The following is a 230686-nucleotide window of genomic DNA, read 5'->3' on the forward strand; positions in this document are numbered from 1 at the left end:
GTCTTATATCTATTGAGTAATCATCGTCTACAAAAGGAAGAAAAAGAGACGTGACCTTAGAATTTGTATTCCTATAAATTATTGATAATGTATCTTTCACGAAAATATTAAATCTGCTAAGTTCATATTTATGTCTGGAAACTGTTAGCTTAAGTCCTAGGTAGCTTAAATAATACAGAAGCTCAAAGGGGTTGTCATTATATGCACCAAGCAGTAGGGCACATTCTTAGTGAAACAGGTTGGTTTATCAAACGTGAAATGGATATCAGTAATTATCTGGATTTTTTAAAGAACGATAACTACATTATTTTCGATAGGGCCATACAAGTTTTAAAAGCATATGGTGGGTTGAAAATTCAATTCAAGAATCCTCGAAAACCGGATCAATATTTAACTTTGAATACTGATCCTGAACATGCAGGAGAATCTATTTTTCGTGAGCTTGTCACAAGATATGAGGAACACTGTAATGAATCATTTATAATTCTAGGGGAAATCGCTTCTATTGATATGACATGGTATGTTGGTTCATCAGGAACATTTTACGGAGGTAATGATGATTTTCTTATTTATTTAGGAGATACCTTCGAAGAAGCTTTATATCATGTTGTTATGGGTGCAAACCTAGACATGATAACTATAGATAGTGACTGAACCTGTATAACTTGCACAAAACATGGAGGCTACTGAATCAGAAAAATATAATTTACACTAGACGTACTTTAGGTTCGCATAACTGGTGTGAGAATGGCCATGTGCAAAAGGTTCTTGCGTGCGATGATTCAGAAATGAATTGCACTCAAGTAGTTAGGCGTATGCTAAAAAAGACAGAAGTAAGGGGTGAAGAAAGTGAGAGTGGATGTGAGTACAATTGTCTTTCCATTGCCCACCGATGAATTATTAGACGAAGTGGAGCGAGGCTTGAGAATTTCATTTCCTGAAACATATAGGAATTTTATCTAAGAAAATAATGGAGCTGTACCACAGACAAACGTGTTTAGATATAATCAGCATGAATATGTGATTGAAAAATTTCTTTGTGTACTGAATGACAGCGAGTCTGATCTGACGAATGGTTGGTATGATGTCGAAGTTGTTATTACACAATTAAGTGAAAGATTAACTGATGATGAAGATTTAGTGGGAATACATATCGTTCCTATTGCAGCGTTATTTTCAGGAGATTTTGTTTGTTTGGATTTTAGAGAGACTGAAGAGCCCACTGTCGTAATCTGGTTTCATGAAGAGTCAGAAGAATTTTCTCCTGTAACACGAAAGGTCGCTTCAAATCTATCTGAATTTTTCGGAATGCTAACAGAGGAAGAAATGTGACTACATGAGGAGAGTTGATTTTAAGAAATAGAGGAGGAAATCATTTCATGAAAATTTATGATGTGGTGTTTGGCGAACTCGACTATGATTATATTTGGTCCAAGGATACGACTATGAATTATTTTGGGGTTAAGACTCCAATAACCCTTATTATTGAAGGAGATGAGGACGGGGTATTCGATGATGATCAATATTCGGCTTACCAAAGTTTAATGGAAGATTGGGAGGAAATACAACAGAATTTACTTCAACCTATTTTAAACTATTATCTACAAAAACGTCATGAGTTAGGCTATGACATAGCTTTTAATGAAAGTTATCCTTTCGTGGATACAACTGAGCAATTAAAAAAAATGATGACCTTAGATAGTATTGTTGTTTCGTATGGAGATCTTAATAAAGAACGGGATATTGGATTTCTTTTTAGTTGTACGTGGGATTCAGAAAATGGCTTAGGCATTCGTTTATTAGATGAAAAAGTAGTTGATGTAGGATACCAAGATGTTGCGATATAAAACTTAGGGTGAACTCAATTCAGATATTTGAACTAAGACTTATTGAGTTTTACTGAATCGGAGAAAGGCGATGTTGAATGAGAACCAAATTGTGAAAGACATTCGAAATGCCCTCAAGAGCAATCAATTCGATAATATACAGGTTATGTTTGAAAATTTAAGTTTATCTAAAGAAGGAAGGTCAGTCTAATGAAACGTAACTATGAAGCATTATTCGGCTCATTTTATCAAAGGTATCTGGATTGGAAAAATGAAGAAATGAGTGACGCTGAGGCACTCGCCATTACATACGATGCTTACTATAGCATAATGAATAGAGGCGAAATGGAGAAAGCTGTCGTGAACATTGCAGCAGCAACAGTGTCATTAACACATACCAAGGTCTATTGTAAATTTAAAGTGCATGTCATGGAGCAGCTTCTTTCCTTAAATAAGGAAAAACTTCGTAGTGTAATACAGACGGATGAATACAAGGATATCGTTGAACGTATGGAAAAAGTCCTTGAAAAGTTTGAAGACATGGCAATAGATCAGAGTGAATTCGCAAGATGGCACTATTTTGAAATGGAGAAAGCAGTGAAAGAGTGTTTCGCCATACTCCTGAACGTTACTAGAGATGAAGATGAGTTAGTTGGGAATGTCCTGAATCGATTTGAACGTGATTGTAATAATACGCCTTCTGAAAACATGGTGATAAAAACAACCCTTGCAGAGTTGATAATTAGACATCGAATCGAAGTCAAAGATCAGTTTGCCCGTATCAAGCGTGAGTTGGAACGGTTCGATATACATAAAGTCGGTCAAGACTTAACTGAATTTGAAAAAAGGGACTTGTCGCTCCGGATCGGAGAGATATTAGGCTTGAATGGACCGCTTGAGAATACTAGATTTGATGATAAAAATCAGATTTGATCCTGAGCATTTCAAATTAGGATGAACCGCCTCTGTCTTTATTGGACGAGGCGGTTCATTTCTTTTAAAACCCAGTCTACCCCTTCAACAGCCCCGACTCCCTCACGGTGGCGAGGAACTCGTTGAACTGCGGGATGTTCAGCTGCTGCGCTGCATCGGAGAGAGCTACGGCCGGGTTCGGGTGCACCTCCACCATGACGCCGTCGGCGCCTGCGGCGAGAGCGGCTTTGGCGCAAGGGGCAAGGATGTCTTTGCGGCCCGTGGAATGCGTGACATCGACAAGCACCGGCAGATGCGTTTCCTGTTTCAGGATCGGCACGGCCGAAATGTCGAGCGTGTTGCGCGTTGCTTTCTCATAGGTGCGGATGCCGCGCTCGATCAGCATGACTTGTTTGTTGCCGCGGGAGACGACGTACTCCGCCGCATGCACGAACTCGTCGATCGTCGCCGCCAGACCACGTTTCAGCAGGATCGGAATGTTGACATCGCCTGCAGCCTTGAGCAGCTCGAAATTCTGCATGTTGCGCGCGCCGATCTGGATGACGTCGATGTAATCGCCGGCAAGCTCGATGTGATCCGGGTGAACGATCTCGCTGATCGTTTTCAAGCCGAACTCATCGGCAACTTCCTTCAGTATTTTCAGCCCCTCAATGCCAAGTCCCTGGAAATCGTATGGCGAGGTGCGCGGTTTGAAGGCACCGCCGCGCATGACGCTGATGCCTGCGGCCTTGAGCGCTGCAGCGACTTCGCGCACTTGTTCGTAACTCTCGACCGAGCAAGGCCCGGCGATCATGATTGGCGTTCCCGCACCGACCTGCACGTCGCCAATGGAGACGATGGTATCCTCTTGCTGGTTTTTGCGGCTGACGAGCAGATGTTTTTTGTGTTCGTCGACTTGCAAATTCAGCGAAGCCTGGAAGATTTGCTTGAATAAGAGCTTGATCGCATCGTTATGGAACGGCCCCGGATTGGCTGCGGTCAGTTCCTCCAGCATTTCTTTTTCACGCACAGGATCGAATTTGGGCACGCCTTGTTTTTCTTTGATTTGCCCGATTTCCTGCACGACGCTGGCCCGTTCGGACAACAGGTGAAGCAGGCCGTGGTTGATTTCGTTCAAGCGGCTTCTTAACGTTTCGAGCTCGGTATTCTGTTCCATGGACAATGCACTCCTTCGACATTTGGATTGGTTCTGATTCGCAAAAAACAAAAAAAGCCCTTCATCCGCAAGGGACGAAGAAGCCGTGGTACCACCCTAATTAGAAACGGCAGCGCTGCCTTGCAGCGAGCTGTTTCTCACTTAACCTTTTAACGCAAGGATACGGATTGTCCTAGGAGCTGTAGAAACCCTGAAAAGGTTAGCCCTTCAGCAATCGGCTCGGGAGTGAACTTCGGCGGCATGCTGCTTTCGGGTGCTTCCAGTCTCCGGCACCGCGTCCCTGTAATGAACATGTAATCCGCGTACTCTTTCCGTCATGGCTTTTATAAAGTAATTTTATTCTGATCCCGTCAATAGGTGACATGAAATGAATTGAAGTCATAATAGCATGCTCCGGAATTGATCGCAAGATGACGGATTGACGCATTCATGTGATAAAGTAAATAGACTCATTCGCCATGGGACAGGGATTCGCAGTATAATATAAATAATGACGATTATTATGCAATTTCTGCAAAAGGGGTAATTATGAACAAAACGATTTCGGATATCGCCCAATTGGCGGGAGTCGCAAAGAGCACGGTTTCCCGGTTCCTCAACGGTGGATCGGTCAGCGAGGATACGCGCCAACGCATTGAGCGGATTATCAAACAATACAACTACGTTCCCAACACCTTTGCCCAAAGCTTGAAGGCCAAGCGGGCAAGCATCATCGGCACGGTTGTCCCGCGCCTGGACTCCTTTGCCACGTCCCAGACGCTGATCGGCATCGATGAGGAACTGCGCAGCAACCAATACCAGATGCTGATTGCGAACACAAGCCAGGACATGCAGCGGGAAATCGATGCCATTTACGATTTTGCCAGACAGAAAGTTTCCGGCATCATCCTGCTTGCGGCCGAGGTGACGGAAGCACATCTGAAAGCGGCGGATGACATCGCCATCCCGGTCATATTGGTCGGACAGCAGCATGAACGGCTTCATAGCGTCGTCCATAATGACGACCAGGCCGGTTATGAAATGGGCAAGCATGTGCTGCAAAACGGACATCGCGAGATCAGTTATTTGGGTGTAACCGAACGGGATCAGGCCGTGGGCATTCACCGGAAGCAAGGGTTTCGGCGTGCCATCGCGGAATGTCCAGGATGTAATGTAACCTACCATGAGTCGAGCTTTAAGATGTCGGAGGCAGCACATACGGCTGAGCAGGTGTTAAACAACGATAGGTCATCGATGGTTGTATGCGCGACAGACAATATTGCATTGGCCGTGATGAAAACGGCTTTTGCCGCCAAAAGGCAGATTCCGCAGGATATATCCGTGAGCGGTTTCGGTGGATATGACATCACGGAGATGATCAATCCTGCGCTGACCACGGTACGATACCATTATACTCAGGCCGGGAGAATCGCGGCCAGCCACATTATCCGGCTTGTTGCGGGAGAACCGGTGGAGAAGTGCGCCGTGCTCGACGTGGAGCTGATTTCCCGAGAAAGCGTTGACAAATTATAAAAAAATCCTTTATGATAGTCCCATCGAACCGGTTCCAAACTTCTGCGGAAAAGCAGGAACCTTGAGAAGAATTCCTGATGGGATTATTTTTTTGCGTTGTTCGGAACCGGTTCCGTTCTTGGACGAAAACAGCAATGGCAAGGGTGGGAGTACTCGATATGAAAATGACCCGAGAACGGCTTTACCGTCGGCTTGAACAGGCCGATCCAGGTGAATTGCGCAAACTTGAAGCGCTCATCGCCGCATGTCCGTGGCGGCAGCAATATCATATTCAGCCCCAAACGGGGCTGCTGAACGACCCGAACGGTTTTGCCTTTTACCAAGGCTATTATCACCTGTTCTATCAATGGTTCCCGCTTGGAACGGAGCATGGCATGAAGTATTGGTACCACGTTCGTTCCAGTGATCTGGTGCATTGGGAAGACAGGGGAATCGGCATCCATCCGGGCGATCCACAGGATTCGCATGGTGCCTATTCGGGCAGCGCCATCGAGAAGGATGGCAAACTGATGCTGATGTATACAGGCAATACAAGGGATGAACGATGGATCAGGCATCCGTACCAATGCCTTGCGGTCATGGATGAAGATGATGTGGTGATTAAACGCGAAACCCCTGTTATCCCGGCCGTGCCGCCTGGATACACGGACCATTTCAGGGACCCGAAGGTATGGCAAGACGGAGAATGGTATTACTGTATCATAGGAGCCCAGCGCGAGAACGAGACCGGCTGCGCCGTGTTATATCGCTCGCCCGACATGTTGGAGTGGACGCTTTTGGGCGAGCTGCGGACGAATTTGAACGAATTCGGATATATGTGGGAGTGTCCGGATTATATGGAGCTGGATGGCCAGGGTGTACTGATTTTTTGCCCTCAAGGGTTGCAACCGGAAGGGGATCGATACAACAACATCTATCAATCCGGCTATCTCATCGGTGAAGCGCTCGATCCGGAAACGTTAACATTCAACCACGGCGATTTCAGGGAACTGGATCGCGGGTTTGATTTCTATGCACCCCAGACGATGGCAGCTCCGGATGGCAGACGCATACTTGTCGGATGGATGGGATTGCCCGATCTGGCGTATCCGACGGACGGCAGCGGTTGGGCGCATTGCCTGACGATTCCGCGGCAGCTGAGCATTAGAGACGGCAAACTCATTCAACAGCCCGTCGATGAAATGGTGAAGCTGCGCATGACCGAAACGAAGCAGACCGTCGGCGTGACCCTTGAAAACGAAACCAGAACAATCCCTGGCTTCGCCGGCACGGCGTTTGAACTGGACTGCATCATTGACAGCTGCGATGCCGATCGTTTCGGCATTGAATTCCGCTCGAGCGAGCAGGAAAAAACGGTCATATGGTATGACCGGGCGGAGCAGAAGCTGGTGCTGGATCGTTCGTCGTCCGGGGCGGCGCTGGCCGAAGCCAACGGCAGCGTGCGTCGATGCTCCCTAAGCGGCGAAACGATCCGGCTTCGCATGTTCGTGGATACGTCATCGGTCGAAATCTTCGTGAACGAAGGGGAAGAAGTTTTCACGAGCCGGATTTTCCCAAGCCAAACGAGTGATGGCATCCGTTTCTTCGCCCACGGCGGCAGAGCGACATTTAAAGCAAGCAAGTGGGATTACGAGCATCAAAATGCAAAACGTTAAACAATCATCAGGCACGAAGGGAATGAATTCCATGTCCGACAATCAACAGATCGCTCGCGAAGTCATCCAGGCCGTCGGCGGCAAGGATAATATCGCATCGTTTGCGCACTGCGCAACCCGGCTTCGCATCATGGTGAACGACAAGGACAAAATCGACCAAAAACAGGTCGAAACCATCGACAAAGTCAAAGGTGCATTTTTTAACTCGGGGCAGTACCAGATCATTTTTGGCACGGGAACGGTCAACCGGATCTATGAGGAAGTGGAGAAGCTCGGGATCGAAGGCACATCCAAGGAAGATTTGAAAGGCCAAAGCAAAAAGCAGGGCAACGTGTTTCAGCGAGGGATCCGGACCTTTGGCGACGTGTTTGTGCCCATCATTCCGGTGCTGGTGGCAACCGGGCTATTCATGGGTCTGCGCGGCCTGCTCACCCAGAGCGAGATTCTGGCGTTGTTCGGGGCTACGCCTGATGATATTTCGCCAAACTTTTTGCTCTTTACGCAAGTTCTGACCGATACGGCCTTCGCGTTTTTGCCGGCACTCGTGGCGTGGTCCGCATTCCGCGTATTCGGCGGCAGCCCCGTGCTCGGCATTGTTCTTGGTTTGATGCTGGTCAATCCGGCGCTGCCGAACGCGTATGCGGTCGCAGACGGATCGGCAAAGGCGCTGCACATGTTCGGCTTCATACCGGTCGTCGGTTACCAAGGTTCGGTCCTGCCCGCCTTCTTTGTGGGCTTGATCGGCGCCAAATTTGAAAAGTTTCTCCGAAAGCGGGTACCTGAAGCGCTGGATCTGATCCTTACGCCGTTCATTACGCTTGCTGTCATGATCACGCTGGGTTTGTTCGCCATCGGCCCGGTATTCCATTCCCTGGAGGAATGGGTGCTGCACGGCACAACCGCCGTTCTGGATCTGCCGTTTGGCATTGCGGGGCTTGTGATCGGATTTTTGCATCAAATCATTGTGGTTACCGGCGTGCATCATATATTCAATTTTCTTGAGATACAATTGCTGGAGCGAACGGGTGCCAATGCATTCAACGCGATTATTACATGTGCCATTACGGCACAGGGGGCAGCTTGTCTGGCAGTTGGTTTGAAAACGAAAGATACGAAGTTAAAGGCGCTTGCCTTGCCTTCTTCATTCTCGGCTTTTCTAGGCATCACTGAACCGGCGATTTTCGGGGTCAACCTTCGTTTGATGAAACCGTTTATTATGGGTCTGGTCGGCGGCGCGGCAGGGGGCTTTCTGGCATCCCTGTTCCATTTGCAGGGCACGGGCATGGCGGTTACCGCGATCCCGGGAACGTTGCTGTACCTGAACAGCCAGCTGCCAGTGTACATTTTGACCAATGTAGTAGCGATGGGCATCGCGTTTGCGCTGACCTGGATGTTCGGTTACAAAAACAAGCCTGCAGCTTCGGAAAACGGATCTTCGAACGGCATGTCCGGTAACGGGGAGTCGATGGCAGATTCGGTAATTGCCTCGGACTCGGCATCCGCATCCGCTCCGTCACCTGTTCCAACAAGCATGGAAAAAGTGCGGGTTGACACGATGGATATAGCGGCCCCAATCACGGGTCAAGCCGTTGCTTTGGCCACCGTTCCCGATCCGGCCTTTGCGGAAGGGCACATGGGAGAAGGAATCGCTATCGAACCATCCGATGGCAAAGTATATGCTCCGTTCGAAGGCACCGTGGCACATGTCATGCACAAAAGCAAACATGCCGTCATTTTAGAGCATGCGACGGGAGCGCAAGTGCTGATTCACGTCGGCATCAACACCGTTGGTCTGAAAGGAGAAGGTTTCACGCTGCACGTGAGCAATGGCGATCATGTCTCGAAAGGACAGCTGTTGTTGGAATTTGATATGGAGCATATCCGGTCAGCCGGATTGCCGCTAATCACACCCGTTCTTGTGCCTGGTGGGAACGAAGAGATCGAGAGTGTGACGGTTGCCCGATCAGGGCCGGTGCAGGCAGGGCAGGATACGGTGCTTATAGTCAAATTCAAGAAGACAACATAGATCAAGAGAACTTGTTCCTTAACGACAGAGACAGGTGTGGTGAGGCATCTAGACCTACAGACCTCCAGTAGATGGAACTCATATTCCCGAAGGCAGGGCATGGTCATGCAGTGGACAATCACTGCATTGACCATGCCTTTTTTCTTTACTTTTGGTCTTTGAATCCAACTTGCCGCAATGCTGCGGGAAAGGACTATATAAACCGCAAAAAAGAAAGTTACACACGTTAACGGAGAGGCAGAACCAATCTGGAGAAGCGAAGCGGTCGCATTTATCACCGGATTTTCCCTTTGAAAAAAGGGATATGAAAAAATCTGGGGATAACAGCGATCGGAAGATGGTACTGCACTCGCAGTGCCTTGTGTGATTGTTTAGTGCGGTTTATATAGCTGACCTCGTGCCTGCGACGCCGATTACAACCCCGCAGACCGTTTCAGCCGCTCCGCGATTTGCTGCAGGTCTTCCTGAGAGATGCCCGGAGCGAACTCTTCCGACAACTCCGGAAGTTCAGGGATGGGCCCGCTGTAACCGGGGAGCCCTGCATACGCTTCCAGTTTGCCGCCGTCGCGGGGATGGGTTCCTTTCCAGATCTGCGCAATCTGCTGGTAATCCTTGTCGCTGAACGTATACAATCTGCGGTGTTCGCCCAAGGCCTCCCATTTTCGGGTTGCATCGAACACGCTGTTATCGAGGTTCGGCACAGGCAGCATTTTGGTGACATCCACGCCGGTCGCAATTTCGAGCGCTTTTGCATAAGCCAGAATATGTACGCCGCCCCGGACAAGCAAATAACCGGTCATCGCCCTTGCCGTGGGATGATCCGTCATTTCGTACACTCTCATTTTGTGGGTCCTTGCATTGCATTCCAGAAAAAAGTTATGCAGCAGATCAACGATGAGATTGCCTGTGCTGGTTACGAAGGTGCCGTTCCAGGGTCTGCCCATGGAGTCATAAGGGAGGGCCGTTTGGGCCGATTCGATAAACAGGGAGGACATGCGAAGATCCTTGGTGTTGCGAAGCGGGGTCGCATCTGGATCGCCCGGAGAAGTCGTGCCGACGAGCATCAGGTTGATTGTGTTGGCCACGAGCTCCACATGCCCGAACTCCTCGGCGGTTATGCTGGCAACAATGTCGTAAAAGGGTCTCAGCTTGGTTTTGCCTCTGAAGTTGAACGACTGGAACAAGTAATTGTTCAGCGTGGACATTTCCCCGAAACGCCCGCCCATCAGCTCCTGAACCGCAGAGGCTCCGTTAGGGTCGGGATTGCTGCCGATCGGTAGTTCAATGGCAAGACGGTCTACCCGTTTAAACATGCGTTTCCCTCCTTATGCGTAGTTACATTACTGTTAAGGTATGAACCACGACTTGTACGTTATGCGGGAGGCAGATGCATCAAGCCCGTTTCGTGCTGGGGGAGGGTGAAGAGAAAGTCGTTCCGCCAAAAAAAACGCTCCCACGGAACATAAGCTCCGAAGGAACGCTTTTGGCAAAAATATGCTGGGCAGCATCCTCTGCTTTGGTTGAATCAGGCGGGTTCGCCGACAATGCTTGAGCCTTTTTTCGTTATTTTGTACGATACCACATCCCCGTTCCAGAAATGGAACTTCAGAATGATTTCGCCATCGTTGGTTTCCTTGAAAAACGCCGGCTTCAGCTCGATGACCTGACGATCATAATCCGGGCTGAATGTGTAAGCGAACTCCTTGAAGGAGGTCCAGTTTTGCGGTCCGGCGATCTCTCCGTTGGTATAATTCGCTTCCATGGTAGCCAATTGGTTGCCGTTAAAGGCCACCGGAATGGCGAACGATTCCGTCGTACCTGAGGCTTTGCTCAATACAGGCGTGGTGCTCGAAATGATATGGAACGTCCAGTCGGCTCCGTTGTTGAATTTGGCCGTAAGCTTGGCATTAACACCAAGCTCGCCGGAGGACGCAAGCTGTTTCAGGAGGTCAGCCTTGAGCGTCAGCGTGTCGCCTTTTAGGGTATAATGCTTCACTTTGATCAGTGACGTGCTGCCGTTCGTGAGTGAACGAAGTTTGTTGCCGTTCAGGTTCAGCTTAATGGTTCTGTCTTGCACGGCTTCGCCTGCGTTCAGGTAAATCAGATCGGTCTCAGCTGTGGCGGAGCGGCCTTCCCAGCCAGCTTTCATGACATTGTACAGCTCCGGGTCTGACCAGGTATAATCCGTACGGCTAAAGTGCTGTCCATTGTCCCACAGCATGGTCGTCATTTGTTTTTGATGCAGGTAATGGGCGATGAATTCGAAAAATTTGAGTTTCTCACCTTGTTCGATGACGCCCGTATGCTGGTCGAAACCGAGCAGGCCGTATTCGCCGACGATGACGGGAATGCCTTTAGCCGTGAAAGCATTGTACACACGATCAAATGTATCCGTGATATCTTTTTGTACTTCTTCGTTAAACGTCGTGTAACCGGCAATGTTCACGCTGAACGGCCAGAAACCGTAATAATGCACCGTTGCAATGATATGGGGATCATTCAATTTGGCAATCGTTTGGTTCAGCGCATCCAGATCGGCCTGGTTGGAGGACGTATGAAGCGTAGGCAGCACCAATGGACGATTGGCGTTGTTGGCACCGGAAGATCTGACGATCTTATGGAACGAAGTATTCAGCTCGTCGAGCATTCGGTAGGCTACCGCCTCATTGGTTGTCCCACCTTCGGTGAAACGTGGTTCGTTGATGCTTTCGAACATCAGCTTGTTGGACGAATGCTTGAATTTTTCGGCGATTTGCGTCCATACGGCATTGTAACGGGCCAGTACGTTGTCGTGGTCTTTTTCCATGTAACTGACCCATCTCCATGAATCATGGTGAACATTGAGCATGACGTAAAGATTAGCATCCAACGCCCAATCCACGACTTCTTGTACGCGATTCATGTAAGCGGAATCAATTTTGTATTCAGGTGCTTCGCCGATATGGGCTTCCCAGGTCACCGGAATGCGAATGCTTTTGTAGCCTTGTGCGGCGATGTTCTGAATCAATTCTTTGGTGATGCGGGGATTGCCCCAAGCCGTCTCATCTTCGCCGACCGCGTCAAGGGAATTTCCGAGATTCCAGCCTGGTTCCATATCACTGACGTAAGCCTGAATTTTGCTCGGAGCTGCAGTTTCATTGGCACTGCTGTTTTCGGCGGCATCCGCCGAAGCGACGGCAGAAGAGAGAAGGGAAAGGATCATCGCCGTGACCAGGGTGAAGTTCAAAAGTTTGGTCCGTTTTCTTTTCATTCAATTCTGTCTCCTTTGTGGTATATGTATTAGAATGACTGAAAGCGTTTTCGTAATATAACGTAACATAATATGGAAGGGGAAAACACCTTTAAAATTAGTTATGATTTCATATAAAAATTAGTGGTTTTTGACATGGGTATTACACGTTCCGCCAATCATTGAATTGACAAGAGCCCTAAATCTTGGTACAGTTTTATGCAACCGCATAATGCATTCTGGGAATGTTACCGATATGGGCATAACCTGAGCTGGCTTGTTTACATGACATGTGTAGACACGCTGGTTCGGGTTTTTTTGTTGCCTGGAATCGGAAAGGCGTGGTTGGACATACTTCACGAAGAATCGAAAGGAGAACTGGGCATGAGCAATTTCAAATTTCCCGAAAACTTTCTGTGGGGAGGAGCTCTCGCAGCCAATCAAGCGGAAGGAGCATATCTGGAAGACGGCAAAGGACTAAGCATTGTGGACCTGCTGCCTTCCGGGGAGAATCGCAGAAGCATCATGAAGGGCAATGTGCCTGGATTTACGCCGCAGGCAGGAGAGTTCTACCCTTCGCACGCAGCCATCGACTTTTACCATCGTTATCCGGAGGATATCGCTCTATTCGCGGAAATGGGATTCAAAGCGCTTCGTGTTTCCATTGCGTGGGCGCGCATTTTCCCAAGCGGGGAAGACGCGGCAGCGAACGAGGCCGGACTGCAGTTTTACGACAACCTGTTCGACGAAATGCTCAAGCACGGCATCGAACCCGTCGTGACGCTGGCTCATTTCGACGTGCCGGTTAACCTGATCGAAAAGTACGGCAGCTGGAGAAACCGCAAGCTGGTTCACCTGTTCGAAACGTATGCTAAAACCGTATTTACCCGTTACAAGGACAAGGTTAAATACTGGATGACCTTCAACGAAATCAACATGCTGCTGCATTTGCCGTTTCTTGGGGCAGGCCTGGCCTTTAAGGAAGGCGATAACGTCAAAGAAATCCAATACCAGGCGGCTCATCATCAGCTGGTCGCAAGTGCGTTGGCCGTCAAAGCATGTCATGAAATCATTCCGGGCGCCATGATTGGCTGCATGCTGGCAGCGGGCAGCTTCTACCCGTATACATGCAATCCGGAAGATGTGTTCCAGGGCATGGAGAAAGACCGGGAGTCCTACTTCTTCATCGACGTGCAGTCGCGCGGTGAATACCCGGGTTATGCCAAACGTTTCTTTAAAGATCACGGCTTAAACATCGTCATGGAAGCAGGCGATGCCGACATTTTGAAAAACCATACCGTGGATTACATCGGATTCAGCTATTATTCCAGCCGTACGACAAGCACCGATCCCGAAGTGGTCAAAAACATGACCAGCGGCAACGTATTCGGTTCCGTCGCGAACCCGTACCTGCAAAAATCCGATTGGGGCTGGACCATCGATCCGAAAGGTTTCCGAATCACGGCCAACCAGCTGCATGACCGTTACCAGAAACCGCTGTTTGTCGTCGAAAACGGTCTTGGGGCCAATGACGTCGTGGCGGCCGATGGCGAAATTCACGACGATTATCGCATTGATTACCTGAAGCGGCACATTGCCGAGATGGGCGAAGCGATTCAGGACGGCGTCGATATTATCGGTTATACGAGCTGGGGACCGATCGATATCGTCAGCGCCTCTTCCGGCGAGATGAAGAAACGCTACGGTTACATCTACGTGGATCGCGACAACGCCGGTAATGGGGATTTGAAGCGGATCAAGAAGAAAAGCTTCCATTGGTACAAAAAAGTGATCGCATCCGGGGGAACGGATCTGGAGGCATAGGCGATCGCCGGTTCAATTTGGAAGGTTCGTCGTACCTGGCGAATCTTCCGGGTTTCGGACTTCTGGTGAAAGCGTTGACATCCTTGCGAGTTCGCGCTATACTTGACGCAATTATATCGTTATGGGATTGTTACTACACAAGTGTAGGCAAAACCTAAGCATCCAAAAGCAGACGTCGGAGGCTTTTTCAGGCATTTCGGCCGATCTTGGTCTCATGGGTTTGTTTTCCCGTGCAGCGAGTTCGCCGCGCCGTATGAAAGGTTACGACTTGCCGCGAATGACGTTCGCCTGAACGTTTTTTCCTTTGCGATGCTTGAGGTTTTTTTTGCGTGCCCGGGTAACGATGGTTTGCAGTTACGAGTGGATCGTGAATGGGGGATGGAAGTGAAAATAGCCAAGGTCATCAACAACAATGTAATCAGCATCTATCAGGCAGACGGGGCTGAGCTTGTCGTTATGGGGCGCGGAATTGCCTTCAAGAAAAAGCCGGGAGACAGAGTAGACGAGACCCGCATTCAAAAGGTGTTTGCCCTGAAGAACAAGCAGACCTCCGACAATTTCAAAATGCTGCTGCGCGAGGTTCCGATCGAGCTGGTCGAAATCGTCGAAGAGGTCATCACGCACGCGAGAGATAACATGGGCAGAAACCTGAATGAAAACATCTATGTATCCTTGACGGACCACATCAATTTTGCGATAGAACGATACCGAGAAGGCGTCGAGATCAAAAATGCGATGCTGTGGGAAATCAAACAGCTGTACAAGTCCGAATTCGCGCTTGGGCTGCGCACGCTGGAACAGATCAAGTCCCGGCTCGGGTATGAGCTTCCGCAGGACGAAGCGGCCTTTATCGCCCTGCATGTCGTGAATGCCGAAATGAATGAAGAAGTCGTGACCACGATGAACATGACCAAATTCATTCAGCAAATTATCAATATTGCGAAATACCATTTCAAGATGGAGTTCGATGAGGAATCGCTCAGTTATTACCGCTTCATTACCCACTTGAAATTTTTCTCGCAGCGTGTGCTGAACGGAACGCATTACGACAATAACTACGACCACTTCTACGACATGATCAAGGAGAAGCATCGGGAAGCGGCGGCATGCACGGAAAAGATCGAAATGTTCGTCAAAAAGGAATATGACCACGAGCTGACGAACGAGGAAAAGCTGTATCTGACCGTGCACATTGAACGAGTGGTTAATCGTTAATAAATAACTGTTGACAGAAATGGTTAAATAATTATATTATGTGATTAACAGGAATTAAATACGATTGAACTGGGATTGTTACTGGTTATGCAGGCAAAACCTAAGCCATGAGAAGGTGTATGCTCGTTTGGGCACCTTTCTTCAAGGCTTAGGTTTTTTGCGTGCAAAAAAATCGAAATACGCCTGTCGCAGAAAACATGGGGGTGCAGAGGATGAGTCATGAAAAGCTGGCCAAAGAAATCGTACAGCTGGTCGGTGGGGAGAAAAACGTCGTTTCCCTGGTGCATTGCGCAACGCGTTTGCGGTTTGTACTGAAGGACGACGCCAAAGCCGACAAAGCAACATTGGAAAAAACGGAAGGCATCATTGCCGTGAAAGAAAACGGAGGACAATTTCAAGTCGTCATCGGCAACACGGTGCCTGAGGTGTATAGTGCCATCGGCAAAGTCAGCAACATTCTGGACGATGGCGATTCCAAAGAAAAAAAGGGCAAGTCCATTAAAGGCCTTGGTGGCATTATCGACGTCATTTCGAGCATCTTTGCTCCACTGCTCGGCGTTATGGCCGGAGCCGGGATTTTAAAAGGGCTGCTGCTGATTGCCACCAACGCCGGCTGGCTCGCAACGACGGATACAAGCTACATCATTCTGTACGCGGCTGCGGATAGCCTGTTTTATTTCCTGCCGCTGCTGTTAGCGGTTACAACTTCGCGCAAGTTCCAGGGCAACACCTTTGTCGCGTTGACGATCGCAGGCGCACTGATCTATCCGACCATCATTACGTTAAAAAATGAAGGCACGCCAACCGACTTTTTCGGCATTCCGGTGGTCCTGATGAGTTATTCATCCACGGTCATTCCGATCATCATTTCGGTTATCGTGATGAGTTTCCTGGAGAGATGGCTGAACAAAGTCATTCATCAAAGCGTCAAAAACTTCATTACGCCATTGCTGCTGTTAGTGATTATGGTTCCGCTTACGCTGATTGCGTTCGGACCGTTCGGCGTATACGTCGGTAATGCCATTGCATCTGCGCTGGTAGCCGCATTTGGTTTCAGTCCGCTGCTGGCTGGAGCGGTCATGGGTGCGGGCTGGCAGCTGTTCGTCATCTTCGGCGTGCACTGGGGCCTGGTGCCGATCTTCATCAACAACGTTGCGGTTCACGGCCGCGACGGCATCAAACCTGCCGCAACGGCATCCGTATTCGCCCAAACGGGCGCGGCTTTTGGAGTCATGCTTAGAACGAAAAACAAAAAGCTGAGAACCCTGGCCGGGTCCTCCACGCTCACGGCTCTGTTCGGCATCACCGAACCGGCCATCTACGGGGTAACGCTGCCGCTGAAACGGCCATTCATCGCAGGTATTATCGGCGGAGCGATCGGGGGAGCGATCATCGGCCAAGCGGGAACCCAAGCGTTTGCTTCCGGTGCGCCGGGACTGCTCACGCTGCCGATCTTCTACGGTCCAGGCGGACAAGGCTTCCCGGGCCTGATTATCGGGATCGTCGTTTCCTTTATCGTTTCGGCCGTATTGACATATATTATGGGCTTCAAAGATCCGGTGGAGGAAGAAGCGGCCAAAGGCGAAACAGCCAATAAATCCGCATCATCCGCACAAGCATCGACATTGACTGCTGCGGCAGACCAACTGGTGCTTAGCCCGATCCAAGGTACGATCGTGGATCTGGCGGAAGTTCCGGACCCGGCATTTTCATCCGGAGCGATGGGTCAGGGCGTTGCCATCGAGCCAAGCGTGGGGAAAGTGGTTGCTCCGTTCGACGGAACGGTAACGGTAGCCTTTAAGAAGAAACACGCATTGGCGGTCGTATCCGACAGCGGGGCTGAAATCCTGGTGCATGTCGGCGTGGACACCGTCAAGCTGGACGGACAGCATTTTGTGTCCCATATCAAGGAAGGCGACCGTGTAAAGGCAGGGGACCTGCTGCTCGAGTTCGACATCGCACAGATCAAGGCTGCCGGATACCATACGGTTACGCCGATTATCGTCACGAATTCTGCAAACTATGAACAAGTATTGCCTGCAAGCACGGGAGAGGTTCAGACGCAGGAGCCGCTCTTGAGCCTTCACGCTTCGAAATAGTTAGCATCTCAAATGTACAGCCATTTCCTAACTCGACAAACTTCGGTTTGTTTCGGGTAGGGAATGGCTTTCTTTATCGTTGAAGGCGAGAAGATCCCCTCCTCAAAAGCGTCAGCTTTAGGTGGGGAATGAATGGCCATTTTTTTCTATTCGGAACCGAACGTATGTGCTATAATTACTGCAAGAACGGAGGTGTGTGGCATGCTCTTCCATAAAGCATACAAGTATCGGATCTACCCCAATCGTACACAGCAGCAGTGGATCCATCAGATGTTTGGATGTTGCCGTTTTGTGTTCAACTATTTTCTGGGACAATGGAAGGATACGTTTGCCGCCACGGGCAAGGGCTTGTCGTACCATGCTTGTACCACGCAGCTTCCAGATCTAAAGCAAGAACATCCTTGGCTGAAAACAACGGATAGTATTGCCCTACAATCGGCTGTTCGGCATGTAGCCGATAGCTTTGATCGTTTTTTCAAGAAGCAGACGCAGGCTCCGCATTTCAAAAACCGCAAACATCCGATTCAAAGCTATACGACCCGATATACGAATGGAAATATCGCTGTGAATGGGAGGAAGCTGAAGCTCCCCAAGCTGGGGTGGCTGCGGTTTGCAAACTCCCGTCCCTGTGAAGGACGCATTCTCTCGGCTACGGTACGGCGAAATGCCGCGGGGAAGTATTTTGTATCGCTCATTTGTGAAGTGGAGATCGAGCCCTTGCGGGATAACGATAAGTCGGTAGGGATCGATCTCGGACTTAAAACGTTTGCGGTATCCTCCGAGGGTGTGCGGGTTACTCATCCGAAAGCCTGGAGCCGATATGAAAAGAAGTTGGCAAGCTGGCAGCGGAGGCTGGCCCGGCGCACGAAAGACGGTTCCAATTGGAAAAAAGCCAAACGGAAGATCGCCCGGATCCACGAGAGAATGGCGAATATCCGCCATGACTTTTTGCACAAGCTGTCCACCAAGCTGATTCGTGAAAACCAAACGATCAGCATCGAGGACTTAAAAGTGTCTAACATGCTCAAGAATCACAAGCTGGCCAAATCGATTGCCGATGCGTCCTGGAGTGAGTTCAGAAGACAACTCACGTATAAAGCGGAATGGTACGGGCGAACCCTCAAGATTGCGAATACGTTTGCTCCGACAAGTCAAACCTGCCATGTATGCGGAGCGCTACACCGAGAAGTAAAAGATCTTGCGGTACGGCAATGGGTGTGCCCATCCTGCCAGACCCTCCATGATCGGGATGTCAATGCAGCCCGAAACATTAAGGATGTTGCCATATCAATCGTCATATCGCCCTAGAACTGTGGGGACCACAGGGATCGCTTGGTCCACTTCGAATCAATAGGTTCGATGACCCAAGAATCCCCCACTTCAAGCGAAGGCTAAAGTGGTGGGAGTGTTCAATTGGAAAACATGATATCATTCAGAAGACCGCTTCAAGGTTGAATCATCTGGCAACTGGACTATTTTACATAAAGGGAGCCATTCTAATGAAGGAATACTTACAAAACATCGAACAGTGGTTAAGTGCGAATGCAGACAAGATTATTGAAAGTTCGTTGCAACCTCCGGCAAGCGAGCTTCAACTGTTAGAATTGGAAGCTGAACTAGGGAAAGCTTTGCCGAACGACTTTAAGCAGCTTTATTTGTGGAAGAATGGATTAACGGACGATGAAAATCTAGGCAGCTTATTTTATGGAATGGACTTTTATCCATTAGATCGGGTTAGGCAAGAATTTGACAGAAGAAGGGAATCTGACGGGAACTCCAATTTTGAACTGTTGACCGTCGACAAGGAGATTGATCCTTCCAACATGTATAATTCCGATTGGCTGCAGCTGGGCTTTGACGGATCGCACACCGGGTTGTTTCTGGATTTAGCACCCTCGATAGATGGACAATATGGACAGGTTATATTCATTGATGATGAATACCGCGTGGGGATTCTGGTAGCATCTACGATTAGAGAACTGGTAGCCCACTTCTCAAATGACCTCGTGAATGGATTATATCGTTTGGATGACGACGCATTGGATGAAGAGAATCATTACTTGGTGCCCGATGGGAAAATCAGCCTTGTGAACTGGAAAAATAGCGAAAGATGGGCTCGTTCATGAACGGCTTTTGACTTTTTTTCGCTGGAAAAATATAATATAGTTATTATTTCAATTGACATACGGAAGGAGCATAGACCGAAAATGACACATGCGATGAGACTGCGTTTCCTGACTTTGACCCGCTAATTAAATATGGTCAAGGCTCTGTTCGTTTGATCGGATCAGAGTAAACGGGATCAGTCTGTCCTTTTTTTCGGAAATGCTCATTTTAAATATAAGGGATAACGATGTCTTATTCCCGTTTACGTTGAATCGCAGGCGATGGCTTGCGATTTTTTGCGTTTTTTATCCATGCAGCGTTAAAAGCTCAAAACAAGTCCAAGGACAGGAGGCACGTAAATGTTCAAAATGATGTTGTTGTTCTATTGATACGGGTCGGCACGAATCGGCTCGTATCGATACAGCGCTATCGATACGAAATATCAAACATTTCGGAGGTAGCGAAGATGGAAAAAATGTGTTTTGAAGTGGAACAAGTGGAGATTTCCTTTCAGGATAGAGTGTTACTGAATATTGAACGCTTGGCCGTGCATCAGTTTGACCGGATCGGGATCGTGGGGAGAAATGGCCAAGGCAAGAGCACGCTGCTTAAATTGCTTGCAGGACGGCTCATGCCAACAGCGGGCAGGGTAAAGCGTTATGTGGACTTTGCATACTTGGAGCAGACGGCCGCACCTGAAGATAAAAGTGAGATGGAGCTTGATGCCAAATTGCTTTCGAGGCTGGCGATCCCGTCCCATTCTGGTTTAAGCGGCGGCGAAGAAACGCGGTTGAAGTTGGGGAATTTGCTGGCGCATTACCATGAGGCACTACTGATCGATGAGCCCACCACGCATCTGGATCGTGACGGCATTGCTTTTATGCTGGATGAGCTGCGGTTCTACTATGGTGCATTGATTCTCGTCAGCCATGATCGCGCGGTGCTCGATGAGCTCGTAACAACGATCTGGGAGGTCGAAGACGGCCAAGTGCATGTGTACACCGGAAACTATAGCGACTATAAAGCCCGGAAACAGCTGGAACATGAACAGCAAAATCAGGCATACGACCAATACGTGAAGGAAAAGAGGCGGCTCGAACGCGCTGCGCAGGACAAAATGGAGAAGGCAGCGAAAGTGACCCAGCCAGGCCGCACTTCAAAACGGGAAGCCAAGGCCAAGGCCAATCGCATGTTTGAGACAAAGTCAAAAGGAACAAGCCAAAAAGCGGTTCATCGCGCGGCCAAAGCCATCGAGCAGCGAATGGATCGGCTGCAGGAGGTTCACAAAGTTCAGGATCGCCAGCCCCTTGTCTTTCGTCAATCCGCTGCGCTGAAGCTGCATAACCGTTTTCCGATCATGGCAGATCGTTTGACCCTTTCGGTGGAGGGTAAAATGCTGCTACACAATGCAAGCTTCCAGATTCCTTTGGGGAGCAAAGTAGCCATTACGGGCGCAAACGGCAGCGGCAAGAGCACGCTGCTTAACCATATCGCCAAGGGAGGGCAAGGAATCATGCTGTCCCCCAAAGCCCGGATCGGGTATTTTCGGCAAATGAGTTATCGTTTTACGGCCGATGAAGGTATCCTGGCATTTTTGCACAAACGGACTACGGCCGAGGAAAAACAAATCAGATCCGTGCTGCATGCGATGCGATTCAGTCATGCGGACCTGCAGCGCAGCGTGATGACCCTGAGCGGAGGTGAAGCGATCCGGCTTCAGCTGTGCCGGCTCTTTCTGGAGGAGTATAATATTTTACTGTTGGACGAACCGACGAATTTCCTGGATGTAGACGCCCTCGAGGCATTGGAGAACTTCGTGAAAGCTTATGAAGGAACGCTGATCTATGTAACGCACGATCAAGCGTTTGTACGCCATACCGCTGATATGGTTCTCCACATGGAGCAGGGCAGGTTAAGGCAGTAGGAACGAATAAGCTTCATCAACGCTTGTCAGACATGGAAGCCGCCAGCGTGAGTGCTGTCGGCTTTTTATGGCGATGTTCGCTGGAGGGTCCCTCCATCGTTCATGAAACATCGGCTGCGTCTGTCCGGAACCCGTATGTTTCTGTATGGAATCCGCAACGATTGGGATAAAATGGTTGACTCGATCCTGTGAATTAACTAATGTAGGGTTATCGCGGTTGGAACATAGAGGAGGCGCAATGAAGCTAAGGTCCCTTTCTTTCTTATGGAAACTGTTATTGTTCTCGGTTGTAATAGGCACGCTGCCCGTGATTGTGCTGGGCGCTTTTTCATATTACAATTCTTCGCAAACCGTGCAAGAAAAGGTGAATGAGGGCAACAAACTGTTGTTGCGGCAAATGCAAACAGGCGTCGAGCAGATGCTCCGGACGGTGGATAACTCGGCAACGCAGTTTTTGCAATCCCCGGTGGTTAATCAGGTGTTTGCGAAGCCGATTACCAATCAGGATTTTGAAATGGTTCATGAATTATACAAAGGCATTGCCACGATTCAAACCTATGAGCTGGGCATCCGGGAAATTTATTTGTATAGTCTGGATCATCATTGGATGGTGACGAGCACCGGCGTGAATGAATATGCATCTCCGGGCTTTGGACCACAGCTCGAATCTTTCTCCCGTGAGCAGCCAGGCTCTTTTTGGAGTATGGTGCGATCCAATGATGCGGTGGATTCCGCGGGAGCCGTGTTTTTTGTAAAAAAGGTACCGTTTAATGCAGCGAATCCGAAAGGCATCATTGGCGTTGAACTGTCCCGGGACGTCATCCAAAGAAGGATGGCTGTTCAGAACGGTAATTTGGGAAACGCTTTCATATTGGATCAAAGCTTTCATCCGATCACGGTAGGAAATAGGGACATTGTACCCGCAAATGGCAGCGACGAATCCTATTTGCAGCAGCTTCAGGAAACGAAGTCGGCCGCAGGGCAGTATGTTTCCAAGCTGGAAGGCAAGGCGGTAACCGTCACTTATCGCAAATCGTCCTACAATGGCTGGATTTACGTGTCTGTTGCATCGAACGAACAGATCAATGAACAGAACCGGATTATCGGATGGATTACCTTGCTCGTCTGTTTGGCTATTTTGGTGCTGACTCTGGTCCTTGCCTGGTTTGGTTCCAGACGGATGTACCGTCCGATCCGTTCCATTCACGCAGCCCTTGCGGCCATTGGTACTGCGCGAGAGCGGGAGGAGCCTCTCGGGGAGCTGCAGGTGATCGGAGAACGCGTGAATGATTTAATACGCAACCAGTCACATATGATGAACGAACTTCAAGGTCAGCAGATACAGCTCAAAGAATTTTTCATGCATAAGCTGCTGGCTGGAGAGATTGGTCATGCAGACTTTGAAGAAAAATTGGGTTGGTACGGAATCGACCAGGCGTGGCCGTGCATGAGTTTGCTCGCGATTCAGATCGATACGTTGCAGGATACCCGTTATGAAGAGGCAAATCGGGATTTGCTTATGTTTGCCATCAATAACATGGTTGGTGAACTGGTACCGCAGGCGAACCGATTGGAGCCGGTTGTTATAACGGACATGCAAGTCACTTTGCTGGGTTCAAGCAAAACAGGCCAAGAATTGAAGGAAGAACTGTTCATATTGGCGACGGAAATTCAAAGGACAGTCTCCAAGTATTTAGGGATTAAAGTGAGCATCGGAATAAGTCGACCGTTCGGTTCGTTTGCACGAACTCGGGAAGCATTGCATGAATCTGAGACGGCGCTTAAATTCAGCGTAGGACTTGGACAAGAATCGATTTTGTTCATTGAGGATGTGCAGCCGAAGACCCATGATGTGGGCATGTTCCCTCAAGACAAGGAACAAGCTTTATTTGATGCCATGCGGTCAGGCAACATCGTGCAGGCAGAGATCGAATTGAAACAATTCATTATGGAGCTTTTTCCGTCAAATACGTCATTCCAGGATTACCACTTGTCTTTGCTGCGTTTGTTGGTCGACATTCTCCGTTTCGGTCATGAACTGTCCATCTCGGCGGAAAGCACAACGGAAGACGAGTCTTCGCTGATCCAATCCTTGTTCAAGCTGCGCAATGTCAAAGAGATCGAGCACTGGTTCTGGTCATTGTTTGTTGAACCGTATACATGTGAGCTGGAGCGTCGTCGCGAAACGCAATTCAAACATATTTCAGAAGCCGTCATCGATATGATTCATCGTGAATATGACCATGATCTGACGCTGGAAAACTGCGCTGCCCGGATCAACTACCATCCTCATTACGTGAGCCGTGTGTTCCGTCAGGAGACAGGAATCAATTTTGGGGAATATTTGACGCAATATCGAATGGATATGGCTAAAAAGTGGTTAAAAGAGACCGACATGAAGATTTCGGAAATTGCAGAACGATTGCAGTACAACAACTCCGCCAACTTCATCCGTTCTTTTCGGAAAATTGTAGGGATGACACCTGGAAAGTTCAGGGGAGAGAGCTAGTGTGATCATCGTTGCCAGTAGAGTAGAAGAAAAAGCCCCATGGAATCGGTAATCTCCGATTGATGGGGCAGTTGCGTTTGTCTGGGATCTCGGTTTCCAATGATCTATTTGGTGGATTTGGCGTACTCCGCATTGATTTCTTCAATAATTTTGCTGCCGCCGCCTTGCAGCCACTGATCGACTGCTTTTGACCAATCGGCCTCGCTGGCCGTGCCCATGATGAATTTGACGGTCGCGTCCTGAATGATTTTATTCAGTTCATTGCCGAGTTCGATGGCCGTATTCGAGATGAACGGTGCAGCAGGATTGGGTATGGCAAACGTCGCATTGTCCTTGAACAATTCCACGCTGCGCTTTTCCAGCTCGGTGCCGTAGTTTTCAACCTCGTTCTGCAAAATCATGAACTGGCTGCTGTCCGTCATTTCGGCCCGCAATTTCGGGTCGGGGTTCTGTACGTATTCCCCGTTTTCAATCGTAAACTGTTTGCCTTCGATCCCATATTTCAACAGGTTCTGAATGTCTTTTTCAGACACGCTGTCAAAGTAGGCAAGAATTTGTTTGAGTTCTTCCTCCGTTTTCACGCTTGTTTTCGGAATCATGTACATGCCCAAATAACCTGTTCCCGCTCGTGTAGCATCCCCATTTGGTCCGGCGATCCGGTTGATCAGCTGTATTTTAGCCTCGGGAGTCACTTTCTTGATATTGTCTTCAATGTTTTTGCCGTCAACCATGTTGTCGATCCATAGCCCGGCTTTGCCTTTATACATCACGGATCGCCCGTCTTGAACAAGCGCGAAATCCTGATTGATGAGTTTTTCATCATACAGTTTCTTATAGAACTTCAATGTTTCCAAATAGGCTTCGGTCATATGAGCGGGAATCAATTGGCCGTCTTTCAACTCCCATTCGTTGGGACCTCCGAGAAATACAAGCACATCCTTGAAGCCTGCGATATTGTTTCCCTGCATACCGACGGCAAGCCCGACCGTATCCTGGCGGCCGTTTTGATCGGGGTCCTCCGTGGCAAACGCTTTCAATACGTCGTAAAGTTCATCTACGTTTGTCGGGGCATCCAATCCAAGGTGCTCAAGCCAATCTTGGCGAATCATTAAGCCGAAGCGTGCGATATCCCGCTCACGGTAGAGGCCGTAAATTTTGTTGTCGATGGATGAATTGCTCAGTACGGTTTCGGACATCTTGCTCAAATTCGGGTAATCTTTCAAATAGGGGCCAAGTTCCCAGAACATGCCCGACCTGGCGGCATTCACGATAAAGGAGGCTTTGGGCTCCAAAGCTACGAAAGTTTTCGGAAGCTCGCCCGATGCCACGGTAGCGCTCAGTTTGTCCGTGTAGGACGAAGAGGGCACCCAAGATACGGTTAAATCGGTATTCGTTTTTTCCTCCAGTGTGGTGAGAATGGAACTGTTTGTGCTCATTTGCTCTGCACTATACGTAGGCAGCATCATCGTTAAGGCAAGTGGACCTGGGCTGCTTGAGCCCTGTTCTCCTTGGGTAGAAGCGGGTTCGTTTCCGCCGCAAGCGGTCACGGTCATAAGCATTGTTGCGATCAGAGCAGACGTAGCCAGCCGTGCTTTCCGATATCGTTTGTTCATCTTATTTCCCCCTACAACATAATGGTTGAATGAGCTGAATTCATTCGGGTGCGGTTAGCCTTTCACGGAGCCCAGCAAGACCCCTTTGGCAAAATGCTTTTGCAAAAACGGATACACCAGCAAAATCGGCAGCGTGGATACGACAATGACCGCCATCTTGATGGATTGTTCCGGCGGCGATACGTAATCCGACTCCATGGCCGCGGAATCCCCGATTCCGCCCGAAGCCAAAATGACGAACTGCCGCAACAAAACCTGTATGGGCCATTTGGCATTATCGTTGATATAGAGTACGGCGCTGAAATACGTGTTCCAGTGACCTACGGCGTAGAACAACGAGAAGGTCGCAATGGCAGGCATGGAGAGCGGGATCACGATCCGAAAGAACACGCCGAGATCGTTACATCCATCGATTTTGGCCGATTCCTCCAGGCTTTCGGGGAGCTGATGGAAAAAGTTGCGGATAATGATCAGGTTAAATGCACTGATTGCTCCCGGAATGAGCAAAGACCAATACGTATCGATCATGCCCAGTTGTTTAACTACGAGGAATGTGGGAATCATGCCGCCGCTGAACAGCATCGTGAATACGACCAGCATCAGAATCGGTTTGCGAAAATCCATGTCTTTGCGCGCCAACGGATAGGCCATCAAGCAGGTAAAGAAGATGTTAATCAACGTGCCGAATGCCGTAATGTAAATGGTCACGAACAGGCTTTTGACAAGGGTAGGGGTAGAGAAGATGTACCTGTATGCATCCAGTGTAAACTCTGTTGGGAACAAAATGAAGCCGCGAAGCAGCAATTCCTTCTGTGTGGCGAAAGAACCGGCAACCACGTAAATGAAAGGAAGCACGGTTAACAAAGCAAATGCGGCCAATAACGCGATATTCAAACTGTCAAAAATGCGGCTTCCCAAGCTGGGTTTGATCATCATTCTTTCCATGCTCCTTTCCTTAGTAAATGCCTTCTTCACCGAATTTTTTGGCCATATGGTTGGCGGTCACGACCAAAATCAGTCCAATCAGCGACTTGAATAGCCCAACGGCTGTGCTGAAGCTATACTGTCCCTGGCTAATTCCGACGGAATAAACATAGGTATCAAACACTTCGCCAACCTCGCGGTTCATGGCATTGAGCATGAGGAAAATTTGCTCGAACCCCGTATCCAGGAAATTACCCAAACGAAGAATAAGCAAAATGATGATGGTGCTGCGGATGGCCGGCAGCGTAATATGCCACAGCTGACGGAGCCGGTTAGCGCCATCCATGCGCGCGGCCTCATACAATTGGGGATCAACGCCCGATAATGCAGCCAGAAAAATAATCGTCCCCCATCCGGTCTCTTTCCATATCACTTCTGCGGTAACGATCGTGCGAAACCACTCATTGCTTGCCAGAAAATTGATTTTCTCCTGACCGAAATAGGCGAGAATATCATTCACGATTCCGCCTTCCGTCGTCAGAAAAATATACGCGATGCCGACAACGACCACCCAGGACATGAAATGGGGGATATATACCAAGGTTTGAACCGTTCGTTTGAATAGTTGGTGCCGCAGTTCGTTCAACATCAGCGCTATGATAATCGGCAGCGGAAAGAAAAATAGAATATTCAAAGCAGCAAGCACCAACGTGTTCCGAAACAGGACGATGAAGTTCGGATCGTTAAAAAAACGTTCGAAATGTTTGAAACCGACAAACGGGCTATCCCAAAATCCGAGGAACGGCTGATAGTCTTTAAATGCGATGAGCACGCCATACATCGGCCAGTATTTGAACAGCAGGAAATACAAGAGGCCGGGAAAAAGCATGAAATACAGCCATCGGTTCTTCACGATTCTGCCTAACCGGGTCGGTGCTCTGGATACCGGGACCATGAGCGTCGATTTTTTTGCGTGATGGATCATGTCATTTTCATTCCTTTCTGAGGCGGTGTCTTTGGGAGGAGCATAGCTGCATCATAGCGGGAGAGAACAATTGCCGTCGATAGTCCCTGATTGTCTAGTTGGCCGGGGAAGTGCGATGCAAAGGGATATTTCATGCTGTAGTCATTCGTTGCGCCAGCAGTCAATTGTTGCGCTATGGGGTCATAACCTCCATTTTTTCTGGGGAATGCATGTGGGCAGCGAACGATGCTTCCAATACCCTGTCTTTGCTAAAGACGCGGAATAATTTCTGCCCATACTGTTTAAAATAAAGACGTTTTTCCAGATTCCAACAGAGAGGAGAAGGATGATGAAAGACAAGTTCCTGCCGGAAGAAAGGCGGCCGTATACAGATGTCTCAACGGTGGAGTCCCAGCGAAACGACCTGACGTTTGAGGAATTCCCGGAAGGGCCGTACGGGTCTTCGCTCTTGTCCGAATCTTTGGGGAAAAGCTCGCCTTGGCGCGCCGATCAGCGTACGGCCCACCGGTTCGATTACGAGTATCACGAGCTGCATGAAGGTGAGGACCGGGATTATCCCGGACAGGATGTGTTTGACGAATCTGTTCCGGATGATATGAATAAACCGCAATATCCTGTGGAATAGCCCGGGGATATGGAAACATCGCCAGCATGCATGGACCATGCAAAGAGGCATATTTTATAAGCGCAAAAACCCATTGCCATGGATCTTCTGCTGGCGATGGGTTTTGTGTTGTTGGTGTACCATGTCTTATAATTTAAAAATGATGGACGTACCTTATCTTCCAAAGAAACCCAAAGATACATATGAAGGAGAGAATGAATGAAATATTTGACCAAGGAATGGTATGAGCTTTGTCAAAAGACCGGATTACACTTCGGTAAAAGAGTACACCGTGGGGCTGAGAAACGGGACGAAGCATTATATAAACGGCTTTACAAAAGAAAAGAGAATGAATTCATAAAAATGCAGCGTGAAATCTATGATGTGGATCCCCGCTTCATGCTCGAACAGGAAGGAACATTGATGATCCCCCTTGAAAAGTTCGTTACAGGTGAGGAGGTTTCTTCTGAGGAAATGAAGATTTACGAGATGACTCCCGAAGAAAGACAAAGAATACAGACATATATTGATGAGTATGATGCACGACCACCCTTTGATGAGGTGAACTCCAAACAGCAATTCAGTGACAATCATGAGTGGAGCTGCCGAGAAGAAATACGAAGGCTGCCCCTTGCGCTTTCCAGTCAAATCGCAGATGAACGGGTATTCGCATTGGGCTACTGCACAAAGGAAGTTATGCGGCAGCTAAAGCTATTGAGCAAAGAGAACGAAAAGAAAATGATGCATACCCTGGATGAATATCGGAAAGTAAGGCAAAATGAACAAATTCCTGAAGATATCCAACGTAAATTCAGTTTTCACGATTGCAGAGTGATCCGCGTAGATTCTGGCGAAGCCGTGGTTATTCGACTTGATACAGAGGGAGGATTTACAAACCTCAATCACATTACGTTTGTTGGGGCTGAAATTATAAAGCAGGATGAAATTGTAGGAAGCTGCTGGCTCTATGAGGAGCTTTATCGTATAGACCATGGGTATGAAGCGCACGTGCTTTTTGAGGATGGAAGTGAACTCATTATTCGTTGTAATGACATCATCATTGTACAGGAGCCGGTCGGAACGGACTAACTTTTTACCCCATTTTAAAATTAAAATACGTTGTTGCTGAAGCCTGCCCAAAAGGACAGGCTTTTTCGTTTGGATCTACCTCATCAGCGGCAGCAGTACCTTGAATGCAGTCCCCGATCCCGGTTTACTGGTTACCATGATGCTGCCGCCGTGCATCTCGACGATCGAACCCGTGATGGCAAGCCCTAGCCCGGCACCGCCCTGTTTACGGGAGCGCGAAGAGCTGGTGCGGTAGAATCGTTCGAAAATATGGGGAAGATGCTCCTGATCAATCCCGATTCCGTTATCTGAGATGCTCAGCTCCGCATACCCTTCTACGGCATACAGGTTCAGGGCAATCCGACCGGACGTCGGGTCCGTATGCTGAACAGCATTCTGGAACAGGTTGAGCACCACTTGCTTCAGCTTGTGGGGATCGGCGGACATATGCAGGCCGGCGGTCAGATCAAAATGCACGGTGCGTTCGCCGGCCATGATCAGAAGCTGCGGCGCCATGTCCCGGAGCAGACCGTCAAGCCGGACATCGGCATGTTCAAGCCGGGGAGCCTGATCCAGTTTGGTGAGCATCAGCAGGTCTTCCACAAGTTTGTTAATGCGCACCGATTCGCCGTGCATGCTGTTCAGCGCGAGATGCAGCTGTTCTTCATTATTGGCTGCACCCCGCTGCAGCACTTCGATGAAACCGTGGATGGACGTGAGCGGCGTGCGCAGTTCGTGGGAAGCATCCGACAAAAAACGCTGCATGCGTTCTTTGGAAGCACGTTCGGCTCCAAATGAGCGTTCCAGCCGTTCCAGCATGCCATTGAACGACTGGGCAAGCTGATCAATTTCCCGCTGTCCCTGCACGGCAGGCACACGCTCGGCCAGACTGCCCGCATCGATGCGCTGCACCGTATCGACCATGTTGGACAGCGGAACCAGCGTTCTGCGCATCGCTTTGGCGTATAAAGCAAGACCGGCAACCAAAGCCAGCAGCGAAAGCGCGATAAAAATCATCAGCTGTTTCAGGATCAAATCCTTGAACGGCTTCGTTTCGGTCCCCATTTGCACGAGCGGAAAGCCATAGTTGCGTGGTCCCGGCGTGGAAAAGACGATCAGCTGTTCCTTGCCGGATGCATCTGTAACGATGCGGTAGGTGACGTGCTGTTGGTCGTTCAATTGGTCCAGAATGGCGGAATAGTCCGATTCCTGCAGCCGTGGAGCGGCCAGCCCGTCCGAACCGAATACGTCCTGAAATTGGCCTGATCCTTCAATGATCGCGAGCGAGCGATCGGGAATGAACAGGAAACGGCCTCCATTGCCCCTGTCATCGGGACTGCCCTGGCCGGAAGGGAATGCTCGGAACGTCTCGTTCCGGGAAGATATGCCCAGCCAGACGGGGGGCATGGATCGCAGCTGCTGCTCCATCGTTTTGGCCTGGCTGCGGTAGAGGAAACTTTCCATGATCCAAAACTGAACAATGCCGATCAGGAGCAGCAGCACGGCCAGAATGATCAGGGAGCGGGCCAGAAGTTGGGAGCGAAGGGAGCGAAGACCGGACCATTGCCGCAGCCGATCCATCCACTTCAATTTATGGGTAAGCATACGCTTCATCATGTTATAAGTCCACCCGGTATCCGACGCCGCGCAGCGTGCGAATTAACCGATGTTCCTTATCGCCAAGCTTGTCCCGCAGCGAACGAATGTACACTTCGACGATATTTTCTTCCCCGCCAAAATCATATCCCCATACCCTGCTTAGTATGGTGGCTTTACTTAGTACAATGCCGTGGTTGTGCACGATGAATTTGAGCAGTTCGTATTCGGTTGGCGATAGCTCCAGGACTTGTCCCTGATAGGTAAACTCCTTCCGCAGATCATCGATGCGGAACGGGCCGTACGTGACGGCTCCCATTAAGAGAGGAAACTGGTTGCGAAGTCTGGCCTGAATTCGTGCGAGCAGTTCGTCAAAAGCAAACGGTTTGATCATGTAGTCATCGGCACCGAGCCATAACCCTCTGACCCGGTGTTCCACTTCATCCTTGGCAGTAAGCATAATGACCCCGACCGGATGCCCTGCGCTGCGCAGTCGTTCCACGACCTCAAAACCGTCCATTTCAGGCATCATTACATCAAGAATGACCATATGCGGCTGGAATTCGGATGCGACTTCAAGCGCCGTGGCGCCATCGGGAGCGGTGCGTACGTCGAAGCCTTCATTGCTCAAACCCAGCTCCAGAAATTGCAGGATATGCGGCTCATCGTCAGCCAGCAATATTTTCACAGCAGTATTCAGCTTCATTCGTGGATAGTCCTCCTGTGTGATCCGTTTATGCATGCCCAATAGGCAGAATTATGATCTATTATTGCGCTCCAACCTGAAAATTAGCTGAAAGATCAACCATTGATCCTCAGTTAACATTCAGCGGGCGCTCATCCTGATTTTATTTTGGCGTGCAACAATATGAGCATGAAGAACTTGGAGGAGTGATGCTTTTTGAATCAAGCGAAACGAAGGATCGATCCGGTTCTGGTGCCGATCCTGCTGCTGGCGGCCATATTGAACGGATACGGCATCTGGAACGATCAATACGCCAATTCCTATTACACTACGGCCGTAGGAAGCATGCTGCGAAATTTCCACAATTTTTTCTTTGCTTCGCTGGATTCCGCCGGATCGGTTACCGTGGACAAACCTCCGGTGGTCTTCTGGATTCAGACGGCATTTGCTTATGTATTCGGATTGCACGGTTGGAGCGTCATTTTGCCGCAGGCGTTGGCGGGCATCGGCTCGGTGCTTCTGATTTATTTCATGGTCAAACCAACATTTGGACTTGCAGCAGCCCGCATCTCGGCGATGGCGATGGCAACGGTGCCTGTGGTGGCGGCCGTCAGCCGGACCAACAATATCGACAGCATGCTGGTATTTACTTTGCTGCTCGGATCATGGTTCCTGTTCAAAGGTGCGGGCAAGGGCAGCATTTGGCGGCTTCTCGCTGCGTTTGGGCTGATCGGACTGGCCTTCAACATGAAAATGCTGCAAGCATACATGATTTTGCCTGCATTTTATCTGTTTTACCTATTGGCATTCGGCGCCCCGTGGAGAAAAAAGCTGTTGGCCTTGGTGGGCGGCACGGCCGTGCTGGCAGCCGTTTCGCTATCTTGGGCGGTGACCGTGGATTCGATTCCGGCAGACGAACGTCCGTATATCGGCAGCAGCGAAACGAATTCCGTGCTGGAACTGGCCTTTGGTTATAACGGCCTTTCGCGGCTTACAGGGCAGCAAAATACGGGCAATCGCGGAATGTCCAATGCAATGGGAGCCGGAAATGAGCGTGGCGACAGATCGGGGGAGACTGCGGCGCAGGAAACTAACGGTGGCGCTGGCAGAGCAGACCGTTCCGGCATGGAAATATCGCCGGGCACACCCGATGATGCTTCGAATGCGGGCGGGGATGGCGACGGCCGGAGCAATGGCATGAACGGCACCGGGTTCCCGCAAGGACAGATGCCAAATGGATTCGAAATGCCGACGGGCATGGATTTCGCCGGTTTTAACGGCGGCGGAGGCATGGGCGGCATGTTTGGCACAGGTCAGAAAGGGCCGCTGCGGCTCTTCCAGACCGAATTGTCCGGACAGGCCAGCTGGCTGCTCCCTACAGCCTTACTTGGAGCGGTTGTGCTTCTGGCCGGAATTCGGCGCAGGAATGTCACAGAGCAGCATAAACAGACGCTGTTCTGGTTAGCTTGGTTGTTCCCGGCAGCTGCATTTTTCAGCGTCGCCGGCTTCTTCCACCAATATTACCTGATTATGCTGGCGCCGCCCGTTGCGGCTCTTACAGGTGCCGGATTCGTAGCCATGTGGAAGGCGTATCGGGAACGCCAAGGATGGATGGCGTGGCTGCTGCCGTTGTCCGTGCTGCTGACGACGGTATTCGGCTGGTACATCATGCAGGCATACAATGACACCATTGGCGCAGGCTGGTCCATCGGCGAGCTGGCGGCTGGCGTCCTGATCTCGCTAGTTCTGGTCGTGATGCTGCAGCGTGCGCATTCGCTGAAGCAGCCGCTGGCGATTGCCGGGTTCATGGTGATGCTGATCGGTCCTGTCTACTGGGCGTTCACGCCGATTACGTATGGCGGCAACAGCATGATTCCGGCTGCAGGACCGACAGGTTCGAACGGCATGTTCGGCGGCGGAGGTATGGGCGGGCGAAACACTGGCATGGCACCTCCAAACGGAGGAGGCAACATGAATGGATGGCAGCCTTCCATGGGCGGCAATAATGAGGGTGCTTCCGCTCAGGCAGGCGATATTCCTGCCGGGACACCGGGCATGGGGAACGGAAACGCCGACCGGAACAGGTCTTCCATGAGAGGCAGCGGAGGACCGGGTAACCGGAACGAACAGGTGGACGAAACGACGTTGAACTATCTCAGGGAACATAACACCGGGGAAACTTATTTGTTTGCAACGACCGACTACAATCAGGCTGCACCGTACATCATTGACGAGAATGAAGCGGTCATTACGTTGGGCGGTTTCTCCGGTTCGGATCCGGTATATACCACGAAGAAGCTGGAACAACTCGTGGAGAGCGGACAGGTGAAATATTTCATGGTCGGCGGCATGGGCGGCCGCGGCGGCAATTCGGAAATCACGAACTGGATCAAGGAACATGGAACCGAGGTTCCGGCTTCGGAGTGGACTTCGAACGCGGAAGGCGGAGATTCGGGTTTTGGCGGACAGACGACCCTATATGAGGTGCAATGACAGAACCATTACAAAGGAGGGAGCGGACATGGCTCAAACTTGCCGTTACAGCATTATTATCCCGATGTATAACGAAGAAGCAGTCATAGGCGAGACCTATCGGCGCCTGAAAAAAGTGATGGGCGACACGGGAGAAAGCTATGAATTGTTATTTGTCAACGATGGCAGCGTCGATCAATGCGCGCAAATGATTCGTGATTATGCGCGCTGGGACGACAGCGTCAAGCTGATTGATTTTGCCCGCAATTTCGGGCATCAGATTGCGATCACGGCGGGCATGGATTATGCCGCAGGGGATGCGGTGGTCATCATCGACGCCGACCTGCAGGATCCGCCGGAGCTCATTTTGGACATGATTTCCAAATGGAGAGAAGGCTACGAGGTCGTATATGCCAAACGGACGAGCCGAAGTGGGGAAACCCGCTTCAAAAAGTGGTCCGCCAGCCTGTTCTATCGCGTGCTTCGCGCTTCTACCGATACGGATATTCCCGTCGATACCGGAGATTTCCGTCTTATGGATCGCAAAGTGGTCGACGAGATGAAACGCTTGCCCGAGAAAAACCGCTTCGTGCGCGGTTTGGTCAGCTGGGTCGGTTTTCGCCAGACGGCCATTGAATACGAGCGCGACGAGCGGTTGGCCGGTGAAACGAAGTACCCGTTAAAACGCATGCTGAAGCTGAGTCTGGACGGAATCACCTCTTTTTCGCACAAACCGCTCAAGCTGGCCGGTTATGTTGGTGCAATTTTGTCTGCGGCAGGATTCATCTACATGCTGTCGGTGTTCGTTTCGGCCATTTTCACGGATTCAACGATCAAAGGCTGGCCGTCCATTGTGAGCATTATGCTGATGTTTAACGGGTTTACGCTGCTTATGCTGGGTATTCTCGGGGAATATGTCGGGCGGATCTATGATGAAACGAAAGCACGCCCGCTCTATATCGTGAGAGACGTCTATCCGGTGGAGAGCCAGTCCGGGCCTGTTCGTTTGACGAGCAGAGCTGTGCGACATGATTAAGCGCCTGGCTACGATCCTGAAGTTTGGCGTGGTGGGATTGATGAATACGGTCGTGGATGCGGCGGTATTCCTGATATTGACGGCGGCTGGCGTGCCGGCACTGGCCGCTCAAGCCGTATCTTATGGATGCGGAGTGTTGAACAGTTATTGGTGGAACGGCCGCTGGACTTTTCGGGATGCCGATCGGCGTGGAGGCGGATCGGAGCTGGTTCGTTTTATCATCATCAATGTGCTGGTGCTTGCGGGCTCGACGTTCCTGCTGTACTTGCTGAACAGCGTTCTTGACTGGAACCTGTGGACCAGCAAAGCGGCAACGACGGTTGCGGGCATGCTTTTCAATTACATGGCGAGTCGGTATTGGGTGTTTGGTACAGGGGCCGAAAAGAACGCTCGCAGAACACCCGATACCCATGAAAGGAGGGCCTGACATATGCACATTAAAAAAGCAGTAATTCCGGCGGCGGGTCTGGGCACCCGCTTCCTTCCGGCAACGAAGGCGCAGCCCAAGGAGATGCTGCCCATCGTGGATAAACCCGCGATTCAGTATATTGTAGAAGAAGCGGTGCAGGCAGGCATCGAAAGCATCATCATTGTAACCGGACGCAACAAAAAATCGATCGAGGATCATTTCGACAAGTCGGTCGAGCTGGAATATTCCTTGTTTGCGAAGGGAAAAAAGGCGCTGCTCGAAGAGGTGAAGGCGATCAGCGAGTTGGCTGACATTCACTTTATCCGTCAAAAGGAACCGCTCGGGCTGGGACACGCCATCGGGTGTGCACGGCAGTTTGTAGGCGATGAACCTTTCGCCGTCCTGCTTGGGGACGATATAATGGTATCCGACCCGCCGGCGCTCGCCCAAATGATTCATCTGTACGAGCGGACTGGCAAGCAAATTGTCGGCGTTGGTGAAGTGAGAGCGGAAGACGTGAGCAAATACGGCATCATCGCATCGGACGGTGCCGCGGATCGCGTGCATCAAGTGAACGATCTGGTCGAAAAACCTTCCATTGCCGAAGCGCCTTCGCGCACGGCGGTTATGGGCAGGTATATTTTGAAACCTTCGATCTTTCCGATCCTGGATCAGCTTGAACGGGGTGCAGGCGGCGAATATCAATTAACCGATGCGTTAAAAAAAGTCAGCTACAATGGAGACTTGCTCGCGCTGGAGCTCGAAGGGCGTCGTTATGATATTGGAGACCAATTCGGCTACATCCAGGCCATTCTGGAGATTGGCTTGATGCGCCGAGATTTGCAGCCGATGCTGAAGCCGTATTTGCAGCAGCTCGCCACGCAGGCGGTGACCTGTTCTTGACAGCTGCCAATAACTTTATTCGGCAAAATTTTAAAAATGTATTTACTTCACGCCCCAAGGTTTGATATTATAGTCGCAATATCAAATGCGATGAAGAGACGAGTAAATAAAAGCGTTCTTTCACAGAGAGCTCCGGCAGGCTGAAAAGGGGCAAAGAATTTTTATTGAACAAAGACTCAGAGCAGCGCATCGGAACTGGCGGCAAGCAAGGGATGGTGCGACAGGAGCTCCTGTTACAGAGCTGGAGTAAGGAAGAGGATGAGGCTTTAATGCAAGCTGCACGTATCCCCTTACTCGACGAGGCAGATATGGCGACATATCTGCGAATCCGGGTGGTACCACGAGTATATATCTCGTCCCTGAGACTTCTGTCTTGGGGGACGGGATTTTTTGGTTTTTCCATATGGTGCATACACGATTTGGAATGGCCTGAATAGTGTTTAATAAGGGAAGAAAACGCGATTTCCCGGCACTGATTACACAAACCAAATATATTAGTCGCAATGAACCGATACCTGGGTACTTGCAATCGAGAGGTGTCGTGCGTATTACCAATTCGACTTATATAAGACCAAGCATTCAACCTACATCGAAAGGAAATGATGATTCATGTCAGCAAGATTGAAAGTGGGTATTGTCGGAGGAACGGGCATGGTGGGTCAACGCTTCGTGGAGCTGCTGGACGGACATCCATGGTTCCAGGTGACTGCGATTTCCGCAAGCGCCAAATCCGCAGGCAAAACGTATGAGGAATCCGTGCAAGGACGGTGGAAACTCGCGACTCCGATTCCTGAAGAGGTGAAAGGCATCCTTGTACAGGATGCTTCGCAGGTTGAGGCATTTGCAAGCCAGGTAGACTTCATTTTCTGTGCCGTGGATATGAAAAAGGACGAAATCCAAGCGCTGGAAGAAGCGTATGCGAAAACCGGAACGCCGGTGGTGTCGAACAACTCCGCGCATCGCTGGACGGCAGACGTGCCGATGGTCATCCCTGAAATTAATCCGGGGCACCTTGAGGTGATCGAAGCTCAGCGCAAACGTCTCGGTACCAAAACAGGCTTCATCGCGGTGAAACCGAACTGCTCCATTCAAAGTTATGTGCCGCCGCTGCATGCGCTCCGCGATTTCAAGCCGACGCAAGTCGTGGCATCGACATATCAAGCCATTTCGGGCGCAGGCAAAAACTTCACCGACTGGCCGGAAATGCTGGACAATGTCATTCCGTACATCGGCGGGGAAGAAGAGAAAAGCGAGCAGGAGCCTCTTCGCATCTGGGGAAGCGTCGACAACGGCCAAATCGTCAAAGCGGCATCGCCTCTTATCACGACGCAGTGCATTCGCGTTCCTGTAACGGATGGCCATCTGGCAACCGTGTTCGTCAACTTTGAGAACAAACCGTCCAAAGACGAAATTTTGGAACGTTGGCTGCAATTCCAAGGCCGTCCGCAGCAATTGGAGTTGCCGAGCGCGCCGAAGCAGTTCATTACGTATTTCGAAGAAGAGAACAGGCCGCAAACGAAACTGGATCGGGACATCGAGCGCGGTATGGGCATCTCGGTAGGCCGTTTGCGCGAAGATTCGTTGTACGATTACAAATTCGTGGGTCTTTCCCACAATACGCTGCGCGGTGCGGCGGGCGGCGCGGTTCTGATCGCAGAACTGCTCAAGGCGGAAGGATACATCCAGCCGAAGTAATGATCTCGTTTGCACGAAGCGAAATCTGTTTGCAGAATAAAAGCGAACGTTTATATGTATTGTGCCAAAAAAGCCGACAATTCATGTTGTCGGCTTTTTATATTGTTTTTTTCATAAAAACCTTTCTACGCTGCGGTCGTTTTATCCGCTTTTTGCAAAATTTGAAAGCGCCGGTTCAGCAAGTATCCCGTGAGGGAGGCAAGCATCTGCTGGAAAACCATGCCCAGCACCACCGGAACGGCAACGGGCGGCGGAAAATACGATACGGCAAGCACGGCTCCGGCACTGATGTTCCGCATGCCGCCGTTAAATACAAGCGCCACCTGGTCCGCTTCGTTCCAGCCAAGCAGCCGGGCAATCAAATAGCTTAACGCATAACCGAGTCCCGCGAGCGTAATGATCACTACGGCGAGGCCAACCAGCCTCCAGTTCAAGTTAGCCAGATAAGGGGCAACGACCGAACCGTTAATGGCAACGACGGCGGCCATGAACAATTTGGTGAACGGATTGAGCCGCGGTCCCCAAGTTTTCACGATGCTACCCTTGGTCCACTCATTGAGCAGCATGCCAAGCAATGACGGAACGACGATCATCCAGAAGAGGCTGCTCATCATGGCCCATATATCCAACTGAACGCTTGCGCCGACGAGCAAAGACAGAACGCCTGGTACGATAAATGGTGCAAGCACCGTATCCACCAAAATGATGGACAGTGTCAATGCGATGTTGCCTTTGTAAATGCTGACCCAGATAAAACTGCTCACGCCGGTCGGAATGACTGCAGCAAGCACCAGGCCCGTGATGGTGTATGCATCGGTCGGAAAGGTCATATAACCCATGCCGAGCGCGATCAAAGGCATGAGGAGGTGCAGAATGAACAAACAAATGAATAACGGAAACGGCTTCTTGAGCACATTCAGAAAATCACGAAATCCGAGGCTGATGCTTCCTGCAAACGTCATGAACGCGAACAGCCAGGGGGAAAGAAACGTATAGGACGAGAGTACGCTTCCGCATAACACGCCGATTATGATGCTAGTCGGAGTAATCAGAGGCATGAAACGATTCAAACGGGCATTTAGAGTATGAAGCATATGAATGACATCCCTTTACCATGTGATTCCTATATTATACATCAAATATGGAAGCATGCAGGCACATTTGCAATAGGGGGGCCCGAGCGGCTATCATAAATTTGAAATATACCAATTTCAACGATGTGAGGAGAGGGTGACATGTACAAAACAAAACGCAGGCATACCGTGATGTTGGCAAGTTTGGCTTTGACGGGTGCATTAATCTTGTCGGCATGTTCGCTGGTGGACCAAGCCAATGAAAGTTTGAATTACGTCAGCGGAGCGAGCGAATATATAAACGGAATCACAAGCGCAGGTGCAGAACTGCAGGAGCTTGCATCAGGCGCGATGAACAATCCGGAGACGACTGCGCAAATTCAGGAGAAAATCGATCAAATTCAGGCACATGCGAGCGAGTTCTCCCAGCTTTCGGTGCCGGCCATCGGGGAAAGCATTCACGAAAACCTGGTGAGTTACAATGACCAGCTGACGGCGGTCGTGAACGAGTGGGAGAACAGCATTGCGGAGCAAGGATTTACGATCGAACAATGGGAGCAGAGCGGAATTCCTGAATTGATCTCCAACATCAACCAATTGCAAGGCGCCATAGAGGGATTGAGCGGGAGTTAGATTGGGAAATACGGGCAGAGCCGGAATAGCAAACAGATTGAATAAGGTCAGGACAATATCCGATGTCACACTGTTCAGTCGGGCATATTGTCCTTTTTTTGTTGTTTTGTCCGAAACGGCACATATACATAGAAAGACAAATTCGTAACCAAATGCAACGAGTGCCGTATAACATGTTTAACATTATGAGAAGTTGAGGTCATGCATCCGATGAATAACGAACTGGCAGCAGTACAATTGAGTTTCAGACATGAAGATCGCGCGAATCAAGCCTATGTTCAAGCCGAACAGAAGGCAGCCGGATATTTTGCTTCACTGCAAGAGCAGCTGGCTGCCGGCTCGCATGTCCCTTTACTAGCCCAGGATTTTCAAATTTGGCAAAAGCATCACGTTCAACCTTTTTCATGGCTCTCCTTGCTGGTTCGCAACCAAAGAAAACCGGATTCCAAGGATGTTCATAGATATCTTCAATGGTTAGACGCAGCTGGCAAACTGGATTCTTATCTGGATCGCAGCATCTCCTATATTTTCATGCGTGATTTGGGAAAAGCCCTTCATTCTCCCGATACAAGGCAGCGTATCGACCGTGTCATACAGGATACAAAGAAATACTTCCTGAGCACCAATGACACCCGGCGGAAGCCCGGTTTGGTTAGTCCGGCGCTATTCTACCGCTGGGGAAAAAAAGAAAAGGTGGAACCGGCGGTCATCTGGGTCATGAACAAGCTGAAACGCGTCGCCGCCAATCTCCCCAAGGAGCTTGATGCGGAGCAAGCGCAGCGGAAGCTGCTCAAAATCATTCTCGGCGTGATCCTTCACGTCGATGACGAAATGAACGAAATGACGCCTGCGGATGAGCGGGCGAAACGGTTTGATGCAGCGATCAGGCTCGGCTACTCCTACGGTTTGACCTATCCGTTCATCGACGATCTTTTGGATTCCCAAGCGTTGAATGCGCAAGAGAAGCGCCAGTATTCCGAGTTGATCCGTGAAGCGTTGTTAACCGGCCAAGTGCCCGAGATCGGGCAGTGGAAAGGGACGAACGTTTCCATGATCCGGTATGTTCATGCAGAGCTTCGCGAAGCGTTTGAGTATATAAGTCATTACCAAAAAAACGAAATGCAGCAGACGTTTTTTGATCAGGCTTATGTTTTCTTTCAATCCCAGGAGACGGACCGGGCCAAAACCTTATCCAATGCGCATTATACGAATGAAGAATTGTATATTCCGATCATTATCAAGTCTTCATCCTCCAGGTTGATCGTTCGTTCGGTGTTAAGCTCGCCGCTTGATGAAGGCTTCGATCTGCGAACGTTCTATTACGGGATTTATAACCAGTTGGCAGACGATTTTGCCGATATGAACGAGGACATGCAGGCAGGAGCGGTCACGCCTTATACGTATTATTTGAAATACCGCGACCTGCGGCCGGACCTTATTAATCCCTATGAATTATATTGGGCGGTGATCGCCTATTTGATCCATGAAGTGTACCAGTCCGATCCCAAAACGCGCGAGGTCATTCTCGCCAGGGCCGTGAACGGTCTGAAACGTTGCAAAGAACGCTTGGGGCAAGAAGAATACGACAAGCTGATGCACACCTTTGCTTCTGGACAGCCGGAGCTGAATCGTCTGGTGCAGAATATGGTGCGCAAAGCGAATGATGTCGATTTTCTGGACAAATTGCTCCGGGACGAGGTCGTCGCTCATTTACGAGCCGACAAACAGGAAAAAGAGGAGTTCCAGCAAACCATTCGCGAAGTTCGCGAGCAAATCAATGTGGAGCTGCAAATCACGAAACCTGCGGGTACGCCAGAGATGAAAGCGACGTTAATCGATGCCGCCAACTACAGCCTTCAGGGGGACGGCAAACGCCTCAGGCCGATCCTGACGTGGGTGATGGGTGTGCGGGAATACGGAATGAACCCGTCCGCGATTGTCCCGCTGCTGAGATCGCTCGAGTACATGCACACTGCTTCCCTGATCTTTGATGATCTGCCCAGTCAGGACAATGCGGATGTGCGCCGGGGACGCTCGACGCTCCACCAGGTACACAACAGCGCTACGGCGGAATTGACCGGGCTTTACCTCATTCAGCGCGCTATCGGAGAGCAGTCGTCGCTGGAACGATTTGATCCGGAAGCCGTGCTCTCGCTGATTCGATACTCTGCCGAGAAGGCGGAAGACATGTGCATGGGGCAGGCGATGGATTTGAACTCCCGAGGGAAGATGCTGACCCTTGAAGAGCTGAACATGATTTCGTTTTACAAGACAGGCCTTGCCTTCGAAGCTGCGCTTGTGATGCCTGCCATTTTGGCCAAGGTAGATGAGCGGGAGATGGCTTGCTTGAAAAAATTTGCCTATCATGCAGGCATCGCTTTTCAAATCAAGGATGACCTGCTCGACCATGAAGGGGAATCATCCGTGCTGGGCAAGCCGTCCGGGCAGGATGCCAAAAACAACAACTCCACCTTCGTATCCATCCTGGGTTCGGACGGTGCGCAGAAACAGATGTGGGAACATTTTTACAGCGCCTCGGAAGCACTGGACGAAATGTCGAAACCCGTTCCTTTCCTTAAGCATTTACTGGATTATATTGTCGGACGCGAGCGTTGATGGAATGCAGGTTTTGAAACAATTAACATTCGAGGAAATATGTTCTTGACGGATTGCGTGATAGCGCATAAAATTAAAAAACAAATAAGTGCGAAGGGTGGTTAATGAACATGTTGGTGCCTCCAGTGAATTCCATAACGATAACTGAATAGGCATGGACATGATGACTTAACTGAGAATGCACCCGTCAAGTTGGGCGTTTGGACAGTCTGTTTATGCCAACCTGTTCTTTGAACGCTCATCCATATTGCATGCAGGAATTAAGACTTCATTCGCCGAGTCAAGGTCTTCTTGTGGTCTGAAGCTGTAGATGAACATTCATCTACAGCTTTTTCGCGTGCATATCCCCAGTCCGCACTTATTTAAAATGAATGAAAGGTCGGTAATGAAACCATGACAAAATTCAAAAGCAACGCTGCTCGTTTAATGCTGTTCAAACCCATCGCGTCAGACACGTCATAGCTTTCAAACGTGATCCAAAGGGAACCCTTTTCACAGACAAAGCTAAAGCATTGGGGGGAACGACGTGTCCAAACAAGAAAAAAGCTCCATGTTCTGGCTGCTGAAATATTTGAGGCCGGTCAAAGGAAAGCTCGCGCTGCTGCTCGTACTGCTCCTGACGTCAACGGGCCTTCAACTGCTGAATCCCCAGATCATTCAGCGATTCATTGATACTGCTGCCGAGGCAGGCCTGGTCGGGCAGTTGTTACAGCTAGCAGGGTTGTTTCTGGTCGTCGCGGTGGCGAACCAGTTAATAACGGTAGCGGTAAGTTATATGGGGAATGACGTCTCGTGGCGGGCGACCAACAAGCTGCGGGGAGACCTGCTTAAACACTGTCTGCGCCTGGATATGAGATTTCACAATGTCAAAACACCCGGTGAGATGATTGAACGGGTGGATGGGGATGTCACGCATATCTCGAATTTCTTCGCGATGTTTATCGTGCAGGTCATCGGCAGCTTTGTGCTGCTGGGCGGCATTCTTGGATTCATGTTTTCGGTCAATGTGCCGATTGCGCTTGTTATGACCGCATTTACGCTGTTATCCGTGCTGTTTATGGTGCTGATCCGCAATCTTGGTGTCAATCCTTCCAAAAACGAACGGGAAGCGAGCGCGTCTCTGTTCGGTCTGATTGAGGAACGGATTGCAGGCATTGAGGACGTGCAGGCGAATGGTCATGTTCCGTACGTCATGAACCGTTTTTATCGGTTGATGCGAATGGTTTTTCTGAAAGGGCGCCGGGCCTGGATGATGCGGGTTGTGCCTTGGAATACCACGGTTGTATTGTTTGCCGTTGCAGTAACGGTCGTGCTGCTGCTGGGAATTCGGGATTTTATGGAAGGCACCATCAGCCTGGGGACCTTGTTCCTCATTTATCAGTATACGCAGATGCTGAACGATCCCATTGAACTGTTGGGAGATCAGGTGCAGGAATTCCAGAAGGCCAAATCCGGCATGCTTCGTTCCAGCGAGCTGTTGTCGCTTCGCAGTGAAATTACGGACGGAAGCGAACAAGACTTGCCTGAAGGCGCGCTGGGATTGGAATTCGACCAAGTCTGCTTCAGCTACAATGAAGATAAACCCGTACTGCGCAATATCAGTTTCAAGCTGAAACCAGGCGAACGGCTTGGGATCATCGGACGAACGGGAAGCGGGAAGTCCAGCCTCAGCCGTGTTCTGCTGCGATTGTATAACATCAATAGCGGAACGATTCGTGTGGGGGGCAAAGACATCACGCAGTTAACGCTTCCTGCATTATACAGAAGGGTAGGGATGGTTACACAGGACGTGCAGCTGTTTGACGGCACCTTGCGTGACAATCTGACGTTGTTTAATCGCGAAGTGTCGGACGAACGCATTCTGCAAACGACGGCCAGGCTGGGCCTTCGTCGCTGGATCGACGAACAGCCGAACGGCCTGGATACCCACTTGTCTGCGGGAGGTGCGTCCCTGTCTGCCGGGGAGGCGCAATTGTTTGCGCTGACTCGCGTTTTCCTGACCGAGCCCAGTCTCGTTATTTTGGATGAACCGTCTTCCCGCTTGGATGCGGCAACGGAGAGCATGCTGCAAACGGCCGTCGACGAACTGATGAAACGGTGCACGGGAGTCATTATTGCCCATCGTTTGGCGACGCTGGAACAGGTGGATCAAATCATGGTGCTGGGGGACGGAAAAATGCTGGAATTTGGCCCGCGGGAAGAGCTTGCGGGCAGCCCGTCATCCCATTACGCCCGCTTGCTTGCGACGGGAAGAGAGGAGGAACTTGCATGACCATTACCGGATTTATTTCCCGATTATTTCGGTTTAGGCCGTTTCTATTTATCATCAATGGCTTGTTGTGGACGGTTTTTCACTCGCTTCCGCTGGCGATCGGATTGGGCATGCAGTGGTTTTTCGACCGCACAACGGCGGGATCGAACGATTATCTGTGGCTTGCCGTTCCGCTTATTTTCATTGCGCTTACCCGGATCGTCAGAGTAGGATCTTTTTTCGTGGCTTTCTATGCCTGGATCACCTATGTGTATCATATTCAGGCGATTCTGCGCACCAACATGCTGGCAGGCATCATGCGCTGGCCTGGCCGCAATCTTCCGGCTTCGCCCGGCGAGGCCATGAGCCGTTTCCGAGAAGACGTGGACGAATCGGTCGAATACGTGGAGTCCTGGGTCGATTTCTGGGGCAGGCTTGTGTTCGCGGTCGTGTCCATTGCGATCATGTGGAGCATTAACTGGAAAATTACGCTGGTTGCCGTACTTCCGCTGCTGGTCGTCACATTGCTTAACAATTTGTCTGGCAATCGTGCCCGCCGTTATGCACAAAGCAATCGGGAAGCGACCGGTCGGATCACCAGTTACATTGCGGAAAGCTTTGGGGCAGTCCAGGCGCTGAAGCTTGGGCAGGCCGAAGATCATGTGGCGGCGAGATTTGACCAATTGAACGAGGAGCGCCGCCAAGCTGCATTGCGTGACAATTTGTTCAAGCAGTGGATGAGATCGCTGAACCAGCATGTGCTCAGCATTTCTACGGGATTGATTCTGCTGATGTGTGCGGCGGAGATGAGAGCCGGAAACTTCACGGTCGGCGACTTTGCCCTGTTTACGTCCTATCTCGGCAATATCGGATTCAGCATATCTCTGTTTGGATACATGGTTTACCAGCATAAACGGCTGAAAGTATCCTTTGACCGCATGCGCACCTTGTTCCGGCCCGGGGAAGAAGACCGCATTATGGAATTCAGGGAGACTTACTTGCAGACAGACCCGCCTGAACTGGAAGAGGTTTCAAGTGTAACGGGAGACCGGTTGAAAGAGCTTGAAGTGCAAAAGTTGACGTACCGCTATCCGAATTCGCCAAATGGCATCGAAAACGTCTCCTTCCGTTTAAAACAAGGACAGTTTCTCGTCGTGACGGGACGAATCGGCTCGGGAAAGTCGACCCTTGTCCGAGCGCTGCTGGGACTTCTGCCTATGCAGCATGGGGAGGTCACCTGGAATGGAGCGAAGATTGATCCCGCTACATTTTTGATGCCGCCAAGAGCGGCCTATACGCCTCAAGTTCCTCGCTTGTTCAGCGATACGCTGAAAGAAAACATCGTCCAAGGCAAGCGCGGAAACACGGATGAAGCGTTGGCTGATTCGATTCGGCTTGCCGTCATGGACCAGGACATTCAGCAGCTGGATCAGGGGTTGGAAACGTCCGTGGGTCCAAGAGGCGTCATGTTGTCCGGAGGACAGATCCAGCGTGCGGCAACGGCGCGCATGCTGATGACGGGCGCAGACCTGCTGGTGGTGGACGACTTGTCCAGCGCGCTGGACGTGGAGACGGAACAGCAAGTATGGGAGGGGCTGTTCAAGGAAACGGACATGACATGCATTGCCGTTTCTCATCGGCGCGCCGCGTTGTCCAAGGCCGATCATATCATCGTCATGAAGGATGGGCAGATCGAAGCCGAGGGTACATTGGAACATTTGCTGGCGACCAGCACGGAAATGCAATTGTTGTGGCAGGGCGAGGAACTGCCTGTCAAAGCAGGCTGATTTTTGGAGTTATGAATAACGGACTCGATGGATAAGCGTTAAAATGCAAAAAAGCCGTACAGGCGACTCGTTGCGGAGTTGATCTGTACGGCTTATATATGTTATGAACCTGGATTATTTGATAAGCAGGGCAATCAGCGAGTACGCAATGATCACCAGGAACACGAGCGTAATATGGTTGATGGAGAAAATGAACATGTTTTTGGACCATTTTTGCGTCTCATTGCGATCAAACGTGGCCACGCTGAGAATGAGCCAAACCAGGCTGACCAAAAAGGCAAAGATGGCGATGAACGGGCTCATTGGCCAGAACAAAAAGCTGGACAGCACGAGCAGGACCAAGTAAACGTTGGTTTGAATATACGTCCGGCGAATCCCTTTGACTACCGGAAGCATGGGAACGTTCGCAGCTTTGTACTCATCGAATCTGCGAATGGCGATCCCGTAGAAGTGAGGCATTTGCCATAACAGCATCGTAACGACCAGTGCCCAAATTTCAAAATGACCCAGGTCTGAAGAAATCGCAGCCCAACCGATCAAAGGAGGGACGGAACCCGAAAGACTGCCGACCTCGGTATTGTAAACCGTAGTACGTTTTGTCCACATCGTGTAAGGGAAAACATAAAGTAAAAGTCCCAAAATCCCGAAAACGGCCGCAAGCGGGGAAGCGACGTATAACAGGATGCCGCCGATAATGGTAATGCTTATCCCCAAAATCAGGCCGGATTTCGTGTCCACTTGGCCGGTAACGGTTGGCCGTGTTCTGGTCCGCTCCATGATGGCATCGATGTCGCGGTCGTACAGGTTGTTGAATACCCCGGCTGCGCCAATGATCAAGGAAGAACCGATAACCGACAAAATGATCGGTACGATATTGTCCAGGAAAGAGGCATTAAACACATACAGTGCAAGGCTCAAACCGGCAAGCATGGCGATGAGGTTGGATTTGATGATGCCGACTTTGATCGTATCGAAAAAGACTTTTGGAACCGAGCTATACTCTAATCTGATTTTGGGTTGTGACCCGTTATTTAGTGTTTTCAAATACTCACTTCCTATATCCATACTTATATATCTCGGTACTTATTATAACATCATGTTTAATATGTGAAAGAAATTGCGTTTTAGTATTAAAAATAATGTCATTTGATTGTGAACAATTTAAAAACAACACTTTTTTTAATTGTTAAAAACGAAATTCTGTGTTAAGTGATTCTTATCTCCATCAGTTGAACGAAGTTTTTTACACGGAGCCACTACGAGGTCAGAAATATCTTCCGATCGCTGTTATCCCCGGATTTTTTGAATCCCTTTAGTTAAGGAGGAAATCTGGTGATAAGCCTATGCTTACGATGCAGCTTTCTTTCAGAAAGCTTTTAGAACGCTCCGCTTCTCCAGATTCTTTCTGCCCTTTCCGTTACCGTGTAAAATGTATAGTTCAACTTATATCGATAAAAGGGTATAGATAATGATGGCTAAAAAAAGCTTGCGAGTCATGCCTTTTATGTTTATTATAGACTTAAAATATCTTTAATAGACATTATAGTCGTTTGAAAAAAGAACAAAAACGACTTATTTTTTGTTCTAAATTAGAGATATTAAATATCTGTAAAGGGTGATATGTGTGAGCAAAGTTATAGATGTAGCTATCATCGGCGGAGGGCCTGCCGGGTTAAATGCAGCGCTTGTGCTGGGCCGTGCAAGAAGAAATGTTGCGGTGATTGACGACGGGAAGGCCAGAAACCGGATTACTCACGCGACGCACGGTTTTTTGACGCGCGACGGGGTAACGCCTGCAGAGTTCCGTATCGTGGCCAAGGAGCAAATCGCCGCGTATCCATCGGTGCAATTCATTGAGGACACTGCATCCTCCATTACGGGTGCGGATGGCATGTTTGAAGTAGTGACCGCCGCAGGCACGGTTATTCACAGCAAAAAAATACTGTTTGCCGTGGGCAAAAAGGATAAACCGCTCGGCATAAAGGGATTGCAAGAGGTTTATGGGAAGAGTGCTTTCGTTTGCCCTTTCTGCGACGGATGGGAGCTCCGGGATCAGACGCTTGTCCTGATATCAGACGGAGCCAAGGCGATGCACATGGCCAAACTGCTTTTGGGATGGACAAGCCGGGTTACGCTTTGCACCAATGGTCCTGATGGTCTGACGGATGAAGAACGTCATGATTTGGAGCGCCACGGCATTCCTGTGCTGGATTCTCCGATTGAAGCGATTGAATCCAACGAAGGAATCGTTGACCATGTTCTTCTCAAAGACGGTCGACTCATTCCGTGCAGAGGCATTTTCTTTGCCCCGACCTTGGTTGCCGGATCGGAATTGCCGGGAACGCTGGGCTGCGAGATGACCGAAACCGAGTCGGTGGTGGTTAATGAACAAGCGAGAACGACGGTGCCGGGCGTATTCAGCGCTGGAGATGCCGCATCGGATATGTATCAGGCCATTGCAGCCGCGGCGCAGGGATCTATGGCGGGTGCAATGATCCATAGTGAGCTGTGCGGTGAAGAATGGAACGGCGTCAGCAGCCAATAAACGATGCTCTGTATTATTCGAAGTGATCCCGCTGTTGATTACGATGTGTAGAGATCATGAACGGATTGCATTCTTATAGTAGAAACACGTTCCGAAGGGCTTTCCCGGAATTTTTTTCGGCGGAAGCCCTTTCATTTTAAATTTTGAATATTCTTTTTTTAAAGGATTGACATCGCTGGGCGAAGCGGTTTTAATTATATAGACCGATCGTTATAATTTTTAAAATTGCTTTAAGGATGTGGCCGTTTTTGAGTGAAAAGTCCAATGCCAGAGAAGCCATCGTTAACACAGCCGCCCGACTGTTTTTTTCACAAGGGTATCATGCGACAGGCCTGAGCCAGATCATCAAGGATAGCGGAACGCCGAAAGGTTCGTTGTACCATTATTTCCCCCATGGCAAAGAAGAGCTTGCTCATGAATGCATCCAGAAAACGAATGAGCATATTTTGCAAAAGTTTGAAGAAACGTTTGCAGCTCATGACAATACGGGGGAGGCGATTCTGCAATTCGTTCAGGACATGGCCGAGGATACCGAAGCTGCCGGGTTTACGGGCTTTTTGCCTTTCAGCCTGTGGGCTGCGGTTGAGACCTCCTGCATTAGCCATGACCTGCGTCAGGCTTGTCAAGGCGTGTTTGCGGACTGGCAGAACGCGATCACCAAACATCTGGTGCTTGACGGAATTAACGAGTCCAAAGCAAAAGAGCTGGCCCTGCTCATGATTTCCTTGATGGAAGGAGCACTGATTATCAGTTTGACCAATCAGGACAAACAGCCTTTGGTCACGGCTGCCGAATATTTGTCCGCGGTTGCAAAAAATGCGAGACAAGCCAAAGCATAAATTTGGTTTGTACAAAAGAGAGAGTTATATTGGTTGAGGAGGATGGGATTTTGGAGGCTTCCATGAAAGCTGGTTCAGCAATGAACCAACAAGAAACACAGCAGTACAAAGTGCTGCCGATTTTGTTCGCGATGCTGCTGAGCGGTTTTATCGGGCTATTCGGAGAAACTGCGCTGAACGTGGCATTGACGCCATTGATGGAATTGCTTGAGGTAGGACCGACAACGATTCAATGGTTGACGACAGGTTACCTGCTCGTTCTGGGTATTCTCGTTCCGGTGTCGGGGCTGCTGCTGCAATGGTTTACGACAAGACAGCTGTTTACGACATCGTTGATTTTCTCCATTGCAGGCACGCTGGTGGCCGCGATGGCTCCAAGCTTTGAAATGCTGCTGGTGGCCCGCGTTCTGCAAGCTGTGGGTACGGCCCTGTTGTTGCCGTTGATGTTTAATACGATTTTGGTTATTTTCCCTGTAGAACGACGCGGTTCCGCGATGGGGCTGATCGGTCTTGTCATCATGTTTGCTCCGGCCAGCGGCCCGAGCATTTCCGGTTTGATTTTGGCTAATTTGAGCTGGCACTGGATCTTCTGGATTTCGCTGCCGTTCTTCATTATCTCCTTGGTATGCGGATTGATGTTCCTGCCGAACATTTCGAAGTTGACCAAGCCCAAAATCGATGTGTTGTCGATCATTTTGTCCACGCTCGGTTTTGGCGGTATCGTATATGGCTTCAGCAGCGCAGGCGGTCATGGAGACGGCGGCGGAGGCTGGTCCAGCCCGGTTGTTATCGCCACACTGGCCGTAGGTGCGCTGTCCTTGCTGGTGTTCAGCATCAGACAGCTCAGAATGAGAGAGCCGATGATGGATATGCGCGCGTTTAAATTCCCGATGTTCACCATCGGTCTGATCCTGATCTTCATTTGTATGATGATGATGCTGTCGTCGATGCTGATCCTGCCGATGTATCTGCAGCAAGGGATGGCTGTGACGCCGTTGATGGCGGGTCTGGTGCTGCTGCCAGGCAGCTTGCTGAACGGATTTTTGTCGCCGGTCATGGGACGCCTGTTCGATAAATTCGGACCAAAATGGCTGGTGACGATCGGCCTTGCGATCGTTGCCGTTGTTCTGTTCATGTATACACGGATCGAACCGACAACATCCCTGGGCATGATCATCACGATGCATATCTTCATGATGATCGGCATTTCGATGATTATGATGCCTGCCCAAACGAATGGTCTGAATCAATTGCCGCCGGCGTATTATCCGCACGGTACGGCAATCATGAACACGCTGCAGCAGGTTTCGGGTGCCATCGGCACGGCCGTCGCTGTCAGCATTTTGGCTGCAGGCCAGCTGAGCTACCTTAAAGGCGTAAGCAATCCGGAAAGCCCGGAAAGTCAGCTTGCTGGTTTCACGTCCGGCGTGCAGCATGCGTTTATCTTTGCGCTTGTGCTTTGCTTGCTCGGCTTCGTGATCTCGTTCTTCGTAAAACGGGTGAAAGTGGGCGCGCAGCAAGGACAGCAAGGGCCGATGCATTAATACTCATCAGCTACCATAAGCAAAACGATGCTTTCCTTTAAAAGGAGAGCATCGTTTTTTGTGTTTTGAGAATTTAACGGAGGACCGTTCTTCACACCTTGGTATCGGTTTGGGCAATCGTGCGACATAACTAGCTATCTGTCAAGAATACATCTTGGGGATGCTTCCAGGTCAAGGCTTGGCAGCAGCCTGCGCCTTGATTTCTTTCTCCGTTAACGCTTTGTTATACACTTTGACCTGATCCAGAGATCCTTTGAAGTACGGATCTGCCTGATAACGGCTTTTGCCCAGGTAAGCTTCCGTCACGCGCAGCTGTTTCGGATTAAATGTAATCTCGGAGCTGCTGGCGACGAGTTGGCCATCCACGTACAGCTTGCCCGTATCTCCTTGCAGCGTTACCGTCACATGAACCCATTGGTTTGCCGGAAGCGCTTGATCCGCAATCAGGCTTTGGTCCCGGCCTTCGTCATGAATGGTGAATTGCAGCTTGCCATTATGCTGGGAAGGGGTGAGGAACATGTGCTGCGTCAACCCGCTGCCAAAGTCGAAAATGCGCTGCCAGGCGCCGCCGCTTTCCCAGTTCACCCAGGCGCTGAACGTAAAGTCCTCGGTATCGGTGATGATTCCCGGCAGATCGATGTAGCTGTCGGTGCCGTTGAATGCGGCAGCCTGGTTTTTGCGGCTCGCCGCCGAGCTTGTAACGTTATGAGCCTGACCGTGGTACCCGTTTTTGCTGATATCCTGAGCGATTTTATCCAGTTTCTTGTGATCGAATGCATATTCTGCGAGCAGAGGCCCTTTGACTTGTGCTGGCACGGTGATGTTAAAAACTTTGCTTGCCGACGCATCCCCGTTCTGAATCAGTGCGGTCAGTTTGACCTTGGCATCACCTTTGCCTGCTGCCGGACGTTTCACGGTACCCGTAGCAGACACAACGGAAGCGTTTGATGTTTTCCAAGTGATCGTCGTATTGTGTGTGCCTTTTACCGGAAGGTTCAGGTCAAAAAATACGTTTTTGGTATCGCCGAGATCGAGATCCGATTTGACCGCATTAACGATCTCCTCATTGTTCATGTCAGGGACTTTGCTGCCCCAGACCGCAACGCCGGTAGAAGAGAGGGCGCTGAACGTAAGGACCGTCTTCTCCGAACCTGCGTCCCATTCTTGCGTGAATACGCCTTCATAAGTTTGTCCGTTGGTTGTGAGGGTTACCTTGTTGTCTGCGCCGAGAGACCATGTGCCTGTGACAGCACCGGTTATTTTTCCGTCAGTCGTCAATTGCACGTTCTGGGAAGTTTTGATCGCAGCCGTGATCTCTTTCCCGTGATCCACCCATTTGTATTGTCCGGCAATCTTGTCGTTGCTCAATGACAGGGTTGCTTCCTGCGTCCCGGCATAACGATACGGGGAAACCACAGGCCATCCTTGGGAATTCATGTGCATCTCGTGCACCCGGACTTCATGCTCTTCGCCGCGACCCGGGAAGCGGGAGTGGAAGATCAGGAAGTGCTTGCCGGTTTCTTCGTCGTAATATGCGGAGTTATGTCCCGGCGAAACGTAGCCGATCCCTTGACCGGTGCCCGGGTCGCCAAGCTCTCTTTCGAACAGATAGTTGCCGACCAGTTTGACCGCATATGGCTCAATGGATCGATCGTCGAATAATGGTTTCTCTTTATCAGCTTTTACTTTGATCATATCGTTGCCTTCCGCATCGTAAAATGGCCCATCCGGTGTTTTGGAGCGTGCGATCCGGATGTTGTATCCGCCGTCCGCGCTTAGGCCGCCATAGGAAAGGAAAAGATAATAATAATCGGTTTCCGGGCTATATAACATATACGGAGCTTCAATCCGGCTGTGGTTGCCTCCCGTTAACTTTTTGCCGTATCCTTGCCCTGGGAGAGGTTTTCCGGTAGCTTCGTCCATTTCCAAAATAAAAATGCCGCCGGAATACGAGCCGTATACCATCCACAGCTTGCCGTCTTTGTCGTAAAAGACATCGGGGTCTACCACGTTCGGATGGATTGTGGCATCATATATGGTACCATCTTCGCTCGCTTCGCCCCACATGCCGGATTTCAGGATCAGTCCCTGATCCTTATAAGGGCCTTCGATGTTGTCGGCGACGGCTACACCCATGGCCGAACGAGGGGAATCTCCTTTGCATGCGTTATAATACATATAAAATTTGCCGTCCGACAACTGGATGACATCGGCCGCCCAGAGCGTATCGGACTGGGCCCACTCCAGCGCTTCGGCGAACTCCTTCGTGACGTTCGGAACGACAGGATTGCTGTCCGTAACCCCGGATGCAACCTCATCCCATTGGATCAAGTCTTTGGACTTGGCCACTTGCAGGTGAGAACCGAACACATAGTACGTATCGTCAACTTTGATCACGGAAGGGTCATGGACAGAGACATTACGGAATGCGGGTACCTGAGTTTCGCTGGTTTTGCTGGCAGCCTGCGAGGTTTGCTGGCTGGAAACCGGTGCCCCTTCTCCCAGTGCGGCAGCGGTGGACAAGGCAGGTGTGGCAAGTAATGCAGTGCTGAGTGCGACAGCCATATAACGTTTCATACGTTTCCCCTTTCTTGATGTGCAGTGGATAAAACCATTCGGCCGAACATGGCCAGAAATAAAATTTACGTGACTCCTCCTCCCAAAACTTGTTACTCAAGCGCTTTCATTCGTAGTGTACCAATTGATTTATATATTTGTAAATGATGAATTTTTTATAGCCTCAATCGAACCGGACGAAGGGTGATTTTCGAAATTCAAACGATTTCAGGGCGAAAACGACAAATTAAAGGCAATATTTGTGTTGAAAAACGATCCTGAAATGAGTAGTATAACTTGTGTGAAGGATATTTATATTTTTATTAATGATTTATGTTTATGTAAATTAAAAAAAGAAAAAGGATTCATTCATCCTTTCATTTGAGATCTGTACAGGAGGGCAATCATGAGCAATTACAAAGATCAGATCATTGCGCATTACAAGTTTGAGGACACGACGGGCATCGGCCAGGACAGCACATCCCGCGGGAATCACGCGGTACCTTCAGGCACCCACGAGCCGGCGCTTTCCGTAATCCAAGGGCGGACGGCGCTGTCCTTTGCGGGCGGCTCCAACGGTACGTCGTATTTGCAGCTGCCGCCCGATTTGCTTCGCGGTGTAAGCGATCACACCGGTTTGACCGTATCGGCATGGGTATACCTGGGCAGAGGCAGCAGCGTGTGGGAACGCCTGATCGATTTCGGCGGAGGAGATCAGCAGCCTTACCTGTTCCTCACCAGACAGATGCGCAGCGTGCTCAAGGCCGGCGACGAAATGATGATTCATCCGACCAAAGGGTTCGCCAACGGGGAATGGATGCATGTCGCCGTGTCGGTTACGGGTACGGAGGGCGGAACGCGAAGCCATGCCGGGGCGATCGTATACGTCAACGGGGAAATCGTGGCTAATGGCTCATTCAACCAAACCTCCAGCGGAAACTATGCCAAGTTAAGAAGCTGGTTTGAGACATTCTCGAATCCGGAATTCTACACGCAAAACTATATTGGCCGCTCCCAATTTGTCGATGATCCGGATTTGGAAGCAGCGATTTCCGATGTAAGGATTTACGAAGCAGGTTTGACCATGGATGAAGTCATCGAAGTGATGTGCGAATCGCTGACCGATGCGGAGATCGTGAAGCTGGCGGCAGAGAAATATCTGGTTTCACCCGCCAAAATCATCACCAATGACATTGCGCTCCCCGACTCGCTTCTGGGCGGGAAAGTACAGGTCGAATGGTCTTCGAGCAGACCTGAAGCCATAACGGGCCAAGGGAAGGTTCTTCCGATCGAGTCGGCTCACAGCGTCACGTTAAGCGCAGCATTGCGCACGGGCGAGCAGACATTGGAACGAAGCTTCGGCGTCTCGATCGTTCCGAAACATGTGCCGCCATACACGATTACGGTCCATGGGGATCAGAAGGTCGCCGATATTAGCGAAGTGATGTACGGTTTGTTTTACGAGGATATTAACAATGCCGCCGATGGCGGAATCTATGCGGAGCTTGTGCAAAACCGTTCATTCGAGTCGTTTGCATTCGATACCTATTCCTCCGCTTCCGGAGCATGTGGATGCTCAACCGGCCGCAATCGTGAGCCGTTGTTTGCATGGTCCGGAGATACCGACAAAATGATCATACAGAACAAAGGTGGATTAAACGAGCATTTTGGCGTCAAAGATCCCGAGGTCAACGCTTATTATGTGACGGTGCAGGGCGGTGCGGTCATTCGAAATCGCGGATTCGCGGATTCCAACCAGCATTGCGCCATGTCCATTCAAGCTGGGAAACAGTATGATTTCACCGTATGGGCCAAAGCTGAGGCTGCGGGACGGATCACCATCCAGCTGCAGGACGAAGCGGGGAATGCGGTGAGCGACGAGGTGTCCGTGCAGATCGAAGGTGGGAACAAGTGGAAGAAATATGGCGCCTCTTCCGATGCCGAACTGGTACTCACGGGCACGCAGAACGTATTGGGGCAGCTGGTTCTCACCTTCAGCGGCGATATTTCCGTCGACATGGTGTCCCTGATTCCGCGGGACGTGTGGGGGGAGGATCCCGATGAGCCAGGAATCTCCGCTTCGGCGCATGCCAATTACAAAGGGAACCCGAACTATAGACTGCGCAAAGATTTGGTGCAGGCACTCGTCGACATGCATCCCGCATTCCTGCGTTTCCCGGGCGGATGTATCTCCGAAGGTTCGTTTATTTGGGACAACGTGTACGACTGGAAAGATTCCGTCGGTCCGGTGGAGCTGCGGAAGGAAAATTACAATGTTTGGGGTTACATGATGACGATGGGCCTTGGCTATATGGAATATTTCCAATTGGCCGAAGACCTGAATGCCCTTCCGGTTCCGGTCATGGCATGCGGCGTTTTATGCCAGGCCCGTTCCGATTATGCCCATCCGGCAGGCGGCAAGCTGAGGGAATATTATATCAAAAACTTTACGGATTTGATCGATTTTGCGATCAGCACGGATATCGAGAACAACGAGTGGGCTGCAATTCGCAGCGAGATGGGGCACCCCGAGCCGTTTGATTTGCGTTATTTGGGCGTCGGGAACGAAAACTGGGGCACCGAGTTTTTTGCCAACTTCGAAGCGTTCAAGGCAGCGATCGACGACTACATGAAGCAGAACTACCCGGATCACGAACTGCACATCATTTCCACCGTCGGAGCTCAAGCCGATGACGATGCTTATCAGGAAGGATGGAAGTTCCTGAGCGGCAATCTGCAAGGATCGGCGCAAATCGCATTTGCGGACGGCAAGGAGATCATCGAAGAGAACGTCACGTGGTATAGCCGGCAAAGCAACTACATGGATACGATCGCCGACGAGCATTATTACCGTTCCAACGAATATTTGCTGAACAATGCCGACCGTTACAACTACTACAAGCGCGCCTATCATGAAGACGGCAGCATCAACTGGAAAGAAACGTCCAAGGTATTTGTGGGCGAGTATGCCTCCACGGACAAAAACACGCTGGCAGGTGCCGTGGCCGAGGCGGCCATCATCACCGGTTTCGAAAACAATGCCGACGTCGTGCGCATGGCCGCATACGCGCCGCTCTTCAACAAGGTGCTGACGGATGGAACATACCGCTGGACGCCGGACTGCATCTGGTTTGACGACGAGACGGTCTGGTTTACGCCGAATTACTACGTGCAGCAGCTGTTCGCCAAACATGTCGGGGAGCAAGTATTGGGAACGTCGTTCTCAACGTATAACAAAGGCAAAGAAGTGCAGCTCCAGCCGCGCGGCGGCATCGAGATCGCTGCCGGGAATGCAGACATCCTGGTGAAACGTGTCAAAGTGACGTCCAACGAGGATGGCCGCGTATTGTTCGAAGAACATTTTGCGGAATGCTCTGAACCAAGCCGGGCCTGGGAAGCGATTGCCGGATCGGCAGGATACAGCCTGCAGGCCGGAAAAGGACTGCTGCTCAAAGCGCAGGACAGCGGACTTAACGGTCTCGCGATCCTGAACGAGGAATGGACCAACTATACGCTTGAAGTGGAAGCCAGCAGACTTGCGGGCGAAGACGGCTTCTATGTAGGCGTCGGTCTGACGGACGCTTCTCCGGAACAGAAGGATGTCATCGAATACGCCATCGGATACGGCGGCAGCGCGACAGGTGTCAAAGTGTACAAACAAGGGATCGAAGGGTACACGCTGGGCGACTATTCTTCCAGTACGGCAGCCGGCAACCTCAGAGCGGCGAATTACGAACCGCTGGAAGACAACACAAACTATGTCATTACGGTCAATTATGGCGGAGAAACAGGCAAAAACCTGATCTGCTCGTATACGGATGGCTGTACAACAAGCAAAGTGCTCGACTACAAGCTTGAAGCCTATAACCGCGATGTGTTCCATTCCGTAACGCGTGATGCAAACCATGTCTACGTGAAACTGGTCAATGCCGACGGAATGGAGAAGGCGACCAAAGTGGTGCTTGAACATCTGGATGTCCAGGCATCGGCACGGTTAATCACCTTGAGCGGGGACGAAGAACTGGTGCATGTTCCGAATGTCAACCAAAAGAATGCGGAAAAAGTAGTTCCTCAAGAGAGCACCATCGAGCTTGACGGCGACTCCGTCGTTCTGCAATTGCCGGCCCAATCGGTCAGCGTATTGGTGCTTGATCGCAAGCTGTAATCGTTTCAATCGTTTCATAAGTTTGATGCAAAGGAACCGCGAATATCGCGGTTCCTTTGCGTTTTCACGACTCGAAGCGTGGTCAACAGAAGATACCCAAAGTCAACAGCCTCCACTACCTGTGGTTCCGGGTCTGCTCCTATAATTAGTGAGAAGGAGGAGACAGCATATGCGTTTGAATCACAAACAATGGGTACGTAACATCCCGCTTCATCTCATGATTCTGCCCGGATTGCTCATCATCATTGTATTCGGTTACATTCCGATGGCAGGACTCTCCATTGCCTTTCAAAACTTTTCTCCGATTGCCGGTTTCAAGAACATCAACTGGGTCGGAATGGACAATTTCAAGTACCTGCTCGATTTGCCCGGGTTTTGGCAGGTGGTTTGGAACACCGTGTTTATTTCCCTGATGAAAATCATTTCCGGCCTTGTCGTGCCGGTGCTCGTAGCTTTGCTCTTGAACGAAGTGCGCCGCAGCGGATTCAAGCGGACGATTCAGACCGTCATTTACATGCCTCACTTTTTCTCCTGGGTCATTTTGGCCGGCATCATTGTGGATGTGCTGTCCCCGAGCAGCGGGATCGTGAACATGTTGTTGAAGGCCATCGGCATGGAGCCGATACAGTTTCTGGCAAGCAATGACTGGTTCCCGTACATACTCGTCATCACGGATCAATGGAAAGAGTTCGGATTCGGAACGATCATCTACCTTGCGGCACTGACAAGCATCGACAAATCGTTATACGAAGCAGCCGTCATGGACGGGGCGGGCAGATGGAAGCAAACGTGGCACATTACGCTGCCCGGCATACGCCCAATCATCATTTTGATGGTTACGCTCAGTCTGGGGAACGTGCTCAATGGGGGATTCGACCAAGTATTCAACTTGTACAATCCGCTCGTTTATGAATCCGGAGACATTCTGGACACGATGATCTATCGCATCGGTTTGCAGGATGCGCAGTATTCGGTGTCCACCGCACTCGGACTAATCAAATCGGTGGTATCCTTCGTATTTATCGGACTTGGTTATTACCTTGCATACAGGTTCGCCAATTACCGGATCTTTTAGAAAGGGGGCAGAGCACCATGCACCATACGTCGAGAGCTTATCGTTGGTTTCTGGGATTCAACTATGTCATTCTGACCCTGCTTGCGCTGTTGTGCCTGTTTCCCATCGTAAACATATTGGCCATTTCCTTCAGTTCAAGTGATGCGGTCAAAGCAGGGGGCGTGACGTTTTGGCCGGTCGATTTCACCTTCTCATCGTATCAATACATTTTGGAGAACAAGCAGTTTCTGAATTCGTTCGGAACAAGTTTGCTTCGCGTCGTGCTCGGCGTGGCCATCAATCTGATTTTTACGGTGCTCGTGGCCTATCCGCTCTCCAAGGAGGCTGCCCGTTTTCGTTCGAGAACGGCGTATGCCTGGATCTTTGTATTTACGATGCTGTTCAGCGGCGGCTTGATTCCAGGGTATTTGGTCGTTAAGGAAACAAGGCTGCTGGACTCCATCTGGGCACTTATTCTGCCGGGAGCGGTTCCGATCTTCAACGTGCTGCTCATGCTCAATTTTTTCCGGGGATTGCCGAAGGAATTGGAGGAAGCCTCGTGGATGGATGGCGCAGGCCACTTCCGAACGCTGTGGAGCATATACTTGCCCATCTCGCTTCCAAGCATCGCGACCATTACGCTGTTTGCGATGGTAGGGCATTGGAATGCCTGGTTTGACGGCATGATCTACATGAAAAATCCTGAGCATTATCCGCTCGCCACCTATTTGCAATCCATGCTGCAGCAGGTGACGATGATTCAAACCGATTCGATGACGCTGGAGGATGCCACGCTGCTGAGCCAGGTATCGGACAGGACTACGCAGGCGTCCCAGATTTTCTTATCCGTTATTCCGATTTTGCTCGTGTATCCGTTCTTGCAAAGGTATTTCGTGCATGGACTTGTTGTCGGCAGCGTGAAGGGATAAGATCGGGAAGAGGAGAAGCACAGGAAGGAGCCGATACCCGGCTCCTTTTTGGTCCTTGGAGGGGGGCTCATGAACATATGAGGCATTTTTGGGGAAACTGGCGGAGCCGGTCCATCGTGGTAAAGCTGATGATTGCTTTTGTGCTTGTCATGCTTCCGCTGTATGTGATTAGCATGGTGATTACGTACAGCAGCTCCAAACAGATGCAGTCCGAGGTGGAAACGGCACATGAATCCAAACTTCATTTCTACCACAATCATCTGCAATTCGAATTGGAGCGGATGAGCGACCTGATCAACGAATTTTCATTTGACGAACAAATGTCCACATTAAGCACGAGAGCGGCCATTATGAGCGGATACGAAGTAACGGCGAGCTTAAACAACATTCATCAAAAACTGAAACAGATTATGGTCACGAGTCCTTACATCAACGATGTGGTGTATTATGTGCCAGGCCTCCACAAACGAGTCAGCGCGGTTGACGGAATCCGCAGCGTGGAGGATGAAGAATGGAAGGAGCTTTTGGCAACGATGGGCAACTTGAACGGCGAGCTCTCTTCCTGGAATGACGATCTTTACTTTCTCAAAAGCAATCCCTATAACATGAATCATGAGGAAGCGCCCAACTTTATTTTAGGAATACGTTTGTCTGCCGATGAATTCAAGCATAGACTGCAGCAGCTGTCCGATAGTGGCGGAAGCGAGCTTACGTTAAGCTTTGGCCAAGGACGGGACATGTTTATTTCTTCTGCGGATGATGCGATCGACGCTTTGGGAGTCCATTGGCCGGACGAGCTGCCGGTTCAGGATTCACCGCTGGTGACGAGGTCTGCGGCAGGTGACATGCTGCATTATACGCTGTATGATGCGGAGCATTATTTTGCATTAACCTCAAGCATTGCCGAATCGGTGCTCGAAGCCCCGCTTGAACAATACAAACTCTGGTTGTGGGTGACAACCTTGATTTCCATTGTCATTATTATCGCGTTCTCGCTGTCCATCTACAAATCGATTCATAAACCGTTGTCTGCGCTGGTCAAAGGGTTCAGGATGGCAGAGCAAGGACAAACCGACGTGCGCATTCCGCACTCCCGCAGAGATGAATTCGGTTATTTATACTCCCGCTTCAACCATATGATAGAGCGCTTACATGCTTTGATTGAAGAAAATTATGTAGCGCGAATTCGGACAAGCGAGGCCGAGCTGAAGCACCTTCAGTCCCAGATCCAGCCTCATTTTCTGTACAACAGCTTGTTTAGCATCAAACAGATGGCCGAGGTGGAAAACGTGGAGCTCATTCAGGAGTTCACGGATTATTTGGGGCAATACTTCCGTTATATGTCGCGGGATTCGCAAACCGAGGTTTCGTTAAAAGAGGAAATTCAACATGCGCAGATTTACGCAGCGATTCAGAAGATCCGATTTGGTCCGCGAGTGCAATTGCAAATGGAAGAAATGAATCTCGAATATGGAAAAATCGCGGTCCCCAGGGTTACGATCCAACCTATTGTCGAAAACGTCTTTGAACATGCATTGTCGAAACGCAGCCGTGGCGGCATCTTGAAAATGTCTTACCTGACCTCGCCGGACAAGCTGTCCATCCTCATTGAAGACGACGGGGACGATTTGAGCGAAGTGGCCATGGATCGGCTGCGGCTGTCGCTGCAGCACATCGCGGCGAGGCATGATGAAGGAGAAATAACGGGGTTGCTCAATGTCAATCAACGACTGCGAATCAGGTTTGGACCGGAATACGGGCTGGCAGCCGAGCGCAGTGACCTTGGCGGATTACGCATCATTATAAGCGTTCCATGGAAAGGAGAGAATCATGATGCAGCGCATGCTGATCGTTGATGATGAACCTGTCATATTGGATGGACTTTATGCTTATTTTCAGAAAGCCGAGTTTCAGGATATGGAAATTATTAAAGCGTACTCTGCTCTGGAAGCGATTGAATGGTTAAATACGGTGAAGATCGACCTGGTACTGAGTGACATATGTATGCCAGGCATGGACGGAATGGAGCTGATCGAACAAATCATGGACCGCTGGCCGAGATGCAAAATACTGCTGCTGACCGGCCATAACGAGTTCGACTACGCCCATCAAGCTATTCGCAATCCTTGTGTTGTCGATTATTTGCTCAAGACAGAGGGCATGGCGCAGATCCGTGCCGCCGTGGAGCACGCCCTGCAATTGATCGCTGAAGAGAACGATTTCCGTTACCAGAATGCCTGGTTCCGCAGCAAGCTGCCCCGTGCACTGCCTCAGCTGCAGCGTCAGCTGCTGGTCGACGTCATCAAAAGAACCGGGCGGCAAGACGCTGCGCTGCAGGAGGAGTTCGATGCCGTTCAGCTTCCGTTCAGGTCGGATGAACCAGTCGTCCCCGTGATCATCCGCGTGGAACAGTGGAATACGTATCAAACCCAGACAGACCGCGGTCTAATTCGATATGCGGTAGCCAATGTCGCCGAGGAGCTGCTGATGGATAAATCGGTGGTCAAAGCCGTTGAGCTTGATTACCAATGCATCGTTTGCCTTGTGCAGCCACCGGCGCAGCAGCCCGCTGTGCCAAATGGGCAGATGCTGCGCGAGCGAACCCTGCGTTTCGTCAACGGCACGTTGGAATCGGTGCAGCAATCCTGCGCGGATTGCCTGAAATTGTCCGTTTCCATTATGGTGAGCGAGCAGGAAGTGGAGTGGTCCGAACTTCATCAGGCGATTCTTCAATTAAGGCTTTCCATCCATGAAAGCCCAGGCTTCGGTATGGAGAAGCTGCTTCGTGTCGATGTAGCGCAGCAGCTGAGCCAAACGCAAAACCTGTTGAACCAGCAAGCCGTGACGGCATTGCAGTTGGAACAGACGAGCCAACGGATTGCGAGCGGAGACAGAGAGTGGGCGGCATCGTTTCACAAATGGGTGGATTCGGCCAAAGACGGTATCCAGGATCCGTTCTACCGTTTGAAGGTTTACACGGAAGCGGCGCATCGGCTGCTTGATCTGCTGCATGATTTGGGACTGCATGACTCTGCCTTGCAGGAGATCTCGCTGTCCCGTATGCTGGATTTCAATATAGATACGCCATGGCCGGAGTTGGTGGCCTTCTATGAGTCTGCCTTCGAATGGATCATTTCCAAACGAGTCGATACACGCGTGAATGATCAATCGCAAATTTTGAATACGATTCATCATTATATCCGGCTTCATTTGGAGCACGATCTTTCTTTAACCCGGATTGCCCAAGAGGTTTCGCTTAACCCGTCATATCTTTCCCGTTGGTACAAACGCGTGACAGGAAAGGGGATTTCCGATTACATTCATGAACGGAGAATCGAACGAAGCAAAGAGCTGCTGCTCGGTTCGGCCTGCAAAATGCATGAAATCTCCGCCAAGGTCGGCTTTAGCGACCAGCATTATTTTTACCGTTTTTTCAAAAAAGCCGTCGGCTGCACCCCGCAGGAGTATCGGGACCAAAAAGCATAACGAAAGATAGCAGGCTCAGTCTGAAATGGTCAATCAAAGATACCAGATGTCAACGCTGCCCACTCGAACTGACAGCGCTTTCTTAATACAATGAACACATACCTCGGGAGAGGACACACAAAGGGGGATATGCATGAACAAGTCTTTGAAGAAACTATCGCTATTGACGTTATCCATGCTTCTGGCCACTACGCTTGCTGCCTGTTCATCGGGTGCGGGGTCGGCGGAAAATGAAACGGGACAAAGCACACCGCAGGATGCCGGCGGACCGCTGACCAAATACGATCCACCCATCAAGCTAACCTCTACGATGAACGAAACGGGAAAAGAATCGCTGGCCGAAGGAGATACGCATACCGACAACATTTGGATCAGGGGCTACAAGGATGAGCTCGGCATCGAGGTGTCCTACGACTGGATCGTGCCGGATGCCAACTATAACGACAAAATGAACGTGACGTTGGCCAGCGGCGATCTGCCTGACGTATTGAAAGTCAGCGCGGTTCAGTTCGAGCAGCTGTACGAAGCGGGCATGCTGGAAGATTTGACGGAAGTGTACGACAAGTATGCATCCGACTTGGTGAAAGAGTTTATGTCTGCGGAAGATGGAGCTGGACTCAAGCCTGTAACCAAAGACGGCAAAATTTACGCCATGGTCAGCTTCCCGGGTTCCCTGGACTCGTCGGACATGATCTGGATTCGCCAGGATTGGCTCAAAAAGGTCGGGCTTGAAGCACCGAAATCGATGCAGGATGTCATCAAAATCGCCGAAGCCTTTACTTTTGAAGATCCGGACGGAAATGGAAAAAACGACACTTACGGCATTGCGCTGAACAAGGATTTGCCGATCAACGGTTTCCTGCTCGGTTACCACGGTTATCTGGAAACCTGGATCAAGGATTCGTCCGGACAGGTCGTTAACGGAACGATTCAGCCGGAAGTCAAGGCAGGTCTGGCCGAGCTGCAAAACCTGTACAAAAAAGGCGTGATCGATCCGGAGTTCGGGGTTAAAGATTTCGCCAAAATGATGGAAGACGTCAACGCGGGCAAAGCCGGCATGTTTTTCCTGCCGCAGTGGGCGCCATTCCAAGTAAGCAGCATGATCAAAAAGGATCAAAACGTCGATTGGATGCCGTATCCGGTACAATCGATCGACGACCAACCGGCAAAAACGCAAAACCATCTAAGCTTGGGCGGCATCTTTGCCGTGCGTAAAGGGTACGAACACCCTGAAGCACTGGTGAAGCTGCTCAACTTCCAGGCTGAAAAAATGTTCGGCGAGTCGGCCGAGAAGGAACGGGCAGCGTACTTGAACGGGCTAACGGGTCTGGGCTTCCATAATGCGACCGTATCCAATCTGCCTGCCAACAAAAACGTCGTAGCCCAGGATGAAGTCGAAAAAGCGATTGAAACGGGCGACACGTCCGGTCTTGGACTGGAAGCGAAGTTGTTCTATGACGACATTATGGATTACCGGAACGGCAATCTCGACAAATGGCATATGGAACGCATTTTTGGACCGGAAAGCTCTCAGGGCGTCATCAAATATTATCGGGATAACGACCTGATCGTCATGAACGAATTCATCTACGCGCCAACCAAAACGATGAATACCAAATCCGCGACGCTGGATAAACTGCGGGCCGAGACGTTCCTGAAAATCATTTACGGCAACTTGTCCATCGATGAGTTCGACAATTTCGTGGCGAACTGGAAAAAGCTCGGCGGGGATCAAATCACGCAGGAAGTGAACGAAGTCATCAATGCGAGCAAATAACAAATGGATCGGGAAAAAGGGGCGCCGCGACTTGCGGAGCCTCCTTTTTTTGAGGCTAAGAAAAGAAAGGCCTACTTGTTCGTGGCATGCTGCTTGGAGGGAAGCTTGTCTCCTGGCGTACCTTTGCCGTTATTTTTGTTGCGGCGGGCTTTTTCCTGGTTTTCATTTACTTTTTGCACGAATTCCCGGGTGCTTTCCATGTGCAGGTTCAGCTCCTTTGGCATGTTGTATTGGCGTAGGTGTAACAGGATTTTAATATAACCTGATCATGTTCATTCTATGAGAAGATCGAACGTTTTCATGCGGATGAGGAGCAAACACAGACCCTGGGAAACGGCGAAACTGGACTTTCATGGACAGGCCGTCTACACTGGATGTACCGAGTTATATAAAAGGGAGTGCCCATAAATACGATGCTGCAAAAATTCGGTTTTACCCAGTACGAAAGCCAGGTCTATGAAGCGATCATGGCTCGCGAAGAACCGCTCGACGCAACAACGATCGTCAACTATTCAAACGTGCCCAAGGCCAAAATTTACGAAGTGCTGAATCGGCTGATCGACAAAGGCGCGGTTCTGACCACGATGCATGGCAAGAAAAAATTGTATATGGCCGTTGATTTGCAATCCATCATCCTTAAACTCAAGACCGATTTCGAGAAGGACCTGGAGGAATTGAAAAGCTATCACATCAAACGCAGTTTTGACGACGAGCACATTTGGACATTGAAAGACGAAAGCGCCATTGCTTCCCAAATCGAACAGCTCATGATCGAAGCGGAATCGTCGATTATTTTTCTCGCTTGGAACGAGCATATGGAAAAGTACAAATCACTGTTGGAACAGAAAGAAGCTCAGGGGCTTCATGTTGAAGTGCTGGCCGTTGGCGGGTTGCAAACGACGCTGGCGAACCGCTATTCCCTGATTCATACCTTGGAAGGGAACAGGCTTGAGCCATTGCAGCTGCTGATCGTGGACGAAACGTATTTACTCTTTGCGGGCATGGAGCATGATGCGTGGAAAGCGATCAAAACGATGTCCAAGCCGATTGTCAAAGCGCTGACCGATTATTTCTATCATGACGTTGCGCTGGCGCAAATCACCAAAAAATACGGCGAACAATTGCTTCAGGATGAAGAAATATCCAAGCTGCTTGCACGTCTCATTTACTGAAAAGTTATTCCGCACAGGAATAGCTTTTTTTAGTTGTTGAAATCCTCCGGATGTTGGGTTACTATCGTAGTTGTAACTTTATAGGGGGAATCGTTTTGAATAAAAAAGTATACGTTCTGGCCATTGCGGCGTTTGTGGTGGGAACCGTTGAACTCATTTTGGGCGGAATTTTGGATTTGATCGCTGAGGATCTTCATATTACGCTTACGAAAGCAGGATACTTCATCTCGATGTTTTCGCTGGTGTATGCAATCTCGGCTCCGATCTTGCTTAACGTAACAGCAAAATACGAGCGTAAAAAGGTCTACATGTGGAGTTTGTTCATGTTTATGATCAGCAATGTGATCTCGGGGCTCAGCCACAGCTTTGGGATGCTCATGTTGGGCAGGGCGCTTGGCGCAGCTACGGGATCGCTTATTTTTGTATTGTCGCTGACAATGGCGGCACGCATCGTCAAACCTGAATACAAAGGGCGTGCAGTAGGGACGATTACGATGGGGGGAAGTGCTTCTCTGATTGTAGGCGTGCCTTTGGGCATATTTATCGGCAATGCGGCGGGGTGGCGTGAAGTGTTTCTGCTTATTGCGGTGCTGACAGGAATAGTTATGGTTGCGGTGGGATTCACGATGGGGAGGATGCAGCCGGTTCCGGCCGTGCCGCTCCGAAAACAGTTTACTGCACTGATGAATCCCCAAATGGCCGCGATTCATCTGACCACCTTGCTGGTGCTCGCCGGGCACTTGACGATGTATGCGTACTTTACGCCGTTTCTACAGGAAACGATCGGTGCGAGTTCAACGATGGTGACGTGGGTTTACGTCATGTTCGGCATTGCAGCCGTTGCCGGCGGCGGCATGGGCGGTGCGCTAAGCGACCGTATTCATCCTGCTAAAGCCATTGTTGGCGTGCTTATTCCTTTTATGGCAAGCATGGCGATTGTGCCGTTTAGCGGAGAGATGCCGCTGATTCTTTGTATGCTGCTCCTCGGCGTATGGGGGGCGTTAAGCTGGACGGTTACGCCTGTGCAGAACAGCTTGATCATCAAATCCGCGCCGGCAGAAGCCGAAACGCTGATCAGCACCAACTCGGGCATTGCGCATGCAGGGATTGCGCTCGGAACCTTTATCGGCGGCCAGGTGATTGAGCGTTCATCGGTCGTTTATACAGGATGGGTGGGAGCGGTGCTCGTACTTCTGGGATTGCTCACCGCCCTGTATGCGATAAGAAGGAGAGAGCAGACTGTCCGGACCGTATCTTGAAAAGTACCCATAAGAGGACAACTTTCCGCTGGCGGATGGTTGTCCACAGGCTGCCCGAGACAAGTCTCCGGCAGCTTATTTGCCGTTATGATTGAATTTAAGCGGTATTTCCCCGTCCCATTCAGTTTGGCTTCTGGTTCTCCCCGACCAATCCATAAAAAAACAACTCCAATAATTGATCTATGCTCCACGGTATTCGTTCTTGACTCGACGCTTCCCAATACCGGCCAAGTTCATTTTTGTACATCGTGAAGTACAGCATGATCAGTTCTTCGGATTGATCTTTACGAATGAACCCCTCCTCTTTGCCAACCGCCACAAACCTCATAAAAAATTGCATGATATTCTGCTCGTAATGGCTTTCAAGCATAGACATCCATCCGTTCATCTCGGATGATGGAGAGTTTTGGAGATTGTTGGATAGTATTTTTAAATTTTTGGTCTCCAGCAGCATGATTTCCTTCGTCTTTTCAGGGAAGGAACGCACCGAATCAAGAATACTCCAATAGTGCGCCAACTGCTTGTCCATCCAATTCATAAACATGTCGGCATACAGCTTTTCCTTTGTTTCAAAGTAGTTGTAGATGGTGGCAGGAGAAACCTTCGCATTTTTGGCGATTTCATTCACGCTTACCTTATGAAAACCATATTTCGAGAACAATTCAAATGAGGAGTTATAGATCTGCTCCATCTTGTTCTGTTTCCGTCGTTCGAATCCGTTCATATTTATTCACCTCACATATAGTGTAGTTCAAGTTTTAGAGTGTTTCAATATAACAAGTATAAAACTGTTGAAATTTTATTTTGTAGTATTTATAATAATTTTGTAGTAATTGAGTATATTTAGTATATATCTTTTCTTGAACTGATATTTGCTAAACAACAATTTAGGGTAGGAGCGTGCTTACATGAAACAAATTCGGATTCCTTCATTTTTGCATGATGTGTTCGGTTACAGACAGAGTATCGGATCTCTTATGGCCATACTGCTTTTCGGGGGGATGTTGACAGCCGCATTATATTGGGTTTTCCCTGAACTTACAGACAACTTGCCGGTTTGGCGAGGTTTTTTGGCATTATTGTTGATTTTCGATATATTTTCAGGATGTATAGCCAATTTTACGGCTTCAACCAGCAACTTCTATGCCGAACGTAAAACAAACCGAATCGTATTCATCGCGATCCACGTCCATATCGTTCTTGTGGCGCTTCTCCTTCAGACAGATATTGGGTATTCGATCGGGGTATGGGCTTATACGATTTTCGGAGCTTTTATTGTAAATGCTCTGATTGGCAAGCCTTCGCAACGGTTCATTGCAGGCCTGCTGCTCTCTGTTGGTCTTGGCTGGATACCTATGCTGTCTGATATGCAGCCCTATATGCTGATTGTTTGCTTGTTGTTTTTGCTTAAAGTGTTGTTCAGTTTTGCCGTTGATCATTATGCGACCAACAGCAGCGCAGGTAAGCAAGCATGAATGTCTCGTATCGAATACACAAGCTGACAAAGTCGGATAAATCCTCGTTTGTATCTCTTATGGGCAGAGCATTTGCCAGAGATCCCTTATTCCTTCATTTATTCGGCGATTCCGATCTCGATCGAAGAGCGGAAAATGACGTGGCGGCTTTTATATCCTTTATGTTTGATAAAAGCTTTATGTTTGATGAAGAGGTATGGGGATATTATGAAAATGGAAATTTGCTCGGCGCATACATTGTTGAGAAACCACAGTCTGGCCAATTTCGGAATATGAGAGGAGGGCTATGGTTGATCGGGAGGTTGATTGCGTTGTTTTTCCAACTGTCCGGAAAGACTCTGGGTTTCCTTAATTCCTATATGCGGGTGACAAGATCCGCTGCTCCGCCTGTGGCGCATCACTATCTCATCATGATCGGGGTAAAGCAGGAGGCCCGGGGCAGGGGGATTGGTAAAGCCCTGCTGCAACATCTGTTACACAGTGGCCATTCGGACCGGAACTCGGAGGGAATTGCGCTGGATACGGAAAATCCGGAAAATGTGGGATTATACCAGAGTTTCGGTTTTGCACTAACCGAAGAAACGCAAATCGGCAAGATGCCTGTGTACTGCATGTTCAATCCGAAAAAAACGATTCAAAAATTCCGTGAAAGTCGACAGCCTTGCAGAACCCGAAAAACTGGCGATCCGTTTGGATCGCCCAGGCAACGAGAGGAGAGGGATAACCTCTCCTTTTTTATATGGAAGTTCACCCTACGACATTAAGCTTTCAGGCTTTTGCCGTTTGTTGCAATGACTTCTTTGTACCAGTTGAACGATTTCTTTTTGTAACGTTCCAGTGTGCCGGAGCCATCGTCATGACGGTCTACGTAGATGAAGCCGTAGCGTTTTTTCAGCTGCGCCGTCGATGCGCTGACGAGGTCGATGCAGCCCCATGTCGTATAGCCCATGACTTCGACGCCGTCTTCGATCGCTTCGCCGACCTGCACGAGGTGATCGTTCAGGTAGTTAATGCGGTAGTCGTCTTCGACGGTTTTTTCGCCCTTGTCGTTCACGATCAGCTCGTCCACCGCGCCAAGGCCGTTTTCTACGATGAACAGCGGTTTCTGGTATCTGTCCCAGAACGAGTTCAGCACGTAGCGCAGGCCTTGCGGGTCAATCTGCCAGCCCCATTCGCTTGCCTGCAGGTGAGGGTTCGGCACGCCGCCAAGCAGGTTGCCTTCGCCTTTGATTTTTTTCGCAGGATCGGCCGTCTCGCAGATGCTCATGTAATAGCTGAAAGAAATGAAATCGACCGTATGTTTCAGCGCTTCCTCGTCCCCTGGCTCGAAATGGATCTGGATGCCGTTTTCACGCAGGTAACGCTTCATGTACCCCGGATATTGGCCACGAACGTGGATGTCGGCGAACGCCATGTTTTTGTGGTCAGACTCCATCGCTTGAATGACATCGTCCGGGCTTGGAGTCAGCGGGTAGATCGGCATGCTGAGCACCATGCAGCCGATCTTGAATTCAGGATTGATCTCATGACCGATTTTGACCGTTTTCGCGCTGGCTACCAGCTCGTGGTGGATTGCTTGGTAAAGGTCCTGTTTGCTCAGCTGCTTCTTCGGTGTAGAGATGCCTCCGCTCATGAACGGCGCTTCGAGAATCGAGTTGATCTCGTTGAACGTCAGCCAGTATTTGACCTTGTCCTTGTAACGCTTGAATACCGTCGTTGCATAGTTCACGTAGAAGTCGACCATTTTGCGGTTGACCCAGCCGTCGTACTCGCGGGACAGGTGCAGCGGCGTCTCGTAGTGGGAGATCGTGACCAGCGGCTCGATGCCGTATTTATGGCACTCGTCGAACAGGTCGTCGTAGAATTTCAGGCCTGCTTCGTTCGGCTCGGTCTCGTCGCCTTTAGGGAAAATGCGGGACCAGGCGATGGAAGTACGGAACACTTTGAAGCCCATCTCGGCGAACAGCTTCACGTCTTCTTTATAACGGTTATAGAAATCGATGCCGATCAGCTTCATATTGTCTTCTGTCGGCGTCTCCGTGATCACCGGGTCGCCATCGTGCGCCCCGATGCCGCCTTTTGGCGTGACGTCCTGGATGGACCAGCCTTTACCGTCTTGTTCGTAAGCGCCTTCGAGCTGGTTCGCCGCTACCGCGCCGCCCCACAAAAAGTTTTCGGGAAAGTTGTATGTTTTGTTTTGCGAGTTGCTCATCAATATCTCTCCATTTCGTCATGAAGTCATCTTGGTGCAAATCACTGCACAAAAAAAGCTTAAACGTTGTAACGGGTTCCACGTCAAGTTTTACTTTTACTTTTTTTTTGAGGCATACTTAAGGTATGCTAAGATACGACAAAGTAAGGTGGCAAGAAAGGAGCCGGGATGTCGAAGTTTAACGAAATTATGAAGCGGTCGGGATATTCCAAGGCGACCGTATCCAGAGTCATCAACCATTCGCCTCATGTTAGCGATGAAGCCAGACAGAAGATTACGGAAATCATGAATCAACTCAATTATATTCCTAACCGAAATGCCGTCTCGTTATCCACGGGGCGTACCAAACAGATCGGGATTGTGACTTCCGCCACGGGAGATGTCATTCTTTCATTCATGAATCAATTTGTGGATACGGCTATGGATTACGGTTATCAAACTATTATCTATACTTCCCGCGGGGATAAAGAAATCGAACTGCAGGCGTTTGAAGATCTGCGCAGCAAAAGGGTGGACGGCATCGTCATCATCGCCTGCGTCAATGATCCGAGAATGCTCAAAAAGTATTGCCAATATGGTCCCATCGTATCCTGGCAGCGCATGGGCAATGACGAGATCACTTCCGTTGCGATGGATCAAGCCGAAGGGTACCGGTTGGCGCTGGAACATCTCGTATCCAGGGGGTACACGCAGATTGCCAATATGTTCGGCAGAGTGGAGAGTCTTAACATTCAGAGCAGACGCAGGGCGTATGAAACATTTATGGAAAGCCGGGGTCTGCCCGTGCGCAAGGACTGGTACCAATATTCCGTATATTCGGCATCGGACGGTGAGCAAGCGCTGCGCCGGCTTCACGAAAGTCCGGAAATGCCCCAGGCGATTCTGTGCTCCAATGATTATGCGGCGATCGGCATTTTGAGCGAGGCTCGCAGAAGGAACATCAAGGTGCCCGAACAACTGGCCATCGTGGGATTCGACGACATCGAGCTGTCCCGGGTGCTTGGCATCACGACGATTCGCAACCCGATCGCAGCTCAAGCAACGAACGCTTTCTACCATTTGTGGGCCGTGCTTGGCGGGCAAAAGCTGACACACGAAAGCCTGAAATACGAACTGATCGAACGCGAAACGAGCTGACATTCAACAATTATTCAAATTTGAAGCATTTCCGGGCGGTTGTGATGCGGTATACTGAACTGGAGTTTCACGATGCTGACTTTTATGGAAGGCCGGCAAGTGAAACTTAAGCATCATGTTACAAGTTACATATTTCACAAACCCCGACCCGGAAAGGTGAGATTGAACGTGTTGAAGACCGTGACAGGCCGTTTCAGAATTGCAGCGTTATTGGAAGGAATCTCTTTTTTACTCTTAGTCGTTGTGGCGATGCCGCTTAAGTATCTGGCCGACATATCTTCCCCGGTCGCCATTGTGGGCGCGATCCACGGCATTTTGTTCCCATTATACTTGATTGCCCTTGCACATTTGGCTGTCGTTCATCGTTGGAAGGCTTCATATTGGATCATGGGGCTGCTTGCGGGCGTGCTTCCGTTTGGCACGTTTGTGTTCGATTCCTATCTCAAAAAAAGAGACTGGAAATAAGGACAGACGGAATTAGTCTTGTTCATATGAAACTGAAAAAAACGGAATAAAGGTGACTATATACCCTGATTTGAACGGTGTTAGTCGCCTTTTTTGCGTGTAAGGCATCTATATAGGTTGAACTAGAAATATACACGAAAACGGAGAGGCAGAAAGAATCTGGAGAAACGGAGCGTTCTAAAAGCTTTCTGAAAGAAAGCTGCATCGTAAGCATAGGCTTATCACCATTAACTAAAGGGATTCAAAAAATCTCGGGATAACAGCGATCGGAAAATGGTTCTGACCACGTAGTGGCTCCGTGTAAAAATGATGGGTTCAATTTATTATGTCGAAAATAAAGAAATTGACTTTCCCGGACGTTTATGCAGGTGCTTGACAGGGGTGTGTTATATTAAGGGAAACGTCGATTGGCGTGCCTATTATGATAATCAATCAAGATCGTTTGTGGGAGGATTCATCGTGTATCAGTACAAGGATCGGGAATACGAAGACGTCCGTTTTGACGGGCAGGATTTGAGATATGGAGAATTGACAGGCTGTGTTTTCATCAAATGCACCTTCATGAATACCTCGCTCGAAGAGATCGAGACGAACGGATGCCGTTTCATCGAGTGCGATTTCAGAGGGGCCGCGCTGAATGGATCGTTCCATACGGAGACTGCTTTTGAGAACTGCTCGTTTGGCGGTGCGAACCTGTTCGTTTCCAAGTTTACCGACTGCAAAATGACCGGCTCCGACTTTTCGGGCGCTCAGTTGGATGGTATTACGTTGGCGGGAGGCGACTGGTCATATACCAATTTCAGACATGCCCGGCTGGGAAAACAAGATTTGCGGGGCATCCGCTTCTATGAAGCCGATTTATCGGATGTTGACCTGGGCAAAGCGGATTTGCGGGATTGCGATTTGACGCGCGTTACGCTAAGCAGGGCCAAACTGACAGGTGCCGACCTTCGCGGCGCGAATCTGGAGGGCATCGACCTGAAATCGCTCGATATCAAAGGCACGCGGATGGATCGGGAACAGGCGGTACTGTTCATGCGTTCCTTTGGCGCGAAGGTCGATTAACGATACTTATCCGAATCCGATGAATGGACATCAACGAAGAAGATGGGAGGCAGCAAATCATGGAACAGGCACGGCAGCTACTTTTTTATCCCTTATACGGAGCGTGCATATTGGAGAGCGTAGAACAGCAAACGGATAAGGTGGGAGAAGGAAATGGAGATCAGGTATTTCATCTCTATTTCCCCAAGCAGGAACTGCGCATGATGATTCCGAAACAGCGGGCACAAGAAAGAGGGATTCGTCCATTGTCCGATGTAGACACCTTGCTGCAGGCGAGAGCCGAATTTTTCGGAAACCATGTCGAGCTGCCTCTTGATGCTTCGAAACGCCGAGAGCATTTGCAAGCGAGAATCGATACAGGGCTCCTGCGAGAATATTTCGGTGTCATTCGCGACCTGTTATGTGCCAAAGTTTACGCGTTGAAACTGAACACCCATGATCGATCAACGATGAATACGGCGCGCGATATGCTGATCAGCGAACTGACTTTGGTATTGAATTTCTCCGCCGAGGATGCCAGTGCTTACCTGAAGCAGGATATCGAGAAGCGGCAGCAGGAAGCAGACTCTTCCGATTATTTTACAGGCTGAATGTTCAGTATATTTAAAGTTTTCGGGTCGGCCCAAAGAAAAAAGTTTCCCGGTGCAACCCGAAAGGAAGGGGTGGGCTTGAAAAGTGGGAGACAAGCCGCCATAGCGGGGAAAGTCGTAGATGGATCGTTACGGATTTCTGCATCAGTCTCCCCCGGGTTACGATCTCATTCAATCTTGTTGGATAATAATGACATTGACATTCGCATGCTTTTCCAAAATAATAAAACGTAATTGAATACTGGTACCTTTAATTCAGTCCAGAGAGGCTGGCAAGGGCAGCGGATTTTTATAATCACGCGTGAAGCGGGCGATTCCAACCAGGGATGCTCTGTGTCTTCGCGCGGGTTATGATGCAAAAAAGAGGCTACTTGTCAGGTGCGCGATCTGATGAGTAGCCTCTTTTTTCTGCTTTTTGGTATCAGGAGACTTTAAGTGGAGGTATTCTGATGAGTAAACAAGATCAAGAGTTTTCATGGCAAGAGGTGCCAAAAACGCAGAGAAACCATTTCTGGAAGACGTTATCCGTCATGCTCGGCTTCACCTTTTTCTCGGCGAGCATGCTGGCTGGAGGGACGCTGGGCGTAAGCTTGACGTTCATGGAATTTATCGGCATCGTGCTTGCGGGCAACCTGGTGCTGGGCATCTATACGGGAGCGCTGGCGCATATCGCCGCCAAAACGGGCTTGTCTACACATTTGCTGGCCAAATATGCGTTTGGGGAAAAAGGATCGTACCTGCCATCGTTCCTGCTCGGCTTCACCCAAGTCGGATGGTTCGGCGTCGGCGTAGCCATGTTTGCGGTCCCGGTCGCCAAAGCGATGGATTGGAACGTTTACCTGCTTATTTTCATTTTTGGTCTTGCCATGACAGCCTCGGCCATCTTCGGCATGAAGTCGCTCGTCATTCTGGGTTATATCGCAGTACCGGCCATCGCCATTCTTGGCGGATATTCCATGCTGAAAGGCGTGGACACGCTCGGGGGTCTGCAAGGACTGCTTGATTACTCGCCCTCACAGACGCTGACCGCGGCGGCGGCACTGACGATTTGCATCGGATCGTTCATCAGCGGCGGCACGCTGACGCCGGACTTTGCCCGGTTTTCCCGGACGTCCCGGCAAGCGGTAACGGCAACGGTCATCGCGTTCTTCCTGGGTAACTCGCTCATGTTCTTGTTTGGAGCAGTTGGCGCAATGGCGTACAATCTGGCCGACATCTCGGAAGTCATGTTCCTGCAAGGATTGCTCGTTCCGGCGATCATCGTTCTGGGACTGAACATCTGGACGACCAATGACAATGCCTTGTACGCATCGGGGCTGGGCTTTGCCAACATCACCAAAATTTCGAAGAAGTTCTTTGTTATCGTCAACGGGATTGTGGGAACGGTCCTTGCCATGTGGATGTACAACAATTTCGTTGGATTCCTGAATGTGCTCGGCGCCGCAATCCCGTCCATCGGGGCGATCATCGTTGCAGATTACTTCTTCGTGAAACGCAGAAATTACAAGCCGTTTGCCGACATGACGTTCAAAAAGGTAAACTGGATTGCGATGCTGGCTTGGGCCATCGGCGTTGCTTTTGCTCAGCTCGCTCCGGGCATCACGCCATTGAACGCCTTGCTTGGCACAGGGATTGCATACATCGTGTTGATGCTGATTGTTCCTGCGAAAGAATCCACAGAAAAGGGGAAACGAAATGATTATACAGAACGCAAAATTGCGGGGTAAAGAAGGATTATGGCATATCGTCGTAAGAGACGGAAAATTCGAACAAATTACGCAGACGCTTGAAACTACAACGAATGACGAAGTGATGGACGTAAATGGCGCGCTGGTGCTGCCGCCTTTTATCGAACCGCATATTCACCTGGATACGACGCTGACGGCAGGGGAGCCGGAATGGAACCTTAGCGGAACGCTGTTCGAGGGCATCCAGCGCTGGTCGGAACGCAAGGCATTCCTGACGCATGAAGACGTCAAAACCCGCTCCAAAACGGCGCTGAAATGGCAAATGGCACAAGGCATCCAGCATGTCCGCACTCATGTGGACGTGACCGATCCAAGCCTGACCGCCGTGAAAGCGATGCTTGAAGTGAAAGAAGAAATGGCGCCATATATCGACATCCAACTGGTCGCTTTTCCGCAGGAAGGCATTCACTCCTATCCGAACGGCGCGGAATTGCTGGAGGAATCCCTGAAAATGGGCGTCGACGTGGTCGGCGGCATTCCGCACTTCGAATTTACGCGAGAATACGGCGTCGATTCGATGAAGGTTGCGTTTGACCTGGCCGAAAAATACGACCGTCTCATCGACATCCACTGCGATGAAATCGATGACGAGCAATCCCGTTTCGTGGAAGTGGTCGCTAAGGAAGCATATGAACGTGGACTGGGCGCACGTACGACAGCGAGCCATACGACGGCGATGGGATCTTATAATGACGCATACACGTACAAGCTGTTCAGACTGCTGAAGATGGCGGACCTTAACTTCGTTTCCAATCCGCTGGTGAACATTCACTTGCAAGGACGTTTCGATACGTATCCGAAAAGAAGGGGCTTGACTCGCGTCAAAGAACTGCAGGAAGCCGGTTTGAACGTGTGCTTCGGGCATGACGACATCTTCGATCCATGGTATCCGCTCGGTACCGGCAATATGCTGCAAGTGCTGCATATGGGTATCCATGCTTCGCAGCTGCTCGGTTACGATCAGATCGTGAATTCCATGGACCTCATTACGAAGAACAGCGCAAGAACGCTGCATATCGAGGATGTATACGGCATTGAAGAAGGAAAGCCTGCCAACTTTATCGTCCTTGAAGCCGAGAACGAATACGAGGCGATTCGCAAACAAGCCGGCGTGCTCTACTCGTTCAGAGAGGGCCGCAAAATCGCGGAAACGAAACCGCGCGAAACGTCGATCGTCCTGGAAGGCGGTTCCGAGAAGGTTACGTTCAATAAATAACGGGTTTCCCTTTAAAATTGCGAACGAGGTAAGACGAGCAAAACGTGTGTGAACAATAACATCCCCTCACCAAAGCGGCGTATGAGAGATCATGGAGGTCATGACATCATCGCTGCGGAGGAACGGAGGGGATGTTTTTTTCATGATGCAGGCAAAGGAAGGGCTGAAAGCATTACCTTACCACTTGACGGTGCCCGTTTGGCGGTCGGACAGCACGCTGAACTCGCCTTCGGCAGGAGAAGCAGAGGCAAGAGCCGAGAAGGAGCTTAGTGCAAACAGTACCGTGAGCAGCAACAGCGTTTTTCTTTTCATAAAAACAACCTCTTTCCTTGTGGAATGATATGACCACCATAATTGTAACAAACAGCCATAAGTTCGGTAAACAATTAAAATTCGCAATCCAGATTTCGTGTCAGAACGTATTACAATGGAGCGTGCACGGCATGCTGCCTGCGGTATTCGGTCGGCGTCAGCCCCGTATGTTTCTTGAATTGCCTGGAGAAATAAAACAAATCCCCAAAGCCTAGTTGATCGGCGATCATCGTGATTGTGCTGGAGGAGCCGATGAGCTGCTCTTTGGCTTTATCCATTTTTTTGCGCGTGATGTACTGGATGGGAGGCACGCCAAGCTGCTGTTTGAAAAAGCGAATAAAATAGTTGGGGTGCATGCAGGCGATGCCGGCCAAATCCTGAATCGTCATGTTTTCTTCGATGTGGGCATCGATATAAGCCAGAATGGCTGTCATTTTTTCCATGGCAGGCATGTTGAGAACGGAAACGTCGTTCAAGTCAATGTGCTCGATGAAATGCGCGATAAGTTCGGTCAATTTGCTTTTGGCCATCATGTGGGCGTAAACCTTGTCAGAACGTGAGTGGTGCAGCAGGTCGCCAAAGAGTGCGTCTAATCGTTCGGGATCCTGGACGGTAACGACATGCGGGAAGCGGAGCAGCTGGAACAGGTTGATCCCGCCCGCCTTCAGGCTGAAGTGGCACCAGTATTTCAGATAAGGACGGTCGCTAATGGCAGAATACGATTGAGTGATGCCTTCAGGCATAAGAACCAATTGACCAGGAATGGGAGCGTATTCATCATTGCCGATTTTGAGCCAACCCTCGCCTTCACGTATCCAATAAAACTTGCTGTAATCCGGGGTATAATCCAAATCCCGCCATTCGGTACCGCAGCAGTTATAGTCCGCCACGATCAGCTCGGTTTGCAGGTTCGACAACATGTTTGCGAGCAGTGGTTCACGATTCATCGTCCCGCTCCTTTCAGGTTATTATTGTGCATTCAAAAGTTAATCTTCTGCATGTTGATTTTTCGGTCATGCCTCTAAAATACGTTATGAAGAGGATCAGAACATAACAGGAGGCATACAGCAGATGGTAAATCCAAGCGAGTATCTGCAGCAGATCGATTCCGTGATTGCCGCAGGCAAATTCAAGGACAGCTGGGCGTCGTTGAGCAAGTTCGAGGTGCCTGAATGGTACAGACGCGCCAAATTCGGCATTTTTATTCACTGGGGCGTGTATTCCGTGCCGGCTTACGACAGCGAATGGTATTCACGCAATATGTATATCGAAGGTTCGAAGGCGCATGAGCACCACTTGGCCACGTATGGTCATCCGCGTGATTTCGGGTACAAGGATTTCATTCCGATGTTCCGGGCGGAAAAGTTCGATGCCCAAGCGTGGGCAAGCCTGTTCAAGCAGGCAGGGGCGCGTTATGTCATGCCCGTAGCCGAGCATCATGACGGATTCCAGATGTACCGCAGCTCCATCTCCCACTATAACACAGTTGAAATGGGGCCCGAACGGGATCTTTTGGGCGAAATGAAGACCGCGTTTGAAGAACAGGGGCTGACTCTCACTGTTTCTTCGCATCGCGCCGAACATTGGTTTTTCATGTCCCATGGCAAAGCATTCGATTCGGACATCAAAGAACCGCTTGCGCGGGGGGACTTCTACTGGCCGGCCATGCCTGAGCCGGATCACCATGACCTGTATGCTTCGCCTCCAGATCAGGAATTTCTTGAGGATTGGCTGATCCGCTGCTGCGAGTTGGTCGACGAGTATCGGCCGAGCGTGTTTTATTTTGATTGGTGGATCCAGCATTCCGCTTTCAAGCCGTATCTGAAAAAATTCGCGGCGTATTACTATAATCGCGGGGAAGAATGGGGCATCCCGGTAGCTGTGAACTACAAGCATGATGCCTTTATGTTCGGCTGCGCGGTACCGGATGTGGAGCGGGGGCAGTTTGCCGATCTGAAACCGTATTTCTGGCAGACGGACACAGCGGTAGCCAAAAATTCCTGGTGTCATACCGAGAACAATGACTACAAAACGGCGGGTGAACTGATTCGCGACCTGGTGGATATCGTCAGCAAAAACGGCAGCTTGCTTCTCAATATCGGGCCAAAGGCTGATGGAAGCATCCCTGACGAGGACCGGGAAATCCTGCTTGCCATTGGCGAATGGCTACGGGTGAACGGCGAGGCCATCTACGATACGACGTATTGGCGGACGTACGGCGAAGGACCGACCGAGGTCAAGGAGGGACAATTCACCGACGGGGTAACGAAGTCTTTTACAAGCGAAGATATCCGGTTTACGGTCAAAGAAAACGCATTGTATGCCACGGTGCTGTCGTATCCGGAAGACGGCATCGTCACGATCAGATCGCTGGCGGAGAAGAGCCGGCATTTTCAGGGGATCATTACCTCGGTACGCTTGCTTGGCCATGACGAGCAGCCGGTGTGGGAACGGGCAGAGGAGGGGCTTCGCGTCGTCGCCAAAAACGTCAAGAGCGATTTGCCTGTCGTCATTAAAATCACGCTGGATTAGGAGTCCGAAGAGGTTGTCCCATAAGTACTTCTATGGCGCTTCATAAGACAGTTCACTTCATGAAAAAATGAGCATAATGAAAGAAAAGGCGTTGTTAGGGAGGTCATCCCTGCACCGCCTCTTCGCGCTTTTGGTTTATTATCGCTGGTCTATTACGCCTTTTTGAGCAGATTGTGGGCGAGCGATAGCCACCCGACCTCAAGGCTCGCTTTTCGCAGGTCTCGAGGCAGAAAAAACGTCTGAATCCCCGATTGTATATCAGGTCCTAGCTTTTGAGCACCCGCTTGCGCAGAAATAATACACCAATCACGACTGCTCCCAGTGCCAGAAGGGCATACACGGCATTGGAATACAGGTCCATGTAACCCACGATCTTCTCCCAGGAAGCTCCGACTGCCGAACCCAAATATACGAGAGCCGTATTCCAGATCAGTGAACCGATCGTTGTCAGGACAAGGAAAGGCAGAAAACTCATCCCGGTGCTTCCGGCAGGAACGGAAATAAGGCTGCGAATCAACGGTACGAGACGACCCAGAAAAACGGCCCATGATCCATGCCGATCGAACCAGTCATATGATTTCCGGATATCTTCGGATTTCAGACGTAAAAATTTTCCATATCTCAAAATGAGTATTTCCAGCCTGTTTACAGATAACATTTTCCCGACCCCATAGAGGCAGATTGCTCCTGCGACCGACCCGGCGGTTGCGGCAGCGATGACTCCGAACACGCTCAGACCCGATTTGGTAGTCATGAACCCGCCCAAGGCAAGAATGACTTCCGAAGGAATGGGGGGAAACAAATTTTCCAATGCGATGAGCAGAAAAACGCCCAGGTAACCATACGCTTCCATGATTTCGGTTATCCACTGTTCCATATCGGCACGCCCCTTAGCTTTTTTAAGAAAAATACTGCTTCACTTTCTGATAAAGGAATTTATCGAACGTTTTATATAGAACAAACAGCGCGATGAAGCATACGCCGTAAACGGCCAACACAACTTGCATAATATACAGGAACAAAGTATGTTGGGTAGTCGTCTGATCAATGATGGATAACAAGAATGCCGCGGCGAACGCAAGCAAAGCGTAACCCATCAAATAATGATGCCCGTGGGTTTCGAAAGGCCGCGTATGTTTGGACATCGACAGAAATTCTTTGACTTTAAACTGGTTAATGGCCTCCTTGGCGGCCTCCTCTTTCGACCTTCCTTGACGCTCCAGATCCGCTGCGAAATCCTCCAGATAATTCTGGAGCTCCAGTTTATCCTCTTTATTTAAAGCAAGCTGGGCAACGTAAGTATGAATATCATTTTGCCTGCGGTATAGACTATTCATCCGAATATGTCTCACATAGTTCGCCAAACTCCACACCAATGCCAACGTGAAAGAGACATAATAGGATAACGCCAGCCAAATTTGGTCCTCAGGATTAAAATGCTCGTCGTAAAAGAACGTAATGCTGCAGATCGCGATCGAGAGCAGCAATATCCACCCGAACCTTATTTCTCCCAAACTGAATGCTTTCCGTAAAAAATTCGCCATTATATTCACCTCCCGGTTTAAATGAACCGATTCACGATCTCGGTCGTAGTTTTCCAGTCCGCAATGAACTTGGCAAGCAATTGCTTGCCATCTTCGGTGACCGAATAATATTTGCGTCGGCCTCCATGGCTCTGATCCCCCCAATATGCTGAAATCGCCCCCTGCTTTTCCAGACGCTTCAAAGAAAGATACAGCGTGGCTTCCTGGATTTCGAATGCTCCCTCCGTTTGTTCTTTGATGGCCTTTGAGATTTCGTAACCGTAATTGTCCTGCCTGACCAAGACAGACAAAATGAGGAGATCGATCGTTCCTTTGAGCATTTCCGCATTCATGGCATTCCCTCCAGATTAATTACTCAATATTATTGAGTACATAATGATCTTAAGATATATTACTTAATAATGCAAGGTACTTAAAGACACTTTTCTTTATGATTTTCCAAAAAAACAATCCAGGGGCCGATGTGATTCTTCTGCTAACTTGACAGGTTCTATACAAGGGCAATTTTATTTTTCGGATACCTATTGGACGGCATTGGTTTGACCGATAATGAAAGAGCACATATTTTTTTCACATCAGGAGGAGTCGTCAATGAAAAAAACAGTCATCATGTTAACCGCTGTGGCACTGCTGCTTGCAACCGCCGCGGGCACAGCCTCAGCCAAACCGGGAAACGCTTCTGCTGGAAACGGAAAATCGAATAACGCAGCATCGTCAAAACCAATCAAAGACAATGAAACGCAAGCGGAAGAAACTCAGGGCGGGGAAGTCGAGTCTGCTGTAACGGCCGACAAGGAAGAAGAGAAAGTCGAGGATTCTTCATCCGCGGAGACGGAGAGCACGGATCACGACACAACCGATCAAACCGAGTCCAAGAACAAAGGTCACAAAGGATACAAAGGTTTGCTTAATGCCATTCAGCATACTGAAGACAAACCGGCTGGCGCAGTTCTGGCCAATCTTTTGCTTACCAAATATGAAACTGAGCTGACGGACGAACAAAAAAAGCAATTGGAAGCCATCCTTGAAGAGGGCAAGGCGCTCGAAACGGCAGCGAAAATGCTTGAAGAAAACGGCAGCGTAACTGACGCCGTATATCTGCAGGAGGAAGCCATTAAAGCCGATTTCAAAAACCTGGATCTGTACAAAACCATGGACAAGCTCACCAAAAAGGCGGGTAAAGCCAGCGGGGTGAAGCTGTATGTGAACGGGGAAGCTTCCAACTCGGAACCTTTTGTCAAAAAAGGCAATACGTATGTTCCATTTCGCGCTATAGCCGAGGCCTTGGATGCCGAAGTGGCATGGAACCCTGAACAACGCTCCATCATCGTTACGAAGGATGGCGTGAGCATTAAACTTGTGGTTGACAGCAAAACGGCAACCGTCAATGGCAAGCAGGTTTCTTTGGATGCTCCAGCCACCGTTACCCAAGGCAGCACTTATGTACCGGTACGTTTTATAAGCGAGGCATTGGACGCGACCGTCAAATGGGAAGAGGAAAGCAAAACCGTTGTTGTCTATGAAGAGGTAAAATAGCCAAGAACAATCGTTTAGGAAGAGGATGTTCCAAAGTTTACTTTGGAGACACCCTCTTTTTTATATTTTGCACAATGACGCAAGATGCGCCGGAAGTTCGATAAAGGAGTGACATGAAAAATCATCAAAAAGGTTTATTTTCTATTTTTTTCAAAAAAAAGGACTTGTGCAACTCCGATGTTGAATCTATAATAACCATAAAATCCCAAGTATCTTCAAACCGAAAACGTATGCTTCCATTTACCTCAGGTCCTTCCTTACCGTCAACCGGACAAGCATCCTCTCTGTGTAAAATTGTTGCAATACCCCTAATACACCCTTGATTTGCAACTCTCCCGACACGCCAACACCAAGAAAACCTCCCTGTTAGACAAGCTGCATGGATTTCGCGGATTTCCGTTTGCCTATTAAATTCTAACGAAAAACCTCAGACCTTTCGCCATCGTGATTTTGAACGACTTACACTGCTGAACCGAATCCTGTTTTCACAGCGGTACATGGATCGACACTTCTATCGCAAAGGGGGTGGTGCCAGATGTAATCGACAATCGTAAGGGCTTCAATGTTGTAACCATGCTGAAAAGCACGTGCTATTCGCCAAATTAAAAAACCGGGTAAAGGGAGTGGAAAAGTTTGATAAAGATGAATCGGCTGCGCAAGCCTCTATCTATGGGTCTATCGGTTCTCCTTGCGTTATCTATCATTCAACCGGTCTCCGCACAGAACACCCCCTCGCAGAAGCTGGATATGAAATCGAGTCTGAACCAGCTGGCGACCGACAAGGTCAGTTCCAAACTCAGCAAACAATTTGATGGCAACGAATACGTGACTTACCTGGTTAAAATGAAAGAACAGACGGATACGGCACGCGTTTCGAAGCAGGCCATGGAAAAGGCAACCACCGATAAAATGACGGCTTCTTCCGCCAAATTGTCCGTGCGAAGCTCTGTCGTCAGCTCATTGCGGGAGACGGCCTCACGCACCCAGTATTCGCTGGAACAATACCTGGATCAGCAGGTTGACCAAGGCAAGGTCAAGGAATATAAAAGCTATTTCGTCGTGAACGCGCTGATGGTAACGAGCACGAAGGACGTGATGGAGCAGATTGCCCTGCTGCCGGAAGTCGGTAAAATTTTGCCGAATGAGACGCGTTATCTGGACCGGGCCGAGGTCAGCGGCAAAACCGAAGCGGCCGCTCCGGACAAAGCTCTCGCACCGGCAGCCGTGCCTGCCAAGGCTTCCAAGGAGCAGGCGGCATCGCCGAGCGTTGAAAAGGGCGGATCCTCCACGGCTGTCAGTGACGCTCCCAAGCCGAAGACACAGACGGAGAACGTGGAATGGAACATCGACTACGTTGGCGCTCCGGCCGTCTGGGATAAAGGCATTGACGGCACCGGCATCGTTGTGGCCAATCTTGACAGCGGAGTCGATTACACGCATCCGGCCCTTTCCCAAAAGTGGAGAGCGCGCGACGCTTCTGGCAATATCGTCAGCCCTGAGCTGAGCTGGTATGATCCGCACAGCGGTTCAACGCTTCCGGCAGACGGTGACGGACACGGGACGCATACGATGGGCACAATGGTGGGATCCGAGCCGGACGGCACCAATCAGATCGGTGTTGCTCCTGGCGCGAAATGGATCGCCGTGCGCATTTTCAATCCCGAAACCACCGATGCCATCATTCTGGATGGCGGGCAGTGGCTGTTAGCTCCTGTGGATGCCCAAGGCAATTTGCATCCAGAGCTTGCGCCCGACGTGGTTAACAACTCATGGGGCGGGGGCGCCGGCCTGGACGAGTGGTTCCGTCCAATGGTGCAAGCTTGGCGGGATGCGCAGATTTTTCCTGAGTTTTCGGCAGGGAACGTCAGATTGACGAATCCGGGCGGACCGGGCTCCGTCGCCAATCCGGCAAACTATCCCGAGAGCTTTGCGACAGGCGCAACGGACATTAACGGCAATCTTGCTTCCTTCTCCCTACTCGGACCCTCCCCGTATGGAGAGATCAAACCCGAAGTGTCCGCACCGGGCGTAAACATCCGCTCATCCGTTCCGGGCGGAGCGTATGAAGGAGGATGGAACGGCACATCCATGGCAGGGCCGCATACGACAGCTCTTGCCGCTTTGCTCCTTCAAGCCAACCATTCCCTGACGGTAGACCAGCTTGAAGAAATCATCACCGATACGGCGACGCCCCGCACGGACAGTCAGTATCCCACTTCGCCCAACAACGGATACGGTCACGGCATCATCAATGTTTTGGATGCGGTAGGCTCCGTGCTTGAAGGGATCGGTACGGTATCCGGAAGGGTGGTCACCGCAGGCGACGACCTGGAAGAACCCGTACTGGAGCATACGCCGGTGAATGCGGCGTTCGCGGGATTTGACGTGCCGCTTTCGGCTCGCGTAACCGATGATGTCGGCGTTGTATCCGTCGAGGCTTTTGCGAGAACGAAAGGCACGGCTTCATACGTGTATCTTCCCATGACGCGTGTATCCGGCGATGCCAAAGACGGTACATATACGGCGACCGTTCCGGCATTCCTGATCGACGAGCAGGGGCTGGAATACTACATTCGCGTCAGCGATTACGGCAATAACGGCTTCGAAAGCGACGTATACCAAGTCTCTGTCTCGAACGGCGTACAGCCGGGCTATCTCCAAAATTTCGAGCAGGATCAGCTCGGGTTCACCTCTGGAGGAGAAGGCAATACGTGGGCTTGGGGAGTGCCGACAAGCGGGCCGGGAAGCGCTTTTTCAGGCGAAAAGGTGATCGCGACCAATCTGGAAGGCAACTACGCAGCCAACAGCAATGCTTACTTGGTAGCCCCGCCGATCGACCTGACGGATGCGCCGGATGGAGCGCTGCTCACCTTCAAGCATTGGTACGATTTCGAGAACAATATCGATTTCGGCAAGGTGTACATCGCTGCCGAGGATAATGATTTTGTGTTTGAGGAGGCACTGAGCTTCACGGGCACAGGCGGCGATTGGAAAACGCAGTACGTTGATTTGCGCGAGTATGGAGGCCAGCGTGTATTCGTACAGTTCAACGTAACCAGTGACAATTCCGTGCAGAAAGCAGGCTGGTATATTGACGATTTTGCCGTGCAGGAACTGGACGACACGGCTCCGGGTGCACCGAATTCGCTGACGGCGGATGCAGATATCCTGGGGAATGTATCTCTGTCATGGCGTGCACCGGCTGACGAAGACCTGGAATCCTATGTTGTTTACCGGTCCGAGGCATCCGGTACCGGATATGAAGCGATAGGCAGCACAACGGCGACCGCTTTTACGGATACGGCAACGGTTACAGATGCCACTTATTTCTATGCGGTGTCCGCCGTGGATTACAGCGGCAATGAGGGAGAGAAATCCAACGAGGTTTCCGTCGCCGTAACCGTGCCGGAAGAGATCTATGTCGACCATTTCGACGGAGATACAGATGGTGACTGGACGCATTCGGGAACGAAGGACGAGTGGGAACGAGGTATACCGGCAAGTGGTCCTGCCAGCGCCGTGTCGCTGCCGAACGTATGGGCCACCGACCTGGACAACACCTATGAGAACGGATCGAATTCCTCGCTGGTATCACCTGTCATTGATTTGAGTGATGTATCCGAAGCAACGCTGACCTTCAACCATTGGTACGAGATTGAGGGAGGATACGACTATGGTTACGTGGAGGCGACCGCGGACGGCGGCGCGACGTGGACCGAACTGGGCAAGTTCTCGCACAACACCAATGGCAAACAGTGGACACCCGTGTTCTATAATCTGGGAGCGTTCGCGGGCCACGAAGTCCAGTTCCGTTTCCGTCTAACCTCGGACAATAGCGTTGTGAAAGCCGGATGGTACATCGACGATTTCCGCATTCTCGCCCTGGGTGCGCAGAACGTGACGGCAGACGATGTCGTGCCCAGCAGCGACAAGCCGAAGCCGGTGTACGATAATCCTTGGTTCAAAGTGACGAGCACGGACAAATTCGAATTTAACCGGAACGGCCAAACGGGTGAGCGTCCAGAAGCGGACGCAGACGCCGCAGCTCCGGTAACTCCGCAAAGCCTTCCGGCCAGCGCGACAGTCACGGTGCTGGAAACGGGGCGCTCGGTCAAAACCGATCCGGCAACCGGAAAGTATAGCTTCACGCATGTTGCCGGTGAATACACGCTGAAAGCGGAAGCATACGGTTTCTATCCGCGGACCCAGGCTGTGACCATCACCGATGGCAGCGGAGCCAAGGCGAATTTCAATCTGGAGGCCATTCCGGTTGGGCAGATTGAAGGAATCGTGACCGATGAACGGACAGGGGAACCCGTGTCCGGGGCGACCGTGCTGGTGCAGGAAGATGCGCGGGTGCCAGCCGTTCAGACCGGGGAAGATGGCCGATTCGCCCTCGAAGTACTTGAAGGGGACTATACACTTTCCGTTCGGGCCGCGGATTATTACGGTGATACGATCAGTATTAAGGTTCCCGGCAACGGGACGGCCCAGGCAAATTTTGCTTTGAAGCCATTCGTTGGATTCCCGGGAGAGATCGCCTATGACGACGGAACCGCCGAGAACGCCAGAGCGTTCGTGTCGGCCGGAAATGCGTGGGCCGTGCGTATGACGCCGGAGCAGGATTCATCCCAGCTGACAGGAGTGTCCCTGCGCTTCTGGAACACGGCGTGGCCGCAGCCGGGAGGAACAGCGTTCCAATATGCCGTATACGATGCGACCGGAGCAGATGGCGCGCCGGGCCGTTTGCTGGCCGGGCCATTCGATGCCGAAGCGCTGCGCAACGACCAGTGGACCACGCTGAGTCTCCCCGAACCGGTCGTGGTGGAAGGAGATTTCTACGTTGTATATGAACAGACCGCTGCCGGAACGAACGCGCCGGGTCTGGCGACGGACGAAAACGGTACTAATGCCGGCCGAAGCTGGCAGCGCGTGAACGGAGCATGGAGCACATCCCCGGCAGAAGAGGGCAATTACATGATTCGTGCCGTAGTGCGGTATCCGGTGAACGCGCCGGTAATCACTTCGCCGGCCAACGGGTCGTATACGAAGGATTCCACGGTTCTCGTGAGTGGAACTTCACCGGCATCCGGAGCGGAAATCCGCATCTATAATGGAGATGAAAGCATTGGAACGGCAGCCATTGAGAACGGCCAATTCGAGCTGGAAGTGGAAGTCCAGCCTGGAGAAAATACACTTAGCGCGGAAGTGGTCGTCAATGGCAAAACGACGGAGCGTTCCTTGCCAGTCACGATTACGCTGGATCAGACCGCACCGGAATTAACGATAACTTCGCCGGAGGACGGAGCTCGCATCAATACAGAAGTCGTGCATATTGTCGGCAATGCGCTGGATGCTTATCTGGACAAGGTTACCGTCAACGGACAAACGGTACAATTGGACGGCGAGGGTGGCATTAGCCATCGGGTGCTCGTCGATGAAGGGGAAAACCTTATCACGATTACGGCTGCTGATCTTGCTGGTAACGAAACGACGATCACACGTACCGTATACGTAGAGACAGCCTTGCCTGTACTCAGCAACATTGCACCTGCTGAAGACGTTCGAATCCGGGCAGGCGAAGTGGTGAATGTCTCGTTTGACAGCGCACCGTCTCTGCAGGCTTCCTTCCGGATCGAGCTGCCGCTTGGCCTGAACGGTTCAGCCCGTGCCGAAATTCCGCTGATCGAAACTGCACCGGGCCATTATGAAGGGACGTATACCACTCCGTCCTCGCTGGTGCTTGAAGGCGGGGTCATCGTGATCCGGGCGTGGGATGCCGCAGGCAATGAACTGGAGACGGACGCTCCGGGCAGACTATTTGTCTCTGCGGGCGGAGAAGAGCCGGAACCGCCTGCTGGCGCAGAGCCTGTCGCGATCATTGAAGCGCCATCCACAGCCAAAAAGAAGAAGAACGTTGAGTTCAACGGAGGTTCTTCTTATGTGGAAGGTGGCAAAATCGCCAGCTATGCTTGGGACTTTGGCGACGGGGATACGGCTTCCAAGGCCAAAGCGAAGCATAAATTTACCGCCCCGGGCGTCTATACGGTCCAGTTGACCGTGACCGATAACAATGGGGTACAGAGCAGCGCAAGCCACACGATCACCATTGAATAACCTGCTGTTGGTTCATTTTTTGCCAATGAATTTGAAACCTGACAACGAACCATGAAGGAAAAAGATTAACATCATTTAATCCGCTGGAAAATCGGACAGGTCGACGGCGCAGCACTCACGCCGTCGGCTTGTTCGTTTTTGGTTTCGCATCTGGTGTGACATAATCTAACTTTTATCGCGTTGTAATGTCTTATCTTCATTTACAATTTCAAAATTGCGTTAATGTTATTGACGTAAAATAACCGAACCTATATATTGAGAAACAATACAAATATAAATGGTTTAAGGTTTATACCATATACTTTAGTTCGGGTGAATCGTTAAACGTGAAGCATTAAACATTGGAATGGAGAGATTTCATGCAAAAAGAGTGGAGATTCGATACGGCTGCCGTACATGTGGGGCATCAGCCGGATCGTGCAACGCGAGCAGTCTCGCAGCCGGTTGTGCCTGCCGTGGCATACGCTTTTCCCGATGCGGAAACGGCTGCGGCCGTTGTCGCCGGGAAGATGGATGGCACGTACTATGGCCGGTACGGCAATCCGACGACGCGTTCGCTGGAAGAGAAGATCGCCTATATGGAACGCGGCGAGGATGCGATTGGCCTTAGCAGCGGTATGGCTGCAATATCGTCCGCGCTGCTTGCTTTTCTCCAGCATGGGGATCATGTCGTCGTCACGAAGGATATTTACGGGGGCACCTATAATTTTATCACGCAGATGGGACCTCGCTTTGGAATCCAACACGATTTCGCGGATTGTTGCAGCGTGAAGGCGCTGGAAGCGGCCATTCGTCCCAACACCAAAGCGATTTACGTCGAAACGCCTTCCAATCCGCTGCTGACGGTTCTTGACCTGCGTGGGATCGCCGCCGTGGCCAAGTCGAGAGGCATCCCCTTGATCGTGGACAATACGTTTATGACGCCGTACCTGCAAAGGCCGTTGGAGCTCGGTGCCGATGTCGTCGTACACAGTGCCACCAAATATTTGAACGGGCATGGCGACGTCGTGGCCGGGTTCGTGGTAGGTACAAGTCAAGTCATCGATTTTATCCGCAAACGGATCTCCGGCGATTTGGGTCAAAATCTGAATGCGTGGGAAGCATTTCTTATTCTGAGAGGGCTCAAAACGCTGGGGCTGAGGGTGCGCACGCATTGCGAAAATGCCCGCCAGGTTGCGGAATTTCTGCAGAGCCATCCTCGGGTGCGGGCGCTCCATTACCCGGGTCTGCCCAGCCATCCCCAGCACGAACTCGCCAAATTGCAGATGGACGGGATGGGGGGCATCGTGTCTTTTGAAGTAGAGGGCGGTATTCAGGAAGCCCAAACATTCATGAATGCGCTAAAGCTGGCGATGATTTCGTTCAGCCTGGGCGATCCAGAAACATTGGTGCAGCATCCGGCCACCATGACCCATTTTTCTGTTCCGAAGAACGAGCGGCTGCGTTTTGGGATAACGGATGGCCTCATTCGACTGTCCGTCGGGCTGGAGGATCCTTCGGATATCATTGCAGACCTGCGCCAAGCGCTGGAATCATTGGCGGGTTTGATCACAGGGGGAGAGACAACAGCATTAACCGGCCAATAGGGGAAAAAGAGGGGATTTGAGCTCTTTTTGTTGTCGAATGACGTGTTCATTCGTTGGAACGTGCATGTTTTTGAAAAAAAACTATTGCATATGTGTTTACTCGGAATTATAGTATGAGTATAACGTTTAATGGTATAAGGTTTAGACATTATATCGATCGGAGTGTTGATATGCAGGGTCAGCTGACTTTCCAGTTCGAGAAAGTATCTGCGAAAAAGGTCAGTGAATTTATTCGCGAGCAGTTGGAGGAAGCGATTATCCTCAAGGAAATCATGGGTGAGGACCAACTTCCGTCCGAACGCGAGCTGGCCGAAATCTTTAACGCGAGCCGTATTACCGTTCGCGAAGCGTTAGCCGCGCTGGAAGCAAAAGGATTGATCGAAAAGCGGGTCGGCGCCAAAGGAGGCACGTTTGTTCTGCCTATTACGGCTAACGCGCATAAAAGAACCAAAGAAGAAATCATGCGTGACTGGGAACAAATGCTGCACGTATTCGAGTACCGCACGCTCGTCGAACCTGAAGGCGCATTTCTGGCTGCTGAGCGGATCACCGCAGGCGAGCTGGAAGTGCTGGAAGGCTACGTGATGCAGAGCAGGGAACCCGATTGCTCGCGTGAATGGTTTCGGGCGCTGGACGTCAAATTCCATTTGGCGATCGCGAAAGCGTCCGGCAACCCGTACATAGAGCGAGCGGTTCGCGAGATCCGGACCAAAATCAATCCGGCCTTGGACTTGATGCCTTACGATGACCGGATTCGTTCCCTGAACCACGGCATACATATGGACATCCTGGAAGCGTTGAAAGCTCATGATCCGATACGGTCTCGCGATACGATGAAGAAACATATCGAATCCTCTGCGGATGCCATTTATGCCCGATTGAACGCAACGGAACCTACAGGAAAGGATTGACAAGCAATGGAACAAGCAAAATTGATCGAACTCGCGCAGGCGCAGCAGCCGCGCCTTACCGAATGGCGCCGGGATTTTCACCGCAATCCGGAAATCGGTTATGAAGAGGTAAGGACGTCGTCCATCGTAGCCGAGCATTTGGAGCGTTTAGGGCTGGAAGTCACCCGTAATGTAGGCAAAACCGGCGTTGTTGGTGTGCTCCGCGGAGAAACAGACGGACCAACCATTGCACTGAGAGCGGACATGGATGCACTGCCGATCCAGGATCTGAAAGGCGCGGAATATAGCTCTCAGATCGAAGGCAAAGCACACCTGTGCGGGCATGATGCCCATACGTCCATTCTGATGGGAGCGGCGGAGCTGCTTACGAGCCTTGGGAAGCCCAAAGCGGGCAACATCAAATTTGTATTCCAGCCTGCTGAAGAAGGTCTTGCGGGGGCACGTGCCATGATCCATGACGGCGTGCTGGAAAATCCAAAGGTAAGCGCGATTGCGGGCCTTCACATGACGCCTGGCATGGATACGGGCACCGTGGGCGTAAGCCGGGGCGTTGCTTTTGCTTCGGCAGACCGTCTGGTCATCAAAATCTTCGGCAAAGGCGGACATGCGGCAAGACCGCATGAAGGCATCGACGCGATTGCGGTATCCGCGCAAGTAATCACGGCGCTGCAAAACATCGCCAGCCGTTTGGTGGACCCGCTCGAGCCTGTCGTCGTGACGATCGGCAAAATCAACGGCGGATACATGGGAACGGCGATTGCCCCGGAAGTCGAGATGATCGGCACGGTTCGTACATTGTCTCCGGCTCTGCGCGAACGAATGCCAGCCTTGATCGAGCAAGTGGTCAGCGGGGTTTGCAGCTCGTTCGGCGCAGGGCATGAAGTAGTGTACGGCGACGGTTACCCGGTCGTCGTGAACGATGTGGGCATGGTTGATTTTCTGACGGAAACGATCGACGGCTTGGATTGGGCCAAAGGCTGGACCAGCATCGTGCCTTCCACGGGCGGCGAGGATTTTGCCTTCTATTGCGAGCAGGTTCCGGGCGTATTCTTCAGGCTTGGTTCGGGCAACGAAGAAGAGCGGACGCGTTATCCGCTTCACCATCCGATGTTCGATCTCGACGAATCGGTCATGCCATATGGCGTGGGTATGCTGTCGGCAGTAGCACTTCGCTTTTTGGAAAAACATACGAATCAATAAGGGGGAGCAGGCAACATGAAAAAGAGAACTTGGGCAAGCATGTGGTTGACATTACTCGCAGTCGTATTGGTGCTCAGTGCTTGCAGCGGGCAAAGCGGAAGCGGAACGACGGCAACCGGAACCGAAAAGGGCAGTGAGAGCGGCGCATCCAGCAAAACGCTGACGATTGCGACGCCTACGGACATCGAGAGTTTTGATCCGCACAACAACAACAACACGGCCAGTGAAGCGGTACTGGTCAACGTGTTCGATTATCTGCTCAAAAACGACAGCAACCAGAACAAGGTTCCCGGTCTTGCAACGTCATGGGAGCAAGTGAACGATACCACGTGGAGATTCAAGCTTCGTGAAGGCGTTACGTTCCATAATGGAGATCCGTTCACATCGGCTGACGTGAAATACACGATCGAACGTGTCGCTAAAGACGAAACGCTGAAACAAAACAGCTACTTCAAAAACATCGTTGAAGTGAAGGAAGTGGACGAGCACACTATCGACATCGTTACAGACGGTCCTGACCCGCTGCTGCTGAACCGTTTGTCCAAAATGGGTGCAGGCATTCTGCCTGCCAAATACATTCAGGATAACGGCTTCGATGCTTTCCTGAAAAATCCGGTCGGCACAGGCCCTTACAAGTTCAGCAAATGGACGAAAGACGACCGTGTCGAGCTTGTCAAAAACGAAAATTACTTTGATGGCACGCCGAAATGGGATCAGGTTGTATTCCGCGTCGTTCCAGAGGCCTCAACGCGGGTATCCGAGCTGCTTGCTGGCGGCGTCGATGTGGCTGCTTCGATTCCATCCACGGACATTGCGCGCATCGAAGGCGAAGCGGACAAAAAAATCGTCAAAGCTCCGATCCAGCGCGTACTGCAGTTGATCTTCCGCCAAACGGAAGGAACGATCACCGCAGATCCGAAAGTGCGTGAGGCTGTCGAACTCGCCATCGACAAACAAGGTATTGTCGATAGCATCGCCGGAGGCGCAGGCGTCGTTACCCGCACTTCCGTAACACCGGGCAACTTCGGTGCAGACCCATCGTTGTACCAGACATCCCTCTATGATCAAGAGAAGGCTAAACAGCTGTTGAAAGAAGCAGGTTATGCCGAAGGCGAAGCAGAAATGACGATTTCGGTTTCCTCCCAGTACAAAGAGCAGGCTGAAGTTGTGGCGGCGATGCTGGGGCAAGTCGGCTTCAAAATCAATCTGGACGTGCTTGAGCCAAGCGCTTTCAGCGAACGTTACAGCTCGAAGTCGTTCAAAGAGATTTTCATGATCGGTATCGGAAATTCCTTGTTCGACGCTTCGAACAACTACAATCGTTACATGCTTGAAGAAGCCAAAGGCGAATCGGATTACAACAATCCGGAAGTCGAGAAATTGCTGCAATCCGCGCTCGTGAATATGGACCCGGCATCGCGCGAAAAAGAGTACCAGCAAGTACAGCAAATTTTTGCGGAAGACCGTCCGGCCGTATATCTGTACCAGATGGAAGGCGTGTACGGAACAAGCGCAAGCGTGAACTTCGAACCGCGCAAAGACGAGATGTTCTACGCCGATGAGATTACACCTGTGACTCAGTAACGTCGGACAGAATGACCTGTCCAGGCAAGGATCGGCCGTGAACGGCAGGGACGGAAAGATCAGGTTCCTGCCGTTCTTTCTTCATATTAAGAAATACATCCTATATAAACCGGACGAATCAATCACACAAGGCCACTGCGAGTGGAGTACCATCTTCTGAATCGCGTTTCGCTTGTCCCCAGATTTTTTCGATCCCCTTTTTTCAGAGGGGAAATCCGGTGAACAGCGTATGCTTCCGATGCAGCTTTCTTTCAGAAAGCTTGTGGATCGCTTCGCTTCTTCAGATGGGTTCCGGCTCTCCGTTAACGTGTGTATGTTTTTTGCGGTGTATATAGGAAGGTGATTTGGTTTCAAGAGAGTGGTTTCTGATGATGCTCGACTTGAAGCATGGTGGTAAATGAGTGATTTTGGTTTATTGGAGGTGAACGGGGAATGGGGAAATACGTATTGAAGTCTTTGCTGCAGGTCATACCGGTACTGTTCATCGTTTCCCTTATCGTGTTCATTCTGGTAAGGGTTACGGGCGACCCGGTCGCCCTGATGCTGCCCGAGACGGCCACCGCCGAGGATCGTGCGGTACTGACAAAAGCGTTGGGGTTGGATCAGCCTTTGTACACGCAATATGTAAAATTCCTCGGCAATGCGCTGCAGGGGGATTTCGGCGAGTCTTTCCGGTATGGGGAACCTGCGCTGCAGCTGGTGTTGGAGAGATTGCCGGCCAGTTTCGAGCTGGCCGTGGCGGCGATGATTTTTGCCGTCTTGCTGGCGATTCCGCTGGGGGTTGCATCCGCAGTCAAACGGAACACGTTTACGGATCTTGTCATTTCGGGGTTGTCGGTCATCGGCAAGGCGATGCCCAACTTCTGGATGGGAATCATGCTGATCCTGCTGTTCTCGGTTATGTGGGGGGTTCTGCCGGTATCCGGTCGAGGCGGATTTTCCCATCTGATTTTGCCCGCGTTCACGCTCGGCATCGGTCTTGCCGCGCAGATGACACGGCTGATCCGGTCCAGCATGCTGGAAATTTTGAGCCAGGATTACATCCGCACTGCACGTGCCAAAGGACTGGCGCGCATCGTTGTCATCGGCAAACATGCATTCCGGAACGGGCTTATTCCGGTCGTGACGATTATGAGCTTGCAGTTTACGAGCCTGATCGGCGGTACGCTTATCACGGAAACCGTTTTTTCATGGCCGGGATTGGGACAATTGCTGGTCGTTGCCATCAATACGCATGACATGGCCATTGTGCAAGCCGCCGTATTCGTCATCGCACTGATCGTGGTGCTCACCAATATTTTGACGGACGTGGTCTATAGACTGCTTGATCCGCGGATCAAATACGACTAAAGGAGGTGCATTCCCATGACAGAAGGCAACGAAATGCAGGTGCAGGGCCCGGAAGCCGCGGTGGAGAAAGGTTTGCCCGCTTCCAGCGGGTTCCGATACATCTGGAGACAACTATGGGTTAGCAAGACGGGAATGGTAGGGGCTGTCATCGTTTTAATCGTATTGTTGACGGCGGTCTGCGCACCTTTGATATCGTCGCATGATCCGGCGGCCGTCGATCCGCTCAAACGTTTGAAACCTCCGGTATGGATGGATGGCGGTTCATCGGAATATTGGCTCGGCACGGACAATTTGGGCCGGGATATGTGGAGCCGCATCGTATACGGGGCCCGCGTTTCATTGATCGTCGGCCTGGGCGCCGTGCTCGTTTCCGGCTTCATCGGCGCGGTTCTTGGCCTTCTGTCCGGATTTTACGGCAAATGGGTTGATGCGGTCATCATGCGTGTCGGAGATGCGTTCATGGCTATTCCGACCATTTTGTTCATGTTGGTGGTGATGGCGATCGTCGGTCAGGGTTTGACCACGCTGATTTTTGTCATCGGCGTCACCAACTGGGTCGCATATACCCGTGTCGTGCGGAGCGAGGTGCTCAGCATCCGGGAGAGGGACTACGTGCATGCGGCCAAAGCGATAGGCGCACGTAACGGCAGGCTGATCATCAAACATATCGTGCCGAACATTCTTTCTTCCTTTATCGTGATCGCGGGTATGAACGTGGGCACGACCATTATTGCGGAAGCTTCGCTCAGCTTTTTGGGGATGGGCATTAAACCGCCGGACGTTTCGTGGGGCGGGATGCTTAGCGATGGTCGGCAATATGTAGCTACGAGCTGGTGGGTGGCGACCTTCCCCGGGCTTGCCATCACATTCACCGTACTCGGCGTTATCTTCCTTGGGGATTGGCTGCGCGACATGCTTGATCCTCGCACAGACAAAACGGAAAACTGATTCAGGCAGAATTACATCGCATTGCGGAGAGGAGCAACGGAAATGAACAAACGGCCGATTACCCCGGAGGATTTGTATGCATACCGCTGGGTCACCGATCCTGTCGTCAGCATTCGTGGGCGGGCGGCTTACGTGCAGCAGACCATCGATCGGGAAAAGAACGAATATCAAACCCATATTCGCACCATCTTGTTGGATGGTTCGGAAGATACAGCCGTGACCGCAGGCATGAAGGATTCGTCGCCTTCTTGGTCACCGGATGGCAGCATGCTTTCATTTTTACGTTTGGAAGAAGGCGGAAAGGGCCTGTGGGTTATTCCTGTGGATGCCGATAGCATGGAGCCGAAGAGGCTCGTCGCACCGGAACGCAAAATATTGCAATATGCCTGGTCTCCGGCGGGTACGCATATTGCCTTTACGAGCAAGGTACAGAAAGATTCGGCAGGCACGGATGCCGAAAGCAACAAAACAGCGCCATTGCGAGGAAAGGTGTATGAGCGCACCACGCCGAAGGCGGAAGGATCAGGCTGGTGGGACGGATTGTACAGCCATTTGTTCGTATATGATATCGAAAATGATGCCATTACCCAGCTCACCGTCGGTTCCTGGAATGTGAGTTCACCGATTTGGTCGCCGGACGGGACCGAAATTTCTTTTGTCTCCAAGCAGGTTGAAGATGCTTCGCTGGATGCCGATTTGCTCTATTTTGCGGATGTATATACGATCCGGCCTGGAGAAAGGGAGCCGCGCAAGGTCACTGATTCCAGCCTGCTGATAAGCCAATTTGCGTACACGCCTAATGGTGAAAGTTTGATGCTGCTGGCCAGCGACCGTGAATTCGGCAGCGGAAGCCATAACCGGCTGTACGAAGTGCCAAGCGCCGGCGGGCAGCCGACGCCGGTTGCGCCGGGGCTGGACATGCAGCTCGGCAACGCGGCGCTGGGCGACATGAAATCCGCCGGCGCTTCGCCCTCTCCGCAGATGGCAGCGGGAGACGGCGGCGCATCCATGTATGTGCTGGGAACGCATGACGGCACCGTAAACGTGTACCGAATCGGAGCAGATGGAACAGCCGAAGCGGTTACCTTCGGCGGAGAACGGGATGTATATCAGTACGCGGTTTCATCGGACGGTCAAACGCTCCTGTTCGCCGCATTGACGGATGAACGTCCGGGCGAGCTATACGCCCTTAATCTGAAAAGCGGGCAAGAAACCCGGCTGACGCACCATAACGACGAACTTATGGACCAGCTCCAAGTAAACAAGCCTGAACGGATCGAATTCGTTTCATCGGACGGATGGCGGATACAAGGATGGCTGCTATTGCCGGAACAGCGGGAAGCAGGAGCGAAGGTTCCTCTTATTTTGCAGATTCACGGGGGGCCGCATGCGATGTACACCGGGGTGTTCAGCCATGAAATGCAGACGCTCGTTGCACAAGGGTACGCGGTGTTGATGGTCAATCCTCGCGGCAGCATGGGATACGGCCAGCAATTTGCGAAAGCTTGCCGGGGAGATTTTGCCGGGGGAGACTGCAATGATTTGCTGGAAGCCGTGGATGTTGCGTTGGCCCAGTATAATGTCTTGGACGATACCCGGTTGGGCGTTGCCGGCGGCAGTTACGGCGGGGTGATGACCAACTGGATCGTGGCACACACGAACCGTTTCAAGGCTGCGGTCACACAGCGCAGCATCTCCAACTGGCTGTCCATGTACGGAACGAGCGATATCGGCATTTCGTATGTCGAAGGTGTCATCGGCGGCAATCCGACCGAACACGCGGACATGTTGTGGTCCCGCTCGCCGCTCGCGCATGCGCACAACATCGAAACGCCGCTGCTGATCATGCATGGGGAGCAGGACTACCGTACGCCGGTCAGTCAGGCGGAAGAATTGTACACGACCCTCAAACGGCAGGGGAAAGTGACCAAGCTTATCCGCTACCCGGGTTCCAATCATTCCCTGCTGAAGAGCGGCAAACCTTCTTTGCGGGTGGACAGCTTTGAACAGGTCAATGCCTGGTTCAGCCAGTATCTCTAAAGAAGGGGGAGAATGAACATGAGTTTGACGCAGTTGTCGATTCCGGTCGGCTTGCTTGTGGAAAATGTGCTGACAAGCGGCGAGCCGATCGAAGTTATCATCGATTGCTTGCGGCGCAGGGATTTCGATCCATTGCTGCCCAAGATCAAAGAGCCTGCGATGGATCTCGAACCCCGGCTCGATACGGCAGCAGAGATCGGCGAAAATTGGGAAAAGGCGATTCGCGAAGGATACGAATTCAAGTTTTTGCATATTAATGGTGTGAAACGTCTACTGGATTTCAGGTTTGACCGAAAGGTTGATCGCGATTTCGTCGAAACCGGCCTTTCCCTGCAGCATGTACGTTTGACCCGGGAAGAAATCGGCGTGCTGAGAACCCTCGTGGGCAGACAATGGGACGTGTACGAAGAAGCGGAACAAAACGATGCCGCAACGGACGGGGTCCGCTTGGCAGGTATTCGCCTGAAATTTGGTTGATCAAACGGCAGGTTAAGCCGTACGCTACAAGGCCTCAACTCAACATCAGCATGATGAAGAGTTTGAGGCCTTTTTTAGGGAGGAGCGGCCTTATGGCAGTGTTTTGCGATGCTCTTAATGTTTGCAGGAATTGGGCGGGAATAACGAGAAGTTTTTGAAAAAATCTTTACACGAAAGGGGAAAACGATGTCGACGGGGTACATTTCATTGCTGGTGGTCATTTTCGGAAGCATCACGGGTTTGATTACGATCTTGGTGGTGATGAACACGATTCGCGCGAAACAGAGGGAGTTGAAACGGCGAAAAGAGATTTTGCTGGGCGGAATTCCGGCTAAGGCAGTTATTCGGCATATTGCCGAAACTTCATCCAGCATGGACGGCAGGCCAGGTGTGCGTATGGATCTTACGGTGACGCCGGATAACGAAAGCAGCTTCGACGCCGTGGTGGAAACCTACATTTCCGTGCTGGCGGTGCCCCGTTTCCAAAAAGGAAGCGAAATCGACGTGAAATACCAAGTGATCGGCGGCAAAAAGATCGTTGAGGTGGCGGAAGCGTATATTCCCTAGACGTTTCCGCCTGGCAGCAATCGGTTTATCACTGAAATAAGCACAATGACCACGGTTTATTCCATGGTCACCGCGATGACCGTATGCTTTACTCTTCCTAGAGCGAATTCTTCGAATAGGAGGAAACACAGCATGTTTACGTTGACGGCACAGACGGAAATACATAGCGATCTGGACTCCAGGCCGGTGGAACGGGCCATCCGACGATTTTATCGCGATTTGGGCATGACGATGGCAGGGGAGACCGAACCGGGTTCCTTGGACCCGATCCGGATCAGTTGCGATGACAGCTTGAATGAAGAAGCTTATATCATTGAAGTGAAAGATCGCCGGATGGATATACGGGTTGCGGATGAATTGGGATGCATTTACGCATTGAATTACATCAGCCGGGAGTATCTCGGCATTCAGCCGTTGTGGTTTTGGAATGATCAGATGTTTGAAAAAAGAGAGGCCAGGTCGATCGACGAAACCACGATCTGTTCCTCGGCCGCGGCGTGTCGCTTCAGAGGCTGGTTCGTGAACGATGAAGTTCTGCTTCACGCTTGGACGCTGGAGGGGAGCAAAGAAAAGCCTTGGGAAATGGTCATGGAAACGTTGCTCCGGTTAGGCGGCAATCTCGTTATCCCCGGCACCGACCACAATGCCAAAATATACTCCGATCTGGCCGCCGACATGGGCTTGTGGATCACCCATCACCATGCGGAACCGCTCGGTGCGGAAATGTTTTTGCGGGCCTATCCCGACCTGAATCCTTCGTTTGCGGAACATCCCGACCTGTTCAGGCAATTGTGGGAAGAAGGGGTGCTGAGGCAGCGGAACAAGAAAGTGGTCTGGAACATCGGTTTTCGCGGGCAGGGGGACCGTCCGTTCTGGCTGGATGACGAAAGATATGCGACCGATCGGAGCCGGGGGGAGCTGATTGGTTCGATCATGGAGGAGCAACGTTTGATTGTGCAGAGGCACGTCGACCATCCGGTATTTTGCACAAATTTGTACGGGGAAATGGTTGAACTTTATCAACAGGGGCACCTCCGCATTGCAGACGATACGATTAAAATCTGGGGAGATAACGGATACGGCAAAATGGTCGCCCGCCGTCAACATGGCGTCAATGCAAGGCCTGTTGCGCTCCCGGCTGAGGATCGCCAAGGAGAAGCGCATGGCGTGTATTATCACGCCTCGTTCTATGATCTGCAGGCGGCCAGCCACATGACGATGCTGCCCAATTCTCTGGCGATGGTGCGGGACGAGTTAGTTAATGCGAGGCAGCGCGGTGTACGTGAATTCATCATCGTAAACTGCTCCAACGTAAAACCTCATGTGTATACGCTGCAGGCGATCGCGGAGTTATGGTCCCAAGGAGACGTGGACACGGCATCGTATCCAGAGCGATACGTGAATGATTATTTTGGAGGCGAGCACGGAGGCATTGCCGAATTATTCGATGCCTACGCATCCTGTGCACCGAGATACGGGGATCATCCGGATGAAGGCTGCGGAGACCAGTTTTACAATTACACGACCCGGCAGCTGCTGTCGCAATGGCTGCGATCAGATACGCAAAGTGCTGTCGAAGGCATGCGCTGGGCATGTCCTGAACAAGGCTTTGCCGAACAGGTGTCCTGGTATGCACGGATATGTGAACAGGCGCTGGAGCAGTACGGGGAGGCCTTGTCTCGTACGCATCAGGTGAGGCATAACATATCGAATCAAAGGTTGCTGGACGACAGCATCGGGCTGCAATATCGAATGTATTACGAGTTTGCCCAAGGCGGATCTGCCTTTTGCCGCGCATTCGAGCGTTACTGCGAGAACAATTACATGGCTGCCTTTTACGAGCTGGGCAAGTCCAAGGAAGCGTACGAAACAGCGGACCAGGCTATGCGCGACCGGGAACACGGTCACTGGCAAGGCTTTTACTACAATGATTGCCTGACGGACGTCAAGCAGACGGCCTACTGGCTCGGCATCCTGATGGGCGTTGTGCGCAACATGGGGGAGGGGCCGCATTTTTTTAGATGGCAGCGAGAAGTGCTGTATGCTCCCGAAGACAGGAACGTCATCCTGATTACCAACTTCGAAAATCATCTGACCAATGAGGAATTATATGAGGCGATGAAAGCGAAGGGAGAAGGGTGATTGAATCATTTTGAATGGAGGAGAGAGATGTTATCCAAATATGCATACCTGATCTTATTATTTACTGTAATGTCATTAAGCATAATTGGTTGTACATCCGAAACTAGCGCTACCGAACAAATGGCTCAAAACGTGATGAAAGAAGACAATAATAGCGATATTTTTATAATGGAGTCGATCCTTTATAAAAAGGTTAAGGTCGTTGATGAAGAAGAGTTTAAGTCCGTCAAAACGACCTCCTATGGAGAAATATCTATGAATTATCAAAAAAATAAAAAGTTTCAGGAAGGTATGGCTTCTGTATTGCCTCCGGGTACCAAATTGTATCGCTCTGTAGCTCATCCTGAATATGTATATTCAAATGAGAATCAGAGATATACTTTATACGAGTCTGTTCCTGAAGGTTAATTTTTATAAAGAATAGGATACATGAGAAGGAGACACATTCTACGGATCGAGTGTGTCTTTTTTCTTTTTTCACAGAGGAACTGTAGCACTTGGCTTGACAATCCGTCGAATAAATGGAGTTAACTGGATAGCATTTTTTGAATTGTGTTAATCTGTCTTATAATGGACTGCATTTAGAGAGAGGGATGTTACTTGAAAAGAAACATTTTATATATTGAAGATAACGAGAAGATCGGCAGTTGGGTAAAGGAAGAATTGGAACAGCGAGGATTCTCGGTTCAGTGGCTGCTTTCTGGGGAAGGAGCCGAAAAAGAAGTTCATGAGCATGAAATCGTTATTTTGGATATCATGTTACCCGGTATAGACGGATTTACGGTGGGAAAACGATTGAAAAAGGCAGCTCCTGATGTCCCTATTTTGCTGTTATCTGCTCGAACATCCATAGATGATAAGGTAGACGGTTTACAATTTGCGGATGACTATGTAACGAAGCCCTTCCATATGGATGAATTAGTTGCAAGATTGGAAGTATTAACCCGTCGAAGTGGCGGAATACGTTCCGAACGCATTTCGTTAGGGAATCAGATTGAAGTCGATCCGGAAGGTCAAATGATATTTGACAAGCGGACAGGTGAAGAAATTATATTGACGGGGAAACAGCATCAAATCTTAATGTACTTTTTACGGCACCCCAATCAAGTTTTACCCAAAGAACAAATTTATGAAGCGATTTGGGAAGAAGCTTATATAACGGGTGATAAAACATTAATGGTGCATATCCACCGACTGCGTCAAAAGTTGGAACGTCATCCCGATTCCCCGGAGATCATTGAGACGTTGAAGGGTATAGGATATCGGGTGAAATTATGAAGCAAAACAAATCATTATTTCGTCGATTTCTAAAAGTGCATTTTCTATTTATCTTTTTCCCTCCGATGATGCTTATTTTCATCAGTGCGTTTTTCGGAGTTTCAAGTACTCATGAAAAAAATGTAAATGCATTAAATCTGTTTTACGTTTCGGTGCTATTGTTTGGTTTTATTATGGTCGCATTTGTGATCTTATCTTGGGTGTTCTTTATGAAACTTCAAAAACGTCTCGCTCGTTTACAGGAAGTCATGTCATCTTCAGCTAAAAATAATTCATTCCCTAAACCCCTATCTGTTCAAGCGGATCGTATGGATGAGATAGAACAGTTAGGAAGCTCTTTTAATTGGATGATGCAGCAGCTTGAAGACAGTCGTAAACGAGAATATGAAGAAGAGTTATTACGACATCGGCTGATTGCGAATTTATCTCACGATTTACGAACACCGCTTACCATTTTGAGAGGACACGTCACCAGATTAAATCAAGAATCCATGAGTTTAGAAGGGCAAAACTCGTTAATAGAGATCAACCATACGATTACAAGAGTCGGGGATCTAATGGATGATTTACTGACCTATACATTGCTTACATCAGGAAAACATCCTTTCCGGCCCGTTTCAACAGATATTGGGCGCTTAGTAAGGGCTTCTGTTGCTGCGTGGTATCCTGTATTTGAAGAAAAAGAAATTCAGCTCGATGTTGATTTACCAGCAGACGAAACTTTTTATTGGGAAACAGATCCTTCGTGGATGACACGGGTTCTGGATAATTTGTTTCAGAATGTTATTCGCCATGCCGCAGAGGGGAAATATGTAAACATTGCTGTTGACGTAGAAAAAGAACGGATCATTATTGCAGACAGAGGTCCGGGTATGGCTCATTCTTCCTATGGGCGTGGGGCGGGAATTGGTTTATCAACTTCAAATTATATGTTGGAAAAAATGAAGCTGAAAGCTGACTTTACATCCAATGAAAATGGTACAAGAGTAGCTATTGGTAGAGCGTAACCTAAAGTTAACCCAGAAGTAAACAGCAGAATAACCGGGATGTAACTTTGCCTCTTTATACTTAGAACCATAACAGAAAGGAAGTGTTATGGTTGCTTACATTTAATAATCTCGTCAAACATCGCGGGACTCATGAAATCTTATCAGGTATCAGTTTTACAGCCAGACCGGGTAGAGTAACCGGTTTTTTAGGCCCAAATGGAGCAGGAAAAAGCTCTACACTCCGCATCCTGCTTGGATTAGACCGTGCAACCTCGGGGACTGCACTAATTCATGGCAAGCCATTCGCTGAATTACATCATCCTCTAGCAACAATAGGCGCCGCACTGGATGGATCTGGAGCTCATCGCGGGCGAACAGGACGGGACCATTTACGTTGGATTGCTCGTGCTGCAGGATTGCCACGCTCACGTGTCGAGGAAGTGCTGGAAATCGTGGGTCTTACTAATGCGGCGGGCAAACGAGTTGGGAGTTATTCCCTTGGTATGGCGAAAAGACTTGGAATGGCAGCTGCTCTGCTTGGAGATCCCGAAATATTGGTTTTGGATGAACCCGTAAACGGGCTCGACCCGGAAGGAATTCGCTGGATTCGGACGTTTTTACGTGAACGTGCGGAGTCTGGAAACACGGTGTTACTATCCAGTCATCTAATGGGAGAGCTTGCAGAGACGGTTGATGATGTGGTGATTATTAAGCATGGAAAAATCGTTGCAGATGGAACATTGAAAGAAGTAATAGGTAATCATTCGACGCTGGAGGAAGCCTTTTTTGCCCTGACATCTGACAAAGCAGGTGTCGTTGTATGAGAGCATTCAACGCGGAACTGTCTAAATTGTTCTCTCTGCCGGGCATTTGGCTTGCTTTTCTTATTGGAGCATTTGCCCCAGCGGTCATTGCTACCCTGGACAGTACAGCACAAAAAGAAGAGATTATTGCCGGAGTCAGCACAAGGCTATCGGAAGTTGGCTTTATTGGATTAGGTCTTGGTGTGCAAGGTGTCATTATTCTAGGTGTGCTTGCCGTGAGCAGCGAGTATTTGACAGAGAGCAGCGAATCTGGTGGAGGACAACAGATAACAACAAGTTTAACGGTTGTTTCATCCCGACTTTATGTATTGCTGGCAAAAGCGGGGGCTGTGACAGTAATCAGCATACTTTTTAGTATTGTTGCTATTATAACAACGTTGTCGGCCACACATCTTATTCTTGGTGAATATACCCCTGTATTTGAATGGTCTAAACTGATCGGTGTAGTTTGTTACTGGATACTCACTGCTCTTTTGGCTTTTGGGATTGCTGTTCTAACGAAGAATGGCATGATTCCGCTGGCTGTGCTCATCATAAACACATCCGTTGTATCATTCAGTTTCCTGCTTTCTAAGGTTACAAAGTTGGCGTTATACTTACCGGATCGGGCTGGCCTTGAAATGTTTATGTTTATGAGCGACAGATTTCTCACCCCGTTTACAGGCGGGTTAGTCATGCTTGCTTGGGTTATCGTTCTTTTCATTGTTGCAGCTATTGTATTCCTTAGGAGGGACGTTGCAGCATGAGTGTCCCTTCTAGTAAAAAGCTACCCTTAATTCTTGGTGCTGAACTGGACAAATTACTAACATTACCCATGACTTGGCTCACTCTTATGGGCACATTCATTCTTCATTTAGTTTTAGCCGCGGCTTTTACTTCGATTGGTCTACAAGGGGCAGCAGGGACGCAAAGGTTGCTGAATATAGGTTTTTCTTCTATGGGATATCTTCAAGCAGGATTTGTTATGCTGGGGATCTTAGCTGCTTGTTCCGAGTATGCTGGTGGCCAGATCCGAACTACCTTAACTACGATGCCTTGGCGGGGGGCTCAATTATTCGCGAAGCATCTGGCATTGGCCATTATAAGCATTCCTGCGGCGTTTATTATGGTTGCATCAGGTGTGCTATATACTTTTATTATGATGAGAGACACGGTAGCAGTGATTGAGATAGACAACATAATAAAAACGGTAATAGGTGCAACAGGTTATTTAACATTAACTACACTTCTTAGTTCAGCTATGGGAGCTGTATTGAGACGAACCACTCCTGCATTAGTCATTATGCTTGGTTATTATTACGTTGTCAGTCCATTGGTGAGTGATTATCTATCCAGCCTTAGAAATTATTTTCCCGATACGGCAGGATATTATATGTATATGCCGTCATTCTCTGATGAAATAAATGTCCTCACACCCATGCAAGGCGCAGGCATTTCAATGTTATGGACACTGTTCTTTATTACAGTAGCTATTGTGTTTTACTGTAAAAGAGATGCCTGAGTTTAAAATTCATCAAATCAAGGTGGTGCACCAATGACAACGGAGGTACTATATAGGTTGAACCGGAAATTTACCCGATAACGAAGAGGGCAGAAAGAATCTGGAGAAGCGAAGCGGTCTAAAAGCTTTCTGAAAGAAAGCTGCTTCGGAAGCATAGGAGATTATATGATTGTAAGGGCGGAACAATCGTTCCGGAAAAAGTACGCTGCTCCGAATTGCAGGTGGGCTAATTCCAATACGGTGCGGTGAATCAAAAAGGCGGCAGCTCTGACGAAACGGTTCGTCGGAGCTGCCGCTGTTTGTGCTGCAAACGTATAGCTGGCCGCCAATCAAATTTAATTGGAGTTCAGCTGAACTTTTTTGCCTACAGGTTGTTGTCCCGCTCTTGCAGGGGCCTCTTCTTCCTGTGCAGGCTTCGTGCGTTGGATGAAGAATGACAGCACCAGAGCGACTGCGGATATACCGATAATTACGATGTAGGCGTCGTTGATGCCTTGAATCATCGAATTGGTCATCATCTGCTGCTGATTGGCTGCCTGAGCTGCACCTTCTGCCATCATGTCTTTGAAATGGGTGGCAGCACGGTTGGTCATGACGCTGACGAGCAAGGACGTACCGACGGCACCGGCCACTTGTCGGATCGTATTCGAGATCGCCGTGCCGTGCGCATTCAATCGTGCAGGCAGTTGGTTCAAGCCCGCCGTTTGGATTGGCATCAGCAGCAACGCCATACCAATCCGCCGTCCGGTAGACATTAATACAAGGTAAGTATAACTTGTCGAATCCGTCAAATCGATAAATCCAAGCGTCGTGACAATGACGATCACCATACCGATCACGGACAGCCATTTTGCGCCAAAACGGTCAAACAGTCTGCCGGTGATTGGCATCAGGAATCCCATGACAAGTGCGCCCGGCAGCAGCAGCAAGCCGGATTCCAGCGCGGTGTAACCGCGAGCGTTCTGCAGGTACAGCGGCAGAAGCATCATGTCGGCATACATGACCATCGTGATGGCAATGCTGATGATCGTTGTCAGCGAGAACATGTTGTACTTGAATGCCCGCAGGTCCAGCAAAGGCGATTCCGATGTGAGCTGACGCCAAGTAAACAGCGCGAGGGCTACTACGCCGGCTGCAATGAAACCAAGCACTTCACCGCTCGACCATCCGAGGCTGCCAGCTTGGCTGAATCCGTACAACAGGGCGCCGAAACCGATGGTGGAAAATAGAACGCTGAGCGTATCCAGCTTGGTGCGGATGCGTTCGGATACGTTTTTCAAATAAATGAATCCACATACGATGACGATGAGCGTCAATGGGATCATGCCGTAAAACATCGTTTCCCATGCGTAGTTTTCAAGAATGTAACCTGCAAGCGTAGGCCCGATGGCCGGGGCGAAAATAATGGCGAATCCGACCATGCCCATGGCGGCTCCCCGTTTTTCGGGAGGGAAGAGCGTCAAAATGACATGCGTCAGCAGCGGCATGATAATGCCCGCGCCTGCGGCCTGAATCATGCGTCCTGTCAGCAATGTGCCAAAGTTGGTGGCGATGGCCGATACGATCGTTCCGACCAAAAAGATAAGCATCGACGCCTGAAAAAGCTGTCTCGTCGAAAAACGCTGCATGAAATAGGCCGTGATCGGAATGAGCACGCCGTTCACCAGCATGTAGCCGGTTGTGAGCCATTGCGCTACGGCTGCCGTGATGCCGAAGTCGTTCATCAGCTCCGGCGTGGCAACGCTCATCAAGGTTTGATTCAAAGTGGCCAAAAATGCGCCCAAAATCATGATGAACAGTATGGGTCCTTTTTTTACATTTTGTAGTTCTGTCTGGCTCAATCCATTCCATCCTTTCAATCTTCGTGACTAAATTTACAACGTGTTGTATAGTTGACATTGTATTTATTGAATTATATACATATTCTTCTGAATTACAATTGACGCATTTGCACAAAGCTGTTGTTTAATTTACATTTAAACGACATACTGTTGCATAAGTTTAAAATAATCGACTGATTAATTAAAATTGTAATCTTTCAAAATAAAGGAGATTTGCCAATGACACACAAAAAGAAGTCCGCGATCGATCCGCGAATCATACGAACGCGGCAGTTGATTCGCGAAGCGTTTGTGGAACTGCTGCAGGAGATGGATATCGAGAAGCTGTCCGTGAACCGGATCGCGGAGCGGGCAACCATCAATCGGGTCACGTTCTACCTGCATTATCGCGATATAACGGACATGATGGAGAAGATGGCCGACGAAATGATCGAAAACATCGAAGGGATCGTGCTGGAGCATTCGCTTCAAGAGGGCCAAGGGCCTGAGAAACCAAGTGATCCGTGGCCGGTGCTGGTGAAGTTGCTGGAGCATTTCGCCGAGCAGTCTTCCTTCTATAAAGTGGTGCTGGCGACCAAACGTACGCCGATTTTTACGGATCGTTTGTTGAAGCTGTTAAGCACGCTGGTCCGATCCAAAATCGAAAGCATGGGCGGTGAGCGCAAACTTGCGAAAGCAGGCATTCATGAAGAGGTTGCGGTCTGGTATGGATCGGCTGCTTTGATCGGAACGATAGTAGCGTGGTTAAAAAACGACATGCCTTACTCGCCTCATTTTTTGGCCAAGCAGTTTTCGCTGATTCGCTCCCATCCCTTTCAAGAGTTGATTTAGATGTGAGAAACCAGTGAGGTCACGGCACGATGCAAGCCATTTGATGTATAATGGACAGATATGCAAATCAGGAAGGGAATGCAGTCATGAAGAAAGTCATCGTCATCGGAGCAGGAATTTTGGGAGCATCGACCGCATATCAGTTGGTCAAAATGGGAGCGGACGTGCTCATCGTGGACCGCAGGGAGAAGGGACAGGCCACAGACGCTGCCGCAGGCATCATCTGCCCATGGGTTTCCCAGCGGCGCAATCAAAAATGGTATCGGTTAGCCAAAGCGGGGGCAGGTTTTTATCCGGGATTGATCGAGGAATTGCAGGCAGAGGGAGAAACGGACACAGGCTACGCCAGGGTAGGCGCACTCAGCATTCATCACGACAGGGATAAGCTCGTCAAAATGGAAGAACGGGCAGCAGCGCGCAAACAAGATGCGCCGGAAATCGGAGACATTGCCACGCTTGATGAAGCCGAAACGCTGGCACGGTTCCCGCTGCTGTCGGAAGGGTATCGGTCCGTGTTCATCGGTGGGGCGGCTCGCGTGGATGGACGCGCCCTGCGCGATGCATTGCTTCGGTCCGCGCAGCGCGGCGGTGCCACGGTGATCGAAGGAGACGCGGTCATTCAGCATGAATCCAATCGCGTTTCGGGCGTAAGGGTCGGGGAAGATTTTTATGCGGCAGACGAAGTCATTGTTTGCGCCGGTGCATGGGCGAAAGCCTTAATGCAGCCGCTGGGCATTACGTTTAAGGTTCATTATCAGAAAGCACAGATCATGCACTTCATACTGACGGACGACAACCAGGATACCGGAAATTGGCCTGTCGTCATGCCGCCATCGGACCAATATTTGCTTGCATTTGACCAACGTAAAATCGTCATCGGGGCTACGCACGAAAATGATGTTGAAGGATATGATACCCGGGTCACGGCTGCAGGTATGCAGGAAGTGCTGAATAAAGGACTGGACATCGCAAGCGGTTTGGCTGATGCAGCCCTGCAGGAAGTCCGGGTCGGTTTCCGTCCGTTTACGCCGGGATTTCTGCCTGTCATGGGGCCGATCCCGGGATGGGAAGGACTCGTCGTAGGGAACGGGCTTGGCGCTTCGGGCTTAACGATGGGGCCGTTTATTGGCAGTCAGCTCGCGAAATGGGTGCTGGGGGCGAAAACGGACATCGACTGGAGCGACTACGATCCGGCCCAAGCGATGGACTGAATGCATCGTACTTTGTAAGAAAGCTGGGGATGAGGCTTGGAACTCAGCTTAACGCAAAAGGGCTATTTTAGCTTGGCACTTGGGGGAGAGGAGATTGAGGAAACTTTCATTATTGGTATTTTTCATTCCGGCCATCGTATTAAGCGTGATGGTATGGAATGATTACACCGATGATTTGCAGGGAAACGAGGATCCATATTCGTCGATCGCGGGCATGTTTTATTTGGATGAAGGGGAAGAAGTGGTCGTTTTATCCAAAACGCAGGACTTTACGTGGGCGAGACTGGGGGTCTTTGATGCCCAAACGGGAGCGATACTTAAGGATGTGATGGTTCAGGCGGAGATGCAAGGCGTCATCCCGGCAGTCGTTTATCAGGATCAGGGGATTATTATTCCTACATATAGTGATGGGTCGGGTTTGCAGTTGAATCATGTCTCGAATAGCGGAGAGGTTAAGGAACTCGCGCAAAGCACGCTTCATGTACCCGGATCGTTGAGTTCGAATGTGGCAGCTTGGAGAGGCCATATTCTGATCACCGGGGAGACGATAGGTTCTGCCTATTATGTGGCTGAAATTCAAAACGGGATGAAGAAGTTTGCATTGCTGAATACCGATCTTCTGCCTTCCGATCCAATACGGGCAAGTTTTGTGGGCAGCAGCTTGAACAACGAACAGGGCGTGCCATTGCTCGAAGTCGATTTGCAAAATGGACAAACGGCGTTGGTTAGCGGCATTCTGGATGAAGACGAACGACCTGAAGTCAAGATTCAATCCGAAGAACAAGGAACCTTCGACGCGCGTGACGAGGCTGGTTTACAATTTGCCAAACCATTCGGAATCGACGTCTCTCGCTTAATCCGTATCGATGGTGCAAAAGGGAATCAAGCCCGATTCTATAATGCACGGTCTGAGGAGTGGGGAGAACTTGTTCCAACCCCAAAACCGCTGTATCGTGCCAAGGTTGTATTATTGAATGACGAAGAAGTTTTGATCGCCGGCACGGATACAGAAAATGGGCAGGAACAACTTGCGGGTTATGTGTACAACGAAAAAAACGGCAGCTTCACTGACGCTTCGGCACTTGTAAGTCGACTTACATACAAAGACTTTGCTTCCTCGGATAGCGAATTTTACAAAGAGTCGGGGAGTGACAGCCTGTATTACTCGGACATGGAGAGCGCTGCAGGATGGATGAATATAAGTAATGGTCAAGCAGGCTGGATCGACTCGAATACGTTGGCAAATTGGAGAGAGGCAGCAATGACACAGCGCATCTCGCTTTCCACCTTTATGGCATACGTCCGTGAGGGAGGCGCCCTCATCATCAACTGGATGGCCTGGCTGTTGATTCCAACGCTTATGTTTTTGGTGCCTGCCATCGCCGGACCACTGCTTCGCCAGAAACACTCTCGCAATCTCAAGGAAGGCAGGCTGGTTACGGGGACGATCGCAAGTATGCAGGAGACAGGCGTCTATGTGAACAACTTGCCGCAGGTCAAATTTGTTGTGCAATTTGTGGAAGCTGGACAGCACAAGCAGGTCGAAATCAAGAAGGTCATTTCCTTGGTAAACGTACCAAGGCAGGGAGATGACGTGCTGATCAGCTACAATCCCCGAAACAACAAGGCCATGTTTGTAACGGAAGAGGATGTGAACGTGGAGAGCGACCCGCCGCAAACTATCCCCGATGCCTTGTTAGATCGAATTGAATACCGGGAGCCATTTAGGCGTGGGCAAGCACTGGTGCTGCATTTTGCCACCAGGGAAGAAGATTACCCGGTTCCCGTGATCCAACCGCCAGGGTTCGAGTATCGTACCGGACGGCGTGCGAACCTGATCGTCTCCGATGGAGTTGCCCGTATTCGCAGCTACGACGGCACGGGTCGGGAAGAGGAAGCGCAATTGGCATTGGAAGCGGAAGTCGTTAGCGTGGAGAAGGCGAATCTTGAAATCGAAGGGCGCCAGCTTCTGGTTATGGACCTGCTAGTATCCAGGGGTGACGACCGTTTGCGCAAGAGCAACAGCCTGTTTGTACCTGAACGATATGCTGTGCAGACAGGCATTCGTATCCCGATGCAGATGGGCGAGCAAGATTTCGAGCGTGAACTGCGTTTGTCCAAAGGCAAACAAGGTGCTGCCATCGTTCGTACCGTAACTTATGAGGGGCATACGGTTGGGGAGCGCCCGGTAGCACGCATTGACGTTGAACGGGGCGGTAAACTATACCGGATCCGCCAATCGATTGAGCCGGTGCACGGGGTACAGGTTGGAGATGAGATATGGATTGCGTATGACGCAAATTCACAGGAAGCAATGATTGTGAACTATGCATCCTGATCGATAACTGCCCATAAATAAGCATGGGTCGAAAGTGGAAGCGCAAAGCTGCCGTGTATCCCCATTAGAACAGGTTATGAAAATATAATATGGACAGCCGACCAATTAACCGGCTGTCTTTTTCATTAAGATATAACAGGCAGGATAGTTGTAAAGGTTATGTGCGGAGAACCGTATCAACCGGGCATTGTGGAATCGTAGAAGCCTCAAAGGCGGGAAAGAAAAGTGTTAGAAGTGTCGATGCTGGCAGAGAATTCGCTTCTGACTTTAGTTTCGTTTGGAAGAACGAGAAAGGCTCTAACAATTAATGACTGTATTTCTCCATGATTTATCTGAATTTAATCGTGACTTAGAGGGTCTATTTGAATTGATGTATTGGATTGGTTTTTTGAGAACCTTGACTTTGGAAATGATGTGCTAGGGTATACACGCGAAAAGCGTCGTACCTGAAGAGGTGAATGCCGTGAGGCATTTAATAAAATTGGGTGGTACCACGTGAGCACAACTCTCGTCCCTTTGGGATGAGGTTTTTTTTGTTTGTCAAAAAATGAGGGAGGGAATGATTTGTACACGCGCACCGATCAACAATTTCATCATCGCGTAGTCCAAGATTTGTTTTTGAGACTTCTGGAAAATGGCCATCTTTATAAAAAAAACGTTCTGCAGACATATTGTGAAACCGATCAACGATTTTTACCAGATCGATATGTTGAAGGGACTTGCCCCGTATGTGGTAATCGAGCCAGAGGTGATCAATGCGACTTTTGTTCAACATTGCTCGATCCGGCGGATTTGTCTGAGAAGACATGCAAACTTTGTGGAAATCCTCCGATCGAGCGACCAACAGAGCATTTTTACCTTGCACTGTCTGGGTTCCAAGCTGAATTGACCAAATATGCACAAAAGGCTCGGGGATGGAAAGAATTTGGCCCGCTCTGCTCTTGGGAGTAGGAGGGCTACATTTACCGGATCGAATGATCTCATGTGAGTACATGACACTAGAAGGGAAAAAGTTTTCAACAAGCCGTAACTGGGCAGTCTGGGTGCCGGACATTCTAAAAAGGTACCAACCGGACTCCATTCGGTACTTTCTGATTGCAAATGGACCAGAGAAGCGTGACACTGATTTTTCGTGGAGGGAATTCATTTACAGTCACAATGGAGAGTTGCTAGGCGCGTTCGGAAATTTTGTTAATCGAACGTTGGCCTTTATCGGCAAATCCTTTGGAGGATGCGTTCCCTCAGGGGAGCTTAGTGAGGGATGGAAAAGGGCAACTGAAGAGATGTATCGAGATTCTGGAATTCTAATTGAAGAAGGTCGTCTAAAAGAAGCGATCGAGTTGATTTTCACCTATGTTCGTCAAGGAAACAAATATTTTGATGAGCAAAAACCATGGGTGCAAATCAGGGAGAATCGAGAGGCATGTGAACATACACTACATTCTTGTGTACAGATTATTGCCAATCTTGCCAATTTGCTTCAACCTTTCATCCCCTTCTCGTGTGAGAAAATAAGAACATTTCTAACGCTTGAAAGACCGAACTGGCAGTTAACTTTTGTTCCAGATGGCTTACAAATTCAAAAGTTGGAGCTTTTGTTCGAGCGCATTGATGTCAGTCGGATTGAAGAAGAGCTGAGTTTATTGGAGAAGCAAAAACTGTAGCCTGGAAAGGGAAGGGCCATCCATCGGATGGCCTCTCTTCAAAACTTGCCGTTACAGACAGCGCGGAGGGAAGCGTATCACAAGTAATGATATAGTGTAGAGTTGTGCTGCATCTCGAGAGAGGTGCTTTTTTATTGTAAGCTGCCTTACGAACTCTTCACGAATACAGCAAGATCTGAAAAGTAAGTCCAGAACATATTTGTTAAGTTAGATTCAACAAACTAAAACAAACCAAAATCCAATAAGAAAGGGGCTGAACACAGAATAACTCATCGGATGTTTGCGTGATAGAGAGAAAGGAACAAGCAATAAGCAACAATAGTATTAATACCTAATAGTGGAGGAATCAATGTGAATAGAGAGCACAATACAAAGGTGAATAAATCAACGATAACAGCACATCTTCTACATCAATGGTCAGGATTTATGGCAATAATAGCAGGGATTCTATACATCGTCATTCAATTGATCCACCCGATAGATCATATTTCCTCTGTGAACACGAACTCTTGGCAGGTGGTTGCATGTTTGACTATGGCGATGTCGCTCTTTACACTGATCGGTATTACGGCATTCTATATAAGGCAAGCGAAAGAATCGGGATGGCTTGGCTTGATCGGGTTCCTTATGTTCAATTTGTTCTGGTTCATCTCCATAATTTTTAGTTTCATTGAAGCATTCGTTTTGCCGTTGCTGACGAGTGATGCTGAAAAGTTTGTGGGAGGAATGGTTGGACTCTTTGGAGGAACAGTTAGCGAAGTTAATCTGGGTATCTTCCCGATATTAGCACCGCTCGCGGGATTATTGTATATGTTAGGAGGTTTGCTGCTGGGCATCGCCACATTAAGGGCCAGGGTTTTTCCTCGCCCAGCAGCCATTCTGCTGGCCTTCGCTGCTGTAGTGACCGTAGCTGCTGCAATTATTCCCCATCCACTTGATCGGGCATTGGCAATACCTATGGGATTAGCGCTTATATGGATTGGATATGTTATTTGGTCGGAACGTAAGCAAGCATCGGTTTAGAGGTTTTTTGATATTACCAAATGGGATGAAATGAATAGCTCCTCTGACGGTTGGTTCCTCGGTGCAGTATTAAATTTCCATATCGTCAGGGAGTTTTTTGATAGGTGCATAAATATGGTAGGTTGAATTCAAATTGTGAACATCTTCAAAGACTTGAATCAGTTCAATATCGGATTGGTTAGACTCTTGCCTGGAAATCTTTAAGAATCTTGCATAGTCGGTTTTGAGGACTTCTCCAATGTCTAGCAGGTCACCACAATAGTTAAACCTCGCACAAAAAATAGTCGGTACATCAACCGTGAAATAAAAGGGTTTATGAATTTGAACATCACTTGGGATTCCGAACAGAACTTTGAACCGTGTTGAGTTTGGTTGACAGTTTGAATAAATGACAAAACAGGAACCATTTATATGGTCATCAATGTGGTTCAACAACAATCTTGAATGGGAGTGGATCTTCTTTTTGTAATCATCAGCAGCCAGGTCTACTTCAAAGGCAATCCCGCTTATTCGGGTCTCTTTGAACTCTGTCAGCGTGAAATCCGTGACGATATCCCCATTTATATTTTTAAATGGTCTTTTGACCACTGCAGGTATTGGAGTCGGATCGATTTTTTTGAGCCCTGCTCTTAGCGAACTTGGAGCTACGCCGTAATGTTGTTTGAAGGCCCGGGTGAATGAGGCTTGCGTACCAAAAGCGAATTGATATGCAATGTTGGTTAAAGATAAGTTATTTTCATAAATAAGTGATAAAGCGGCATTCAATTTTCTAGATAGAATGTACTGATTTAATGAACAGCCCATCATGGCAGAGAAAAGCCTATGAAAATAATACTTAGACATATTGAAATTAAGGGCAACGGATGCCACGGATAAAGGTTGTTCTACATTTTCCTCGATATGAATCAATGCTTGTTCTATTATCCTATGATGGTTCATACTGACTCCCTTCATCACGCACTTTAATTTATTGTGCTAAGTATATCACAAGCGTTCCATTGCTATAAGGCAATTCGCATTCTAATCACCTGGGATGTCCAATGAATATAAAGGGAGTAGTACTCATTTTTTTATGCGCTTACATTGTGCTTCTCCGCCGTTTTCAGTAAAATATTTGTAATTTCAATGGTTAAAGGAGAGCGGACACGTGCTGGAACTCAGCTTTGACGACCCTGAACGATTGGCCGGCGTTGCCCATGCCCTATCGGCCCGTTCGCGCATCGATATTCTCCAGCTGTTGCAGTTCGGCAGACTGAATGTCATCGAAATCGCGGAGGCGCTGGATCTTCCCATCTCAACGGTGGCTAACCATGTGAAGGTGCTTGAGGCGGCCCAATTGATCCATACGGAAATGCTGCCGGCGACCCGCGGGGCGATGAAGCTGTGCAGCCGCGTCTGCGACGCCGTACACATGGAACTGAGACGGACGGGGCGAACCGCCGAAGTGGCGAGCTATGAAGTGCAGATGCCGATCGGGCACTACAGCGACTGCGAAGTGACGCCTTCTTGCGGCATGGCCAGTGCGGAAGGCATCATTCTGAAGGATGATGATCCGGCCAGCTTTTACCATCCCCTTCATATCGATGCACAACTGATCTGGTTGCAGAGAGGGTATGTGGAATACCTGCTTCCGGTCGACATTCCTGCGGAGGCCAGGATCCTTTCGTTGGAACTTTCCATGGAAATGTGTTCGGAGGTGCCCAATTACAACAATGTTTGGCCGTCGGACATCTCCGTGTGGATCAACGGCGTAGTCATCGGAACATGGACCAGCCCCGGGGATTTCGGCGATCGCCGCGGCAAGCTGAATCCCGCGTGGTGGAACAACACGTTGACGCAATACGGACATCTTAAGGTTTGGCAGGTTAACGAGAGCCATACCAGCCTGGATCATGAGCGGATTTCCAGCGTGAACCTGCATCATCTGAGGGTGCTGGAAAGCCCCAAGCTTCGCCTGCGCATCGGCATCGACCCCAATGCGGTGCACCAAGGGGGCATGAACCTTTTTGGCAGCGGGTTCGGGGACCATGCGCAGCACATTCGGATGAGCGTGATGTATTCGACAAAACCCTGAAGACAGGAGACGGACGGGAATGAGGTTGCAAAAACATGGAAAACGCAAATATGCCATTCATTGTCAGTATCGAACGCTTTAAACCGCATACGTATCAGCTGGAGCAGGGCGAAGGTTTCTTTATGTCCCACTCGCACGGGTACGATGAACTGACTCTTGTGCTCGAAGGTGAAGGGTATTACAGTTCCCCCCAACAAAATATTAAAGTCGCTGCCGGGGATATGATCGTGATCCCGCCGGGGCTTCACCATGGTTTTGTATGCACTACGCCTTGGCAGGGCATATCCGTGCATTACCGCATGGACATTTTACCTGTGCAGAGCCGCTATCCCTTTCACCGGTCGGACCAGGAAGGAGAGCGCATTCATCACGCCCATCTGACGCAGGATGATCTGCAGTGGGCCAATTTCAGTCTGGCCCGGTTGGAAAAAGAATGCTTGTCGGACGATCGGGACATGGATGGGCTGCATCTGAAACAGCTTGCATTGGAGACGGTGCTGCAATTGTTTCGGCGCAATCTTGTCCGTGAGCAGTCCAGTGAGGCAGGCCGTTCGGAGCAGAGGGTCATTCAGGACATTTTGAAGGAGATCCACATGAAGTATTTCACCTCCTTAACCGTAGGGGATCTTGCCGCCAAACATTTTATGTCCGAAAGCCATTTGCGCAAAAAATTCGTGGAGGCCGTCGGGGTCTCGCCCAAACAGTACATCATCAACTTGCGGATCAAAGAGGCGAAACGGCTGCTGAGGCAGTCGAGCAAAGCCATTGAGACGATTGCCGCCGAGGTCGGATTTACTTCATCGAGCCGTTTCTATGATTCGTTTGTGAAATCGGTAGGCGCAACGCCGCTGGAATGGCGGACCAATCAGCAATAATATAGCGATTTGATCGAAAACCGCCCTTGGGGCGGTTTTTTTCGACCGACGAAACCGATCAAAGGTGTTCTTTTTTTGAGCTTCAAATGAAGCGTTTTCATAATTGTTTATGAAACAGGTTTGCCAGATAATGAGAGAAGAATCGCGATATTACACATAACAAAGGGGAGGGCACATGAATTTGATCAACGAGAAAAACGTCTTCCGCAATCCAGTCGTTGCGCAGGCAGCCGATCCATGGGTGATGAAGCATACGGACGGTCAGTACTATTTCATGCACACGCGGTCGGATCGGTTGGAACTGGTGCAATCGGCATCTTTGGCCCGCATCGGAGAAGGCAAAAGGAAGGTCATTTGGAACCCCGAGCCGGGCGGTGCCTATAGCCGCAACTTGTGGGCGCCGGAGATCCATCATGCAGCGGGGAAATGGTACGTCTATTTTACCGCCAATGATGGGGGGGGCGATGAGACTCGCCGAATTTGCGTGCTGGAGAATGAACGCGCCAACCCTCTTGAAGGGGAATGGACGTGGAAAGGGGCACTGGACACTCCTGTTCCCGGATTGGACGGAACGGTGTTTACGCTAAGAGGAGAACTGTATTTTCTTTATGCCGGGTATGGTCACTTTCCCGATTACGGTTCGGCCATCTACATTATGCGTATGTCCAGTCCTATCAAGGTCACTGGCGATCATGTGCTGCTCACGGCTCCGACCATGGACTGGGAGAAGCAGGGCGGCATGGCAATCAATGAAGGTCCGGTGCTGCTGCACAGAAACGGACGTGTATTCCTCGTATATTCCGCAAGTACGACTTGGTCCGAAGATTATTCTCTGGGCATGCTGACGATGAACGAGCAGGACGATCCGATGATTCCTAGTTCCTGGAGCAAGTCGGATAAACCTGTATTCAAAAAAAATCCGGAACACGCCGTGTACGCGACCGGACACAACAGTTTTACCAAGTCACCCGATGACACGGAGGATTGGATCGTTTACCATGCGCTCCCCGCTCCGGGAGCGGATACGGCACTGCGGGCAACACGCATTCAGCGTTTCGAGTGGAACGAAGACGGAACTCCATGCTTTGGCGTGCCACTTGGCGATGAGCAAGAGCTTTCTTTTCCATCCGGTGATCACGGTGAGCGAGAGGGAAGGTAGTCGCTATGCGGCATTTGTTTCAAAAACAATGGAAGTAAACCAGAGTTTCTCCAGAACACCCTAAGGAGAAGCATTTTTTTAACATATGTTTCAAAAAAGAAAGATGAAAACGGTATCATTTTTATGTTTTGTACGTTTGACGGGTGTGGATTACAAAAAAACAATAATAAAAAAACGTTGTTCGAAAGGGCTTCCCACAAATCGATTCGGGGGGATTCGCATGACGAAATGGTCAAAACGTTTGATCACGCTTACCTTGCTGCCTGCGCTGGTGCTGTCCATCGCCGCCTGCAGCAGCACAGATGCCGGGCAGACGCCAGCTCCGGAAAAGGGGAATTCCATAGAGCGGAAGGAAGTGGCTTTTACCGATATTAGCTCAACGATCCGGGGGAATACAGCTCCTTCCCAAGCGCAGATCGATGAGGTCAATACAACGTTAAACGATACGTACTTGGGGGACCTGTTTGATCAAAAAATACCGAACGACTATTCCGCTTACCCGTATTCCAAAGATGTTACGCTGGATGTTTGGCTGCCTGCCGACCCGAACATCCCCGATATGAACAATCATAAGGTCCAAAAGCAGATCGAAAAGCTGACCGGCATCAAGGTCAACTTTATTACACCTCCCGTCGGACAGGAAGCGGATGCGTTCACGCTCATGATCTCGTCGGGCGAACTGCCGGATATCATCATCAACCCCGAGCGTTATCCCGGAGGCCTGGAAGCAGGTCTGAACGACGGCGCGTACATGGATCTGACCGATCTGATGGAAACCAACGCGCCCAACTACTCCGCATGGCGCAATTCGGACGAAATGCGCAGGAAAACGACGGTGACGGACGACGGCAAACTGCTTGGCTTTTATGGCATCGCGCCGTATTCGGAATGGACCTGGTTCGGCACGTTGATCAAAAAGGAAGCCCTTGAAAAGACGGGGCTGGACGTACCGGCGACCATTGACGAATGGCATACGTTTTTGCAAAAAAGCAAAGAAGCCGGTTATGCCGAACCGCTGAATTACGGCTCATCTTACGGCCAAATTTTTACTGGCATTATCAATGGCGCCTACGGCGTTTGGGACTGGACGTTCCTCGACAATCACGGAAAAGTAGCGTGGGGGCCTGCCCAGCCGAAGGCAAAGGAGTACTTGGCCACCATGCAGCAATGGAATAAGGAAGGCTTGCTCAACCGCGATTGGGCGACGGCGGACTTCAACCAGCGCATGGCGAGCGCGATATCGGACAAAACGTCTGTCATGATGGATTCGCCGGATACGATGTGGAGTTATTGGAAGCAGCAAAACGACATTGATTTTGTCGGTGCTCTGAACCCGGTCTTGAACGAAGGCGACAAGTCTGCTACAACGTACAAAAATTTCATGCGTACCGGACGGGCTGCAGCGATTACGACCCAATGCAAGGACGTTGAAGCAGCGATGGCGTGGCTGGATTTTAACTACAGCAAAAAGGGCTGGGAAATCGTGAACTATGGCGAATACGGGACCGTGCACTTGATCGACGAGAATGGCAAACCCTATTTTCCGGAGGACAGCTATATTTACAACGATCCCGATGGTCAGCCTGTAGCCACAACGTTGCTCAAATACCGCATGCATTCTTGGCCGTCTATTCGCGACGAGCATCATTCCAATCCGCTAATTGTTGCAAAAGGCAGTTATTCGGGGGAGATCCGGAAGGAATGGACCGAGAACATGGATACGAGCATGGCCATGCCGCCGATCACGTTCACCCAGGAAGAAGCCTCGCGGGAAGCCGAATTGGGCAACCAGCTCGCGACGCTTCGCAGTGAATATTTTGCCAAAATTATCATGGGCGAGCTTCCGGTGGATGCGTACGACAAGTTCCTGAGCGAGGCGCAGAAGATGGGGCTGGATGAATTTCTGAGTCTGCACCAGGCTGCGCTGGACCGCTATAACCAAAGGTAGGGTGAAAGACATGCTGAAGGGAAGCGGAGAAGCCGGAAAAGAGGTGTTTATTCCATGCTGACGATACGTAAAAACAAAAACGTGGGCGGCCTGGCGACCGCTTCGCCGCGCGGAAGCAAACGGAACATGATCAAGAAAGACTTCAGGAAGAACTGGTTCGCCTACCTTCTCGCCATTCCGGTCATTGCCTGGTTTCTCGTGTTCTGCTACGGGCCGATGTGGGGTGTGCTGATCGCATTCAAGGACTATAAACCGCTCCTTGGCTTTGATGGCAGCCAGTGGGTGGGGTTCAAACATTTTATCGAATTTTTCGAAGGCCCGTACTTTTGGCGGGTCGTCAAAAATACGCTGCTGCTCAATGTTTGGGGCATCGTGTTTGGGTTCACGGCTCCCATCATTCTTGCGTTGATGCTGAACGAAGCCCGCGACGGCCGGTTCAAAAAAATAGTGCAGACGATCACGTACATGCCCCACTTCATTTCGCTCGTGGTCGTCTGCGGCATGATCCACATTTTTACGGCCGACGGGGGCATCCTGACCCAACTGCTCGAATTCATAACCGGCAAGGAGTACAGCTCGCTGCTCGGATACTCGTCCCTGTTCAGGCCGATCTACACCTTCTCGGGCATTTGGCAGAGCATCGGGTGGGAAAGCATCATCTATTTGGCGGCGATGAGCTCCATCGACCCCGCGTTGTACGAAGCTGCGGAGATCGACGGCGTGGGCAGGATCAAGAAGATGTGGCATATTACGCTGCCGCAGATCAGCCCGGTCATCGTCATCCTGTTCATTTTTGCGATCGGCGGCTTGATGGCTTCCGGATACGAAAAGATCATTCTTTTGTACAATCCGCTGACCTACGATACGGCTGATGTTATTGCGTCATATGTATATCGGCGCGGGCTGAGGGAAGCCAGCTTGAGTTATTCCACCGCCGTCGGCCTGTTAAGCTCGGTGATCAATTTTGCCTTGTTATGGGTCACGAACCGGCTTGCCAGACGTTATTCCGAGGTGAGTTTATGGTAGGAAGGCAAGAAGGAGGTGTGGGGATGAGCGTACGCAAATCGATGGGCAACCGCATGTTCGACGTGTTTAACTACACGCTGTTGACTGTGCTGACCCTGGCGTGCCTGTATCCGATTTTGCATATCGTGTTTGCGTCCTTCAGCGATCCGGCCAGGCTGGTTGCCCACAAAGGGCTGCTGCTGAAACCGCTCGGCTTCACGCTGGACGGATATAAGCTGATTTTCAAGGATAACAGCCTGCTGGTGGGGTACAAAAACACAATCATTTACGTCGGGCTGGGTACCTTGATCAACATGGTCATGACGATCATGGGCGCGTTTGTGCTCTCCCGGCGGGATCTTTATTTCAAAAACGCCATCATGATCGTGATCACGATTACGATGTTTTTCGGAGGTGGGCTGATCCCCTGGTTTCTGCTCATGAAGGACATCGGCCTGTTCAACAACTTGTGGGCCATGGTTCTTCCGACCGCGCTGAGTACTTGGAACATCATCATTCTGCGGACCGGCTTCCAGGCCATTCCCGCCGAATTGGAGGAGTCCGCGACCATTGACGGCGCAAGCCAGGCCCGCATCCTATTTTATGTCATTTTGCCGCTGTCGAAAGCGACGCTGGCGGTCATTTTCCTGTATTACCTCGTGGGAAACTGGAATTCCTGGTTCAACGCGATGGTGCTCTTGCAGGATCGGGACAAATTCCCGCTGCAGCTGCTGATGAAGGAGATTCTGGTCGCCAACGATTCGTCGGCAACGACGATGGGCAGCGCGGGCGGCGTCGTCATCGACAGTGCCGGAAGCTCGACCGCTTACCGGGAACTGGTCAAATATTGCACCATCGTTGTATCCACCATCCCGATTCTGATGGTATATCCTTTCCTGCAAAAATATTTCGTCAAAGGGGTATACGTCGGTTCGATCAAAGGCTGAAGGAGATTGGTTAACCATGACAACTGAAAAGGCAACCGCAGCATCGATCGCGCGTGCGGATTATCCGAGACCGCAGTTTATGCGCAAGGCATGGAGCTGCTTGAATGGCGAATGGGAATTTCAGTTCGACGATGCTTGCATCGGCGAGGAAGAGAAATGGTACAGTACCGAGCGGTTAACGGCATTTTCGCGTAAAATTCAGGTCCCGTTTGCCTTCCAAAGCCCGCTTAGCGGCATCGGTGATCCTTCGTTCCATGACATCGTATGGTATCGCCGAAGCTTCGAAGTCCCGGCCGACTGGAAGGGCAAACGGATCGTGCTCCATTTTGGTGCAGTGGATTATTCGGCCAAAGTGTGGGTGAACGGTAACCTTGTCGCGACGCATGAAGGAGGTCATACCCCGTTTCAGGCAGACATTACTTCCGCGCTGGCGGACAACGACAATTGGGTTGTCGTGCGCGCCGAGGATTTCAGTCGCGACGTTTCGCTGCCGCGGGGCAAGCAGTATTGGAAGGAGCAATCGGCGAGCATTTTCTACACCCGTACGACGGGAATTTGGCAAAGCGTGTGGCTTGAACCGGTCTCCCGCGTGCATTTATCCAGGATCAGGCTCACCCCTGACATCGATCGGAACGAAATCCGGGTGCGCGCTTTCCTGGAAGGTCTCCGTTCATCCGAAGAGCTGACGCTTGAAGTGTCGGTCACATATCAAGGAAAGCTTGTAGCAGAAGACCGGTACGGGATCAGACAGAATGAGGCGATGCGGACCATCGGTTTGAATGACTTTTTCGAACATGGCATGGGGCGTTTGTGGAGTCCGGAACATCCGCATTTGTATGACATTCACCTGCGTTTGCTGCGTGGAGAAGAATCCCTTGATGAAGTCGTCAGCTATTTCGGCATGCGCAAAGTATCGATCGAAGGCGGCAAGCTGTGCCTGAACAATCACCCTTACTTTCAGCGGCTGGTGCTGGACCAGGGGTATTTCCCCGATGGCGTGCTGACCCCTCCTTCCGACGAGGCTATCCAAAAGGATATCGAGCTAACTAAAGCGCTGGGCTTTAACGGCGTGCGCAAACACCAGAAAACGGAAGATCCCCGGTTCCTGTACTGGTGCGACCGGATGGGCTTGCTGGTCTGGAGCGAGGCGGCGAATGCTTACGCCTATTCCGAATCGTATGTTCGTCGTTTCACGAGGGAGTGGCAGGAGATCATCGAGCGGGATTACAATCACCCTTGCATCGTGACCTGGGTACCGCTGAACGAAAGCTGGGGCGTCCCGAACGTGCAGGTCGATGAGCGCCAGCAGCAGCATGGGTTAGCGATGGTGCATCTGACCAAATCGCTCGACGGCAGCAGGCCGGTCGTATATAACGATGGCTGGGAGCATATGACGACAGACTTGCTGACGATCCATGATTACGAGAGCCGCCAAGAGGTGCTGGAGGCGCGTTATGCAAGCGTGGAATCCGTCACCAGCTCAATGCCGTCCAATCGCAGGCTGTTCGTTGGCGGGGCGGCTTACGAGAGTCAACCGATCCTGGTGTCGGAATTCGGGGGCATTGCGTTCAAAAAAAGCGAATGGGAAGGCTGGGGTTACTCTGGCGCCGAGAACGAAGAGGAATTTCTGCAAAAGCTGGAGGCCGTCGTGCGGCCGATGTTCGATTCTCCGGTCGTGCAAGGGTATTGTTATACGCAATTGACCGACGTCGAACAGGAGATCAATGGACTGCTGACGTACGACAGACAGCCCAAGGCTCCGCTGGAAGCGATTCGCCGCATCATGGAAGGCCGGAAATAAGCCGTTCAAATCCAATTCGGGAAGGAAGCGTGTTGAATGATGAAGGTCAGGCATGGAAAAACACTGCTGCTCGCCCTATGTGCCCTGCTGGTATTCCCTATGGACGGTGCTTCTTATGCCGCCAGCACGCAGAATAACTTCTATAATGTCGTCATGCAGGACGGGGCGGACCCTTGGGTTTACAAACATACGGACGGTTATTATTACTTTACGAAAACGACCGGCGGCAATGTCACGATCTGGAAATCCAAGCAACTGACGGCGATCGACGCGGCGCCTACAACGGTAGTAAATACCGGATGCTGCGGCATATGGGCTCCTGAGCTGCATTATATTAACGGGGCTTGGTACATCTATTATGCCAAAGATGATGGGGATAACGTTAACCATCGGATGTATGTCATGGAAAATACGTCCCCTGACCCGACGCAAGGCACTTGGCAGTACAAAGGCCAGATCACCGACCCGACGAACAAATGGGCCATCGACGGCACGGTGCTGCAAACGGGCGGGCAGCTGTATTTTATCTGGTCAGGCTGGGAAGGCGACACGAACGTGCGGCAGAATCTGTATATCGCGCATATGAGCAATCCGTGGACCATCGATTCCAATCGCGTGGAAATCGCGCGGCCTACGTACGCTTGGGAGACCAACCATTCACCCAACGTGAATGAGGGCCCTCAGGTCATCATCCGCAATGGCACGATCAGTCTGGTGTATTCGGCCAGCGGCAGCTGGACCAACGATTATTGCCTCGGGTTGATCACGGCCAGCACATCCGGCGATTTGCTGAATCCGGCGTCCTGGCAGAAACGAAGCCAGCCGATTTTCCGGTCAGGCAACGGCTTATTCGGCCCTGGCCACCATTCGTTCACGAAGTCTCCGGACGGCACCGAGGACTGGATCGTGTATCACACGGCCAAATTCAACAACAGCGGCTGGAATCGGGAAATTCGGATGCAAAAGTTCACGTGGAACGCGGACCATACGCCGAATCTCGGAGCCCCGGCCAATCCCAATCAACCGATCGCTTTGCCTTCGGGCGAAGCGGCGGTTGTCCGGTACGAAGGCGAAGCGGGAACTTTCGGCGGGGCGGCCTACGCTTCGCAAAGTCCCAACGGCTCGGGAGGCTGGAAGGCAGGACATATTGATACTGCCGACAGTTACGTGGAATATGACGTCAACGTGCCGATTGCAGGCGAATACATCCTGCTGGCGAGAACAGCGAATGGCACGGAGGGCGGCAACTGGTCCAACCTTCGCTTAAGCGTGAACGAAGGCACCGCAAATGCATTCCATATCACGAACAAGGGCTGGGAAAACTGGGGACTGTCCACGGCCAGAATCCAGCTCAAGGCAGGTGTGAACAAAATCCAATTCACCAAAGGAGACGGGTACGGCGAGATCGACTACTTTGATATCAAGCCTGCCAACGGAGAGATATGATGGTCTGTTTGGGAGAGAGTTGTTTGCGTGCGGAGGAAGACGAGGAGTGCCCCAACGACAGGTCATGAAATGAATGCAGGTGCCCTGTTAGCGTAAAGCGCAGCGGGGCACCTTTTTTGAATGAGGGTGTGTACGTTGCTTGGATTGTAGGCGATAGTTGCGCCAAATTCTAGCGAACCTGAGCCACCTTATTAGGCCAATGTTCGGGTGTGAAAAAACGTAACGAACCTGAGGCACGTTATCGGCCCACAAATGCGCAGAAAATGCACGGATGAGGCGGAATAAGGTGACTGAAGTTCGTTAGCCACACAAAGTGGCGAAAAACGCCCGGATAAGACGTGTGAGGTTCGTTAGCGCTCAGCCGAACGTCGTGAAAAAGGGGCGACCTCATCCAGCACATTTGGCTGCTGGCGAGAGTCGCTCCTTTTACGCAGCGAAGCTGCTTTTCCAAGCAAAGTTGCAACCTCCAGAGATCAAGCCTGCTCGCAGTTCATCACTGCTCGCTCAAACGTGTACGATTCCCCGTCATCCGGTACGAGTACCTGTGAGGCCATGCCTTTCTCCTGCGCGAATGCCTTCAGCTCGGCTCTCGACAGCGTCCAATGGTTTACGGCCTCCATATGCACCGACACGATCGTTGCTTCCGGCGCGGCTTTGTGTACTTCCAGGATGTCTTCTTTGCCCATCACAAGAGAGCCGCCTTGCAGAAACTGGTTGTCGCCGCCGTTAACCACGATCACGTCAGGACGGTGCGTCCGAATGGTTTGTCCCACTTCTTCGTACCAAACGGTGTCTCCGGCGACATAGAGCGTGGGTTCATCCGGATGTTTCAACACTACGCCGCAGACAACTCCGGCCAGATTCAAGATTTCGCCCCGGCCATGCTCGCCTCTGGTTTTCACGAGCTGAATGTCCCCGAAAGTGGTATCCTGCTTCAGCACTTCCGTATGTTCAAAACCGTCCTCAGCCACTTTGGCTGCATCTGCTTCGTTTTGCACAAACATCTTGATTCCTTGGGGAAGCCGTTGTATGGCTGCCTCATCATAATGATCCAAATGAAGGTGCGTTACAATGACGGCGTCCACATCGACAATTTGTTCGATCGGCAGCGGCAAACCTACGAGCGGATTCATTTGATCCTGTCTGACCGAGTTGGGAAACGGGGGATATGCACCTTGGTCAGCAAGAAAAGGATCGACCAAAAATGCTTTTCCGGCATATTGGATAATGATCGTTGCATTACGGATTTGCGTTATTTTCATGGGTGAGTGCTCCTTTATTTCAAGATGCCTTCAGTGTACAGGATGGACAGCGGCCGTTTACATAGATAAAATCAAGTCATTACCCGCTTTGGCTTGATTTATGAAAGAAAAGCGATCGGAAGATGGGGCTGCACTTGCAGTGGCCTGGTATGATTGGTTAATGATTAATGCGGTTTCGATAGAGAGTGGATGAACGGACAGGGAGGGGGCGATGTCGTGCTGGATCAAACCGATGTGCGCATTTTGGAGGAGCTGTCCAGAAACAGCCGCATCACGATGAAAGAGCTTGGCGAAAAGGTTCACCTTACGGGGCAAGCGGCTGCGACAAGAGTGGCCAAGTTGGAAGATCAGGGCGTGATTGAGGGGTATACCATTAACATGAACCAATCTAAAATCGGATGTCAGGTGCATGCAATGATCACGATTTTTACGCAAAGCCTGCATCACAAACCGTACCTTGATTTCATCGAGGCATATAAGCCGAACATGCTTAATCATTACAAAATCAGCGGCGAAGGATGTTATATGCTGGAGACCCGTTTTCCGTCCAATGAAGCGTTGGACCGATTTTTGGTAAAGCTGAACGAGCATGCAAACTACAAGTTAAACATCATCATTAACAAACTTTGATCTGCCTGACGATGTTACGTCATTGTTAACTTTTTGCCTGAAAAGTATTGAATTCTGGTTCTGCCTGTGTATAATATGAACTACAACTGAAATTCACAAATGTTTTCTAGGGTTCCGCGACGTCCTGTCGGCTGGTCCGAGAGAAAACTCACAGTCGCGAGCGACTGTGTCACGGAAGGATAAAAGCCTGGGAGATAAACTGCTGCATGCAGTTTTCTCCCGGGCTTTTTTTATTTTTGCTGCTTTACATCAATATTACATGCAGCGTAATCAAAAGGAGGATGTAAGAAAATGAACAAGACATGGGGACCTGTCGTTATTGCGGCATTGTTTGAGGTTGGATGGGTCATCGGACTGAAACATGCCAGCGGATTTTTGGAATGGGGAGCCACGGTGATTGCCATTATTGTCAGTTTCACGTTAATGATTATGGCCGCGCGCACGCTTCCGGTCGGAACGGTGTATGCCGTGTTTGTCGGGTTGGGAACGGCCGGAACCGTCCTTGCGGAAATTTTGTTGTTCGGGGCGGGGGCGGAGGCGTCCAAACTGCTGCTGATCGGTGTGCTTTTGCTTGGCGTAATCGGTCTTAAAATGCTCAGCAAAGAAAAGAAACAAGAAAATGGGGTGCAGGAACGATGAACTGGGTATTTTTAATTTTGGCGGGGATTTTCGAAATGGTTGGCGTACTCATGATCAATAAATTCAACAAAGATCGGAATATGTTGTCCGTGATCTATATGATTGCAGGATTTGGCTTGAGTTTCTTCTTCTTGTCCTTGGCGATGAAAACACTGCCGATGGGAACGGCGTACGCCGTCTGGACCGGCATCGGAGCATCGGGCGGAGCAATTCTTGGCATGATTTTTTATGGTGAACCGCGGAATGCAGCAAGGATTTTGTTCATCGCCATGGTGCTTGGGTCGGCGGTCGGATTGAAATTGGTCAGTTGATGAATGAGAGAGAGTAGCAACCACGAACCTGGAAACCATATTCGTCATGCACCTAAAAGAACAAAACACCCAAAAGAACCGGATGCCTCGGCATTCTGGTTCTTTTTGGCATTTTCAGAGCACCTGGCATTTCACTTGCCTTGTGCGTTCACATCGCTTCTTCGATCTCAGCCAACGTGCTGCTTTTGGACGTAGATTTCAGCCGTTGATTTGCGTAGATCAGCAGACCCAACACGATCCAGCCGGTACCGAGCAGCAGAGAGGAAGCTTCGAGCCTGGTGATGAGATACAGGATGAAGATTGCGCCTAATAAAGGGAAGAGCATGCGGACGATCCAGTCCTGAATGCTGCGTCTTTTCTCGCGAATAATGTAATGGCAGATGACGGACAGATTCACGAACAGGAATGCGGTGAGCGCGCCGAAGCTGACAAACATGATCGCGGTTTCCAGGCTGATGAAGAGCGCCGCCAGCGAAATCAGGCTGACCAGCACGATATTGAACACGGGTGTGCGGAATTTGGGGTGGATCGAGCTGAATTTGCGCGGCAGCAGGGAGGATCTTCCCATCACGAACAACAGCCTGGAAACCGTAGTCATGGACGACATGCCTTGTGCAAGCACGGAGAAGATGACGACAAAAGTAAAGATGGACGCAAGCGTTCCGCCGCCGATGGCCTGCATCAATTCGAAACCTGCGGAGTCCATATGGCTGAACGTGAAGGATGGGAGCATCTGTTGAATCAGATACGCGGTCGCAAAATACATGATGCCGGCAGCGCTGACGATGATCAGAATGGCACGCGGAATCGTTTTTTCGGGGGTACGCGTTTCTTCCGCCATCGTGGTGATCGAGTCAAAACCGAGGAAAGAAAAGCAGACGAGCGATGCACCGGCCAATACGGCAGAGAGTGGGATGCCTTCGACGGAATTCAGGGGATTCAAGCCGGCAGTGATGCCTTGCGTCATCGCTTTATATACAAGAAAGGAACAGAAGCCGGCAATGAAGACGATCTGCATGAGCACAAAAACTTTGTTGACGTTCGCTGACGTTTTGATGCCAATGATGTTGATCGTCATCACGACCAGCGTAAGCAGAACGATCCAGACGGAAGAAGGGATGGAAGGGAACTGCGCATGGAGGTTAATCCCGAACATGAGCACGGCCACGATGCAGGAGAACAGGTAATCGAGCAGGATAACCCATCCGACCAAAAAGCCGATAAACGGATTCATCGCTTGACTTACGTAGGTGTAGGCAGATCCTGACACCGGGAACGCTTTGGCCATCTGTCCGTAACTGGCCGCGGTAAACAGAATGGCGATAAACGCAAGCACGTAAGCGGCCAGCAGCATGCCCTGGGAACCTTCATGAAGCACGCCAAAGCTTGTGAAAAATATCATCGGGGACATCCATGCCAATCCCATCGTCACCACATGGCTTAAGGAGAGATTTCTTTTCAGTGTTAGTTTTTGTGACATATTAAAACCTCCTTCAAAATTCATAACGAATCGATCGTTTTGTTCATGTTATAACACTTCACATTCTTGCAGGGCTTTTGTTAAAAATCAAGCCTTATTTTTCGCTATAACCGAACGTTTGGTTATTTTCTTTAGTAGAATTTTCGCGGTTTTGAATAAAGGATGTGAAAAAACACAAGCCGAAAGACCTGTTCTTGAACTTTTTTCAAAAAAACTATTGTGATTCATGATTTTACGTGTTAGTATTCATAACATGAATTGCATAAAATGTTTTCTAGGGTTCCGGGCCGCTAACGCCGGCCGACTGGTCCGAGAGAAAACGCATCAGGAATCCGATCTGATGTACACGGCGGGACAAAAGCCCGGGAGAATCGATCAAAGAGCGATCTTTGATGTTTCTCCCGGGCTTTTTTCTATACTTTTTTTCAGGAGGAATGCACAATGACAGTCCCATTCACAATGACATTGCAGCCTGGCGGCAAATGGTCCGCCCGCATAGGCCGAGGGAAGAACATTACCCTTAAGGCAACCGGAGAACGCGCCAATGTTGCGGCACTGCTGTTCCATACACTCGATCCGGCCGAGCGCTATAACATGCCTGATACGTTGAAAGCCCAGCACACCGCATTTTTGACCAGCGGCAACGTACTGATGAGCGATCAAGGCAGAGTGCTCGCTTCGATCACGGAGGATTCGGTGGGATGGCATGATCCGTTATCCAGTTATACGACTCGTGAAGCTACGGACGAAAAATACGGAACGACAACATACCAGGCGCAGCGTAATGACTGGCTGCGAAACGGCGAAGAGAACTTCAGGGTAGAGCTGTTCCGCCATAACCTGTCGCCACGCGATATCGCGGTCCCGGTCAACTTTTTCTCCAAAGTGGTTTGCGAACGGGACGGCACGATGCGATACACGGCTCAGGAAACATCTGGCCGGTCGGTTACGCTCCGCACGGAGATGGATGTTTTGCTGGTTCTATCGAATACGCCGCATCCGCTTGATCCTTCAGATCAATATCCGGATGCAAGCATCATCGTTACCGTGAACGACGCCGAACCTGTATCGGAACTTGATCCATGCGTACTTCATTGCGGCGAAAACCGCAGAGCCTTCGAAAATACATGGAATGCCTATGCATTGATGAAAGGGGTCAACTAATATGAGCACATTTCAACCTGTACAAAGCGAGATGCGCACCGAAAACGCCATCTACGAACATATCATTCCAGCAGGAGACGGTTGGCTGCATGATCTGCTGCCAGGACAAACGCTGCGCATCGTTGATATGGAAGGCAATCAAGCGGTGGATACGCTGTTTTATTCCACGGCAGACCCGTCCGACCACTACAGCGCGGTGCGGACGATTACCCAACAGGGCAATCTGTACTTGACCACAGGTTCGACGCTGCTCGCCGAATCGGGCCAGGCTCTGCTCCGAATTACAGCCGATACCTGCGGCAGGCATGATACGATCGGCGGCGCTTGTTCGGCACAGAGCAACACGGTGCGTTATGCGCACGATACACTTCCGATGCATAACTGCCGCGATACGTTTATGCTGATGCTTTCCCGGCGGGAGGAATATACGAAGCGGGACTTGGCGCCAAACGTCAATTTCTTCATGAATGTTCCGGTCACGCCGGAAGGCGAGCTGACGTTTGCCGACGGCATTTCCGCACCGGGCCGTTACGTGGAATTGCTTGCGCTTGCTCCGGTCACCGTGCTGATCAGCAACTGTCCGCAATTGAACAATCCATGCAATGCCTATAACCCGACTCCAGCCAAAGTGCTTGTATGGGATGCAGAAGGAGTGAACGCGCATGTTTAAAAAAGTACTCATTGCCAACCGCGGTGCCATTGCGGTGCGCATCATGCGGACGTTGCGCCGGATGGGCGTATCCAGCGCAGCCATTTACACCAAAGCGGACCGGGACAGCCTCCATGTGGAACAGGCAGACGAGGCGATCCTGATCGGGGAAGGTCCGGCCAGAGAGAGCTACGTGAACGCCGAATTGGTTCTGCAGACGGCCATCGAGGCTGGTGCAGACGCCATTCATCCGGGATACGGGTTTCTGAGCGAAAATGCGGCATTTGCGAGAGCGTGCGCAGAGAAGGGCATCGCCTTCATCGGGCCATCCCCCGAACATATTGAGCTGTTCGGCTTGAAGCATACGGCACGGGCGATGGCCGCGGAAGCAGGCGTACCACTGCTGCCCGGCACGGAATTGATGAACACGCTGGAGGAAGCGGTTCAAGAAGCGGACCAAATCGGTTATCCGGTTATGCTGAAATCGACGGCAGGCGGCGGCGGAATCGGAATGCGGGTCTGCGAGCATGAAGAAGCGCTGAGGGAAGCTTTCGAATCGGTATCGCGCCTCGCGGCAGCCCATTTCAACGACGGCGGCGTTTTTCTGGAAAAGTACATCGCTCGCGCACGTCATGTCGAGGTTCAAATTTTCGGTATCGGCAGCGGCGAAGCGTTTGCATTGGGAGAACGCGACTGTTCCGTGCAGCGCCGCAACCAGAAAATCATTGAAGAGACCCCGGCACCGTGCCTGCCTGACGATGTCCGGAAAGAGATGCATGAATGCGCGCGCAGGCTGGCGATGTCGGCAGGGTATCGCAATGCGGGAACGGTGGAGTTTCTGTACGATCCGGATGAGGAGCGTTTCTATTTCCTTGAGGTGAACACGAGGCTTCAGGTAGAGCACGGCGTGACGGAAGAAGTGCTTGGCATTGATTTGGTCGAATGGATGGTCAAAGAAACGGCCAATGAATTCGGTTCGCTGAATGTGTCTGTACCTGCGCCGACAGGTCATAGTTTGCAGGTGCGGTTGTACGCAGAGGATTGCATGAACGAGTTCCGGCCAAGCGATGGACGCATCGATGCCATCCGTTGGCCTGAAGGGGTGCGGATCGAGAGTTGGATTCAGCCGGGGTTACATGTAACGACGCTGTATGATCCAATGCTGGCGAAATTGATCGTGCGTGCCGAGACGCGGAGCGAAGCCATTGCCAAGATGAAAGCCGCGCTGCAGCAGCTCCGTGTGTACGGAGTGACCACCAATCAGTCATATATTGAAGCGTTCCTGGATAACGATGCATTCGCAAGCGGAACGGTGCATACCCGAATGCTTTCCGGCTTTAAACCGATGGAGCATGCGATTGAAGTGCTCGATGGCGGCGTACAGACTACCGTGCAGGATAGCCCGGGCAGAATCGGGTACTGGGATATCGGAGTGCCGCCATCCGGCCCGATGGATCAGCTCGCTTTTCGCATCGGCAACCGGCTGCTGGGCAATGAAGAACAAGCGGCCGGACTGGAGATGACGCTTCGCGGGGGATCATACCGTTTCAGGGATGAGCTCACTTTTTGTTTGACAGGTGCAAATATGAATGCCGAGCTGGATGGCGTCATTGTTGAACCCTATTCACCGATCACTGCCTCTCCTGGCGCAGTGCTGACCTTGGGCGAGGCCAAACAAGGGATGCGGACATATCTGCTCGTAGCCGGAGGACTTGACATGCCGCTTACGCTCGGGAGTGCGGCGACGTTTACGCTGGGAGGCTTCGGCGGACATGGGGGCAATGCGCTGCGGACCGGAGCCGTCCTTCGGGTGGGCAAAGCCAAAGGAAGCCCGCTTGCTCTGCTTGCAGCGGATCGCAGACCCGAGTATAGCAATGAATGGACGATTGGCGTCATCCCGGGTCCGCATTGCACCGACGAGTACGTTCTGCCTGCGTATCTGGGCCAGTTGACCGAGACAACATGGGAAGTGCATTTCAACAGCTCCAGAACCGGCGTCCGCCTGATCGGCCCGGCTCCGCTGTGGGCGAGAACCGACGGTGGGGACGCCGGACTGCATCCGTCCAACATCCACGATAACGCTTATGCCGTGGGCGCGCTGGATTTGACGGGCGACATGCCGATCCTGCTCGGACCGGACGGGCCGAGTCTCGGCGGATTTGTCTGTCCCGTAACGACGGCGACTGCAGAACTATGGAAGCTGGGCCAATTAAGCCCTGGCGACAAGGTTCGTTTCAAGTTGATCACCGTCGAAGAAGCAGAACGGCTCAGAGCGGAGCAAGAGGAGTATGTGCAACAGCTTGACGTTCAACCATTGCTGCCAGCGTTGCCCGAAACGTCCAGTGGCGATTACATGCCGATCCTGGCCCAAGCGACGGAAGGCAGACGTTTTGCCATCACCATCCGCTGCTCCGGCGACGAGAACATCCTCGTGGAATACGGGGAGCGCGAGTTGAATCTGCTGTATCGTTTCCAGGCGTACGTGCTTATGGAGGCTATCAAATCCAGTGGAAACATCCTGTTCATCGAGCTGACGCCCGGCATCCGCTCTCTGCAAATCCATCTCGATGCGTCCCGTATGTCCGTCAAAGAAGCGGCAGCACTGGTGATGGAGTTGGACTTGCAGCTTCCGGAGCTGGAAACGATCGAAGTGCCTTCACGGATCGTCAAACTGCCGCTGTCCTGGGATGATCCGGCGACGCGTCTTGCCATTGAGCGTTACCAGCAAAACGTTAGACCGGATGCGCCGTGGTGCCCGAGCAATCTGGAATTTATCCGGCGCATGAACGGGCTGGGTTCATTGGAGGAAGTTGCCGAAATTGTGTTTAATGCTTCGTATCTCGTCATGGGGCTCGGCGACGTGTATCTCGGAGCACCGGTTGCCGTGCCGCTGGACCCCCGCCACCGGCTCGTGACGACCAAGTACAACCCGGCGCGCACGTGGACGCCGGAAAATGCCGTAGGCATCGGCGGCGCATATCTTTGCGTATACGGCATGGAAGGTCCGGGCGGATATCAATTCGTCGGTCGTACGGTGCAGATGTGGAACACGTTCAGAGAGACGAACCATTTTGAAGCAGGAAAGCCTTGGTTGCTGCAATTTTTCGATCAGCTTCAATTCTATCCTGTGTCGGAAGCGGAGCTTCTGAAGATGCGCGAAGAATTTCCGCGTGGCGGCTTTGCCGTCGAGGTGGAGGAAACCACGTTCCATTTGGGCACGTACCTGGAATGGTTGAACTCGATCGCCGAGGAGTCAGGCAGCTTCCGTAAGCAGCAGCAGAGCGCATTCCAGGCCGAACGGAACTATTGGAAGGAGCTTGGCATTGCCGAATACGTCTCCGAGCCTGAAGCCGCGGCTGCGCTGGAAGAGGTAGAGATGCCGGAGGGCAGTCTCGGCATGAGCAGTTCCATGTCGGGCAGCGTGTGGAAGGTGTTGGTCGAGCCAGGCCAAGAGGTTCGTAAAGGCGACACTATTATAATAGAAGAAAGTATGAAAATGGAGTTCCCGCAGCTGGCTCCGGCAGATGGAGTTATTGCTTCGATCTACGTTTCGCCAGGGGATCAGATCAAGTCGGGAGACTGGATTGCGGCGATCATTCCGGCGATCAAGGAGGAGGTTGTGCGATGACGATCAATGCCGTTCCGAAAAAGATGACCATCGATGCGCTTCGTACCGGTTATCTCCGTGGCAGCTTCACGCCTTCGGAGGTGGTGGAGAGCATCATCAGGCGGGCAAGCGATACGGAAGATGATCATGTCTGGATCACGCCGCCGTCGATGGAGTTGATTGCTCCATATCTGAACAATATTCAACATTTGTCCATCGCCGATTATCCGCTGTGGGGCATCCCGTTTGCCATCAAAGACAATATTGAAGTGCAGGGCTGGCCCGTGACGGCAGGTTGTCCCGAGTATGAGCGCGAGTCGGCGCGGCATGCGGCTGTCGTGGAAAGATTGGTCGCTGCCGGCGCCATCCCGGTCGGCAAAACCAACCTCGACCAATTCGCCACAGGGCTTGTAGGTACAAGAAGCCCATATGGTGAAACGCATAACGCTTTGCGGCCTGAGCTCATCAGCGGAGGATCAAGCTCGGGTTCGGCGGTAGCCGTTGCCTTGGGGCAGGCAGCTTTCGCGCTCGGCACCGATACCGCCGGTTCGGGCAGGGTGCCAGCCGCACTCCACGGTCTTGTCGGGTACAAACCGGCTGTAGGGGCATGGCCTTCCATCGGTTTGGTGCCCGCATGCCGGAGCATCGACTGCATCACCGTTTTTGCGCATTCGCTCGGAGATGCCGTCGCCGTCGATGGCGTGGTGCGGGGGCCGCATGCTGAAGATGCTTTCTCGAAAGCCCGCCCTCTTGGGCCGTCCCGCGCACCTGCCAGATGGTTGTTTCCCAAAGGCGACCTGACGTTTTTCGGCCCGTTTGCCGAAGCGTATGAAGCGGCCTGGAAAAGGGCGAAACAAACCTTGCTGCAGTCAGGGATCAGCGTGGAGGAGGTCGATGTGTCCCTGCTGCAAGAGGCTGCTGCGCTTCTGTATGAAGGACCGCTCGTCGCTGAACGGTGGGCGGATTTGGAGTCGTTTGTGCAGGCGCATCCCGGAGCCTTGTTTCCCGTAACTGAAGATATATTGCGGACAGGCGGCAAAGAGGAGTTTACGGCAGCTTCGCTGTTCCGGGCGCAGCACCGTCTGGCCGAGATTCGCCGCAGCACGGAAGTTTTGCTGAAAGATGCCGTCCTTGTCCTGCCCACATGTGGAGGAACGTGGACGAGGGCACAAGTGCGGCAGGACCCGATTCGAACGAACAGCCAAATGGGGTTGTATACGAATCATTGCAACTTGCTCGATTTAAGCGCCGTTGCTGTTCCAGCAGGAGATGCGGCAGAACATCTGCCGTTTGGACTGACGCTGTTTACGCTGCCGGATCAGGAAGCGGTTATGGTAGAAGCTGCAAAATGGGTGGAGCGGAGCCAAGAACGCATGTTGGTGGCCGTTTGCGGGCTGCATATGAGAGGTATGGCGCTGGAACCTCAGATGACCGGGCTGGGGGCTTATTTTGTGGAAGAGGCGCGGACTGCACCGGAATATCGCTTGTATCGATTGGATACGACTCCAGCCAAGCCTGGCTTGGTTCATGTGCTTGAAGAGGGCGAATCCATCGCATTGGAGCTGTGGAGCATGCCGATTTCCTCTTTTGGCGTATTCACGGCAGCCATTCCGGCCCCGCTCGGTATCGGCAAAATCCGGTTGCAGGACGGCAGAGTTGTGTCCGGTTTTAGTTGTGAAGCCTCGGCTGCACCAGAGGGCGTGGATATCACGTCCATGGGTGGATGGAGGAACGCGGAAGCGGACAACACTGTCTCGCATACAAGCTAAACACGATAACGAAGCGGCTGATCCTAAGGATCGCCGCTTTTTCGTCGTCCGTAAAATTTTTACATAAGCCATATACAGAATTCATAAAATTCCACAAAACCTTTTATATACTTAATTTGCTTGTTACAACGGACAAAGGACCAGGTGGTAGACAACATGTTAAAAAAACGGGATTTGCATGAATGTCATTCATTGTACAGTTTATTGACGGACCCCGCAGTTTCTCCCTACGTTCGTTATCAATGCCAATCGGTGGAAGAATACTTATTTCTGACCAAACAATTGATCGCCGAAGAAGAACAGCATACGGTCATTTCACGCACCATCCTGAATGAAGCCGGGCTGCCGATCGGAACCATTGATTTGTATCAGATCGTAAATAACACCGGGTTCCTGGCCACGTGGATCGGAGCGCCGTATTTTGGAAACGGGTACAGCCAGAGAGCAAAATCTGCCTTCTTTGTTGAATTGTTTCTCGAACATGCGATTGAAACGGTATTTTTAAAGATTCGCAAGCAAAACATTCGATCCAGCAAAGCAGCCCAAAAACTGCCGTATGTCAGATTAGCCAATGAATTGTTTCACGAAGTATACCAATCGGTTAATGCCGGAGAACCAATCTATGATCTGTACTTTGTGGAACGGTCCGCCTTTATGGAGAGCCATATCGATCTACACCAAGTGGTGGCAACGTAGCAACAGACATGAAAAGGAACTCGCCATGTAAATTAAATTGTGGATCGTACTGATTCTGTATGGAGACTTGTTGGTTCAATGAATATAGTTTGTGCTATCAAAACAAAACGTTTGAAACGATAAAGGTTATCTTTTGCCTATCAGGCTAAAGTATGACCTTTTTTTGATGGATAGGCTCTGTTAAAGGTTTATAATTGACCATTATTGTAAAACTGTCTTGGTGATAAGGCTGTATTATGAGCTATTTCATTTATATATGATGTCATGACTCTCTACTTTTCCGTCTTCATCAAAATGAAGTTGCAATAGATTAACCTTTACCCCTAATCCTGCACTTCCGATGTAGTACAAGAATTGTCGTGATGGTTCAGTTAACTTTTCTGCCGGTTCTCCAAGCAAGTCAATAATTTCATTCTCTGTCATACCCTTAAGTTTGTACTTACTTGTTAAACTGCTTATCATACCGTCTCTCTTCTCCGGTTCTTTATTCCACGTTTCTTGGTCAAAGTGGCTGCATGAACAAAGAATGAGTACCATTAGAAATGAAATGATAATTTTCTTCATCGGAACATCCTTTCAGTTAATCAAAAATAAGCAGAAAGCCGAAGCTTTGTGTTCCTGTCGGTGACAGTATGCAGGCACGATTTGACGAACATATCTTTCTTATTCGATGAGGTATTCTCATATTTCTTAGCCGTCTATTTAACGAAACCAAGCCAAGTGTGTGACTACTTTATCTTAAGGTTTAACAAAGCCAATGGATAAATAGTTATATTAAAATTTCAGACCAGGGACTGATCTGTCTCATCGCTTGTTTCGTTAGAATGGTCATATATTGAAAATGATGTTAACGATTCATCAAGATGATGAATCGGAAAGGTGGATCAGTGGCGAGTAGAAGAAGCAAAACAAAGAAGGCGGCGTGGCTCGTTGTCCTCGCTCTTATTCTAATCAGCGTGGTTGCGTTGGTTTTCCCGACGTGGACACCCGGTATTGAAGGAGAGCGCAGCATCAGCACCTTGGAGCAAATCGAGATTAACGGCTCGAAACATCGAATCATGATCCGCGGCCATGACCGCGATAATCCAGTGATTATTTTCGTGCATGGAGGTCCGGGATCGTCAGAAATCGCTTATGCCGCAAGCTTCCAGAACTTGTGGGAGCAACATTTCACCGTGGTCAATTATGATCAAAGGGCCAGTGGGGCCTCCTATCATTTTTTTGAAAACTACGATGATTTGTCGTCCAAGGTGTTAGTCGAGGATTTGCTCGCTATTACCGACCATGTCTCCGAACGTTTGGGGCAAGACAAGGTCATCCTCATCGGTCATTCCTACGGTACATATGTCGCAGCGCAAGCTGCACAGCAAGCCCCTGAGAAATATACAGCTTACATCGGAATTGGGCAGCTTGGGAATGCGACGGAAAGCGAAATCGATGCATTGGAGTATGTCATCAACGAGGCGCGGCGGGTTGGCGATGAGGGGGATGTGCAGCATTTGGAGCAGATGTCTGAAGAAATCCGCAAAGGGACTGCCCTTACGCCGAGATCGTACGTCACCAAGTATGGCGGTGCTTCCAGCAGCGGGGAAATGCCTGACGGGAACGTGTTCGACATGATTATGGGGAGCGAGTATAACCTGCTGGATATCATCCGCTATTACGTTGGAATCCTGAGTCACCAACAAGTGCTTCTGGACGAGGTGTTTGACACTCCATTGTCCACGGTCGTGACAGAGCTTGACCTACCCGTATATTTCGTAATGGGTAAATATGACTATATGACTTCATCCGCTGCGGCCAGAACATACTTCGATCAGTTAAATGCCAAGCAAAAGCAATTCATTGCCTACGAAAATTCCGCCCACTTCCCGCATATTGAAGAAAAATACAGATTCAGCGAGTGGATGATCACCACCTTTGCAGAGAACTAACCTATATAAGTAGAACGAATGATGGTTAAACGTAGCCACTGAGTGATGAGGAACATCTTCCGATCGCTGTTATCCCCACATTCCAAATGAGATCAGGTCAGCCGACAGGTTGGGCCTTCTTTGTTGTTCCGTGAAGAAACTTGGCAGGCCGAGGTTGTAATCATATAAATTCACGTTGGAAATGATGATTCCTCCACGTCATTGAGACTTGTAAAATGAAGCTAATGATCATGACAAGGAGAGGTTTAAATGGAAAAATCAGACGTTTCAATGCCGAAACAATCACGATCCTACCGCAATCATATTAACGATCCTTTCTGGTCACCGTATGTTGAGCTCGTTCGCAACGTCGTGGTTCCCTATCAATGGGAAGCGCTCAATGACCGGATCGAAGGGGCAGAACCCAGCCGGGCCATCCGAAATTTCCGCATCGCTGCCGGTGAAGAGGAGGGCGAATTCCATGGCATGGTATTTCAGGACAGTGATGTGGCCAAATGGATCGAGGCTTCTTCTTACCTGCTTGCAGCCAAAGCCGACGAGGTGTTAGAGCAGCAGCTGGACGAAGTGATTCATACGATCGCTTGCGCGCAGCAGCCCGATGGATATCTGAACACGTATTTTACGTTGAAAGAGCCGGGTCAACGCTGGACCAACTTGGCCGAATGCCATGAGCTCTATTGCGCCGGTCATATGATCGAGGCAGGTGTCGCCCACTATGAAGCAACAGGGAAACGCACCTTGTTGGACGTCGTCGTCCGGTTGGCCGACCACATCGTCGACGTATTTGGCCCCAAGCCGGGACAATTGCAAGGTTACGATGGTCACCAGGAAATTGAGCTGGCACTGTTCAAGCTCTACAAAGTGACCGGCAATGCGACGTATCTGGACCAGTGCCTGTATTTTCTCGATCAACGAGGTCAGCGGCCGCATTATTTCGTCCAAGAATGGGAAAAGCGTGGGAAAAGCGTACATTTCGGCGGACTGGATATGGTTCATCATCACGAATACTCGCAATCCCATCTGCCGGTACGTGAGCAAGACGCGGCTGTTGGGCATGCCGTCCGTCTGGTATATATGTGTTCTGCCACGGCTGACGCTGCGGCCGAGACGGGGGACGAGTCGTTGAAGCAGGCCTGCCGCCGGTTATGGAACAGCATCGTCGGCAAACGGATGTACATTACGGGAAGCATCGGTTCGTCCGCGAAAGAGGAAGCGTTTACAGGAGACTATGATTTGCCTGGAGATACGGCGTATGCCGAGACCTGTGCTTCGATCGGATTGATGTTTTTTGCTTGCCGCATGTTGAACCTGGAAGCGAACAGCATCTACGCCGACGTGATGGAACGCGCGCTGTACAACACCGTCATTAGCGGCATGTCTTTGGACGGCCGGCGTTTTTTTTACGTCAATCCGCTGGAGGTGCATCCGCATTTGCATCATGCCAATCCCAATTACAGCCACGTCCGTTCCCGGCGTCAAGGTTGGTTCGGTTGTGCATGCTGCCCGCCGAACATTGCCCGGTTATTGGCATCACTCGATCAATATGTGTACACGGTCAGTGAAAATGAATCGACATTGCATGTACAACTTTATATCGGAGGAGAAGGCGTTTTCTGCGTAAACGGGAACGAGATTCATGTACAGATGGAGTCGGACTATGCTTCGCAAGGAAAAGTGACGATGAGGTTCACTCCACAAACTTCGCATGACGTCCACTTTATTCTTGCACTGCGCAAGCCGGGCTGGAGCGGTACTCCTGAGATCTCCATCAATGGTGAGCTGGATCCGAGCGTTGAAATGGATGAAGATGGTTACATTCGTCTGGAGCGTTTATGGGCTGCGGGGGATGAAGTGCAGATCCTGTTTCCGATGCATGTGCTGCGGATGAAAGGCCACGAGGGCATACAGGATACGTTTGGCCGGGTAGCCGTGCAGCGGGGACCGTTTATGTACTGTCTGGAAGAAGCCGACAACGGGGAAGGCCTGTATCGGATTTATTTGCCGCGCGAGAATGAATTCAGGGTGGGGAGCGGTCAGGGGAATCCCATGAACGTGCCGGACCTGACCATTGCTGCCAAAAGGATGCAGACGGATGAAGCATGGGGCGGCCAACTGTATCGCAGCGATGCGAAATGGGGCGTGCACGATACGGATATTCGCTTGATTCCTTATTTTACGTGGGCCAACCGGGAGGAAGGCGAAATGAGGGTTTGGATTCACGAGTGGCATGGTGACGGACTTCACTGAGAGGGGTGATCGGTGCTGTAGCGATACGGGAATGTGGAAAAGAAAGATGATCCGAGGGTGATGAAGAGAAGGTACGCGCATGAAAGGTAAAATGATACTGGATGACGCTGCGGCCTTCCAGTCTCGGACAGACGAAAAATAATTATATCGGCAAATCGCAGTACCCTGATCCGTATTTCAACGGGCTGATCGACGATTTCCGCATTTACAGCCGCGCGCTGAGCGCAACGGAAGTGGCGGCACTTGCATCAGGAACAGGGCAGACGCTCAATGCCGATGAAGAAGCCGGAGCTCTGCCTGAACCGGAAGTGGACGGAGAGTCTCCGAGCGAATCGCCTGCCAATCATCCAATCGATGAAGTGCCCGTGGATGAACCCGTCATTCAATCCATTGCCGACACGGAAATCACGATTACCGTTGGCGAACCGATTCAATTGCCGGATGTCGTCGCCGTCACCTACACGGATGGCAGAAACGCTGATTTGCCTGTCGTATGGGAGCGCATTGCGGAAGAACAGCTTGCATCCCCGGGAACGTTTACATTACAAGGGACTTTAAAAGGCAAGGATTTGAAGGTCGCGGCGACGATCGAGGTTGTGGCCAAAGCCGAATAATGAGATGATTTTGGCGTAGCGGGTCACAAGACCGCCTGATGACATGAAGGCAAGCTGTTTGCGGCAGCATGCATCCTAGTCATCAGGCGGTTATTTGGCGTGCATTTGCTGAATTACGTTCGGTCTTTTGTCACGATTTTGCGGTCATTTCGATACCGGTGAATTTGCTGCGGAAGGTAGAAGGAGAGATGCCTTCTTTTTTTGAAAAACAGGAGGAAAAATAGGAAACATGATTGAAACCGACCTCCTCCGCGATGCGGGAGATAGACCACGCCGTCTGCAGCAGCAGTTTTTTGGCCTGTTCCAGCCTATAGTGAAGCAAATATTCCATCGGGGTCATGCCGTAGACCTTCAGCATGCTGCGGGCCAAGTAATTCGGATGATAGTTTAGGTCCTGCTGCAATAGGGGGTTGGAGATGGGATGGGTATAGTTTTGGCGAATATATAGTTCTATTTTTTCGGCGATCCGGATCGCCGTGGCATCCGCCAGCGAAGACAGGCCGAGATCAAGGTGCTGCATGAATTGCTGAAACGCGGCTTGGCGCTTCCAATTGCGCATGGATTGCGGTTCCTGATCGAGCTGGGAGAAGTGCTCAAGCATCTCCATTTCTTTGGGGGAGATTTTCATATGTTTTGGAATAAAGATGGAGCAGACGTCGCAGTGGTTCAAGTACGCGCTTTTTTTGTGGCTCTCCATCAGCTGCGCCTGGTTTGCCAGACACTCGTCCATATCGGCCGATTCTTTCCAGCTCCCATAGGTTTGAAAATGAATCCAGATCAATTCGGTCTCTGCTTCGCACGGAGCGCTGCCATAATGATGCCCATCCGGCTTGAGGATGAGGGCTTCGCCTGCGCGCAGGCGCCATTCGATCCCGTTTTCACCCAGGGCCAGCGTGCCCTTGGTAACGACAACCAGGTCAAAAACACCGATATCGCTGCGGCTGATATGATGCTCGCCTGCTTCGTAACGGGCGCGTCCGCAATCAATGAAATAGGGGATCGGCGGGGTGATGAAATGAAGGATGGGCGAGTTCAAACAGGGCACCTCCAACAGGTTGGAATATTTAAAATTCATGTTGGCATCGAGCATTTCCTTTTTATGATACAGCAAGTAACATAGAAAATAAAGCGCTACCATTTAGAAGTTATAGGCCACACATCGGTTTGGAATCCATGATGGAAAAGGGGACTGGGACATGAAAAAACAGTTGATTTGGGTCGGGGTTTTCCTGCTGGTCATGATGACTGCCCTGGCAGGCTGCAGCGCAAAACCGGAAGCGTCCAACGGGACGGGGGAACCGGGTTCAGGCGGCGAAACCAAGCTGATATTTTGGACGTTTGTGGATGCACACCAGAAGTTTTACGAGAGCATGGCAGAGAGCTGGAATGAAGAACATTCGGACCAGCGCATCGTGCTCGAAGCAACGACGATTCCTTATGATGACATGCACACCAAGCTGCTTCTGGCACTGCAGTCAGGCGTTGGGGCACCGGATCTGGTGGACATCGAACAGAGCAAATTCCCGAATTTCATGAAAGGCGTGCCACAGCTCGTCGATCTGACGGACATGATTACGCCGGAGCTGAATAACATTGTACAGTCGCGGGTGGACATCTACAGCAAGGACGGGAAGTACTATGGCATCGACTACCATGTCGGAGCAACGGTCATGTATTACAACCAGGACATTTTGAACGAAGCCGGGGTTAACCCGGATGAGATCAAGACGTGGAGCGATTTTGAAAAAGCTGCGCATATTGTGCTCGGAAAAACGGGCAAACCGATGATCACATTCGAAGGCAACGGGAACTGGTCATGGTGGCCTGCCATCAGTCAACAGAAGTCCGATCAGATTGACGAAAACGGCAATGTGACGGTCAATGCGCCAATCAACGTGAAGACGATGCAATTTTTCCAACAGATGGTGAAGGATGGCGTAGCGGCTGTTGCTCCTGGAGCCGGACATGATACGGAAGAATATTTCGGATATATGAATCAGGGAAATGCGGCGGCCGTGTTTATGCCGTTCTGGTTCATGAACCGTTTTACTGACCATATTCCCGACCTGAAAGGTAAAATGATCATTCGCCCGATGCCGGCCTGGGAAGAAGGCGGCAACCGTTCTGCGGGCATGGGAGGCACCGCCACTTCGATCACGAACCAATCGAAATCCGCGGATCTGGCCAAGCAATTCCTGGCCTACGCGAAGCTGTCGAAGGAAGGCAACCTCCAGATTTGGAAGCAGCTCGGCTTCGATCCGATCCGTACCGACGTCTGGACGGATGCAGCGATGAAGGAGACCAACAAATTCACCGAATATTTCGGAGCGGATATTTTTGATACACTGCTGACGGTAAAAGACGAGATCGCGCCGGTGCATATCCGGGAGAAATCGCCGGAAGTGTTCGATGCGGTCCGCAACAAGGCCATTCCGGACATTTTCATTAATATGAAGGACCCCGAGCAAGTCCTGAATGACGTGCAGGCAGAATTAACGCGGTAGAAAGACATGAAACAACGGGCAGCCCGGAAAGGTGAATGCAAAATGCGAGCGGCTGCCCGCATCATGTTTGATTCATGGATTTTAGATAAACAGGGTGGAGGTTGATTCCGTGCAGCTTCACAATGAAACGCAGGTTCCGGCACAGGTCAGGTTTCGTTCAAGACGTAAATGGAATGCCCGGGCTTGGGCACCGTATCTGTTCGTGATGCCGTTTATCGTGTCGTTTTTAATCTTTTTTGCTTATCCGCTATATCGCGCAGGCATGATGAGTTTCCAGCAGGTGTTGCCTGGTGATGTGCAGTTTGTGGGGGTGGAGAATTATCGCAAGCTGTGGAACGCCGATTTCGGGACAGCGCTCTGGAACAGCACGCGGTATACGTTCTGGACGATGCTGCTCTTAATTCCCGTTCCGCTGGTGCTGGCCGTTTTGCTCAATTCGAGCCGCATGCTGGCCCGCAATCTGTTCCGTTCCGCGCTGTTCATTCCCGCATTGACCTCTGTCGTGGTGGCCGGGGTTATTTTCAGATTGATTTTCGGCGAACTGGATGGCGCACTAATGAATACCATCTTGAACACCTTCGGCATTCCTAGCCAGCAATGGCTGTACAGCTCGTCCCTTGCCATGGTGGCCCTCGTAGTGCTTGCCGGTTGGCGCTGGATCGGAATCAACATGCTGTATTTCCTTTCCGCATTGCAGAGCATACCCAAGGATCTATATGAGGCGGCGGATATCGACGGCGCAGGGGTGATGCAAAAGTTTACCCGGATCACGGTGCCGATGCTGAAACCGATTACGATCTATGTTATCACGATAACGTTATACGGCGGTTATGCCATGTTTACGGAAAGTTACATGCTGTGGGCAGGCAAGCCTTCTCCGCAGCATATCGGTTTGACGATGGTGGGTTACATTTACGAGCAAGGCTTCCAATACTTCAACCTCGGCTTCGGCGCAGCCATCGGCATCACGCTGCTGGGCATTACGCTCGTGATCAGCATGCTTCAGCTGACGATGCTTGGCATGTTCAGAAAGGAGGATTGAGATGAGACAGCGATGGGCTTCCAAACGAATCACGCCTACCTCCGTCCTACTTTTCCTGGTCTTTGCCGCACTTGCCGTGCTTATGCTGTTTCCGCTCTATGCGCTAATGCTGGCCTCGATCAAACCTGCTACAGAGCTGTTCCGTTACGGCCTTAACGTCAGGCTGGATTGGAGCATCATGAACCTGGATAACTACCGGGCCATTTTTGCGGGAGAAGGAGCGGCGGGGAATTATTTTACCTGGTACAAGAACAGTCTTGTCATTACGGCGTTGTTTACCGTCTTGAGCCTGTTGTTTTCTTCGATGGTTGGTTATGGTCTCGGCGTTTACCGGTTCAAGGGACGGAATCTGATCTTTACACTGGTGCTTGTCGTCATGATGATTCCGATGGAAATTATTGTGCTGCCGCTGTATGAGCTGACCATTTCGCTGAAACTGATCAATACGGTCTGGGGTGTGATTCTGCCGTTCGTCGTGGCTCCGCTGCCGATCTTTTTCTTCCGTCAGTTCGCGCAGGGGTTGCCGAAAGATTTTATGGATGCAGGCAGAATTGATGGCTGTACGGAGCTTGGCATCTTTTTCCGCATCATGATGCCGCTTATGACGCCGGCATTCGGCGCGATTGCGATTTTGCAGGCGATGAACAGCTGGAACAACTTCCTGTGGCCGCTCATCGTGCTTCGTACGACAGAACAGTTTACGCTGCCGATTGGACTGGCATCATTCGTATCGCCGCTCGGAAATAATTATGAGGCATTGATTGCCGGAGCTGTGCTCGCCATTGTGCCGATCCTTGTGCTGTTTCTGTTCTTCCAGCGATACTTTATCGCCGGCCTGACGGTTGGGGGAGTTAAAGGGTGATGTTGCGGTACCGAGTCAACTACAAAATCCAAAAGAACGCTACTGACATCACGTTGTCAGTAGCGTTCTTTTATAATAATGCTATACAAAACCGTAAAAAACATCCACACGTTAACGGAGAGAGGCAGAACCGATCTGAAGAAGCGAAGCGTTCTAAAAGCTTTCTGAAAGAAAGCTCCATCGAAAGCATACGCTTCGTGTTTATCACCGGATTTTCCCTTTGAAAAAGGGAATCAAAAAAATCTGGGGATAATAGCGATCGGAAGATGATTCTGACCACGTAGTGACTCTGTGTAAAAATCATTGGTTCATGCTACTGACTCGACTCGCAGTGGCCTAGTGTGATTGATTATTGCGGTTTAAATAGACGCACAAAAGGAGGCACCCCCAAGATGACGATGTCCCAACATGATATATTGAATGATCTGAAAAAAAACCCGGAGCATCGAAAGCGCCGATACTGGATCGGCTGTGTCTCGGAATCCCATGTGAAGCACGGAGTCGAACAAGGGATCGGACAGACCTGCCACGGCAAAGCGGCCAAATTGAAGCAAATGAGTGAAGGAGACTACCTGATCTACTACTCGCCGCGCACAGACATGAGGAATGGTGAGCCATTGCAGGCGTTTACGGCCTTGGGCCGGGTTGCCGATAATTCGGTCTACTTGTTTCAAATGAGCGAGACGTTTGTTCCTTATCGCCGAAAGATCCAATACGTTTCCTGCCGAAATGTAAGCATTAGAGCACTTCTCCATAAGCTTTCGTTTACCCGAGACCGGCGCAATTGGGGCCAAGTCTTCCGATACGGACAATTTGAAGTCAGCGAAGACGATTTCATGATGATTGCGAATGAAATGCTGTCAGAGGACCATGGATTTCATGTTGAGCCTTCGGAAGAACAGATGACTTTGTTCTGAGTTCTTTTAAAAAGTCGCCATGTGCGGCTTTTTTTTGTACCCCTCAAGAATTCATGGATTATCCTGTTTCATGAGAGCTTTCTCTTTGCTTTTTGCGATAGTCATTGGGACTGCATCCCATTTCCTGTTTAAACAGCTTGGTGAAGTGCGAATAGTTGGTATACCCCACATGTCTGGCAATGGCATGGACCGATTGCGTGGTCGTTTCCAGAAGATGCCGGGAGGCCGCAAGACGGGTGTGAATGACATAATTGCCGAGTGATATGCCCATCTCTTTCTTGAACAGCCTTGCGAGATAATCCGGGTTCAGGTAGACCAGATCCCCGAGGCTGTTTCGTGTCAGATCTTCTCCGTAATGAGTGCGTATATAATGGGTAATCTCGTGTACAACCGACTTCGGCTGCTCGGCAGCATTCAGATATTCCGCAGCCGTATTGACCAGGTAGGCAATGTAGGCTTGCATATCTTCAATCGAATGCAGGGATTGCATGAACAGTTGATCATTCGTTTTGCCCATATACAGCTTGTGGACTTCAATTTCCTTGCTTTTCAATTGGGCATACACCAGCTGCACCAGATCAAGACGCAGCAGGCTCAGAACAGCGGTGCCTACAATGCCTTCGTGTACAAGCTGATGCATATAACGACCGGTTTCATCCAGAAAGGACTGGAATCGATTTTCGTTCAGCAATTGCTCGAGCAGTCCCAGGTCAGGCGGCGTGTAATTCAATTGGGGCCTGTTATAGTTCTCCAGCAAAAAGGTCTGGTTGCGGTGTTTGATTCGCTCTTCATTCATTAACAACAGCTCGTTCACCGTATGGCGAATCTGCCCCAGCGGCAGAGAGAAGCCGATGCTGCAGCAGGCATCCGATTTCAGGTAATTGTTCACCTCCGGAATGAACGAGCGGCACATGGATTCGATGAGCTGTACATCCGGTAACCTGTTCCATTTTAGAATAACGATCCAGTTATGATCCTTGATCTCGGTTATGGCTTCAATCGAAAATAAAGCGTCCTGAAACCGTTCGACCATCACGTTCAAACACGCATAATCAAACAGATTTTTGTCGGTTTTGCCCAGCGTATGATCATATGGAAACAGGTTCACCAGAATAGGAAGAAATAGGTCCGTTGCTTCGTAAGGCCAATTTTGCTCCGTCAAAAAAGCAGAAACATCGGCGGGGTCAGACAGCACGACTTTACCGGAGATGAGCCTGCGCCAGCTGTCCTCGATGAGCTTGCTTCTATTTTTCTGCCACAGCTCGCCTTCATCAATGGCCTTCTTAATAAACTGCTGATCCCTGGCTTTGGCAACCGCCTTTTGAATAATCAGAGTCAGCTTGTCGAATTCGATCGGCTTTAGAAAATAATCAAAACTTTGCAGCTCGATCGCTTTCTGCGCATAGTTGAAATCGGCATAATTGGTGAGAAAGATCGTCTGTACGCTGTGCGACTCCTCTCGGACCCATGCGAGCAGCTCGAGCCCGCTTCCCTGGGGCATCTCAATATCGCATATCAAAATCTGAACCGGATGGTTTCGCAAAATTTCTTTGGCTTGCGCAATATTGTAGGCCGTGAAGATCGTGTCGATCCCGAGGGCCCCCCAGTCGATTTTCTTTTCCAAAGCCATGACAACAAAGTAATCATCGTCAACCAGCAATGCATTCATGGTTTGCCACCTCTCCCGAAGGTTCTGAATTCAGTAAGATTTTAGGCAAGGAAAGCGTGATTCGCGCACCGCTTGCGTCGTTTGCAAACGTAATCGTCGCTTCATGCCGATACAGCAGCTCCAAACGTTGAATGGTATTCATAATGCCGATCCGGTTGCCGCCGGTTTGTTCCAGTGCTTCCCCGCGCATCAATGCGTCAAGAATTTCCGGACTGAATCCGGGTCCCGTGTCGGAGATCTGGATGAGCACAACATCGCCATGCTCTCGTCGCTCTTGCGTTACGGACAACGTAATACATAATTCCCGATCCCGCGAGACGCCGTATTTGACGGCATTTTCAATAAATGTCTGTATAACAAGCGGTGGCACAGCGACACCCGTGATCCCCTCGGACTGTTCGATCCGATAGGAGAAAGCATCCCGGTAACGTGATTTCTGGATGTCCAGAAACGTTCTCGCATGTTCGATTTCATTCTCCAGCAGAACGAAATTATCTCCGCTTTGAAAGATATAACGGAAATATCGGGACGTAGCCAGGGCCATGCTTTCAATCTCTTTATACATTTGCATCTGCGCCATACTGTACATGCTCGTCAGGCAATTCAGAAAAAAGTGGGGTTTGATCTGTAACTTCATATAATCCAAACGTATTTTCTGTTTCTCCAATTCCTGCTCGTAGCGATCAATCTTGAATCGTTTAATCTGGCCCACCAGTTCCTTGAACTGTGCATTGACCTGCTCCAGTTCCATAATCCGGCTGCTTTTGAGGTCTGCTGCCTCATCGCCTTCGTTAATGAGGGCAAGATTTTTGGAAAATCGCTGAATGGGAACAAGCAGATTTGTTCTGAAAAACATTAGGATTGCGCTTAATGAGCAGGTTACAATCAGAAAAAGCAGCATGATGAGCAGCTGGGCCACCATGATTTTCTCAAATGCACCAAACTTGATGACCATACGCGCGCTGAAATCCGCATTCGAGAAGTCGCTGCTGACGACATTGTGCGATTGGAGCACATCCATGAAGGAAGGCTGCGGGTCTGCCGTGTTTTCTCCGCTGGCAGGTCCGGAAAGCTGCATGCCGTTCTCATCCACCAGAGAGGCGTATCCGTTGGCGCCCAGATTCATTTGCTGCAATGGGGCAATGAGATCATCTGCAGATATCAACGCGATAAGATACCGATTGTAGTACGGCGCAATATTGATCAGATAAGAAGTACCGTTCACATGGATGGGTGTCCAATGGGAGTAGAACTTCTCATATACCCCTTTTTCACGAGTCAAGGTGATGATCTGTCTTTTCACTTCCGAATAGTCCGAATAAGAGATGCTTATTGGCGCACAGTTGAGGAAGTATTCGCTGCTTTCCAAATAATAAAAGAAATTGTAGGACTGGCTATAGTTTCGCTGCAGTTCGGCAAAAAGCTTATGCAGCTTCTCATTGGACTTCAGAAATGGAATGCTGTTTACGCCATACGTATTCATCGTGTCGAGATTTTCGTCGTTGGCCAGCGTCCATCCCATGAAATGATTAATGTAGGCAAAATCATGATTAATGCGATTAATGTACAAATCAGCGGTATTTTGCAAATATTGGGCGGATTGCTGCTTGACCAGGGAGATCGAAGCGATGCTGATGATCAGGTCCAGAACGAACACGACAAATGAAATGACGAACATCATGCGAATGTAATGCCGAATGGGATAGGGCTTGATGGCGTTCAGGTTTGCCATGAACAATGCACCCGCTTTCTGGATTGCTTCGTTATGAATGCGCTTTAATATCTCAGGAATAGTATAAAACCTTTGCTTGAAAAAAGCATAAAGATTTGCTTTTTTGGGGTTCAGAAGTCCGGAATACACATATGAAAGTCCGGATCGCGATATGTTTTGTGCCAGCAAGCATTCGGGTTACGCATAAGCGTTCAAAAAAGGAACATCAGAAGTCCGAATACCGTCCCTAGGGGTCCGATATAGCGAAGGGGAAGTCGTTTATACTGAAGCTAATCCAGCGCTGACAGGTCCAAGCGGGAAAGCAGCACCAGTATATGTACGGGAGGGAAGGGAAAACCATGAGGACCAATGCACTTTATTTAGGAAAAACAATGGAGAGAATCAGGCGTAATTGGGGGCTTTACGTTTTACTTTTTCCGGCTGTTCTGTTAACACTGTTATTCGCCTATAAGCCGATGTACGGCGTCATCATCGCATTTAAGGATTATAGTCCGGCGTCGGGAATCGGAGGCAGCCCATGGGCGGGGTTCAAGTACTTTGAAAAGTTTTTTCATTCCTATCAATTTACCAATACGATTCGGAATACACTTGTGATCAGTCTGTACAGCTTGGCTACGTTTCCGATCCCGATTATGCTTGCGCTTCTGGTGAACCAGATGAGAGCAGGGAGGTTTAAAAAGTTTTTCCAGACCGTCTCCTATATGCCTCACTTTATATCAACGGTAGTTATGGTCGGATTGATGCTGATTCTGCTCTCGCCCAGTACGGGGCTCGTCGGCAATGTGTATCAGTTGTTTGGAGCACAAGCACCGGACTTAATGGGCTCATCGGCTCTGTTCAGCAGCGTGTATGTGTGGTCTGACGTATGGCAGCATGTCGGTTGGGACAGCATCATCTATATTGCCGCGTTGTCTGCCGTAGATCCAAGCCTCTATGAAGCGGCAACGGTCGATGGGGCAAGCCGGTGGCACAAGATTCGTTATATTGATATTCCGATGCTGATGCCGACGGCGATCACGCTGCTCATTCTGCGAATGGGCGGACTACTGGGCGTAGGATTTGAGAAGGTCTATCTCATGCAGAATGACTTGAACATCCTCTCCAGTGAGATTCTGTCCACGTATGTCTACAAAATCGGTTTGCTGAGCAGTCAATACAGCTTCTCCTCGGCGATCAACCTGTTTAATACGGTGATTAATTTCATTTTGCTTATTCTGGTCAATCAGTTGTCCAAGAAATACAGCGAGAACAGCCTATGGTAGAGGGGAGAGAAACCAAATGAGCGTTATGGAGCCGGCCGCTATGACCAGAACTCCCCGAGTGAAGCGACGATCACGCATGACGGTTGGAGAGGCCGTGCTGTATGCCTTTGCCATTCTTTTTCTGATTGCGGTCATTTACCCGATTTATTTTATCGTCATCGCCTCCTTCAGCGATCCTTCCGCTGTGGCTAACGGACAGGTGTGGTTCTTCCCCAAAGGTTTTACGCTGGAAGGATATAAGGAACTGCTGCGGCATGACAATATCTGGATCGGATATCGAAATACCATTCTATATACGGTGGTAGGAACGTTGATCGGACTTGTCGTTAATATTTCGGCGGCTTATGCATTATCGAGAAAGGATCTGGTCGGCCGAAAATTTTTCTCGCTGTTCTTTATTTTTACGATGTTCTTTAGCGGCGGATTGATTCCAACCTTCCTGACCATTCGCGATTTTCATCTCTACGACACGTTTCTGGTGATGGTGCTTCCGTTCTCTGTGGTGGTGTTCGATATGATCGTTGCCCGGACCTTCTTCCAGACCAGCATTCCCGGGGATTTATGGGAAGCCGCCCAGATCGATGGCTGCGGTAATCTGCGGTATTTTGCGTTGATTGTACTGCCGCTGTCCAAAGCGATCATCGCGGTTCTGGGATTATGGATTGCCGTAGGGTATTGGAATTCATATTTTAATGCCCTGATCTATCTGAAAGACCCTAATCTGTATCCGCTTCAATTGATCCTGCGCAACATTCTCATCACGAATCAGATGCAATCCGGCATGGGAACCGGAGAAGCTGCGCAAGTCGCCCTGCGTCTTGCCAATCTGATGAGATATTCCGTGATTATTATCGCCACGATTCCGATCATGTGCGTCTATCCGTTCATCCAAAAGTATTTCAATCAGGGGGTGATGATCGGCGCAGTGAAAGAATAAGGCAGATGATCATTCATTACGAATCAAGGAGGGTCACACATGGGGAAAAAGATTGGCAAGAAATTTTTCACCAAAATGAATAGTTTGCTGCTCGTCACAGCGATGCTGGCAAGCGTTGTCGGGTGCAGCAGCGGAAATAGCGGCGAGGCCGCCGAGACTCCGATATCAAGCGATTTTAATAAAGAAGGTCTGCCAATTGTTAATAATCCTGTAACACTCAAAGTACTGACGGTTCGCTGGGGCAACATGGGTGACACCTTTACCCAGAACCAATGGCTTAAGGATTTGGAGAAGGAGACCAATGTGAACATTGAGTGGCAGGTCATGTCCTCCAACGATTGGGGTGAACAGAAATCCATCATGCTTGCCAGTGGCACGCTCCCGGACATTATTTTGGGGGACCAGGTGTTCAGCGATTCGGACATTGTCAATAACCTGAGCTATTTCCGTCCGCTGAATGAATATATCGATTCGTATATGCCTAACTTGAAGGCGGCGATGGAAGAGACGCCGGAGATGAAGAAAATAAGCACATTTCCTGACGGCAAAATTTACTCGATGCCCACCCGATTGCCTGCCCGTCCGAAGAGCAGGAATCAGCCTGTCATCAACAAGGCATGGCTCGATAAACTGGGATTGAAGGCACCTACGACGACAGAGGAACTGTATCAGGTGTTGAAAGCGTTTAAGGAGAACGATCCGAACGGAAACGGTAAACCGGATGAAATTCCGTACACGGAAACGGGTCTGAATATGGACTTTCTGAATCCGTTCGGGATCACCGATATTAATGCCAGCAGCATGATCATTCAGGATGGAAAACCGGTCTTCTATCCGACAACGGAAGCATATAAAGAAGCACTTATTTACACACACAAGCTGTATTCGGAAGGTCTGATCGATCAGGAACTGTTCACCCAAGACAACACGATGACGTCAGCCAAATGGCAAAATGCAGACATTCCTATCGTCGGCTTCAGCAACCAGTGGACGCCTGACGCGGTGTTTGGCAAGTGGAGCGACCAGTACGAAGCGATTGCGCCCATTGCCGGACCGGATGGCAAACGTTATCAGCCAGGCGACCCCGGCGGCATGAATCTGGCCCGCAATGAACTCCTCATTACAAGCTCATGTACGGTTCCGGAAGTCGCGGCACGCTGGGCCGACCAATTTTATACCAATGAAGCAAGCATTCAGAACTTCTGGGGGGCGATCGGAACGGTCATCGAGAAAAATGATGATGGCACATACACGCTCATGGACCCGCCGGCAGGCACCAGCGCCGATGCCTGGTACTGGGAGCAATCCCTGCGCGACTTTGGCCCGAAATATGTAAGCCCTTCCTTTGAAGAGAAAATCAAGCTTAATCCGCAGGCGGGTGACGGACTCAAGCTGCAAATCGATCAATTGGGCAGCGCAGATGTAACAACCCCCTACCCAAAGGTCATGTACAATGCGGAAGAGTTTCAGGAACTGCCGACGCTGACAACGGATATTGATGGCTATGTGGCCACCATGCGTGCTCAGTGGGTCACCAAAGGCGGCATTGAAGAGGGCTGGGATGCGTATGTCAAAAAGCTGAACGACATGGGACTTGAACGGTTAGTGACCATCCGTAATGATGCCTTCGAGCGGTATATGAACGTTAAATAGGCTGGAAATCAGCCGTGCACTTTATTGTATAAAAAATTTGCTATATAAATCGCAGAAAACATCCATGCGTTAACGGAGAGGCAGAACCGATCTTAAGAAGCGAAGCGTTCGCGTTTATCACCGGATTTTCCCTTTGAAAAAGGGGATTCAAAAAAATCCGGGGATAACAGCGATCGAAGATGGTACTGCGCTCGTAGTGGCCCAGATGGAGTTATTACTGCGGTTTATATAGCAGCCTGAGGAGGAATTCAATGCGCAACAAATACTTCGTCTGGTCACTCGTATTAACGATGCTGGTCTCGAACGTATTCCTGACCATGGGATCTCCTGCCAAAGTATCGGCTGCTGGCGGGGCGAATCTGGCACTGGGCAAACTGGTGACCGCGAGCAGCTATAACCAAACGTACAGCCCGGCCCATGTGATCGACAATAATCAGGCGACCTATTGGGAGAGTGCAAACAACGCGTTTCCGCAATGGATTCAAGTGGATCTTGGAGCGAATACGAAAATTGACCAAATCAAAATGAAGCTGCCCGCAGCCTGGGAAACGCGTACCCAGACGATCGCCGTTCAAGGCAGCACAAACGGTTCAACGTTTACAGACATCGTGGATGCCAAGGATTATGGTTTTGATCCATCCGTGGCGGAGAATACGGTTACAGTTGATTTTGAAGCAACAGAAACAAGGTATGTGCGTCTCCAGATGACCGGAAATACCGAATGGCCCGCTGCGCAATTGTCCGAATTGGAAATGTACGGTCCATCTTCTCAGGTACCAAACCCTGACCCGACAGAACCCGGGGCGCCTGTGGAAGGAACAAATATTGCGCTGGGCAAAGCAATCACTGCGTCGTCCAGCACTCAGTCTTATGCTGCTGCGAATGCAAACGATAACAATATCAATACGTACTGGGAAGGGGGCAGCCATCCAAGCTCGCTGACGCTGGATCTCGGCTCCAATCATCAGATTACATCCATCGTACTGAAGCTGAACCCCGATCCGGTCTGGAGTACCCGTACGCAGACGATTCAAGTGTTAGGACATCACCAGGACACAACCACATTCAGCAATCTGGTTTCCGCCCAATCGCACACGTTTAACCCGGCTTCCGGCAATGCCGTGACGATTCCTGTGACGGCAACGGTTAAACGTCTGCAATTAAACATTACGGCGAACTCGGGCGCTCCCGCAGGGCAAATTGCTGAATTTCAGGTATTTGGCACCCCTGCGCCGAATCCCGATCTGACGATTACAGGCATGTCCTGGACGCCATCTTCACCCATCGAGAACAGTCCGATTACGCTTCATGCCATTGTCAAAAACATTGGCTCTGCCGCTTCTCCGGTCTCTACCGTCAACTTTTATCTGAACAATGAGCTGGCTGGTTCGGCATCCGTAAACGCTTTGCAGGCAGGGGCTTCAACAACGGTATCGCTTGACATCGGCAATCGGAGCGCTTCATCATACACGCTTAGTGCAAAGGTGGATGAGAACAACCAGATCGTCGAAGAGAATGAAAGCAACAACCATTATACGCATTCATCTTCCTTAGTCATCGCACCGATTACAAGCTCAGACCTGGTAGGGACGGTCTCTTGGAGCCCGAGCAATCCTACCGCAAACAGCACGGTAGCTTTTACCGTTAATCTGAAAAATCAGGGGAATCAGGCTTCGGCAGGCGGTGCGCATGGGGTTACGGTTGTTCTCAAAAATGCTGCGGGAGCAACAATTCAGACATACTCCGGCTCGTATAACGGCGTATTGGCACCGGGAGCATCCGTCAATGTCAATGTCGGCAGCTGGACGGCTGCAAACGGTACCTATAATGTGACAACCACCGTTGCCGTCGATGGCAATGAAGCCCCGGTAAAACAATCGAACAACGTAACGACCACCGCGCTGACCGTATACTCTGCCCGCGGTGCGAGCATGCCTTATACAAGGTATGATACGGATGATGCTGCTCGTGGCGGCGGTGCAGCGCTGAAGTCAGCACCGACGTTCGATCAGGCATTGACGGCGTCGGAAGCCTCAGGACAGAAATATATTGCTCTGCCATCCAACGGCTCCTATGCACAATGGACGGTCAGACAAGGCGAAGGAGGCGCAGGCGTTACGATGCGATTTACGATGCCGGATTCGGCAGACGGCATGGGGCTGGATGGATCACTGGACGTGTATGTAAATGGCAGCAAGGCGAAGACGGTTCCCCTGACCTCCTATTACAACTGGCAGTACTTCTCCAGCGATCATCCGGGAGATACGCCAAGCGCCGGGCGCCCGCTGTTCCGTTTTGACGAGGTTCACTGGAAACTGGATACACCTCTGAAAGCCGGGGACACGATTCGGATCCAGAAGACCAACGGGGATAACCTGGAATATGGCGTCGATTTTCTTGAAATCGAATCCGTACCTGCCGCCATCCCGCGTCCGGCCAACGCTGTTTCGGTAACCGATTTCGGTGCGGTGGCGAACGATGGCAAGGACGACCTTGCCGCATTCGAAGCAGCCGTTCAATCCGCCGTTTCTACAGGCAAAACATTATACATCCCGGAAGGCACATTCCATCTGGGCAATATGTGGAAGATTGGCACGCCCGCCAATATGATCGATAACCTCACCGTTGTTGGTGCAGGCATTTGGTATACGAATATTCAATTCACCAATCCGAACGCGGCATCAGGAGGTATTTCCCTCCGTGTGCAAGGCAAACTGGATTTCAGCAATGTCTACATGAACTCCATGCTGCGCTCACGCTACAGCGAGAACGCAGTCTACAAGGGATTTATGGACAATTTCGGTAAAAACTCGAAAATCAGCAATGTATGGGTGGAGCATTTTGAATGCGGGTTCTGGGTAGGGGATTATGCACACACCCCGGCGATGATTGCCGATGGCTTGGTGATTGAGAACAGCCGCATTCGGAATAACCTTGCTGACGGTGTCAACTTTGCCCAAGGCACGAGCAACTCGACGGTGCGCAACAGCAGCGTCCGGAACAACGGCGATGATGGTCTGGCCGTATGGACCAGCAATGTGAACGGTGCACCTGCCGGGGTGAACAACACCTTCTCGTTCAACACCATCGAGAACAATTGGCGCGCAGCGGGAATCGCCTTCTTTGGCGGCAGTGGGCATAAGGCAACGAACAATCGGATTGTTGACACGGTTGGCGGTTCGGCGATCCGAATGAATACCGTTTTCCCGGGATATCATTTCCAGAACAACACGGGCATTCTGTTCTCAGATACGACGATTGTTAACAGTGGTACCAGCAAGGACCTCTATAACGGGGAACGCGGAGCGATCGATCTTGAAGCTTCCAATGATGCCATCAAGAACGTAACCTTTACCAATATCGATATTCTCAATACACAGCGCAGTGCCATTCAATTCGGTTACGGTGGCGGTTTCGAAAACATTGTGTTTAACAACATCAATATCAATGGTACCGGTCTGGATGGAGTTGAGACATCACGCTTCACAACGCCTCATAAAGGAGCAGCCATATACACGTATACCGGTAACGGTTCAGCAACGTTTAACCATCTGACAACGAGCAACATCGCCAATCCGAATGTGCACCAGATTCAAAATGGATTCAATGTGATTATTCAATAGGATTTGTTCATACAAGGACGGGGAGCTCTTAGGGCTCCCTGTTTCTGTTTAAATCACCTCTTTGTTGCTGTGCACTGTCAAATTTGACGATACCGTTTAGAAATCTGGCGAATGCTCGTATAATAGAATCTATATAAGCCGCAATAAACATACACAAGTTAACGGAGAGGCAGAACCAATCTGAAGAAGCGAAGCGCTCGCTTAAAAGCTTTCTGAAAGAAAGCTGCATCGGAAGCATAGGCTTATCACCGGATTTTCTCCTTTGCATAAGGAGGTTAGAAAAATCCGGGGATAACAGCGATCGGAAGATGGTACTGCGCTCGCAGTGGCCTAGTGTGATTATTAGTACGGTTTCTATAATGTAATTATAGAACAAGAGTCAGATTTGAAATCGGGAGGCCATATTTTACATGAACTATACCTTTTCCAACCGCATCGCTGCATTGCAGCCATCGATTATTCGTGAGATTCTGAAGGCCACTTCGGGTCAAAATGTCATTCCGTTCTCGGCGGGAAATCCCGCTCCGGAAACCTTTCCTATAGAGGCCATTCGAACATTTACCCAAACGATTCTGGAACAGGATCCGGTAACAGCGCTGCAATACGGGATTACCGAAGGATATGCACCGCTGCGGGATGCATTAACCCGGCACTTGCAAACAGGCTTTGATACGGGTAAACCGACGGACGAGCTGTTCATCGTATCCGGAGCGCAGCAGGGGATTGAACTCGCTTGCAAAGTATTCTGTAATGAAGGGGATACGATTATTTGCGAGAGCCCCAGCTTTATCGGTTCCCTGAACTCTTTCCGGGCTTCAGGCGCCAAACTTGTCGGTGTTCCCATGGAAACGGACGGCATGGATATCGGGAAACTGGAACACGCTCTGCAAACGGAGCAGAATGTAAAGCTGATTTATGTGATTCCGAGTTTCCAAAACCCGACCGGCATTACCACCAGCCTGGAGAAGCGTAAAGCCATTTACGATCTTGCCAAGAAGTATGGGGTCATGATTCTGGAAGATAACCCGTATGGGGAGCTTCGTTTTAATGGAGAAGACGTCGCAACGATCAAATCGCTGGATGATGAGGGGCTGGTTATTTATGTAGGGTCTTTCTCCAAAATTTTGTCTGCCGGATTGCGCGTCGGATATGTTCTGGCACCTCATGAGGTTGTGCAGAAGATGGTTGTTGCCAAGCAGGGAGAGGATGTACATACAGCCATGCTGCCACAGATTTTGGCATACAAGTTCATGACGGAGTATGACTATGCAGCACATATCAGCAGCATTCGTGCCATTTACCGCCGGAAATCGGACTTAATGATGAACAAGCTGCAGGAGCATTTGGGCGAGTCCATTGCCTTTACCCACCCGGATGGAGGGTTGTTCCTCTGGTGTGACCTGCCAGCTCGCGTCCCGATGCTCGACTATGCCAAAACAGCTGCGGCCGAGGGCGTAGCCGTTGTTCCGGGCACTGCGTTTCTTGTGGATGAAAACGAACCTAGTAATGCGATCCGTCTTAATTTTTCAACTCCTTCCGATGAGCAGATCGTGAAAGGGATCGAAATTTTGGGACAGGTGCTGAAAAAATTTGATTGAAGCAATCCAAGTCGCCATCCGGCGGCTTTTTATATATCAACAACTTGGCCCAAGTCGAGTTGCAGGATCTTGATCCCGTTGCCGTAAAAGACAAGAGCATGGTGCTGCATGCATAAACTCGGCACCCTTATGGAAAACTTCTGTAGTGCGAATAAACAGCATAATCCGTTTTTGGGAGGTGACCTGTATGAGTAAGCCAGATAACCGCAAGGATAACGTGGATCACTTGCAAAACGCGGTTCAGAACACGATCGAAAACTACCATGAAGCAGAGGATTATCTCGAGGAATTCGGCGATGAAATTCCGGCCAGGGAGAAAGCTCAAATCGAGGAAAAAAACGAACGTCGTAAACATAGCATTTCCGGATTCCGTGAAGAAATCCGGGACGAAGCAAGACACCAGCAAAACTCATAATATGGAGATGCGAAAAACGCGAATGTAACCCACCTATATAAACCGCACTAAACAATCACACAAGGCACTGCGAGTGCAGTACCATCTTCAGATCGCTGTTATCCCCAGATTTTTTGGATCCCCTTTCTAAGGGGAAAATCCGGTGATAAGCCTATGCTTCCGATGCAGCTTTCTTTCAGAAAGCTTTTAAGCGAACGCTTCGCTTCTCCAGCTTGGTTCTGCCTCTCCGTTAACGTGTGTATCTTTTTTGCGGTTTATATAGCTTAAACGCTTAAACCATATTACCCCAAAAAACCTCCATACCCGTGGAGGTTTTTTGGGTTGGTATAGACCCACCAACCTGAGATGTTAGACAAACCATTCGCTGATTTTTGTGTGGGTAAAAGGAAGCGGCAAGGGACACGTGAAGGGAGTCTCAACATATACAATGCTTCCTTATTCTTATATGACATATTATTAATATTATATGGGTTGTTAAGAAAAGAGGTTATATAATAGCCCTATATGTAAGAATACGTAAGCGCCATCACCGTGATTTTATATTCTGAAAAGTTATACATACGACCCATAAAGGAGCGGCATTCATGTTAACGAACATTCATTTGCAAGGAAGCTGGAAGCTTCAATTGGACGAACAAAAGCAAGGCGTGCAATTCCCGTACAATGATAGCATCGAGCTGCCTGATACAACGTCCCATGCCCAAAAAGGGCCCAAAAATGATCAAGCGCTCATCGGGGCTTTGACGGACGAATACGCCTTCGAAGGATGGGTCTGGCTGGAGCGGGAAGTCCACATCCCGGCAGAGCTTGCAGGCAAGACATGCCATCTGTATCTTGAACGGACGCGCAAAACGCATGTGTGGGTAGACGGCGCGGATTTGGGTTCGGCGGACAGCCTCAATACGGCGCATGTGTATAAGCTGCCGAAAGGGTTGGCGGAAGGCAGCCACACTATCACCATTCGGGTGGACAACACCGATTATCCGACCAAAGGCGGTCATCTCACGTCCCCGGATACCCAGACGAACTGGAACGGCATTACCGGCAGGATCGAGCTTCAATTTTACGAAAACGTGTACATGGAGGATGTGCAGATCTATCCGGATGCGGCCCGTCGCAGCTTCCGAATCGTGAGCAAATTGTCGGGTTCTGCGCCAGGCATGACCCTTTCCGTGACTGCAAACAGCATTAAGCCTTACACGCAGGTACAGGCGGCTTTGGAGGGATCGGTTCGCGAGCATCACGTGTCGGAGCAAACGTACGCATGCTTGCAGGATGAGTTTAATGTGGTTTATGACATGGGAGAAAACGCTCGGTTATGGAGCGATGCCGAACCTAACCTTTATCAACTGGCCCTTTCTTTGATCGACGAAAACGGGGAAATCAAGGATACGCAGACTTTCGTCGTTGGGTTGCGGGATTTCGAAGCCAAAGGGGATGCGTTTACGATCAACGGCCATAAAACGTTTTTGCGCGGCAAGCATGACGGACTTATTTTTCCGCTGACGGGATATGCACCGACCGATGTCGAAGAATGGCTGCGCATTATGGGCATCGCAAAATCGTACGGCATCAACCATTATCGTTTCCATACGTGCTGCCCGCCGGAAGCCGCGTTCACCGCTGCTGACATGCTGGGCATCTACATGGAACCGGAATTGCCGTTCTGGGGCACGATCACCGACGACAATGATCCGAACCACAACCAGGCCGAACAGGACTACCTGATCCGTGAAGGGTTTGCCATGCTCAAAGCCTATGGCAACCATCCTTCGTTCGTCATGATGTCTCTTGGCAATGAGCTGTGGGGAAGCAAGGAACGGCTGAACGGCATACTGAAGGCGTATAAAGCAGCCGATCCGCGTCCATTGTATACGCAAGGTTCGAACAATTTTCAATTCGTGCCAGACATTTTGGAAGAAGAGGACTTTTTCTGCGGCGTGCGTTTTTCCAAAGAGCGGTTATTCCGCGGTTCCTATGCGATGTGTGATGCGCCGCAAGGGCATGTGCAGCTTGATGTTCCAGGCACGATGAAGGATTACGACGATATGATTATTCCGCAAGTAAACGCCTCAGAAAAGGGTGAAGCGGGAACGGGAGAACAAGAGATCCTCATCCAGTACGGCACCGAATCCAAAACCGTGACAGGGGCTGCCGCCGAACAGGAGCTCGTGCCAAGCATTCCGGTCATCTCTCATGAAATCGGACAGTATGCGATGTATCCGAATTATGAAGAAATCGGGAAATACACCGGTTCGATCAAGGCTAAAAATTTTGAGGTATTTAAGGAACGTTTGCAAGAAAAGGGCATGGCGCATCTGGCAGACCGCTTCTTCCAAAGCTCGGGCAAACTGGCGGTCGCCTGTTACAAAGAAGAGCTTGAAGCCGCCTTCCGCACAAAACATCTGGCCGGATTCCAACTGCTGGACCTTCAGGACTTCAGCGGACAGGGAACGGCGCTTGTCGGCGTGTTGGATGCCTTCATGGATTCCAAAGGAGTGGTTACGCCTGAAGAATGGAGAACCTATTGCTCGGATGCGGTACTTCTCGCCCGGTTCGAGAAATACAACTACTCGTCAGGCGAACGCTTTGATGCACGCCTGGAATTAAGCTACTTCCGAACGGCTTCGTTGGAAGGGCATGTTTTGGAGTGGGTATTGAAGGATGGGGAAAACAACACCATCGCGCAAGGAGAGCAAGCTGTCGAATGGACGTTAGGCGAAACTCATGGCGAGCTTGCCAACATTTCCATTGCACTTCCAGAAGTCGACAAAATGACAGAGGTTGAGCTGTCCATGCGCATCCAAGGAACGGATATCCGCAAGCAGTATGAACTATGGATATATCCGGAAGTTAACCCGAGTGCCATAGAGCAAGCGAACATATTCACGCGTTTGAATGAAGAGGTGATTGAGCGACTGGATCTAGGAGAAAACGTACTCTTGTTGCCATCGCCGGACACGGTCAGCCGTTCTGTTGAGGGTACCTATTGCACGGATTTCTGGTGTTACCCTATGTTTAGATCCATTTCGGAGAGCATGAACAAACCCGTTCCGGTGGGCACGCTTGGATTGTTGATTGATAACGAACACCCGGCACTGCGCCATTTCCCGAGCGAAGTCCATTCTACCTATCCTTGGTGGCATGCCGTGATGAACTCCAGTTCAATCATTTTGGATGAAATTGCGAGCGGGATCACACCCATCGTGCAGACGATTGATAATTTTGAACGGAACCATAAGCTGGGACTGTTGTTCGAATGTCGGGTTGGGAAAGGCAAACTGCTGATCGGGGCAATCAACCGCGATGAATTGGTGAGAAAGCCGGAAGGCCGGCAGTTGTTGTACAGTCTTGCTCAATACGTGCAAAGCGAGGAATTCCAGCCCGATGGCCGAATCGAGCTGGATGTGCTTCAACAATTGATCGGTTAATGTCAGACGATTGAATAATGGTGGAGAGGACCTTGCTCTTTACCCAGCATGTGCGGACTGCCGTTCTGTTCAGGAATGGGAGTCTGCACTTACGTATTGGAGCAGCATGCAGGCGAATTGCTTGGTCATATGCAGGTCTTTGGGGTTTTGGCGAGCTGCCTGCCCGAGGCTCATTTTTTGCAGCATGCCCATCATGGACGTGAAGATAAAATGAGCCGTATCAAGCGGTGCGGGATCAGGTTTTAATGTGCCGTCGGCGATGCCGGTCGTCAGCGCATTCATGAGGAAATGCCGTTCTTTGCCTTCATTCACGAAAAGATCGTAACGGGATTTCAGCTCGGTATTGGAATCATAGGCTTCATAATGGAGATCGAACAGCAGAATGAACCGGATATGTTCCGGATGCTGCCATGCGTATTGAACCCAAGCGTCCAGCATGGCCGCGAGCTGCTGCCTGCCGCTCCATTCGGGCGAAGCTGCCCGCGTAACGTTGTCCGTGAGATCTTCCATCAGCTGCATCTGGACCTCGAACAGCAGCTCGTCGATCGTTTGAAAGTGTTTGTAAAAAGTAACCCGGCTGATGCCTGCCGCATTGCAGACGTCCTTGATGTTCACGCGCAGGAAGCCGTGCTTCAGGAAAAGCGCCCTGCCTGCGGCAATCAGCTCGTCCCGGTTTTTGTTTTTGAGATGCTGGTGCCAAGTTTCACTCATGTTCGAGAAGGTTTCCTTTCTTCAGGCTCCTTGCCTTAATCGTTAAGGACAGGGAGGCCAGAAGGATGATTGCACCAAAAATATAGGGAATATTTATGTTTTTGTCAAACAAGGACCCTGCCAAAACGGGACCCAGAATGTTGCCCAAGCTGGTATACGTCGTATTTAAGCCCGAAGCATAACCTTGCCGGTCGCCTGCCGCCTTGGAGATTAACGTGCTGACCGTAGGCCGCAAAAAGGCGTTAAACGCAAAGAATAGTGCGGATACAACCAGCAAGTAAGCGAGATTAACTTTGACGAGCATCAGCACCAGTGCGATCGGCGTGACGATCAATGACAAGCGGATCAGCTTGATTTCGCCCATGCGCCGAATGAACCGATCCAGCAGCCAGACTTGAACGATGATGCCGATGACGGCGCCGACGGTAATGATGATGGATATTTTGGCAGCGTCAAAGCCGTATTTCTGCTCCACGAACAGGGCGTATACCGTTTCGTAATTGACGAGACCAAAGGTCATGACCAGAATTAACAACAGGTAACGGAAATACGGCGTTCGGAAAGACTGTGCAATCTGTTTGCCCATCGTCTCGCGGCCCTTTGACGGCTGCGGGACTTTTCTTTTGTCAGGGGTTAGCGTCTCCGGCATAAAGATCGTTAGCAGCGTCGCCAGCAATCCCAGACCGGAAGCGAAGAAGTAGGGCATGCGAATGCCCCACTCGGCAATGATGCCGCCCAGTCCAGGTCCCAGCACCATCCCCAAATTCATGGCAGCACCCAAATAACCCATGCCTTTGGCCCGCGTTTCATGGGTCGTAATATCGGCAACATAGGCCATGTTGGACGGTACCATAAGCCCGAGACCGATGCCTCCGATAAATCGGGCGAGATACAATAAAGGCAGCGTGGAGGAGACCGCAAACATCAGATCCGAGATTACGGTGAGGAACAATCCGGCCATAATCATCTTTTTCCGTCCGAACCGGTCAGACAATTGCCCGCCGATCGGCGAAAAAATAAATTGGGCCGCGCCAAAGGCGGCGATCAAATAACCGGCAGCCGTTCCGCCGGCGCCAAATTGCTTCAGATACTCGGGCAGGATGGGAATGACCATGCCCTGCCCCAGCAAAGCGATAAACAAATTTAGCATCAGAATGAACAGGGGGAAGCGGGCTGATTTCTGCAAAGTGCTCATTGTGCGGATCTCCTTTGTTTACATCGTGTAAAGGTTTACTTTATGTAAATGATTTTATGATGAATGCTTTTGTTTTGTAAATGATTTTTTGGCTAAAACGAAAAAGCAAGCAGACAGTGTGCGTCTGCTTGCTTGCTTCCTTCGGCACTACAACGTTATCGTATGCTCGTATTTTTCCTTCAGGTTTCGTATATCCGTCTTGGGTGGCGCTCCAAACATCCGGGCATATTCACGGCTGAATTGCGACGGACTCTCGTACCCGACGCGAAAGGCCACATCGGCCGCTCCGGCCGACTCGGACAGCAACAGCCTTCGCGCCTCCTGCAGACGCATTTCCTTCAAGTATTGCAAGGGGCTCATACCCGTGACTTCTTTGAAATGACGGTGAAACGACGACACGCTCATATTGGCAAGCTCGGCCAGTTCATCGACCCGCAGCGGGTCGGCATAGTGGCGAACGATATGTTCAATCGCTTCCCGGATATGGTACGTACTGCTGCCTTCCAAAGCAATTTGTGCCAGCCGGCTTCCATATGGACCCTGCAGCAGGCGATACAGAATTTCCCTGATCATCATGGGGGAGAGAAACGGGATATCTTGGGGACGATCGAGCAAACGCGCCAGCCGCAGTACCGAATCCAGCAAATCGCGTTCCATTTGTCCGACGAAAAGGGCGCGTTTCGAATTTTCCTTGGCCACGGGCTGTAATCCCGACTCGTTCAGCACTTCCAGGATCTGGTCAGGCTTGAAGTCAAGCCTGAAGGTCAAATATGGCTCCTCCGGTGAAGCATTAATGATCTGCCCAACGACGGGCAAGTTCATGGAAGCAATCAAATAATCGGAGGGCGTGTATACATAACGCTCCTGTGCCAGCAATATTTCTTTCGAACCGCTCGCGATGAAGCAAAAACTGGTTCGATAAACGCCATAATGCGGCTCGGTTGTCTTGGAATAACGGATGAAATGCAAGGTCGGGAGCTTGGTCTGATTCGCTCCTTCATGCGCACATTGTCTGGCGATCAGTTCAGCCAACTCACGTCGCTGCGCCTGTAGTTCCTCCATCATGGCATACCTCCTGAGTTACGGATCAGATCTATTATAAGCTTCCTTCGCATCGGATATAAATAGAGATGAGAGGAATAGGCAAGAAGTTGCGACGAATGGATAACATTCATCAGCAGTGCTCAGGCATAATGAAAACAGGCATTATACACCTGACATCAACCAATAAGGAGGATTCATCGATGGAATATGTAAAGCTGGGTAATACCGGTCTGGATGTATCGCGCATATGTCTGGGCTGCATGGGATTCGGAGATCCGGAGCGCTGGATCCATAAGTGGGTGCTGAAGGAGGAAAACAGCCGTCCCATTATAAAACAGGCATTGGAGATGGGCATCAACTTTTTTGATACGGCCAATGTTTACTCGCTCGGAGCCAGTGAGGAAATCGTCGGACGGGCGCTGAACGATTATGCCAACCGGGACGAAGTCGTGATCGCGACCAAGGTGCATGGGCGAATGCATCAAGGACCTAACGGCGGCGGATTATCGCGCAAAGCCATCATGAGCGAAATAGACAAGAGCTTGAAACGGCTGGGCACGGACTATGTCGATTTATACCAGATTCACCGTTGGGACTACGATACGCCGATCGAGGAAACGATGGAAGCCATGCACGATGTCGTGAAGGCAGGCAAAGCCAGATATATCGGGGCTTCGGCGATGTACGCATTCCAGTTTCTGAAAGCATTGAACGTTGCGGAACGGAACGGCTGGACCCGGTTCGTCTCCATGCAGAATCACCTCAATTTGCTCTATCGTGAGGAAGAGCGAGAGATGATGCCACTGTGCAGAGAGGAAAAGATTGGCGTGATTCCATACAGTCCACTCGCTTCGGGACGGCTTACGCGTGATCCGGAAGCGACGACGCTGCGTTCGGAAACGGATCAGATCCAGAAGTCCAAATACGATGCGATGGCAAATACCGATCGCGTGATCGTGGAACGTGTGGCCGAGATCGCATCCAATCGCGGCGTTTCCCGTTCCCAGATTGCCATGGCCTGGTTGCTGCAAAAAGAGCCTGTGACGGCGCCGATCGTGGGCGCAACCAAAGCGTCGCACCTGAAAGAAGCCGAAGCGGCGCTGACCGTCAAGCTGACTGCGGACGAGGTCGCTTTCCTTGAAGAACCTTACGTGCCTCATCCCGTCGTTGGACCGAATGCAGGAAAATAAATACATCGCATAATGCAAAAGCGGATGAATGCAAAAACCGTCATCCGCTTTTTTGGTGTGTCAATAGGAACGGCGGCAAACCGAGGTTCCTAGTTCAGTACGCCGCTGCCAATAATATCTACCGAAACCTCGGGTTGAAACCGAACGTTGGCATAAGCATCGTTCCAGTCGAGGCTCTTCCATAATGCCGGATGGTGGGCGATCAGCTGCCTGCCAATGCCGAATGCGTCGCAGCCGCCTTGCTGAAGCTTCTGGATGATCTGCCTCGCATCTTGTGTCATTTGCTCGGAGAGCTCCCGGTTCAGTCGTTGGATCGTATTCTGCTGCTGCACGTGGTCGTCCGCATATTCCACGACGGTTACCGGCAGCTTCAGTTTCAGACTGACGTTAATGCGGCCTTCCTGATCGACGCCCACTTTCAGCTTTCGTTTGATCCGTTGTGTATTCGCTTCATAGGTCACGTAATTTCGGGGATCATTGTCCGGACCTGAATTCACCTTTTTGACAAAGCGAGCAGTTTTGTTCCACTTTCCGCTTAATAACACGTATAATACGGACTGCTCGGTATCCAGGCTGCCCGTGAATTTTTGACCATGGAACATGGCAATGCCCTGTGCCGCGATATCCTCGCCCTCCAATGCCAGATAAGGCAGGACGAAATCCTGACCGGGATCGAGCATGGGCGGCAATAACTTTTCCAGCGTCATCTCCGGAAAAACGCACAAATCCTCCAGGCTCTTGATTTTCCGGATGATAAACTCCCCGACCATCAGGTTGCCCACCTTTTTCTGTTCAAGGACCTTTCCGGCCAGGCCGTCCACGATCGCCAATTTTACATGGGACGTGGGGTAATCCGGCTCGCGATAGAGGACATCCAGATATGGATAAATATCATGCTGGGCCAATTTCTTGCCATACATGATCAGGCCGTATTTAAAAAAGCGAACATCTCCCGTAACTTTGGTACGAATTCGGTCCGTGCTCTGACGAACCGATCTTCCCGCCGCTGAATGGACCTCGTTGTCGCTGTTTCCTTGATTGCCTTCAAAGTCATTCACGATTTCCAATGTCTGTTGGATTTCGCCTTGGTCGGTAAGATCATAGGCCGAAGCGTTTGCCAGCCGGGCGTCCTTCAAGCTGTCCTGATCCCAGCACCCGCTCAGGAGCACAGCCAAGGAGAAAAAGAAGAGCCCGATTCTTTTTTTCTTCATGGCTTGGTTTCCTCTTTTCTGTTGAACATATAGGACAGCAGCAATAAGAGCAGAGGCAGGGCGACAAGGAAAAAATAAGCGGAATTGTTCGCGATGCTGCCGATCAAATCCAAATGCTGCTGCTGACGCGGCAGGTAGGCAATCACGCAAGAAGCGACGACGATGTAAGGTACGGACTTCCGGTGATTTTTCTGTTTGAGTAAATAGCTGAGTCCATAAGAAGCCGCATAATAGTAACCGCTGATTGAACCGAAGATCGAGATGAGCCAAATCGGGAGAAACAAGTAATCGACCCGGTCCATCGTTCCCAGCGGGATGGAGCGGAGCAAATACACGATAGGTTCCGGCATCAGGCCAAGCTGCTCCGGGCTGAATGCCGTCGAGCAGATCAGAACGGTAAAGCCATACAACAGCACAACGACGGCATTGGCTGCAGCGATGGCTTTCAGCTTGCCGACATTATTTCCTTGTACCATGGGAAAGACGACGAGAATGAACTCGAAACCGAACATGGCCATGAGCGTTTCGGTAGATCCGCTGATAATTTTAGGCCATCCCGCTTCTGTCAAGGGAAGAAGGTACAGCAGGTTGGTTTCCTTGATGCCATAGCTGATCAGAACCATCATGGGGACGATCAGGAACGAGATCAGTACGAGAACCCGAGCGATGACGCGCAGATTTTGCCGGATCAGATAGATGCTGCCTAACATGAAAAGAGCCAGTATGGCCCATCGCGGGGTATTCTGAAACATCCAGCGGTTGATGACGTCCTGCGCATTTACGAGCACCGAAGTACCCATTAGCAAATAATAGGCAATGTACGCGACAACCAGCAGTTTCCCGATCCAGCGTCCGGTAATCCGGCTCGTGATCTCATAGATGGAGGAACCGGGGAATCGGCGCAGCAGAAACCAGCACATGAGCATGATCAACTGGATTAGCAGGCCGCCAAGGATCACGGAGATCCAGCCGCCCCCCTTGGACAGCAGGTGCATCCGATAGGGGAGGGAAAGAATATCCACGCCGATTTCGAATTTGATGATCAGAAAAAACAATTGTCCCGGTGTTATGCTCGTTTCTTTATTCACGACGCTTCCAGCTCCTAGGGAAGTCTTGTTGCTTCAGCTTTTGGGCTTGCGTGCCATGCGGCCTCCCCCGAAGCGCCCAAATCGGGAAACGAATCATGACGTCTTTCATGTCGGCCAGACGAAAAGGGGCGAGCGGCGCGAAATAGGGCGTGCCGAACGTTTCCAGTTTGCACAGATGAATCGTAAGGATAACCAAGCCAAACGAGATGCCAATATATCCGAAAATGGCTGCAGCCACCATCATGGGGAAGCGAAGGATGCGCACGGCGGAGCTCATTTCATGGGACGGAATCAGGAAGGACGAAATGGCCGTCAGCGAAACCACGATAATCATCGTATAGGAGACCAGACCGGCACGAACGATGGCATCCCCGATGACCAAACCGCCTACAATGCCGATCGTTTGCCCGACGCGGCTGGGCAGCCGCACACCGGCTTCTCGCAGCACTTCAAAAATCAGTTCAAGCAGCATCGCTTCCACCAAGGCGGGGAAAGGAATATTTTGAAGCGATTTTTTGATCGTATGGGCAAGCTCCAGCGGCAATATGGCCCAATGAAAGGTAATGGTGGCGATGTACACCGCAGGCAGCGTAAACGCGATCATGAAGCTGACCATGCGAATGAACCTGAGAAATGAACTGATCAGCCAGCGTCCATGGTAATCGTCCGGGCTTTGGTAGAAGGCAAAGAACGTGACCGGAGCGATCAGCGCCGATGGACTGCCGTCCGCAATGATGGCTACGCGCCCTTCCATAAGATGGGCCACGACCCGGTCCGGACGTTCCGTGCTGAGCTGCTGCGGAAACAAAGAATACGGGTTGTCTTCCATGAATTCCTGTATGAATCCCGGCGGCATGACCATATCCGAGTCAATGGATTGGATACGGTGCTGCACGTTTTCTACAAGTTCAGGGTTGGCCAGATCCTGAACGTATACCACCGCAACCTTGGTACGGGTTTTGGAACCGACCGTATGGTAGCGAACGATCAGGGAAGGGCTGGTAAGCTGTTTGCGTACCAAATTCAGATTGACTTGCAAAGGTTCAACGAATCCGTTATGAGGTCCACGAATGACACCTTCATTCTCTGGCTCCGCCGTGCTGCGGGCATACCATTTTTCGGAGCTGAGGATGTAGAATTCGCAAATTCCGTCTAAAATGAAGGCGCAGTTTCCCTGAATGAGAGCTTCGACGGCGGTTTGCAGATCGTTATCCTTGCTGCTGCCGAGCGTTGTGAACATGTTATGGGAATGCGAATCATTCGAGGAATCGTACAAGTCGCCCAAAATATGGGTCTGAACCACTTCCTGATCGACCACCGAGTCGATATACAGGAGCATGCCTGGCGTGTCATGAAGCACAACGGCGTGTTTGACCAGATCATCGGTGTGAAAGAGCTGCTGTTCAATGAAAGCAACGTTGTCGGCTAATGCTGCAACAGCGAAATGTGGTTTGTTCATGGGATACCTCTCGCGCTGGATGATAGAAGTAATGTGTGCCGAATCAGGTGCAATTATCCAAATGGTTAGCCATCTACGCAATATCGATTTCAACCCGTCATTGCATTGGACATATAACCGCTTACGCTGTTATTCGCCGTTGAATGGGGAAATCGAGCAAATTAAAAAGCCGGGAAGCAGTTTCCCGGCCTTTTCGGTGTTCGACTATACGTCATTCATCATATCAAAGGAGCGAAAAATCGCCACAGAGTCCAACATCGCTTGCTTGTGATTGGCATAATTGATCTGGTAAATACAAGAATACAACGCATTAAGCGCATATTCGAGCGCGATTTGCGAAGAGAAGGTGCCGATCTTGGCGTGATGCACTTCATCATTCGGTACCTGAATGCATATCGTGCTAAGCCGAGCCAGCTCGCTTTGGATGGACGCAGTAATCGTGACCGTCGGCATGCGGATATGACGGAAATGTCGTGCAGCCTTCAGGAAGATCGGGGATTTGTTGTGATACGTCAAAAAAATGGCGCAATCCTCAGAAGTCATGTTCACCATATGATAAGCCCAGTCCGAAACTTCGGTCGCAATGACGACGTACTGGTTGATTTTGTACATTCTGTTCTGAAAGCTCTTGGCTCGAATCAGTGAGTCGCCCAGCGCAAAAATCAGAATCCGCTTCGCCTTGTGTAACAAGAGGGCTGACCGATTCAACAATTCGCCATCCAGCATGGCAAAGGTTCTGTCGATCGTTTCCTTCATCAATTCCGCGATATCCTTGGAGATCTGAATCGGTGATTCGTACAGTTGGAAAGGCATATTGGCATCTATGCTGTTGATTTGATGGAGATTGTCCTGCAATTCGCGAGCCAGTTTGATTTTGAATTCCTTGAATCCCGTTAATCCCAATTTCTGCGTAAGCCGAACGACGGTGGAATGCGAGGTGAAGGTGGCTTGGGCGAGCTCCTGCACGCTTAACGAAAGGCAGCTCTCCTGATGCCGCAAAATATAAGACGCAATGCTTTGTTCATTAACCGTAAAATCGTTCATTTGCTTCAATTGATGCAGCAATTTCATTGGCGTTCACCCCAGAATATTGTATCAGAGCCGGGACGGCAAGTATAGAAATGCACAATTTGTGCATAGAATCGGGCGATGCAGGTATACATCATGAACATTTATACCATTTTGAACGAGACATATACTGTAACGCCATCCTTTTATCTATAATCAAAGAACAACACGCCAAAAAGGGGATATTGGATCATGTTAACTATCGGATATATCGGAAACGGAAAAAGCACCAATCGCTATCATTTGCCGTTTGTCCTGACACGGGACCATATGAAAGTCAAAACCATCTACTCCCGCCACCCGGAGAAAAGTGAATGGGAACGAATTCCAGGCATCGAGTATACGGACCAGCTTGAACGCATGATGAGCGATCCGGACATCCGGTTAATCGTAGTGTGCACGCATACGGATACGCATTATGATTACGCAAAAATGGCGTTGGACCACGGCAAGCACGTGTTGGTCGAAAAACCGTTCATGATGACGCATGAAGAGGCTGTGTCCATTTTCAATTACGCGCGGGAGAAGAACCTGCTGGTTCAATGTTATCAGAATCGCCGATACGATTCGGATTTTCTGACTGCACAAAAGGTGCTGCAGAGCGGAAAGCTGGGGGAATTGCTGGAAGTGGAAATGCACTTCGATTATTTTCGGCCAGAGATCCCGGAATCGACCACGCATTTTTCCTATCTATCCAGTTATCTGTATGGCCATGGCTGCCACACCATTGATCAGGTTGTGTCCTGGTTCGGAAAACCCGAACGCGTTCATTGCGACGTGAGACAATTGCTCGGACAGGGGAGGATGAATGATTATTTTGATCTGGACCTGTACTACGGCGCACTGAAGGTGTCGATCAAATCGAGTTTTTTCCGGCTGAAGGAGCGGCCGAGCTTTGTGCTTTACGGCAAAAAGGGCGTTTTCGTCAAACAAACCAAGGATCGGCAAGAAGAGCATTTGAAGCTGTTTTATCTACCCGAAGGACATGACGACTTCGGTGTGGATCTGCCTGAACATTATGGAACGCTGACCTATGTGGATGAGGAAGGTGTTTATCATGAGGAGAAAGTGGTATCTGAGCGCGGGGATTATGGACGAGTGTATGAGGACCTCTATAATGCCATTTTTTATGGCTCTCCCAAAATGATCCGCGACGAGGAAACGCTCTGGAACATGGAAATGCTGGAGGCCGGCATCCAAGGATGCAAGTAGATATGAGGACGTTTCTGCGATAAAAAAATGGACAATCGGGCATTGCGTCGCCGAAATATGGACGGGAGGAACCACCATGAAACCACGAATCACGGTGCTCACTTTGGGTGTGGATGATTTGGAAAGATCGCTTGCATTTTACCGCGATGGGCTTGGATTTCCGACAGAAGGTATCGTAGGGCAGCAGTTTGAGCACGGTGCAGTTGCCTTTTTTGATTTGCAGCCAGGGTTGAGATTGGCCGTTTGGAGCCGAAAAGATATTGCTCATGACACGGGTCTTCCGCTAACGCCTTCAAGTCCGGTCACGTTTACGATCGGGCACAACGTGGGCAGCAAAGAAGAAGTGGATCAGGCGATGGAGCAGGCGCGGAAAGCTGGAGCAAGCATTGCGGTGGAGGCGCATGACACGTTCTGGGGCGGATATTCAGGTTATTTCCAGGACCCTGACGGTCATCTGTGGGAGATTGTCTGGAATCCGCAGTGGGAAGCTGAAGCATAAATAACATAAACATATAACGGGGATGCAAGCGTGAGTTAAAGCAGCATGAGCATGGAACAGAGAGCGAAGCCTTCAATGCATGAAGTCGCGTGCCTGTTCGTTTATTCCAGACTATGGTAGAGTTAGTCATGGAGTATAGGCAGGCATATGATATAAGAAGGAGCAGGGCAAGCATGAGCATGACCGAAAAAGAGAAAGCGGCTCAAGGATGGCTGTACGACAACAACAACGATCCCCAGTTGGTTGCGGAACGTTTGCAGGCGAAAGAACTGTGTTATGACTATAATCATCTCCGCCCAGGCATGTTGGAGGAGCGGGAAAGCATAATTCGCCGGCTTTTTGCCAAGATCGGAGGCAAATTTTTGATTGAGCAGCCCTTCGTATGCGATCAAGGATACAACATCGAAATCGGCGAAAACTTCTATTGCAACCATAATGCCGTCATGCTTGACGCAGGTAAAATCACATTTGGCGACAATGTGTTCGTTGCACCGAACTGCGGTTTTTACACGGCAGGACACCCGATTGACGTCGAGCAGCGCAATCGAGGACTTGAAATCGCTTTGCCCATTGCCATAGGAAACAACGTGTGGATCGGCGGTGGCGTTTCCATTCTGCCTGGCGTCACCATCGGCGACAACACCGTGATCGGAGCGGGAAGCGTGGTCACCAAAAATATTCCTTCAGGGGTTATCGCCGCAGGTAATCCGTGCCGGGTCATCCGGGAAATTACGGAAGAGGACAAACATAAATACACGAAAAGGTAAAGCAACGAAAATCGCATCGTTCATACGACTGCATATCGCAGGAAGCCGCCGCCGCCGTAAGGCGGCTTTCTTTTTTTCTGCGTTCCTTAGACCCAAAAAGGTGGGCGATATTCCGTCATTGGAATTGGCGAGCGAATGTTTAGAAAATGTTTATTCCCCATCGTTATACTTAAAGAATCATCGTGATCTCGGGATGGGCAACATGCTCCCTGCTGCACACGATTCACAGAAGTATGGACGTTTTGGAGGTACTTACGGATGAAGACAGCAATCATATAGGATGAGAAAGGGGAAATACTCTTTTCGATTGGAAGACAGATCATATCAGGCAATAGTTTACTTCACTTAGTACAACTCAAATTATAAATGCGGCATGAGCAGATAATGGGGGCATCGGAAAAATGGATATGGAAGAATACATGAGTCGTCGACTGAAAAAACAAAAACAATTGTTTGAGCAGCTGGGCATAAGCATGGACGCCCAACAAGTTCACGAAATAAAATTCAAATACACGGTCCGCGGATACGATCCGAAAACCGTCGACCAATTCCTTGATCAGGTTGTCAAAGATTACGAGCGTTTTTATGCGCATATCGTGGACATGATGGAACAGCAGCACGACTACGAACATCAGATTCGTCGCTTGAAGGAACACGCAGAACCGGAATGGAACCGGAATTTCACCCAGCGCAAACATCTGGAAGGCGTCATTAAACAACTCGAATACAGCGTTCGCGAATTGAACAGGATACATCATTCGTGATTTCGGGGCACCCTTGAAAGGGTGTTTTTTAATTTCTGTCTACGCGCTTCGCTTCTCGAGATTGCTGCTGCCTCTCCGTTTACGTGTGTATCTTTTTTCCGGTTTATATAGTTCAACTTTAATAATGGGTTCTCGGGTTATTGTAAACCTGATATTAAATTAATGGTTTACAAATATAATCGACCAAACTATAATTCAATGCATTAGACGTCGACGCTAAAATTTGGTTCATATGGTGGAGGTACTGCATTTGAAAACGAAAGAACTGGTATACGCCGCATTATTCGCTGCATTCATTGCCGTATTGGGCTTGATCCCGCCCATCCCGCTTGGATTCATCCCCGTGCCGATTACCGCGCAGACACTTGGCGTCATGTTGGCAGGCTGCTTTTTGGGGAAACGTATGGCAGCCATCAGCCTGGTGTTGTTTATTCTGCTGATTGCGATCGGCCTGCCGGTGCTCCCGAGTGGACGCGGCGGAATGGCGGTGCTGGTGGGCCCTTCGGCAGGATTCATTTTCAGTTGGCCCATTGCTGCGTTCTGCATTGGCTGGGCATCCGAGAACGTCTGGCCCAAACTGAAAACATGGAAACTCGTGGTCATCAATATTATATTCGGCGTCATCCTGGTCAGCCTGATCGGTGCGCCTGTCATGGCTCTTATTACCAATACGCCCGTTTGGGCTGGAATCGTGAGCTCGGCTTCGTATCTTCCGGGGGATCTGATCAAGGCGGTCATTGCTTCTGTCATCGTCGTGCAGCTTAAAGCGATCAGCCCGATCGAAGAGAAGATCCACCATTCCTGACATGGAGCCATACTGCGGTTCTAGGATCGAGCGACCAGTATGAATGAAAGGGGATACGAAATGAATCTGGCGGAGCCCATTCTGAATCGCGCAACCCGGTATCCCGATCGTATAGCCATTCGCCACGGAAGCGGACAACTTACCTATTCGCAGCTTACCGAGCGAGTCGGAAGAATTGCTGCCGGATTGAGGCAACACTGCGCCCCGCAAGACATGATTGCCATCCTGTCCGCCAATCGGGTAGAATTTGCGGAAGTGTTCCTCGGCGCAGTGCAGGCAGGATGTGTGCCGGTTCTGCTGGATACCGGTTGGACGACGAATCAACTGGAGGGCGTCATTGCAAGCTGCAAGCCCAAGGTCATTTTTGGCGAGGGAGCGAGGTTGGAAGAATTCCGGACTCGGCATGACGGCATTCTCTGCTTGACGTTCGAAGACAAGGAACAAACAGGCACTTATGAACCGTGGCTAGCTTCGCATCCTCCTACGTCATGTGTGGACGCGTCCAACGAGTTGTTGTTCGTGGGCTTCACTTCAGGCACAACAGGAGTGCCTAAAGGGTACATGCGTACGCACCTTTCTTGGCTGCGCAGTTTCGATGCCACGGAAGAAGCCTTTCGGCTTGAGTCGATGGAGCATGTGCTGGCCCCGGGACCGTTCGTGCATTCCTTGTCCCTGTTTGCATTGGTGCAGTCTTTGTACAGCGGTGCGACCTTTTATGTCATGGAGAGATTTGTCGCGCAAAACGTCATGGAGCTCTGTTCCGACGTACGTGGCATGGTCTTGTTTGTCGTGCCTGCCATGATCGATGCTTTGTTGCAGCATGCTTCCGCAGTTGAGCATTCCGGCTCGATTCAGGCGCTGATCAGTTCGGGTGGTCAATGGCTGGAACGGTCGAAGGAGCGGTGCCGGGAAGTGTTTGCCGGTACGGCTTTATACGAGTATTACGGTTCTTCGGAAGCGAGTTATATCAGTTACATGGATGTCCTTCGGGAGATGCGCCCCGGATCGCTGGGGAGACCGTTCAAGGGCGTAGAAATCTCGATCCGGAACGATCGTTTTCTGGAAGTGCCCGCGGGCACCGCGGGCGAACTTTTCCTCCGAAGCCCGATGATGTTCAAAGCCTATCATCAGCTGCCGGAAGAAACGGCAGGGGCGTTCAGGGAAGGCTGGCTCAGAACGGGAGATTACATGTATGTCGATCAGGACGGTTATCTTTATTTGGCAGGACGGGTGCAGAACATGATCAAAACCGGCGGATTGAAGGTGTTTCCGGAGGAAGTGGAGGCCGTCCTGCAGCGGATTCCTTCCATTCGGGAGGTGATGGTTTTCGGCAAACCGGACGAGCGTTGGGGAGAGCGGGTTACGGCGATGATCCAGTGGCATGCAGAGGTGCCGGAATGGAGTTTGGACGAAATAAAGCAGGTTTGCAAGCAATACGGCCTGGCAGCATACAAAATCCCGAAAGCGCTGGTGACGGTGAGAAGGTTTGCCTATACGAGCAGTGGCAAGATTGCCCGCCAGCTTATGAAAGAACAAGCGTGTTCGAATAAGGGATAGACTCAGATTAAGGATGAAAGAAAGGAGACGATGCCGTTTATGCTGACCTTGGATCAGGTTCATTTTTATTATCGCAAAGGACAGGACGTTCTGCACGATATCAGCCTGTCTGTCCCCAAAGGCGAATTCGCCGCCATCATCGGTGGAAACGGTTCGGGCAAGTCAACCCTCGCCAAGTTGATGAAGGGGCTGCTGCAGCCGAAGAAAGGCGAGATCCGATTTGATGATTGGTGTACTTCCAAGCCGGAAGAGGCGGCAAAGATCCATCAACATATCGGCATGGTCTTCCAGAATCCGGATGATCAATTCATTACGACGACGGTAACGGACGAGATTGTGTTCGGCATGGAAAACATTCGCCTTTCCCGGGCTGAGATGCATGTCCGCTTACATCAGGTGTTGAAAGAGGTCGGACTCGAGCGGGAAGCGGAGATGAGCCCGCATCAATTGTCGGGCGGGCAGAAGCAGCGCGTGGCCATTGCGGCCATACTGGCCATGCAGCCGGACGTCATCGTTCTGGATGAAGCGACATCGATGCTTGATCCGGAAGGAAGACGGCAGATTATGTGCATTTTGCAAGAGCTGCATCTTCGCGGCGTCACCGTCATTCATATCACGCATCATATGGATGAAGTGCTCTATGCGGAGCGCGTGATATGGTTGAATGCCGGACGGATGGCATTCGACGGAACGCCTGCGGCGTTCTTTGAAACGCAGCCGTTGAACGAATACGGATTGGAGCAGCCGTTCGCAGCCAGACTGCGAATGGCGTTGGCAGGTTCCGTCGGGGACAAGCCGCTTACGCCGGACTGGAAGGAGTGGATTCGGGAACGATGGCATACGAGCTAAACCGGGTTAGCGTCCATTTTGCGGAGCGGACGGCATTGCGCAACGTGACGTGCACTTTGCGGGAAGGACGCTGGATCTCGATCGTCGGCCGCAGCGGCGCGGGTAAATCGACGTTTGCCCATGTATTGAAAGGACTCGTCATCCCCGATGAAGGAGAGTATCGCATCGATGAGCGGCGAATTTTCGGAGACGGCAAAGGAAGGGATGGCGTGATTCATGATGTGGGCATCGTTTTTCAGGTGCCTGAACATCAGTTGTTCGAAACTACCGTCGCCAGAGAGCTGGCTTTTGCGCCGCGAATGCAAGGATGGGGCTCGCAGCGGATCGCGGAGGCCATCGACCGCGTTTTGCCGCAAGTCGGACTGTCTAAAGAACTGTTGGATTTTGCGCCATTCCAGCTAAGCGGCGGCCAGCGAAGGCGTGTGGCACTGGCTTCCGTGCTGCTGATGGACCCGGCACTGCTTATTCTCGACGAACCGACGTCGGGACTGGATCCGGCGGCCCGTATGGAAGTGCTGCATATGCTGCGTGAATGGCAGCGGGCGGGGCAGCGCACGATCGTATTTATTTCGCATCGGATGGAAGACGTTGCGGAGTATTCGGATGAGGTCATGGTATTTCATGACGGCCAATTGTTGGAGCATTGCGACGTACATACGTTGTTTTTGCAAAAAGGCGCTGTGATGGATCAGGCTGGCCTGCCGCTGCCGGAAGCCGTGCAGCTGCTGCATCTCGTCGAGGAGTTGTCCGGCCGGTCCGTGGATACGGGCAGCTGCAGGGAAACTGACATTCTGGAACAAGTGTCGGCGGTATGGCAAGCGAGGAGCCTGTGATGCAAAATAATATTCTGTTCGGACAGTTCATGGCCAAAGAATCGCTGTTGCACAGGCTTGATCCGCGCACGAAGCTGGTTAGTCTTATGATGATCATGTTCGGTTTGCTTAGGCTCGCGACATTATTGGGATTTGCTCTCGCTACCGTTTTGGTGCTGGTTTGCGTCCTCTTGTCGCGCATTCCGCTGCCTGTATATGTGAAGACGTTGAAGCCGGTCTGGTTTATATTAACATTTACGCTTTTATATAATGCCTTCTTCACCCAAGGAGATCATGTCATCTGGTCCTGGTCGGTCATTACGTTAACCGTGGATGGCATCGAAGCGGGAATAACCGTTGTGTGGCGCATTGCGTTGATGATTATGCTGGCATCCGTCTTAACGTTAACGACCAAACCGCTAACACTTGCCCAAGGCTTGGAAAAGCTGATGTCGCCGCTTTCGCGTTTGCGCGTGCCCGTGGAGCAGGTTTCGCTGATGATTACCATCGCGATTCGTTTTATCCCGACGATTCTGGAGGAGATGGACCGCATCTTGCTTGCCCAGAAGGCCAGGGGTTACGATATTGCCGCCATGCCCCTGCCGAGACGGTTGTTTGCTTATATTCCAGTCGTGGTCCCGCTGTTCATGACGACGATTCAACGGGCGGAACAACTCACGTTGGCCATTGAGGCCAGAGCTTATGGGGATGGCAGGGGGAGAAGTTCTTATCGGCAATTAAAGCTGGCCAAGGCCGATTATTGGATCGGCGGAAGCGCAATGGCCATTGCGTTATGGATGATATGGGGAGGTTAGCGACGGATGGATTGGAATACGCGTATCACGGACATGCTTCGCATCCGGTATCCGATCATTCAAGGCGGGCTTGCCTACTTAGGGTACTCCGAGCTTGCCGCGGCCGTATCAAACGCGGGCGGGTTGGGGCAAATTACAGCCATGAGCCTGCCGGATGCCGAGACGCTTCGCCGCGAAATTCGCCGGGCGCGGACGTTGACGGACAAGCCGTTCGGCGTCAATCTCGCGCTCGGCATGCATCGCGCCGATATGGAAGCACGGCTTGCGGCCATTATTGAAGAGCAGGTTCCGGTCGTAAGCATAACGGGAGGCAATCCTGCTGAAATGCTGCGAGCATTGGAACGCGAAAGCATTCATACCCTTGTGCTGGTGTCCTCCCGCAGACAAGCGCAAAAGGCGGAACAGCTCGGCGCATCGGCGGTCATGGCGGTTGGTCACGAAGGCGGCGGCCATCTTGGGCGCGACGGCGTGGGAACGATGGTCTTGGTTCCCAGCATCGCGGATACGATACGGATTCCCGTCATTGCCGCAGGCGGAATCGGTGATGGGCGCGGCTGGATGGCTGCGCTGGCTCTTGGTGCCGAAGGGATCGTCATGGGCACGAGGTTTGTGGCTACGAAGGAATGCACGGCTGCATCGGCCTCTTACAAGCAGGCTTTAGTGAACCGTTCGGAGGCGGACACGACCGTGATCAAAGCATCCATCGGTCAGCCGGGAAGGGTGCTGCGAAACGCTGTCGCCGAGAGAATCCTTGCCGCAGAACAGAGAGGGGACGGCATCGAGCAGCTTATGCCGCTCATTAGCGGTGACGTTAACAGGCGCTGGATTCATGACGGATCGGAAGGAGAGGGCTTCGGCTGGTCCGGCCAAGTGGCAGGTCTCATTCAGGATGTGCCTTCCGTATCCGAACTGATGGAGCGTATGGTTCACGAAGCGGAGTGCATTCGGAATAAGTGGGGCGGTAGGCGCGAACATTGACATTCAAGGACATCCATTATACTGTATGGGAGCCAGCTTTCTTTTCTCTATGAAGGTGAATATTGATTTTTGGAGGCATAACTATGAACCAGCGTTTTCGGATCACGCGCACGATGCAGGAAAACCATAATGACCCGGCGATTTCGCTTGAAGAATGCAAAGGATATTTTGAATCCAAAGCCGATTTTGCCTATTCTTCGACTCTTGTCGTCAAAGGGCCTGAAAGCACGATGACCATTGAAGGGGACTTCTTCATGTGGAACCTAGGGGAGGCGGAAATTCCATTCCGTCTTTATGATGGAGACCTGTATGTTGCGGTCAGCAGCGAAGCCGTCGTTCCCAAAATGATCGAAATTGCAACCGATTTGCAAGCAGACATCGTTGAAGGATAAGTGCGTATAACGTAGGAAGTCGCCAGATGTGGCGGCTTTTTTTGTTGTTTTTTTCGAGTTCGCTTCTGAACGAGTTGTGGAATACGTCGCTCTTGTATTTAGCAAACCGTGCTCCTCTATGGGCACCGTTCCAGAATTGGGTCAGCCGGTAATTACCGGTTGGCCTTTTTTGCGTGGTGAGACGAGGATGGGGACGTGAGAGCGTCTTTCATCAAATATTAGTTGACAACGTCCACAAAACGATCTACATTATTTGTTGACATAGTCCACAAAAAAGGGGATTGACGATGTATCCGACTGATCCGATCGTTGCGGATATCCGCAAATTCAACCGTTTCTATACAAGCATCCTTGGGCTGCTGGACAAACATATATTGACTTCCAAGTACTCTTTTACTGAAGCGCGAGTCATTCTGGAGATCGGTTTTATGGGACAATGCATTGCGAACAGTCTGGTCGAGAAGCTGGATATTGATCGCAGCTATATGAGCAGAATTATTGCCAAACTGGGCAAGGAAGGACTCATCAGGAAAGAAAATTCGGAGTCGGACAGCAGAACAAGCCTGATTTCGTTGACAGATAAGGGTCTTGAGGTGTTTTCCCAATTGGATCAAAAATCGGATGAGCAAATCCACCGTTTATTCAAAAACTTGTCGGAAAAGGATATTCGGGAGATCCATGCGTCCATGGTGTTGATTCAACAAAAATTAGAAATTTCGGAAGGTGCAGGCAATGATACGTTTTGACAATGATTATGCGGAGGGTGCGCATGGGCGGATTCTGGAGCGCATCGTTCAAACCAATGAAGAGCAGACTCCGGGATACAGCACGGATATCTATTGCGAAAGGGCAAGAGGCCTGATCCGAAAAGCATGTCATGCAGAGCAGGCAGACGTGCACTTTTTGGTTGGCGGAACGCAGACGAACACGACGGTGATTTCTTCGATATTGCGCCCCCATCAAGGGGCAGTGGCCGCTGTGTCCGGGCATATCGCAACATTGGAAACCGGGGCAATCGAGGCGACAGGCCATAAGGTGCTTACCCTTCCCAGCGACGATGGAAAACTGAGAGCCGAGCAAATCCGGGAATTACATATGACCCACTGGAACAGCGGCAACCGGGAGCATATGGTTCAACCTGGTTTGGTTTATATATCGCACCCGACCGAGTATGGCACAACGTACAGCCTGAGCGAATTGGAAGCACTGAGCCGTGCGTGCAGGGAATGCGGACTTCCCCTCTTTATGGATGGTGCCAGATTGGGGTATGGACTGGTTTCCGAAGGCAGTGATCTTGAGTTGGCGGATATTGCCCGACTGTGTGACGTCTTTTATATCGGAGGAACGAAACTAGGGGCGTTGTTCGGGGAAGCTGTCGTGATCGTCAACGATGGCCTCAAGCAGGGATTCAGATATCAGATCAAGCAGCGTGGAGGACTGCTGGCCAAAGGCAGACTGCTTGGCATTCAGTTCGAAACGATGTTTGAGGACGGGCTCTATTATGACGTATCCCGCCATGCGGTACGGATGGCAACGGACATTCGAAACGCATTTGTGTTGAACGGATTCGGGATGCGCTATAACTCCGGAACGAATCAACTATTTCCGATTTTGCCGAACAACGTATTTGAAACGTTAAGCCAAACCTATTCTTTCTCCGTCTGGGAAAAACTTGGCGACACGCACACGGTCGTCCGGATCTGTACAAGCTGGGCAACCAAAAAGGAACATGTGGACATGCTGACCGATGACATTCACAGAATACAGCTTGCATCCGCCCATCTTAGCTATACATCAGCGTGAGATTGCAGCTGTGAGTGAGTTGCGAATAGTTTGCTTCAGACTATATATGATTCTGCAAGAGCCGCCTTTGGGCGGCTTTTATCGTATTTATGGGAATGAAAAGCAGGTATACTTCATTTAATTCATACTAATTTGGTCAGAATGATTGATATTATAGAGGTTTACCGTTATACTTCATGTAATACGTTAATCATCAGTGAGTAACAATAAGAAAGAAAACCTACATACAAGGGGGGGAAACATGTGGCTCCAGAGTTATACGAATTGGAATTGGAGTACGAGCTCTTGAAACAACTTCGGGATGCGATTGCTCCTGTCGGTGCAAGCACGCTCGTGCATACGTTGGGAAAAAGATACGGCCTGAGCCAGGCTACCATCGGAAGACGGCTTATGGAAATGGATGTCGAGGGGTACACGGTGCTTGAAGGGCGAAAAGGCCGTGTATTGACCGAAGCGGGCCTGGAACGACTGAAGACGACGGAACGGGAATTGCAGCAGAAAAACGTGAACTCGCGCCTGATTCAGACGCTGAACCATTCGGGCGAAAAAGCGCTGCTCGACATTCTCGTCGCCCGAAGGGCGCTGGAACGGGAGATTGCTTCGCTGGCTGCGGAACGTGCCACGAAAGAGTACATCCATCTGCTCGAACAATCCATCGAGGCACAGAACCGGCAATTGGCGCAGAACGTTATTCCTTATGAGGAAGATCGGGAATTCCACCGGCTGCTGGCTTATGCGGCCCAGAACCAGTTCTTGCTCCATGCCGTCGAATTGGTATGGGACACGAGCAGGGACTTTCTGGAGACCGCGTATATCCGGCGTACGGTCGGGAGCGAATTAGTGGTCGATCACCGTCAGATTCTGGATGCCATTATATCGCGTTCTCCGGAAGATGCCGAAGCCGCGATGGTCAATCACATCAACCAGATGATCGAGGACGTCAAACGTTATTTTTCCATGAAAAACCAGTCGCTTAGCATCGAGAAAGCGCGTTGAAAAGGAGATGAACTTGTGACCACAAATTATCGCTTGGGTATCGACATCGGGGGCACGTTCACGGACGCGCTGGTGACGGATCGGCAAGGCAGGATGATCGGTGCGCTGAAGACGCCATCCATCGCCGAAGCGCCTGAACGGGCCATCTTTAACGCATTGGATCAGCTTCAGGCACAAGGCGTGAACATTGGCGATATCGACCTGTTCGTCCACGGCACGACGCTTGGCGTCAACACATTGATCGAACGCAACGGAGCGGTTACAGGGCTGCTTGTTACAAAGGGTTTCCGCGACATTCTTGAAATCCGGAGACTTCGCTTGGAGGATACGACGAACCTGTACGGCGATAAGACGGAGGCGCTTGTACCGAGATATCTCGTCAAAGAAATCGACGAACGGGCGCTTGCAAGCGGGGACGTGCTGCAGCCGCTAAACAGTGATCAGCTTGTTCAAGCAGTTGACGAACTGGTGGAGGAAGGCATTACGGCGCTGGCGATCAGCTTTATGCACTCTTACGCCAACCCTGCTCATGAGAAGGAAGCGGAAGAAATCATCCGGGAACGGCATCCGCAATTGTTCATTTGCCGAAGCAGCGCCATTTGGCCGCAGCAGCGCGAATTCGAGCGTACGCTGGCCACCGCCATGAATGCATATGTGGGAGAACGCATGGGCTCTTACTTTGTACGGCTTCAGGAGGGTATTCATGAATATGGGTTAAAAGCAAACCTGCTCTCCACGATGTCCAATGGCGGCATCATGACAGCGGCAAGTGCGGCTAGCGAGCCTGTTCGCACCTTGCTTTCGGGACCTGCCTCAGGCGTCATTGCAGCGACGCATATTGCCCGGAAGGCAGGCATCGATCAAGTCATTACGTTCGACATGGGTGGCACAAGTGTGGATGTGGCTTTGATCGACAAAGAGCCGGCGTATTCCACCGAGAACAAAGTCGGTGATTTTCCGGTCATCTTGCCTGCCGTGGACGTTACGGCCATCGGGGCTGGAGGCGGATCGGTTGCATGGCTGGACACGGTCGGCGTCCTTAAGGTTGGCCCACGCAGCGCCGGGGCTTATCCAGGTCCTGCGTGTTACGGCCGGGGCGGTGAGGAGCCCACAACGACAGACGCATACTTGCAGCTCGGCATCTTGCAGGCGGATCGTTTTCTCGGCGGCCAGATGCATCTCTATCCTGAGCTTGCGGAACGTGCACTGAACGCTGTGGGCCATAGGCTGGGCCTTGATGCAACGCAAACGGCACAGGCGATTCTCGATGTCGCCACAGCCAACATGTATGCCCAATTTTCGCCGCTCATGGCTCGCAAGGGCATTGATCCGCGCGATTTCACACTGCTGGCTTATGGGGGAGCCGGCCCCATGCATGCATTTCTGATGGCGCGGGAAGTCGGCATCCGCCGAGTGCTTGTTCCGCCTGCTCCTGGAACGTTATGTGCGATGGGCTGCACGGTGGCCAATCTCCGAAACGACTTTGTCTTTTCGCTTCACAAGAGCAGCCAAGCTTTAGCAGGCGGAGAGTTGGCTTCCTTTTATGCGGATCTGGAACGGCAGGGACGAAGCTGGGTAGAGGTAGAGGCACGGGGCGGCGTGGAACTGGAGAGCGTCTACTGTCTCTATAGCGCCGATATGCGATATGAAGGACAGGCCTTTGATTTGGAAATTGCATTGACGCAGGAAGAAATTGACTATCCCGAAAAGGCAAAATCAAAGTTCCATACATTCTATCAAAATGTGTTCGGAATCAGCCAGCCGGAATCGGAAGTGATGTTCATCAGCCTGCGGGCGACGATTGTCGGCATCGTGCCGAGCCATGGGAGCGTGGATTCGTTTGCCCGGGTCAACCACGCAAGTGGAGCAGAGGAACGAAACATAACGTTCGATCATGCGCCGAGAATTGCGAAAGTGTTGACAAGGGAACAGATTCCGCTGGATGCGGGCATCCCGGGTCCGGTTATCGTGGAGGAGTATGATACGACGATTTTTGTACCTCCAGGTTTTAACGTACGCAGGGACGCGCATGGCAATCTGATCGGGGAGGCGACGTAATGATCGCGGACAAGGTGTTTCTGGAAATTTTCAACAATCGGATCCAAGCAGCGGTCGAGGAAATGGCGAACGTCGTTCTGCGAACAGGGTTTACCGCTTTTGTCAAAGAGACCGGCGATTTCGGCACATATCTGTTGTCTCCTTCAGGGGAGACGTTTGGTTCACCGCTGGAAACAGGTTATAACCTCTCGCTCGGTATTCCTGCAGAAGCGACGATACGTAGTATCGAGGATTGGCAGGAAGGGGATTTGGTTATCTGCAATGATCCTTATGCCACGAAAGGCATGGTGACCCACCTTCCCGACATTCATCTGATCAAACCCTACTTCCACGAGGGGCGCGTCATTGCTTACGGCATGTGTTTCGTGCACTCATCCGATGTTGGCGGCAAGGTGCCGGGGAGCGTATCTCCCAGCGCGTACGATATTCACATGGAAGGCATTCGCATCGCTCCGGTCAAGTTATATGAAGCTGGCGTGTTGAACGAGCATGTCATGCGATTGTTTCTGGATAACAGCCGGATTCCGGAGCAAAACCTTGGCGACCTCAAAGCGCTGATGGCTGCCCTGAACCGGGGTGAACAGCGCCTTGCCGAACTGGTCGCTCGTTATGGCGTGGAACGGATTGAGCAAGGCATCGAGCAATTGCTCGAATATGCCGAAATGAAGGCACGTGCCATCGTTCGGGATATTCCGGACGGAGCTTACGATTTCTGGGATTATCTCGAGAAGGGACCTGGAGGATACCCCATCCGCTTGCGCTGCAAGATGACGATCGAGGATAGCGACATTCATCTCGATTTTAGCGGCACCGATCCTCAGGTTCGGGCTTCGTTCAATATCCCGACGCATAATCAGCAAGGGCATTACATGCTTGTACCGGCGTTGATTCGCTATTTCCGCACGCTGGACCCGACGATCCCATGGAACTCCGGCATGATTCGAATGGTGCGCAATTACGCGCCGCCGGCCTCGGTGCTCAATCCGGAACCGATGGCTGCCGTCGGGGCACGGGCGGCAACGTTCATCCGTCTGATGGACGTGATCACGGGCGCTCTTGGCAAAGCCGAGGCGAGCAAAGTGCCCGCAGCCGGCGCGGGGCAAGCGTGCATCGTCATGATGGCGATGACGGACGCAGCGGACGGAAAGAAAAAGGTCGGGGTCATTCAACCGATTTGCGGCGGTTCAGGAGCAAGGCCGATGAAAGACGGTATTGACGGAATGGATTTTGCCGTTGGACACCTGCGCAACATTCCGGCCGAAACGGTCGAATCCGAAATGCCGGTGCTGATTGAGCATTACGGGCTCCGTGAAGATTCGGCAGGCGCCGGCGAATATCGCGGTGGAAGCGGGATCGCATTGCGCGTCAGAATCGTAACACCGGATACGATCATGACAGCACGGAATATGGAACGCATGGAGTTTCAGCCATGGGGCAGGCTGGGCGGCGATGTCGGCACGCATGGAGAGGCCATCCTTAACGTGGGACTTCCGGAAGAGAAAAATCTTGGCCGGATTGACGAACTGCTGCTGCAACCCGGGGATACCGTAACCTTCCTGTCCCAAGGCGGGGGAGGATACGGCAACCCGTTGAACCGGAATGCACAGTCGGTGCTGGCAGACGTTCGAAGCGGTTTGCTTTCCCTGGAAAAAGCGCGGGAGCTTTACGGCGTCGTAGTGAAGGGCACGGATGTCGACGAGTCTGGGACACACGCACTGCGGTCTGCCAAGCAGCAGCATGCGCAAGAATTCAGCTATGGTCCGACCAGGGAACAATTTGAAGCAATCTGGAGCGATGAGATGCAGTTGACGCTGGGACAGGCACTAAAGGAATATCCACTCGCCCTCCGGGATTATTTGAAACGCCGGACGATGGATATCGTGGAACAAAGACATGCCGCTGGTTCATCCGTGACGCCACAGGAAATAGCCGCCATCGTGAACGGGTTGAGGAAAAACATCGGACTACAGGGAATCGGTCATCAGTAAGCCTGAACATGTAAACTTGTAATCGTATTAACCAACTAATCTTATGGGGGAATTCGTATGTTTAAATCAAACCGCAAACGTTTTTTCAGCCTGGCTTCGTTGACGCTGACCGCTTCGCTCGTACTTTCGGCCTGCGGCGGGGGAAGCAACTCGGGTACAGCTTCCGAGAGTGGGGATGCTTCGGACAGCAGCGGCGATAAAATCAAGCTGACCATGTTTATCTGGGCGGGCTCCAACCAGGATATCGTGCCTAAAGAAGTGGTTGCCGAATATGTCAAGGAACATCCGAACGTTGAAGTTACTTTCGAGGAATCCTCCAATGCAATCATGTATCCCAAAATGGTAGCAGGCAAACAGGCCGATCCGGATAACCCTGTCGTCAACTTCGGTTACTTTAATGCGGATGCCACGGCCAAAGGTGTGAACGATGACATGTGGGAGCCGCTGGATACCAGCATCGTGACGAACATCAAGGACATTCCCGAGCAGTTCCACCAGCCTGACAACAAAGGTGTCGTATGGGGCGTATCGAGCTTTGCCCTCGTTTACAACAAGGATCTGGTAACCACGCCGCCGACGAGCTGGAACGACCTGTGGGAGAACGAGCAATTCAAAGGCAAGACGGCATTGTGGGATTACATGTTCTATTCCTATATTTCGCCGCTGATCGCGACCAAAGGACAGGAGATCGGCGCATCGTACGACAATCCCGAACCTGCATTCCAATATTGGGCTGACCATAGCGACCAAATCGGTACGCTCGTTACATCCAATGACCAGTTGAAAGCACTGCTCGAATCCGGCGATGCCCTGATTGCGCCATTCAGCGCACAGGTCGCCCAAACCTGGATCGACGGCGGTTCGCCGCTTGCCGTAGCCTACCCGAAAGAAGGAGCGATTTCGTTCCCGTATTCGCTCCAAGTCGTCAAAGGTTCGACGCCTGAACAAACACGCGTGGCCAATGAAATCATCAATGAGCTGCTGAGTGCCGACGCGTTGACACGTTACGCCGAAGCAACCGGCACGCCGGTGACCAGCACTGCCGCTGCCGTGCCGGATAAATACAAGGATGATCCTTCGTTCTCGGTAGAAACGCAAAGCAAAGGCATCAATCCCGATTGGGACGTGCTCGCCCGGGACAGCTCTGCATGGAAGGAACTGTGGGATCGCCTCGTCAAAACCAATCTTCAATAATATAGTCGCCTGGAACATAGACGAATTTATCCCCAGGCAGGGATAGGAGGACCCGAGATGAGCAATGGGCAGGAATCCGTCTCGATCGAGGCAAAGCGCGTTACGAAAATTTATGGGGGACGGGCTGCCGTCGATCAAGTTACGCTTCAGGTCAACAAGGGAGAGTTTGTCTCCCTTCTGGGCCCGAGCGGCTGCGGCAAAACGACGCTGCTCCGAATGCTGGGCGGGCTCGAACAGCCCGATGACGGAATCATCATGCTCGGCGGGCAGGATGTCACGGGCGTTCCGGCATACGGCCGCAGCAGCAATATGATTTTCCAGCAGCTGGCGCTGTTTCCGCACATGGATGTATTCAACAACATCGCTTACGGACTCAAGGTGAAAAAGACGCCTAAAGCCGAGATCAAACGCCAGGTCCATGAGATGCTGGAACTTGTGCAGCTTGGGGATTACGGCAGACGGGCCATATCGCAGCTGTCCGGCGGACAGGCACAGCGCGTAGCGATTGCGAGAGCGCTGATCAACAAACCCGAAGTGCTGCTGCTGGACGAACCGCTCTCCGCGCTCGATATGCAGCTGCGCCTCGACATGCAGCGGGAACTGAAGCGCATCCAGCGCGAATTCGGCGGCACCTTTATCTTCGTCACGCATGACCAAAGCGAGGCGATGAACATGTCCGACCGCATCGGCGTTATGCGTGCAGGCCAATTGCTTCAATACGCGACGCCGGACGAAGTTTATGAGAAACCTGCCAACAGCTTTGTGGCCAAGTTTATTGGGGATACGAATCTACTGGACGTGTCCGTGGACGAGCCCGCTTCAAATGGGATCCGCGTGAGCATTCAGGGGCATTCGCTGCTTGCGGGAACAAACGAAGAACCTGCCGCATTCCGGCAAGGTGCGAAGCATTCGTTATCGATTCGCTACGAGTATATTCGTCTTGGAGACGAGGCGGCCAACTGCACCAACCAATTGCAAGGCCGTGTTATCGAAAGTGTGTACGGCGGAGCAAGTATCCGTTATGTCATCGAAACGCTGGGTAACCTGCACATCCAAGCAAGTGTTCCGCATCAGCGCGGAGGATTACGCTATGCGCCGGGCGAAGCCGTGCAGCTCGGTTTTGATCCGGAAGATGCCTTGCTGCTCGCTGACTCCGGTGCGGGTGCGGCATCATGAGCCGGATTACCGAAAAGGTCGTAAACATGTATTCGTCCGGCAACCGCAAATGGACGACCCAATTGCTGCTCCTTTTGCCGGCATTGCTGCTAATGGGCATTGTGTATCTCGGCGGATTGCTGATTTTCGGAAGATACAGCTTCGACATGTACGACAACGGCAAGCTGGTCCGAGGTTGGGACTTAAGCACGTACCGCGCGTTTCTATCGGATCCATATTATTGGAAACTGATCGGAAACACGTTCCGCATCGCGTTTAAGGTTACAGCGTGGAGCTTGTTGCTTGCATATCCGCTCGCGTATTTCATCGCTGGTTTGAAGAAGCCGGGATGGAAGCAGTTTTTGCTGCTGCTTACGTTTCTGCCGCTGCTCGTGAGTGCAGTGGTTCGTTCCTATGGCTGGCAATTGCTTCTGTCCAAACAAGGTTTCATGAACTGGCTGTTCATTCATCTGGGCATGACCGAGGAAGGGTTCAATATGATGAATAACGAGACGGGCGTTGTCATTGCCCTTGTGCACATCTTTCTGCCGTTTATGGTCTTTCCAATCCTGAACGTGCTGTCGCAGAGCGATGCTTCGCTCAAAGCGGCGGCGCAGGATCTCGGAGCCGGCAGCTGGCGAACCTTTTTTACCATTACGCTGCCATTGTCGGCCAGAGGTATTGCAAGCGGCATCCAGATCGTGTTTACGCTGTGCCTGACTGCATTTACGACCCCTCAGCTGATCGGCGGGGGCAGGGTGATGACGCTGCCGGTCTTCATCTACCAGCGAACGCTGGACACAAACTGGCCGATGGCGGCAGTGGCAAGCCTGTTCCTGCTGGTGTCATCCGTCGTGGTGTCGCTGCTGGTCAACAAAGGTGCGGAATGGCTTATGTTCCGTCGTTCCAGGGAAGGAGGACGTGCACATGGTTAAGTCGGGACGCGTAACCAAATGGCTTCTCGCGGTGTTCGTTGGGGCGGTCGCCGTATACTTGTTGCTCCCACTATTAATGATTGCATTCACGTCCGTAGGTTCCGGATCGGCAAGCAAATTTCCGCCCCAAGGCTTCACCTTGGAATGGTATGCCAATCTGCGGGAGCAAACCCAGTTTCTTGATGCTTTCAAAAACAGCCTGATCGCATCGGCGGGAGCCGTATTGCTGGCATTGGTAACGGGGACGCTCGCTGCAGTAGCCATCGTGCAGTATCCTTTCCCGGGTGCGGGATTGCTGCGGGCTTTCTTTGTATCGCCCATGGTCATGCCGAAAATTACGCTGGGAATCGCCTATCTGATTCTGTTCTCCAAAATGCACATCGCTGGCGGACTGTTCGGACTTGTATTGGGAGAAGCCGTCATCGTGCTGCCATTTATATTGACCATTGTGGGCAGTGCGTTGGCGAACCTGAAGCCGGTCCATCGGGAGGCTGCGGCCGATCTCGGGGCAAGCCCGTGGCGGATCTTTTTCACCATTACGCTGCCGCAGCTCAAATTCGCCATGTTGTTGTCCGGGTCGATCGCCTTTGTATTTACGTTTGACCAGGTCGAAGCTGCGCTGCTGCTGCTGCGCCAGGACAGCTATACGCTGCCGATCCAGCTTTTCCTCTACATGGAGAAGTGGCAGGACCCCACGATCGCGGCCGTGTCGGTTGTACTGATCGTCGGTGCCTTGGCTCTATTCATGGCGATCAAGCTGGTGCTTCGCTCCATTCCGGGACTCGAAGGATGGTTTGGCAGCAGAAAAAAATAAAAGGGAGGACTCGAAACTATGAATCCACAGCAACCATCCGAAGGTTCAAGCTTGAACAGGGACCGTGCGGATGAAGTCATGAAAGCGCAGGGACTCCAAGCGCTGGTTGCCACAACGCCGGAAAATATCCATTATGTCATTGGATCGCAATTGCGAGCCAGCAATTGGACGATGCAGATCTATGCCATACTGCCCGCCGACCGTTCGGCAAGGCCGTGCATCGTCATTCCGACGAATCGTCTGGGGGTCGTCGCCCAGTTCGACATCACAAACGTTGACATTTTTGCTTATAGCGATTTCTTTGTTGAGGGAACAATCGAAGGCAAACCTTCCACCGCTGACATTGATCTGTTCTATTCCTTGCTGCAAACGACGGTGATTCACAAAGGAGCGGCAGATGCCTTGTTTGCTGCGTTGAAGCACCTTGGCATTGAAAATCAGCCTATCGGCATCGACGAAATGCGGATTGCGCCGGATATTTGGGCCCAGGTCCAAGATGCCTTGCCGGATGGGGCTGTTGTTCCCGCGTATACATTGTTCCGGCATATCCGGCTTGTCAAAACGCCGTTCGAGATCGAACGGCTGCGCCGCGCCGCTGAGGTCAATGAACGGATCGAGCGGGAGCTGATCGAGCTTATCGCGGCAGGCGTGCATGAAAAGGAACTGGCGGACCATTATCGGCTTGCCGTGATGCGCGCAGGCGGAACGCCAGCCATGACGGCCGTGGGAGCAGGACCGCGCAGCGCCTTGCCGCTGATCGAAAACTATTTCCATACGATCGAGCAAGGGGACCAAATCCGCTTCGATCTATGCATGCAGTTGGACGGCTACTGGGCTGATACGGGACGTACCGTCGTTGCCGGCGAACCGACGGCATGGATGAAAAAGCATTTCAACGCCGTAAAAAGCGGATGGGAGACGGCGCTTGAAGCCGTACGCCCTGGCGTAAAGGCCGCAGACATATTTCATGCGGCGGTGTCCCGCGTACAGCGCGAAGGCATCCCGCATTACCGTAGACAGCATGTCGGGCATGCCATCGGCCTGGAGCTGTATGATGATCTGACCGTTTCCCCGGGTGACCAGCACATTCTGGAGCCTGGCATGGTGCTGTGCGTAGAGGTGCCTTATTACGAACTCGGCGCAGGCGGCTTCCAAATCGAAGATACGGTGGTCGTGACGCCGGACGGATATGAGTTTCTGACTCGCATGGAGCGCAAATTGTTCACGAAATAACGAATCCCGGAAGGCTTCAAAGCAAGCGATCAGGCAGCTGCCGATCCAGGAGCTTTCCTGCCGAGAAAGTTGGAATTTCAATGATTCAGCAGGGAACCAAGACGTTTCGAAACATTAGCCTTGCGCTGTTTGCCGCAGGATTCGTTACGTTTGCGCTGTTATACAGCCTCCAACCGCTCATGCCGGAGATTAGCGATGCATTTGCCATTACTCCGGCACAATCCAGCCTGACGCTTTCCGTTTCAACGGTGGCGATGGCCATTACGATGTTGTTTATCGGCACGTTGTCCGACGCCCTTGGGCGGCGCTTGATCATGACGGCATCCTTGGTGCTGTCTTCCGTCATTGCCATTCTGAGCGCATTCAGCCACGGATATGCCGACCTGTTGTTGCTCCGCGTTCTGCAAGGCGTGGCGCTTGCAGGTCTGCCTGCCACGGCGATGACGTATTTGTCCGAAGAAATCGAACCTGCAAGCCTGGGGTACGCCATGGGATTGTACATCAGCGGCAATTCGATCGGGGGGCTCGCCGGGCGATTTATCAGCGGGGTCATTACCGACTGGTTCAGTTGGCGTACAGCGATCGGATTTATCGGCATGCTCGGCCTGTGCGCAGCCGTCGTCTTCTGGCTGCTGATTCCGCTGTCGCGGAATTTCGTCAAGACTTCTCCCGGCTTGCGCCAGGCGATATGCCTTCTATGGTCACAATGCCGGAATCCCCGGCTCCTGAGTTTGTACGGGCTTGGCTTTTTGCTGATGGGAGGCTTTGTTACGCTGTTCAATTACATCGGCTTTGAACTGACCGGTGCGCCGTATCACCTCAGCCAATCCCTGGTAGGCAGTCTTTTCGTCGTATATCTCATGGGCACCGTAAGCAGCACCTGGATGGGCAGGCTTGCGGACCGTTATGGGCGTTCCCATGTACTCGGCATTGCTATTGCGATCATTCTGGCGGGCGCGATCTGTACCATGCATTCGGCGCTGTGGGTCAAAATCGTGGGCCTCGCATTGTTTGCCTTTGGATTTTTTGGCGGACATTCCATTGCCAGCAGCTGGGTAGGACTCGTTGCAGAAAATCACAAGTCACAGGCAAACGCCCTGTATTTATTCTTTTATTATGTGGGTTCAAGCGTTAGCGGAACCGGTGGAGGATACATATACAGTCATTTCGGATGGATCGGCATTGTGGGCATGATCGGGGTGTACGCCATGGCTGGCTTCGCGTTATGCCGTTTTCTCTTGAACGGGCGAGCCGGGCGGGAGAGCGGCAATCCGATCTGCTGACGTTCGGCACGAACAAGTGAAAAATGAATTGATACGCTGCTGACATAACGGTGTCAGCAGCGTTTTTGTATTCTGATGGGTGAGGCGATATAATCTGGACATGAAGGGAGCGGGGCGAATGAACAAAACCGAACGGCAGCTAGCCATCGTTCTGGAGCTTCAGCGTACCAGAGTGATCAAAGGCCAGGAACTGGCGGCCAAGCTGGAGACAAGCGTCAGAACGATTTACCGGGATATTCAGGCGCTTAGCGAAGCTGGCGTGCCTATTGTTGGTGCCCCCGGCACCGGATATTCGTTAATGGAGGGTTACTTTTTGCCTCCCGTCAGTTTTACGGCAGAGGAGGCCGTAACTTTGCTGATCGGAGCCGATTTCGTGGAGCGGCGTTTCGATGACCGATACGGGAAGAATGCGCAATCGTCGCGCCGGAAAATCGAAGCGATTTTGCCTGAACCGATTCAAAACGAAGCGAAGCGAATTCTCGGCAGCATACGCATGCTGCCCGATTTGAAGCAGCATGAGCACAAACGATCAGAGAAGTCACACCTGGATCTGATACGTTCCGCGATGCTGTCAGGCAACAAATTGCGTTTCAATTATGTCAAAAGGGTACCCGAACCAAGCGGAAACCGGGCTAGCGAACGGACTGTGGCCCCGCTCGGGCTTGTGTTGGTGCAAGCCGGTTGGATGCTGCTCGCGCATTGCGATCTTCGGGGAGACATTCGTCATTTCAAGGTATCCAGAATCAGTAATCCCGTTATGACGGAAGAAAGGTTCGAAGTGCCCACCGGCTTTAATTTACATGAATACATGCCGCGAGACGATCGGGATGTCCGTATTTCTGCCCGTTTCAATCCAGCTGTAGCGGATCGGGTGAAAGAAACGAACATTCACTACATGGAAACGGAAGAATGGCAGCCGGAGGGATACGTGGTTCATTTCCGGGTTCGACAGGAGGAAGAACTGCTGCAATGGATTCTCGGCTGGGGAGCGGACGTTGAAGTGTTGGAGCCGGAATCATTCCGCTTGAGGGTTAGACAGGAAATCATGCACATGATGGCGCGCTACTGAACAGAATCCCAAACGTCAATTGAACTTCGAGGGAACGACGTTATAGTATTTTATAAATTGCTTTAGAAAAGGTAAAAGGATCGGCATCCCCCAGCCGTTCGGCAATTTTTGCTGCGGATTTACGCCCTTGTGCATATAAAAAGAAGATGCCAAAGACCGCTCCCGTCTAATGTCGGGGAGCGGTCTTTGGCATTCGGACATAGCAGCCGCCTTATTTTGCGGGAAAGCTGTATTTCCGGGCAAGGGACACTACGACCAGTGCACAAAGCGATAATATGAGCAGTGCAGTGCCAGCAAAGCAACGCCTGCAAGAATCGGGCAGCGAGAATCAGGGCATGGCTGGTTGAAAGGGCGGCAATCGTGTTAAAGGCGGTAAAACCAACGATGACGGCGAGCAGCAATGGGCGTCTCCTTCATTTGCCTGTAAACAGGGCAATCCCTCGCTGATTTGCGGCAGCAAACCGGCTGGAATCGTTTCGGTAATGATGCAGATGAATCCGGTCATGGCCAGTGCGAGTTCTATATATTAATTTCAATGCAGTTTACTTGTCAATCACTTCTGGATCGATTAGTATAATGAGCATATTCAACGCTTGCTGGCCGCCGAACGCGACGCTTCAAAACGGTGGCTGATTCGCAGTTTTTTTGCGAGTTTATAATAACGTTCGGATTTGTTTGGGCAAAACCGGGCAACCCGGCGTATAATGATATATACATGTATTGAAGACAAGGTGGTAGAAATCATGAATTCTTATCAGGCATTATGCCAAACCCTGTTTGGCGATTTCCCCGAGGAACATATCAAATATTCCGAATTGATCCGGAATTATACGTATACAAGATTGGGCGGCGCCGCCGATGTGCTGATGTTCCCGACAACGGTTGACGAAGTGGCAGCCATCGTAAAACGATCAGCCGGGAATGACATCCCGTTGACGATTCTGGGCTATGGTTCGAACATGATCGTGCGGGACGGCGGCATTCGCGGCATTACGATGTCCCTCCAAAACCTGAACAAGATTGAAGTGCACGGAAACACGATCATCGCCCAGAGCGGGGCGGCGATCATTGACGTTTCCAGACAGGCGCTGGCATCCAGCCTCACGGGTCTTGAATTTGCCTGCGGCATTCCGGGCTCGGTCGGTGGAGCGCTCTACATGAACGCCGGAGCTTATGGCGGCCAAATGTCCGATGTGATGGAGTCGGCGACGATTGTCACTGAGGCGGGAGAAATAATGACGCTGCAGAGCGAAGATATGCTGCTTGGCTATCGCAAGAGCGTATTTATGGGCAAGAAGGACATCATCATCGATATCAAGCTCAACCTGGCGCCTGGAGATCCGGTGCAGATTAAGGCCAAAATGGATGAACTGACCTATGCGCGGGAGTCCAAACAGCCGCTTGAATATGCTTCCTGCGGAAGCGTGTTTAAACGTCCGGAGGGATATTTCGCGGGCAAGCTGATTCAAGATAGCGGGCTGCAGGGAACCCGGATCGGCGGCGCGGAAGTGTCCCGTAAACATTCGGGTTTCATCGTTAACGTGGACAATGCGACGGCGCAGGATTACATCGAAATGATCGCGCTCATTCAGGAAACGGTGAGCCGCAAATTCAACGTGGACCTGGAGACGGAAGTCATCATCATTGGCGATGAGGCGCCGGCAGGCAGCTAAGCACGCATCTTATAACCATAACCGAAGATTTTGGTAAAAGGACCTGCAGCTCAAGCCTAGCGGCAGGTCCTCTTCATTGTTCATGTCTGGTGCTGATCTTCTAATGATAACGTCGCGAAGTACTCGACAACGACCTCGCGAAAATCATGGGCAGCACGAGAGATATATCGGTTTTTGTGCGATAACAGGGCGATTTCCCGCACCAACTGAACGTCTTCTACTCGCAAATAAGATATCCGCTCTCTCGGATTTTTTGCTGTGCCCGGGATGAATCCAATGCCGATCCCGGCTTCCACCAGCGAGCTCAGCCTGGCGGGTTCATCTCCTTCGTACACGTAGTTGGGTACGAATCCGACCGATCGGCATCTGGCATCGACGAGGTCGCGCGTAGCGTAGCCTTTTTTTACGCCAATAAACCATTCGTCCTTTAATTCCGACAAAGGCACGCTGCGCCGATTGGCCAGTCGATGACCATGGGGGACGGCCACGAGAATCGGGTCGGCATATACCGTTTCGCAGTGAATTTCATCCGATTTAACCGGGGGCGAAGACAGGCAGAAGTCGACCTCTCCGCGATGAAGGCGAACCAGCATCTCATCCGTGGTCAGCATTTGCACATGAAAATGAAGATGAGGGTGCTTTTGCCGAAAAATGCTCAAAATTTGCGGCAGCCGGCTTGCGGTGGTTACAGCCAGCTCCAACGTACCGTGTTCCGGACCGGACAAGTCCTTGAGCTCCTGCTGTCCCTGTTCCAATTCAAATAATGCTCTCTCCGCACGCTGAAGGAAACGGTTACCGAATTCATTCAGCCGCAATTTCCTTCCCGTACGGTCGAAGAGGGGCACCCCCAAATCCTCTTCAAGCCGCTGAATCGTTTTGCTTAACGAAGACTGGGTAACGTGCAAGCTACGTGCTGCCTCGGTGACATGCTCCAGCCTGGCGACGGCCAAGAAATAGTGCAATTGTAACAGTTCCATCTCCATTCTCCTTTGCTTATTCCCTTAAGTACATGAAATCATAACATAAAATGCGTTGGAATAAATGAACAACCTCCGGTAAGATGACATCATCAACAACAGGAGGGTACCACAATGAATGTGAATCGCAGATGGTTAATCATTTCGGTAGGGCTCGGCATTTTATTGAACCCCTTGAATTCATCCATGATCTCCGTGGCCGTGGCCAGGCTGAAAGAAGTGTATGCGCTGGATTTTGCGACGGTATCGTGGATCGTGTTTTCGTTTTATGTTGCGAGCGCAATCGCCCAACCCATTATGGGCAAAGCCAGTGACCTATTCGGGCGCAAAAAAATATTTTTGACCGGCCTTGCCGTTGCTTTTATCTCCTCCTTGCTGGCGCCGTTGTCCCCGACCTTTGGCTGGTTAATCGTTTTCCGGATCATACAGTCCATTGGCACAAGCATGATGATTGCCGTTGGCATGGCACTCGTTCGCGTGCATGTGACGACCAAACAAGGGGCGGCCTTGTCGGTATTGTCCATTTTTTTATCCGGCGCGGCTGCGATCGGACCTTTTGTCGGTGGAATGCTCATCCATTGGCAGGACTGGCCCGCCATTTTTCTCGTCAACGTTCCGTTCGTGGTGGCAGGGTTCCTGTTATCGTGGAGGTTCATTCCGACTGAAAACACGCGACAGTCCGAAGCGAGAGCAAGATCTTTTCGCGAATGGTTGCAGTTCATCGATCTCTACGGCATATTGCTGTTCTCCTTGGCGTTGATCGGCACTTTGGTAAGCTTGCTCTCCTGGAGCTCTGTCGGAAAATGGTCCTTGTGGCCGGTAATCACCGGGGTTGTCGGGTTAATCGCATTCGTTTTGTTCATTAGGCGCGAACTGGCTATAGATAAACCATTTATTCCTTTGCGGGCATTTGTCCGGTATCCGGGCATGGCTTGGGTCAACGTACAATACATCCTGATCAATGTGTTATATTATGCGCTGTTTTTCGGCGTGCCTTCGTACTTGCAGATGGTTCGGGCTGTTGACGAATTTAATACGGGTTTGATCATGCTGACGCTGGGACTATGTTCGCTTGTGGCATCGCCGTTTGCAGGCCGTTGGGTGGATCGTGCGGGAGCCCGGCCAGTATTGTTGGCTTCCAGCGCACTTATGGTGTTTGGTTCCATATGGATGGTGAGTTTGAATGCGTACTCGTCCGTTTTCGGAGTGATCGTGGCTTTGGCTGCATTCGGGATCGCCAATGGCTTGAACGGAGTGGGAATACAGGCAGCGCTGTTCCATAGTTCACCCCATGAAATGATCGGCGTCGCATCCGGACTGTTCAATACGTCGCGATATTTGGGTACGATCGGCTCGTCATTGTTAACAGGCGTTATTATGGGTAAACAGTTCAGCGCCTCGGGATTTCGTGTGCTTGGTCTGGTTCTTGCCGTCATTGCCGTGTCTCTGGTTATCATTAACCTGAAAAAGTCCGAATCAGCCGTAGTGGACAAGACGTTTTCATGAAAATTATAATATCTGTGCCAGTAAATATAAATTGAACGATATAATTAACGAGAACGGAGAGGGCAGAAAGAATCTGAAGAAGCGAAGCGGTCGCCTAAAAGCTTTCTGAAGGAAAGCTGCATCGGAAGCATAAGTTATCACCGGATTTTCCCCTTGAGAAAGGGATAAGAAAAATCTGGGGATAACAGCGATCGGAAGATGGTTCTGACCACGTAGTGGCTCTGTGTAAATAGTGATTCTGAATTCCGATGGGAGCGTGGGCAATGATCACCAAAACGATCGATGGCGTTTCGTTTGATTTGCAAGAAGACTTCGATTTTGAGTTTCTGTCGGACTATGGACGCGTGTTTAAAGTTTATGACCAGCAGGATTCGGGCAATTTGTGTTTCGGAGTTCAGAGTGCAGAACGGAAACGGTTTGTAAAACTAGCGGGAGCGTCGACCGTGCGGTCCAATACAAGCCCGGATGAAGCCGTGAGTCGCATGAAAGGCACGATTTCCATTTACGAAGACTTGTCTCACCCCGCGCTAATCCAGTTGATCGGGCATAAGGAAGTTAACGGAGGATATATTACCGTGTTCGATTGGTTTGAGGGCGATTGTATGGGAAGGCAGTATGCGTCGCATGCACGGTTTGAAACGTTGCCGCTGACAGAAAAATTAAACATCTTTCATGAAATTGTGTTATTCCATATCCATGTTCACTCACGAGGGTACATCGCCATCGATTTTTATGACGGTTGCATCTTGTACGATTTCGAGCGAAAGCAAATGATGCTGTGCGACATCGAGTTCTATAGCAAAAACAAACCGATCATAAACACGATGGGGCGGATGTGGGGGTCAAGCCGTTACATGTCGCCGGAAGAGTTTCAACAAGGGGCCGTGATTGACGAAAGATCAAATGTGTATCTGATGGGTGCTGCCGCTTTCCAGCTGTTCGGCGGCGGAACGGATCGTTCGCGGGAAGCGTGGAGAGCAGGGGATGAATTGTACCCTATTGCCTTGAAGGCCGTGCAGGCGGAAAAGGCAGAGCGGTACTCAAGCATTAACGAGTTTCATTCGGCTTGGACGGAAGCTTTAGCCCGATAAGCCGGATGAGGGGAATCGGTTATTCATCGTTGCGGAAATTTCATGGGATTAATCAAAATATACGGATGCACGCAACCATGAGCATGATCGAAAGGGCGGACCTGTAAACAGGCCGCCCTTCCATTTTAGCTATACAACTTACAGCGTAGCGACGTCAATGACGAAGCGATAACGAACATCGCTGCGCAGCACGCGCTCGTACGCTTCGTCTACCTGATCGGCGGAAATGACTTCGATCTGCGGCACGACGCCATGTTCTGCGGAGAAATCAAGCATTTCCTGGGTTTCGGCGATGCCGCCGACGAGGGAACCGGCAATGCTGCGTCTGCCCATAATCAGCGAAAATACGCTGAATTGATTCGGCTCGGCAGGCGCACCCACATTAACCATCGTGCCGTCGATGCGCAGCAGTGACAGATAAGCATCCACATTGAGGTTGGCCGATACGGTGTTCAGGATCAGGTCAAAGCGGCCCGCGAGCGTCTTGAACGTTTCCGCATCGCCGGTAGCATAATAGTGGTCTGCGCCAAAGCGGAGTGCTTCGTCTTTCTTGTCCATGGAGCGGCTCAGCACAGTAACCTCGGCCCCAAGCGCGTGCGCGTATTGGATCGCCATGTGGCCCAATCCGCCCATGCCGACGATGGCTACTTTTTTGCCAGGGCCTGCATTCCAATGTTTCAATGGGGAATAGGTCGTGATGCCTGCGCACAACAAGGGACTTGCCACATCGAGGCCGAGGCTGTCCGGAATGCGAACGACAAATCCTTCTTTGACGACGATTTTTTGGCTGTAACCGCCGTATGTCGGGTTTCCGTCATAATCCAGGTTGTTATAGGTTTGTACCACGCCTTTGGTGCAGTATTGCTCGTCTCCATTCAAGCAGTATTCGCACTCACCGCAAGAATCCACGAAGCAGCCAACGCCAACGCGGTCGCCGACTTTGAACTTGGATACTTCCGATCCTACAGCTTCGACGATACCGGCAATTTCGTGGCCAGGGACCATCGGGAAGATGCCGCCGCCCCATTCGTCGTAGGCGCTATGGATGTCCGAATGGCAGATGCCGCTGTATTTGATATCGATCAGAATATCTTGCGGACGCAGGTCTCTGCGCTCGATCGTCGTTCTTTCGAATTTGGCTTTTGCGCTTGGTGCGCTCAATACTTTGGTCTGACACATGATTCAAAACTCCTTTGTTTATTTATTTTTAGTGAGAGTTTTATAAAATAGAGAGTGTTGCTGCAGATGCTCATTAGGCATTGCGATCCGCGTTCTCTTGCTCCGTGTTAAAAATTTCCTGGGCAATGTTGAACGAAGACCAGGCTTTCGGCCAGCCGACATAGAAGGAAAGATGCGTGATGATTTCACTGATTTCCTCTTTCGTCACGCCGTTTGTTTTTGCTCTATGAAGATGAGGAGTCAATTGTTCGAAGCTGCCTCCGGCAATCAATGCAGCAATCGTAATCATGCTGCGGTCGCGAGGGGAGAGTTCTTGTTCCCTGGACCATACTTGACCAAAAAGGACGTCGTCGTTCAGTTCGGCGAATTTGGGTGCGAAGCCGCCCAGCAGATCCCGTCCGGCTGTTTGCTTTTCCGCCATATCGATCAGCCTCCTATCGTTTTTTTCAGGCGCAAGATGCAGTATAGACCTTCAAGTCCACTTGAAGGCAAGAGGGGATTTAATTTTTTTTAGTTGGATGCATATCTCTTGACTTCAAGTTAACTTTAAGTGATAAGTTAAAACGACGAAGATTAATGGGGTGAATCAATGAATATAACGAAAGTGGCAGAGCAATTCGATTTGACGTCGGCAACGCTTCGATATTACGAGCAGGTCGGGTTGATTCCGCCGGTACGTCGGAAAGAGAACGGGGTCCGCGATTATACGGAAGAGGATATCAAGTGGGTGGAATTCATCAAATGCATGCGGAGCGCAGGGTTGACCATCGAAGCGCTGATCGAATATACCTCATTGTTCATGAAAGGGGACCATACCCTTGAGGATCGCAAAAAAATCCTTATCGACGAACGCACGAAACTGGCAGCCAAGCAGCGGGAAATCGAGGAGACCATTCGCAGACTGGATCTGAAAATCGATGATTATGATGGAATATTGTCCGCTTGCGAAGCAGAACTCGATACAGATCGGATCGCCGAATCCAAGGAAACAAGAACGGGCAATTGAATATCTGCATTACCGCTTGAACATCAAAGAAGAGCGAATCACACCGTAAAGGGTACGGGATGATTTCGCTCTTTTTCATTTCAAATATTGTTTGCGGAATTGCAGCGGCGAAAGTCCGAATTCACGTTTGAAACAGGAGGAGAAATAGGGGGAGTAACGAAACCCGACTTCCTCGGCGACCCGGTCAATGGACCAGTCGGTCGTGACCAGGAGACGTTTGGCCCGTTCCAGCCGATACTGCTGCAGATAGTCCGACGGCGTGCAGCCGTATCTCGCTTTCATGCAGCGAACGATATAGTTCGGATGAAAATGCAGGGCCGACGCGATCGCTTCATTGGTGATTTTCTCGCGATAATGGGCCTGAAGGTATGCCGCAGTCCGTTCCGCCAGTCGGGAAGCCACCGAATCCGTTCGACCAAAGCTCCCTTCTTCGAGCAAGCCGAGCAATTCGCCAAGCAGCTGCTGTTCCTGCCAAAAGGAGAGGGAGGGCGGTTGGGCCAGCAATTGCTCCACCATCCCCAACACCGTCCGCGGGTCAGGCAAATGCATGTATTTCGGCAGCCGCAGCGTGTAAGGGTTAATGAATGGCCTGGTTGAGTAGGGGGATGGACTGCTCTCCGTTTGCTCTGCCGGAAATGCATCCCGTTTGGGTGCATGCTCAAAGTGAACCCAATAAAAAACGGTATCCCGCTCACAGGGCCTGACAGGATAGTGTTCTGCATCTGGCAGCAGCAGGAGCATGTCTCCCTCCGTGAGCGTCCATTGCGATCCATTCTCGCCGATGTACATCTCTCCACGGACAATAATCAATAAATCATACGCTCCAATATGACTGCGGTGGGGATGCTGATCCCCGATGGTGTACTCTGTCCGGCCTGATCCCAAATAATAGGGGAGCGGGGGCATCCGAAGCTCAATCATGGTGTTTTCGTCCAGAACGTTCACACCCCTTTGCCTGTGTTATATTTTATAGAAATTGGTTCATTCCATTGCTATTAAGTGAGTAATACCAAGCATATAATGGAGTTCGTAAAGAGTCAATTTATATAGGAGGTACGTTTGATGCAGACAACACAGGTTCACATCCGGGACCAATTTTGGGAGGGCTATTCCGCGCTGGTACGTCAAACGGTCATTCCATATCAATGGGAAGCGCTGAATGACCGCATTGAAGGGGCGGAGCCGAGCTACGCCATCCGAAACTTCCGAATCGCTGCCGGTCTGGAACAGGGCGAATTCGGGGGATGGGTGTTTCAGGACAGCGACTTATATAAATGGTTGGAAGCGGTTGCTTATTCGCTGCGGAGCCATCCTGATCCTGATTTGGAGAACATCGCGGACGAAGCCATTGATCTGATCGGTCAGGCGCAGCGCGATAATGGGTACATCAATACTTATTTTACGATCAAGGAGCCGGGCAAAGAGTGGACCAACCTGTACGAGGCCCATGAGCTGTACTGCGCGGGACATCTGATCGAAGCCGCAGTGGCTTATGCCGAAGCGACGGGCAAAAGGAAGCTGCTTGACATTGCATGCCGTTTCGCCGACTTGATCGATACGCTTTTCGGCACAGGGGAGAATCAGATGCGAGCGTATTGCGGACACCAGGAGATCGAACTGGCACTGGTCAAGCTGTACCATGCGACCGGAGAGCAGCGTTATTTGAAATTGAGCCAATATTTCATCGATGAGCGGGGCAGCAGCCCGAGTTATTTCGTCCAGGAATGGGAACGGCGCGGCAGAACGGGGCTCTGGTCGCAAGGTTCGCCCAATCTGGAGATGTACCAATCGCATCTGCCGGTGCGCGAGCAAACGGCTGCGGTCGGACACTCTGTGCGTGCCGTTTATATGTATACGGCCATGGCCGATTTGGCTCGTTTAACGAGGGATGACAGTTTGCGAGCGGCATGCGAACGGCTGTGGGCCAATACCACCCGTAAACAGATGTACATTACGGGCGGCGTTGGCGCGACGCATCTGGGCGAGGCGTTCACCTTCGATTATGATCTGCCCAATGACGCGGTGTACGCGGAGACTTGCGCATCCATCGGACTGATTTTCTGGGCGCGCCGGATGCTTCGCCTGGAAGCGAAAAGCGAATATGCGGACGTGATGGAACGTGCGCTGTACAACAACGTGCTTGGCAGCATGTCCAAGGACGGCAAACATTTTTTCTACGTCAACCCGCTTGAGGTATGGCCGGAGGCCAGCAAACGCAATCCGGACAAGCATCATGTGAAACCGGTCCGCCAAAAATGGTTCGGCTGCTCCTGCTGCCCGCCGAACGTGGCCCGTTTGCTCAGCTCGCTGAACGATTATATTTATGATGTGTCTGCGGAGGAGAACGCGGTTCACGTTCATCTGTACATTGGCAGCACGGTGCAATTTACGTCGGCCGAAGGCAGGGAAGTCACGCTTCGTCAGCATTCCGAGCTCCCATGGAACGGCAAAGTTGACTTCAACGTCTCGCTTGCTCCAGGAAGCGCAGACGGCACGGACTTTACGCTGGCGCTGCGGATTCCGAACTGGTTCCAGAGCGGGAAGCCTGTTCTGCGAGTAAATGGCGAAGTGCAGGCATATATGGTGAACAACGGTTATGCTCATATCCGCCGTCTCTGGTCGGAAGGAGATGCGCTGGAGTGGCTGCTGCCGATGGAAACGCAGTTGATCGAAGCTCATCCGCAAATTCGGGCTGACGCCGGTAAAGCTGCCATTCAGCGCGGACCGCTCGTATACTGCGTGGAAGAGGCGGATAACGGAGCACCGCTTGCCTCGTTATCCATTGCCGAGGCAGCCAACTTGACGGAGCGCGAAGCCCCGCATCTGCTCGGCGGTTGTGTTGTGGTGGAGGGTGACGGATTGACCGCCGACGCATCCGCATGGCCGGAGGATCAGCCGTACCTGCCGATTCGCAAACCCCGCACGCCGGTACGCTTTACGGCGATTCCTTATTACTTATGGGGGAACCGTGAACCTGGTGAAATGAGCGTCTGGCTGCGCCATTGATGCAGAGATGGAGGTATCAGCGCAACCCCCCGTTTTCAAGGCGTTGTACTGTTGCCCGACCATAATGTGCGGTTTCATTCTTGCAGGACAGAAGGTCCCTCTGTACTACCGGGGGCCTTCCGTCATGCCCTGCATGTTGAAACGCGGAAGCGGAGTTGAATGCATGGATAGAGAACATGTACAAAAGTCCCGTATCGAACGAATTACGCTAAAAAATCGGATTCTTCTGCTTTTTGCCGCCGTGGCCCTCATCCCCTTCCTCTTATCCTGCTACCTATCCTACAATACGATCAATTCCATTCTCACGACCAAATTGCAATCCGGCATCCAGAGCAATCTGAAACAGGTGACCCTTTCTTTGGAAAACACGCTCAGCAACCTGAACCATGTTTCCCAGCAGCTCGCCTTCGAAGGAAGCATCGGCAAACAGCTGGAACAGCTTATGATTGCAGATCAACCCTATGACCGCAGTTATTTAACCGACCAGATCAAATACCAGCTGAACCTGATTGCGTTCACCAATCCCAATATCGGGTTAAGCATGTACTATTTTCGCGAAGACGGGAACGTTCTCTTTGAAACGATGGGGGTAAAGGATTCATTTGATCCGGATCAGCTGCCAATTATGGCCGAATATTACGGAATCACGTATTTTGGGCCTCATATCAGCAATGACCGATTTAACGATCAATATGTTCTTTCCGCGCTGCGAAAGGTGGATTTGCCCGAACGGGGCGATGCCTATGTATACATTGAAAGCGGGTTTAACCTGACGCAAAGCATTCTTGACCTGGATGATGTCAGCAAAAACACAGCTCATCTTATTTTGGATAATCATGGACGTGTCTCGTACAGCGAGTTAAGGGATGTATTTCCCGAAAACGCGGCGTTTCCGGCTTCGGACAATCCTTCGCTTACTGCGGCAGCTTCAGGGATCACTTCGGGCTATTATTGGTACAGGCAATTCAGCAACCAGGGATGGAGCGTGGTTTCCCTTATCTCCAAAGCGGATTACGACCAGGAGAAAAACCGCTGGGTGATGCAGATGGTCCTGTTAACCGTGCTGTTTGCAGCAGTCAGCTTGGCCATCGGCTGGTTGTTGTGGAAAATGGTATATCGGCCATTGTCCCAATTCCACCGGGAGATGAAGCAGATGCTGAACAGCAACTTCAACGTGGTGGACGCCAACTCGCGCATACCGGAATTTGAAATGCTGCTGACACAGTTCGGGCGGATGAAGTCCCACATTGCAAGATTGTATTCCGAGGTCGAACTCAAAGAGAAGCGCAGGGCGGATCTGGAAATCGAGAAGCTGCTGTACCAGATCAATCCGCATTTCCTGATGAATACGCTGGATACTGCCCATTGGCTGGCTGTCATGAATGGTCAAGAGGAGATTGACCGACTCGTCACTTCGCTGAACAAGCTGCTCTATTACAATTTGCGCAAAGGCGGCCAGAGCTCTACCATCCGGGAGGAGATCGATTCGCTCAGGCAGTATTTGATCTTGCAGCAGATTCGCTATAATTTTCAATTTGATGTTTGCATACACATCGATGACGAACTGCTTAACGTATCGGTACCGAGGTTCATTTTGCAGCCGCTCGTTGAAAATTCGCTGTACCATGGGCTGGATGACAAGGGAAGGATCGAAGTGGAAGTAAGCAGGCACAACGGCTGGCTTGAAATCTCGATTAGGGACAACGGCAGAGGCATCTCCGAAGAAAAGATCAAAGTACTGCTGGAACAGGAGCAGGTCGAACGACATCGGGTTGGCATGGGCATCGGCATGAATTATGTCAAACGTATGCTGGAGTCTTATTATGAAGGCCATGCCAGCCTGATCGTCACCAGTGAGCCGGGGAAGGGAACCCGGATCGTCATTGGGCTGCCGATTCAATGCAAAGGGGAGGAACCATCATGATCAACGTGCTGATCGTCGATGACGATCAATTGGTGCGCAAAGGGCTCATGCTCGCGATGCCTTGGGATGCTTTTGAAATGAAGGTGATTGGCGAAGCAGGGAACGGGGAGAAGGCACTTGAATTTTTATCGGAGAACCGCGTGGATTTGTTGATTACCGATCTGGCCATGCCCGTCATGTCAGGGATCGAGTTAATCCGTGCCGCGCGCAAGCAATACCCGGATTTGCCAATTGCGGTTCTGACGCTGCATCAGGATTTCGAATACATTCAGGAAGCGCTGCGTCTGGGCGCCATTGATTACATTGCCAAAGTGCAGTTGGAGAAGGAACGGTTCGAAGAAGTGCTTGGACGCATTCATGACCGTATTCAGGCTGACAGGCGTAAACGCTCCAACGACGATATTGCATCGGAATCCGGTAAGGATGCACTGTTTTACGGAGAGCTTGAAAGAGGCGGTGCACAATCACTGAACGAATCGAATGGCGAACGGGAGCAGACCGGAGCAACTTTGGTTGAGGCGGAGGATGGAGGCATAAAGGACAAGCTGCACTCGTTTCGCTGGGTTCATGATGAGCGATATATGAATGAAATGCTGCAAGAATTGAGGCTTATGCAATTGCCCGTGCCCCGGTTGATGCAGTTGCTTTACGGCGTCACGGTAGACTGGAACCGCATATTCAAAACCATTGTACAAACAGAAATGATCACGCCCGTTCATTTTGCCTCCTGGCAAGACGTGGTGGAATGGATGGCGGAATTTCGCGCAGCAGCACTTGGTTTATCGGGGGGCCAGTATCTCCGCAAAGAGGTAAGCAGCAGCATCTTGACTGCCGTCAAAATCGTACATGACGAGTTACACAAACCTTTGTTCGCCAGCGATGTCTCGAAGCGCGTTAATCTCAGCCGCAGTTATTTCAATCAATGCTTCAAGGAAATGGTCGGTTATTCTTTTAATGAATATCTGCGCAAAATCCGGATCGATAAGGCACGGGATTTCTTGACTCAAACCGCCAAACCGATTGTCTGGATTGCGGAGCATACGGGTTATGCCGACGAGAAGTACTTCAGCCGGATCTTCCGTGAGCAGGTGGGCATGCTGCCGAGCGAATACCGGAATGCGCCAAGACGAGGGTAGACGGATGGAGCTTGGGTGGGATAAATGAATTGTAAGCGTTAACAAAATCGGACGTTTCACCTCCTGTTTCTCGTTCGGTTCTCTATCTATCGATGTTTCAGGCTCGTGTTATATTGTTGGTGCTGGACGCGAATGACATTCCAATAAAGGGGGAGCATCCATTTGGGCAAAAAAATGGTCATGGTGGCGATGATGCTGCTGCTCGCATTCACGAGCGCCTGCAGCAGCGCGGGCAGCCAGGAGAACGAAGCGGCGGGGAACAGTACCACGCCAGGCGTTACGGAAGAAGGGCCGGCAGATCCGTTCGGCAAGTATGATCAGACGATTACCCTGACGTATGGCAAAGAGGTCGATCCAACGGACAAAAGCTTGCCTGCCGGGGATACCCCGGAGAATAACCAGTATTCGCGTTATGTGAAGGATAACCTGAACATTGATACGAAGGTCACCTGGCAGGCGGCCACCGGCACGAACTACGAGCAGAAAGTGAACCTGGCGATTTCAAGCAACGATTTGCCCGACGCGCTTGTGGTCAAGGATACTCAGCTGCGGGCGATGGTGAAGGCGGGGCAGCTGGAAGACCTGACAGATGCATTTAATCGATTCGCTTCGCCGGCCATGAAGAGTTATATGGAAAAAACGAACGGCGTATCGGCCGAGGCGGTCACATTTGACGGAAAAATGTATGCCATTCCTAGTATACAAGTACACTCCGACGGCGTTCACCAAATGTGGATCCGCAAGGACTGGCTCGACAAGCTGGGGCTTGAGCCGCCCAAAACGATGGAGGAACTGGAGCAGGTCGCGAAAGCATTCGTGGAACAGGATCCGGACGGCAACGGTAAGCATGATACGATCGGAGTTGCCGGACAGCAGAACGGCGGGCGGTTATACGCCAATTTCCTGGAGTCGACCAACAACACGTATGGACTTGATCCGATTTTCGGGGCCTACAAGGCGTATCCCGGTTACTGGTTAAAAGACGATGCGGGCAACCCGGTCTATGGTTCCATTTTGCCGGAAACGAAGGAAGCGCTCGCCAAACTGCGCGATATGTACGCTGACGGGTTAATCGACAAGGAACTCGGCATTCGCAAAAGCGCGTCCGAGCCTGTGGTCAACGGTAATGCGGGTATCTTTTTCGCGCCGTGGTGGATGGGGTATGGACCTCTGCCCGATGCCATCAAAAATGATCCGAATGCCAACTGGCAGGCCTACTTGTTGCCGCTGGATGCCGACGGGCAATTCAACGCCCACATGGGCGCTCCTTCTACCGTATTCGTCGTCGTTCGCAAAGGATACGAGCATCCCGAAGCTGTCATCAAAATGCTGAACCTGCTCATTCGCGACGAGTCGACGTTCGATATCTCCGTGCCAGTGGGGCACTACCCGCTGCGTGTTCCGATGTCTTACATGGATGAGAGCGAATATTCGGCGAAAGCGCTGCAAGAGGTACTCGCCGGTACGAAGAAACCCGAAGACTTTACCGATCCGGGTTACAAACTGCTTGCGGCAGATATCCAGAATGTCAAAAAGGTGAAGAAAGAGCCGTATGACAATATGGACATCCAGTATTGGGACCCTCAGGCAGACCTTGGCGTATGGAGCCGCATCTATTCCCTGTTGGTCGGATCATCGTCCTTGCAGCAGGACTACAACAAGGTATATAGCCTTCTGTATTCCCAGACCCGCACGATGGAGAGCCGCTGGTCCAACCTGAAGAAGCTGGAGGACGAAACATTCCTGAAGATCATTATGGGAGCGGCCCCTCTCGATACGTTCGATACGTTCGTCAGCGACTGGAAGAAGCAGGGCGGGGACAAAATCACCGAGGAAGTCAAAGAGTACGTGAAGTAGTACGTCATTTTAAGGGGGCAGCTGTCCAGGGCGCCGGGTTCATCCGGCGCTTCTTCTTGAGTAGAACGTGATGGAGATTGCGGAGGAGGAACACCGGATGCGGAACCGAAGTTTCATCAAACATTATTACGTCATGTTGCTGCCCGGAATGGTGTGGCTGCTGTTCATCAGCATCATACCGATGTTCGGGATTGCCATTGCTTTTCAGGACTTCAACCCGGGTCAAGGCATCTGGAAATCGACCTGGATCGGGCTGGAGAACTTCGAATATATGTTCAGCCTGAACGATACCAAGACCATTTTCTTCAATACGGTGTATATAGCCGTCATGAAAATTGCCGGCAATCTGATCGTGCCGTTGATTTTTGCGATCATGCTCAATGAACTGCGTCTCTTGGTGGTCAAACGCTGGGTGCAAACGATCGTGTATCTTCCTCACTTTTTGTCCTGGGTCATTCTGTCCGGCATATTGCTCGACGTGTTTTCGTACACGGGTCCTGTCAACGGACTGCTGAGCATCCTTGGATTTGAACCGGTGTTATTCTTTGCCCGAGCAGACTTATTCCCGTTTATTGTCGTGGGTAGTGACGTATGGAAGGAATTCGGTTTCAACACGATCATCTACCTGGCCGCGCTGACCGGCATCAGTCCAGCCTTGTACGAAGCAGCTTCGATGGACGGAGCCAGCCGGATGCGCAGAATCTGGCATGTGACTTTGCCTGGATTGCGCACGACGATTGTACTCTTGGCGGTGTTAAGTTTGGGAAACGTGCTGAATGCAGGTTTTGATCAAATTTTCAATCTGTACAATCCGCTGCTGTACTCGACGGGCGATATTATCGATACATGGGTATACCGCGAAGGGTTGCTGAACATGCAGTACGGACTCGCAACCGCGGTTGGCCTGCTAAAATCGGTAGTCAGCTTTGTGCTCATCATCGTCTCGTATCTGCTGGCTTCGAAGTTCGCCAATTACCGCATATTCTGATAAGGAGAAGGAGTCGAGCGAGATGATAAGAGAAACGACGCTGCGATCCCGGGTGTTCGATGTCACGCTGCTGGTCGTGCTGCTGTTGATCGCATTCCTGTGTATATTGCCCCTCTGGTACACGCTGGCGGTATCTTTAAGCGAGAAATCGGCGGCTGCTGCCGGGAAAGTATGGCTGTGGCCCGTTGGTTTCAATTTCAATTCATACCAGCAAATTATCGGAGACCGTTCCTTTTTCAATTCCTTCTGGATTTCCATTCAGCGGGTGGTGCTTGGGGCAGCCATCACGTTTGTTGTAACAACGATGATGGCTTATCCGCTCTCCAGGAGCCCGCGCGAATTCCGGATGCGCAACGTATTCATGTGGATTCTCGTGTTCACGCTGCTGTTCAACGGCGGCTTGATTCCCTGGTACATGACCGTGAAAGCGATTGGGCTGTATGATACCATTTGGGCGCTTGTTCTAGGCGGGGGAGTGCCGGTATTTAACGTTATTCTGATCGTGAACTATTTCCGGAATCTGCCCAAGGAACTGGACGAGGCTGCACTTGTGGACGGGGCCGGACCGTGGCGCATGTTGATCACCATTTATGTTCCGCTGGCCGTGCCGGTACTGGCTACAGTCACGTTGTTCACCATCGTGTATCATTGGAACGAGTTCTTTCACGGGCTGGTGCTGACTTCCGGACAGGATCATTATCCGCTGCAAACGTTAATCCAGCAATTCGTCGTCGTCATCGACGCGTCCAACATGACGGAAGACCAATACAAGCGGATGAACGAGTTATCCAATCAAACGCTGAATGCCGCAAAAATATTCATTGCCATGCTTCCCGTGCTTATTGTGTATCCGTTCCTGCAGCGTTTTTTCATCCATGGCATTACGCTTGGGTCAGTAAAGGAGTAGCGCTTCATTCATATGAATTCGGGCGGATATGGCATGGGCCCCTGGTCGGTGCATTTTATGCAAATCGAAAAAGCCTTCATGAAGATGGACCGATCCGTTCCTTGTTCATGAAGGCTTTTTTGGCTTACATTTTGACCAAATGGAGGAAGCTTGATAAAATTAGTTATTCGCATAATGGATGCAGGATGGGCGAATGGGTTTCGTTTTATATTACTGAATAGATCAGGTGATTGAATGAACGCAGCGAATAACTCGAACGAACTTTTAAATACGTGGATTTCCCTTACGAATATTCAAACGAACATCAATGATGAGCTGGAGCGTGTATTAGAAGCTGAATACGGTTTGTCGTTGAAAGAATTTTTCGTGCTTTATTTTTTGATGCAGACCGATGAGAAAAAATTAAGGCTGCAGCAGCTGCAGGACCTGGTTGGCTTGAGCCAGAGTGCCATATCCCGGCTTGTCGGCCGGATGGAAGCTGAGAACTGCGGTGCCTTGAACCGGCATATTTGCGAGGATGACCGCAGAGGGATCTACACGTGCATTACCGGTCTGGGGCAAGAGAAATTCCGCAAAGCGCTTGTTACGTTTAACGAGATGCTGGAAACCTCTCTGCAGCAAGGAGATCTCAAACAGCAGATCCAGTCGCTGATTCAAAAACTGTAAGCGAACGTCACGACAAAGAGCCAATCTCCTTTCCGGGATCCCGGGGGTGAATGGCTCTTTGTTTAAACACACTCCAAAATCACCATTGACATGAAACGCGTTCCAGCCGATATGATCAAATTGTAGTTTGAAATGGAATGCACAAATTTCGAGCAGATCGTTCATGTTCGGGTGAAATTGGATATGTTCATCCGGGTTGTACCCCTTAAAATAAAAACTTGAGCTATTTAAGAAAACGTTTTATATTTGGAACAGATTCGAGGTGAGTTCTTATGAAGGTTGTAAATCCGCTTTCGGCCAACATCGTGCAATTGCTGGAACATTACGAAAGCAACGGTCACTTGAACATGCAGGCTTCATTGATGGGGGACCGCTCAGCGCTGTACGAATTGGAAAATTACAGTCTGAAAGTATATACCGCTCGAGGGAAGTTAGACGGAGAGATGGAATGTGATGCCATGTTATCCATGCAGAATCTTCGCCATGTCCCTAAAATGTATGCTTATGCCCCAGGCAAGTTCGTGCTCACGGAGCGCGTGCAGGGTCTTAATTTAAAAGATTATTACAGTGTGCATGGGAGTGTGCCGCAGCATTTGCTGTACGATATGCTGCAGACGGAGTATGAGCAAATTCAGGCCGGGTATCATGATTGGGAAGTGATCCAGTATGAGCAGCTGCGCTGGACGGCCACCGGAGAAGTAAAGCGCGTTGACTTTTGGTTGTGCGAACCGATGGGCAGTATACAGTCGCAAACCGTACAAGCTTTTATGAACAAAGTGGAGAGAATCCATGCGGGCGATCCTACCGATTTGGAAACGATCATGTATTACTTCAAAAGACATGGCCTGAGCGAGGCTGACATTCAATGCGTGTTTGAACAATTCAGAATGCGGCATTCGCAGCCTTTTCAGCCGTATAAATCATTGAACGGTTAAACGATGAAGTCGCAGAACATGCGACTTTTTTAGTGCGAACAAAAAAGTCCTTGTCCTTCGTAAGGGGATAAGAACCATGCCGCCCCCTTTGTTTGGCCTTGTGAATAGATCCATAACTATTTTTGGCAGACGGTCGTAACAGGCATTTCCAGTGGAATCATGGCAGGGCTTTATGTACATCCGTTAAGGTGTAGTTCTTCAAAATCGTATGCAGGATGCCCCACATAATGGGGCATCCTGCATACCAAGCTAGATGAAATTAATAGTATCTTCTTTTTTTACAAGGAACGATTTCAATCTTCACGTGAGAGTGCTTTTTCTTTGCGATCGGAACAAATTTGACTTTAGTAACGACGGTTTTGGTGATTTTTTTGACAAAGCATTTCGGCTTATGGCCGTGATGGTGATGATGATGAGAATAATATTTTTTCTTCACTGTGAATCCCCCCTAACTTGTTGATAGTGCAATATATGGGGATCTCCTTGGATTGTTAAGTGCTATTGTCCCTGGCATGTAGAAATGAGTAGATTGCCGGGGGTGGAAAATGGAATTAAATGTTTACTGGATACGAAATGTATCTTATAATATCTTTGCGATACATAATGTATTGCCAAGGTTGCATCATGAGCATTGAATCTTTCCAAGAAGGAGGTGGCTAAGATGGAAGCGAAAAAAGAAATGTGGCAAGCTCCCGTATTGGAAGTACTGGACGTTGCTCAAACGTTGGCTGGTGCAGGTTACAGACAAATCGACTGGGTTACGGAACATGATGCGGACATTTATGATCCACTGTCCTAATCCTTTTCCACAAGCCATATGGGTTCAGGTATTCCGTGCTGAGCTGTACTTATGAACATAATCTCTCTCTCAAGGTCGCCCATGGGCGACTTTTTTTCATTGGTTGGCGAAAAAAAGAACCAACCTCTCCATAGGGAGCAGATTGGTTCCACTGCAGATTATGATTCCGTTTCTTTGATGGCCGATGCATGGACGGCACTTTCCATTCCGCTGTTATACGCGCGGAACAAGCCGAGTCGCCAGAATGCTGCCCCTTTTAGGTCGTATCGCTTGGCAAGCCCCAGCTTGTCATCGACGGAATCAGGTTTCTCGCTGCCCAGACTGATGCCTAACAGCAGCTTCTGTTTAGGTACGCCAGCTTCCAGCGCAAGTTTGATCGCTTGCTCCACAAGGGAGTTCGGCTCGGGTACCTGCGCTTTGGTGCCGACGGGATTATACTGATACGCCATGATGATCAGATCGTCGGCAACCGAAGCGAGCGTTTTGTAGTCGTAGCCTTTGTAAGCCCCGTTCAAGGGAGGCACGGCGATCGACAGGGAGATGTCGGAAGCGACGGCATTCTTCAACTCTTTGACGTATTGGTTAAACAACTTTTGCTGTTCAACGGCATCCAGTTTGAAGCCGAGGCCTTCGAAATCCAGCACGATTCCTCCAAATCCGTTCTCCTTGACGGCAGCAGCAATTCCATCGATCGATTTTTGACGCATGCTGCTGTCGCTCAGCATCCGGGTTAACTCCCCGCTGCCATCCAACGCATAAACCATCAGATACGGGCGAACCCCCTGATTGGCTGCATCTTGAACAAGGGACTGCGGCGTTACTTCTCCGGCAGCGGCAGGCATGCGGTATTCATCGCCCTCCAGCGTGAATTGACCATCGCGGTCGATGCGGCTCCAGCCGTAGGCGACCGAATTCATGGAGGATACCAAATCCCTTTCCTGGAAGGACTGCACGGCATAGAAAGCTCTAAGGTGCATTTCCTTTTGCGGAGATACGAGAGAAACGGTACGTGTCGATTGGTTCCAACTTACGCCAACGCCGAATTGGGCGCTGAATGAACTAAGCGGAATCAGCACGCGTCCTTCTCTCTGGATTGGAGCAGCTGCCAGTTTAACCTGTTTACCGTTCACCGTGGCTGTCTTACTGCCAACGTGAAGCAGAACTTCAACGGTTTCACCTTTTACGCTGCCTGCAGCCTGAACGGTTTGGGTTTTGCCGTTCCAGGCAATTTCGATGCCTAAAGCTTGGCCCACCGTGCGGAACGGAACATACGTAACGCCTTTCTCGATCCGGGGAGCGGCATCGAATTGCAGGCCAACGTCATCAAGCAAGACCGAAATGCCGGGAACTGCCTGTACATGGCTGACACCCGGAGCAGCCCCGAACAGGGATAATGCAACAATCGCAGCAAGGGCATTTCTTCCGACACGATGTGCGAACATAACTGATTACCTCCAATGCATGTACGAAGATCGTATTCATAACTACGAATCTAGCATGGTATAGTATAGCAAAATTTTCATAGAGTTCCAATTTTCAAAGGGTAGGTAAAGAAGATTCGTTTACATAAAATGGTGGGTGTTGGAGATACTGTGGTCAAAATCTCCTGAGTGGAGTGATACCTATTTATGCGTGAAGCAGGCACCAAATTGAACACATCCGAGGCCGTTATCGTCGTTTTAAACAGTGTGCTCGGTGCGGGCATTTTGACGCTTCCCCGTACCATCAGCAAGGCGGTAGGGACCCCGGATGTATGGATCTCCGTGCTGATGTCAGGGCTGTTAGTTACAGCGATCGGCCTAATGATGGTGGCATTGTGCCGGCGGTTTCCTGGAAAAACGGTGTTTGAATTCCTTCCGCAACTTACGGGGCAATGGGGAGCATATGTCTTGGGGATGTTAATCGTTTCCTATTTTGTTGTGTTGTGTTCGTTTGAAATCAGGGTTATGGCGGAAATTACAAGCATGTACCTGCTAAAAGGCACCCCAAGCTGGGTTTCCATCATGGTAATCATGTGGATCGGAATATATATGATGAATGGCGGACTGAAGGTGATGATACGGGTTTTCGAAATCATGCTGCCGATCACGCTGGCGCTGTTTCTGCTGGTATTCCTTTTGAGCGGGCGGTTATTTGATCTCAACAACCTGCGGCCGATGCTGGGCGAAGGGTTCATGCCTGTGTTGAAAGGCATCAAACCTTCATTTCTGTCCTATTCGGGTTACGAGGTAGTATTAATAACAACGGCTTTTATGGCCAACGCCAAAGCAGGAAGCCGAGCGGTCATTTACAGCGTACTGGTGACGACTCTCATATATCTGGTTACGATTGTGATGGTCATTGGCAATTTGTCTTTGGAGGGGGTTCACACAAGAACGTGGCCGACATTAGACATGGTTAGAAGCTTTGAAATCAGAGGATTTTTTTTCGAACGTTTCGAGTCCTTTTTCCTCGTTTTTTGGTTGACGCAAATTTTTGCCACATATGTTTTTAAGCACTATTTTGCGTCGATCGGATTGCGGGAATTATTTCGGCTCAAAAACGTGCAGGTTATACAGTATGCGCTGCTTCCGGTTCTGTACGTGCTATCCTATTTGCCACGGAATTTGGATGAAACCTTGTCTTTGGGAGACAGACTGGGTGATATATCCATATTTTTGTTCGGATTGATGCCCTTGATGCTCCTGATCCTCAGCTTTGCGAGAAAAGGGGCGGCAGGCAGGTTATAGAAACTCTCGCAATGCAGAAAAAATGTTGACCCGGTTCGAGAAAGAGCGATTACAACCAAGAAATCGAATGCAGCCTCATTGGATCATAAGCAACATTGAATTGAAAAAACATCGCCGGAGGTGAAGGAAGTGAATCCATCCCCATCGCAAATCAGCACAACGGATACGATTGTGGTTTTGATCAATGCCATGCTCGGCGCGGCCATTTTTATGGTTCCCCGATCAACGGTCCTGGCTGGCGGAACTCCGGATGTTTGGATTTCCATCATATTGTCAGGAGCCGTCGTTGTGGGCATGGGGTACATTATGGTTGGACTGTGCAGGAAATATCCGGGGAAAACACTGTTCGAATTCATGCCGGAGATTACGGGCAAATGGATCGCGATCCCGATCGGGTTCTGCATGATCGTATATTTTCTCGTAAGGGCTGCTTACGAGATCCGAATTATGGCCGAGGTGACGGGCATGTATTTGCTCGAGGGGACGCCCCTGTGGGCCATAATGATGATTTTTATGTGGATCGGGATGTATATGCTGCTGGGGGGGTTAAAGGTCATCGTACGTGTGCTGGGGATTATTTTGCCGATTACGCTGGTGCTGTTCGTGCTAGAGGTCCTGCTCAGCATTCAGCTGTTCCATCTGAATTATTTAAGACCATTGCTTGGAGAGGGCATTTTGCCTGTCGTGAAGGGAGTCAAGCCCGGCTTGCTGTCTTTTATCGGATTTGAGGTGTTGTTCATTTTGGCAGCAAACATGAAAAAGCCGAACGAAGGACGCAAGGCCGTTTTGTGGAGCACCGGAATAACGACGGCGTTTTATCTGATCACTGTGGTGATGGTTATCGGCAGTCTTTCCATCGATGGGATATGGAATCGGACCTGGCCCACACTGGATCTGATCCGCAGTTTTGAGATTGAGGGGCTCGTTTTTGAGCACTTCGAGTCCTTTTTGCTCATCATTTGGATCATGCAAATTTATGCCGTGTTCGCGATTTCCCACTATTCTGCTTCGATTGGAGTGAGCGTGGTATTCCGAATCCAACATGTTAAGGGCATTATCTATACGTTGTTCCCCTTCGTTTATCTTGTTGCGATGATTCCTGAAAATGTGGAAGAAACCATTGAATTAGGAAACAAGCTGGACAACGTCTTTCTGGTTTTGTTCGGGATTGTTCCGATATTACTGTTGTCGGTAAGCCTGATTCGAAAAAAACGGGCGAAGGGGGACAAGGCAGGTGCAGGGAATGTTCAAACAGAAGGAGAGACGCCATGAGCATAAAAGAGCGCTTGGTCTTAATTCGGAGTACGTTCATAAGCCGAAATGAATGAAGGACTGCGCCGAGGTGAGAAGTGAAGCCGGTTGACTGGAGTAACCATCAACGGCTTCAAACTACCCATATAAGCATTTCGTGTTGGGCAGCATGAATTTTCGCTTGACAGCAGAAAACAGATCCTTTAAATTGAATGCATGCGCATGCTTTTTGTAATCGATGGAGGTGCGCCACAAACGTGTACATCGGAAGCGAGGATGTGAGGGAAATGTTTTGGTTCATGATGATCTCCGTGTTGACCGGATTGGTTGTTCTTATTCACCGATTATGGCCTGCCCCATATCTTACGCAAATCCATTATCGGAGCTTGATCAATCAGAAGGAGAGCTTGCACCATTTCAAAATTGTCGATATCCGGGACGCTTCTGAGTATGAACACCAACCGACTCCGGATTCCATCAATATTTCATTGGGCCGCCTTCCGTATGTATGGCATAAACATCTGTTGAGAGAAGAACGCATTTTTATTTTGTCCAACGAAATGTACAGGGCCAAAAAGGCCGCGCGGATCTTGCGCAAAAAGGGGTTTCAATCCTTGTACGTTGTAGAAATGGATCGTAAGCCGGTTGTGTCAACGCCAAAATAGAATGGATGTGTACGCATTGAGAACAACAGACGAACGTTTGGACACCTGGTTTTCATTGACGCATATCCAATCCGAGATCAATGAACAACTGGAACAGGTGCTTCAACAGAAATACGGTTTGTCTTTAAAAGAATTCTATGTGCTGTATTTTATTTCGCAAACCGATGATAAAGAGCTCCGCTTGCAACAGCTGCAAGAGAAGATCGGTTTGAGCCAAAGCGCAACATCCCGGCTTGTAGCACGGATGGAGGCCGAAACCTGCGGCGCGTTGGAAAGACATATGTGCGAGAAGGACCGCAGAGGGATCTACACCGGCATAACCGAACGGGGCGAAATGAAACTGCGCGGCGCGCTTGAAACGTTTGACGAAGTATTGCAGGAAAAGCTGCTGAACAAGGGGTTGAAAACGGTAATGGAATCGTTGGTTGCCGAGCTCGGTTGAGGCGAAGAAGGAGATAGTGGATCGTAAAGCGTGTTCCTTCCTGGTACGGAATGAATCTGAAGAAATGTCTCATCCCCATTCACATGCGTGTTCATGCATGTTTTATATAGATAACAGAGATGTGAGAGGAGATTTACGATGAAAGATCTATTTAGTTCGTATACATTGAAAGGGTTGGATTTGAAAAACCGGATCGTGATGCCTCCCATGTGCCAATATTCTGTTGAAAACAAAGATGGCATTGCTACGGATTGGCACTATTTGCACTATGTAAGCCGTGCTGTGGGCGGTACCGGGTTCATTATTATTGAAATGACCGATGTGGAACCCGATGGCCGCATTTCCGATTTCGATCTTGGGCTGTGGTCGGACGATCAGATCCCGGCGTTGAAACGAATCGTGGATGCTTGCCACAGTTACGGCGCCAAAGTCGGCATTCAGATTGCCCATGCGGGACGCAAAGCCGAAGATGCCGAGGTTCCCGTGGCGCCGTCTGCGATCGCGTTTGACGAAAATTACAAACAACCGCGCGCACTGACGACGGCCGAAGTGAAGGACATGGTCGAAAAATTCCGCAGTGCGGCGGCCAGAGCGGTGAAAGCCGGATTCGATGCCATTGAAATCCACGGTGCCCACGGCTACCTGATTCATCAATTCCATTCTCCGCTGACCAATAAACGCGACGACGAGTACGGTCAGGACCTTATCCTGTTCGGCCGCGAAGTCATTCAGGCTGTTAAAGGAGAAATGCCTGAAGACATGCCGCTGATCATGCGGATTTCCGCCAAAGAGTACGTTGAAGGCGGATATGGCATCGAGGAAAGCATCGCTTTTGCTAAAGCTTACCAGGAAGCCGGCATCGACATGTTTGACGTTTCCTCCGGCGGCGAAGGCCCGATTGCGGCTTTTGGCAGACCCGGCACGCATGCGGGCTATCAGGTGCCGCTCGCCCGTGACATCAAGCAAGCGCTCGATGTTCCCGTCATCGCCGTCGGCAGATTGGATGACGCAAAGCTCGCCAATGCGGTGATCGGCAATGAAGACGCGGACCTGGTAGCCGTAGGCAGAGGGCTGCTGAGAAACCCGCATTGGGCACTTGAAGCGGCATCGAATCTGAGAAAAGAAACTTCGATTCCGAAGCAATACTCGGCAGGATTCTAAACGATCGTTGCGAATAAACTAACCAAACATTCCAAAATATCCGAGGAGGGTTAACATGCTTTATTCCAATTCCGTGCAATCTCTTTTTGAGCCTATTACTTTAGGAAATCTGGTCCTGCCCAATCGCACCGTCATGGCGCCGATGACCCGCGGCATGTCGCCGAACGGGGTTCCCGGCCCGGACGTTGCCGGCTATTACCGCCGCAGAGCCGAGAATGGCGTCGGTCTGATCGTGACGGAAGGCACGGTGGTGGATCATGCAGATGCATCCGACCAGCAAAACGTTCCCCATTTCTATGGAGAAGAGGCTCTCAAAGGCTGGGCCCACGTGGTGTCCGAAGTGCATGCGGCTGGCGGCAAAATCATGCCGCAGATTTGGCACATGGGCGTAAAAGGCCAAGTCAATGATTATTCCGAATCGGACATTGCGGGCATCGTGTCGGCATTTGCCCAAGCTGCTGCCGAGGCCAAACGCATCGGTTTTGACGGCATTGAAATCCACGGCGCGCATGGGTACCTGATCGACCAGTTTTTCTGGGAGAAAACGAATCAGCGCACAGACCGTTACGGCGGAAGCATGCTTGCGCGCACTCGTTTTGCGGAAGAAGTGGTTCGTGCATGCCGGAAGGCGGTAGGTCCGGATTTCCCGATCATCCTGCGCATTTCGCAATGGAAGAGCTCGGATTATACAGCCAAACTGGCAAAAACGCCGGAGGAGCTGGAGCATTTCTTGGCACCGCTGCTTGAAGCGGGCGTAGACCTTTTCCACTGCTCGACTCGGCGCTTCTGGGAGCCTGAATTCGAAGGTTCTGATTTGAATTTTGCCGGTTGGGTGAAAAAAATAACGGGCAAGCCAACCATCACTGTCGGTTCTGTAGGCCTCGACGACGACTTCATGGCACTGTTCACCCGTGGAGAGGGTGCAGGCAACGCAGGCATCGAAGGTTTGGCGCAGAAGCTCGCCAACGGAGAGTTCGATTTGGTAGCAATCGGCAGAGCGCTTCTGGTCGACCCGGCTTGGGTCAGCAAAATCCGGGACGGCCGCACGGAGGAATGGATTCCATTCACCCCCGAAGCACTGCAAACTTTATCTTAATCCATATCAGGCAGGGACGAAAGCTGGCCAACGCCAGCTTTCGTTGTATCCCCGGGATCACGCGCGGCAGGCATGGAGCAGGGATTATTCATCGTCGACGCCGGCAGCTGGAAGCGGAAGCAAGGCTTCGTAAAAAAGGGGTTGCAAACGCTTATACTTATGGTATACTGAGTTTACATAACAGGATTGTGACCGGTAAGGCGGGCAATGCCTAAATTGATTAGAGTACCATCAGCGCATGGTATTGTAATTAATTTAGGCATTTTTTGTTGATACTGTTCCTGTGGGGAGGTGTAACCGAGATGATGTTTGTTGAGAAAGTGCTAAATAACAATGTATTGTTAACCAAAAACCATAAAGGCAAAGAAGTCATCGTTATGGGAAGAGGCATTTCTTTTAACAAGGCTGCCGGAGACCGGGTTGAGGATGAAAAAATCGATAAAATTTTTGTGCTGAACGAAAATGAATTCACAGCCAAGTTGATGGAGCTCTTGAATGACATTCCCGTTACTCATCTGGAAGTGGTCAATGAGATCGTTACCCGTGCCAATGAAGTGTTAGGCACCACGCTGAGCGACAATATTTATTTGACCCTGACCGACCACATCCATTTTGCGATCCAGCGACACGAGAATGGCGTGCAGCTGAAAAATGCGATGCTGTTCGAAATCAAAAGCTTTTACAAGAAAGAATTCGAGATTGGCCTGGAGTCGCTCCAATACATCGAGAACTCCCTGGGGGTGAAGCTTGGCGAGGATGAAGCAGGATTTATCGCACTACATATCGTGAATGCGCGCATGGACAGCAGTGAAATGAAGCTGACGATGAAAATGACCGAAATGGTTCATTCCATTCTGAACATCGTGACCTATCATTACAACACGATCATGGATGAGTCTTCCGTAAATTATTCCAGATTTTTAAGACACTTGCAGTATTTCTCGATGCGTGTTCTTCGAAATGAAGTACAGCAGACAGGCGAAGACTTTTTGTATAACCAAGTGAAGAAGACGTATGCCAATGCCTTTGAATGCACGCGCAAAATCAATGACTTTCTGGAAAAAACGTATCAGCAATCATTAAGCAAGGATGAATACGTATATTTGACCATTCATATTCATCGGGTCACGGAACGCAATCATCTGGAAACAACCGAATAACAAACCATCCGGCTGAGGGGTGTAACTGGTAATGCAGGCAAAACCTAAACTGATGGTGAAATGAGCAGCGATTCCGCAAGCTGTTATTTCACCACGAGTTTAGGTTTTTCTTGCTTGTGGCGGTAGGATGCTGTGATTGGGCATACTACCAGGCATACCTGGACCATAAACCTAAGCCGATCATCCACGTAAAAAGAGGAGAGCTGTATATGAACGACAAAGAGTTATCTTCCAAAATTCTTGAGCTTGTCGGCGGCGAATCGAATGTCAATTCGGTCTTCCATTGTGCGACAAGATTAAGATTTCAATTGAAAGACCGGGACAAGGCCGATAAAGAAGCGCTGCAAAAAACGCCGGGCATCATTACCGTCGTAGAGAGCAGCGGCCAGTTTCAGGTTGTTGTCGGCAACAACGTTGGGCCGGTTTACGAGAAAATGATCGAAGGTACAAGCATCGGAAACGCGGATGCATCCAAGAAGGATGAGTCCTCCGAGAAGAGCACGATTCTGGGCAAAGCCGTCGATATCATTTCAAGCATCTTTTCGCCTACGCTTGGCGCGCTTGCCGGGGCCGGGCTGCTGAAAGGACTGGTTGCGCTCTTCCTGTTCCTGAAATGGCTTGATGCTTCGAGCGGAACGTATCTCGTGCTGAACGCGGCTTCGGACAGCGTGTTTTACTTCCTGCCGGTCTTCCTGGCCGTGACCGCATCGCGCAAATTCAAAACAAACATGTTTGTATCCGTGGCCATCGCCGGAGCGCTCGTCTATCCGGCCGTCATCGCCGCGGTCAGCGCGCCCGACAAATTAACGTTCCTCGGCATTCCGATGGTGCTGATGAATTATTCCTCCAGCGTCATTCCGATCATCCTTGCCGTCTGGGTACAGTCTTATGTCGAAAAATGGTTTAATTCGTTCGTGCATTCGTCCGTCAAAAACATTTTGGTGCCGATGCTCTCGCTGGTCATCGTCATTCCGCTGACGTTTCTGGTGTTTGGTCCAATCGGCTCCATGATCAGCAGCGGACTGGCTACCGGTTATGGCTGGATCTACAACCTGAGTCCGCTGCTTGCCGGTGCGGTAGCTGGCGCGTTCTGGCAAGTCTTCGTCATTTTCGGCGTACATTGGGGATTCGTGCCGGTCATTCTCAGCAACATCGCGGAAGTTGGTTACGACACGATGCTGCCAATGCTGACTGCGGCCATCCTGGCTCAAGCAGGGGCGGTATTCGGGGTATTCCTGAAAACCAAAGATACACAGCTTAAAGCGCTTGCCGGTTCTTCCGTGGTCGCATCCGTCTTCGGGATCACAGAGCCTGCCATTTACGGGGTTACGCTGAAGCTGAAAAAACCGTTCATTTATGCCTGCATCGCCGGGGCTGTGGGCGGCGCGATCATCGGCTCGGGCGGTGCGCAAGCGGTGGCCTTTGCTTTACCGGGATTGCTGGCGTTGCCAACGTATATCGGTACGGGTTTCCTGTCCGTGATCATCGGTTTGGTTGTGGCGTTTGTGCTCGCTTTGGTGATCGTTATGGTCCTTGGATTCAAAGATAGCGTTCAGGAGCAGGCTGCGCCGAAAGAAGAAGCGCCTGCATCCACGCCTGTGCAAGAAAGCACGGTACTGAAAAAAGAAATCATCGAAAGCCCGCTGCAAGGTGCGGTCAAACCGCTGGAGTCGCTGCCGGATGAAGCTTTTGCGTCCGGTGCGATGGGACAAGGAATCGTCATTGAACCGTCCGAAGGCCGATTGACTTCTCCGGTGAACGGAACGATCACAACCGTGTTCCCGACAGGGCATGCGATCGGGATAACTTCGGACGAGGGCGCCGAGCTTTTGATTCACGTCGGCGTGAACACGGTTCGCCTGAAAGGCAAACATTTTGAGAAACAAGTGCAGGAAGGCGACCGCGTTGAAAAGGGACAATTGATCCTGCTGTTCGACATCGAACAGATCCAGGCAGCAGGTTACGTCACTTCGACGCCGGTCATTGTGACGAATTCCGCCAATTACCTGGACGTACTGAAAACGTCCGAATCGGAAGTTCGCCGTCAGGATTACCTGATGACCGTGGTCGTATAATAGAATAACTTATGTCACGAAGCCTTCGATCGATACGATCGAAGGCTTTTTTGCATGCACATTGCAGCCACTCGTGTACGAACAATATGACAATAATGTAAGCCAGGCGTAAGGTTAACACATAGGAGATCAAGGGGCTATGCGGTAAACTCATTTATATTGAAGAGAGCGACTCAAGAGTTCGTCAAAGAAAGAGGAGAATTGCAGGATGACAATGAACCGACGCAGGGTACTATGGATCACCACCATCGTCTACACCCTGATTACGTTGTATTTTTTGTTTTTGGCTTTTGGCAGGCTGGACGCCGCAAAACACATCGTGGATAATCCGTTTCAATGGATTCCCGATTCTTTTTTCAAATTTCCAACATTATCGTTCCATTCAGGCATTACGTTAATGGACCTGGTTACCTTGTGGAATTATGCGGCATTCATTCCGTTCGGCATTCTTATCCCCATGCTGTACAACATTCGGTTCATCCGGTTTATGTTATGGTTTGTGCTCATCATTTTCGGAATCGAATTTTTGCAGAAATTGACGATGCTTGGCAGCGGGGATATCAACGATGTTCTTCAAAATTCCATCGGAGCATGCATCGGTTATGCCGCCTATCGTGCGGGAGAAAGGGGAGAGCAAGGAAGGAAACGTTGGCTGATTGCAGGTATGGCGTGTATCGTGTTATTCCTGATGACGTGGGGAACGGGAAACGTGATCAACCAACTGGCCACCAAAGTCGAAGGCCCCTTCGTGGCCATGAAGCTGGAAACGCAGCGTGGAGCAGGAACGGATGCTCAAGGTGCTGCGCTGGGGAGGTTTAGTATTAAAAAGGAACAAATTATACCTGAACACAACATGTATGATAGCCAAGGAGGCCAACAAACCTATACGTTTACGTTGAAAGACGATGAACTTGTGTTGACCGGAAATTACGGCATCCCCGATCACGCGCCGCCTGAAGGGAAAATATCCATTATTGTCGATGGGAAAGAGGTATTAGTAATAGAAGCGAATGATTATCAAGGGAGTGCAGAACAATTCGAAGTCTATATTGAACATGCTCGGCAGATGACCATCAAGATTGAAGGAAGCGAGCGATTGTGGGATATCGGATATCGGCCGCTGCAGTATAGATGGGAAAGGTAGATTGGGCGGCCCCCTCGCCAGGGATCGCTTTACACCTTAAAGTAGGAGGGATATAGTAAAACCGACTGTTGAGCGGCCATCGATGAGTATTTTTCCAAGGTCTATACGCATGAGGATGCCAAAGAGATCAAGCCGAATCCGGAAATCTATCTCACGATGATGAAAGAACTGGAGGCATCCCCGGAGGAATGCCTTATTTTTGAAGATTCCCTTATCGGAGTGGAGGCTGCCAACAACGCCGGCATCGAGGTCGTAGCGATCGTTGACCGGTATTCGGATCACGACAGAGAACGGATCAACTCATGTTCGGACGTTCAGTTTCACGACTATGAGGAAGTGCTCAGCTTCATCGAAGCCGACAACAATTCCAGCCCTCTTTCCAATTCCTCCAACGTCAATGTCGAAGATAGCGCTACTCTCAAGTAGTTCTCTCCCGTATTGGTTCCGCTCAGAAAGCGGTCGGAATGGAATACGCGAATGCCCTTTTCCAGGAAATACGACTCGGTACGTCTTCCTCCGGCAA

183 protein-coding genes, 2 pseudogenes, 2 riboswitches and 1 other annotated feature (1 of these 188 cut by a window edge) are annotated in these 230686 nt (G+C 50.6%); of the genes and pseudogenes, 145 read left to right on the forward strand and 40 right to left on the reverse strand.

Going from position 1 to position 230686, the window contains the following annotated elements:
- Positions 1 to 201 precede the first annotated feature (201 nt).
- The 4 genes and pseudogenes from L6H98_RS16480 to L6H98_RS16495 all read left to right on the forward strand — a co-directional run bounded on the left by L6H98_RS16480 (position 202) and on the right by L6H98_RS16495 (position 2759).
- Positions 202 to 654 (forward strand): SUKH-3 domain-containing protein, encoded by a 453-nt coding sequence (locus L6H98_RS16480; RefSeq protein WP_236416747.1) that lies wholly within the window; start codon positions 202 to 204, stop codon positions 652 to 654.
- A gap of 321 nt (positions 655 to 975) precedes the next feature.
- Positions 976 to 1332, forward strand: a pseudogene (locus L6H98_RS16485) (SMI1/KNR4 family protein); the annotation flags it as partial.
- Between the two features lie 47 nt (positions 1333 to 1379).
- Positions 1380 to 1847 (forward strand): DUF2004 domain-containing protein, encoded by a 468-nt coding sequence (locus L6H98_RS16490; RefSeq protein WP_236416749.1) that lies wholly within the window; start codon positions 1380 to 1382, stop codon positions 1845 to 1847.
- Between the two features lie 189 nt (positions 1848 to 2036).
- Positions 2037 to 2759 carry an Imm3 family immunity protein gene (locus L6H98_RS16495; protein ID WP_236416750.1) on the forward strand — a complete coding sequence of 241 codons (723 nt, stop codon included), beginning with the start codon at positions 2037 to 2039 and terminating at the stop codon, positions 2757 to 2759.
- Positions 2760 to 2835: 76 nt separating this feature from the next.
- On the opposite strand, the gene L6H98_RS16500 is transcribed toward L6H98_RS16495, so the two are convergent.
- The gene (locus tag L6H98_RS16500) at positions 2836 to 3915 is read right to left on the reverse strand and encodes a bifunctional 3-deoxy-7-phosphoheptulonate synthase/chorismate mutase (RefSeq protein ID WP_236416751.1); all 1080 of its coding nucleotides are present in this window, start codon (positions 3913 to 3915) and stop codon (positions 2836 to 2838) included.
- A 528-nt stretch (positions 3916 to 4443) separates the two neighbouring features.
- Between L6H98_RS16500 and L6H98_RS16505 the strand changes: the two genes are divergently transcribed.
- The 3 genes from L6H98_RS16505 to L6H98_RS16515 all read left to right on the forward strand — a co-directional run bounded on the left by L6H98_RS16505 (position 4444) and on the right by L6H98_RS16515 (position 9108).
- Complete coding sequence (locus tag L6H98_RS16505) at positions 4444 to 5427, forward strand: LacI family DNA-binding transcriptional regulator (RefSeq protein ID WP_236416752.1); 984 nt, start codon at positions 4444 to 4446, stop codon at positions 5425 to 5427.
- A gap of 158 nt (positions 5428 to 5585) precedes the next feature.
- Positions 5586 to 7082: a sucrose-6-phosphate hydrolase gene (locus L6H98_RS16510; RefSeq protein ID WP_236416753.1), complete on the forward strand. Its 1497-nt coding sequence runs from the start codon at positions 5586 to 5588 to the stop codon at positions 7080 to 7082.
- A gap of 31 nt (positions 7083 to 7113) precedes the next feature.
- Positions 7114 to 9108: a sucrose-specific PTS transporter subunit IIBC gene (locus tag L6H98_RS16515; RefSeq protein ID WP_236416754.1), complete on the forward strand. Its 1995-nt coding sequence runs from the start codon at positions 7114 to 7116 to the stop codon at positions 9106 to 9108.
- Between the two features lie 413 nt (positions 9109 to 9521).
- Here L6H98_RS16515 and L6H98_RS16520 read toward each other — a convergent pair whose 3' ends face one another.
- The gene (locus L6H98_RS16520; RefSeq protein WP_236416756.1) at positions 9522 to 10421 is read right to left on the reverse strand and encodes a manganese catalase family protein; all 900 of its coding nucleotides are present in this window, start codon (positions 10419 to 10421) and stop codon (positions 9522 to 9524) included.
- Between the two features lie 212 nt (positions 10422 to 10633).
- Positions 10634 to 12358: a cellulase family glycosylhydrolase gene (locus tag L6H98_RS16525; RefSeq protein WP_236416758.1), complete on the reverse strand. Its 1725-nt coding sequence runs from the start codon at positions 12356 to 12358 to the stop codon at positions 10634 to 10636.
- Between the two features lie 363 nt (positions 12359 to 12721).
- On the opposite strand from L6H98_RS16525, the gene L6H98_RS16530 reads away from it, so the two are divergent.
- From L6H98_RS16530 to L6H98_RS16560, 7 genes are all read left to right on the forward strand, one after another.
- Positions 12722 to 14161 (forward strand): 6-phospho-beta-glucosidase, encoded by a 1440-nt coding sequence (locus L6H98_RS16530; protein ID WP_236416759.1) that lies wholly within the window; start codon positions 12722 to 12724, stop codon positions 14159 to 14161.
- A gap of 384 nt (positions 14162 to 14545) precedes the next feature.
- Positions 14546 to 15376 carry a BglG family transcription antiterminator LicT gene (licT, locus tag L6H98_RS16535; protein ID WP_236416760.1) on the forward strand — a complete coding sequence of 277 codons (831 nt, stop codon included), beginning with the start codon at positions 14546 to 14548 and terminating at the stop codon, positions 15374 to 15376.
- 212 nt (positions 15377 to 15588) lie between these two features.
- Positions 15589 to 17475: a beta-glucoside-specific PTS transporter subunit IIABC gene (locus tag L6H98_RS16540; protein WP_236416761.1), complete on the forward strand. Its 1887-nt coding sequence runs from the start codon at positions 15589 to 15591 to the stop codon at positions 17473 to 17475.
- A 201-nt stretch (positions 17476 to 17676) separates the two neighbouring features.
- Positions 17677 to 18783 (forward strand): IS200/IS605 family element RNA-guided endonuclease TnpB, encoded by a 1107-nt coding sequence (gene tnpB / locus L6H98_RS16545; RefSeq protein ID WP_236416762.1) that lies wholly within the window; start codon positions 17677 to 17679, stop codon positions 18781 to 18783.
- A 191-nt stretch (positions 18784 to 18974) separates the two neighbouring features.
- A complete protein-coding gene (locus L6H98_RS16550; RefSeq protein ID WP_236416763.1) occupies positions 18975 to 19601 on the forward strand; it encodes an SMI1/KNR4 family protein in 627 nt (208 codons plus the stop codon).
- 446 nt (positions 19602 to 20047) lie between these two features.
- On the forward strand, positions 20048 to 21505 hold the full coding sequence (locus L6H98_RS16555; protein WP_236416764.1) for an Msr family ABC-F type ribosomal protection protein: 1458 nt from the start codon (positions 20048 to 20050) through the stop codon (positions 21503 to 21505).
- Between the two features lie 238 nt (positions 21506 to 21743).
- Positions 21744 to 24014 carry a helix-turn-helix domain-containing protein gene (locus L6H98_RS16560; RefSeq protein ID WP_236416765.1) on the forward strand — a complete coding sequence of 757 codons (2271 nt, stop codon included), beginning with the start codon at positions 21744 to 21746 and terminating at the stop codon, positions 24012 to 24014.
- A 104-nt stretch (positions 24015 to 24118) separates the two neighbouring features.
- Here the strand turns inward: L6H98_RS16560 and L6H98_RS16565 are convergent, their stop codons facing one another.
- The 3 genes from L6H98_RS16565 to L6H98_RS16575 are packed head-to-tail and all read right to left on the reverse strand — an operon-like array spanning position 24119 to position 27506.
- Positions 24119 to 25627: an extracellular solute-binding protein gene (locus tag L6H98_RS16565; RefSeq protein WP_236416766.1), complete on the reverse strand. Its 1509-nt coding sequence runs from the start codon at positions 25625 to 25627 to the stop codon at positions 24119 to 24121.
- 54 nt (positions 25628 to 25681) lie between these two features.
- Positions 25682 to 26563: a carbohydrate ABC transporter permease gene (locus tag L6H98_RS16570; RefSeq protein ID WP_236416767.1), complete on the reverse strand. Its 882-nt coding sequence runs from the start codon at positions 26561 to 26563 to the stop codon at positions 25682 to 25684.
- A 19-nt stretch (positions 26564 to 26582) separates the two neighbouring features.
- Positions 26583 to 27506: a sugar ABC transporter permease gene (locus L6H98_RS16575; RefSeq protein WP_236417040.1), complete on the reverse strand. Its 924-nt coding sequence runs from the start codon at positions 27504 to 27506 to the stop codon at positions 26583 to 26585.
- A gap of 358 nt (positions 27507 to 27864) precedes the next feature.
- Between L6H98_RS16575 and L6H98_RS16580 the strand changes: the two genes are divergently transcribed.
- Together L6H98_RS16580 and L6H98_RS16585 are read left to right on the forward strand one after the other, a co-directional pair.
- A complete protein-coding gene (locus L6H98_RS16580; RefSeq protein ID WP_236417041.1) occupies positions 27865 to 28161 on the forward strand; it encodes a hypothetical protein in 297 nt (98 codons plus the stop codon).
- Positions 28162 to 28359: 198 nt separating this feature from the next.
- Positions 28360 to 29229 carry a DUF4085 family protein gene (locus tag L6H98_RS16585; RefSeq protein ID WP_236416768.1) on the forward strand — a complete coding sequence of 290 codons (870 nt, stop codon included), beginning with the start codon at positions 28360 to 28362 and terminating at the stop codon, positions 29227 to 29229.
- A 75-nt stretch (positions 29230 to 29304) separates the two neighbouring features.
- Here L6H98_RS16585 and L6H98_RS16590 read toward each other — a convergent pair whose 3' ends face one another.
- Together L6H98_RS16590 and L6H98_RS16595 are read right to left on the reverse strand one after the other, a co-directional pair.
- On the reverse strand, positions 29305 to 30822 hold the full coding sequence (locus L6H98_RS16590; RefSeq protein ID WP_236417042.1) for a HAMP domain-containing sensor histidine kinase: 1518 nt from the start codon (positions 30820 to 30822) through the stop codon (positions 29305 to 29307).
- Positions 30823 to 30826: 4 nt separating this feature from the next.
- Entirely contained in the window at positions 30827 to 31510 is a 684-nt protein-coding gene (locus tag L6H98_RS16595; protein ID WP_236416770.1) for a response regulator transcription factor, read from the reverse strand.
- Between the two features lie 195 nt (positions 31511 to 31705).
- Here L6H98_RS16595 and L6H98_RS16600 point away from each other — a divergent pair, with 195 nt between their 5' ends.
- From L6H98_RS16600 to asd, 5 genes are all read left to right on the forward strand, one after another.
- Positions 31706 to 33982 (forward strand): glycosyltransferase family 39 protein, encoded by a 2277-nt coding sequence (locus L6H98_RS16600; protein ID WP_236416772.1) that lies wholly within the window; start codon positions 31706 to 31708, stop codon positions 33980 to 33982.
- Positions 33983 to 34010: 28 nt separating this feature from the next.
- Entirely contained in the window at positions 34011 to 34997 is a 987-nt protein-coding gene (locus L6H98_RS16605) for a glycosyltransferase family 2 protein (protein WP_236416773.1), read from the forward strand.
- Positions 34990 to 35424 (forward strand): GtrA family protein, encoded by a 435-nt coding sequence (locus L6H98_RS16610; protein WP_236416774.1) that lies wholly within the window; start codon positions 34990 to 34992, stop codon positions 35422 to 35424. The genes L6H98_RS16605 and L6H98_RS16610 overlap by 8 nt, the downstream gene beginning before the upstream one ends.
- Before the next feature lie 3 nt (positions 35425 to 35427).
- The gene (galU, locus tag L6H98_RS16615; protein WP_236416775.1) at positions 35428 to 36309 is read left to right on the forward strand and encodes a UTP--glucose-1-phosphate uridylyltransferase GalU; all 882 of its coding nucleotides are present in this window, start codon (positions 35428 to 35430) and stop codon (positions 36307 to 36309) included.
- An 81-nt stretch (positions 36310 to 36390) separates the two neighbouring features.
- Positions 36391 to 36673: a binding site (T-box leader), on the forward strand.
- Positions 36674 to 36918: 245 nt separating this feature from the next.
- Complete coding sequence (gene asd / locus L6H98_RS16620; protein WP_236416776.1) at positions 36919 to 38004, forward strand: aspartate-semialdehyde dehydrogenase; 1086 nt, start codon at positions 36919 to 36921, stop codon at positions 38002 to 38004.
- 125 nt (positions 38005 to 38129) lie between these two features.
- On the opposite strand, the gene L6H98_RS16625 is transcribed toward asd, so the two are convergent.
- Positions 38130 to 39098 carry a bile acid:sodium symporter family protein gene (locus L6H98_RS16625; RefSeq protein WP_236416777.1) on the reverse strand — a complete coding sequence of 323 codons (969 nt, stop codon included), beginning with the start codon at positions 39096 to 39098 and terminating at the stop codon, positions 38130 to 38132.
- Positions 39099 to 39239: 141 nt separating this feature from the next.
- Between L6H98_RS16625 and L6H98_RS16630 the strand changes: the two genes are divergently transcribed.
- The 4 genes from L6H98_RS16630 to L6H98_RS16645 all read left to right on the forward strand — a co-directional run bounded on the left by L6H98_RS16630 (position 39240) and on the right by L6H98_RS16645 (position 46364).
- Entirely contained in the window at positions 39240 to 39710 is a 471-nt protein-coding gene (locus L6H98_RS16630) for a DUF6376 family protein (protein WP_236416778.1), read from the forward strand.
- Between the two features lie 201 nt (positions 39711 to 39911).
- Positions 39912 to 42326 carry a polyprenyl synthetase family protein gene (locus tag L6H98_RS16635; protein ID WP_236416779.1) on the forward strand — a complete coding sequence of 805 codons (2415 nt, stop codon included), beginning with the start codon at positions 39912 to 39914 and terminating at the stop codon, positions 42324 to 42326.
- Positions 42327 to 42852: 526 nt separating this feature from the next.
- Entirely contained in the window at positions 42853 to 44598 is a 1746-nt protein-coding gene (locus L6H98_RS16640) for an ABC transporter ATP-binding protein (protein ID WP_236416780.1), read from the forward strand.
- Positions 44595 to 46364, forward strand: a complete 1770-nt coding sequence (locus tag L6H98_RS16645) for an ABC transporter ATP-binding protein (protein WP_236416781.1) — start codon at positions 44595 to 44597, stop codon at positions 46362 to 46364. The genes L6H98_RS16640 and L6H98_RS16645 overlap by 4 nt, the downstream gene beginning before the upstream one ends.
- Positions 46365 to 46478: 114 nt before the next feature.
- On the opposite strand, the gene cyoE is transcribed toward L6H98_RS16645, so the two are convergent.
- The gene (gene cyoE / locus L6H98_RS16650) at positions 46479 to 47408 is read right to left on the reverse strand and encodes a heme o synthase (RefSeq protein ID WP_236416782.1); all 930 of its coding nucleotides are present in this window, start codon (positions 47406 to 47408) and stop codon (positions 46479 to 46481) included.
- Between the two features lie 580 nt (positions 47409 to 47988).
- Here cyoE and L6H98_RS16655 point away from each other — a divergent pair.
- From L6H98_RS16655 to L6H98_RS16665, 3 genes are all read left to right on the forward strand, one after another.
- Positions 47989 to 48909 carry an NAD(P)/FAD-dependent oxidoreductase gene (locus tag L6H98_RS16655; protein ID WP_236416783.1) on the forward strand — a complete coding sequence of 307 codons (921 nt, stop codon included), beginning with the start codon at positions 47989 to 47991 and terminating at the stop codon, positions 48907 to 48909.
- A gap of 248 nt (positions 48910 to 49157) precedes the next feature.
- A complete protein-coding gene (locus L6H98_RS16660; protein ID WP_236416784.1) occupies positions 49158 to 49748 on the forward strand; it encodes a TetR/AcrR family transcriptional regulator in 591 nt (196 codons plus the stop codon).
- Positions 49749 to 49828: 80 nt separating this feature from the next.
- On the forward strand, positions 49829 to 51292 hold the full coding sequence (locus L6H98_RS16665) for a DHA2 family efflux MFS transporter permease subunit (protein ID WP_236417043.1): 1464 nt from the start codon (positions 49829 to 49831) through the stop codon (positions 51290 to 51292).
- 171 nt (positions 51293 to 51463) lie between these two features.
- On the opposite strand, the gene L6H98_RS16670 is transcribed toward L6H98_RS16665, so the two are convergent.
- Positions 51464 to 53869 carry a family 43 glycosylhydrolase gene (locus tag L6H98_RS16670; RefSeq protein ID WP_236416785.1) on the reverse strand — a complete coding sequence of 802 codons (2406 nt, stop codon included), beginning with the start codon at positions 53867 to 53869 and terminating at the stop codon, positions 51464 to 51466.
- Between the two features lie 385 nt (positions 53870 to 54254).
- On the opposite strand from L6H98_RS16670, the gene L6H98_RS16675 reads away from it, so the two are divergent.
- From L6H98_RS16675 to L6H98_RS16700, 6 genes are all read left to right on the forward strand, one after another.
- Complete coding sequence (locus L6H98_RS16675) at positions 54255 to 58013, forward strand: alpha-L-arabinofuranosidase C-terminal domain-containing protein (protein ID WP_236416786.1); 3759 nt, start codon at positions 54255 to 54257, stop codon at positions 58011 to 58013.
- Positions 58014 to 58182: 169 nt separating this feature from the next.
- Entirely contained in the window at positions 58183 to 59088 is a 906-nt protein-coding gene (locus L6H98_RS16680) for an ABC transporter permease subunit (RefSeq protein ID WP_236416787.1), read from the forward strand.
- 17 nt (positions 59089 to 59105) lie between these two features.
- Positions 59106 to 59996 carry a carbohydrate ABC transporter permease gene (locus L6H98_RS16685; protein ID WP_236416789.1) on the forward strand — a complete coding sequence of 297 codons (891 nt, stop codon included), beginning with the start codon at positions 59106 to 59108 and terminating at the stop codon, positions 59994 to 59996.
- 77 nt (positions 59997 to 60073) lie between these two features.
- A complete protein-coding gene (locus L6H98_RS16690; protein ID WP_236416790.1) occupies positions 60074 to 61852 on the forward strand; it encodes a histidine kinase in 1779 nt (592 codons plus the stop codon).
- On the forward strand, positions 61827 to 63482 hold the full coding sequence (locus tag L6H98_RS16695) for a response regulator (protein WP_236416791.1): 1656 nt from the start codon (positions 61827 to 61829) through the stop codon (positions 63480 to 63482). The genes L6H98_RS16690 and L6H98_RS16695 overlap by 26 nt, the downstream gene beginning before the upstream one ends.
- A gap of 133 nt (positions 63483 to 63615) precedes the next feature.
- Complete coding sequence (locus L6H98_RS16700; protein WP_236416792.1) at positions 63616 to 65259, forward strand: extracellular solute-binding protein; 1644 nt, start codon at positions 63616 to 63618, stop codon at positions 65257 to 65259.
- 71 nt (positions 65260 to 65330) lie between these two features.
- Here the strand turns inward: L6H98_RS16700 and L6H98_RS16705 are convergent, their stop codons facing one another.
- Positions 65331 to 65459, reverse strand: coding sequence for a DUF4023 family protein (locus L6H98_RS16705; RefSeq protein ID WP_236416793.1), 129 nt, complete (start codon positions 65457 to 65459; stop codon positions 65331 to 65333).
- A 213-nt stretch (positions 65460 to 65672) separates the two neighbouring features.
- Here L6H98_RS16705 and L6H98_RS16710 point away from each other — a divergent pair, with 213 nt between their 5' ends.
- The gene (locus L6H98_RS16710) at positions 65673 to 66431 is read left to right on the forward strand and encodes a TrmB family transcriptional regulator (protein WP_236416794.1); all 759 of its coding nucleotides are present in this window, start codon (positions 65673 to 65675) and stop codon (positions 66429 to 66431) included.
- 95 nt (positions 66432 to 66526) lie between these two features.
- Entirely contained in the window at positions 66527 to 67690 is a 1164-nt protein-coding gene (locus L6H98_RS16715) for an MFS transporter (RefSeq protein WP_236416795.1), read from the forward strand.
- A gap of 121 nt (positions 67691 to 67811) precedes the next feature.
- On the opposite strand, the gene L6H98_RS16720 is transcribed toward L6H98_RS16715, so the two are convergent.
- The gene (locus L6H98_RS16720) at positions 67812 to 68414 is read right to left on the reverse strand and encodes a TetR/AcrR family transcriptional regulator (protein WP_236416796.1); all 603 of its coding nucleotides are present in this window, start codon (positions 68412 to 68414) and stop codon (positions 67812 to 67814) included.
- A gap of 184 nt (positions 68415 to 68598) precedes the next feature.
- Here L6H98_RS16720 and L6H98_RS16725 point away from each other — a divergent pair, with 184 nt between their 5' ends.
- Both L6H98_RS16725 and L6H98_RS16730 read left to right on the forward strand, forming a co-directional pair.
- The gene (locus tag L6H98_RS16725) at positions 68599 to 69165 is read left to right on the forward strand and encodes a hypothetical protein (RefSeq protein WP_236416798.1); all 567 of its coding nucleotides are present in this window, start codon (positions 68599 to 68601) and stop codon (positions 69163 to 69165) included.
- Positions 69162 to 69929 (forward strand): GNAT family N-acetyltransferase, encoded by a 768-nt coding sequence (locus L6H98_RS16730; RefSeq protein ID WP_236416799.1) that lies wholly within the window; start codon positions 69162 to 69164, stop codon positions 69927 to 69929. The genes L6H98_RS16725 and L6H98_RS16730 overlap by 4 nt, the downstream gene beginning before the upstream one ends.
- Here L6H98_RS16730 and L6H98_RS16735 read toward each other — a convergent pair.
- Positions 69926 to 71377 (reverse strand): glycoside hydrolase family 1 protein, encoded by a 1452-nt coding sequence (locus L6H98_RS16735; protein ID WP_236416801.1) that lies wholly within the window; start codon positions 71375 to 71377, stop codon positions 69926 to 69928. The two genes, L6H98_RS16730 and L6H98_RS16735, sit on opposite strands and share 4 nt — an antisense overlap.
- 168 nt (positions 71378 to 71545) lie before the next feature.
- Here L6H98_RS16735 and L6H98_RS16740 point away from each other — a divergent pair, with 168 nt between their 5' ends.
- The 6 genes from L6H98_RS16740 to L6H98_RS16765 all read left to right on the forward strand — a co-directional run bounded on the left by L6H98_RS16740 (position 71546) and on the right by L6H98_RS16765 (position 77598).
- Positions 71546 to 72514: a LacI family DNA-binding transcriptional regulator gene (locus L6H98_RS16740; protein WP_236416802.1), complete on the forward strand. Its 969-nt coding sequence runs from the start codon at positions 71546 to 71548 to the stop codon at positions 72512 to 72514.
- Between the two features lie 168 nt (positions 72515 to 72682).
- Entirely contained in the window at positions 72683 to 72979 is a 297-nt protein-coding gene (locus tag L6H98_RS16745; RefSeq protein WP_236416803.1) for a DUF3817 domain-containing protein, read from the forward strand.
- A 459-nt stretch (positions 72980 to 73438) separates the two neighbouring features.
- Positions 73439 to 74044 carry a pentapeptide repeat-containing protein gene (locus L6H98_RS16750; protein ID WP_236416804.1) on the forward strand — a complete coding sequence of 202 codons (606 nt, stop codon included), beginning with the start codon at positions 73439 to 73441 and terminating at the stop codon, positions 74042 to 74044.
- A 59-nt stretch (positions 74045 to 74103) separates the two neighbouring features.
- Positions 74104 to 74634, forward strand: coding sequence for a hypothetical protein (locus L6H98_RS16755; protein ID WP_236416805.1), 531 nt, complete (start codon positions 74104 to 74106; stop codon positions 74632 to 74634).
- A 449-nt stretch (positions 74635 to 75083) separates the two neighbouring features.
- A complete protein-coding gene (gene codB, locus L6H98_RS16760; protein WP_236416806.1) occupies positions 75084 to 76361 on the forward strand; it encodes a cytosine permease in 1278 nt (425 codons plus the stop codon).
- Positions 76330 to 77598: a cytosine deaminase gene (locus L6H98_RS16765; protein ID WP_236416807.1), complete on the forward strand. Its 1269-nt coding sequence runs from the start codon at positions 76330 to 76332 to the stop codon at positions 77596 to 77598. The genes codB and L6H98_RS16765 overlap by 32 nt, the downstream gene beginning before the upstream one ends.
- Before the next feature lie 177 nt (positions 77599 to 77775).
- On the opposite strand, the gene L6H98_RS31270 is transcribed toward L6H98_RS16765, so the two are convergent.
- Both L6H98_RS31270 and L6H98_RS16770 read right to left on the reverse strand, forming a co-directional pair.
- Positions 77776 to 77910, reverse strand: a complete 135-nt coding sequence (locus tag L6H98_RS31270; RefSeq protein ID WP_290371458.1) for a hypothetical protein — start codon at positions 77908 to 77910, stop codon at positions 77776 to 77778.
- A gap of 110 nt (positions 77911 to 78020) precedes the next feature.
- A complete protein-coding gene (locus L6H98_RS16770) occupies positions 78021 to 78857 on the reverse strand; it encodes an AraC family transcriptional regulator (protein ID WP_236416808.1) in 837 nt (278 codons plus the stop codon).
- Between the two features lie 124 nt (positions 78858 to 78981).
- Between L6H98_RS16770 and L6H98_RS16775 the strand changes: the two genes are divergently transcribed.
- Positions 78982 to 80442: an alpha-L-fucosidase gene (locus L6H98_RS16775; protein ID WP_236416810.1), complete on the forward strand. Its 1461-nt coding sequence runs from the start codon at positions 78982 to 78984 to the stop codon at positions 80440 to 80442.
- 265 nt (positions 80443 to 80707) lie between these two features.
- Here the strand turns inward: L6H98_RS16775 and L6H98_RS16780 are convergent, their stop codons facing one another.
- The 3 genes from L6H98_RS16780 to L6H98_RS16790 are packed head-to-tail and all read right to left on the reverse strand — an operon-like array spanning position 80708 to position 82318.
- Positions 80708 to 81319 carry a DedA family protein gene (locus tag L6H98_RS16780; protein ID WP_236416812.1) on the reverse strand — a complete coding sequence of 204 codons (612 nt, stop codon included), beginning with the start codon at positions 81317 to 81319 and terminating at the stop codon, positions 80708 to 80710.
- Between the two features lie 22 nt (positions 81320 to 81341).
- The gene (locus L6H98_RS16785; RefSeq protein ID WP_236416814.1) at positions 81342 to 81986 is read right to left on the reverse strand and encodes a hypothetical protein; all 645 of its coding nucleotides are present in this window, start codon (positions 81984 to 81986) and stop codon (positions 81342 to 81344) included.
- 17 nt (positions 81987 to 82003) lie between these two features.
- Positions 82004 to 82318, reverse strand: coding sequence for a helix-turn-helix transcriptional regulator (locus tag L6H98_RS16790; RefSeq protein WP_236416816.1), 315 nt, complete (start codon positions 82316 to 82318; stop codon positions 82004 to 82006).
- 259 nt (positions 82319 to 82577) lie between these two features.
- On the opposite strand from L6H98_RS16790, the gene L6H98_RS16795 reads away from it, so the two are divergent.
- The 18 genes from L6H98_RS16795 (at position 82578) to L6H98_RS16880 (ending at position 107036) form a co-directional block, all read left to right on the forward strand.
- On the forward strand, positions 82578 to 83522 hold the full coding sequence (locus tag L6H98_RS16795; RefSeq protein ID WP_236416818.1) for a copper amine oxidase N-terminal domain-containing protein: 945 nt from the start codon (positions 82578 to 82580) through the stop codon (positions 83520 to 83522).
- 633 nt (positions 83523 to 84155) lie between these two features.
- The gene (locus L6H98_RS16800; protein ID WP_236416820.1) at positions 84156 to 89639 is read left to right on the forward strand and encodes a S8 family serine peptidase; all 5484 of its coding nucleotides are present in this window, start codon (positions 84156 to 84158) and stop codon (positions 89637 to 89639) included.
- Between the two features lie 359 nt (positions 89640 to 89998).
- Positions 89999 to 91225 carry a PLP-dependent aspartate aminotransferase family protein gene (locus L6H98_RS16805; protein WP_236416821.1) on the forward strand — a complete coding sequence of 409 codons (1227 nt, stop codon included), beginning with the start codon at positions 89999 to 90001 and terminating at the stop codon, positions 91223 to 91225.
- Between the two features lie 170 nt (positions 91226 to 91395).
- Positions 91396 to 92136 carry a FadR/GntR family transcriptional regulator gene (locus tag L6H98_RS16810; protein ID WP_236416822.1) on the forward strand — a complete coding sequence of 247 codons (741 nt, stop codon included), beginning with the start codon at positions 91396 to 91398 and terminating at the stop codon, positions 92134 to 92136.
- A 6-nt stretch (positions 92137 to 92142) separates the two neighbouring features.
- Positions 92143 to 93336, forward strand: a complete 1194-nt coding sequence (locus L6H98_RS16815) for a M20 family metallopeptidase (RefSeq protein WP_236416823.1) — start codon at positions 92143 to 92145, stop codon at positions 93334 to 93336.
- A 15-nt stretch (positions 93337 to 93351) separates the two neighbouring features.
- Positions 93352 to 94920 (forward strand): ABC transporter substrate-binding protein, encoded by a 1569-nt coding sequence (locus tag L6H98_RS16820; protein ID WP_236416824.1) that lies wholly within the window; start codon positions 93352 to 93354, stop codon positions 94918 to 94920.
- 432 nt (positions 94921 to 95352) lie between these two features.
- A complete protein-coding gene (locus L6H98_RS16825) occupies positions 95353 to 96270 on the forward strand; it encodes an ABC transporter permease (protein ID WP_236416825.1) in 918 nt (305 codons plus the stop codon).
- A gap of 15 nt (positions 96271 to 96285) precedes the next feature.
- Positions 96286 to 97218, forward strand: a complete 933-nt coding sequence (locus tag L6H98_RS16830) for an ABC transporter permease (RefSeq protein ID WP_236416826.1) — start codon at positions 96286 to 96288, stop codon at positions 97216 to 97218.
- Positions 97219 to 97260: 42 nt separating this feature from the next.
- Complete coding sequence (locus tag L6H98_RS16835) at positions 97261 to 99258, forward strand: S9 family peptidase (RefSeq protein ID WP_236416828.1); 1998 nt, start codon at positions 97261 to 97263, stop codon at positions 99256 to 99258.
- 18 nt (positions 99259 to 99276) lie between these two features.
- A complete protein-coding gene (locus L6H98_RS16840) occupies positions 99277 to 99735 on the forward strand; it encodes a hypothetical protein (RefSeq protein WP_236416830.1) in 459 nt (152 codons plus the stop codon).
- A 186-nt stretch (positions 99736 to 99921) separates the two neighbouring features.
- A complete protein-coding gene (locus L6H98_RS16845; RefSeq protein ID WP_236416832.1) occupies positions 99922 to 100302 on the forward strand; it encodes a hypothetical protein in 381 nt (126 codons plus the stop codon).
- A 132-nt stretch (positions 100303 to 100434) separates the two neighbouring features.
- Positions 100435 to 102444: a glycosyl hydrolase 115 family protein gene (locus L6H98_RS16850; RefSeq protein ID WP_236416833.1), complete on the forward strand. Its 2010-nt coding sequence runs from the start codon at positions 100435 to 100437 to the stop codon at positions 102442 to 102444.
- Positions 102445 to 102852, forward strand: a complete 408-nt coding sequence (locus L6H98_RS16855) for a hypothetical protein (protein ID WP_236416836.1) — start codon at positions 102445 to 102447, stop codon at positions 102850 to 102852.
- A gap of 192 nt (positions 102853 to 103044) precedes the next feature.
- Complete coding sequence (locus tag L6H98_RS16860) at positions 103045 to 103722, forward strand: response regulator transcription factor (RefSeq protein ID WP_236416837.1); 678 nt, start codon at positions 103045 to 103047, stop codon at positions 103720 to 103722.
- Positions 103719 to 104729 (forward strand): HAMP domain-containing sensor histidine kinase, encoded by a 1011-nt coding sequence (locus tag L6H98_RS16865; RefSeq protein WP_236416838.1) that lies wholly within the window; start codon positions 103719 to 103721, stop codon positions 104727 to 104729. Before L6H98_RS16860 ends, L6H98_RS16865 begins: the two co-directional genes overlap by 4 nt.
- A 92-nt stretch (positions 104730 to 104821) precedes the next feature.
- A complete protein-coding gene (locus tag L6H98_RS16870) occupies positions 104822 to 105535 on the forward strand; it encodes an ATP-binding cassette domain-containing protein (protein ID WP_236416839.1) in 714 nt (237 codons plus the stop codon).
- Entirely contained in the window at positions 105532 to 106281 is a 750-nt protein-coding gene (locus L6H98_RS16875) for an ABC transporter permease (protein WP_236416840.1), read from the forward strand. The genes L6H98_RS16870 and L6H98_RS16875 overlap by 4 nt, the downstream gene beginning before the upstream one ends.
- The gene (locus L6H98_RS16880) at positions 106278 to 107036 is read left to right on the forward strand and encodes an ABC transporter permease subunit (protein WP_236416841.1); all 759 of its coding nucleotides are present in this window, start codon (positions 106278 to 106280) and stop codon (positions 107034 to 107036) included. Before L6H98_RS16875 ends, L6H98_RS16880 begins: the two co-directional genes overlap by 4 nt.
- A 335-nt stretch (positions 107037 to 107371) precedes the next feature.
- Here the strand turns inward: L6H98_RS16880 and L6H98_RS16885 are convergent, their stop codons facing one another.
- Positions 107372 to 108826 (reverse strand): DHA2 family efflux MFS transporter permease subunit, encoded by a 1455-nt coding sequence (locus L6H98_RS16885; protein ID WP_236417044.1) that lies wholly within the window; start codon positions 108824 to 108826, stop codon positions 107372 to 107374.
- 270 nt (positions 108827 to 109096) lie between these two features.
- Here L6H98_RS16885 and L6H98_RS16890 point away from each other — a divergent pair, with 270 nt between their 5' ends.
- The 5 genes and pseudogenes from L6H98_RS16890 (at position 109097) to L6H98_RS16910 (ending at position 115944) form a co-directional block, all read left to right on the forward strand.
- The gene (locus L6H98_RS16890; protein WP_236416842.1) at positions 109097 to 109708 is read left to right on the forward strand and encodes a TetR/AcrR family transcriptional regulator; all 612 of its coding nucleotides are present in this window, start codon (positions 109097 to 109099) and stop codon (positions 109706 to 109708) included.
- An 86-nt stretch (positions 109709 to 109794) separates the two neighbouring features.
- Complete coding sequence (locus tag L6H98_RS16895) at positions 109795 to 110919, forward strand: FAD-binding oxidoreductase (protein ID WP_236416843.1); 1125 nt, start codon at positions 109795 to 109797, stop codon at positions 110917 to 110919.
- Positions 110920 to 111013: 94 nt separating this feature from the next.
- Positions 111014 to 113257, forward strand: coding sequence for a hypothetical protein (locus L6H98_RS16900; protein WP_236416845.1), 2244 nt, complete (start codon positions 111014 to 111016; stop codon positions 113255 to 113257).
- A gap of 561 nt (positions 113258 to 113818) precedes the next feature.
- Positions 113819 to 114921: pseudogene (locus tag L6H98_RS16905) on the forward strand (class I tRNA ligase family protein); the annotation flags it as partial.
- Positions 114922 to 115272: 351 nt separating this feature from the next.
- On the forward strand, positions 115273 to 115944 hold the full coding sequence (locus tag L6H98_RS16910; protein WP_236416847.1) for a hypothetical protein: 672 nt from the start codon (positions 115273 to 115275) through the stop codon (positions 115942 to 115944).
- A gap of 69 nt (positions 115945 to 116013) precedes the next feature.
- On the opposite strand, the gene L6H98_RS16915 is transcribed toward L6H98_RS16910, so the two are convergent.
- Complete coding sequence (locus tag L6H98_RS16915) at positions 116014 to 116883, reverse strand: AraC family transcriptional regulator (protein WP_236416849.1); 870 nt, start codon at positions 116881 to 116883, stop codon at positions 116014 to 116016.
- Between the two features lie 208 nt (positions 116884 to 117091).
- Here L6H98_RS16915 and L6H98_RS16920 point away from each other — a divergent pair, with 208 nt between their 5' ends.
- The 8 genes from L6H98_RS16920 to L6H98_RS16955 all read left to right on the forward strand — a co-directional run bounded on the left by L6H98_RS16920 (position 117092) and on the right by L6H98_RS16955 (position 127199).
- Positions 117092 to 118018 carry a helix-turn-helix domain-containing protein gene (locus L6H98_RS16920; RefSeq protein WP_236416851.1) on the forward strand — a complete coding sequence of 309 codons (927 nt, stop codon included), beginning with the start codon at positions 117092 to 117094 and terminating at the stop codon, positions 118016 to 118018.
- Positions 118019 to 118053: 35 nt separating this feature from the next.
- Complete coding sequence (locus tag L6H98_RS16925) at positions 118054 to 118893, forward strand: AraC family transcriptional regulator (RefSeq protein ID WP_236416853.1); 840 nt, start codon at positions 118054 to 118056, stop codon at positions 118891 to 118893.
- Between the two features lie 175 nt (positions 118894 to 119068).
- Entirely contained in the window at positions 119069 to 120052 is a 984-nt protein-coding gene (locus L6H98_RS16930) for a glycoside hydrolase family 43 protein (protein ID WP_236416856.1), read from the forward strand.
- 220 nt (positions 120053 to 120272) lie between these two features.
- Positions 120273 to 122000, forward strand: a complete 1728-nt coding sequence (locus L6H98_RS16935; RefSeq protein WP_236416858.1) for an extracellular solute-binding protein — start codon at positions 120273 to 120275, stop codon at positions 121998 to 122000.
- Between the two features lie 54 nt (positions 122001 to 122054).
- Positions 122055 to 123026, forward strand: a complete 972-nt coding sequence (locus tag L6H98_RS16940) for an ABC transporter permease subunit (protein WP_236416860.1) — start codon at positions 122055 to 122057, stop codon at positions 123024 to 123026.
- Positions 123027 to 123049: 23 nt separating this feature from the next.
- Positions 123050 to 123952: a carbohydrate ABC transporter permease gene (locus tag L6H98_RS16945; protein ID WP_236416862.1), complete on the forward strand. Its 903-nt coding sequence runs from the start codon at positions 123050 to 123052 to the stop codon at positions 123950 to 123952.
- A 16-nt stretch (positions 123953 to 123968) separates the two neighbouring features.
- Positions 123969 to 125753 carry a sugar-binding domain-containing protein gene (locus L6H98_RS16950; RefSeq protein ID WP_236416864.1) on the forward strand — a complete coding sequence of 595 codons (1785 nt, stop codon included), beginning with the start codon at positions 123969 to 123971 and terminating at the stop codon, positions 125751 to 125753.
- A 39-nt stretch (positions 125754 to 125792) separates the two neighbouring features.
- Positions 125793 to 127199, forward strand: a complete 1407-nt coding sequence (locus tag L6H98_RS16955) for a family 43 glycosylhydrolase (protein WP_236417045.1) — start codon at positions 125793 to 125795, stop codon at positions 127197 to 127199.
- Between the two features lie 473 nt (positions 127200 to 127672).
- Here L6H98_RS16955 and L6H98_RS16960 read toward each other — a convergent pair whose 3' ends face one another.
- A complete protein-coding gene (locus tag L6H98_RS16960; RefSeq protein ID WP_236416867.1) occupies positions 127673 to 128461 on the reverse strand; it encodes an MBL fold metallo-hydrolase in 789 nt (262 codons plus the stop codon).
- A gap of 216 nt (positions 128462 to 128677) precedes the next feature.
- Between L6H98_RS16960 and L6H98_RS16965 the strand changes: the two genes are divergently transcribed.
- From L6H98_RS16965 to L6H98_RS16975, 3 genes are all read left to right on the forward strand, one after another.
- Entirely contained in the window at positions 128678 to 129091 is a 414-nt protein-coding gene (locus L6H98_RS16965) for an Lrp/AsnC family transcriptional regulator (protein WP_236416868.1), read from the forward strand.
- 95 nt (positions 129092 to 129186) lie between these two features.
- A riboswitch (guanidine-I (ykkC/yxkD leader) is annotated at positions 129187 to 129287 on the forward strand.
- 95 nt (positions 129288 to 129382) lie between these two features.
- Positions 129383 to 129730 carry a multidrug efflux SMR transporter gene (locus L6H98_RS16970; RefSeq protein WP_236416870.1) on the forward strand — a complete coding sequence of 116 codons (348 nt, stop codon included), beginning with the start codon at positions 129383 to 129385 and terminating at the stop codon, positions 129728 to 129730.
- Entirely contained in the window at positions 129727 to 130041 is a 315-nt protein-coding gene (locus L6H98_RS16975; protein WP_236416872.1) for a multidrug efflux SMR transporter, read from the forward strand. Before L6H98_RS16970 ends, L6H98_RS16975 begins: the two co-directional genes overlap by 4 nt.
- Before the next feature lie 148 nt (positions 130042 to 130189).
- Here L6H98_RS16975 and L6H98_RS16980 read toward each other — a convergent pair whose 3' ends face one another.
- Entirely contained in the window at positions 130190 to 131521 is a 1332-nt protein-coding gene (locus tag L6H98_RS16980; RefSeq protein WP_236416874.1) for an amino acid permease, read from the reverse strand.
- A 263-nt stretch (positions 131522 to 131784) separates the two neighbouring features.
- Positions 131785 to 131892, forward strand: a riboswitch (guanidine-I (ykkC/yxkD leader).
- Positions 131893 to 131962: 70 nt separating this feature from the next.
- Here L6H98_RS16980 and L6H98_RS16985 point away from each other — a divergent pair.
- The 5 genes from L6H98_RS16985 to L6H98_RS17005 all read left to right on the forward strand — a co-directional run bounded on the left by L6H98_RS16985 (position 131963) and on the right by L6H98_RS17005 (position 139406).
- Positions 131963 to 132685, forward strand: a complete 723-nt coding sequence (locus L6H98_RS16985; RefSeq protein ID WP_236416876.1) for an urea amidolyase associated protein UAAP1 — start codon at positions 131963 to 131965, stop codon at positions 132683 to 132685.
- A 1-nt stretch (position 132686) separates the two neighbouring features.
- Entirely contained in the window at positions 132687 to 133355 is a 669-nt protein-coding gene (locus tag L6H98_RS16990) for an urea amidolyase associated protein UAAP2 (RefSeq protein WP_236416878.1), read from the forward strand.
- Positions 133348 to 136962, forward strand: a complete 3615-nt coding sequence (gene uca / locus L6H98_RS16995) for an urea carboxylase (protein WP_236416879.1) — start codon at positions 133348 to 133350, stop codon at positions 136960 to 136962. The genes L6H98_RS16990 and uca overlap by 8 nt, the downstream gene beginning before the upstream one ends.
- Complete coding sequence (gene atzF / locus L6H98_RS17000) at positions 136959 to 138710, forward strand: allophanate hydrolase (protein WP_236416880.1); 1752 nt, start codon at positions 136959 to 136961, stop codon at positions 138708 to 138710. The genes uca and atzF overlap by 4 nt, the downstream gene beginning before the upstream one ends.
- Positions 138711 to 138866: 156 nt before the next feature.
- Entirely contained in the window at positions 138867 to 139406 is a 540-nt protein-coding gene (locus L6H98_RS17005) for a GNAT family N-acetyltransferase (protein WP_236416881.1), read from the forward strand.
- A 246-nt stretch (positions 139407 to 139652) separates the two neighbouring features.
- Here the strand turns inward: L6H98_RS17005 and L6H98_RS17010 are convergent, their stop codons facing one another.
- Positions 139653 to 139970, reverse strand: a complete 318-nt coding sequence (locus L6H98_RS17010; RefSeq protein ID WP_236416882.1) for a hypothetical protein — start codon at positions 139968 to 139970, stop codon at positions 139653 to 139655.
- A 323-nt stretch (positions 139971 to 140293) separates the two neighbouring features.
- On the opposite strand from L6H98_RS17010, the gene L6H98_RS17015 reads away from it, so the two are divergent.
- The 3 genes from L6H98_RS17015 (at position 140294) to L6H98_RS17025 (ending at position 144201) form a co-directional block, all read left to right on the forward strand.
- Positions 140294 to 141340: an alpha/beta hydrolase gene (locus tag L6H98_RS17015; protein WP_236416884.1), complete on the forward strand. Its 1047-nt coding sequence runs from the start codon at positions 140294 to 140296 to the stop codon at positions 141338 to 141340.
- 249 nt (positions 141341 to 141589) lie between these two features.
- Positions 141590 to 143587, forward strand: coding sequence for a beta-L-arabinofuranosidase domain-containing protein (locus L6H98_RS17020; RefSeq protein ID WP_236416887.1), 1998 nt, complete (start codon positions 141590 to 141592; stop codon positions 143585 to 143587).
- 101 nt (positions 143588 to 143688) lie between these two features.
- A complete protein-coding gene (locus L6H98_RS17025; protein ID WP_236416888.1) occupies positions 143689 to 144201 on the forward strand; it encodes an Ig-like domain-containing protein in 513 nt (170 codons plus the stop codon).
- A gap of 130 nt (positions 144202 to 144331) precedes the next feature.
- Here the strand turns inward: L6H98_RS17025 and L6H98_RS17030 are convergent, their stop codons facing one another.
- Positions 144332 to 145237: a response regulator transcription factor gene (locus L6H98_RS17030; protein ID WP_236416889.1), complete on the reverse strand. Its 906-nt coding sequence runs from the start codon at positions 145235 to 145237 to the stop codon at positions 144332 to 144334.
- Positions 145238 to 145397: 160 nt separating this feature from the next.
- Between L6H98_RS17030 and L6H98_RS17035 the strand changes: the two genes are divergently transcribed.
- The 4 genes from L6H98_RS17035 (at position 145398) to L6H98_RS17050 (ending at position 149526) form a co-directional block, all read left to right on the forward strand.
- On the forward strand, positions 145398 to 146705 hold the full coding sequence (locus L6H98_RS17035; protein WP_236416890.1) for an extracellular solute-binding protein: 1308 nt from the start codon (positions 145398 to 145400) through the stop codon (positions 146703 to 146705).
- A gap of 109 nt (positions 146706 to 146814) precedes the next feature.
- On the forward strand, positions 146815 to 147747 hold the full coding sequence (locus L6H98_RS17040) for a sugar ABC transporter permease (protein WP_236416891.1): 933 nt from the start codon (positions 146815 to 146817) through the stop codon (positions 147745 to 147747).
- A gap of 1 nt (position 147748) precedes the next feature.
- A complete protein-coding gene (locus L6H98_RS17045) occupies positions 147749 to 148609 on the forward strand; it encodes a carbohydrate ABC transporter permease (protein WP_236416892.1) in 861 nt (286 codons plus the stop codon).
- A 392-nt stretch (positions 148610 to 149001) separates the two neighbouring features.
- Positions 149002 to 149526: an EVE domain-containing protein gene (locus L6H98_RS17050; RefSeq protein ID WP_356723334.1), complete on the forward strand. Its 525-nt coding sequence runs from the start codon at positions 149002 to 149004 to the stop codon at positions 149524 to 149526.
- A 58-nt stretch (positions 149527 to 149584) separates the two neighbouring features.
- Here the strand turns inward: L6H98_RS17050 and L6H98_RS17055 are convergent, their stop codons facing one another.
- Both L6H98_RS17055 and L6H98_RS17060 read right to left on the reverse strand, forming a co-directional pair.
- Positions 149585 to 151195 carry a response regulator gene (locus L6H98_RS17055; protein WP_236416893.1) on the reverse strand — a complete coding sequence of 537 codons (1611 nt, stop codon included), beginning with the start codon at positions 151193 to 151195 and terminating at the stop codon, positions 149585 to 149587.
- The gene (locus tag L6H98_RS17060) at positions 151176 to 152927 is read right to left on the reverse strand and encodes a histidine kinase (RefSeq protein ID WP_236416894.1); all 1752 of its coding nucleotides are present in this window, start codon (positions 152925 to 152927) and stop codon (positions 151176 to 151178) included. Before L6H98_RS17060 ends, L6H98_RS17055 begins: the two co-directional genes overlap by 20 nt.
- A 371-nt stretch (positions 152928 to 153298) precedes the next feature.
- Here L6H98_RS17060 and L6H98_RS17065 point away from each other — a divergent pair, with 371 nt between their 5' ends.
- From L6H98_RS17065 to L6H98_RS17095, 7 genes are all read left to right on the forward strand, one after another.
- Positions 153299 to 154189, forward strand: a complete 891-nt coding sequence (locus L6H98_RS17065; RefSeq protein WP_236416895.1) for an ABC transporter permease subunit — start codon at positions 153299 to 153301, stop codon at positions 154187 to 154189.
- 40 nt (positions 154190 to 154229) lie between these two features.
- Positions 154230 to 155126 carry a carbohydrate ABC transporter permease gene (locus tag L6H98_RS17070; protein ID WP_236417049.1) on the forward strand — a complete coding sequence of 299 codons (897 nt, stop codon included), beginning with the start codon at positions 154230 to 154232 and terminating at the stop codon, positions 155124 to 155126.
- A gap of 39 nt (positions 155127 to 155165) precedes the next feature.
- Entirely contained in the window at positions 155166 to 156779 is a 1614-nt protein-coding gene (locus L6H98_RS17075) for an extracellular solute-binding protein (RefSeq protein ID WP_236416896.1), read from the forward strand.
- 251 nt (positions 156780 to 157030) lie between these two features.
- Complete coding sequence (locus tag L6H98_RS17080) at positions 157031 to 160402, forward strand: discoidin domain-containing protein (RefSeq protein ID WP_236416898.1); 3372 nt, start codon at positions 157031 to 157033, stop codon at positions 160400 to 160402.
- A 410-nt stretch (positions 160403 to 160812) separates the two neighbouring features.
- Entirely contained in the window at positions 160813 to 162000 is a 1188-nt protein-coding gene (locus L6H98_RS17085; RefSeq protein WP_236416900.1) for a PLP-dependent aminotransferase family protein, read from the forward strand.
- A gap of 187 nt (positions 162001 to 162187) precedes the next feature.
- Positions 162188 to 162415 (forward strand): small acid-soluble spore protein Tlp, encoded by a 228-nt coding sequence (gene tlp, locus L6H98_RS17090; protein ID WP_236416901.1) that lies wholly within the window; start codon positions 162188 to 162190, stop codon positions 162413 to 162415.
- A gap of 584 nt (positions 162416 to 162999) precedes the next feature.
- Complete coding sequence (locus L6H98_RS17095) at positions 163000 to 165846, forward strand: glycoside hydrolase family 2 TIM barrel-domain containing protein (RefSeq protein WP_236416902.1); 2847 nt, start codon at positions 163000 to 163002, stop codon at positions 165844 to 165846.
- Between the two features lie 69 nt (positions 165847 to 165915).
- Here the strand turns inward: L6H98_RS17095 and L6H98_RS17100 are convergent, their stop codons facing one another.
- From L6H98_RS17100 to L6H98_RS17110, 3 genes are all read right to left on the reverse strand, one after another.
- Entirely contained in the window at positions 165916 to 166557 is a 642-nt protein-coding gene (locus tag L6H98_RS17100) for a TetR/AcrR family transcriptional regulator (protein WP_236416903.1), read from the reverse strand.
- Complete coding sequence (locus L6H98_RS17105) at positions 166550 to 167752, reverse strand: MFS transporter (RefSeq protein ID WP_236416904.1); 1203 nt, start codon at positions 167750 to 167752, stop codon at positions 166550 to 166552. The genes L6H98_RS17100 and L6H98_RS17105 overlap by 8 nt, the downstream gene beginning before the upstream one ends.
- Before the next feature lie 147 nt (positions 167753 to 167899).
- A complete protein-coding gene (locus L6H98_RS17110) occupies positions 167900 to 168817 on the reverse strand; it encodes an AraC family transcriptional regulator (protein ID WP_236416905.1) in 918 nt (305 codons plus the stop codon).
- 179 nt (positions 168818 to 168996) lie between these two features.
- On the opposite strand from L6H98_RS17110, the gene L6H98_RS17115 reads away from it, so the two are divergent.
- The gene (locus tag L6H98_RS17115) at positions 168997 to 169986 is read left to right on the forward strand and encodes an aldo/keto reductase (RefSeq protein ID WP_236416906.1); all 990 of its coding nucleotides are present in this window, start codon (positions 168997 to 168999) and stop codon (positions 169984 to 169986) included.
- Between the two features lie 89 nt (positions 169987 to 170075).
- Here L6H98_RS17115 and L6H98_RS17120 read toward each other — a convergent pair whose 3' ends face one another.
- The 4 genes from L6H98_RS17120 to L6H98_RS17135 all read right to left on the reverse strand — a co-directional run bounded on the left by L6H98_RS17120 (position 170076) and on the right by L6H98_RS17135 (position 174815).
- Complete coding sequence (locus L6H98_RS17120) at positions 170076 to 171197, reverse strand: Ger(x)C family spore germination protein (RefSeq protein WP_236416907.1); 1122 nt, start codon at positions 171195 to 171197, stop codon at positions 170076 to 170078.
- Positions 171194 to 172285, reverse strand: a complete 1092-nt coding sequence (locus tag L6H98_RS17125) for a GerAB/ArcD/ProY family transporter (RefSeq protein ID WP_236416908.1) — start codon at positions 172283 to 172285, stop codon at positions 171194 to 171196. Before L6H98_RS17125 ends, L6H98_RS17120 begins: the two co-directional genes overlap by 4 nt.
- Positions 172278 to 173744, reverse strand: a complete 1467-nt coding sequence (locus tag L6H98_RS17130; protein ID WP_236416909.1) for a spore germination protein — start codon at positions 173742 to 173744, stop codon at positions 172278 to 172280. The genes L6H98_RS17125 and L6H98_RS17130 overlap by 8 nt, the downstream gene beginning before the upstream one ends.
- Positions 173745 to 173948: 204 nt before the next feature.
- A complete protein-coding gene (locus L6H98_RS17135; protein ID WP_236416910.1) occupies positions 173949 to 174815 on the reverse strand; it encodes a MurR/RpiR family transcriptional regulator in 867 nt (288 codons plus the stop codon).
- A gap of 189 nt (positions 174816 to 175004) precedes the next feature.
- Here L6H98_RS17135 and L6H98_RS17140 point away from each other — a divergent pair, with 189 nt between their 5' ends.
- The 24 genes from L6H98_RS17140 (at position 175005) to murB (ending at position 200463) form a co-directional block, all read left to right on the forward strand.
- A complete protein-coding gene (locus L6H98_RS17140; protein WP_236416911.1) occupies positions 175005 to 176024 on the forward strand; it encodes a Gfo/Idh/MocA family oxidoreductase in 1020 nt (339 codons plus the stop codon).
- A gap of 76 nt (positions 176025 to 176100) precedes the next feature.
- The gene (locus L6H98_RS17145; RefSeq protein ID WP_236416912.1) at positions 176101 to 176523 is read left to right on the forward strand and encodes a VOC family protein; all 423 of its coding nucleotides are present in this window, start codon (positions 176101 to 176103) and stop codon (positions 176521 to 176523) included.
- A 179-nt stretch (positions 176524 to 176702) separates the two neighbouring features.
- Complete coding sequence (locus L6H98_RS17150; protein ID WP_236417050.1) at positions 176703 to 177290, forward strand: sugar O-acetyltransferase; 588 nt, start codon at positions 176703 to 176705, stop codon at positions 177288 to 177290.
- A 401-nt stretch (positions 177291 to 177691) separates the two neighbouring features.
- Entirely contained in the window at positions 177692 to 178054 is a 363-nt protein-coding gene (locus tag L6H98_RS17155; RefSeq protein WP_236416913.1) for a DivIVA domain-containing protein, read from the forward strand.
- 250 nt (positions 178055 to 178304) lie between these two features.
- On the forward strand, positions 178305 to 178859 hold the full coding sequence (locus L6H98_RS17160) for a biotin transporter BioY (protein WP_236416914.1): 555 nt from the start codon (positions 178305 to 178307) through the stop codon (positions 178857 to 178859).
- A gap of 60 nt (positions 178860 to 178919) precedes the next feature.
- Complete coding sequence (locus L6H98_RS17165; RefSeq protein WP_236416915.1) at positions 178920 to 180416, forward strand: AMP-binding protein; 1497 nt, start codon at positions 178920 to 178922, stop codon at positions 180414 to 180416.
- A 39-nt stretch (positions 180417 to 180455) separates the two neighbouring features.
- Positions 180456 to 181265, forward strand: coding sequence for an energy-coupling factor transporter ATPase (locus L6H98_RS17170; RefSeq protein WP_236416916.1), 810 nt, complete (start codon positions 180456 to 180458; stop codon positions 181263 to 181265).
- Entirely contained in the window at positions 181250 to 182098 is an 849-nt protein-coding gene (locus tag L6H98_RS17175) for an ATP-binding cassette domain-containing protein (RefSeq protein ID WP_236416917.1), read from the forward strand. The genes L6H98_RS17170 and L6H98_RS17175 overlap by 16 nt, the downstream gene beginning before the upstream one ends.
- Positions 182098 to 182892, forward strand: a complete 795-nt coding sequence (locus L6H98_RS17180) for an energy-coupling factor transporter transmembrane component T (RefSeq protein WP_236416918.1) — start codon at positions 182098 to 182100, stop codon at positions 182890 to 182892. Before L6H98_RS17175 ends, L6H98_RS17180 begins: the two co-directional genes overlap by 1 nt.
- A 6-nt stretch (positions 182893 to 182898) precedes the next feature.
- On the forward strand, positions 182899 to 183870 hold the full coding sequence (locus tag L6H98_RS17185; protein ID WP_236416919.1) for a nitronate monooxygenase family protein: 972 nt from the start codon (positions 182899 to 182901) through the stop codon (positions 183868 to 183870).
- 83 nt (positions 183871 to 183953) lie between these two features.
- Positions 183954 to 184262 (forward strand): hypothetical protein, encoded by a 309-nt coding sequence (locus L6H98_RS17190; RefSeq protein WP_236416920.1) that lies wholly within the window; start codon positions 183954 to 183956, stop codon positions 184260 to 184262.
- 287 nt (positions 184263 to 184549) lie between these two features.
- Positions 184550 to 185008 carry a MarR family transcriptional regulator gene (locus L6H98_RS17195; protein WP_236416921.1) on the forward strand — a complete coding sequence of 153 codons (459 nt, stop codon included), beginning with the start codon at positions 184550 to 184552 and terminating at the stop codon, positions 185006 to 185008.
- The gene (locus tag L6H98_RS17200) at positions 184995 to 186065 is read left to right on the forward strand and encodes an aminotransferase class V-fold PLP-dependent enzyme (protein WP_236416922.1); all 1071 of its coding nucleotides are present in this window, start codon (positions 184995 to 184997) and stop codon (positions 186063 to 186065) included. The genes L6H98_RS17195 and L6H98_RS17200 overlap by 14 nt, the downstream gene beginning before the upstream one ends.
- A 243-nt stretch (positions 186066 to 186308) precedes the next feature.
- Entirely contained in the window at positions 186309 to 187061 is a 753-nt protein-coding gene (locus L6H98_RS17205; protein WP_236416923.1) for an FCD domain-containing protein, read from the forward strand.
- Between the two features lie 15 nt (positions 187062 to 187076).
- Positions 187077 to 189119: a hydantoinase/oxoprolinase family protein gene (locus L6H98_RS17210; RefSeq protein ID WP_236416925.1), complete on the forward strand. Its 2043-nt coding sequence runs from the start codon at positions 187077 to 187079 to the stop codon at positions 189117 to 189119.
- Positions 189119 to 191107 carry a hydantoinase B/oxoprolinase family protein gene (locus L6H98_RS17215; RefSeq protein WP_236416926.1) on the forward strand — a complete coding sequence of 663 codons (1989 nt, stop codon included), beginning with the start codon at positions 189119 to 189121 and terminating at the stop codon, positions 191105 to 191107. The genes L6H98_RS17210 and L6H98_RS17215 overlap by 1 nt, the downstream gene beginning before the upstream one ends.
- 57 nt (positions 191108 to 191164) lie before the next feature.
- Positions 191165 to 192301 carry an extracellular solute-binding protein gene (locus tag L6H98_RS17220; protein ID WP_236416928.1) on the forward strand — a complete coding sequence of 379 codons (1137 nt, stop codon included), beginning with the start codon at positions 191165 to 191167 and terminating at the stop codon, positions 192299 to 192301.
- 57 nt (positions 192302 to 192358) lie between these two features.
- Positions 192359 to 193477, forward strand: coding sequence for an ABC transporter ATP-binding protein (locus L6H98_RS17225; protein WP_236416930.1), 1119 nt, complete (start codon positions 192359 to 192361; stop codon positions 193475 to 193477).
- Entirely contained in the window at positions 193474 to 194391 is a 918-nt protein-coding gene (locus L6H98_RS17230) for an ABC transporter permease (RefSeq protein ID WP_236416932.1), read from the forward strand. Before L6H98_RS17225 ends, L6H98_RS17230 begins: the two co-directional genes overlap by 4 nt.
- The gene (locus L6H98_RS17235) at positions 194384 to 195205 is read left to right on the forward strand and encodes an ABC transporter permease (RefSeq protein ID WP_236416933.1); all 822 of its coding nucleotides are present in this window, start codon (positions 194384 to 194386) and stop codon (positions 195203 to 195205) included. Before L6H98_RS17230 ends, L6H98_RS17235 begins: the two co-directional genes overlap by 8 nt.
- Positions 195206 to 195223: 18 nt before the next feature.
- Positions 195224 to 196438 carry a Xaa-Pro peptidase family protein gene (locus tag L6H98_RS17240; RefSeq protein ID WP_236416934.1) on the forward strand — a complete coding sequence of 405 codons (1215 nt, stop codon included), beginning with the start codon at positions 195224 to 195226 and terminating at the stop codon, positions 196436 to 196438.
- Between the two features lie 80 nt (positions 196439 to 196518).
- Complete coding sequence (locus tag L6H98_RS17245; protein ID WP_236416935.1) at positions 196519 to 197721, forward strand: MFS transporter; 1203 nt, start codon at positions 196519 to 196521, stop codon at positions 197719 to 197721.
- A gap of 118 nt (positions 197722 to 197839) precedes the next feature.
- Positions 197840 to 198790, forward strand: coding sequence for a YafY family protein (locus tag L6H98_RS17250; RefSeq protein WP_236416936.1), 951 nt, complete (start codon positions 197840 to 197842; stop codon positions 198788 to 198790).
- Between the two features lie 743 nt (positions 198791 to 199533).
- Positions 199534 to 200463: a UDP-N-acetylmuramate dehydrogenase gene (gene murB, locus L6H98_RS17260; protein WP_236416937.1), complete on the forward strand. Its 930-nt coding sequence runs from the start codon at positions 199534 to 199536 to the stop codon at positions 200461 to 200463.
- 80 nt (positions 200464 to 200543) lie between these two features.
- Here the strand turns inward: murB and L6H98_RS17265 are convergent, their stop codons facing one another.
- Positions 200544 to 201440, reverse strand: a complete 897-nt coding sequence (locus L6H98_RS17265) for a LysR family transcriptional regulator (RefSeq protein ID WP_236416938.1) — start codon at positions 201438 to 201440, stop codon at positions 200544 to 200546.
- Between the two features lie 114 nt (positions 201441 to 201554).
- On the opposite strand from L6H98_RS17265, the gene L6H98_RS17270 reads away from it, so the two are divergent.
- Together L6H98_RS17270 and L6H98_RS17275 are read left to right on the forward strand one after the other, a co-directional pair.
- Positions 201555 to 202946, forward strand: a complete 1392-nt coding sequence (locus L6H98_RS17270) for an MFS transporter (protein ID WP_236416939.1) — start codon at positions 201555 to 201557, stop codon at positions 202944 to 202946.
- A 263-nt stretch (positions 202947 to 203209) separates the two neighbouring features.
- On the forward strand, positions 203210 to 204037 hold the full coding sequence (locus L6H98_RS17275) for a serine/threonine-protein kinase (RefSeq protein ID WP_236416940.1): 828 nt from the start codon (positions 203210 to 203212) through the stop codon (positions 204035 to 204037).
- A gap of 138 nt (positions 204038 to 204175) precedes the next feature.
- Here the strand turns inward: L6H98_RS17275 and L6H98_RS17280 are convergent, their stop codons facing one another.
- On the reverse strand, positions 204176 to 205216 hold the full coding sequence (locus L6H98_RS17280; RefSeq protein ID WP_236416943.1) for an NAD(P)-dependent alcohol dehydrogenase: 1041 nt from the start codon (positions 205214 to 205216) through the stop codon (positions 204176 to 204178).
- Positions 205217 to 205289: 73 nt separating this feature from the next.
- The gene (locus L6H98_RS17285) at positions 205290 to 205637 is read right to left on the reverse strand and encodes a carboxymuconolactone decarboxylase family protein (protein WP_236416945.1); all 348 of its coding nucleotides are present in this window, start codon (positions 205635 to 205637) and stop codon (positions 205290 to 205292) included.
- 168 nt (positions 205638 to 205805) lie between these two features.
- Here L6H98_RS17285 and L6H98_RS17290 point away from each other — a divergent pair, with 168 nt between their 5' ends.
- Entirely contained in the window at positions 205806 to 206222 is a 417-nt protein-coding gene (locus L6H98_RS17290; protein WP_236416948.1) for a MerR family transcriptional regulator, read from the forward strand.
- A gap of 75 nt (positions 206223 to 206297) precedes the next feature.
- Here L6H98_RS17290 and L6H98_RS17295 read toward each other — a convergent pair whose 3' ends face one another.
- Positions 206298 to 207143, reverse strand: a complete 846-nt coding sequence (locus tag L6H98_RS17295; RefSeq protein ID WP_236416950.1) for an AraC family transcriptional regulator — start codon at positions 207141 to 207143, stop codon at positions 206298 to 206300.
- 141 nt (positions 207144 to 207284) lie between these two features.
- Here L6H98_RS17295 and L6H98_RS17300 point away from each other — a divergent pair, with 141 nt between their 5' ends.
- The 9 genes from L6H98_RS17300 to L6H98_RS17340 all read left to right on the forward strand — a co-directional run bounded on the left by L6H98_RS17300 (position 207285) and on the right by L6H98_RS17340 (position 218440).
- Complete coding sequence (locus L6H98_RS17300; RefSeq protein WP_236416953.1) at positions 207285 to 209228, forward strand: beta-L-arabinofuranosidase domain-containing protein; 1944 nt, start codon at positions 207285 to 207287, stop codon at positions 209226 to 209228.
- 163 nt (positions 209229 to 209391) lie between these two features.
- On the forward strand, positions 209392 to 211152 hold the full coding sequence (locus L6H98_RS17305; protein WP_236416956.1) for a sensor histidine kinase: 1761 nt from the start codon (positions 209392 to 209394) through the stop codon (positions 211150 to 211152).
- The gene (locus tag L6H98_RS17310) at positions 211149 to 212288 is read left to right on the forward strand and encodes a response regulator (protein WP_236416958.1); all 1140 of its coding nucleotides are present in this window, start codon (positions 211149 to 211151) and stop codon (positions 212286 to 212288) included. Before L6H98_RS17305 ends, L6H98_RS17310 begins: the two co-directional genes overlap by 4 nt.
- A gap of 162 nt (positions 212289 to 212450) precedes the next feature.
- The gene (locus L6H98_RS17315; protein WP_236416959.1) at positions 212451 to 214145 is read left to right on the forward strand and encodes an extracellular solute-binding protein; all 1695 of its coding nucleotides are present in this window, start codon (positions 212451 to 212453) and stop codon (positions 214143 to 214145) included.
- A 97-nt stretch (positions 214146 to 214242) separates the two neighbouring features.
- Positions 214243 to 215133: an ABC transporter permease subunit gene (locus L6H98_RS17320; protein WP_236416960.1), complete on the forward strand. Its 891-nt coding sequence runs from the start codon at positions 214243 to 214245 to the stop codon at positions 215131 to 215133.
- A gap of 22 nt (positions 215134 to 215155) precedes the next feature.
- Positions 215156 to 216040: a carbohydrate ABC transporter permease gene (locus L6H98_RS17325; protein ID WP_236416961.1), complete on the forward strand. Its 885-nt coding sequence runs from the start codon at positions 215156 to 215158 to the stop codon at positions 216038 to 216040.
- 234 nt (positions 216041 to 216274) lie between these two features.
- Positions 216275 to 216706, forward strand: coding sequence for a MarR family transcriptional regulator (locus L6H98_RS17330; protein ID WP_236416962.1), 432 nt, complete (start codon positions 216275 to 216277; stop codon positions 216704 to 216706).
- Positions 216707 to 216978: 272 nt separating this feature from the next.
- Complete coding sequence (locus tag L6H98_RS17335; RefSeq protein ID WP_236416963.1) at positions 216979 to 217641, forward strand: hypothetical protein; 663 nt, start codon at positions 216979 to 216981, stop codon at positions 217639 to 217641.
- Between the two features lie 661 nt (positions 217642 to 218302).
- Entirely contained in the window at positions 218303 to 218440 is a 138-nt protein-coding gene (locus L6H98_RS17340) for a paeninodin family lasso peptide (RefSeq protein ID WP_236416965.1), read from the forward strand.
- 158 nt (positions 218441 to 218598) lie between these two features.
- On the opposite strand, the gene L6H98_RS17345 is transcribed toward L6H98_RS17340, so the two are convergent.
- Entirely contained in the window at positions 218599 to 219882 is a 1284-nt protein-coding gene (locus L6H98_RS17345) for a stalk domain-containing protein (RefSeq protein WP_236416967.1), read from the reverse strand.
- A 186-nt stretch (positions 219883 to 220068) separates the two neighbouring features.
- On the opposite strand from L6H98_RS17345, the gene L6H98_RS17350 reads away from it, so the two are divergent.
- From L6H98_RS17350 to L6H98_RS31410, 10 genes are all read left to right on the forward strand, one after another.
- Positions 220069 to 221169, forward strand: coding sequence for a GerAB/ArcD/ProY family transporter (locus L6H98_RS17350; protein ID WP_236416969.1), 1101 nt, complete (start codon positions 220069 to 220071; stop codon positions 221167 to 221169).
- Between the two features lie 129 nt (positions 221170 to 221298).
- Positions 221299 to 222441 (forward strand): GerAB/ArcD/ProY family transporter, encoded by a 1143-nt coding sequence (locus tag L6H98_RS17355; protein ID WP_236416971.1) that lies wholly within the window; start codon positions 221299 to 221301, stop codon positions 222439 to 222441.
- Between the two features lie 266 nt (positions 222442 to 222707).
- Positions 222708 to 223085: a rhodanese-like domain-containing protein gene (locus L6H98_RS17360; protein WP_236416972.1), complete on the forward strand. Its 378-nt coding sequence runs from the start codon at positions 222708 to 222710 to the stop codon at positions 223083 to 223085.
- Between the two features lie 16 nt (positions 223086 to 223101).
- Positions 223102 to 223527, forward strand: coding sequence for a MarR family transcriptional regulator (locus L6H98_RS17365; protein ID WP_236416975.1), 426 nt, complete (start codon positions 223102 to 223104; stop codon positions 223525 to 223527).
- Between the two features lie 138 nt (positions 223528 to 223665).
- Entirely contained in the window at positions 223666 to 224688 is a 1023-nt protein-coding gene (locus L6H98_RS17370) for an NADH:flavin oxidoreductase/NADH oxidase (RefSeq protein ID WP_236416977.1), read from the forward strand.
- Positions 224689 to 224743: 55 nt separating this feature from the next.
- Complete coding sequence (locus L6H98_RS17375) at positions 224744 to 225784, forward strand: NADH:flavin oxidoreductase (protein WP_236416980.1); 1041 nt, start codon at positions 224744 to 224746, stop codon at positions 225782 to 225784.
- A 305-nt stretch (positions 225785 to 226089) separates the two neighbouring features.
- Complete coding sequence (licT, locus tag L6H98_RS17380; RefSeq protein WP_236417051.1) at positions 226090 to 226944, forward strand: BglG family transcription antiterminator LicT; 855 nt, start codon at positions 226090 to 226092, stop codon at positions 226942 to 226944.
- 209 nt (positions 226945 to 227153) lie between these two features.
- Positions 227154 to 229019, forward strand: coding sequence for a beta-glucoside-specific PTS transporter subunit IIABC (locus tag L6H98_RS17385; RefSeq protein ID WP_236416982.1), 1866 nt, complete (start codon positions 227154 to 227156; stop codon positions 229017 to 229019).
- A 208-nt stretch (positions 229020 to 229227) separates the two neighbouring features.
- Positions 229228 to 230163, forward strand: a complete 936-nt coding sequence (locus L6H98_RS17390; RefSeq protein WP_236416984.1) for a VanZ family protein — start codon at positions 229228 to 229230, stop codon at positions 230161 to 230163.
- A 78-nt stretch (positions 230164 to 230241) separates the two neighbouring features.
- Positions 230242 to 230589 carry an HAD family hydrolase gene (locus tag L6H98_RS31410; protein WP_356723400.1) on the forward strand — a complete coding sequence of 116 codons (348 nt, stop codon included), beginning with the start codon at positions 230242 to 230244 and terminating at the stop codon, positions 230587 to 230589.
- Here the strand turns inward: L6H98_RS31410 and L6H98_RS17395 are convergent.
- A protein-coding gene (locus L6H98_RS17395) for a PLP-dependent aminotransferase family protein (RefSeq protein ID WP_236416986.1) crosses the window boundary here: on the reverse strand, positions 230490 to 230686 show its 3' end. 1210 nt of this gene lie beyond the right edge of the window; the window shows 197 of its 1407 coding nt (coding positions 1211–1407); the start codon falls outside the window, past its right edge; its stop codon occupies positions 230490 to 230492. The two genes, L6H98_RS31410 and L6H98_RS17395, sit on opposite strands and share 100 nt — an antisense overlap.

Origin of the sequence: Paenibacillus sp. JJ-223, from assembly GCF_927798175.1 — a bacterium.
GTDB lineage: Bacteria > Bacillota > Bacilli > Paenibacillales > Paenibacillaceae > Paenibacillus > Paenibacillus hubeiensis.

Excerpts from the sequence above, each read along its gene's own strand:
- L6H98_RS16480 (WP_236416747.1), top strand. The coding sequence starts at position 202 with ATGCACCAAGCAGTAGGGCACATTCTTAGTGAAACAGGTTGGTTTATC.
- L6H98_RS16490 (WP_236416749.1), top strand. The coding sequence starts at position 1,380 with ATGAAAATTTATGATGTGGTGTTTGGCGAACTCGACTATGATTATATT.
- L6H98_RS16495 (WP_236416750.1), top strand. The coding sequence starts at position 2,037 with ATGAAACGTAACTATGAAGCATTATTCGGCTCATTTTATCAAAGGTAT.
- L6H98_RS16500 (WP_236416751.1), bottom strand. The coding sequence starts at position 3,915 with ATGGAACAGAATACCGAGCTCGAAACGTTAAGAAGCCGCTTGAACGAA.
- L6H98_RS16505 (WP_236416752.1), top strand. The coding sequence starts at position 4,444 with ATGAACAAAACGATTTCGGATATCGCCCAATTGGCGGGAGTCGCAAAG.
- L6H98_RS16510 (WP_236416753.1), top strand. The coding sequence starts at position 5,586 with ATGAAAATGACCCGAGAACGGCTTTACCGTCGGCTTGAACAGGCCGAT.
- L6H98_RS16515 (WP_236416754.1), top strand. The coding sequence starts at position 7,114 with ATGTCCGACAATCAACAGATCGCTCGCGAAGTCATCCAGGCCGTCGGC.
- L6H98_RS16520 (WP_236416756.1), bottom strand. The coding sequence starts at position 10,421 with ATGTTTAAACGGGTAGACCGTCTTGCCATTGAACTACCGATCGGCAGC.
- L6H98_RS16525 (WP_236416758.1), bottom strand. The coding sequence starts at position 12,358 with ATGAAAAGAAAACGGACCAAACTTTTGAACTTCACCCTGGTCACGGCG.
- L6H98_RS16530 (WP_236416759.1), top strand. The coding sequence starts at position 12,722 with ATGAGCAATTTCAAATTTCCCGAAAACTTTCTGTGGGGAGGAGCTCTC.
- L6H98_RS16540 (WP_236416761.1), top strand. The coding sequence starts at position 15,589 with ATGAGTCATGAAAAGCTGGCCAAAGAAATCGTACAGCTGGTCGGTGGG.
- tnpB (WP_236416762.1), top strand. The coding sequence starts at position 17,677 with ATGCTCTTCCATAAAGCATACAAGTATCGGATCTACCCCAATCGTACA.
- L6H98_RS16550 (WP_236416763.1), top strand. The coding sequence starts at position 18,975 with ATGAAGGAATACTTACAAAACATCGAACAGTGGTTAAGTGCGAATGCA.
- L6H98_RS16555 (WP_236416764.1), top strand. The coding sequence starts at position 20,048 with ATGGAAAAAATGTGTTTTGAAGTGGAACAAGTGGAGATTTCCTTTCAG.
- L6H98_RS16560 (WP_236416765.1), top strand. The coding sequence starts at position 21,744 with ATGAAGCTAAGGTCCCTTTCTTTCTTATGGAAACTGTTATTGTTCTCG.
- L6H98_RS16565 (WP_236416766.1), bottom strand. The coding sequence starts at position 25,627 with ATGAACAAACGATATCGGAAAGCACGGCTGGCTACGTCTGCTCTGATC.
- L6H98_RS16570 (WP_236416767.1), bottom strand. The coding sequence starts at position 26,563 with ATGATGATCAAACCCAGCTTGGGAAGCCGCATTTTTGACAGTTTGAAT.
- L6H98_RS16575 (WP_236417040.1), bottom strand. The coding sequence starts at position 27,506 with ATGGTCCCGGTATCCAGAGCACCGACCCGGTTAGGCAGAATCGTGAAG.
- L6H98_RS16580 (WP_236417041.1), top strand. The coding sequence starts at position 27,865 with ATGAAAGACAAGTTCCTGCCGGAAGAAAGGCGGCCGTATACAGATGTC.
- L6H98_RS16585 (WP_236416768.1), top strand. The coding sequence starts at position 28,360 with ATGAAATATTTGACCAAGGAATGGTATGAGCTTTGTCAAAAGACCGGA.
- L6H98_RS16590 (WP_236417042.1), bottom strand. The coding sequence starts at position 30,822 with ATGAAGCGTATGCTTACCCATAAATTGAAGTGGATGGATCGGCTGCGG.
- L6H98_RS16595 (WP_236416770.1), bottom strand. The coding sequence starts at position 31,510 with ATGAAGCTGAATACTGCTGTGAAAATATTGCTGGCTGACGATGAGCCG.
- L6H98_RS16605 (WP_236416773.1), top strand. The coding sequence starts at position 34,011 with ATGGCTCAAACTTGCCGTTACAGCATTATTATCCCGATGTATAACGAA.
- L6H98_RS16610 (WP_236416774.1), top strand. The coding sequence starts at position 34,990 with ATGATTAAGCGCCTGGCTACGATCCTGAAGTTTGGCGTGGTGGGATTG.
- galU (WP_236416775.1), top strand. The coding sequence starts at position 35,428 with ATGCACATTAAAAAAGCAGTAATTCCGGCGGCGGGTCTGGGCACCCGC.
- asd (WP_236416776.1), top strand. The coding sequence starts at position 36,919 with ATGTCAGCAAGATTGAAAGTGGGTATTGTCGGAGGAACGGGCATGGTG.
- L6H98_RS16625 (WP_236416777.1), bottom strand. The coding sequence starts at position 39,098 with ATGCTTCATACTCTAAATGCCCGTTTGAATCGTTTCATGCCTCTGATT.
- L6H98_RS16630 (WP_236416778.1), top strand. The coding sequence starts at position 39,240 with ATGTACAAAACAAAACGCAGGCATACCGTGATGTTGGCAAGTTTGGCT.
- L6H98_RS16635 (WP_236416779.1), top strand. The coding sequence starts at position 39,912 with ATGCATCCGATGAATAACGAACTGGCAGCAGTACAATTGAGTTTCAGA.
- L6H98_RS16645 (WP_236416781.1), top strand. The coding sequence starts at position 44,595 with ATGACCATTACCGGATTTATTTCCCGATTATTTCGGTTTAGGCCGTTT.
- L6H98_RS16665 (WP_236417043.1), top strand. The coding sequence starts at position 49,829 with ATGAACCAACAAGAAACACAGCAGTACAAAGTGCTGCCGATTTTGTTC.
- L6H98_RS16670 (WP_236416785.1), bottom strand. The coding sequence starts at position 53,869 with ATGAAACGTTATATGGCTGTCGCACTCAGCACTGCATTACTTGCCACA.
- L6H98_RS16675 (WP_236416786.1), top strand. The coding sequence starts at position 54,255 with ATGAGCAATTACAAAGATCAGATCATTGCGCATTACAAGTTTGAGGAC.
- L6H98_RS16680 (WP_236416787.1), top strand. The coding sequence starts at position 58,183 with ATGCGTTTGAATCACAAACAATGGGTACGTAACATCCCGCTTCATCTC.
- L6H98_RS16685 (WP_236416789.1), top strand. The coding sequence starts at position 59,106 with ATGCACCATACGTCGAGAGCTTATCGTTGGTTTCTGGGATTCAACTAT.
- L6H98_RS16690 (WP_236416790.1), top strand. The coding sequence starts at position 60,074 with ATGAGGCATTTTTGGGGAAACTGGCGGAGCCGGTCCATCGTGGTAAAG.
- L6H98_RS16695 (WP_236416791.1), top strand. The coding sequence starts at position 61,827 with ATGATGCAGCGCATGCTGATCGTTGATGATGAACCTGTCATATTGGAT.
- L6H98_RS16700 (WP_236416792.1), top strand. The coding sequence starts at position 63,616 with ATGAACAAGTCTTTGAAGAAACTATCGCTATTGACGTTATCCATGCTT.
- L6H98_RS16705 (WP_236416793.1), bottom strand. The coding sequence starts at position 65,459 with ATGGAAAGCACCCGGGAATTCGTGCAAAAAGTAAATGAAAACCAGGAA.
- L6H98_RS16710 (WP_236416794.1), top strand. The coding sequence starts at position 65,673 with ATGCTGCAAAAATTCGGTTTTACCCAGTACGAAAGCCAGGTCTATGAA.
- L6H98_RS16720 (WP_236416796.1), bottom strand. The coding sequence starts at position 68,414 with ATGAACGGATTCGAACGACGGAAACAGAACAAGATGGAGCAGATCTAT.
- L6H98_RS16725 (WP_236416798.1), top strand. The coding sequence starts at position 68,599 with ATGAAACAAATTCGGATTCCTTCATTTTTGCATGATGTGTTCGGTTAC.
- L6H98_RS16730 (WP_236416799.1), top strand. The coding sequence starts at position 69,162 with ATGAATGTCTCGTATCGAATACACAAGCTGACAAAGTCGGATAAATCC.
- L6H98_RS16735 (WP_236416801.1), bottom strand. The coding sequence starts at position 71,377 with ATGAGCAACTCGCAAAACAAAACATACAACTTTCCCGAAAACTTTTTG.
- L6H98_RS16740 (WP_236416802.1), top strand. The coding sequence starts at position 71,546 with ATGTCGAAGTTTAACGAAATTATGAAGCGGTCGGGATATTCCAAGGCG.
- L6H98_RS16755 (WP_236416805.1), top strand. The coding sequence starts at position 74,104 with ATGGAACAGGCACGGCAGCTACTTTTTTATCCCTTATACGGAGCGTGC.
- codB (WP_236416806.1), top strand. The coding sequence starts at position 75,084 with ATGAGTAAACAAGATCAAGAGTTTTCATGGCAAGAGGTGCCAAAAACG.
- L6H98_RS16765 (WP_236416807.1), top strand. The coding sequence starts at position 76,330 with ATGATTATACAGAACGCAAAATTGCGGGGTAAAGAAGGATTATGGCAT.
- L6H98_RS31270 (WP_290371458.1), bottom strand. The coding sequence starts at position 77,910 with ATGAAAAGAAAAACGCTGTTGCTGCTCACGGTACTGTTTGCACTAAGC.
- L6H98_RS16770 (WP_236416808.1), bottom strand. The coding sequence starts at position 78,857 with ATGAATCGTGAACCACTGCTCGCAAACATGTTGTCGAACCTGCAAACC.
- L6H98_RS16775 (WP_236416810.1), top strand. The coding sequence starts at position 78,982 with ATGGTAAATCCAAGCGAGTATCTGCAGCAGATCGATTCCGTGATTGCC.
- L6H98_RS16780 (WP_236416812.1), bottom strand. The coding sequence starts at position 81,319 with ATGGAACAGTGGATAACCGAAATCATGGAAGCGTATGGTTACCTGGGC.
- L6H98_RS16785 (WP_236416814.1), bottom strand. The coding sequence starts at position 81,986 with ATGGCGAATTTTTTACGGAAAGCATTCAGTTTGGGAGAAATAAGGTTC.
- L6H98_RS16790 (WP_236416816.1), bottom strand. The coding sequence starts at position 82,318 with ATGAATGCGGAAATGCTCAAAGGAACGATCGATCTCCTCATTTTGTCT.
- L6H98_RS16795 (WP_236416818.1), top strand. The coding sequence starts at position 82,578 with ATGAAAAAAACAGTCATCATGTTAACCGCTGTGGCACTGCTGCTTGCA.
- L6H98_RS16805 (WP_236416821.1), top strand. The coding sequence starts at position 89,999 with ATGCAAAAAGAGTGGAGATTCGATACGGCTGCCGTACATGTGGGGCAT.
- L6H98_RS16810 (WP_236416822.1), top strand. The coding sequence starts at position 91,396 with ATGCAGGGTCAGCTGACTTTCCAGTTCGAGAAAGTATCTGCGAAAAAG.
- L6H98_RS16815 (WP_236416823.1), top strand. The coding sequence starts at position 92,143 with ATGGAACAAGCAAAATTGATCGAACTCGCGCAGGCGCAGCAGCCGCGC.
- L6H98_RS16820 (WP_236416824.1), top strand. The coding sequence starts at position 93,352 with ATGAAAAAGAGAACTTGGGCAAGCATGTGGTTGACATTACTCGCAGTC.
- L6H98_RS16825 (WP_236416825.1), top strand. The coding sequence starts at position 95,353 with ATGGGGAAATACGTATTGAAGTCTTTGCTGCAGGTCATACCGGTACTG.
- L6H98_RS16830 (WP_236416826.1), top strand. The coding sequence starts at position 96,286 with ATGACAGAAGGCAACGAAATGCAGGTGCAGGGCCCGGAAGCCGCGGTG.
- L6H98_RS16835 (WP_236416828.1), top strand. The coding sequence starts at position 97,261 with ATGAACAAACGGCCGATTACCCCGGAGGATTTGTATGCATACCGCTGG.
- L6H98_RS16840 (WP_236416830.1), top strand. The coding sequence starts at position 99,277 with ATGAGTTTGACGCAGTTGTCGATTCCGGTCGGCTTGCTTGTGGAAAAT.
- L6H98_RS16845 (WP_236416832.1), top strand. The coding sequence starts at position 99,922 with ATGTCGACGGGGTACATTTCATTGCTGGTGGTCATTTTCGGAAGCATC.
- L6H98_RS16850 (WP_236416833.1), top strand. The coding sequence starts at position 100,435 with ATGTTTACGTTGACGGCACAGACGGAAATACATAGCGATCTGGACTCC.
- L6H98_RS16865 (WP_236416838.1), top strand. The coding sequence starts at position 103,719 with ATGAAGCAAAACAAATCATTATTTCGTCGATTTCTAAAAGTGCATTTT.
- L6H98_RS16875 (WP_236416840.1), top strand. The coding sequence starts at position 105,532 with ATGAGAGCATTCAACGCGGAACTGTCTAAATTGTTCTCTCTGCCGGGC.
- L6H98_RS16880 (WP_236416841.1), top strand. The coding sequence starts at position 106,278 with ATGAGTGTCCCTTCTAGTAAAAAGCTACCCTTAATTCTTGGTGCTGAA.
- L6H98_RS16885 (WP_236417044.1), bottom strand. The coding sequence starts at position 108,826 with ATGATTTTGGGCGCATTTTTGGCCACTTTGAATCAAACCTTGATGAGC.
- L6H98_RS16890 (WP_236416842.1), top strand. The coding sequence starts at position 109,097 with ATGACACACAAAAAGAAGTCCGCGATCGATCCGCGAATCATACGAACG.
- L6H98_RS16895 (WP_236416843.1), top strand. The coding sequence starts at position 109,795 with ATGAAGAAAGTCATCGTCATCGGAGCAGGAATTTTGGGAGCATCGACC.
- L6H98_RS16915 (WP_236416849.1), bottom strand. The coding sequence starts at position 116,883 with ATGAACCATCATAGGATAATAGAACAAGCATTGATTCATATCGAGGAA.
- L6H98_RS16925 (WP_236416853.1), top strand. The coding sequence starts at position 118,054 with ATGGAAAACGCAAATATGCCATTCATTGTCAGTATCGAACGCTTTAAA.
- L6H98_RS16930 (WP_236416856.1), top strand. The coding sequence starts at position 119,069 with ATGAATTTGATCAACGAGAAAAACGTCTTCCGCAATCCAGTCGTTGCG.
- L6H98_RS16935 (WP_236416858.1), top strand. The coding sequence starts at position 120,273 with ATGACGAAATGGTCAAAACGTTTGATCACGCTTACCTTGCTGCCTGCG.
- L6H98_RS16940 (WP_236416860.1), top strand. The coding sequence starts at position 122,055 with ATGCTGACGATACGTAAAAACAAAAACGTGGGCGGCCTGGCGACCGCT.
- L6H98_RS16945 (WP_236416862.1), top strand. The coding sequence starts at position 123,050 with ATGAGCGTACGCAAATCGATGGGCAACCGCATGTTCGACGTGTTTAAC.
- L6H98_RS16950 (WP_236416864.1), top strand. The coding sequence starts at position 123,969 with ATGACAACTGAAAAGGCAACCGCAGCATCGATCGCGCGTGCGGATTAT.
- L6H98_RS16955 (WP_236417045.1), top strand. The coding sequence starts at position 125,793 with ATGAAGGTCAGGCATGGAAAAACACTGCTGCTCGCCCTATGTGCCCTG.
- L6H98_RS16960 (WP_236416867.1), bottom strand. The coding sequence starts at position 128,461 with ATGAAAATAACGCAAATCCGTAATGCAACGATCATTATCCAATATGCC.
- L6H98_RS16970 (WP_236416870.1), top strand. The coding sequence starts at position 129,383 with ATGAACAAGACATGGGGACCTGTCGTTATTGCGGCATTGTTTGAGGTT.
- L6H98_RS16975 (WP_236416872.1), top strand. The coding sequence starts at position 129,727 with ATGAACTGGGTATTTTTAATTTTGGCGGGGATTTTCGAAATGGTTGGC.
- L6H98_RS16980 (WP_236416874.1), bottom strand. The coding sequence starts at position 131,521 with ATGTCACAAAAACTAACACTGAAAAGAAATCTCTCCTTAAGCCATGTG.
- L6H98_RS16985 (WP_236416876.1), top strand. The coding sequence starts at position 131,963 with ATGACAGTCCCATTCACAATGACATTGCAGCCTGGCGGCAAATGGTCC.
- L6H98_RS16990 (WP_236416878.1), top strand. The coding sequence starts at position 132,687 with ATGAGCACATTTCAACCTGTACAAAGCGAGATGCGCACCGAAAACGCC.
- uca (WP_236416879.1), top strand. The coding sequence starts at position 133,348 with ATGTTTAAAAAAGTACTCATTGCCAACCGCGGTGCCATTGCGGTGCGC.
- atzF (WP_236416880.1), top strand. The coding sequence starts at position 136,959 with ATGACGATCAATGCCGTTCCGAAAAAGATGACCATCGATGCGCTTCGT.
- L6H98_RS17005 (WP_236416881.1), top strand. The coding sequence starts at position 138,867 with ATGTTAAAAAAACGGGATTTGCATGAATGTCATTCATTGTACAGTTTA.
- L6H98_RS17010 (WP_236416882.1), bottom strand. The coding sequence starts at position 139,970 with ATGAAGAAAATTATCATTTCATTTCTAATGGTACTCATTCTTTGTTCA.
- L6H98_RS17020 (WP_236416887.1), top strand. The coding sequence starts at position 141,590 with ATGGAAAAATCAGACGTTTCAATGCCGAAACAATCACGATCCTACCGC.
- L6H98_RS17025 (WP_236416888.1), top strand. The coding sequence starts at position 143,689 with ATGACGCTGCGGCCTTCCAGTCTCGGACAGACGAAAAATAATTATATC.
- L6H98_RS17035 (WP_236416890.1), top strand. The coding sequence starts at position 145,398 with ATGAAAAAACAGTTGATTTGGGTCGGGGTTTTCCTGCTGGTCATGATG.
- L6H98_RS17045 (WP_236416892.1), top strand. The coding sequence starts at position 147,749 with ATGAGACAGCGATGGGCTTCCAAACGAATCACGCCTACCTCCGTCCTA.
- L6H98_RS17050 (WP_356723334.1), top strand. The coding sequence starts at position 149,002 with ATGACGATGTCCCAACATGATATATTGAATGATCTGAAAAAAAACCCG.
- L6H98_RS17055 (WP_236416893.1), bottom strand. The coding sequence starts at position 151,195 with ATGAATGCATTGCTGGTTGACGATGATTACTTTGTTGTCATGGCTTTG.
- L6H98_RS17060 (WP_236416894.1), bottom strand. The coding sequence starts at position 152,927 with ATGGCAAACCTGAACGCCATCAAGCCCTATCCCATTCGGCATTACATT.
- L6H98_RS17065 (WP_236416895.1), top strand. The coding sequence starts at position 153,299 with ATGGAGAGAATCAGGCGTAATTGGGGGCTTTACGTTTTACTTTTTCCG.
- L6H98_RS17070 (WP_236417049.1), top strand. The coding sequence starts at position 154,230 with ATGACCAGAACTCCCCGAGTGAAGCGACGATCACGCATGACGGTTGGA.
- L6H98_RS17075 (WP_236416896.1), top strand. The coding sequence starts at position 155,166 with ATGGGGAAAAAGATTGGCAAGAAATTTTTCACCAAAATGAATAGTTTG.
- L6H98_RS17080 (WP_236416898.1), top strand. The coding sequence starts at position 157,031 with ATGCGCAACAAATACTTCGTCTGGTCACTCGTATTAACGATGCTGGTC.
- L6H98_RS17085 (WP_236416900.1), top strand. The coding sequence starts at position 160,813 with ATGAACTATACCTTTTCCAACCGCATCGCTGCATTGCAGCCATCGATT.
- tlp (WP_236416901.1), top strand. The coding sequence starts at position 162,188 with ATGAGTAAGCCAGATAACCGCAAGGATAACGTGGATCACTTGCAAAAC.
- L6H98_RS17095 (WP_236416902.1), top strand. The coding sequence starts at position 163,000 with ATGTTAACGAACATTCATTTGCAAGGAAGCTGGAAGCTTCAATTGGAC.
- L6H98_RS17100 (WP_236416903.1), bottom strand. The coding sequence starts at position 166,557 with ATGAGTGAAACTTGGCACCAGCATCTCAAAAACAAAAACCGGGACGAG.
- L6H98_RS17105 (WP_236416904.1), bottom strand. The coding sequence starts at position 167,752 with ATGAGCACTTTGCAGAAATCAGCCCGCTTCCCCCTGTTCATTCTGATG.
- L6H98_RS17110 (WP_236416905.1), bottom strand. The coding sequence starts at position 168,817 with ATGATGGAGGAACTACAGGCGCAGCGACGTGAGTTGGCTGAACTGATC.
- L6H98_RS17115 (WP_236416906.1), top strand. The coding sequence starts at position 168,997 with ATGGAATATGTAAAGCTGGGTAATACCGGTCTGGATGTATCGCGCATA.
- L6H98_RS17120 (WP_236416907.1), bottom strand. The coding sequence starts at position 171,197 with ATGAAGAAAAAAAGAATCGGGCTCTTCTTTTTCTCCTTGGCTGTGCTC.
- L6H98_RS17130 (WP_236416909.1), bottom strand. The coding sequence starts at position 173,744 with ATGAACAAACCACATTTCGCTGTTGCAGCATTAGCCGACAACGTTGCT.
- L6H98_RS17135 (WP_236416910.1), bottom strand. The coding sequence starts at position 174,815 with ATGAAATTGCTGCATCAATTGAAGCAAATGAACGATTTTACGGTTAAT.
- L6H98_RS17140 (WP_236416911.1), top strand. The coding sequence starts at position 175,005 with ATGTTAACTATCGGATATATCGGAAACGGAAAAAGCACCAATCGCTAT.
- L6H98_RS17145 (WP_236416912.1), top strand. The coding sequence starts at position 176,101 with ATGAAACCACGAATCACGGTGCTCACTTTGGGTGTGGATGATTTGGAA.
- L6H98_RS17150 (WP_236417050.1), top strand. The coding sequence starts at position 176,703 with ATGACCGAAAAAGAGAAAGCGGCTCAAGGATGGCTGTACGACAACAAC.
- L6H98_RS17155 (WP_236416913.1), top strand. The coding sequence starts at position 177,692 with ATGGATATGGAAGAATACATGAGTCGTCGACTGAAAAAACAAAAACAA.
- L6H98_RS17165 (WP_236416915.1), top strand. The coding sequence starts at position 178,920 with ATGAATCTGGCGGAGCCCATTCTGAATCGCGCAACCCGGTATCCCGAT.
- L6H98_RS17170 (WP_236416916.1), top strand. The coding sequence starts at position 180,456 with ATGCTGACCTTGGATCAGGTTCATTTTTATTATCGCAAAGGACAGGAC.
- L6H98_RS17175 (WP_236416917.1), top strand. The coding sequence starts at position 181,250 with ATGGCATACGAGCTAAACCGGGTTAGCGTCCATTTTGCGGAGCGGACG.
- L6H98_RS17180 (WP_236416918.1), top strand. The coding sequence starts at position 182,098 with ATGCAAAATAATATTCTGTTCGGACAGTTCATGGCCAAAGAATCGCTG.
- L6H98_RS17185 (WP_236416919.1), top strand. The coding sequence starts at position 182,899 with ATGGATTGGAATACGCGTATCACGGACATGCTTCGCATCCGGTATCCG.
- L6H98_RS17190 (WP_236416920.1), top strand. The coding sequence starts at position 183,954 with ATGAACCAGCGTTTTCGGATCACGCGCACGATGCAGGAAAACCATAAT.
- L6H98_RS17195 (WP_236416921.1), top strand. The coding sequence starts at position 184,550 with ATGTATCCGACTGATCCGATCGTTGCGGATATCCGCAAATTCAACCGT.
- L6H98_RS17200 (WP_236416922.1), top strand. The coding sequence starts at position 184,995 with ATGATACGTTTTGACAATGATTATGCGGAGGGTGCGCATGGGCGGATT.
- L6H98_RS17215 (WP_236416926.1), top strand. The coding sequence starts at position 189,119 with ATGATCGCGGACAAGGTGTTTCTGGAAATTTTCAACAATCGGATCCAA.
- L6H98_RS17220 (WP_236416928.1), top strand. The coding sequence starts at position 191,165 with ATGTTTAAATCAAACCGCAAACGTTTTTTCAGCCTGGCTTCGTTGACG.
- L6H98_RS17225 (WP_236416930.1), top strand. The coding sequence starts at position 192,359 with ATGAGCAATGGGCAGGAATCCGTCTCGATCGAGGCAAAGCGCGTTACG.
- L6H98_RS17230 (WP_236416932.1), top strand. The coding sequence starts at position 193,474 with ATGAGCCGGATTACCGAAAAGGTCGTAAACATGTATTCGTCCGGCAAC.
- L6H98_RS17235 (WP_236416933.1), top strand. The coding sequence starts at position 194,384 with ATGGTTAAGTCGGGACGCGTAACCAAATGGCTTCTCGCGGTGTTCGTT.
- L6H98_RS17240 (WP_236416934.1), top strand. The coding sequence starts at position 195,224 with ATGAATCCACAGCAACCATCCGAAGGTTCAAGCTTGAACAGGGACCGT.
- L6H98_RS17245 (WP_236416935.1), top strand. The coding sequence starts at position 196,519 with ATGATTCAGCAGGGAACCAAGACGTTTCGAAACATTAGCCTTGCGCTG.
- L6H98_RS17250 (WP_236416936.1), top strand. The coding sequence starts at position 197,840 with ATGAACAAAACCGAACGGCAGCTAGCCATCGTTCTGGAGCTTCAGCGT.
- murB (WP_236416937.1), top strand. The coding sequence starts at position 199,534 with ATGAATTCTTATCAGGCATTATGCCAAACCCTGTTTGGCGATTTCCCC.
- L6H98_RS17265 (WP_236416938.1), bottom strand. The coding sequence starts at position 201,440 with ATGGAACTGTTACAATTGCACTATTTCTTGGCCGTCGCCAGGCTGGAG.
- L6H98_RS17270 (WP_236416939.1), top strand. The coding sequence starts at position 201,555 with ATGAATGTGAATCGCAGATGGTTAATCATTTCGGTAGGGCTCGGCATT.
- L6H98_RS17275 (WP_236416940.1), top strand. The coding sequence starts at position 203,210 with ATGATCACCAAAACGATCGATGGCGTTTCGTTTGATTTGCAAGAAGAC.
- L6H98_RS17280 (WP_236416943.1), bottom strand. The coding sequence starts at position 205,216 with ATGTGTCAGACCAAAGTATTGAGCGCACCAAGCGCAAAAGCCAAATTC.
- L6H98_RS17285 (WP_236416945.1), bottom strand. The coding sequence starts at position 205,637 with ATGGCGGAAAAGCAAACAGCCGGACGGGATCTGCTGGGCGGCTTCGCA.
- L6H98_RS17290 (WP_236416948.1), top strand. The coding sequence starts at position 205,806 with ATGAATATAACGAAAGTGGCAGAGCAATTCGATTTGACGTCGGCAACG.
- L6H98_RS17295 (WP_236416950.1), bottom strand. The coding sequence starts at position 207,143 with ATGATTGAGCTTCGGATGCCCCCGCTCCCCTATTATTTGGGATCAGGC.
- L6H98_RS17300 (WP_236416953.1), top strand. The coding sequence starts at position 207,285 with ATGCAGACAACACAGGTTCACATCCGGGACCAATTTTGGGAGGGCTAT.
- L6H98_RS17305 (WP_236416956.1), top strand. The coding sequence starts at position 209,392 with ATGGATAGAGAACATGTACAAAAGTCCCGTATCGAACGAATTACGCTA.
- L6H98_RS17310 (WP_236416958.1), top strand. The coding sequence starts at position 211,149 with ATGATCAACGTGCTGATCGTCGATGACGATCAATTGGTGCGCAAAGGG.
- L6H98_RS17320 (WP_236416960.1), top strand. The coding sequence starts at position 214,243 with ATGCGGAACCGAAGTTTCATCAAACATTATTACGTCATGTTGCTGCCC.
- L6H98_RS17325 (WP_236416961.1), top strand. The coding sequence starts at position 215,156 with ATGATAAGAGAAACGACGCTGCGATCCCGGGTGTTCGATGTCACGCTG.
- L6H98_RS17330 (WP_236416962.1), top strand. The coding sequence starts at position 216,275 with ATGAACGCAGCGAATAACTCGAACGAACTTTTAAATACGTGGATTTCC.
- L6H98_RS17335 (WP_236416963.1), top strand. The coding sequence starts at position 216,979 with ATGAAGGTTGTAAATCCGCTTTCGGCCAACATCGTGCAATTGCTGGAA.
- L6H98_RS17340 (WP_236416965.1), top strand. The coding sequence starts at position 218,303 with ATGGAAGCGAAAAAAGAAATGTGGCAAGCTCCCGTATTGGAAGTACTG.
- L6H98_RS17345 (WP_236416967.1), bottom strand. The coding sequence starts at position 219,882 with ATGTTCGCACATCGTGTCGGAAGAAATGCCCTTGCTGCGATTGTTGCA.
- L6H98_RS17350 (WP_236416969.1), top strand. The coding sequence starts at position 220,069 with ATGCGTGAAGCAGGCACCAAATTGAACACATCCGAGGCCGTTATCGTC.
- L6H98_RS17360 (WP_236416972.1), top strand. The coding sequence starts at position 222,708 with ATGTTTTGGTTCATGATGATCTCCGTGTTGACCGGATTGGTTGTTCTT.
- L6H98_RS17370 (WP_236416977.1), top strand. The coding sequence starts at position 223,666 with ATGAAAGATCTATTTAGTTCGTATACATTGAAAGGGTTGGATTTGAAA.
- L6H98_RS17375 (WP_236416980.1), top strand. The coding sequence starts at position 224,744 with ATGCTTTATTCCAATTCCGTGCAATCTCTTTTTGAGCCTATTACTTTA.
- licT (WP_236417051.1), top strand. The coding sequence starts at position 226,090 with ATGTTTGTTGAGAAAGTGCTAAATAACAATGTATTGTTAACCAAAAAC.
- L6H98_RS17385 (WP_236416982.1), top strand. The coding sequence starts at position 227,154 with ATGAACGACAAAGAGTTATCTTCCAAAATTCTTGAGCTTGTCGGCGGC.
- L6H98_RS17390 (WP_236416984.1), top strand. The coding sequence starts at position 229,228 with ATGACAATGAACCGACGCAGGGTACTATGGATCACCACCATCGTCTAC.